Below are 230686 nucleotides of genomic sequence, written 5' to 3'. Positions count from 1 at the left end.
CCAAATGTGACTAAACTGTTCTAATCCTCTGACAGCGTTAGGGTCATTATAAGGGGGGTGTAAATGCAGCCGTCCCGAGCCACCTAGTACAAGCCCAGGTTGGCGTGGGATAGCAAATTTTTCCTTATAGGGGGATTCGATATGTCCAATAACATTACATTGGAATGATTGCATTTGATTATTATTCAACAATTTGTATTGCGCTACCTTCACAGATTGTCGCTTGATAGCATCCCGGTGAGGTCATGGTTTGACACTGATGCAACAACACCGCATCGGCTGCGATATAGGCTGCTTTCGATAACATACTTTTTTTAGCCACATTAAGATTGGCTGGCGGGCTTTGTACATTCTCGCGGCATGATTCTCCAGAAACAATCCCTAAGTCTTTAAACGGCATCCCTAATAATTCTTCAGGGCTATTCATAAGCTTGACATTAGTCGTTTCAGGCTTGGTCGTTTTTTTTGGTGCAGGCTTTGATAGCTTCATATTTGTGAAGCCTTTATTTGGACCCTGATGAATGTATTGATTCATTCCACACCCAGCTAAAATAAACGTTGCTAGGGTGAGCAATAACAATCTCATAAGTTTTTCCTTTCTTATCTTATAGGTATTGGGAAAATTACATCTGCTATGTTTTATCTTTATAAAATACAAAAAATACTAGGTGGCATTACACCACCTAGTATATTAATCATTTTTTTACGAATAAAAAAGATTACCAGCCTTTAACTGCGCCACCATCGAAAACTTCATCTGCTTTCTTAGCAACTTCATCTGATTGATATGCTTGAACAAACTTCTTCACATTTTCATCATCTTTATTGTCATCACGAGCAACAATAATATTGACATATGGAGATTCTTTATCTTCTACAAATAAACCATCTTTTGCTGGGGTTAATTTAGGTGTTGCACTACTTGCCCACGTGGTATTGATGATAGCTAGAGCAATTTTTTGATCATCCAGTGCTCGTGGTAATTGTGGTGCTTCTAATTCAACAAACTTCAATCCTTTAGGATTTTCAGTAACATCCAAAACGGTAGGCATTAAACCTGTTCCATCTTTAAGTTTAATGAGACCTTGTTGTTGTAAGAGAAGTAGTGAACGACCTAAGTTCGTTGGATCGTTAGGTAATGCGATTTGTGAGCCGTCAGCAAGTTCATCAACTGATTTAATTTGTTTGGAATATGCCGCGATAGGATAGATAAAGGTATTGCCGACAGGCGTCAATTTATAATTTCTATCTTTAATTTGTTGGTCAAGATAAGGTTTGTGTTGGAATGCGTTAGCATCAATATCACCTTTGCTGAGAGCTTCGTTTGGTAAAACGAAATCATTAAAGGCAACAAGTTCCACATTCAAACCGTATTTTTCTTTTGCGACTTTTTGTGCAACTTCAGCGACTTCCAACTCTTTCCCCATAATAACACCGACTTTGATGCTATTCGGGTCTTTCTCTTTTTCGCCACAACCCGTTAGAACTAATGAGCCTAATAGCGCGCCAACAACGGCAATAGATTTTAACTTAATAGACATAGATATACCCCTTAAACGCTTTCTTTATAGCACCTTAAAGCGGCGCTGCTATTTTTACGGACTATTTATGTGACACTTTTTTCATTAAATATTCGCCAGTAAATTGAATGACGAAGACTAAGATGATTAACAGTACAAGCACGGTATTCATCACTAATGGGTTATAAGTATAGTAGCCATACTGCATTGCTATTTGACCTAATCCCCCTGAACCGACTGCACCACCCATTGCTGAATACCCAACTAGCATAATTAAGGTGATCGTTGCCGCGTTGATGATCCCAGGTAAAGACTCTGGTAATAGAACCTTTTTAATAATTTGTAGTGGTGTCGCGCCCATAGCTCGGGAGGCTTCAATCAAACCACTTGGCACTTCTAATAGGGTATTTTCAACCATACGGGCGATGAAGGGAATTGCCCCAACAGTTAGGGGAACAATGGCCCCTTCAATGCCAATTGCCGAGCCGACTAAAAACTTGGTAAAAGGGCTGATCCAGACTAATAAAATAATAAATGGTATTGAACGGAAAATGTTCACGATTGCTGAAATTACAGCATAAAGAACAGTATTTTCCATAACTTGTCCACGACGAGTCACGTAAAGTAGAACGCCAGTAGGTACGCCCATGATAAAACCGAGGATCGCCGAAACGAAAGTCATAATAATGGTATCAATCGTTCCCGATATAAGTAGTGAAATCATTCCCTCAGACATAACCCAATACCTCTACTTTGACATGATGCTCTTTCAAAAATTCAATAGTTGCTTCAACCCCGCCATTGATACCATGGAGTTCAGCGAGCATTACGCCAAACTTCACGCCACCGGCGTAATCAATCTGAGAACTTAATATGTTGATATCGATGTCAAATTTACGCACAACCATAGAGATAAGTGGTGCATCAACGGATTGACCTGTGAATTCCAGTTTCAGCAAAGGCGATAAATCTGCTGCGGGTTCACTTTTTAGTCTTTCTTTATAGTCATCTGGAATATCAATAACTAATGTTGATTTGATAAACTCTTGGGCAATAGGTGTTTTAGGGTGTGAAAACACTTCACTGACTTTATCTTGTTCAATCAATTGTCCACCGCTAATCACAGCGACTTGGTCACAAATGTTTTTCACTACATCCATTTCATGAGTGATCAATAAAATAGTAAGCCCTAAACGGCGGTTAATATCTTTGAGTAACTCAAGAATCGAACGTGTAGTGGCAGGATCTAGCGCACTAGTTGCTTCATCGCATAATAAAACTTTTGGTGAATTTGCTAAGGCTCTCGCGATAGCAACACGTTGTTTTTGTCCCCCAGAAAGATTAGCGGGATAAGCATCTTTTTTATCAGCCAGCCCAACAAGATCAAGCAGTTCATTGACACGTGCTTTGATTTTATCTTTAGGCGTATTGTCTAATTCCAGTGGTAACGCAACGTTATCAAATACATTTCGAGAAGATAATAAGTTAAAGTGTTGGAATATCATCCCAATACCGCGACGAGCTCTCGTCAAAGATTTTTCAGGCATTGCTGTTAAATCTTGGCCGTCAACAATAACTTGCCCAGAAGTCGGGTGCTCGAGCATGTTTACACAACGAATTAGAGTACTTTTACCAGCACCTGAGGCACCGATAACACCGTAGATTTGCCCAGCAGGAACATGCAGACTAATATCAGTTAATGCCTGAATATTGCGGCTTCCTTGCTGGAAAACTTTATTAATATTTGAGAGCTTTATCATTTATTTCTTCTAAATATATAGGATTCGATTTTTAGATAGTTAAATCTAACATGGTTGGATGTTAAGGCGTCTAGACGTCTAAGTCAATAAAGTTTGCTTTATTTATTCTATTCTCATTTATTTTCTTTTCATGAGATACTTAAAACTCATTTAGTTTGAGGAGTAAATCGGTGAATAAAGGCATACCTGCAATCTTTTTAGACAGAGACGGCACAATTAATATCGACCATGGCTATGTACATAAGATAGATGACTTTCATTTTATTGACGGTGCGATTGAAGCAATGGCTGAACTCAAAAAAATGGGCTACGCGCTCGTTGTTGTCACCAACCAATCAGGTATTGGACGAGGTATCTATTCTGAAGATAGTTTTATGCAGTTAACAGAATGGATGGATTGGTCATTAGCAGACCGTGGCGTTGATCTTGATGGTATTTATTTTTGCCCTCATCATCCTGATGCTAAAGAAGCTGAGTACCGCCAAGATTGTGATTGCCGTAAGCCAAAACCTGGAATGCTATTAGATGCGCAATCTTTTCTTAATATAGATATGGCTTCTTCTATTATGGTGGGAGATAAGTTAGCTGATATGCAAGCAGGTAGAGCTGCAAAAGTCGGTACGACGATCTTAGTAAGAAGTGGTGAAGAAGTGACTGAAGAAGCAATAAGCAATGCAGATATGGTGATTGATAGTATTGCTGAACTGCCACAGATAGTAAAAAACATCAAAAAATAGGCTTATATAGGCTTATTAAGTTAAATTTGATGGCAATCTGAGCAAACGAAAAAAAAATTGAAAAAAGGGGTTGCCAGAATTTTCTGACTCCCTATAATGCGCCTCCACTGACCGACGATGAGCCAACACAGAATGTGATGGCAAGCCCAAAAGGCTAACGACGGCAGACGAGAGAATCTGAAAAGATAAGCGAAAAAAAAGCTTGACTCTCGATGAGGAAAGCGTAATATACGCCACCTCGCGACAAAGACCTAAACGGTTAATATCGAAAGATAAAGTCGCAACGCTCTTTAACAATTTATCAGACAATCTGTGTGGGCACTCACAGGACACTATCAAAAAAAATATTTGATTTTAAGTCTTGAAGAGTGACTAACACGTTAATTCATATATGAACTAACAATGTGCAATTCGATTGTAGAAGGATAACGCGAAGGCGAGTGAGCATTTCCGAGACAGTACTGAGGTACGGCGAGGAAAGCGGAGCGAAGCCGACAATGTTAGCCGAACAGAAGCGAATTGATAAACAGTATAATTCTTTGAGCATCAGACTACTTTTAATTGAAGAGTTTGATCATGGCTCAGATTGAACGCTGGCGGCAGGCCTAACACATGCAAGTCGAGCGGTAACAGGGGAAGCTTGCTTCCCGCTGACGAGCGGCGGACGGGTGAGTAATGTATGGGGATCTGCCCGATAGAGGGGGATAACTACTGGAAACGGTGGCTAATACCGCATAATCTCTAAGGAGCAAAGCAGGGGACCTTCGGGCCTTGCGCTATCGGATGAACCCATATGGGATTAGCTAGTAGGTGGGGTAATGGCTCACCTAGGCGACGATCCCTAGCTGGTCTGAGAGGATGATCAGCCACACTGGGACTGAGACACGGCCCAGACTCCTACGGGAGGCAGCAGTGGGGAATATTGCACAATGGGCGCAAGCCTGATGCAGCCATGCCGCGTGTATGAAGAAGGCCCTAGGGTTGTAAAGTACTTTCAGTCGGGAGGAAGGCGTTGATGCTAATATCATCAACGATTGACGTTACCGACAGAAGAAGCACCGGCTAACTCCGTGCCAGCAGCCGCGGTAATACGGAGGGTGCAAGCGTTAATCGGAATTACTGGGCGTAAAGCGCACGCAGGCGGTTGATTAAGTTAGATGTGAAATCCCCGGGCTTAACCTGGGAATGGCATCTAAGACTGGTCAGCTAGAGTCTTGTAGAGGGGGGTAGAATTCCATGTGTAGCGGTGAAATGCGTAGAGATGTGGAGGAATACCGGTGGCGAAGGCGGCCCCCTGGACAAAGACTGACGCTCAGGTGCGAAAGCGTGGGGAGCAAACAGGATTAGATACCCTGGTAGTCCACGCTGTAAACGATGTCGATTTGGAGGTTGTGCCCTTGAGGCGTGGCTTCCGGAGCTAACGCGTTAAATCGACCGCCTGGGGAGTACGGCCGCAAGGTTAAAACTCAAATGAATTGACGGGGGCCCGCACAAGCGGTGGAGCATGTGGTTTAATTCGATGCAACGCGAAGAACCTTACCTACTCTTGACATCCAGAGAACTTAGCAGAGATGCTTTGGTGCCTTCGGGAACTCTGAGACAGGTGCTGCATGGCTGTCGTCAGCTCGTGTTGTGAAATGTTGGGTTAAGTCCCGCAACGAGCGCAACCCTTATCCTTTGTTGCCAGCGATTCGGTCGGGAACTCAAAGGAGACTGCCGGTGATAAACCGGAGGAAGGTGGGGATGACGTCAAGTCATCATGGCCCTTACGAGTAGGGCTACACACGTGCTACAATGGCGTATACAAAGAGAAGCGACCTCGCGAGAGCAAGCGGAACTCATAAAGTACGTCGTAGTCCGGATTGGAGTCTGCAACTCGACTCCATGAAGTCGGAATCGCTAGTAATCGTAGATCAGAATGCTACGGTGAATACGTTCCCGGGCCTTGTACACACCGCCCGTCACACCATGGGAGTGGGTTGCAAAAGAAGTAGGTAGCTTAACCTTCGGGAGGGCGCTTACCACTTTGTGATCCATGACTGGGGTGAAGTCGTAACAAGGTAACCGTAGGGGAACCTGCGGTTGGATCACCTCCTTACCATTGAAGTGTTCTTGTGAAGTGTTCACACAGATTGTCTGATGAAAAGTAGAGCAAAGCCAATCTAAGATTGACTGAAGACCTTGTTGTCCCCTTCGTCTAGAGGCCTAGGACACCGCCCTTTCACGGCGGTAACAGGGGTTCGAATCCCCTAGGGGACGCCATTCAGTGTGGGTCAATCGAAAGGCTGCGCGTCGACCTTTCAGCGTTGTGCGGTGCTCGCGATGCTCATGTACTGAATGTACATTCCGCTCGCTGTGCGCCTACGCATTGAAATGTCTTAGCTCGCACTTTCTCGAAAGTGCTGGCCATAAATAATGATTAAACTAATTCACTGAGTTAGTTTAACAATTATGCTCTTTAACAATCTGGAACAAGCTGAAAATTGAAACAACGCACATTGTTTATCGCTTAAACAATGTGAGAGTCTCTCAAAATTTCAAACCTGAAGTTTTCGGTCATTCAAACGAGTGGCATGAGCGAGCAGTGTGAAATTCGCGGCGTAGGAGCGCAGTCAGCGCAGCGTACATTGGTACGTGAGCATGACGAGCACCGCGCAACAAAGAATTTCACCACGCACAGCCATGACAGTTAGGTGATCGTTGAAACAATTTCGGGTTGTGAGGTTAAGCGACTAAGCGTACACGGTGGATGCCTAGGCAATCAGAGGCGATGAAGGACGTGCTAATCTGCGAAAAGCGTCGGTAAGGTGATATGAACCGCTATAACCGACGATGTCCGAATGGGGAAACCCAGTGCAATTCGTTGCACTATCGTTTGATGAATCCATAGTCAAACGAGGCGAACCGAGGGAACTGAAACATCTCAGTACCTCGAGGAAAAGAAATCAACCGAGATTCCCCTAGTAGCGGCGAGCGAACGGGGAGCAGCCCAGAGTCTTAATCAGCATCAGCATCAGGAGAACGGTCTGGAAAGTCCGGCAGTAAAGGGTGATAGCCCCGTATCCGAAGGTGTTGGTGTTGTGAACTCGACGAGTAGGGCGGGACACGTGTTATCCTGTCTGAATATGGGGGGACCATCCTCCAAGGCTAAATACTCCTGATTGACCGATAGTGAACCAGTACCGTGAGGGAAAGGCGAAAAGAACCCCGGCGAGGGGAGTGAAATAGAACCTAAAACCGTGTACGTACAAGCAGTGGGAGCCCCATCACTCAAGTGCCTCGGCAATTGAGTGAGGGTTTAAACAATCACCACAAGAACAGCGCAGGATTTGCAAACAAGATTGGCTGATTTTTTCAAGCCGCAGCGCAGTGTACATAGAAGTACACGAGCAGCGGAAGTTAAAAAATCGGGCAAGATTGGCCGCAAAGACAAGCGGGACATTTGAGGATGGGGTGACTGCGTACCTTTTGTATAATGGGTCAGCGACTTATATTCTGTAGCAAGGTTAACCGTATAGGGGAGCCGTAGGGAAACCGAGTCTTAACTGGGCGATTAAGTTGCAGGGTATAGACCCGAAACCCGGTGATCTAGCCATGGGCAGGTTGAAGGTTGGGTAACACTAACTGGAGGACCGAACCGACTAATGTTGAAAAATTAGCGGATGACTTGTGGCTGGGGGTGAAAGGCCAATCAAACCGGGAGATAGCTGGTTCTCCCCGAAAGCTATTTAGGTAGCGCCTCGTGAACTCATCTTCGGGGGTAGAGCACTGTTTCGGCTAGGGGGTCATCCCGACTTACCAACCCGATGCAAACTACGAATACCGAAGAATGTTATCACGGGAGACACACGGCGGGTGCTAACGTTCGTCGTGAAGAGGGAAACAACCCAGACCGCCAGCTAAGGTCCCAAAGTCATGGTTAAGTGGGAAACGAAGTGGGAAGGCTCAGACAGCCAGGATGTTGGCTTAGAAGCAGCCATCATTTAAAGAAAGCGTAATAGCTCACTGGTCGAGTCGGCCTGCGCGGAAGATGTAACGGGGCTAAACCATGCACCGAAGCTGCGGCAGCGACATGTAAATGTTGTTGGGTAGGGGAGCGTTCTGTAAGCCTGTGAAGGTGTGCTGCGAGGCATGCTGGAGGTATCAGAAGTGCGAATGCTGACATAAGTAACGATAATGCGGGTGAAAAACCCGCACGCCGGAAGACCAAGGGTTCCTGTCCAACGTTAATCGGGGCAGGGTGAGTCGACCCCTAAGGCGAGGCAGAAATGCGTAGTCGATGGGAAACAGGTTAATATTCCTGTACTGGTGATAATTGCGATGGGGGGACGGAGAAGGCTAGGCTGGCCGGGCGACGGTTGTCCCGGTTTAAGGATGTAGGCAGGTGAATTAGGCAAATCCGGTTCACTATATGCTGAGGTCTGATGACGAGTCACTACGGTGGCGAAGTAGCTCATGCCCCGCTTCCAGGAAAAGCCTCTAAGCTCTAGATTATCATTAATCGTACCCCAAACCGACACAGGTGGTCAGGTAGAGAATACTCAGGCGCTTGAGAGAACTCGGGTGAAGGAACTAGGCAAAATGGTGCCGTAACTTCGGGAGAAGGCACGCTGGCGCTAGGTGAAGTCCCTCGCGGATGGAGCTGAAGCCAGTCGCAGATACCAGCTGGCTGCAACTGTTTATTAAAAACACAGCACTGTGCAAACACGAAAGTGGACGTATACGGTGTGACGCCTGCCCGGTGCTGGAAGGTTAATTGATGGGGTTATCCGTAAGGAGAAGCTCTTGATCGAAGCCCCAGTAAACGGCGGCCGTAACTATAACGGTCCTAAGGTAGCGAAATTCCTTGTCGGGTAAGTTCCGACCTGCACGAATGGCGTAATGATGGCCAGGCTGTCTCCACCCGAGACTCAGTGAAATTGAACTCGCTGTGAAGATGCAGTGTACCCGCGGCAAGACGGAAAGACCCCGTGAACCTTTACTATAGCTTGACACTGAACATTGAGCCTTGATGTGTAGGATAGGTGGGAGGCTTTGAAGTGTGGACGCCAGTCTGCATGGAGCCAACCTTGAAATACCACCCTTTAATGTTTGATGTTCTAACGTGGCCCCATCATCTGGGGTGCGGACAGTGTCTGGTGGGTAGTTTGACTGGGGCGGTCTCCTCCCAAAGAGTAACGGAGGAGCACGAAGGTTGGCTAAGCATGGTCGGACATCATGCGGTTAGTGCAAAGGCATAAGCCAGCTTGACTGCGAGAGTGACGGCTCGAGCAGGTACGAAAGTAGGTCTTAGTGATCCGGTGGTTCTGAATGGAAGGGCCATCGCTCAACGGATAAAAGGTACTCCGGGGATAACAGGCTGATACCGCCCAAGAGTTCATATCGACGGCGGTGTTTGGCACCTCGATGTCGGCTCATCACATCCTGGGGCTGAAGTAGGTCCCAAGGGTATGGCTGTTCGCCATTTAAAGTGGTACGCGAGCTGGGTTTAGAACGTCGTGAGACAGTTCGGTCCCTATCTGCCGTGGGCGTTGGAAGATTGAAAGGGGCTGCTCCTAGTACGAGAGGACCGGAGTGGACGCACCACTGGTGTTCGGGTTGTCATGCCAATGGCACTGCCCGGTAGCTAAGTGCGGAAGAGATAACCGCTGAAAGCATCTAAGCGGGAAACTTGCCTTGAGATGAGTCTTCCCTGACTCTTTAAGGGTCCTAAAGGAACGTTTAAGACTAAGACGTTGATAGGCTGGGTGTGTAAGCGTAGCGATACGTTGAGCTAACCAGTACTAATGAACCGTGAGGCTTAACCTGACAACACCGAAGGTGTTTTAGAGAGAACGTTGTGAAGCGCACACAGAGTGCGAGAAATTAGCTTGTTCAAGATTGCTGTTCTGGTTGGTGGAAGCCAACGGGAACAAAAACCGAATTTGTCTGGCGGCAATAGCGCGGTGGTCCCACCTGACCCCATGCCGAACTCAGCAGTGAAACGCCGTAGCGCCGATGGTAGTGTGGGGTCTCCCCATGTGAGAGTAGGGAACTGCCAGACATTAAATTAGTGAGAAAGCCACCCATCGGGTGGCTTTTTTGCGTTTGGGGGATGTGATACCGTTTTATCATCCTTCTGCCTTACTGTCACCACCAACCCCATCCACGGCGCTTCCTTGCCAATCCTGCACCAGCGAACCGCATATTGATAGCCAACACATTGAGTAGAGATAAAGGAATGGCTCACTATTCGACTTATTTTCATGGTTGAGACCATTTTATAGGATGACTGGTGTTTATTTTTATGAATCGCAATCGGTATCTAAATAACATCATGGTTTAGATCGCTTTATCATACTGAGTACTCGATATCCATCTCATCAACTTATAGGTAAATAACTAGCAAAAATAAAAAAACTTTCTGGTATTGATAGGGGGAATGGATGATATTGATGACCAGCACTTTAGGTATTGTTATAGTTCAAATATTCAGATTTATAGAGGGATAGGTTATGGGGAGTCAATACATGGAAAATATCATCCTCACCAATGATGAAAGAGCGCTTTTTGGCTTGGAGTTGATATCCGCTCAATGGGATAGAGTTGAAATTAAAAAAGGGATGGCTGTTTATTTTGATGGTGATGATATCTGTAAAATTATCTATAACTATGAGCATATTGGTGATGGTTTTATCAATACCCTCTATATTGAAGAAGATAATTTAATTAAAACGAGAAATAGAGAATTCGTTTTGCCTAGAACAGCAAAAGGCAAAGAGAAAAAATTAAATTATACATCGATTAATGGCATGAAAAGTACGGGGTGTCGTTTTAGTTTAACTTTAAGCACTTCAGGAATTGGTGCGGCGTTAAATGTGACGAATAGCCAAAATAGTCTTCGTCTACCGATTCCATTTCCCCAGCAAATTGACACTGTTGAGGCGTTTCGCCAATGGTTAGCCACATTCGTGTCTTCAAGAGATGAACGTTATTTCTCCAAAGTGGAACGCATGAAAAATGCCCCGAGAAAGAATGTGAAATATAAGAATGGCGATATTTTTTGTTATGAAATAGATCTGGAATATTATGGATTTGCTCTGATTATAGGTCAGGTCAACAAAATAAAAAAAGCAGGCCTACTGAAGCAAGAGCATATTTGGAATGATCTCATGACGGTGCCCTTAATTGTTCGAACGTATCAGTTCAAAAGCCAAGAAAAAAATATGCCTATTGAGGAAATTATACAGCACAGCTTATCGGATTCATTTTTCATGATGGATGACCATGTTATGAGAGGTGTATATGAGGTTATTGGAAATAAGAGTTTAACTGCCGATGATATTGAGTTTCCCATTCAAGCGGGAAGATCATTATCTAATGACTCTTTTACTCGATTATGTTGGGGAGTTGGAATAAAAAGCCATCCAAATGAACATGCATCAATGCTACCTAGTGGTATTCAAGATATGGAGTTGTTGAGACATGGTGTTAATTTTGGTGTTAGTTTTTCAGAAATAAAAACCGTAGAGAGATGTAAAACACCGTTGGAAAAACAGGCTTTTGCGCATTTTGGTATCTCTGAAGAGATAACATTTGATGATTTTAATCGGCAATTTGGTGGTATGACTCGTGAAGAATACGCGTTATATGCGAATAAAAAGTAGGGGGCACATAAGTTGGTTAAATCATTACTGGTTTTTATTTTAAACTTTGATATAAGCTATAACCGGCGATAGAGCCAGCAACATCATAAGCGATATCATGCCAACTCCATCCAGTGCCGCTGGGGCGGCTGTCATATAATTCTTTGACTACTCCGAGTGAAACAGAAAATAATATTCCAAATTGTGCAGCTTCTCGATGTTGCCAATTTTGTTTATCAGCATATGCATTACCGGCCATTGCCATTGCGGCTGAAAAAGCAAAATGTTGGGCCTTATCCTTTCCTGTCCATTTATCATTAGCGACACGAAAGCTTGAGCAACTTGCGGTATTGAATAATATGCCAATAAGCAAATAAGGAAGTATTTTTTTAAATCGTTTCAATTTATTTATCAACATAATGATATATGAAAAGCACCACAAGGGTGGTGCTACGATAAATTACAAGATACGACTGATTAAGCGGTCTACTCTAATTCGTCTTAAACGGCGAATGAGTTTTTTCACTTTGATTGGATAAGTTTGGATACTATCTAATTCACGGTAATGATTCACAATTTTTGTATGAGTACGAATGCATTCAAGTTCATGTTGACGCTGCTCTTGCATTTCTTGCTTTGGATCGTGGATCAATACGGCATTTTCAAGATCTAATCCCCATGCTCGCGGGTTTAAATTATTTCCGGTGATCAACTGCCATTGTGAATCAACCCACATACCTTTCAAATGATAGGTATTATCGCCATCTTTCCATAAACGAATAGTTAGCTGCTGACTATCAATAAATTTTTGTAAGCGGCTAACAAATCTACGTAGATTTATTTCATATAAATAAGGTAAAGCACCAATAATTTTAAATGGCTCTTCGGGGGGAATATAAAAATCATTAGCAGTTTTATCGCCAATAATTATTTCAACCTGTTTACCTTCACGTAGTAGTCGACTAATAATTCTGACTAATACCGCAGGGAGGTTAAAATAAGGCGTACAGATAATGAGCTTATTCTGTGTTGACCCCATTAAATGGGTAATGGTCCGGTTAAGATCATTTTTCTTACCTAATCCGACAAGCGGGGTAACTGCCAGTTCATTATTGTTAGCATTACCGTTAAAGCGATATGAACACCCTCTGAGTGAAAGACGAAATTGCTTGATAATATTTTTGAATTCAGCCGTTTTGGGTCTATTGGCTGAATTGAGTAGATGGATAGCATCTGATTTTAACAATGCGTCATCAATATAGTTTTTCATTGATGAAGTTAATTGTTTATTTTTGATTAACTGATATCGGTCATAACGATATTTTTCATGACGTTGTAAATAGACGTCATTAATACTCGCACCACTGTATAACAGGGTATCATCAAAGATAAAACCTTTAAGGTGTAAGACGCCTAAGGCTTCACGAGTATTCACAGGAATACCGTAAATTGGAATGTCAATGTCAGGGTACTGTTGTGAAACACTATAGTACCAATCAGCATTGGTTGAATTTGCCGCTGCTCCAATCCTTCCTCGTTGCGCGCGATGCCAATCAACCAGTATTTTAACTTCTAAAGACGGATTCGCTTGTTTTGCTGCATACAGCGCATGAAGAATATCTTTACCTGCATCATCTTGCTCTAAATATAACGCAGTGATGTAGATGCAATGTTGAGCGGTTGATATTTGCTCAAGCAAAACATCACGAAAATCTTCTGTCTTATATAGCGTTTTAACATCAGCAATAGATTGGGAGAGTTTAGGTAAACTCCCTAAATATTGTTGATGTTTTGCTTGTTTTAATTTTGACAACATCACAGTGTAAATTTTCTCTTATTAGTCTAATAGCAAATCGCTTTATTCAAATATACGCTAGGGTATAGGTTAGCGAATGATCCATGGATGATAGCATATTTAGCCAAACCATTTAGTATAAATTAAAATTCCGTTTAATTGTTGTACAAATTGGCGAAGACGATAACTTATAAATGTAATGTTAAGTTTACAACCCCTTCATCAAATTGAAGGTCAACGTCAAACCCTAGCTTTTTAGCTAAACTGATCATGTTGCGATTTTCAGGCATAGTGATCGCGGTAAGCTTTTTAATCCCATGTGAGCGCGTATAGCTCAGCAGCTTGCTCATGAGTTGGTAACCAAGTGTTAATCCTTTCATATCCGATCTAACAAGAACAGCGAATTCAGCTTCTTGATTATCAGGATCCGCCATCGCACGTGTGACACCAATAATTTCAGGGTTTGAATCTTGATTTCTTACGGCGACAAACGCCATTTCGCGGTCATAATCTATTTGCGTCATATTGGCGAGATCATCATGAGTAAACTCACTAATTTCACTAAAGTATCGATAATAAAGATCTTCTTTAGTAACCTGCGCTATAAACGATTTTAGTAATGGCTCATCTTCTGGCAGTATTGGCCTTAGTAAACAGCTGAGGTCATCTTTTAATGCGATCGTTTCTTCGAGTTCACTTGGATATGGTCGAATCGCTAATCTTGATTTTTGAATTTCGTGATCGGGAATTAAAGTCATTGAAACATCAAGCAAAGTAAATTCATCACCAGAAGCGAGCAAAGGATGGATATCAAGGCGTGCAATGTTTGGGCAATCAATGATTAGGTTGGAAACTCGTACCAGTAAGCTTGCTAAACCTGGAATATTTAAGGGGGCCAGCGCACTTCGCGCTTTGATTTTATACCCTTTAATCGCCTGAATGACCAGATATCGAGCCAGTGCCAAATTCAATGGAGGAAGGGCGACGGCGGCTTGGCTTTCTTGTTGCCACTCAATTCCCCCTTCACCTAGCATAATTAAAGGTCCAAAAACCGGATCGAGTTCAACGGCAATACGTAATTCTTGTGCTCCAGCACGGTTTGCCATACTTTGCACAAGCAAGCCGTCAATACGCGCATTTGGAAAGTTGGTTGATACACGTTCCATAATGGCTTTTGCCGCATCTCCGACTTCTTTGGCATTACGTAAGTAAAGCATAACCCCCTGAACTTCTGACTTGTGTACGATATCCGGTGAGCGGAGTTTTAAAGCAACGGGATAACCAATTTTTTCAGCTATTTCAATCGCTTCTTCACTTGAATGAGCTATCCATGTGGGTAAGCTATTTAGGCCATATGCCCGTAAAATGGGCTGAACTTCATGTGTATCTAAATGAAGTGTGTGATTTTGTAGGGCTTGCTGAATATAGGTATGCGCCTGTTGGGTATCAGCGGTGATTCCAATTGGCAGTGCCGGTGTTTCTTTTAACTGTTTTTGGTTACGGCGATACTCAACCATGTGCATATAGGCCGTTATTGCCCCTTCTGGTGTTCGATAGGTTGGGATACCGGCTTCACTAAAGAGGCGACGCGACGTTTGTGAAGAATATTCACCGCACCAGTTTGTCAGTATAGTTAGCCATTTACCCCTTGGATGCTGTTTGATCGTTTTTATCACTTTTTCAGCCATGGTTTTGCTGTCTGTTATCGCGCTAGGGGTATAAATCAACAATAGGGCATCATGATCATGGCTATCGAGCATTTTATTTAAAACATCGATGTAGCGATCAACGGTCGCATCATCACCTAAATCAATAGGATTTTGGGTTGATAGGTCAAGTGGCAGTAGCGAACTTAGTTCATTTTCCGTTTCTTGACTTAATGTCGCTAGCTTACCATTACGCTGTAATAGTTCATCTAGCGCCATTGCGGCAGGAGCTGCGCCATTACTGATAATGGACAAACGCTCCCCACGTAATGGTGTCATATAGCTCAATGTTTCTACAGCAGAAAACATTTCATGAGTATCTTGTACTCTCAGTAAGCCTGCTCGCTGAATAGCAGCATCGTAAGCTGCATCAAGGCTCGGTTTTTCGCCCAATAGCTGCTGGGCTTTACGGGTTCGGCCGCTTTTAATCACAAGGATTGGCTTATTCCGTGATGCGCTACGTGACGCAGACAGAAAACGACGAGCATCGCTGATACTTTCAAGGTAAAGCAGGATAGCACTGGTTTTACTGTCACGAGCCAGATAGTCTAGAAGATCGTCAATCTCAATGTCGATGCTATCTCCCAGAGCAATAAAATAAGAGAAGCCAATATCACGATGGCGAGCCCAGTCTAATACCGTGTTAGACACGGCTGCGGATTGAGAAATAAATGCGAGTTTCCCCTTAAGAATGGGGATGGGGGAGAAACTTGCATTAAGCCCTTGCCATGGCGCTAAAATACCGAGGCTATTAGGGCCGAGTAAGCGCATTTGATATTGTTGGGCTATTTTTTTAAGTTCATTAAATTGAATCGATGGTGATGATAAAACGATAACGACATTACAGCCATATTCGCCTAGTTGCCTTAAGCAATCAGGATTTTTGGAATGATGAGTACAGATAACGGCAAGGTCGGGCTTTAAAGGGAGCTTATCAATCGAGGGATACGCGAGTACCCCAAGTATAGAGCTTCGATTAGGATTGACAGGGAGAATGGGTCCCTTAAAACCATTAGTTAATAAGTTTTTCATCATTACCGAACCTGCACGATTCGGATTCTCAGAAGCACCAATCACCGCGATTGATTTCGGTCTAAATAACGATTCTAACTGACTCAGTAAACCCATGGCTGATAACCTTTTGCTTTAGTGAGCGAAAACACCCTCAACGAATATAGAGATGCCAACTAATACTATGCCGTATTGGGTTATTAGTGCCAGTTTATCCTGATTATTTAATGGAATAATCTAATGACGTTCACGTTTTAAATCAGCCGCAATCTTCAAATTACATATTTGTTAATGAACCTAAAACAGTGTGAATGGTTTTTTCTACTCACAATGAGTTAAGCTTTTTTCTGCTTGTAGCTGTTTAGCGAGCGGATGATGAGGTTTGCCTTCTAAATATTTATCTCTAAATAAGCTGAAATGTTTAAAAAGCTGTTCGGAAGCCGAGGTGTCACCAGCCAATTCTAAGAGGGTAGCTGCAACTTCTGCGGTGCAATGTTGGTCTTCTTTTGATGGGGTGCGTAACAGGTAATCAGTACGTATTTTAGTGTTGATCGACAGCACGGGAATGTTATCGAAATAAGGGCTTTTACGAAACATTTTACGGGCTTCAGGCCATGTACCATCTAATAAAATAAATAAGGCCGGTTTATCCGAAATTGTCGGTTGATTAACGACGGTTCTGCCATTTTGGGCATAACTTTCTGGGAAAATAATATAAGGCTGCCGTGTTGGATCTTGAATGGCAGCGAGTAATTGAGGGGCAGGATCCGTTCTTGACCACTGAAAAGCCAGCGTATTGGGTAAAATATCTGCAATTAGTTTTCCGGTATTACTTGGCTTGAATACTTCGCCATCATACATGACTAAACAAAATTGACTTTTGGCTTGAGTTGGAGCGATATCTTGACACAGACATTGAGGGATAGGTAGCAAGCAGTATTGACAGCGCTTAACCCGACACCCTCGCGCCTTAAAAGGTTTTGTTGAAGTCGCTAAACGTTCTTGGCGTAATGTATAAACGGCATTTTTAGTCATGTTGGGCGTTGGTTTTCGATATCGATAAAACAAAGCGCGTATTGTACGTAAATCTGTTGCATGACGATAGCAGTATATTCGCTATCTTTTAGATGCAATAATAGTGGGAATCAGTGGCGTAGCTCGGTAACATCATGTAATCTTCGCGCCATAGCTTTGTAGGGGATAGCAATGAACGACTCGAATGATTTTAATGGTAAGAATGGCAAAGTAAAAGTGATGTATGTCCGTAGCGAAGGCCAAGATGACGGCAATAGCAAAGGTAAGCGTCAACAGGATAATAAGCGATCTCATGATAAAAGAGACGGGCGTCGTCATGAACGTACGGGTCGCTCCGATGATAGAAGAGGTCAGCCACCTCGTGAACGTTCGGCTTGGCGCACAGTATCGAAGCCAAACAGTGATGAGCTGATGAATGATCATGGTGGTATTTCTGGCAAAAGCCAAATCGATCCTGAGCAATTGCGCAAGCAACGTTTAGAAGAAACGCGTATTTATGGCGAAAACGCGTGTCAGGCCATGTTTAAGAACCGCCCAGATGCCATCGTGCGAGCTTGGTTCTTGCAGTCAGTGACCCCACGCTTTCGTGATGCGTTAAAATGGATGGCGGCAAACCGTAAAGCTTACCACGTGGTGGATGATGAAGAGCTAACCAAAGCATCGGGAACTGAACATCATGGTGGTGTCTGTTTCATCATTAAAAAACGTGGTGGTATGGATGCTAAAACCTATTTGCAACAAGCACCAGCGAAAGATTGTGTGCTTGCGCTTGAAGATGTGGGTAACCCACATAACTTAGGTGGCATTATGCGTAGCTGCGCCCATTTTGGTGTACAAGGTGTCATTCTACAAGATGCTGGCATGCTGGAGTCGGGAGCGGCGATCCGTACAGCAGAAGGTGGGGCCGAGCATATCAAAGCAATTGATGCCGATGGGCTTAGCAATACACTGAACCATTTCCGTCAAGCCGGTTATACCATTGTGACGACATCCAGCCATAAAGGTAGTCAAGATATTGCGAAAGCACAGCTCCCTGAAAAAATGGTTTTAGTGTTAGGGCAAGAACGTGATGGCCTAAGTGACAGTGTATGGAACGAAGGCGATATGAGTCTGTACATTGGTGGTACAGGTAAAGTTGAAAGTTTGAATGTGTCAGTTGCGACAGGTGTGATGCTGGCGCAATGGTGGCAGCAAAATAAAGCCAAATAATCACGCGCATTTATGATATAGCTGCATATAAACAGTTTTTAACTGACTGGTTATATGCAGTATTTTTATGGCAAAACGACTTTTCTGTCTCAGGGCGTTTAACATCATACCCGTCAAGAAGGCCAATGCTTGTGTTTACCTAAATTCTTCACGAGATAAGCCGCCAATACCAATATACGGCTACCTGTTATGTTGGGCTTCAAAGATAACGCCAATTCACGCAATCTTGTTGCTCTATTAGTGTAATCTCGAAATTAGCGTCAGCAGGTGAATGCATAACGCTAACATACTGTACTAAAGAGTACTAATAACTATACAGCAAGTGAGATAGAAAGTAGGTCGTTAGCCAATAAAGCAGCGCATGCTCACGATGATATTTCTTGGCCGAGCGAATCGGGTATAAGACGCCGCAGAAAGAATCACGCAATTTGCTCTAAATGAAGGCATTCACCATTAAGATCCTGTCATCCAAGTCAAAGGAATAACGAGGATCTTAATTCATCACTAATGGGCGCCACCGCCACCTTTGGAACCTGCACCAAATGGCGGTTTGGCAAACCAAACAATCACCATAAGTAAAATAAAGATCCCTGCTGATAACCAAAAAATTTCATTTGCCGATAGGATCAGCCCTTGGTCTGTGATTGTTTTCGCTAAATAAGCGGCACTCTGCTGTTCATTCATGCCCATTTGCGCCAATTCACTATACATATGCTGAGCATTTGGATTATAGGGGTTGATAAATTCTGTCAGATTCTCATGGTGCATGGCTTCACGTTGTGTCCACATCGTGGTGGTGATCGATGTGCCTATCGCGCCGGCTAACGTACGTGTAAAGTTGGATAAACTCGATGCCGACGCCATTTTTTCAGGGGGTAGCCCTGATAACGTAATGGTTGTTAAAGGCATGAAGAAACACGCGATTGCGAGCCCTTGTACGAATTGTGGCCATGCTGCCGCGGCAAATCCCATATCAGGCTCAAACGTATAGGCTCGCCAGTAGTAACAAACAGCATAAATAATAAAGCTGAACGTAACGATATAGCGCATATCAATCCGATTACCAAAACGACCAATGATTGGCGTGATCAGTAAAGGTAAGAGACCGACAGGGGCTGAGGCAAGCCCCGCCCATGTTGCGGTATAGCCATAGACTTCCTGCAATAATTGAGGCAGTAGTACGATGGTGCCGAAATAGAGCATATAAGCGAGACTGAGTGATAAGCAACCGATCGTAAAGTTCCGCTCTTTAAAGAGTGAAAGGTCAATGACTGGATGGTCATCAGTCAGCTCCCAAACAATTAAGAACGAAATGGCAACGACAGCAACGATAGTAAGAACAATAATTTCAGTAGAGTTAAACCAATCCAGTTCTTTTCCTTGGTCTAACATAATTTGCAGAGCACCAATTCCAACCACTAATAGCACTAAGCCAATAGTATCAATAGGTTGAATAGAAATTTTTGTTTCACGACCTTTTAGTGTCTGCATGATGGCAAAAATAATTGCAATACTAAAGGGGACGTTGATAAAGAATATCCAACCCCAATGGTAATTATCGCTAATATAACCGCCAAGTATTGGCCCACAAATGGGGGCAATCACGATGGTCATTGACCACAATGCTAACGCCATATTACGTTTTGCTGGTGGATAGTTATTAAGCAATAAACTTTGTGATAAAGGAATGAGGGGGCCAGCGACAAGCCCTTGTAATACACGAAATAAAATAAGCATCTCTAAGCTACCAGAGATGCCGCATAACCATGAAGTAAGAGCAAAGAGACCCGTAGACCATAAAAATAATCGTACTTCACCAATTCTACGAGCAAGCCATCCCGTTATAGGGATTGAGATTGCATTGGCCACGCCAAATGAGGTAATGACCCAAGTCCCCTGAGAGTTCGAGGCGCCGAGATTACCCGCGATTGTAGGGATGGCAACGTTCGCAATCGTTGAGTCCAAAACTTGCATAAAGGTGGCGAGCGAGAGGGCTATCGTCATCCATGCAAGTTTAGATCCTGTTAAAGGCGCATTTGTCACAATTACACCTCAGATTATTTGTTGCCTGAGTTACTATTAATAATATCAGTAACTATTTTGTCCGCAGGAGACATATCAATCGCCAGTGCAGAGGTATGGTAGGCCGGAGCATCACGCAGACCTTTTGAAAGCACTTTGCCATCTTTATTAAGCGTATCAACGGTCACTTCTGTGGATAGACCAATACGTAATGGATATTGTTCCAATTGTGTTGGGTCTAATGCAATGCGTACCGGTAAACGTTGAACGACTTTAATCCAGTTTCCTGTCGCATTTTGAGCTGGCAGTAAAGAAAACGCGCTACCAGTTCCCATATCTAATCCAACAACAGTGCCGTTGAAAGTGATATTTTTGCCGTAGAAGTCCGTAGTGACTTTGGCTGGTTGACCAATGCGCATATCAGCCAATTGAGTTTCTTTAAAATTAGCATCGATCCACATTCCCTCAGAAGGCACGATGGCCATCAACGGTGTTGCGGTCGTGATTTGTGAGCCTACTTGTACGCTACGGCGTGAAACATAACCATCAACAGGGCTGACAATTTTTGTCCGCTGTAACGCCAACCATGTATTTCTCACCTCTGTGGCGGCAGCTTCGACGGCAGGTTGTTTGGCTAATGGGGTATCTAGGATGATGGCATTATTTGCATTCAATTGTTCAATGGCAACTTCAAGAGCGGCTTTGGCGCTCACAACAGCTTCTCGCGCGTGTTGCAATTCTTCCTTACCAATGAGATTACTGCTGCCAAGAACTTCACGACGTTTTAAATCATTTTGCAGTCGCACTAATTCAGAGCGTTTCATATCAATGTTCGCTTGATATTGACGGCTATTTACGATTTGTTGATGGGTTTGGCGAACACTGTTTGCGAGCGTTGTTTTCGCTTTTTCTAAAGCTAGCTGGGCATCTCTAGGATCGAGTTCAACTAAGATTGTGCCACTTTTCACATAATCTGTGTTATCGACGTTAACCGTCATAACACTCCCCGATATTTGTGACTGTATCTGGACTTGATTACCTGCTACGTAGGCATTATCAGTCGTTTCATAATGACGTAAGACGAAGAACCAGTAGATAGCCCAGCCAACACCCACGACAATAAAAAGGAAGGTGAGAAATAGTAAAGCATTTCTGCGTTTTCTTTTTTTATTAGGGTGTTGATTAGGGGTTGATTGAATTTCCTCATGGGCACTCATTCTGGTGTTCTCCGCTCATCGGCATTTTAGATCACGAATGTTCCCAGTAGTTAGCGCTAACCACTGGAAACTGAGACAACAACTGATATATTTGCTTGATGGGATATCTTAAGCACAAGATAGAAAGGATAGCGAAATCTTTCAGACAGAAAAGTCTTTTTTCGTCTTTTAGCTTATAAATGCCTCAAATACATTACCCACAAAATTATAGTGGTTAATAATTGCTATAATCTTTAACAGTATCTAGCTTAATTAGTAACTTACGCATCAATTTGTTGAGTTGTTGTTGCTCTTCTAGCTCTAATACAGACCAAATATCTTTTAAGGCAGTGTGCTGAGGCGGAAGTAACCCAGCTAAAAACTCAGAGCCTTTTTCAGTCAGGTGAAGATGTAAGCACCGGCGGTCATTGTGACTTTCCTTACGCTCAATCCAACCATTTTTTTCTAACTCATCAGCGATACGCGTTGCATTGGTTCGTGAAGAACCTAAAGCTGCACTTAGCTCAGAAGGTTGAATACTTCGAGAATCTTTTGTATCTAGGATCATTAACGCCATAAACAGTGTTTCGTTAATCCCTTGTGCCTTGAGCATATTGTTACGTGACTCAAGGAGTTTACCATGAACATGCATACAAAGACGCGTTAGGAGGATCTCCTGATAGGGAATAGGATTGTTATGCGAATTTTGCTGTGCGACACGAGCATTTAATAGCTCTTCTGTCGGAGTAAATGAACTTTCCATTATTTAGATACCTTATTAGTTTCAGTTGGTAAGATTACAACTGTCATCAACCATCTAAATGGTATATCAAAAGCTAAAATTAGCAATTGTAGTTAATTGATATCATCAAATTTATTTTGATAATGATACATAATTCATAAATTTTATGAATGTAATTTACTCGGTTTAGTATAGCGTAATTCTATCATTCTGCCTTTTAAATTAGTTTATAGGAGTAAAATAATCATTTTATTTTATTTTTAAGGCTGATAGTCACAGAGTAAAACAAAATAAAATCATGTAATTACGATCTAAACTACGGTTACATTCATTATTCAACAGGATTTGTAAACCTTTCATCTATCAGCTATATAAAATCAAGTGGAAACTAACTCATTGATCATCATACCATTGGGTAATAGTCATAATTAGAAACTAAATTGTAACTTTATATTGAGCGACATTTTTTGTTTAATTGTGTTATTTGATGATTTTTGCCTATGTAACTATTACAAAATAAAACCATCGGTAAAAATTTGTGATTGTGATGGGGAGGCGATAGAGAAAGATGAGGGGAGTAAATACGAGAGGAGTATTTCAATATATTACATTTACTGATGTTTGTGCTTTCAATTCGTTGAGAGCTCCTGAAGCGCAGTCACTCTCAACGAATACCTTTTATTCATCTGATGGGTATATGGCGGGATCGAAGCGCGATCCTATCGCCCAAATCACCAAACTAACGACAGATAATACTGCTCCGCATACCACAACCCCTTCCCAGCTGGCTTGTTCATAAGCATAGCCAGATAATAAAGAGCCAAGAGCACCACCAATAAAATAGCTGGTCATATAACCCGCGGTGATACGATTACGCGCCTCGGGGAGGATGCGATACAAAGTACTTTGATTGGTGACATGAACCGCTTGAATGGCAAGATCCAGAATTAACACGCCTATAATAAAAGCAATCAGAGAGTCTTTGGCAAATCCAATGGGTATCCACGACAGAAATAAGAGAATCAATCCAATCGTCGTGATTCGCTTGCCTTTACCTTTATCCACCAAATGGCCCGCTTGTGAAGCCATCAACGCCCCAGCGGCCCCAACTAAACCAAACAGTCCTATGGTGCCTTCTGAAAAACGAAATGGGGGGCTTGCAAGCAAGAAAGCCATTGCCGTCCAAAGTAGTGCGAAGTTGGCAAAAGACAAAGCCCCCAATAGTGCGCGAACGGCTAACACTGGCGTTCCACAAAATAGGCGACCAATTGAAAGTAATAGCTGAAAATAATTGAGTTCTGTTTTTTGGTGATAACGTGGCAACTTAAATGAAAGCACAATAATCAAAATAATTAATAACCCAAAAGCGACCCAATAGATGGTTCGCCATCCACCGATCATTGCTACTGCCCCTGAAATAGTTCTGGCCAGTAATATTCCTAAGAGTAATCCACTCATGATAATGCCGACAGATTTTCCTCTTTGATGCGGTTTTGCCAGGGTTGCGGCCATGGGAATTAAAACTTGAGCGACAACAGAAAATAGCCCTGTAAGCGCAGTTCCTAAAAGTATTTGCCATACATTATTAGATAGCGCTGTAATGAGTAGGCCGATGGCAGACAAGGTGGTCATTACTAAAATGAGACGCTTGCGTTCAAAGATATCCCCTAGAGGCACTAAAAATAGTAAGCCAACGGCATAGCCTAACTGGGCGGCGGTGACAATAAAGCCTGCCATGTTGGTTGTCAGGTTAAACTGTGTCGCGATGGTTTCCAGAAGGGGTTGTGCGTAGTAGTTACTTGCCACGACAAGGCCTGTCGCAATGGCCATTAAGATAACTAAACCTGTCGTGAGTTCTGCTTGTGGTGCTTTATTCATTCATTATCTACTCATTATTCATAAGGTCACTACTATAAACAATTTTTAGCGATGTCATTGGAACATTTTATCAATTAATGAGCCGGTTTCAGGTGAGTGATGAGAATACGAGTCGATTAGCGTTAGCGAGTGTCATTTATTCATTAAGGAAAAAAAGCCACCTAATGCGGTGGCTTAGAAGTCAGATTAGCGATTGAGACTATTTTTCAGCCGCTTTTCGCGCTTCCTCGACCCAACCATCAAAGGTGGATTGATGGGCTTTGATCCACGCATCTGTATGACGGCGGATGTCGGACTGTGAAGCTTCTCCGTTATGCATTCTTAAATTTTGAGCATTAATATCGGCAATAGGCAGTTTCATGACTTCAAATAGCTTAGCGGCTGCTGGGTTATCTTCCGCCCATTTTTTATTTGCCGCGATATGCATCGTATTTGGTGGGAAACCATAATTTTTACCATTCGGCAGTTTAGTCTCTGTTTTGTCATTATTAGGCATCGAAGAGAAAGGAACTTCTAGCCAAACAACATCACGACCGGGTTTGAGTACATCGCTGATCCAATAAGGAGTCCATGTATAATAGAGAATAGGCTTGCCTTCTTTGTAGCGTGTGATGGTATCTGCCATCATGGCCGCATAGTTGCCTTGATTGTGTTCAACGGTTTTTTCTAAATCATACGCTTTTAAATGATTATTGATTGCGGCTTCACATCCCCAACCCGGATTACAACCAGTTAAATCCGCCTTATTATTGCCGTTAGTATCGAATAACTTGGCAATTTTAGGATCTTTTAGTTGCTCAATATTGGTGATGTTATATTTTTCAGCGGTTTTTTTATCGATTAGGTAGCCTTGAGCGGCATTAACCACATAATCACCTTGGCGATAAAAGGCTTTATCCCCACCGGCTGCATTATATTGAGCATCATGCAATGGCACCCAACTAACCGCCAAATAGGTTGCATCACCATTCGCAATTGATGCATAGGCGACGTTATAGTCAACCTCTTTGATGGGTTCGACTTCATAACCTAGTTTTTCCAGTGCTTTTGCTACCAGCAATGTTTGAAACGTTTCCTCGCTAATCGTACTTTGAACTGGCGTGACTTTTATTCCTTTACCAGGCAGATCTTCTGCATTAGCGAGTGGAACGGCAAGTAAGGTCGTCAGGGCTGTTGCCAATATCATCGGTTTTTTCATTATTGATACCTCTGTTTGTCGTTTTGGCTTGCCTTTGCAAGCGACGAGCCGCATTGACGGCTCTATCGTGAATAGGGAATTAAAAATTAATTCGATTTTTTACTAAATGGTCGGGTGATTAGGCCTATTGGGCCGTGTTGGTACCAGCGAGTAGACTGTTTGTTACGCGATTTTTGGCCTAGGGATTGCGTTAATCGGTCAAGGACGATAGCCAGTACAACAATGCCGACACCGCCGACAGAAGCCAATCCCATATCAAGGCGACCAATACCGCGTAGTACCATTTGTCCTAAGCCACCGACGGCAATCATCGATGCAATAACAACCATCGAAAGCGCCAACATCAAGGTTTGGTTTACCCCGGCCATGATGGTCGGCATTGCCAAAGGGAGTTGGACTTTAAACAGCAGTTGGCTAGGACTTGCACCGAAAGATTCCGCCGCTTCAATTAGGTCAGCAGGAACTTGTTTAATGCCTAAGATGGTGAGGCGGATAATCGGAGGCAAAGCAAAGATGATTGTGACGACAACGCCCGGGACGTTACCAATACCAAAAAGCATAACAATAGGTACTAAGTAAACGAAGGCTGGGGTTGTTTGCATGGCATCGAGTATTGGCCTAACAACGCTGGCGGCTTTGTCACTACGCGCCAACCAAATCCCGAGTGGTAGCCCAATGATCAAACAAAAGAAGAGAGAGGTGAGTACTAAAGAAAGCGTCACCATAGCCTCAGACCAAGCGCCGATAGCACCGATCACAATCATCGATATCAGCGTTGCAACTCCCATCATACGGCCTGACAGTTGCCATGCTATTAATGCAAATAAGATAATCGCTACGGGTGAAGGTAGGGAGGTTAAAAATTGTTCAAAACCACTGAGGATGAAATCAATTGGAATACGGATACCCTGAAAAACAGGGCGAAAATGTAATACGATCCAATCAATTGCTTCAGTAACCCAAGAATCAAGAGGGATCAGTGTCTGCTGGAAAGGATCCATGATATTGAAATGTTCAGGCACAATACTGTCAGCTGGTGCGGCATCAAGCCAATCACTCCCCCCTGTGTCAGCCGGTGTAGACGTATCTGTGGCATTCCCCCAAGGATCGCTATCCGTTGAGGCCTGATTGTCTGAGCTCATTGCCCATGGGTCACTTTCTGTATTGGTTTCTGTTGTCCCCTCTTGCTTTGAGGTTTCATCGACCTGCGCATCTGCCCATGGGTCTTGATGGTCATTTTTATGCTCTTGTGTGTTATTGCTCATTTGATGTCTCCTTATCCAGTGCCTGTAGCAGCATTCCTTTTGAGATCACACCAAGATAGCGGTTTTTCTCATTGATCACAGGAACAGCACAGGGAGCTTGCGCAACCGTTGAAATCACCTCGTTGAGAGGTGTATCACCTTGGATTGGCTCGATACTGGTGATGACAGCAGCTTCAATACCTTGTTTCTGTTGTAATGCTTTTTCTAATGACTCGATAGAAACGACCCCTGCAAAGGTATGGCCTCGTGAAAGTAGATAGCCATATTGACGGTCGTCGTCATTAAGCACTTTGAGGGCTGAGCGAGGACCAAAACCTGGCGCGATGTGTAGTAATGCATCGGCTCTTCTGCGGGCAATATCTTTGGCACTAAAGACTTGGCTAATATCGACACCACGGAAGAAGGTTTTGACGTAATCATTAGCGGGATTATTTAATATTTCGTCTGGTGTACCTGTTTGAACGATAACGCCGCCTTGCATAATGGCGATCCGATCACCGATACGCATCGCTTCGTCAAGGTCGTGAGAAATAAACACAATAGTGCGTTGCTTGTCGCCCTGAAGAGAGAGTAGCTCGTCTTGCATTTCAGTTCGAATCAAAGGATCAAGCGCTGAAAAAGCTTCATCCATCAACAAAATATCTGGGTCATTTGCTAGCGCTCGAGCTAGACCGATACGTTGCCTCATCCCACCGGATAATTCATCGGGATAAGAATAAGCCCATTTTTCAAGGTTGACTTGGTGGAGGGCATCCATCGCTTTTTTATGGCGCTCTTCTTTAGGGATACCAGAAAGCGTCATACCGAAAGCGGTATTATCAATGACATTCATATGGGGCATTAATGCAAAGGATTGGAAAACCATACTAATTTTTGTTCTTCTGACCTGACGTAAGGCCTTGTCAGAGATATTAGAGATATCTTCCCCATCAATCAGTACTTGCCCGCTGGTGGGTTCGATCAGTCGATTGAGTAAACGTACTAATGTTGACTTTCCTGATCCTGAAAGTCCCATAACAACAAAGATTTCACCTTCTTCAATGGCTAAATTGGCATTTTGAACACCCACGGTTTGGCCCGTTTTTTCAAAGATGTCATCTTTGTCCATTCCCGATTCTAAAAGTTTGAACGCGTGATCCGGATGTTCCCCAAAAATTTTATATAAGTTTTTAACTTCTAATTTTATTGGCATACAGTGATTACCCATTTTTCAATTAATAAATGACTCAAAGCTGGTATCGAATTGAAGCAGATTTTTATAGGGCGACTCAAAATTCGAATTAACGCTTTAGACTATTGGTTGAAAATATTAAGGGTAGATATTCCTATTATTTTAAAAGTGAATTTAATAATTATGGCTTAATTTGAATGACTCCATTTTAAATTATTAGAAAAATAAACAAGCAATATAACCTAGCATAATAAATTGTGCTGACAACCCTAGGTTAAGGACTATTAATCAAAAAATAGCGAGTTATTTAGCGATTAAATTGAGTAAAGTGGTACTTTTATTCGTTTCAATATATAAATACCCTGAATTCAGATATACATGTTAACTTTATGTTGTGTTTGAAGTTATTTTGTTTTTAAAACAGAATTTGAAGTAATAATGAAAAAGAAAAAGTGTTTATTTTAACGCTTAGGTCTTTTTGAAAATAAAAATAGAAATAATTTAAAAATAAACGCAAAATGATTAGTATTATTTATCGATTTTTTCGTGTAACTATCTTTATTGAAGAAATGTTATTTGATATGGCTATAAAAAATGAATTATTTAACAGGAAAGCATGTTAATTTCGAAGTGATTTGAGTGTTTTTTGAACCAAAAACTATCTATCAAAATAAAGTCCATATTATTCAGCTAGATAGTTTTTTTGTTGTTTATAAAGGGATGGGTTAACTAAATTGATTGATTAGAAGTCCCAATCATCATCTTCTGTACTTACCGCTTTACCAATCACATATGAAGAACCAGAACCAGAAAAGAAATCGTGATTTTCATTAGCATCGGGTGAGAGTGCCGACAATATAGCCGGGCTTACATCAGTCACTATATCGGGAAATAATGCCTCATAACCTAAATTCATTAAGGCTTTATTGGCATTATAATGGAGGAATTTTTTCACATCTTCCGTCCATCCTACGGAGTCATATAATTCTTGCGTATAATTCACTTCATTTTCATATAAATCAAAAAGTAATGAAAAGGTAAACTCTTTAATTTCTGCTTGAGTTTTTTCATCATAATTGAATAATGATTTTTGAAATTTATAGCCTATATAATAGCCATGAATTGCCTCATCACGGATAATCAATCGGATGAGATCGGCAGTATTGGTTAATTTACCTCGACTGGACCAATACATGGGTAAATAGAAGCCAGAATAGAATAAGAATGACTCTAAAAATACACTGGCCACTTTTTTCTTTAATGGATGAGTATCACAATAATAAGATAAGATAATCTTGGCTTTATTTTGTAACGCAGAGTTTTCTTCACTCCAGCGATAGGCATCATCCACATCGGTGGTAGAACACAGCGTTGAAAAAATAGAGCTATAAGAGCGAGCATGTACCGCTTCCATAAAACTGATATTTGACAGAACGGCTTCTTCATGTGGTGTAAGGGCGTCGGGCATTAAACTTGGCGCACCCACGGTATTTTGAATCGTGTCGAGTAGTGTAAGCCCAGTAAAAACTCTAATTGTGAGTTGTTGCTCGGCAGCCGTTAGCGTATTCCACGAAGGAATATCATTCGATAAAGGAATTTTTTCTGGTAACCAAAAATTGGTGGTTAACCGATTCCAGACTTCAAGGTCTTTATCATCTTCTATGCGATTCCAGTTAATCGCTTTAACGGTAGCAGATGAAATTTGCGTAGTCATACTGATTTTCCTTTTAAAGCGTACATGAAACACAACCATCAATTTCTGTGCCTTCTAAGGCCGTTTGGCGAAGCCGAATGTAGTACAGTGTTTTTATCCCTTTACGCCAGGCATAAATTTGCGCTCGATTAATATCTCGCGTGGTCGCGTCATCTTTAAAAAATAAAGTGAGAGATAACCCCTGATCGACATGCTGAGTGGCAACCGCATAGGTATCGATGATTTTTTCAGGTCCAATTTGGTAAGCATCTTGATAATATTCAAGATTATCATTGTTCATAAAAGGCGCAGGATAATAGACACGTCCAATTTTGCCTTCTTTACGGATTTCAATTCGAGCAACAATTGGATGAATGCTCGATGTTGAGTTATTAATGTAAGAGATGGACCCTGTTGGAGGGATGGCTTGTAGATTTTGGTTATAAATACCGTGTTCCATCACGGATTGCTTAAGTGATTGCCAATCCTCTTGAGTTGGAATTTCGATGCCCGAACGTCGGAATAATTCCTGAACGGTTTGTGTTTTTGCTAACCAACTTTGGTTGATATATTTATCGAAATAGCGACCATTCGCATAATCTGAATCTTCAAAGCCTTTGAAAGCCTCTTTACGCTCAATCGCTAATTGGTTCGATATTCTTAGTGCATGATAGGTGATGGTATAAAAATAGATATTGGTAAAGTCGAGCGCTTCTTCTGAGCCATAATGAATTCGCTCTCTTGCGAGATAGCCGTGTAAGTTCATTTGCCCAAGGCCGATTGCATGCGATTGATGATTGCCTTGTTCGATTGAAGGCACTGAACGGATATAGCTCATATCAGAAACGGCGGTTAATGCTCTAATTGCTATGTCTATGGAGTGGGCAAAATTAGGGGAGTCCATCACTTTAGCAATATTCATGGAGCCTAAGTTACAACTGATATCTTTTCCAATTTCTCGATAGCTTAAATCGTCTTCATAGATGCTAGGGCGATTAACTTGCAGAATTTCTGAACACAGATTGCTCATATTAATACGGCCAGCGATGGGATTAGCACGATTGGCGGTATCTTCAAATAAAATATACGGATAGCCAGATTCAAACTGTATCTCGGCGAGCGTTTGGAAGAATTCGCGAGCATTAATTTTATATTTTTTGATGGCTTTATTATTCACCATCTCATGATATTTGTCAGTCACACTGATTTCTGACATCGGGACACCATACTCTCGCTCAATATCATAAGGCGAGAATAGATACATCTCTTTGTTTTCTTTGGCTAACTGAAAGGTAATGTCAGGAATGACGACGCCTAATGATAATGTTTTAATGCGAATTTTTTCATCCGCGTTTTCTCTTTTAGTATCGAGAAAACGCATTATATCAGGGTGGTGGGCATGTAAATACACGGCCCCCGCGCCTTGTCGGGCACCTAATTGATTGGCATATGAAAAGGCATCCTCCAACATTTTCATGACAGGAACGACGCCAGATGACTGATTTTCAATAAGTTTTATTGGTGCTCCTTGCTCACGCAAATTGGTCATCAGAAAAGCGACGCCGCCGCCACGTTTGGATAATTGAAGAGCCGAGTTAACGGAGCGACCAATAGATTCCATATTGTCTTCAATGCGCAGTAAAAAACAGGAAACCAGTTCTCCACGCTGCTTTTTTCCGCAATTCAAGAACGTCGGGGTTGCCGGTTGAAAGCGTCCGCTAATGATTTCATCAACCAAAGAGCTTGCTAGTGCCTGATTTCCCTGTGCAAGGGTGAGGGCGACCATACATACACGATCTTCATAACGCTCAAGATAACGTTTGCCATCGAACGTTTTTAAGGTATAGCTTGTATAGTATTTGAACGCACCTAAAAAGGTTTGAAAACGAAACTTGTGTGCATAGGCTTGCTTAAAAAGCGTTTTAATAAAGGCAAAGTCATATTGCTCAAGGAGTTGTGGCTCGTAATAGTTTTCGTTAACTAAAAAGTCGAGTTTTTCTTTTAAATCATGAAAGAAAACGGTGTTTTGGTTTACATGTTGGCGAAAATAATGATGCGCGGCTTCGCGATCTTTTTCAAACTGGATTTCGCCTGCACTGTTGTACAAGTTCAGCATGGCATTAAGTGCATGATAATCAACAGTGGCTTTAGTTTTGGTATTTTCCATTGACTTGCTCTAATGATGTTTTTGTTGCCAAAAAGCGTTTAGTCCATCACGGACACGTTGTACATCGCGCTCCGTGCCTAATAATTCAAATCGATACAAATAGGGGACTTGGCACTTGCTCGCGATGATATCGCCAGCAATGGCATAGGCCTCGCCAAAATTCGTATTACCCGCCGCGATAACTCCTCGAATGAGCTGCCGATTTGATTCAATATTAAGAAAACGGATCACTTCTTTTGGTACCGCTCCGCGGCTTCCGCCACCACCATAAGTCGGTAGCAAGAGGACAAATGGTGTCGTCGCAATAATGTCGCATTGCTGTCCACCGATAGGTAAGCGGGTTGCTGGAAGGCCAACTTTTTCGACAAAGCGATGGCAATTACCTGAGTGGCTCGAAAAGTAGATCAGTGATTCCGTTTGCATAACCCTCTCCTAAGCTGAAAGGCGGCTGATTATGTCAGGACGAAAACCAGACCAATGTTCTTGATCTGCCACGACAACAGGAACTTGTTGATAACCTAACTGGCGAACAAACTGTAAGGCTTCATCATCTTGAGTGAGATCGACCACTTGATACGGAATACTTTTACGGTCTAAGGCTTGGTAAGTCGCATTACATTGCACGCAGTCGGGTTTACTATAAATTGTAATAACAGCCATATTGAGTACCTTTAAGTGTATTGAAGACTATCAGTAGTGTGATGATTAGTATTTAAAGACTATATATAGATCTAAATTTTTTCAACCACACAATATATAGTGGATTGGTGATATTGAATGATAATTATTCTAATTATTGGCTAGGTGATTATTTATGTTGAGGAATTAAATTTTGAGGTTTTGAATAGTTCTGTTATCAAGACTAAGAAAAAATATCATTGCCAAGTAGAAATAATACAGTTTATAACTGTATATACGATCAGATAATGGCATTCTCTTAAGGGGATATTATGTATCATCAATATTTGGCGACACCGGAAAAATTTCCTAAGCCTTGGGTACAAATTACGGCAGATGATGAAGGGGTGACAAGTATCTATTTTGTTGAACAAAAGAGTCATCCTGAGCACAAGAATGAACATTCTCAATTATGTGCAAAAGAACTTGAAGAATATTTTAACCACAAGCGGAAAGTGTTCACCGTAAAATTAAATCCACAAGGAACTGAATTTCAAAAAAAAGTATGGGGTCATCTCTGTAGTATTCCTTTTGGGGAACGCTGGAGCTATAAAGACCTCGCACTGAAATTGGGGTCGGTGAACTATTGCCGAGCAGTCGGTATGGCGAATTCACGTAATCCAATTTCTTTGATTGTTCCTTGCCATCGTGTGTTAGGACATGATGGCAAGCTAGTCGGTTATACTGGTGGTTTAGACATTAAAGGCTGGTTATTAGAGCATGAAAAGTAATATGCTAAATAGTCGGCTAACAGTAATATTATTATTCGGATTAATTGCTATTATAAAGAATAATTCATGCTAAATTAGAAATTTATCCTGATAAATAATATTTTTTTATGCTTTTTGTCAATTTTCGTGATCTAGGTTGTAGACAAGTAAGTTGTATATCTGTTGTACTGAGCTTGACACTGATGGTGTGTCTATTTCTATTTTAAAGGTAATAATTTGATGTCTAAAGTTAAAGGTAACGTTAAGTGGTTCAACGAGTCTAAAGGTTTCGGTTTTATCACTCCAGAAGATGGCAGCAAAGATGTGTTTGTTCACTTTTCTGCTATTGCGAGCGAAGGTTTCAAAACCCTAGCAGAAGGTCAGAAAGTTGAATTTGAAATCACTGAAGGCGCTAAAGGCCCATCTGCTGTAAACGTTGTCTCTCTGTAATTTCAACAAATAGAAACGAACAGCCTCTAAACTCGCTCCAGTTTAACTGGAGCGAGTTTTATTTTGCATGGGGTTTATGGATTGTTTATAGCTATTCATCTGTCTCAGGGATGTGTTAATGAGTCTGGCGACAGATTCAAGCATTGATGGTTAGATATAAAATGAAAAGCCTCGAAAATCGAGGCCTTAGAGAGATGATGACACGTTTGCGATTATTTAACTTCTTCGCCTTTTGCTTGTAGATCGGCGTGATAAGACGAGCGTACAAATGGGCCACAGGCTGCGTGTGTAAAGCCCATCGCCAGTGCCTCTTCTTTCATTTCATCAAATTCAGCAGGGCTGACATAACGTTTAACGGGGAGGTGATGACGGCTTGGCTGTAAATACTGACCGAGTGTCAACATGGTGACTCCATGGCGACGCAGATCACGCATCACTTCAATAATCTCTTCGTTAGTTTCACCTAATCCAACCATCAAGCCTGATTTAGTTGGAATGTCGGGGTGTGCTTCTTTAAATCTTTCAAGTAACTTTAAAGACCATTCATAGTTGGCACCCGGGCGAACTTGGCGATAGATACGTGGTACGTTTTCAAGATTATGGTTAAAAACATCGGGTGGTGTGGCCGTGAGAATGTCTAATGCACGGTCCATTCTTCCTCTAAAATCGGGAACCAATGTTTCAATTTTTATTGATGGGTTTTTTTCACGGATAGCGCTAATGCAATCAGCAAAATGCTGAGCACCGCCATCACGTAAATCATCACGGTCAACGGAGGTGATGACGACATAACGTAACCCCATATCTTTGATCGTTTGGGCTAGTTTAACGGGTTCATTAGCATCTGGTGCATTCGGGCGACCATGAGCAACATCGCAGAATGGGCAACGGCGTGTGCAGATTGCACCAAGGATCATAAAAGTTGCAGTGCCGTGGTTAAAGCATTCAGATAGGTTAGGGCAGGATGCCTCTTCACAAACGGAGTGAAGACCATTTTTGCGCATGGCCGCTTTGATCCCTTGAATGCGAGTAGAATCGGCTGGCAACCTAATTTTCATCCAATCAGGTTTACGTAGAATTTCTTCACGCTCAGTGACAACGTTTTTGACAGGGATCAGCGCCATTTTATCGGCGTCACGATATTTAATTCCGCGTTCTATCTGAATTGGTTTACTCATAATTATACCGGTTCCAGTTATCTTTTTGAGTCATTGGATAAGTCGATTATTAGAAATGTAAAGTATGGGAGCCGTTACTTATCCATTAAAATTTTTTTAAAAATGTTAAAAAATTATAGCATCATTATTGAACAATATGAAATCCCAGTGTGTCACAGAACTGTTCAATTAGCACGGGTTGAACATCTTGTAATGTCACATTAGGTATGAAATCACGTAATTGGGTCATTTTCAATTGAGCGTAGCCACAGGGGTTAATGCGATTAAAAGGTTCAAGATCCATATTGATGTTCAGTGCGAGTCCATGAAAAGAGCAGCCTTTTCGTATACGTAATCCTAAAGAACAGATTTTATCACTATTGACATAGACTCCCGGTGCATCAGGGCGCGGGTAAGCGTCGATGTGATAATGAGCGAGCGTCTTGACGACTGTATTTTCGAGTGCGGTCACCAAATCGCGTACGCCTAATTTGTTACGCTTAAGGTCAAGCATGACATACATAACCTGTTGCCCCGGTCCATGATAGGTCACTTGACCCCCTCTATCACTTTGGATGACGGGAATATCACCCGGCGCGAGAACATGCTCTGCTTTACCAGCTTGGCCTTGAGTAAAGACACGCGGGTGCTCGACAAGCCATAGCTCATCTGGAGTGTCTTTGTCGCGGTTTTCAGTGAACTGGTGCATCGCATCAGAAACGCTTTGATAAGGGGCAAGCCCTAATTGACGTACAATAATAGTTCGTGCTGACAATGTTTTAACATCCACATTAGAAATGTGCGAGTAGTATAACGCTGGTCGCGGGTTATCGCCAGTTCTGTCATGTTATTAAAATGTTACGGTGGCGGCTGTTTGTTGTTTTTTACAAGGTGAAGCATAAATTAGCGTTTTAAACGAGCTAAAAAGAGAGGTTATTCCTGTAGACTTTGTCTGATAACGATCTACAAATAATGTCAATAGCAGATAATAGCAAAAAACCGAGTGGCTATTGCGACTCGGCTTTTTTATAAGATACAAGGTAAATTACAGAACCATGCGTACGCGTTCTAATGCACCGAGCTCTTCATATAATTTTTCGATTTGTTCAATATGCGTTGCATTAATGGTAATCGAAACTGAGTGGTAATTGCCTTTGCTACTTGGCTTCACTTCTGGAGAATAGTCGCCCGGAGCATGGCGCTGAACCACTTCAACGACCTGATCAACCAGCTCAGGTTCCGCTAAACCCATCACTTTGTAAGTGAAAGAGCATGGGAACTCAAGTAGTTCGTTTAATTTCGTTTTCATGTGCGCTCCTAATAACAATAATAGTGTTTGAGGGAAAAATACCCCTCAAACGTCAGATATACCTTATATGGGGATGGTGTTTATCTGATTCAAGGGTTAACCAAACCAACGATGGAAGAGTAATTTGATGTAGTCAATCAAACGACTGAAAAAGCCACCTTCTTCGACATCTTTAAGTACCACTAAAGGTCGTTGCTCAATCGTTTTACCATCAAGTTGGAAATTAATGGTACCAACCGCTTGCCCTTTCTTCAGCGGAGCTTCCAACTCAGGTGTTGAAATATCATAGCTTGCTTTCAGATCTTTCAAACGTCCACGAGGGATGGTTAAAAATAAGTCCTCAGTAACACCAAGTTTGACGTTATTTTCATCGCCAAACCAAACGGGTTCAGACGCAAACTCGACGCCTGCTTGTAATGGTTTGACTGTTTCATAAAAGCGGAAACCATAGGTGAGCAATTTTTTGCTTTCGGCATCACGGCCTTTCATGCTTTTACCGCCCATGACGGCAGAGATTAAGCGCATTTCACCTTCAGTTGCAGAAGCAACAAGGTTATAACCCGCGGCATTCGTGTGGCCTGTTTTAATTCCATCCACCGTCAAACTTTTATCCCATAACAGTCCATTACGGTTGGTTTGGCGAATGTTATTAAAAGTGAATTCTTTCTCTTTGTAGATAGCATATTCATCCGGAACATCACGGATTAACGCCTGACCAATCAAAGCCATATCACGAGCTGAGCTATATTGACCTTCGGCATCTAATCCATGAACGGTTTTAAAATGCGTGTTTTGTAACCCAAGCTTACTCACGTAGCCATTCATCAATTGAACGAAATTCGCCTGATCGCCAGCCACATAATCGGCCATTGCAACACACGCATCGTTACCTGACTGTAAGTTAATACCACGAGTTAATTGAGAAACGCTGACACGATCGCCGGGTTTTAAGAACATCAACGACGACCCTTTAAATATTGGGTTACCTGTAGCCCACGCATCTTCATTAACAGTGACGATATCTTCTGCACCAATTTTTCCTGACTTGATCGCTTGACCAATAACATAACTGGTCATCATCTTAGTCAAACTGGCAGGATCACGGCGTTGATCGGCATTTTTTTCAGCAAGCACTTTACCTGAATTGTAATCAATCAGAATATAAGCTTCGGCATCAATATCAGGCACAGCAGGGATCGGGCTATTCGGAAATGGCTCATTAGCTTGTGCAAGATTCGTCATCGTAAATAGCAGTGCAGCACCCAGTAAGGTATGGCGAACGGTGCATGATGGGGCAAAATTTTTCATGTTTGTATTGTTACATCCGGAATTCGGTTAACACAAGGAGGCGCAGTGTAGCAAAAGTGTCATCAATGATTAATGCTATGCACCGATGTTTTACATAAATTTTATACTCGTCATACTTCAAGTTGCAGCGTTATTGATGGCAATGGTTTGTTCATCATCACGCCGCGCCTTGAATTATTCAGAATTTATATTGATTATGGAGCGATAACCATCGACGTCTGATTTAACTCAGATTGAATTCGCCCTTGTAAATCAACTGCTTGTTGCCTATCGGCAAATGGCCCTAATTGAACACGATAAATATTGTTGTAAGGCTGTAAGCGACCTGGCACTCCAAACTGATTTTTTAAACCCTCTAGCATTGTTTTAGCGTTGTTTTGATTGCCGATTGCACCAACCTGCACGAGATAGCCTTTTTCAGGGACTGCTGGCGCTGCAACAGGTGCTGCTGCTGGCTCTTCTGGCTCTGGTGACTTGAGGCTACTCTCAGGAACAACGGGCTCCATCGGTGCTGTGGGTTGTTTTACGGGTAAGACGTTTTCTGGTGTGGGTAAGTTTTCCATCACAGGTGTGCCCATAGGACCTGAGCCTAATTGAGGGCGACCCGGTAGGGCATAACTTTGCTTAACAAAGTTGGAGCCAACAGTGCCCGGACCGGATAGTGAGCCATCTTGTGCCACTTGAATTGCGTCAATTTTGATCCGCGTAGTTGGCATTAAATTAAGGCGATCAGCGACTGCTCGTGACACCGCAATGCTTTTACCTTGTGTATAAGGGCCACGATCATTAACACGAACGACCATCATGCGGCCATTCATCATATTAGTGATGCGTACATAACTTGGGATTGGCAAAGTGGGATGCGCGGCCGTAAGCTCAAGCGGATTCACTCGCTCACCAATGGCGGTCATATTACCGGTTGATTCTGAGCCAAAGATAGAGGCATAACCCAATTGCGAGAATTGCGACATATCTCGGACAATTTGGTATTGCTGGCCATTACGTTGATAATCACTGTTGGCTGTTGGATGAAACGGTTCATAATGAGGCTCAGCGCCAAGCACGTCTTGAACAGGAACAGCCGGTACGTTACTAGGCTGCTTAATGTTTTCTTCCGTGACACAACCACTAAGTAATGCAGCGGTAATGCCAAGCATAATCCATTGAAAACGCATACTAAGCCTCTTTTTATAAACTCTTTGACAGAAATTTTCTGTGTGTGTGAATAGACATGATAATACCGAATCCGGCCATTAAAACAATGAGTGCTGAGCCACCATAACTGACAAGGGGAAGGGGGACACCGACAACCGGTAATATCCCACTGACCATGCCGATATTAACAAAGACATAAACAAAGAGGATCAGCATCAGACCACCTGCCATAACACGGCCGAAAGTGTTTTGGGCGCTGGCTGCAATATAAAGGCCTCGCATGATTAACAACAGATAGAGACCGAGTAATACTAAAACACCAATTAAGCCAAGTTCTTCCGATAATACAGCAAAAATAAAGTCAGTGTGACGCTCAGGTAAAAACTCCAGTTGTGACTGGGTTCCGTGCAGCCAACCTTTTCCCATCAAACCACCGGAGCCAATGGCAATTTTTGATTGAATGATATGATAGCCGGCCCCTAAGGGGTCGCTTTCTGGGTCGAGTAGCATCATCACACGCGTTCTTTGATAATCGTGCATTAAGAAAAACCATAATAATGGGATAAACGCGGCAAGGGCGGTAACGGCGATGGTAATTAATCGCCAACTCATACCCGCTAAAAAGAGTACAAAAATGCCCGATGCCGCGACTAAGATGGAGGTTCCCAAATCGGGTTGCGCTGCGACTAACAGTGTAGGTAGAAAAATGAGTATCAGCGCGATCATCGTATTTTTTAACGAGGGTGGGCAGAGATCTCGGTTCATAAAGCGAGCCACCATCAATGGCACCGCAATTTTTGCAATTTCAGAGGGTTGAAAACGTATAATACCAAGATCAAGCCAGCGTTGAGCGCCTTTACTGATCTGACCAAAAACATCGACAAAAATAAGCAAAATGACACAAAAAATATATAAATGAGGCGCTAAGTTCTCATACACTCGAGGGGGAATTTGAGCCATGATGAGCATGACGATAAACCCTGAGGCAATTTGCCCCAGTTTTCTTTCCATCATTTCGGGATCTTGACCACTAGCGCTCCACATAATAAACGCACTGTAGGCAAGCAATAGCAAAATGATTAATAGCATAGGCACATCAATATGTAGACGTGCAGCAAGTGATAATTTTTTCTTATCGTCAGTCATAGTGTTAACGGTCTTCCTCAGAGCCTGTTGATACGCTGTTGACTTGGGTTTTATTGTCGCCTAATAGAACATGGTCAAATATCTGCCTAACGATATCGCCGACAGCAGGGCCTGCTCCACCATTTTCTAAAATAATGGCGACAGCAACGGTCGGTTTATCATAAGGAGCATAAGCAATCATTAATTTATGGTCACGTAAATGCTCGGCTAATTTGCTCGCATTATAGGTTTCGTAACTAAAGACCTGAGCCGTACCTGATTTAGCTGCTGCTTTGTAAGGAGTGCCAATAAAACTACGTCTACCCGTTCCGTTTGGTGCATTGGCCACACCGTACATACCTTGTTTGGCTAACTCCCAATAGCCTGAGTGAATATCGCCAATCTGCTTCGTCTCTTTATCTTCATAAGGCACCATCGCATTGCCTAGTTTTGTGCCATATAGCAGATGTGGCGTTTTAACTTGCCCATCATTGATAAGTGTCATGAGCGCTTTAGACATTTGAATTGGGGTCGCCGTCCAGTAACCTTGTCCAATACCAACTGGAATAGTATCCCCTTGATACCAAGGTTTCTTATAACGTTTTTGCTTCCATTCGCGGGTTGGCATAATCCCCGCCCTCTCTTCGGCAAGGTCGATCCCCGTATAATCACCAAAACCAAACCTACTCATCCAGTCGGATAGCCTATCAATCCCCATATCGTAGGCGACTTGGTAGAAGAACGTATCCGCAGATTCAATGATTGATTTAACCACATTTAATTTACCGTGCCCCCACCGTTTCCAATCACGGTAGCGTTTTTCGGAACCGGGGAGCTGCCACCAACCTGGGTCGAAAATGGTTGTGGAAGGCGTGATCACCTTTTCACTGAGGGCCGCAACAGAAATAAATGGCTTCACCGTTGAAGCGGGTGGATACAGCCCTTGTGTTGTTCGGTTGATCAGTGGCCTATCGGGGTTATTGAGTAGAGCCTGATAATCTTTATTTGAGATACCATTAACAAATAAATTGGAGTCATAACTTGGGTTAGAAACTAACGCTAATATTTCACCATTGCGAGGGTCTGTGACAACAACGGCAGCACGACTGGTTGTTAGTAATTTCTCAATATAAATTTGCAGTTCAAGATCGATAGTCAAATAGATATCGCGGCCTGCTTGAGGGGGTTGCTCATGTAATTGGCGAATCACTCGGCCACGGCTATTAACTTCAACCTCTTCATAGCCCGTTTTTCCATGCAACACATCTTCATAGTAGCGTTCGATACCTAATTTACCGATATCATGACTGGCGGCATAATTAGCAAGTTTTCCGTCTTTATCAAGGCGCTCAACATCTTTATCGTTAATTTTAGCCACATAACCAATGACATGGGTTAATGCAGAACCATAAGGGTAGGAACGACGTTGATAGCTCTTAACCTCAAGGCCTGGGAACCTATATTGATTGACGGCAAAACGTGCGACTTGCACTTCATTGAGCTGGGTTTTGAGAGGGATAGAAGTGAAGCGACGAGAGCGTTTTCGCTCTTTTTCAAAGTTGGCGATATCTTCATCGGTTAGACCGATGACATCACGTAGTTTATCGAGTGTCTCTTGGAGATCAGACACTTTTTCAGGCACGATTTCCAGTTGATAAAAAGTACTGTTTAAAGCGAGTTGAGTTCCGTTGCGGTCATAAATAATACCGCGACTAGGGGCAATGGGAACGAGTTTGATCCGATTATCATTCGATCTTGTTTGATAATCTTCATGGCGAACAACTTGTATATGATAAAGGTTAGTGACAAGAACAGCTGTTAATAGCACTATGACGCCAAAGGCAATTAATGCTCGGCGAATAAATAACATTGATTCAGCTGTATGGTCGCGAAAAGGGGTGCGTTGATTTTTCATCCCACTGCCATATTGAACATATTAAAAACTGACTACTCCCGATGATATGGGTGGTTAGTCGTAATACTCCACGCACGATACAGACTTTCTGCAACAAGCACTCTCACTAGAGGGTGGGGGAGTGTCAGTGGAGATAATGACCAACTTTGCATGGCAGCTTCTTTACAAGCAGGCGCAAGTCCTTCCGGGCCGCCGATCAGCAGGCTAACGTTGCGTCCATCTTGTTTCCAATTTTCAAGTTGGTTAGCGAGCTTGGGAGTATCCCATTTCTCACCCGGTATATCCAATGTGATAATCCGATTACCTTTGCCGACAGCGGCCAGCATTAGCTCACCTTCTTTTTCGAGAATACGTTTAATATCTGCGTTTTTTCCTCGTTTTCCCGCTGGAATCTCAATTAGCTCGAACGGCATATCTTTAGGAAAACGATGAAGATAATCCATAAAGCCGGTCTGAACCCAGTCCGGCATTTTTGTTCCTACAGCGATGAGTTGTAATTTCAAACTCAGCTCCAGAGTTTTTCAAGTTCATACATACGACGGCTTTCATCTTGCATGATATGAACAATCGCTTCACCCAGATCAACGACAATCCAATCAGAAATCCCTTGACCTTCAACGCCTAAAGGCTGTAAACCATTTTTACGGCAAGCTTCAATTAATCGATCCGCAACAGACATTAAATGACGGCTAGATGTGCCAGTGCAGATGATCATTTGGTCAGTGATACTCGATTTCCCATGCACATCGATCGAGATAATATCTTCAGCTTTTGCATCGTCAAGCTGATTAATAATAAATTGTTGGAGTTCAGTTCCTTGCAAAAGGTTCACCTTTTATTCTAATTATACTCAGCCACGACATAACCTAATCAGTTGTGTTTTGGTGGTCAAGCAAAGCCATTTGAATGAAACGAATAGCTTAGCGTTGCCAATACAGATACAACTTGACGCATGGCGGATATAACGACGTTAAACACTGTTTGTAATATACCTGTTAAGGTTTGAACATTTTACCCTAGATTTTCAGAAAAATCGGCTAAATTATTTTATATTCCTTATCGAGTGTGATTTATATGAATAACCAGCGCTTAGGGCAAGAGATTTGTACAAACTTTACAAAGCCATACAGGTAATAATCAGCAAGGTTTGTTTTAATTTAGCGAAATAAAAATAGATGGGAAATGATTATGTTTGATGTAGTTTTGTTTGGCGATATCGATTATCCCACAGAGGATATTATTCAACTAACCACCGAGCATATGAATTTACTGCCCGTGGGTGAGCTTTTGGATATGCCGCTTAAATATCACGGGGTGATTTGCAGTGAGGCCGTTCGCGCGCAGCTACTTGAGCACTTTCCTGAAAATACGCCTATATTAACGACCGTTGAATGGCAATGCCCTGAGCATCTTGATCGTTTCCTGATCCAGTTGCATACGGGACATCGTCTAGCTCAATTAAGCGGTCATTTGACTCATCATCAAGTGATTCGTTTTCATAGCAGGTATAAATATTTGTTAATGGCATATTCGCCCAAAGGCTATCAAACGACAGGAAAATTGGTTGCTAGCATACCAAAAGGGAGTGAATTAACGGGTTTTTATCGCCAGTATCGAACGCAATTACTCAGCATTTTAGCCACGACCCCCACACGGAAACGACAGGTGAATGCCATTTCGCATATACAAGGCTATTTTAAATATAAAGCGACCAAGGACGAAAAAACACGTTTAAGATGGCTAATTAACGATTACCAAGAAGGCTATTTGTCGATCAATAATCCGTTATCGATGATTTTACAATTGCTCACTCAGTATCCTGATAGCTATCTCAGTGAGCAATTTTATTTATCCCCTTACTCTGGATGTGAAAAAGTCAGAGCATTACATCAATTTTGATAGAGGTGCTGTTGTTTTATATAAGCCATCACCGCAGCGGGAATAAGGTTTTCATTTACATTGCCATTATTTAGATTATTACGGATTTCTGTCGCTGAAATATCCACTAATGGAGTATCACCAAGAAAAATATATCCATTTGGTGTTTGGCTTAGTTTATTGGTATCGTCTGTCTTGTGTTTGTTGAGCCATGCTTGCATTTGTGGTTCGCTAAAATTTGCGGCATAACCCGGACGTGAACAAACTAATAAATGACAATTATCCAACAGTTGTTCCCAACCATGCCATGTATTAATCGATAAGAGTGAATCTTGTCCAATAATAAAGGCTAATGGTTGCTCTGGGCCCATTTCTTTACGCAATGCGGTTAAGGTTTCTATGGTATAGGATGGGCTATTACGCTCAAGTTCCCGCGTATCAATGGTAAAAAGTGGCTGATCTTGTATCGCTAAGCGCACCATTTCTAACCTTTGAGCTGGACTCGCTTCTGGTTGTGGTCGATGAGGGGGAACATGGTTGGGAAGTAAGATCACTTTTTGCAAGCCCACCTGTTTTGCCAGTGCTTCAACGGGGCGTAGATGGCCGTAATGTATTGGATCAAATGTCCCACCAAATAACGCTTGAAGGCCTTTGTGCTTAAAGGTCATGTATAAAACTCTCTGGTAAGGCTTTGGTACATATTAACATAGACAAGGATTGTAAATCTGGCCACACCGAGTGACTAAAGTCTTGTTTAGCATGTAGTTCTGCTTGGGTTAGCAAAAGAAGAGCCGATTGTAATTGATGTAAACTCAGCCGCTGTAATGCTGCCGTCAGTAATGGGCGGCGGTTTTGCCAAACTTTGTGTTGGTCAAATAAGGATTTTAATGATGCTGTCGCTGACTGGCGCTTTAAAGTCAGTAAAAGCATTAGTTCACGCTGGATTGCACGCAGTAAAATCACAGCCTCGGTATCTTCGCGTTGTAACTGCTCTAAGATATGCCAAGCACGGCGCGATTTACCCGCTAATAGTGCATCGACCCAATGATAAGGCGTAAAATGAGCTGCGTCATTGACCGCTGTTTCGACGCGTGGCAATGTTAACTTACCGTCGGGATAAAGTAATGATAGCCGCTCTAGGGCTTGAGCTAATGCCAGTAAATTCCCCTCATAACAGTAGCAAAGCAGTTGGTTCGCTTCTGTTTCTAAGGTTAGGTGCATAGTATTGGCGCGCTTAGCTACCCATTGCGGCAATCGTTGGTATTCAGGGGTTAAGCAACTGACATAGACACCTTCATTGCTTATAGCTTTAAACCAAGCGCTATTCTCTTGAGCTTTCGTGAGTTTTTGTCCACGCAGCAATAACAGAATATCAGGATGGAGTAACTGAGCTAGCTGAGTCAGCTTTTCAGCCATGGCAGCATTAGGCCCGTTTTCAGGCAAAATTAAGGTTAACGATTGGCGGCTGGCGAATAAACTGAGAGCCTGACAGAGGCTAAAAATTTCATCCCAATCAGTCTGTGGCTCAAGTGAGAAAGTAAAATGTTCTTCGAACCCCTGACTTTGGGCTGTTTTTCGAATCGCATCTTGGCTCTCTTGAATTAATAGGGGCTCATTGCCCCAGATTAAATAGCGGCCTTTCAGTGAATCTTGTAACTGAGAGGCCAGCTGTTCAGGATAGATACGGATCATTATGGCTCAACAACAGGGACTGTCGTTTTAGCGTTAGCCTTCTCAAGTTCTGCGGTATGAACGATTAACAGCTTACGTACTAACATACGTGCAGCTTGTTCACGCATTTCTTGTTTAACCAGTTCATTTTCAGCATCTTTTGCAAGAGCTTCTAATGGGTTATCAAAGAAGGTACGCTCAACTTGGGTTTGTAATGGATAAACTGAGCCATTTGGCATCATAACTTGCGCATTGAGAACGAAAGTTAATTGCTTCTCAGCGGCTTTACCATCCTGATAAATCGAGACGGTTTCCGTTTTTTCTGACGATCCCGTAATTTTTAAAATCGGGATATCAGCGCTGCCGTTTTCCACTAGCTTGACATTATTCAGCCTGAGTTGCTCCCTAACGGCTCTGGTTAGAGAGCTATAAGGTGCATTCGAACTTAACTGTAATGTTTTCAGCTCGTCAGGGATCTGTGTTGTTCCTTGAAGACGAAAACCACAGCCAGCGGTGACTAGCACCGACAGGCTCAGCAATAAAGTTATCAGATAGCGCACCTGGCCTCCTTATCAGCCAACAACCAAGTTGAGTAATTTACCTGGTACATAAATTACTTTACGGATAGTCACGCCTTCGAGATATTTCGAGACGCTATACTCATTTTTCGCCATATCTAAAACAAAATCTTGTTCGGCATCCGCAGGCACGGTGATACGTCCACGAACTTTACCATTAACTTGGATCACGACCAGCTTGGTATCATCAACCATGGCGTTTTCGTCAGCAATAGGCCAGCGAGCAAAATCGATATCCTCTTTGTGACCCAGTGCTTGCCACATTTCAAAGCAAGCATGTGGAATGATTGGCGACAACATCAAGGTAATGGCTTCCAGAGCTTCTTGAATTAATGCACGGTCTTGCTCTGTTTCTTGTGGTGCACGAACCAGTTTGTTCATGAACTCCATGATGGCAGCGATTGCCGTATTAAAGGCATAACGACGATCAAAGTCATCGGTGACTTTGGCAATCGTTTTATGTAAATCACGGCGTAAGTCTTTCTGCTCAGTCGTTAATGAATCAATATTCAGCGGTTGAGTGGCCCCTTTTTGTGAATGTTCGTGAACAAGACGCCATACACGACGGACGAAACGGTTTGCACCTTCGACGCTAGATTCTTGCCATTCAAGGGTTAACTCTGGTGGTGCTGCAAACATCATAAACAGTCGGACGGTATCTGCGCCATATTTTTCGACCATCAATTGTGGATCGATACCGTTATTTTTCGACTTAGACATTTTGCTCATGCCAGTGTAAACCAGCTCATGTCCTTCGTTATCAACCGCTTTGGTGATACGACCTTTATCATCGCGTTCAACAATCGCATCGGTAGGTGAAACCCAGACGCGCTGACCATCATTGCCGATATAGTAGAATGCATCTGCCAGTACCATGCCTTGGCATAGTAAGCGTTTTGCCGGTTCATCAGAGTTGACTAGACCTGCATCGCGCATCAATTTATGGAAGAAACGGAAATACATCAGATGCATGATCGCGTGTTCAATGCCGCCAATGTATTGGTCTACTGGCAACCAATAGTTTGCTGCTGCCGGATCCAACATGCCTTCGTCAAATTGTGGGCAGGTATAGCGTGCATAGTACCAAGATGATTCCATAAAGGTATCAAATGTATCTGTTTCACGTAGCGCTGGTTGACCGTTGATGGTTGTTTTTGCCCACTCAGGATCTGCTTTGATTGGGCTGGTGATACCATTCATTTCAACATCTTCAGGTAGAATAACCGGCAGTTGGTCTTCAGGAACAGGTACAACCGTGCCATCTTCTAATGTCGCCATCGGAATGGGGGCACCCCAATAACGTTGACGGGAAACGCCCCAGTCACGTAGGCGATAGTTCACTTTTCGTTGGCCAGCACCGATAGCCACTAACTTATCGGCAATCGCGTTGAACCCTGCTGCATTGTCGAGACCGCTAAATTCACCTGAGTTGATCAACGCATACTTTTCAGTCATCGCCTCTTGGGAGATATCTGGCTCATTGCCTTCTGCGTCAGCAATAACGGCTTTAAGTGGTAGGTGATATTTATGTGCAAATTCCCAGTCACGTTGGTCATGAGCTGGTACTGCCATCACTGCGCCTGTGCCGTATTCCATCAATACAAAGTTAGCCACCCAAATTGGCAATTTCTCTTGAGTTAGCGGATGGATGACATACAGGCCCGTTGCCATACCTTTTTTATCCATGGTTGCCATATCAGCTTCTGCTGTTTTGGTGTTGCGGCATTCATCGATAAAGTGAGCTAATTCTGCATTGTTTGCTGCGGCTTCTTGGGCTAATGGGTGACCTGCCGCAACGGCAACATAGGTGGCGCCCATAAAGGTATCTGGACGAGTTGTGTATACGGTTAGTTTGTCATCACGGTCGGCAACATTAAAGGTGATTTCAACCCCTTCAGAACGGCCAATCCAGTTACGTTGCATTGTTTTGACTTGTTCAGGCCAATCATCGAGTTTATCGAGGTCGTTCAACAATTCTTCAGCGTAATCGGTGATTTTGATAAACCACTGAGGGATTTCTTTGCGCTCTACGGGCGTATCACAGCGCCAGCAGCAGCCATCAATAACCTGTTCGTTCGCGAGAACAGTTAAATCGTGCGGACACCAGTTTACTGCGGAGGTTTTTTTATAAACTAAGCCTTTTTCATACAGCTTAGTAAAAAACCACTGTTCCCAACGATAGTATTCAGGCGTACAAGTGGTAACTTCACGATCCCAATCATAGCCAAACCCCAGCATTTTCAACTGGCCTTTCATGTAATCGATATTGGCATAGGTCCATGGTGCAGGAGCTGTATTGTTTTTTACAGCCGCGCCTTCTGCGGGTAAACCAAAAGCATCCCAACCAATAGGTTGTAAGACGTTTTTACCTAAAAGGCGTTGATAACGGGAGATAACATCACCCATAGTGTAGTTACGCACATGGCCCATGTGTAGTCGACCAGAAGGGTAAGGTAGCATGGACAGGCAGTAGTACTTCTCTTTGCTGTTGTCTTCTGTCACTTTAAATGTGGCTTTTTCATCCCAGTGACGCTGTACTTTAGGCTCTATATCTTCTGGACGATATTGTTCTTGCATGGCACCGATAATCCTATGGTGAATAAATGCTACTCAGTAGCGTTAATGTCTTTCTATAATTTAGATCCGCATAGCATAGCGGATCATACCCTAAAACAACAATAGTTGATTAGCTGAACCGGTGGGGGAAGCTGGATATTGTTTTTGGGGGGCGGAGTCAGAATATTTTATTCCGATGAGCATCAAACTTAACCAAAAAACAGTAAGATTGGTAGTGTTTTACGCAAAAAAAACGCAAAAAATTAGCAAATATTGCCCAATATCTAGGGTGGCGTATTTATTCACTCTATTTTATTAGTGCTAAAGTGCAAGGATGCCCTAGAAACCAAATAAAGCATCAATAAATCAATGAAGAAAACCTATTTAATCTGTTTAACGACCTTAATCTATTGATTGCGTTTTTGCATATGCTATTAGGGAGAGAGTGATGATTGAAATCTACGCCCAGTACTATTGTGGTACAGTGAAATTTAAGGTTGCTTTGACAGATAGATACAACAGAGCAAAAAGATGTCACTGCCTGCTTGCTGAAGATGTAGGGAGGCATCACTATTTTAGAAGAAAAAGATAAACGAACGGAATACGCGGTTAACACAAAGCAAACCGCCCATTTTTTTATTCAATTTGCGAAATTGATACTTTCCATCAACGACGCGCAAGCCCACAAGAATAAGGCGTAAGCGTGACTTGCACTGAAGGCGTCTCTCTTTTTGATTTGGCATCGTTTTGAGGGATGGAATATCGCCATCCGAAAGGTGGGGCAACTTATTTATAAAAGTAAACGTGGTGCGTTAATGTTTATAATGTCTTATACCAAAATAATGCGACTTCATGCGCATTTTCCGTGCACAAATAGAGTGACTTATCATAACCATGAATGCGAAAACCGTGCTTGTAGTAGAATTTAGCGGCGGTGGTATTGGTGGATTGAGATTCTAATCTGATATGGGTTAAGCCATTATCGATTGCCCAAGCTTCAATTTTTTCGAGTAATTGTTTGGCGATACCTTTACCTCTATATGGCTCATCGATAGCCAATTCATCAAGTTGTGCCATGCCATTCCAACAAAGACTTGCACAGGCATAGCCAATAGTTTTATCACCCAATTTAGCAACATATAAAGCACTTAAACTCTCTTGTTCATTCAACCATTGCTCAGGAGAAAAATGATAATCCTTTAGGTAGGGCTTAATTGCTTTTTTCCTGTTGATATCCTCATAGGGATGGAGTAACTCATCGGTTATCATCACAGTAAAATGACAGCCCGAAATATCCAGAACAGCATCATCTTGCAAAGGGGTAATTGTTATTTGCTGAATATTTTTCATTATGGTTCTTAGATTATTAAATTGATATTAATTGGATTTCTAATCTATATCAGTATGTATTAGGGGACAACAATCTTTGGATAAACAAAAATAGAAAGGGATAAGCGTGTCGTGCAGGGAGGAAGCCATAGAGAGACAGTCTCTCCCTATGGCTTGGAATAGGAATTAGTCACCACTAATGCAGTATTTTCGCGAGGAAATCTTTCGCTCTTTCTGATTTTGGATTAGCAAAAAAGTCTTCTTTTTTACTGTCTTCGACAATTTTACCTTCATCCATAAAAATCACACGGTTAGCGACTTTCTTAGCGAAACCCATTTCGTGGGTAACGACCATCATGGTCATACCCTCGTTGGCTAATTCGACCATAACATCAAGCACTTCATTGATCATTTCAGGGTCAAGTGCTGATGTCGGTTCATCAAATAGCATCGCTACAGGGTCCATACATAGAGCACGAGCGATCGCCACACGTTGTTGCTGACCACCGGAAAGCTGGGATGGAAATTTATTAGCATGGTTTGCCAACCCAACACGCTCTAACAATTTCAACCCTTTCGCTTCAGCCTCTTTTTTACTTCTATTTAGCACTTTAACTTGGGCAAGTGTTAAATTTTCGATAATAGATAGGTGAGGGAATAGCTCGAAATGTTGGAAGACCATACCCACTTTAGAACGTAGTTTTGCCAAATCAGTTTTTTTATCATTGACTTGGATACCATTTACAAAAATTTCACCCTGTTGAACAGGCTCAAGGCCATTCACCGTTTTTATTAATGTGGATTTACCAGAACCAGATGGCCCACAGACCACGACAACTTCACCTTTTTTGACTTCAGTTGTACAGTCAGTAAGTACCTGAAATTGGCCATACCATTTGGATATATTTTTCAGGGTAATCATGAAACAGTCCTTTTCTTAAGATAATTCACCAGCATTGAAGCGCCGAAACTGATAATAAAGTACACCAAGCCTGCAAACAATATCATTTCTACCTGTGTACCGTCGCGTTCGCCGATATTGGTGGCGGTACGGAAGAAATCCGTTAAGCTCAGCACATAGACTAATGATGAATCCTGAAATAGCACAATGCCTTGTGTTAATAACAGTGGGATCATAGCTTTGAAGGCTTGAGGTAGTATGACTAGCCTCATGGTTTGCATATTCGTCATACCGAGAGCCAATGCCGCAGAAGCTTGGCCTCGTGAAATACTTTGGATACCTGCTCGAATAATTTCAGAGTAATAGGCTGCTTCAAAAAGCGAGAAGGCTACCATTGCTGAAATTAAACGGATATCACTTTTTGGCGATATGCCTAGAACATTTTGGACTAAGTTAGGCACAATTAAATAGAACCACAATAACACCATGACTAATGGAATAGAGCGGAAGGTGTTCACGTACAGTGCCGCAAACCAGCTAATTGGTTTGAATGTCGAAAGTCGCATTACGGCAAGAACGGTTCCCCACAGTATCCCTACCACAATCGCTGTAATGGTGATTTTCGCTGTGATAATTAAGCCATCGAGTAAGAATGGCCAGCTTGGTACGATGGAGCTCCAATCAAATTCATAGAACATATTATCGCCCTCCTAATGTGCCAGGTAAGCGAACTTTACGCTCGAGCAAGGTCATTAACACCATAATAACGATATTGATGCCAACGTAGGCGAGGGTGATCGCGGTGAATGACTCCCAAGCATGTGCAGAGTAATCCAGCAATTTACCTGCCTGTGCCGCCATATCAACTAGGCCGATAGTTGAAGCAATGGCCGAGTTTTTGACTAGGTTAAGCATTTCAGACGTCATGGGTGGCAGAATAACTCGGTATGCGTTGGGTAACAGCACATAGCGATAAGTTTGTGGCAAAGTCAGTCCCATCGCGAGGCCGGCGTTTTTTTGTCCTCTTGGCAATGATTGGATAGCGGCTCTGACTTGTTCAGTCATACGAGCAGCAGTAAATAAACCAAGACACAGCGTAGAAGAGATAAAAAATTGATAGTTAGGATCTAAATCCATTTTAAACCAATCACCAATAGATTGAGGTAACAGCTCTGGGATCACTAAATACCAAGTGAAAAACTGTACAATCAAAGGCACATTACGAAATAGCTCAACGTAAACAGTTCCCGTCATCGCGAGAAAGCGATTTGGAACAGTCCGTAAGATGCCAAAAAATGAACCGACGAGAAATGCGATGATCCAAGCACAGATGGAAAGTGCGACGGTAACTTCTAAGCCAGATAATAACCAACCTAAATAGGTGGTATTCCCAAATGGGGCTTCCTGTAGGAAAATCCCCCAATTCCAATCAATTGACATAATTCTACTTCCTGTGGGCAATTAGATTGACCCTACTACTGGTAAGAAAGTGCAAGGCGGGGAACGACCGCCTTGCAAATCTCACTTCAGTAACACCCTGTTTGTCTTTTTTATTTAGTTTAGAGCTTTGTCATTAGGTGATTTGAATAGTGTTTTCATTTCATCTGATAACGTGAATTTTAAGTTAAGATTTTTTGGTGGAATAGGTTGATTGAACCACTGGTTAAATGACTTCTCAGCGGTGCCATCTGTTTGTACTTTAGCGATAGTTTCATCGACCAGTGCTTTGAATTGAGGGTCATCTTTGCGCAGCATACAACCGTACGCTTCTTCAGACTGTGGTTTACCTACAATTTCCCAGATGTCGGGTTTTTTCGCCTTCGCACGCTCACCTGCTAGTAATGCGTCATCCATCATAAAGGCAGCGGCACGGCCAGACTCCAGTGTACGGAAAGAGTCACCGTGGTCTTTTGCACTGATGATGCGCATCTTCATATTTTTTTCGTCATTAAGTTTATTGAGTAAAATTTCAGACGTTGTACCAGAAGTGACGACAACGTTTTTACCCGCGAGATCCGCAAAATCTTTAACTCCAGAGTCATTTTTAGTCAGTAGGCGAGTCCCTACAATGAAAATAGTATTTGAGAAAGCGGCTTGTTTTTGTCTTTCTAAATTATTGGTGGTTGAGCCACATTCAAAGTCATAGGTACCGTTTTGTAATAGAGGAATGCGGTTCTGTGATGTGATTGGAATGAGTTTAACTTCAAGATTAGGTTTATTAAGTTTCTTTTTGACCGCGTTAACAATCTCGTTGGAATAGTCTTGAGAATAACCAACCACCTTTTGGCTGTTATCGTAATAAGAGAATGGCACTGATGATTCACGGTGCCCGACAACAATGACACCATTGTCGTTAATTTTTTTTAGTGTACCGGTCAATTCTTCGGCTTGAACGGCACAGGTCGCACCTAACACCATCATAGATAATACAATCTTGCTCATACGCATAGTTACAGCTCCTTTCTGAGATCGGGTATCTGTCTTGTTTGTTGTGCTTGCTGATGTCTCGTTGATTCAATTGGAGTCGCGATCATCGGCTGTATGTTTTATTATTGTTAAAAACTAAATAAAAATGTTAAATAATGAAAACGAATTGTTTCAAAATCGGGAGCTGTCTCGCATATTATTTGGGCAGTTCCTAATTTGTTGCACTATTGCTGGGAAAAACGCGCTAAAAAAGCGAGTTATGCACCATTAGAGTGAAAAACAAGCTTATTTTTCGATGTCGTAAAGTTATAATGCATTTTACGTACCAGTTTTTAGAGAAAATGGATAAATCTGACGGGGATTTGTAAAGTTAGATTATGTTACTTGTGTAAGGACGTTTGCTGTGTAAGATGTAACCTTTAGTAAATTGGTTAAATTTTAATAGTGGATTAACTAATCTGTATTTAACAGTGTGCATTTCAGGACGAATAGATAGAGACACGCATGAACAGGCAACTTAAATTAGGCAAAGGATTAGTATTACTCGCCTGTCTGATGGTTTTACTTTGTATGAACCAAAGAGCCCTCGGAGAGCGTCTTTTCGCCCATTTTTCGCCTCAATCCCCTGTTATACAACTGCAACAGAATGCACCGTCAGCTATTTTCCAAACCCCACAAATAGACGATAAAGGCTCTCACCTGTCTACCTGTGAGTTGAGTGCAAAATCCCTATTAACATTAACGCCAGCGGTTATTGAACCTTTTTTCTTTTTATTTCTATCAATCGCTGCATTAAGTCTTTTTTGCTCTAATCTATTCTCACGTCGAACAAATCGTGAAGATAAGCACCCACCACCTAAAGTTAGACTTCATCTACAATATTGTAATCTTCGAGATTAGAACACCATTGCGTTCGGCATGTTGGTGTTTTTTATTCTGGAGGAATTATGCGTTTTTTTATTAATGCGTTAATTATTTTGTCTGCCCTTTTATCTGGCATGATACATGCTGCGGATACTGGCTGGTTGACAGATAAACATAATGATCACGCAAAAGTACGTTTTTTAAGCGCTTCTCAAAAAGATGGGAAAGTGGCTTTATTATTGGATGTCCAACTACAGGATGGGTGGAAAACGTATTGGCGTTCTCCAGGAGAAGGGGGGATAGCCCCTGAGATCAATTGGCAATCACCTATCAAGAATATGGAGTGGCAGTGGCCAGCTCCAGGGCGTTTTGATGTCGCAGGGATTTCAACGCAGGGCTATATGGGGGATGTTGTTTTCCCTATTATTGTCGATGTGGATGAAAAGCTTAATAAACTTTCGGGTGTGTTAACGCTATCGACTTGTAGTAATGTCTGTATCTTAACGGATTACCCTTTTGAGCTTGATTTAACCGAGCCTGCGCCTTCAAACTTTGAATGGGCGTTTAATCAAGCGATGGGGAGTGTTCCGCCATCCAAAGGCTTAGTGAAAGATCCGACTGTTGGATTCACTGGCGATAAATTAGTGATTGAGCTGCAAAAGGCCTCTGGGGAACCTTGGCGTCACAACGCTGGGATCTTCACGGACACACCAGAAGGAACAACGTTAGGCGTTCCGAAGGTGAGTGTTGCGGATGGAAAATTGACCGCGACGATTGACGTCAGTGATGACTGGGGAGATAAAGCACCTGATCTTACAGGAAAAAATATCTCTTTTGTTGTCACAGAGGGTGAACTCTCACAACAAATTGATGTACCCGCTACGCCTTTTTCAGGGGTAATTAATCAAGGAAATAGCGGGCAGGCTATTCCACTGTGGCAGATCCTCGCCTTTGCCTTACTGGGTGGTTTGATTTTAAACCTGATGCCTTGTGTATTGCCTGTTCTTGCCATGAAACTCGGTTCAGTTTTAATGGTGCCGCAAGGTGAACAAAAAACTATCCGCCGGCAGTTCCTCCTATCGTCCTCGGGGATCCTTGTATCCTTCTGGTTACTCGCGTTGTTAATGACGTTATTACGGGTAGGTCAGCAAGCCGTAGGCTGGGGGATCCAGTTCCAAAATCCTTGGTTTATCGGGTTTATGGTCTTAATCACCGGAATCTTCACGGCTAACTTGTTTGGTTTGTTCGAAATCCACTTAGGCAGTAAGGCGAACACGCGTTTAGCAACTGCGGGGGGACAGGGTAATCGTGGACATTTCTGGCAAGGGGTATTTGCGACGTTACTTGCTACGCCATGCTCCGCACCATTTTTGGGCACAGCAGTGGCATTTGCATTGGCGGCACCTATCGAAGAGTTGTGGCTTGTCTTCACTGCGCTTGGTTTAGGAATGAGTTTGCCTTGGCTACTGATCGCTGCTTTCCCTGCGATTTCACGTCTACTACCTAAGCCTGGCGCGTGGATGAATAAACTTAGAATCATCCTTGGTATGATGATGCTGTTGTCATGCTTATGGTTGATCAGTTTGCTGATCCCGCATTTCGGTGAAATAGCTGCATTAATAATCGCTATTGTCTTTTTATTATTACTTGTTGCATTTATTTGGAAAAAATACAGTTTACGAGCGGCATCTGTCGCATTTGTATTGTTTGCGTTGCTCGCGGCTGGGTTCGCTTGGGTGACCATGGAACAAACCACGGGTAGCCGCAATATTGTACAAGATAATGTGAATTGGCAGCCTTTAAGTGAAGAGGCGATAACACAAGCCCTGTCAGAAAATAAGCGTGTGTTCATCGATGTAACTGCTGATTGGTGTGTGACCTGTAAGGCAAATAAATATAATGTATTGTTAAGAGATGATGTACAGCAATTATTAAATGAGCCAGATGTTGTGGCATTAAGAGGGGATTGGACTAAACCCTCACCTGAAATTACCGCGTTTTTACAAAAGCGTGGGCAAGTGGCCGTACCATTTAACCAAATTTATGGCCCTAAGTTGGCAGAGGGTGAAATACTGTCAACAATACTTGATCGTGACGTTTTATTATCAATTATGAATGAGGCCAAAGGAGCCGAAAAATGAAAAAAACGATTGTAGCTGTCCTGTTTTCATCGCTAGTGTTTGGTGCAACTGCTCATGCGGCTCCATTAACAGCAGACCAAGAAGCGCAAGTTCGCAAACTGGTACGTGATACGTTGGTTGAAAATCCTGAAATACTAGAAGAAGCGATTGTTGCGTTGCAAGCTAAACAAGGCGAAAAGCAGCAAGCGCAGATGAAAGAAACCCTTAAAGCTGAGCATGATAAGCTGTTTAATGACCCTGCAAGCCCTCGTATCGGTGCTAAAGACGCTAAATTAGTTTTAGTTAACTTTACCGATTATAACTGTCCATTCTGTAAGCGTTTTGACCCTCAGTTAGAAGAGATAGTGAAGAAATACCCAGATGTTGCGGTGGTGATAAAGCCACTACCATTTAAAGGTAAAACGTCTGTTGAATCTTCACAATTAGCGCTGACATTGTGGGAAAAAGATCCAAAAGCATTCCAAGCCTTGCATCAAAAATTTATGCAAAAACAAGGAATGTTAACGGATGAAAACATTAAGCAAGCATTGAAGGCAACAGGTAACGAGAAACTGGTTGCTAATGATAAGAGCATGGAGACTATCCGTACGAATATGATGTTGGCTGAAAAACTGGGGGTTAATGGGACACCTGCAACTCTAGTTGGCGATGAAATGATCCCAGGAGCTATTGATACTCAACAACTGGAAGCAATTGTTAAAGCGCAATTAGAAAAAGTTAAGTAAGGAAAATATGGCTAGACTGAGAAAGTGGTCAAAAGAAATTATTGGTTTGGTGGTGATTCTGTTCATCGTCTTTACGGTAATGGATTTTTGGCGAAAACCTGAAAGCCTAGCTCCCGTTTTGCTTGAGCCACAAATGCTTGCAACAGGCGATAGTGTCTCGTTAGCAGAATTAAGCAAAAAACAGCCTGTTTTGGTTTATTTTTGGGCGACTTGGTGTGGGGTGTGTAAAATCACCTCACCGACTGTTGCTGATATAGCCAAATCAGGTGTTCCTGTTATTTCTGTTGCGATACGTTCAGGTGATAGCCAACGCTTGTTGGTGGGAATGGAAAAAAAGGACCTTAATTTTCCTGTCATTAATGACATGAATGGGCAACTCGCTAATGCCGTTGGTATAAGTGCTACGCCGACATTTATGATTATTGATAAAGGTGAAATGGTCAGTTTTACCAGTGGCTACACTAGCTATTGGGGACTTAAAGCACGCCTGTGGATGGCTTCTTTTTAATGAATGTCTTCGTTAGAAGGTTTGACAGTGTTATCAAATTTGCGTGAGGGATTAGGCTGAGCGATATACGTCGTTGCAAAGAAGCATTGTATGAGTGAATTTAAAACGTGTTAACGCGATTTGGAGCATATTATTTTTTACGTTAGTGAGCGCGGTTATCAGCTTAAAAATATTACTTTTCTGTGCCCTTAATTTATATAGACGTATCGCTCTTATCCCAAACGGCTAATACATCATGGCGTGACTCATTATCAAATTAGCCTTTCTTGATTCAATCTAAGTAAGGCTTTTTTATCCTTAAATGGCGCATTAAGCTTAGCTGGGGGGCTTGAAAAGCCTACTGTTACAATGCTTTTCTCGTGTTCTATAATGGTATTTTGGGTACGGTTGCTTATCGCCTATATTGACGTTGTTATCTCACGTCTCCACGTAACTTATCTTTTTTTGATTAAACCGGTAATAGCATCACTCTGTTAGGAATACTTATCTGTTTTTATGGTTACTATTTGGCAAGATAAGGTGTTTAATGATAATAGATAAATGACTATTTTTAATATTGATAATAATACATGCTCGATAAATAATCGAGTAATGAATTACAATTCTTTTAATAAGTTAATATTTGGCGGGGCGACTTTAATTAATCAGAATTAGAGAATGTTACAGATTTAATTTGGTTAGACATTATGAGTATTAGTCGAAAAGGAATTGAGTAATTTAACTTTATTTTGAATAAACAAATTCAGTATGGGTAAATAGAAAATCTAAATAAGAAAATCATGGTGGAATTTTAATAGGGTAGTCGTTCTTAATGAGAGCGCAAACTGCATAAAGATAAAAAACAAAATGAAAATAAAAAATATTGTCTTTTTTGATTTTATTTAATTTAAATTTTACCAACTTATACTATTGTTAATGGTGCAAGTTAAATATTAATTTAAAAAAGGAATGTAAGATGACTAATATTGTTAAAAATATATATTCGATTTCTGGTACTTCTTCTGAGGGAATCGTGGTTGAATTTAGTTACCAAAGAATGGATGATAGTGAGTTCTTATCACCACCTATTAAAGGTGACCTCAAATTTCTTGGTGGATCCGCAGAGGTATTTATGGCGTACTGGAACTATTATACAGAGTGTAAACTAAACTCAAAACCAGCAGATAAAATGGAATTGGAAATTATATTCCTTCCACCTAATGAAAATGTACCGAGTAACACGGTTGGTATTGCTATTTGTCGATATAAATAAGCACTACTATCATTTTAAAAAATAATTAATTGATGATGACTACTTTTATTAAACAAGTCTTCTAGTCTTGGGGGAAGTAGTCATCATTACTCGATAAGAATAAAAAATAAGGTTATAGCTTATTAAGCTGAGTTAGAAAAATGCTTTAATTTAAAAAATGCCATATTAGATGATGTAATTTACGGATAAATGATGCGGAGGGGAATAGAACGCATTTTTATATTGAGTATGCCACTATTTTTAATAAAAAATGAATATGGCATAATAAACTCATTTGCAAATTAATTTTCTCGTGAGCGATATCATTTTTGCAATGATTTGAGCGACCAGAGCCAATCAATTAATGAACTGGGATATATCATCATATTTATCGATGTATGACAGTATAGTGTTTGGTAATATAAAACCCTGTATTAAAAATACACACAAGGTTTTATAGTATTAAGATTAAAACTCCAAATTACGGATAAAACGGTAATCTGCTGATTCCGGTTTTAGACGATATAAGTTTGCTGGTCTACCTGTTTCTTGGCGTTTCTCTCCGGTATCAATTAATAAGTCGGCTTGTTCTAAGCGACGACGAAAAGATTTTTTTTGCAGTGTTTTACCAATGAGAACTTCATGAACGCGTTGCAATTCTGTCAGTGTGAAAACGTCAGGTAAGGCAAACCCTGGCACAATTGAATATAGCGATTTTTGTTTTAATCGTTCACGTGCTTGTCGATAGAGTTCATTATGGTCAAAGGCCAGTGGCATATTTTCAATTTCGTCAATTGTCACCCATTTAGCCGACTCAACACTATCAATATCGTGTTGGCATGCTTGATAGGCGATAAGAGCGGTATAACAAACCGTTACTGACCAGCCTCGTTTATCTCGGCTATCATTACCAATAGTGCAGAGTTGTTCTATGTAAGGTGGGATGACCCCCGTTTTTTCTTTCAGCTTACGTAAAATAGCGTGTTCAAGTGTTTTGTCTTGAGTTTCATCAATAAACCCGCCAGGTAATCCCCACATCCCCTTATTCGGATAATTCGCGCGTTCAACAATCAATACTTTCAGCGTTTCTTCATGGTAGGTAAACAGGACGCCATCCACAGTGACAAGCGGGGAAAGATAGGCGTTTCTATCATATTTAGCTAAATATTCTTGTTCATTCATAGTGTTATGACCATAAAAGCAGATTTATGTTGATGGTAATGATGATACGTTAAAATTTTCTTTGTGTCATTAAGACACTTATTGCTTGACATGTTAGTGTCTATAGGACAATAATATATTATTGTCACAAGGACACTAAAGAGGTTAACTATGTTTAATATTAATTATTTCAAGGCCAATTCTTCGAGTTTTATTATCAAATCAGTCAATGGCAAAGTGATTAAGCAAGGTAAGGGGCTCAGTTTTTGGTATAACTCTGCGACAACATCCATTTCTGTATTACCACTGAATGCACTTGAAGCGCCATTTATTTTTAATATGCAATCTGCTGATTTTCAAAGTTTACGGATTCAGGGGCAGGTTTCATTTCAAATTAGGTATCCTGAAAAAACGGCGGATGTGCTTAACTATAATCTTGCTCAAGATGGTCAGTCTTATGCCTCTGAAGATCCTCTAAAGCTCAGTGATAGAATCGTTCGTAGTGTACAAACGCTCATCCAAGCCAAAATTCAACGCACTTCAATGCGTGATGCATTGTTGATGGGGCAAACATTAGTTTCTGAAGTAACTCATCAGTTGGCTGTCCATGATGCATTGGCAACATTAGGAATCGAGGTTCTGGATATTTCGATAAGCGCAATTACCCCTTCACCAGAGACCTTAAAAGCGCTTGAAGCAGAGGCTAGAGAGTCAATTCTTAAAGAAGCCGACGATGCTATTTACGCTAGACGTAAATTTTCTGTTGAACAAGAACGCATGCTGAAAGAGGCTGAACTTGAAACAGACTTGTCTATTCAAAACAAGCAGCAACAAATTGAAGAGGCGCGCTTAGAAAATGAACGTACTCTATTGCGTGAAAGCGCTGAACTCGAACAAGAAAGATTGGCTGCCAAAGTCAATGAAGAAGCTAAACGCAATGAGCTGGTGGCTTTAAGCGTTGAAAATCAACGCATTCAATCCGATGCCGATGCGTATGCTATCCAAGCAAAAATGAAGGCTTATCGAGAACTCCCCGTGGAAAACTTAAAAGCAATGGCGTTGGCAAAAATGAATCCAGAGCAATTAATGGCAATGGCATTCGAGTCATTAGCGTTAAATGCGGGAAAAATTGGTGAGTTAAATATTTCGCCTGATCTATTTAGCCAAATAGTTAAAAAGGGCGCTAAACATGCATAGATTAGATGATGTTCGCTTTGTTTTGATTATGCGTAAAACGCGTATGCAGGAGTTGATTGAACGTTTTAATACATGGTCACAAGCCAAGTTTTATTTAGAACACAATCATGTTGAGGTCAATGATTATCTGGAAGAGCATAATCGGTATCTGAAGCAATTAACTGAGGCTGAAGCGATTCTTAGGTCATTGGGAAGATTCCAACTATTAGAACGCTCATTGCTGCCAAGCTATCAGTTTTCTCATCGTGATATTGTGATTGTCATAGGGCAGGATGGATTGGTTGCAAATGCATTGAAATATTTAAATGGTCAGCCTGTCATTGCAGTAAATCCAGATCCTACTCGCTGGGATGGTAAGTTATTGCCCTTTGAGATTAGTCAGCTTCGAGAAACCGTTTTAAAGACATTAAAAGAAAAGATGCCGAGTAAATCCATTACGTTTGCGCAGGCGACAACCAACGATGGACAGACATTATTAGCCGTGAATGATCTTTTTATTGGTCCTAAGAGTCACACATCTGCTCGTTATAAACTTAACTGGAATGGTCAGCAGGAATTTCAATCTTCATCTGGCATCATTGTTTCCACAGGATTAGGTTCAACCGGGTGGTTCCAGTCTATTTTAGCGGGCGCTTTAGCTGTGATGGGGGAGACCTCTCATCCTTTATCTCAAGGATTTTCTTGGGAGGAAAGTAAATTACAATTTAGTGTTAGGGAGCCTTTTCCGAGCAAAACTACAGGGGTTAAATTGGTTTTCGGTGCCATTGATAGCCATTCACCTCTTCAGCTGGAATCACTTATGCCAGAAAATGGCATCATTTTTTCAGATGGGATTGAGGACGATTATTTGCATTTCAACTCGGGCTGCATTGCCTCTATTGGTATTGCAAAGGTAAAAGGGCAATTGATTGGTTAAATGCTTAGTAATAAACAAGTTAAATAATAACCCCAGTAGTTTTACTTGGCATACTATTGGGGTTGATTATTATTTATTTGAATTGTTTTTTGGCCGGCGATCTAATGACAGCGCGATGAATATAAATATGACAACCACTCCCCACATAGGCCAATTACTCCAGCGCGCATACGGCGTTAAACCTGTGGTTGGAATAATTGATGTCGATAGTGTTGCCGCTTTAAATTGAGGTAATTCAGCTTGAACAGTTCCGTCTGCACGAATAACGGCGGTGACACCATTATTGGTGGCGCGTAATAGCGGGCGCCCAAGCTCTAAGGCTCTCATGCGTGCCATTTGGAAATGCTGCCATGGACCGATCGATTTACCAAACCATGCATCATTAGAAATGGTGAGCAGGTAATCGCTATCAGGTTGAAAGTTATCGCGAACCTGTGTACCTAGAATAATTTCATAGCAAATTGCAGCAGTCAGATGCATATTACCAACCGCAAGTTGAGCTTGCTGATAATCACCACGACTAAAACCAGACATTGGTAGGTTAAAGAAAGGTGCGATAGGGCGTAAAACATCTTCTAGTGGAACAAACTCACCAAATGGAACTAAGTGGTGTTTGTTGTAGCGATTTTGGGACGGATATAGGTAAGGTTTTTTGTCACCTAATACTATGATTGTATTGTAAAACTCATACTCACCATCAATAGGTCGAGCATCGACAATCCCCGTGATGAGCCGAGTATTTGATTCTGCCAGCACTTTATCCAGTGATTTTAACCAAGATTGGTTATCAAGCTCAACGGACGGAACCGCTGATTCAGGCCAGATAATTAATGAGGCTTTGCCGATATACGGGCTAGATAGCTTAAGATAGGTATCTTTAATTTGTTGTAAGTAGCTTGCTTCCCATTTCATTGCCTGTGGGATATTTCCTTGAACTAAAGCGACGTCGGTCGCTTTTGATTCTAATGGGGTATACCACTGAAGATTTTTAAGCGTAAAAGGCGCAAAAAGTAGTACCGCCGCAATGGCAAGTACACTAAAACGACGACGCACGAGAGATAAAACAATCAATCCACTAATACTAAACAGTATTAAGGTAATCATTTCCACGCCGAAAATAGGGGCAAGCGCTTTCAATGGACCGTCGATTTGGCTGTAACCAAATTGTAGCCACGGAAAACCTGTAAGAACCCAGCCACGGAGAAATTCAGTAAGCTGCCAAATTGCAGGGGCTGCAAATACGAGTCGCCATACGTTTGCTGTTGGAAAAAATCGACTGAGTAGATAACCAAACAGCCCTGTGTATAAAGAAAGGTATGCCGCGAGCAATATAACGAGAAAAACGTTGACGGCTTCCGGCATACCGCCAAAGTCAGCAATACTGACATAAACCCAATTAACACCTGAGCCAAATAGGCCAAAGCCCCAGACAAAGGCAATTGCAAAGGATTGTTTGGCAGTGCGATGTAAGGTTAATAATTGGAGAAAGAGAATCGACAGGAGTGCCGCAGGCCATAAATCAAAAGGCGAAAAAGCCAGTGTACCACTGGCTCCGAAAATTAAAGCCAGTAGCAGGCGTAACCACTGACTTTGATAGGATGGCGCTAAGTTCATTAACTCTTTTCTTCATCTAAGGTTGGGACGGGAGCGCCATTAGGAATTTTTACATGCAGTAAAATAATCCGACGGCTATCCGCCATTGCAACTTTAAATTGATAGCCATCTATCGTGATAGTTTCACCTCGTGATGGCAAATGGCCGAAGGCTTGCATAACTAGGCCGCCGACAGTATCAACTTCATCGTCACTAAAATTAGTGTCAAACGCGTCATTGAAGTCTTCAATTTGGGTCAACGCTCTAACTGAATAGGAGTGCTGACTGAGTTGACGAATATCAACATCGTCTTCATCATCATACTCATCTTCAATTTCCCCAACAATAAGCTCTAAGATATCTTCAATGGTAACAAGTCCAGAAACACCGCCAAATTCATCAATAACAATGGCCATATGGTAGCGTTGTGAACGGAACTCTTTTAACAAGCGGTCGACCCTTTTACTTTCAGGGACAACAACAGCTTGGCGCAACACTTTGTCAATACTGAATGGCTCGGCATCGGTACGCATGAATGGCAATAAATCTTTTGCCATTAATAGCCCTTCAATATGATCTTTGTCTTCACTGATAACAGGAAAACGAGAGTGTGCGGAATCGATGATGACATCAAGGCACTCATCCAGCGTTTGATTTCGTTTTAACGTCACAATCTGGGAACGCGGGATCATAATGTCACGTACCCGCTGATCGGCAATATCCATGACGCCTTCTAGCATGTCACGAGTATCTGGATCGATAAGGTCATTTTGCTGAGAATCACGGATCAGCTCGACCAAGTCATCACGGTTTTTAGGTTCACCATGGAAGAGGTGGTTTAATAGTGCAAAGAACCCTTTCTTAGGGCCAGGGTTGTCACTACTCGAAGAGTTATCGTCGCTCATGGCGTTTAATTAATTATTCCTCAATTAATAATAAGATTTATTAAGTTAACCAGTCAGTCGTTTAGGGGGATAATACACTCCTGCGAGTGTTCAACAAAAAGTGATATTGTTCACATTTACACCCTAAACGACAGGCTTTAAAGTTACTCAGCTAATATTTAACATAAAAATAGACTATGGGTCATTCTTTTTCTACTAGATAAGGATCAGCATAGCCCAATTCAGCTAAAATTTCTGTTTCTAGGCTTTCCATTTCTTCTGCTTCATCATCTTCAATATGGTCATAACCCAGCAGATGTAGGCAGCCATGTACCACCATATGTGCCCAATGCTCTTCCGCACTTTTTTGCTGTTCAATGGCCTCTTGTTCAACCACTTGGCGACAAATAATTAAATCACCAAGTAACGGTAATTCAACTTCCGGAGGTGATTCAAAGGGGAATGATAACACGTTAGTCGGTTTATCTTTGCCGCGATAAGTCAGGTTTAAATGGTGACTTTCTTCTTCATCAACAATACGAATGGTGACTTCACTTTGTGCTTGAAACTTAGGTAATACAGCTTCCAACCAGCGTTGAAATAGGACTTCGCTGGGTAACTCAGTTGTTTCTTCACAAGCAAGTTGTAAATCGAGAATGACTTCACGCATTTAATGGTTTTCCTGCTTTTCTAATTCTTTTTGTTGTTCCCGTTCTTCTTTGAGTTGCTGACGACGTTTGCTATCTTGCTCTTCCCATTTTTCATAGGCAATAACGACTTTCGCCACCACTGGGTGACGCACAACGTCTTCGCTATGGAAGAAATTAAAACTCAATTCATCGACGTCGGAGAGAACCTCAATGGCATGACGCAAGCCTGATTTATTGCCTCGTGGTAAATCGACTTGAGTGATATCCCCTGTAATTACGGCCTTAGAGTTAAAACCGATACGAGTCAGGAACATTTTCATTTGCTCAATGGTGGTATTTTGGCTCTCATCTAAAATAATGAAGGCATCATTGAGTGTACGACCCCGCATATAAGCCAGTGGTGCGACTTCAATGACATTACGTTCGATGAGTTTCTCAACTTTCTCGAACCCAAGCATCTCAAAGAGTGCGTCGTAAAGTGGACGCAAATAAGGGTCCACTTTTTGACTCAGATCGCCCGGCAAAAAACCAAGTTTTTCGCCAGCTTCAACGGCTGGTCGAGTTAAGAGAATACGGCGTACTTCTTGGCGTTCAAGTGCATCAACGGCTGCTGCAACGGCAAGATACGTTTTCCCTGTACCAGCGGGGCCAATACCAAAGGTAATATCATGATCTAAGATATTCGCAATGTATTGGGCTTGATTTGGTGTTCGCGGCTTGATAACACCACGCTTGGTTTTGATATTAACGGCTTTGCCATAATCCGGGATGCTATCTGCGGCTTGCTCTAATACGCGGCTTTCAGAGATAGCAAGATGGATTTGTTCGGGGTCAATATCAGGGATCACGCCACGTATTGGGGCAGTCTCAACATAAAGTTGGCGTAAAATTTTACTGGCAGCTTGAACGTTAAATGGCTTGCCTGATAATTTGAAACGGTTATCACGACGATTAATTTCGATCGCAAGTCTGCGTTCTAGTTGCTTGATATTATCATCAAATGGCCCGCAAAGGCTCATTAAGCGTTGGTTATCTGCGGGCTCTAGAAAGATCTCTTGTGTTGCTATTTGCAACGGTTTTTTATCGGTCACTGAGTATCCTATCTTTAGGGTTGGTAGTTACCCACTCCAAGCTCATCTTCTTTACGAGTACGTGCGATGACGGAAGCTGGTGATTCGTGAACGCGTAAGTCCATTTGGTCTTCTGTGCGGATCACTTTACCGCGTAGTGAGTTGGCATAAACATCGACAATCTCTACGTCAACAAACTTACCAATCATATCGGGTAAGCCTTCAAAGTTGACTACACGGTTATTTTCAGTACGTCCTGAAAGCTCCATAACATTTTTACGAGAAGGGCCTTCGACTAAAACACGCTGCACTGTTCCCAACATAGCACGGCTATAGCTCATTGCTTGCTGATTTATGCGCTGTTGTAAGAGATAGAGACGCTGCTTTTTCTCTTCTTCGCTAACATCATCTGGTAAGTCAGCTGCCGGTGTACCTGGACGTGCTGAGTAAACAAAGCTAAAGCTCATATCAAAATTGACATCGGCGATGAGCTTCATGGTTTTTTCAAAGTCATCATCGGTTTCGCCAGGGAAGCCAACAATGAAGTCAGAACTAATCAAAATATCTGGGCGTGCTTTTCGTAATTTACGAATAATGGCTTTATATTCGAGTGCGGTATGAGCACGTTTCATTAACGTTAAGATGCGATCTGAGCCACTTTGTACAGGCAAATGCAGGAAGCTGACTAACTCAGGAGTATCTTCATAGACTTCGATGATATCGTCAGTAAATTCAATGGGGTGGCTAGTGGTAAAACGAATACGGTCGATACCATCAATTGCCGCCACTAAACGAATTAATTCGGCAAAAGTACAAATTTCACCATCGAAAGTTTCACCACGATAAGCGTTTACGTTTTGGCCGAGTAGGTTAACTTCACGTACACCTTGTGCTGCTAATTGTGCAATTTCAAATAAGATATCATCACAAGGGCGACTGACTTCTTCACCACGTGTATAAGGTACGACACAGAATGTACAATATTTATTACAGCCTTCCATGATAGAAACAAATGCGGTAGGGCCTTCAGCGCGAGGTTCTGGAAGGCGGTCAAATTTCTCAATCTCAGGGAAGCTAATATCAATAACAGGGCTGCGAGTGCCTTTTACTTGATTAATCATTTCAGGCAAACGGTGTAGCGTTTGTGGGCCAAAAACAATGTCGACACTCGGTGCGCGTTGACGAATAAAATCCCCTTCTTGAGAGGCAACACAGCCACCGACACCAATGATGATATCAGGATTACTATCTTTAAAATTTTTCCAGCGCCCAAGCTGATGGAAAACCTTTTCCTGCGCTTTTTCACGGATCGAGCAGGTGTTCAACAGTAAGACGTCTGCTTCTTCAGGAATTTCAGTGATCTGATAACCATGGGTGCTTTCTAATAATGATGCCATTTTAGATGAGTCGTACTCATTCATTTGGCAGCCCCATGTTTTAATGTATAACTTTTTATTCGTCGACATGTTTATATCCGGTGTTTTCGAAGTGGCTTAGTATAATGGACTCCGAAACGCGTTGTATACCCGTTATACTTCAAGCAGCGGCGCTATACGCGCGTGCTCGAATTATTTTGTGTATAAATCCAAAGTCCTGTCCCGTTTTGGGAAGGCGTACGCATTTTTGATCACAAACATCACTCTATGATACGAAAAATGTCAAAATAGCCAGGCTCGAAAATTCTAAGGCTATGCGATACGCACTCTCAAAGACAGGTTATCGCCCATTGTTTTAAGATTAACGTGTATTGTATTCATTTGAAGCACCAGTGACCAGAGTCTGTGATAGAGATATTCCCTGTCAGTGTAACAATTTTTCGGTACACTACATAAATCAAACAGTTAATAGTAGCTAATGTAATGAATAAATTAACAGAATATTATGATGTTGTCGTGGTTGGGGCTGGCATGACAGGTGCAGCAGCAGCTTTGGGGTTTGCTCAAGAAGGGCTGAGTGTTGCATTACTCGAAAAAGCAGAACCAGCAGCATTCGATGTGAACAGCTCACCTGATGTTCGTATTTCTGCGATTAGTCGTTCATCTGTCGATTTACTCAAGCAACTTGGCGCTTGGCAGCATGTTGAAGCGATGCGTAGTGCGCCTTATCGGCAATTAGAAACGTGGGAAGAGCAGGGGAGTAACGTTGTTTTTGATGCCCATGACTTGGGGCTACCTGAACTGGGTTTTATGGTAGAGAATCGCGTTTTACAATTAGCGTTATGGCGAGAATGCGAAAAATACACTAACCTCGAGCGAATTTGTCCGGCACAGTTAACACATCTTTATCAACCTCATGGTCAAAAAGATTGGGTAATATCTTTGGATGATGGGCGTGATTTGCAAGCGAAGCTGGTTATTGGTGCTGACGGTGCCAATTCTCAAGTGCGCAAATTGGTGGGGATTGGCAGCCGTGGTTGGCAGTATCGCCAATCTTGCATGTTGATTACAGTGAAAACGTCGGAGCCACAGCAAGATAAAACATGGCAGCAATTTTTCCCATCGGGGCCTAGAGCATTTCTACCGCTTTATGATAACTGGGCGTCATTGGTTTGGTATGATAGCCCTGCCAAAATTCGCCGTTTGCAGTCAATGTCGATGGAGCAACTGACGGGGGCCATTTATGAAGCTTTCCCTGAACGTGTGGGGAATGTCGTCGCGGTTGCTTCTGGGGCGTTTCCACTCACCCGTCACCATGCGAATCGCTATGTTATCGAGGGGCTTGCATTGGTTGGTGATGCTGCCCATACCATCAATCCATTGGCTGGACAGGGTGTGAACTTAGGCTATCGCGATGTCGATGTGTTACTTAACGTGGTGACGCAAGCGAAAGAATACCTAGAGCCTTGGTCGTCTCTTGAAGTGCTAAAGCGTTATCAGCGTCGTCGTTTACCTGATAATTTAGTCATGCAAGCGGGCATGGATGTATTTTACATGGCGTTTAGTGAGAACTTGCCAGGTTTGAAAGTACTGAGAAATCTTGGTTTGATGGCAGCGCAACGTGTTGGAGAAGCGAAGAAGCTAGCACTGAAGTATGCTTTAGGGCTTTGAGCGTCATTTCAAATTAATAAGCCATAAGGGGAAGTCTCATCACAATGAGGCTTCCCCGATGAGGTTATCGCGAGGCGCTAATTATTTATCTTTCGCAACATCAAATGGCTGAGCATGATGGGAAGGGATTTCAACGTTTTCTTCAGTAATAATTGAATCGATACTTTCCCCTTTTGCTGCAAATGCCCTAGTCAGTTTGTCGGTATCTAATTCTTTTTCCCAACGTGCAACGACGATACAGGCACAAGCATTCCCCACCAAGTTAGTGAGTGCACGACATTCGGACATAAAGCGGTCGATACCTAAGATTAATGCCATACCTGCTACGGGAATACTTGGAACGACCATCAGTGTTGCCGCTAGAGTAATAAAACCGGCTCCAGTAACGCCTGCGGCACCTTTTGAACTGATCATTGCCACAAGTAACAGTGAAACTTGCTCCCAAATTGTTAGGTCAATATTTGTTGCCTGGGCAATAAATAACGCTGCCATGGTCATATAAATATTGGTGCCATCAAGGTTAAATGAATATCCTGTTGGAATCACTAAGCCAACGACAGATTTTTCACACCCTGCATGCTCCATCTTCCTCATCAAGCTCGGTAAGGCTGCTTCAGAGGATGACGTACCTAAGACTAGCCAAAGCTCATCTTTAATATATTTGATGAGTTCAATAATGGAGAAGCCATTATATTTAGCAACCGCACCTAATACGATAAGTACAAACAATAATGACGTAATATAGAACGTCATGATCAGCATCATTAAGTTGCCGATAGAAGAGATACCATATTTACCTATCGTGAATGCCATCGCACCAAATGCACCGATAGGAGCCAGTTTCATTAGCATGGCAACCATTTTGAACACAGGTTCAGAAAAGTTTTGCAGTAATTTCACAATTGGCTCACCGTGCTTACCGGTAGCAGCAAGTGCTAAACCAAAAATCACCGCAATAAATAACACTTGAAGGATATTCCCGTTCACAAGTGGGCTAATGACAGTATCAGGAATGATATTCATCAAGAAACTGACAATCGATGATTCGTGAGCTTTCTCTACATAACCTGCGACTTTGCTACTATCAAGAGTTGCAGGGTCAATATTCAGACCTGAGCCAGGGCGAATAATGTTAGCCACGATCAAACCAATGATAAGTGCAATGGTTGAGAAGGTAATAAAGTAGAGCATGGCTTTTCCAGCAACACTCCCGACGGCCTTCATGTTGCTCATGCCTGAAATGCCAGTCACGACGGTTAAGAAGATGACTGGTGCAATAATCATTTTAACGATCTTGATGAAGGCATCACCAAGTGGTTTTAAGGATTCTCCGATATCAGGAAAAAAGTGACCAAGTGCGATACCTAGCACGATGGCGACAATGACCTGTACATATAGGATTTTATAGAGTGGTTGTTTCATCATGTTTTGCATAAATTTTCTCTGTAAAGTATTGCATTGCTGCAATTTATAATTATTAGGTTGTGAGAACTTTTTATTTATTTGGGGTCATGAGTTGGATAATGCATGAGTCATGGCGGAAGGTAGAGGGATCCCGAAAGCCATTAATCGGTACTAACCAAAATCTGACTGGAGATTACCACTATTAGTCGTTATGAAAAAATGACTAAAATCACATAATTGATATCAGAGATAATTAAAAGTAAAAAAAATGTTCTAATTGTTATTTTATGATGCTTATAGGTAATAAGAACAGGTAAACCCCAGCATTATGGTTATTAAAAGGAGGGGGGTAGTTACCTTAAATAGGGAAAAGTCTGAAAGTTAATTGGTGAAAATGTGAGTAAAACTTAATAATTGAAGTGAAATAAATAAAAGTCAGGGTTAAGTGTTTCTATTGGAAGGCGAATAATAATAAGCAAAAAAAAACCACCCTTAATAAAGGATGGTTTCTTATAACCCGTACTAAGACCGGCTATATAAATATGGCTGGGGTACCAGGATTCGAACCTGGGAATGCCAGGATCAAAACCTGGTGCCTTACCGCTTGGCGATACCCCAATACTTAATTTTATTCCCTAGAAGGGAATGGTGCGGGAGGCGAGACTTGAACTCGCACACCTTGCGGCGCCAGAACCTAAATCTGGTGCGTCTACCAATTTCGCCACTCCCGCAAAACATGGTGGCTATGACGGGATTCGAACCTGTGACCCCAACATTATGAGTGTTGTGCTCTAACCAGCTGAGCTACATAGCCATCTATACAGTTAATCTATCTTTATAAAGTTACTGTATGGGATTATTAAGACATTCCTTGGAGAGGAGAGATGGCTGGGGTACCAGGATTCGAACCTGGGAATGCCAGGATCAAAACCTGGTGCCTTACCGCTTGGCGATACCCCATCCGAGGATGTCTTCAAATTTGTTGATTTAAGATGGCTGGGGTACCAGGATTCGAACCTGGGAATGCCAGGATCAAAACCTGGTGCCTTACCGCTTGGCGATACCCCAATCTTAAATTCTATTACCGAGAAGGAAAATGGTGCGGGAGGCGAGACTTGAACTCGCACACCTTGCGGCGCCAGAACCTAAATCTGGTGCGTCTACCAATTTCGCCACTCCCGCAAACATGGTGGCTATGACGGGATTCGAACCTGTGACCCCAACATTATGAGTGTTGTGCTCTAACCAGCTGAGCTACATAGCCATCTTTTTGCATTACCTTCATCGGCGTTGCGGGGCGCATTATGCTAATTACAGCTGAGACAGTCAACTGCTTTTTTCACTATTTTTGTGAAAATGCGTCCGTTTGTTTGATGAATAATCATTTTGTCGATAAAGACAGCAAAAAACAAGACTTGCATCAAAATAACGGAAGTGTGTCACATGAAGGCGATTATCTCTGCTGCGATATATCGTAATAAATTATGATGTAAATAATGAAGTTAGAAAACAAACAGTCTCCGTCAAAATTCTCAACGGTATTGTGCGAATTAAGGCTTAGTTTTTACGTTTATTAGCATGAACATGGCACGATATAAACATCTGAGTCTTTATTTTTTGTCTAATTTAATGCACAAAAAACCAGAAATGCAACGGGCAAATTCTGGTTTTTTTGAACAATGATAAAAAGGACTAGTTATCGAGGAGTTTTTGGAGTAATTCACCATTGAGCATGGCACGTTTAGTCAGGGCGAATGCGCCAATTGCCGAGTTATGAACTAATTGCGAAGTCACAACGGGTAAATTTTCGCGAAATCCCTTCAAAGCTTGTGTATCAATACAGCTTTGAATCGCAGGTAGCAATACCTGCTCAGCTTCGGTGATATCACCCGCAATCACTACTTTTTCAGGGTTAAATAAGTTTATTGAAATGGCGATAGCTTTACCGATTTGGCGGCCCACATGCTGAATGACTTCCGTTGCGAGTGGATCATTTTTATTTGCGGCTTGGCAAATTTGTTGAATGGTGCATTGCTCCAGTGAGAGTGAGCTGACAAAGCCTTGTTCTAAGCGTTGTTTTACCCGATTTTCAATAGCTTGATTGGAAGCGATTGTTTCAAGACAGCCAAAGTTGCCGCAATGACACAGCTCACCTAAAGGGTCCACTTGAATATGCCCAATTTCACCGAGATTCCCCCGATGATTTAGCAGAATTTCATTGTTGATAACCAACCCAGCACCTGTACCCCGATGTATTCTCACCAGTAGTGAGTCTTCACAATCCTTGGTGGCGCCAAAGTAGCTTTCAGCTAACGCGAGACTGCGAATATCATGACCCACATAGCAGGTAATTTTAAAATGCGCTTGTAAATTATCAATGAGATGCCAATTATCTACTTTGATATGCGGCATATAGTGAACGATACCGTTATGAGGGTTCACAAGGCCCGGTAAGATCACGGATATTGCAATAAGCTCTTTAATGCGTCGTTGATTGAGAGCAATAAAGTCTTCAATCGCTTCAGTCAGTTTTTGCTCTAAGGCTTGTTGGGATGGCGCTGAGATAGGGTAATGGGCATCATTGAGCAGTTTGCCGCTTAAATCATACAGTGCGACGGTAGCATCATAACGACCCAAGCGCACACCTATCGTATGAAAGTTTTTATACTCAGATACGATAGATATGGCACGTCGGCCTCCGGTTGAGGCCTGTTGGTCGACTTCTTTAATTAAGCCGCGTTCGAGTAGCTGACGAGTGATTTTGGTGACACTTGCAGGCGCAAGTTGGCTCTGTTCTGCGATTTGGATGCGAGATATAGGACCCTGTTGGTCAATTAGGCTATATACCACGGCACCGTTGAGTTGTTTTACCAGATCAATATTACCAATTTGCTTTAGCGAGTGACTATGGTTCATCAGCTATATACTCATTTTTTGTAGACTTCCTCTCCATTGACATAAGTTGATAGGATTTGGAAGTCGTGGTTAAACGCAGTTAAGTTTGCAACCTTACCCGGTGCAATCGAGCCTAAGCTAGATTCGACACCAATGGCTCTTGCGGGATAAAGTGTTGCCATCCTTAATGTTTCATCTAATGCGATACCGACATGTTCTACCGTATTTTTAACTGCTTCAATCATTGTTAGTGATGATCCGCTGAGGGTTCCGTTCTCATCAACACACAATCCATCACGGTAGTATATGGTTTTGCCTGCGAAGATAAAATGATCCATTTCACCAGTTTGTGGATCAATACCAGCAGGCGCTGTAGCGTCCGTAACTAAAACTAATTTATCACCTTTCAAGCGCTTACTGTTACGAATATTTGCCCATTGAACATGAAGACCATCTGCAATAATGCCAGCATACACTTCAGGAGTATCATAAATTGCCCCAACTAAGCCTGGGCCTCTCCCTGAGATATATGGCATTGCATTAAATAAATGGGTCGAGAAACCAATACCTGCTTTAAAACCAAGACGAGCTTCTTCATAGGTTGAGTTTGAATGGCCCGCTGAAACCACAATACCAGCGTCAGTGAGTTGTCGGATATAGGACTCATCCACTATTTCAGGCGCTAAAGTGACTTTGGTAATCGCATCAGCATGCGCCACTAAATGCGCTATCATTTCTGCTGAAGGTTTACGAATAAACTCAGGATTGTGAGTACCTTTTTTAATCACGTTGATGTAAGGGCCTTCTAGATGTAATCCAAGAGCTTGATGATGATGAGTTTTTAGATATTCAGTCATCACCTCAATGGCATGTTTCATGAGGTCATCAGAACAAGTAATTAACGTTGGTAGGTAGCTTGTGCATCCGGTACGTTCATTGGCTTTTTGCATTATCTCCAGATGCTTCAGTGTCACATTTTCTTTGTTGTCATTGAATTGGACACCACCGCAGCCATTGACTTGTAGATCAATAAAACCGGGAGAAAGAATCGCACCTTGTAAATCATGTTGCTCGATACCTGCTGGGAGTTGGTTTAATGGGCAGATATCTTTAATAAGAGCACCATCAATGATGACGGCGTGATTATCTAGTCTTTCATGACCGGTATATATAATACAATGAGTTAGTGCATACATAGTCTTTGGCTCCTGACTTCTGGAGAGATAAACTTCGGGTCACCGACTTGCTTTCACAAGTCGGGTGTTCGAATGATTATTAATTAAATGCTTCGATAATGTCTGATTCTAATTGACTGAAATATTTTAGCGTTTTTACTTTTAGCTCAAGTGTCGCTGGCTCATCACAGACGATCAGTGCTTTTTGGTGCATCTGTACGCAACTGACGGTCCATAAATGGTTGACTGAACCTTCAACCGCGGCTTGTACAGCGTTTGCTTTATTCGCACCAGTCGCTAATACCATCAATTCTTCGGCATCCATTAACGTTGCGACGCCAACGGTTAATGCATACTTAGGAACTTGGTTCACATCGTTATCAAAGAAGCGTGAGTTAGCGATACGAGTCTCTGGTGTTAACGTCTTGATGCGCGTACGAGAGCTTAATGATGAACCGGGTTCGTTAAATGCGATGTGCCCATCGTTACCCACACCACCCATAAAGAGGTTAATTTTGCCGTAGGATTTGATCTTGTCTTCATAACGTTGACATTCCGCATCAACATCAGGTGCATTACCATTGAGTAAATTGATGTTTTCTTTTTGAATATCAATGTGATTGAAAAAGTTTTCATACATAAAGGTATGATAACTTTGTGGATGATTTTCTGGGATACCGACATATTCATCCATATTGAAGGTGACAACATGCTTAAAGCTCACTTTGCCAGCTTGATATAGAGCAATAAGCGCTTTGTAGGTTGCAAGCGGGGTTCCACCGGTTGGCAAACCTAGCACAAAAGGACGCTCGGCAGTTGGGTTAAATGCATTGATTTTGTCTACGATATATTGTGCAGACCAAATCCCAACGGCGTGAGCCGTTTTTAGTGGCAGAAGCCTCATGATACTTACCTCTAGTAACAGTCTGTTAATTCTATGAAATCTTGAATATTTTTTATCTGGCGTAGCTTAATCGTCATGGCATAGGTTGCAATTCCGTGATTGTTTTCCGTTGCCGATATGCACTTTCGCTACTCTCCAGTTGCTATGTCCCTGAGTTTTATTAATTAACTATAGGATGTTTCAGGGAGTACAGATTCTCTATTAGCTATAAAGCTAAATCCAGTGGATAAGTTATTTTTAATCATAAAATAAGTTTTCAATAATAGCCACTAATTTAGGCGGATAATGAAATTTATCATTGACATTTATCACAAATCACACCTATTTATTTTGTATCGCGAAAGAATTCAACTAGACTATGAAATTGCTACGCTCAATCACCTAAACTATTATCAAGGTGTATGAACAATAAGATCCCGTAAATGGGGCAATACTGGGCTATAAAGGGGGAGTTTGTGAATATTCTTAGCTACTTACAGCGGATTGGTAGGGCATTGATGGTGCCTGTGGCAGTATTACCTGCCGCCGCGATCCTGATGGGTATTGGCTATTGGATTGACCCAGATGGGTGGGGTGCCAATAGTGCAATCGCAGCGTTACTGATAAAATCAGGTGCAGCTATTATTGATAATATGTCTGTGCTGTTTGCTATCGGTATCGCTTATGGTATGTCAAAAGATAAAGATGGTGCAGCTGCACTGACGGGGTTTGTCGGTTTCTTAGTGGTAACAACATTATGTTCACCGGCGTCTTACTCCATGATTATGAATGTTCCGCTTGAAAATGTGCCAGCGGCTTTCAATAAGATTAACAACCAATTTGTCGGTATTCTTGTTGGTGTGCTCTCTGCTGAGTTATATAACCGTTATAGCGGGGTAGAGTTACCAAAAGCATTGTCATTCTTTAGTGGACGCCGTCTTGTCCCGATTTTGACATCGTTCCTAATGATCATCCTTGCTTTTGTGCTGATGTATGTTTGGCCGGTAGTTTATAATGGCCTAGTCTCATTTGGTGAGAGTATCAAAGATTTAGGTTCAGTGGGTGCTGGTGTTTATGCCTTCTTTAACCGTTTACTGATTCCAGTCGGTCTACACCATGCCTTGAACTCGGTGTTCTGGTTTGATGTTGCAGGAATTAACGATATTCCTAACTTCCTTGGCGGTGCTAAGTCAATTGAAGAAGGTCTGGCAATTCCAGGTATTACGGGGCGTTATCAGGCTGGTTTCTTCCCGATCATGATGTTCGGTTTACCAGGGGCGGCATTAGCGATCTATCATTGTGCACGTCCTGAAAATAAAGCGAAAGTCGCTGGTATCATGCTGGCCGGTGCTTTTGCCGCATTCTTTACGGGTATCACTGAGCCACTTGAATTCTCATTCATGTTTGTGGCACCAGTATTGTATGTTATCCATGCGTTCTTAACTGGTATTTCGGTCTTTATTTCTTCATCAATGCAGTGGTTATCAGGATTTGGCTTCAGTGCGGGCTTAGTCGATATGCTGCTGCAATCACGTAACCCTCTTGCATTACAATGGTGGATGCTGATTGTTCAAGGGCTTGTTTTCTTCTGCATCTATTATGTTATCTTCCGCTTCATGATCCGTAAGTTCAACCTGATGACGCCGGGCCGTGAAGAGAGTGCTGGTGATGAAACTATCGATGGCTATGATGAGAATCTAAGCCCAGCCGATAGCTCAGAAAGCGACATTCAAAAAGAAGCGCGCCAATATGTTGCGGCAGTGGGGGGAAGTGACAACATTACAGGTATTGATGCATGTATCACTCGTCTTCGTTTAAGTGTGAAAGATTCTAGTGTTGTTAATGATGCGATGGCAAAACGTCTTGGTGCGTCAGGGGTTATTCGTCTGAACAAACAAAGCGTTCAAGTTATTGTTGGTACCCGTGCTGAGTTGGTTGCATCTGCCATGAAAGAAGTGATGGCGAAAGGGGCCATTGCCGGTTCGGCGCCAGCCGCAGCGGCACAAACGACAAAAGTAACTGAGCCAACAAAGGCGAAAGGTGAAACTATTCTGTCACTGGTTGCGCCAGTGAGTGGTGAAGTTTATTCTCTTGATGATGTGCCTGATGAAGCATTCTCTAGCCGTATCGTCGGGGATGGTATTGCGATCAAACCGACTAGTGATGAAGTGTTAGCACCAGTAGCGGGCACCGTTGTGAAAATTTTCGAAACGAACCATGCATTCTGTATTGAAACAGATAATGGCGTTGAGTTAATTGTTCACATGGGCATCGATACCGTTGCTCTAAAAGGTGAAGGCTGTGCTCGTTTAGTGGAAGAAGGTAGTGAAGTTCAAGCAGGAACACCGATTCTGAAGCTGGATATCGCCTTCTTAGAAGCGAATGCAAAATCCATGATTAGCCCAGTAATTATCAGTAATATTGATGATTTTGCCGGTGTTGAAATTTTAGCTAGTGGTAATGTAACGGCAGGCGAAACCGTTATTTACAACGTACTAAAATAAGAGTTTGCAAAGATATAATTGACAGAGCAAAGGGAGGCAATCGCCTCCCTTTTTTGATCGACAGGCCAATGTTAATTTGGCGGAATCTCAATGCAGTTTGTCTGATTTGCGTAAGTCGGCTTTAATTCTTCTCGATATGATAATAAAACAATCATGTGTGGAGATTTAGTTGTGGTTTTATTATTGTGTCTTTTTGGCTTTATATCAGGGATCACTACCGCTTTGTTTAGTTTTGGTGGTGGCTTTATTACCGTTCCGCTACTTTATGCACTTATTACTTTGGTATGGGGGCCTCAAAATGAGGCGAATGATGTGGCAATGCAAATTGCTGTGGCGACCTCAACTTGTGTAATGATTTTTTCGGCTTCACTTTCGACGAGTGCACATTATCGTAAAGGTCATTTAAACTGGAACATTATTCGTCCATTTATTATCCCCATTTCTTTAGGGGGCGTTTTAGGTGCCTTTATTGCTCTTTCTGTCAATAGTGAATGGATCCGTTGGTTATTTATTATTTATCTTATTATCACTATTTTAGATTGCTTCTTGAGGCCTGGGTTTATGCAGACATCGCGCGAGGGCATCACACCTTCACATAGGCACCATGTTGCAGATACACCTATTGGTTTATTGATTGGCGCTGTCGCCGCATTTTTAGGGGTAGGTGGCAGCGTGATGACCGTTCCACTCATGCGCCGTCGTGGGGCGAGTATGATCCAAGCCGCTGCTTTCGCTAACCCGCTAACATTACCGATGGCAGTGACTGGAACATTCACTTATCTCTATTTTGCTTTTACTCAGCATATTGAGCTAGGTGATGGGTTTCTTGGAATGATTTATGTCAAAGGGGCATTAATCTTAATTGTCAGCTCTTGGTTAGGGATCCGCTTCGCGAATTTACTCATGCCATATTTGAGTGATAAACGCCATGCGCAAAGCTATCCACTGCTATTACTGATAGTATTGGCTGTCATGTTGTTAACTTAATTATTTGAATATTAATTGGGTTAAGTCATCATGAGTACGAGAAATATCCGCTAATATATCTTTAATTATACATATTTGATCAAACGGTTGTTTCTTGACAGATTATGGTAGAATATATTTTGCTATTACGCGCTTTTGGCATTGAGGAATGATGACAATGAATGAGGCAGAGACTCGCCCAACCAATTTTATCCGTCAGATCATAGATGAAGATCTGGCGAGCGGGAAACATACATCGATACATACACGTTTCCCACCTGAACCGAATGGCTATTTACACATTGGTCATGCAAAATCAATTTGCCTGAATTTTGGTATCGCACAGGACTATCAGGGTCAGTGCAACTTACGTTTTGACGACACCAACCCAGTCAAAGAAGATGTTGAATATGTGAATTCAATTCAAGAAGATGTTAAGTGGCTTGGGTTCCAATGGAGCGGTAAAGTTCACTATTCTTCTGATTATTTCGATACTCTATATCAATATGCGATTGAGCTGATCAACAAAGGTTTGGCTTATGTTGATGAACTGAGCCCAGAACAAATTCGAGAATATCGTGGCACATTAAAAGAGCCAGGTAAAAATAGCCCTTACCGCGATCGTAGTGTTGAAGAGAACTTAGCGCTGTTTGAAAAAATGCGTGCTGGTGGCTTTGAAGAAGGTAAAGCATGTTTACGCGCCAAAATCGATATGGCATCACCTTTTATCGTTATGCGCGATCCTGTTTTGTATCGAATCAAGTTTGCGGAGCACCACCAGTCAGGTAACAAATGGTGTATTTATCCAATGTATGACTTTACGCATTGTATTTCTGATGCGCTGGAAGGAATTACACACTCGTTATGTACATTGGAATTCCAAGACAACCGTCGCTTGTATGACTGGGTGCTCGATAACATCACCATTGATTGCCACCCTCGTCAATATGAGTTCTCGCGGTTAAACCTTGAATATACGGTAATGTCTAAGCGTAAGCTGAACCAGCTGGTGACTGATAAATTAGTTGATGGTTGGGATGACCCACGTATGCCGACTATTTCCGGTTTACGTCGCCGAGGATACACAGCGGCATCAATCCGTGAATTTTGTCAGCGTATTGGGGTAACTAAACAAGATAATAACGTTGAAATGGCAGCGCTAGAATCTTGTATTCGTGATGATCTTAATGAGAATGCACCACGTGCGATGGCGGTAATTGATCCCGTTCGTTTAGTCATTGAAAATATGCCTGAAGGTGAAGAGATCTTAACCGCGCCTAACCATCCGAATAAACCGGAGATGGGAACTCGTGAAGTGCCATTTAGCCGTGAGTTGTATATCGATCGTGCGGATTTCCGTGAAGAAGCTAACCGCCAATATAAGCGTTTAGTATTAGGTAAAGAAGTACGCTTGCGTAATGCCTATATCATTAAAGCGGAACGTGTTGAAAAAGATGCAGAGGGTAACATTACAACGATTTACTGCACTTACGATCCACAAACGCTAAATAAAGACCCAGCAGATGGCCGTAAGGTGAAAGGCGTTATCCATTGGGTAAGTGCAGCGCATGCACTACCAGCTGAAATTCGTCTTTATGACCGCTTGTTTACTGTACCAAATCCTGCTGCTGAAGATGATTTCTTATCGGTGATTAATCCAGAGTCATTAGTAATTCGACAAGGCTTTGTTGAGCCAAGTCTACGTGATGCAGCAACAGATAAGCCATATCAATTTGAACGTGAAGGTTATTTCTGTGCCGATAATCGTTTAAGCAGTGCTGATAAGTTGGTGTTTAACCGTACAGTAGGATTGCGCGATACTTGGGCTAAGATCGAAGCTCAATAATTTCCTCCTCTGACTTCGCTGACCACTTAGCTGTGGTACGAATGATCGAAAGGAAATGCGATGATGGTCTGCTATGTCAAGGCCACAAATAAAAATCTCAGACTCTTAATGGAGCCTGAGATTTTTTTATGGCGATAAAATACATTAAGGCGCTGTGGGCGGCATCTTTTCATTTCAGCAATCATGAAGGTCATTGTTGCCTAAGGTCACCTGACTTTTTTCACCGATAACTTGATACTCTTCACCTAGTGAACGATGATTTTGAGGCAATATTATCGATAAACTGTTTAGGGATTTTCAAACGCTTTTGTATTCTGCTCAGCTTTAAGCGTAGATGTGATCCCGCATCGGCAGTGCGGTATTCAGAACCATTGTGGCTAAAGGTGACGGCCTAAGAAAGACGCAATAACGGTAAGCGGGCCACCATTGAACGGAAATATCATATCTTACTTACCCAAAAGCCTTCACACGGCTCCAAGATCCAACTGATATCATTGCACTATGTGTCCGGTGCTATTTAGCGAATTCTTTGAGCTTAGCTTTTCTGGAAGAAGGGATATCTAGGTTGCTGACTTAACGCTGCACCGCGGGATGATTTATTTAGTCCATAGCCGCGGGGTAAGGCTGTCGAAATATTAAAAGGCGGGTACGAACCATATTGGAATTTAAAATTTTTCCTACTTTACAAATTCTATTATTGGCGATTGAATGGATGGCAATGTTTTATCAAGGGCGGTTTGTTCTCAGCAGGAATAGTTGGCTATCACCGGAATAACAATACGTTGCCCTTGTTGTGTCAAAAGAATAACCAAGCGCTAAGATGTGTTGTGATAGCCTGTTAATACGCTAGAGTTGAGTAAAATGTGTCAAAAGGTGAGGAGTTATTAATAATAATTATTTTTGGATTAATATATTGTTCTTTTTTGTTTTTTTATAGCAAATAGCGTTTATCACCATCTTATTAAGACGATAAATGGCGATTAATATATAACTCATTGTTATATATTAATTTAAGATATAAAAAGAAACCCTTGTTCGGTGTTTTTTTTCATAGGTATAAATGGTGGTGTTGATTTTCTGATGGTGATGCCTGATAATTTTTACAGTGTTTTTTATCATTTATTGAGGGATAGTCATCTATTTTATATTATTAATAATTATTTAATTTATTATAACGATTAACTATTCATGATATGAAAAAGAAAACGTATTACGTAAAGTTAATTTTAAAAAATCTCAAAAAGTTAAAATATATTCATAAATAACCGTGCAATTTATAAATAACGCATTATATAGTGAAAACAATAGAGGGGTATACACGCTAGCTTGGCTGTCATTTATTATTAAGATTGTGTTAGTAATTATGTGAGTTATTTTCTTTATTTAAGGTGATTTTATTCTCGGTGAGAATATTGATAGCGATGCGCGAGGATATTTATTTTCATCAATCAAAAAAAAGATTAAAGGTGAATTTTTAATATAGTTTAAGTTAATGGTAATAAATCAGCAACACAATATTCTATAACTTCATGAAAAGTGATATATGGCAATGCATAAAATCAAGATCAATCTATGTTTAATATTCCCACTAATCCTCAGTTTTGACGCTTTCGCTGATTCACGTGTAGACTTCGGTCCTAGGCCTTATAGGAACGCGGTTGTCAGTAATGGTGGTACAGGACAGATTACATTTATAACTTATAACAGACCGGGAACGGGTCTTCCTACATCGGTAAGGGTTGGTTTGGAAGTTTTTGGTTATATTCCAAATAGAGGAAATTACACGGCCTATTATGAAAGGCTGTCAACTAATGAGTGTAATGGTCGGTTGGGCTCTCGGGCAGCAGCAATAAATACAATAACAAATCTCATGAACAATAGAATAAATATTCCAGCGATATCATTTGGTGATCCACTAAATTTAGAACTTATGGAAAATATTAATGTAGAGTTTATTTATGGTTGTTATGATGCAATAAATAGAGCTTCAGCAGGTCTAGGTAGAAATAGTCGTAACGGAGAAATTGAGATTATTAATCCGCCAAATCAAAAAAGTATCTGTACGCTAAATGATCAATTATTAAACTTTAACTTTTTATCGAACGCATTGGATGTAAATAGCGCTAAGCAAAATAGAAACTTAGCCATAAATTGTACTAGCGGTAATGCAAGAGACTATACCTTGAAATTAATCTCTTCAAAGGTAGATACAAATGGAAATTTAAGTTTTGGAAATGGTGTCGCAGCTAAAATAGCGCTTAATGATATTAATGTTAGCGCGAATGGCTCAGGTATTGCATTAAATGCCCTAAAAACAATCAATATTAATGTCACCGCCAGTTTAACCGGTGTTGCATTATCTTCTGGCGAATCGTCGGCGTCTGGGGTGTTAGTCTTAGAAGCCAATTAACGTTCTGTCGCTCCACTGTATTAATGCGGCAGAACCCGTCGTTTGATATGCAATCGCTATGGCATAAAGCGATAGCCAATCCCCGTTTCGGTGAGCAAATGAATCGGGCGGGCTGGATCATTTTCCAGTTTTTGCCGTAAGTGACCCATATAAATGCGTAAGTAGTGGTTGTGTTCAACATAATTAGGCCCCCAAACCTGCAATAACAGATGGCGTTGGGTTAGAACCTTACCGCTATTGGCGACTAGCTCACTGAGTAAGCGAAACTCAATGGGGGTGAGGTGCAATTCTTCATTTTGTTTAGTGACGATGCGATTAATAAAATCAATACAGATATCACCGAACTGAAATAGTGAACTTTCTTGATTTTTGCTGAAGCGGCGTAATGCGACTCTTACTCTTGCGAGCAGCTCACTAATGCCAAAGGGTTTAGTGAGGTAATCATCTGCGCCAGCATCTAATGCGGCGACTTTTTGTGATTCTTCTTCGCGAGCCGATAGTACGATAATTGGGATGCTGCTCCATTGGCGTAGGTCACGAATGAGGTTTAGGCCATCACCATCAGGCAAACCAAGATCCAGTATAAGCAGATCTGGTTGGCGAGTTCCGGCTTCAATTAACCCACGATGGCCATTTTCCGCTTCAAAAACTTTCCAGCCTTCCCCCTCCAAAGCTAATCGGACAAAGCGACGAATCTCTTTTTCATCTTCAATGATCAATATTTGATGGGGGTTCACAATAGTCAGCTATCTCTTCAATATCAGGGAGTTGTTTAAAAGGTAAAACAAAATGGAAGCTGGCTCCACCTTTTTTGTTATTTTCAGCCCAAATGGTGCCATCATGTAATTGAATAATGGCGCGACAGATCGCTAATCCAAGGCCAACACCAGGGATTGCGGACTCTTTTTGTGCTCGAGAAAACTTATCAAAAATTGTTTTTTCTTGCCCATTGGGAATCGCATTACTGGCATCCCAAACTTCAATGTGTACTTGGTTATCCTCTATATTGGCACAAATCCCCATTGGTGTATCTTTTTCGCTGTATTTGATGGCGTTCTCTAATAAGTTAATTAATACTCGTTCAATTAAGTTACCATCACAGTAGAGCAGCAAATTAGCTGGGATTTCAATGGATAAAGGATGACTATGCAATGTGTAATCAAGGGTTCTTATCGCACTGCCTGTGATCTCTTGCAGTGATTGCCACTCAAAATTCGGTTGTATCCCCCCTGATTGCAGTCTTGCCATATCCAACAAGTTATTCACTAAACGGGAAGTACTGAGTATTTGCTGGCGCATTTGGTTAACTTGCTCCGTATAAGGGGAGTTTTCTGCGCTAAGGTTCAAGGTCAAAATTTCTGCTTGGCCAAACAGTACCGTTAACGGTGTTTTTAGGTCATGGGATAGTGCTGCTAACAAAGAGTTTCGCAACTGCTCGCGCTCAATGTTGAGTTTTGCGATTTCCGCTTGTTTTGCTAATTGTAAACGCGCTAGCGCGCTAGCAATCAACCCTGTAAATGTTTGTAGCATGCGCTGTTGTTCAGGGATCAATAGTTGGCGCAAATTATTGGGTTCGATAGCGAGCACGGCTAGCGTTTGATCGACCGTGGTAATGGGTTGTAGTTGATAAGGTACACTTGGTAGTGTATCGGTACCAGCACCCGCGGGTTGACGCTTGTCAAAACTCCATTTAGCGATAGCTTGATCAATTTGCATCGCGCTATGGCCTTCACATAACAATGGCATTAATTGATTGTTTTCATCTGGCAAGAGTAAGCAGGTTTTCGCCTGAAAGGCATTGTTAATAAAATGGTAGCCTGCTTTACCGATATCTTGCTCGGTGAGCGCTTGGCTTAATTCTTTTGTCATTTCATACAGGTGGCGAGTCCGTTGCTCTCGATAACGGGCAATTCTTGCCTGATATCGCATACCTGCCGTGAGATTACCAACCACCACACCGACAATAAGCATTACGGTAAAGGTCACCAAGTATTGCATGTCCATAATGGCCAGAGAAAAGTGTGGCTGTACAAAAAAGAGGTCAAAACTAATGACATTGATAAGCGCTGCAAAAATGGATGGTCTGCGTCCATAAAAGAGCGCCACAAGAACCACACCGAGTAAATACAGGGTAACTAGGTTGGCTTTATCGAGCGCCAGTAAAAAAGTACGCGAAAATACAGTGATAAGCGCACATATCGCGATCGCAACTAAAAAACCGTTAATGTCAGTACGCCATTTTTCAGAAAATGGTTTCCGTTCAGGCTCTTTCACCCAATCACTCTTTTCTTCGAGTGCAACGATGATTAAATCCAAATCTGGCCCTAATGCACCTAATCGATCCGCAAAGCTAGTGCGTGAGCCTAACCATCCACGGCGTTTAATGCGCCGTCCAACCAAAATTTTGCCAAGATTATGTTCACGTGCGTAACGTAAAATCGCTTTTTCTTCAGAAGGGTCAGATAACGTTGCTGTTTCAGCGCCTAAGTCTTGAGCTAAACGTAATGCTTTAAGAATCGCTCTACGGTGCCCCTCTGGAAGCCGATGCAGTTTTGGCGTTTCAACATACACGGCGTGCCAGACAGACCCAAATTTTGCAGCGAGTCGTGCTGCGGCACGAACGAGCTTTTCATTGCCACGATTATGCCCTATGCATAATAACAGGCCATCGCGCGTATGCCAGACAGGGGCTTGTCCTTTACCATCGCGAAACTCTCGCATTTGGTCGTCAACGCGATCCGCGGTGCGACGTAGCGCTAATTCCCTTAGGGCTATTAAATTCCCTTTACGAAAAAAATGCTCAATAGCGCGTTCTGCCTGTGCTGGGATATAGACCTTGCCTTCGTTAAGACGCTGACGGAGATCATCGGGAGGTAGATCGACTAAGACAATTTCATCGGCTGCATCGAAAATATGATCGGGCACGGTTTCTCGCACACGAATCCCCGTGATGCTACCGACCACATCATTTAAACTTTCAATATGTTGTACATTAATTGTCGTTAAAACATCAATGCCGGCATCAAGAAGTTCTTCCACATCTTGCCATCGTTTAGGATGGCGACTACCGGCTGGATTACTAAATGCCAATTCATCCATTAAAATAATGGCTGGATGCCTTGCAATTGCAGCATCAATATCAAAGGCGCTCATGCGGCGCCCGCGATGGTTTAACCGACGTGGCGGCAGTTGAGATAGCCCATCCAGTAATGCCGCCGTTTCTTCCCGTTCATGTGTTTCGACAACGCCAATTACAACATCTAACCCTTGAGTGCGTAAGCGTTGAGCCTCTTGTAACATCGCATACGTTTTTCCGACGCCTGCACAGGCGCCGAAAAATATCTTAAGCTTGCCTCGGCCAGTTTCATTTGCTTTTACGAGCAACTCATCTGGATTTGGGCGTACTGGGTCTTGATTATCCATAATTAACCTCAGTGAGTGGGCTGATGCGTTTGTGGTTTAAGCTCATCCAATGCGATGTTCAATTGCAATACATTCACAACGGGTTCTCCCATAAAGGCAAGGAGGGGGCTTTCAGTTTGTGCTGCAATGAGAGATTCAACCTCCCTCAGCGCAATCTCTCTTTTTTTCGCAATACGAGGCGCTTGATAAAGTGCAGCCGCAACCGAAATATTGGGATCTAAGCCACTTGCAGAAGCAGTTAGTAGATCGACGGGAACGGCTTGTCCAGCATCTGGATTTTGTTTTCTCAGTTGTTCACGACGTTGTTCAAATGACTCATATAATACTGGATTACTTACCGCAAGATTACTGCCTCCAGAGGCTAATGAGTTATATGGGAACTCCGCCGTTGCTGAAGGGCGGCCGAAAAAGTAGCGGTCGGACTGGTAGTGTTGACCAATTAATGCTGATCCAACCACTCGCCCATTTTGTTCTATGAGCGACCCTTGCGCCTGCCAAGGAAACAGTACATTCGCGAGTCCTGTAACAAGTAAAGGATAAGCCACACCAGTTATTATCGCTAATAAAATTAATACCACAATTGATGAACGAATCGTGTTCATAATCTATTCCTTAAAAACCAAATAAGCTAATAATCATGTCGATAAGCTTGATACCGATAAAGGGAACGAGTAAGCCGCTAAGACCATAAATACTGAGATTTCGTTGTAGCAGTGATTGCGAACTCATAGGGCGGTAGTTGATCCCTTTTAAGGCTAAGGGGATCAAAAAGACAATGATCAACGCATTAAAAATGACTGCCGATAACAGTGCCGAAGCAGGTGAATGCAAGTTCATAATATTCAATACGTTCAACTGTGGCCAAGTCACGGCAAAAGCAGCAGGAATAATGGCAAAATATTTGGCGATATCATTGGCGATACTAAATGTGGTTAACGAACCTCGCGTCATGAGCATTTGTTTACCAATGTGTACGACTTCAATTAATTTAGTCGGGTTAGAGTCTAAGTCCACCATGTTACCCGCTTCTTTTGCCGCTTGAGTTCCTGAGTTCATGGCAACAGCGACATCGGCTTGAGCCAGAGCTGGAGCATCGTTAGTACCATCACCCGTCATGGCAACCAACCGACCTTCTGCTTGATATTGGCGGATCAAGGCTAATTTCGTTTCTGGGGTCGCTTCCGCTAAGAAATCATCAACACCTGCTTCAGCAGCGATAGCGGCAGCCGTTAGATGGTTATCGCCGGTAATCATCACGGTTTTGATCCCCATGCTACGCATCTGAGCAAAACGTTCTTTGATCCCCCCTTTAACAATATCTTTTAAAGCGACAATACCTAGGACGGTTTGGTTATCGACAACAACTAATGGGGTGCCTCCTTGGTGAGCTACTTTTTCTACCAGTTGATCCGCCTCAAGTGGAAACTTACTGTGATTGGCTTCAACATAACGGCGTATCGCATCGGCAGAGCCTTTGCGTATCATTCTGTCACCCACATTAACTCCACTCATTCGTGTCATTGCTGAAAAGGGAACAAAAGTAGCATTTAATGAATGAATGTCTCTTTCACGCAAATTAAATTTTTGTTTTGCAAGGACGACAATGCTGCGTCCTTCAGGGGTTTCATCCGCTAAAGAGGACAGTTGTGCTGCATCCGCTAATTGCTGTTCGGTTACGCCTGTTAACGGTAAAAATGCCGACGCTTGTCGATTTCCTAACGTGATAGTTCCTGTTTTATCGAGCAGCAACACATCAACATCACCAGCAGCTTCAACAGCACGTCCGCTGGTGGCAATGACATTGGCACTTAACATACGGCTCATGCCAGCAACACCAATCGAGGAAAGTAACCCTCCAATGGTTGTAGGAATGAGGCAGATTAATAGCGCAATAAGCACGAGAACGGAAACGGCGTTACCTGCCCCAGCATATTCCGCTGAAAACAGGGTATATGGGTAGAGGGTTGCACAGGCCAATAAAAAGATAATAGTTAGAGCAGTTAATAGAATGGTGAGTGCTATCTCATTCGGTGTTTTACGGCGTTGTGCGCCTTCAACCATGGAAATCATTCGATCAAGGAAGGTTTCACCGGGGTTAACGGTACATTCCACGATCAGCCAGTCGGATAAGACACGAGTACCGCCGGTGACAGAAGAGAAATCCCCCCCTGACTCACGGATCACAGGGGCTGATTCACCCGTGATCGCACTTTCATCGACGGAAGCTCCCCCCTCCAGAACTTCACCATCACAAGGAATGATGTCACCCGCACGGATCAAAACAATGTCACCTTTGCGAAGTTGATCTGAATTTACCGTTTCTTGTGCTGAATCTAAATTGGCCTCAGCAAGGCGGATAGCGCTACTGCGTTTTTTAACGCCTTTTAAACTCGCCGCCTGAGCTTTACTGCGTCCTTCTGCAAGTGCTTCAGCAAAATTAGCAAATAAAACGGTAAACCATAGCCATAGCGTAATCATACCACTAAACCAAGCATTACCTTCTGCGTAATTCGCTAACATTGCTAGCCATAGCAGGGTAGTGATAATGCTGCCAATATACACCACAAACATAACAGGGTTGCGCCATTGCGCCTGTGGAGCACATTTCTTAACTGCATCAATAATTGATTGACGAACTAACGCACTATCGAATAATTGAGTTTTTTTACTGTTCATTTTAATGACCCTCATTATGCTGCTAACTTAATTTGCAAATGTTCTGCTATCGGTCCCAATGCGAGAGCGGGAACGAAAGTTAGCGCACCGATGAGTAAAACGGTTAAGATCAATAGGCCGACAAATACAGGGCCATGAGTCGGTAAGTTTGCCGTATTGGCTATTTGTGGTTTTTTCATGGTCAGAGAACCTGCAATGGCCAAGACGGGTAAGATGACACCAAAACGCCCTAGTAGCATAACAATCGCCAATATTGTGTTATAAAACGGGGTATTAGTACTGAGTCCAGCAAAAGCACTACCGTTATTATTTGCTGCTGAAGAGAAGGCATACAGCACTTCACTAAACCCATGAGCACCTGGATTTAAAATGGCAGCACGTCCTGTTTCGGTCATTAACGCCAAAGTCGTACCACAAAGTACTAAAGTGGGCGTGACTAAAATGGCAATAGCGACCAATTTCATTTCACGGACTTCAATTTTTTTACCTAAATACTCAGGTGTACGCCCGATCATTAAGCCAGCAATAAATACGGCAAGTAAAACAAATAACAGCATGCCATATAGGCCTGAACCCACACCACCAAACACCACTTCACCGATCTGCATTAACCACATTGGGATCATGCCACCTAAAGCGGTGAACGAATCATGCATTCCATTTACTGCGCCGCATGACGCAGCGGTAGTGACAACGGCATACAATGCAGAGCCAAGAATACCGAATCGACTTTCTTTACCTTCCATATTGGCGGTACTGCTCGCGGAAAACTCACTTAAGAAAGGGTTACCAACATATTCGGCATTGATCACCAGCATTGCGGCAATAACAAAGATAATGGCCATCACCCAAAGCAGGGCGTTGCCTTGCTTGTTATCGCCAACAGTACGACCAAAAGCAAAGCACAATGCTGTTGGGATCAAGAATATCGCGAGCATTTGCACAAAATTACTCAGTGCTGTTGGGTTTTCAAAAGGGTGGGATGAGTTAGCACCGAAGAAACCGCCACCATTTGTTCCCAATAGTTTGATGGCTTCTTGGGATGCAACTGGCCCCATTGGAATGAATTGTGCGGAGCTATTTAAGTTATCACTTAAAGCGTATGGGGAAAAACTTTGAATGACGCCTTGGCTTACAAAGAATAGCGCAAAAATAATGGCTAAAGGTAAGAGTAAATAGAGGGTAATGCGGGTGATATCTACCCAAGCATTACCTAACGTTTTGCTATTGTGGCGTACAAAAGCACGGATTAATGCAAAGACGACTGCAATTCCTGTCGCGGCAGATAAAAAATTTTGCACTGTTAAGCCTGCCATTTGACTAAGGTAACTTAAGCTGTTTTCGCCGCTGTACGATTGCCAGTTAGTATTCGTCACGAAGCTCACCGCAGTATTGAACGCGAGATCCCAACTCATTCCTGGCAGCTGTTGTGGATTAAGTGGAAGATGCCCTTGAAATATCAATAGAGTGAACAGCAGGATAAAACCTAAAAGGTTAAATAGAAGTATCGCCAGAGCGTAACGTGACCAATTCATTTCAGTCATTTCTCGACCTGGTTGTTTTAGTCCACTGCAACGCCATACCACGGCTTCAGTTTTCATAACAAAACGTGGCATGTCACCTTCAATTAAACGAGCAATAAACAAACCTAATGGTTTTGCTAATACAATAAGAACCAGCAAAAAGCTGGCGATGAGTAGAAGCGCAGTTACGGCCATCTTAAAATTCCTCCGCATTAAGCAGAACATAAATTAGATAGACCAACAGTAAAGCAACGAAGACTGTCCCGAGGATGGAAAGTAATGACACTGTAGTTTCTCCTTATTATTCCCATGGAGACAGCATAAGAATTGTGTTGTAAATAAGCTGAAAAAAAACCAGAGAGCGGTGTAAAAAAAGTATAAAAATCGCAATCAAAAGCAGTCATGGCCTGATTTGTTAACAATACATTGTTAATTTTCTGTGGTTATTTTGTTTCTTTTGTTCGTTATTTTGTTAATATCTGTAATAAACTTACATTTTTACGGGTGAATTAGTGATTTTTTTCTTATTTAAGTGGTCAGATCAGTAGTAAAATTACCAAATGAAGAGTATTATTAAGGTAGTTAATTTACCTTTCATACTATCTGTCCGATTTTAGTCACTCTCCAATGAGATGATGTGTTGTGAAAGAGAGAAGTTAAAATCGGCAAATAATGTGGCTACTGACAGGAGGATATCGATGTCCACATATCACGAATATTCCCGTAATCAGGTGCTTTTACGCCGCACAGCAGCGTTAACCGCTGGCATACTTGCATTTCCGGTTATGGCTTTTTATCCACAACGCGCTAAGTTTTATAGTTATCTCCATAAAGTTTGGGCAAAAACAAGCGATAAGCCTGTTTGGCTTGATCGTTCTGAAATGACAATGGAGACGCATCGTTAATAACGATACGTATTAGTGCGACCCTGTCCCCGCAATAACGACAAAATATTGTGGGGAAAGGGGATTAAATCAAACGATGACTTTAACTCGTTATTTCCCTCTTTCTATCACGCCTTTTTCTGACGATTTTTCATCATGAATTTTTATGTTCTTTGATAAATCAAACATAAGATAGAGTGAGTATCGTGACGAGTGATGAATAGGTTTATTTATCACTATCAGGTGGAACTTCTCCAATTAAGCTACAAGAGAGTAATTTTAGTGGGTTATTAACCCAATCGACAAAACAATATTCAATCTTTTTGATGGGCTTAACATCATTGCCTTCAACGGTAATTGCTTTTGCCGTTAGAGGGAGTAGGTAAAATGTCGATATAAGTAACATTGTATATTTCATTATTCCTCCAAACAGTATTAATTAAAGCGTTTAATATATGAAATGATGGTGTTGAAAAATAAAATGCGCTTAGTGTTTTTATCAGTTTTAAATTACTTGTGAAAAGTGAATGGGCTCTTTACTTTCATATGCATTTATTTAGATATCGAGCGTAAAACTAAAATACCGGGCCTTGTGCTCATATATTCAAGAAAGGGCGTATCAACGACTTTATTATTTTTAGATAAAGACGAGGCATTTCGATACCATAATTGACCATCCTTCTTAATCGCAAAGCCAGTATGAGAGACATCTAAACCACTTATTGGTGAATATACGCCAATATAGTCACCTGTTTTTATGTTATCAATCACCGATTGGTTGATCATATTACCCGGAATATAAGTGATTGTTCTAGGAATAGCGCCTAATCCTTTTATGTATTCACTGCCATCTGATTTTATATTTAAATTTTTTTCTACCGTGATGCTATTTGGGCTAATTGTTGCAGTAACATCAATGGCATTTTTAGGTGCTACGGCATACCAATCTGTGAAGAAATGCTTACGTTTATAATAAGTGACTTGGGAATCCTTATAACGGGTATTAACCAATGAATTTAAAAAGGATTTTTCATTATTAGAAAGGCTAAGTGCAACGACATAATCCAGATATGTAAAACAATCGACACCCTCAAAGTTCGCGACGAGGGTTTCTTGTTGTTCTGGGCCACCTATTAATGTATTCGCAACATACGGCGTGCCTAAAAATGTAGCTGAGATACGATTGATCTTTTCATCATAACTCAACGTCTGGTTCGGTATGACGTCATTATTAATGATATCATTGATTTTTTGTTTGGTGCTTTCTGTTATTAAAATAGGATAACCAATTTTAATTTTCTCACTTGAGGAACAACCCGCCAAAGAAAAAGACAATACCACCAATAAGGGTAATTTAATCATTATTATTAGTACCTATTAAGACTGAATCGGATTATTAGTAATATTTTAGATTGTTTTTGATGGCAACGAAAAATAACACATTATTTAAATTTCGTTTAATTTCCCTATAAATATAAAATAAAAAGGTGCTGACATATATGCGGGGGAAACACAAATAATTTGTGTTTTTTTATGTTGTTTATCATAATGAAGGTAATAAATTCAAAAGATTGATTTATATTTTATATTGGTGTGTTTATTAATGGTTTTGTATAACAAAGGGTTATCATTGAGAATGGGTTTAACACATTTTTGTTGTTTTTATTTTAGCGTTTAGGTTGCCTGTTTTTAATATGTTCGTTTGTTTAAAAATAAAAAATGATTAATCTATGATAAGTTGATTCATATATTCGTAATAAGGGTTTTATTTTAATGGTTAATTTAAAGTAGATAATCTTTAGAGGAAAAACGACGTAAAATACCCAGTCTGATTTTACGCTTATTTAAGAGGGGTATGCCTAAAGATAATAACATTACTTTTGCTTAGAGGTTGCAGGGCAAACTTAATGTTATTGACGTTAAAAGTGTTTGCATAAAATATTCCTCTTATTGAAATAAGCTCGCGTCATATGGGAGCAAGTGTTTGAGGTAGGCTATCTGTGTTTAAAAGCGCTAGATAACATATTGACAAGCGCTTTGTGATTGCAGCATAGGATAAACGACGGAGTCATCTTTAGTTTCTGTAGAGATCAGCTCTCTACGAATTGTTTAAAATAGCCGTTTCCTTTTATGGCATAGGCTTATAAGCTAGGCAGTATTGAATTTTGCCAATGAATAAATCATTTTTATCCAGTAAAGACAAAATGATGCTGTAAAAGGACTCGATTATGCGTAATTTAGCGTTGGAAGAACTTATCAATAATGAGCTGAAGGTTAGCGAGTTTCATGACTATGCACCTAACGGTTTACAAGTTGAAGGCCGTTCACATGTACAAAAGATAGTGACAGGGGTGACAGCTTGCCAAGCTCTACTTGATAAAGCGGTTGAGATGAATGCCGATGCGGTCATTGTTCACCATGGTTATTTTTGGAAAAATGAACCTGTGGTTATCAAGGGCATGAAGAGGAAGCGTTTAAAAACTTTGCTTGAAAATGATATTAATTTATACGGATATCACTTACCTTTAGATGCACATCCCCACCTTGGTAATAACACTCAGCTAGCGCACCTCATGGGGGTAAAAATTGATGGTCATATCGACCCGCTAATGCCTTTTGGCTATTTTGATCAACCTATTACGCCTGCTGAGCTCAATGAACGATTGGAAACTCGTCTTAATCGTAAAACACTCCATTGTGGAGAAACAGGTAAACAAGAGATCCGTCAAATTGCTTGGTGTACTGGTGGCGGGCAAGGTTTTATTCTTCAGGCGGCTGAATTTGGTGTTGATGCGTTTGTGACAGGGGAAGTTTCTGAACAAACGATTCATATTGCAAGAGAGATGGGGATCCATTTTTATTCGGCAGGGCACCATGCCACGGAACGTTACGGAATTAAAGCACTCACCCAATGGTTGGTCGATAATCATGGGTTAGATGCCGTGTTTGTGGATATCGATAATCCAGCTTAAACGGTTTTTAGAATAAAAAATAAAAGAAGTGCAGCACAAGACAGTATGTGCTGCACATGATTAGATTAATGGGTTCGATAACGTAATGATGATACGCCAAGTATGATGCTAGAAATGATTAAAGTAGCGCCTAAATGTTGACTCCAACCCGCAATCAGTAAACCTATCGCAAGTCCAACATAGTAAAACAGCCCTAATATTGCGCCAGCAGTCCCTTTATTACTCGAATAACGATTAAGTGCGTGAGCAAGAATGTTTGGGATGGCAATACCATAACCAATTACGACCCCAATAACGGGCAAAACAAACCAAACGGAATGCATAAGTATAAAAACTAAGCAGCTGCTAAGCAGTGAAATAAAGCTTGATAGCTTCACTAACTTTTCTGCTGTCCAATTTTTAGCCAGTAAATGACGATTTACGATGGAACCTATGCCTACGCCTAGCGCTAATAAAATGCCAGTTAGACCAAATTGTTGTTGCGATAGTGCCAATTGTTCAAAATGGAATGGCGCTAACTGATAATAACTGAATAAATTAATGTTGAAAAATGCTATTAATATCACATTTCTGATAATTTCTTTATCCTGAATCATGGCCAATAACGTGCTTAAAAATGGGTGGCGTATCACATTTTCAGGTCGCGTCTCTGGTAGGCGATAACAAGACCATAACAATAACCCTATTGCTAAAACGGCTAAACCCATAAAAACGGCTTGGTAGCCACCGCCACTGACCAAAATAGCGCCAGCTAACATGCCAAGCGCAGGACTGATAGCAAGTGCGATCCCCATAATTGAAAAGACTTTTGCTAATTCATGGCCTTGGTAGCTGTCGCGCATGGCCGTTTGTGTACCAATTGAGCCTACTGCCGCACCAAAAGCAGAGACCATACGTAAAAAGAGTAATAAATAAAAATGTGATATAAATAAAGCACATATGGATGCTATGCCATATAACAAAAGTCCCGCAAGTATTGTTGGACGGCGACCTAATGTGTCACACATTCTTCCCCAAAATATCACGCCTAATGCAAACGCAAAGAAATAGAATGAAAGCGTTTGTGAAGCTTGTTCGGCATTAACCTGAAATGCAATCGCAATACTGGTCAATGCGGGGCTGTAAATGGTCTCTACGATTTGTGGAAACATCATTAAGGCCACAGCCAGCCATAATGAAAGAGGATGTTTCATGTTAATAATCCTATAGTTGTCACTAATGGCGGGCAGTTTAATTGTATTTTCGCTGTCTTATTACAATAATAAAGACAATAAATATCAAAAATAGGACATATTATGGCTTGGCTTAATCAGCATGATAAATTTGAAACCCATTGGTATCAGGCGCCTATCTTGGGTATTGCAGCAGAAATGGGTCGGCATGATTCGGGATTTCATTCTCACAACATGGGGCAATTACTGTTCACTCAGCAAGGTTGTATTCTTATTTCATTAGAAAATCGTTTATCGTTATTACCGCCAGGACGAGTGGCGTGGATCCCCGCAAATATTGTCCATCGAGCACAAATGAGGGCTTCGGTTGGCTATCGTTCAGTGTATTTGAACCAACAAATTGCTCATCAAGTAGGTGATGAGGTGATGATTTTAACGGTAACCGCATTATTAAGGGAATTACTTGAGCGTATCGCAGTGGCTCCATTTGATAGCAATTGGCAGCAGGGAAGGCTTGCTAATTTATTACCCGTGTTTATTGATGAATTACAACATGCTAGCAAAGAGCCAATGCTACTAGCGATACCGCAAGATCGTCGTATGAAAAATTTAAACATGGAACAACTTCCTCCGCCCTTGATGGAACTGGCTAAAACAATAGGCGCGAGTGAAAAAACCATTACCCGTCTATTTTTACACGAAACAGGAATGAGTTATCAGGCATGGAGGCAACAATGGCGTTTTATCAAAGCGGTTGAGCTATTAGCGCAAGGGAAAACTTACTCTTTTATTACTCAAGAGCTGGGATTGAGTAGTGATAGTGCTTTCATTAGTTTCTTTCGAAAAATGAGTGGTGTTACCCCAAAAGAATATCAGCACCTTGCGGATAAAAAATAGAAAAGCCCCGAAAATGGGGCTTTGGTATGTAGGGTTGTATCTTGTTATTTAGTTAGAATATTATTTTTGACTAATTCTTTATATTTCAAGTGGCTGCATTGGCGATTTTATCTGTTTACACGAATTCACATGCTAGTGCCTGTGTATCGTTGTGTATTCAATGATCGCTTAGCTGCCCTTTGAATTATTTAGCCTTTAGGTTCGAATTAAAATCACGTTTGCCATAACCCGTGTATAGCTGACGAGGGCGCGCGATTTTCAGTCCGTCATCATGCATTTCGTTCCAATGGGCAATCCATCCGATAGTACGGGCAATTGCAAAGATAACGGTGAACATAGATGAAGGAATACCCATTGCTTTCAAGATGATACCTGAATAGAAGTCAACATTCGGGTACAGTTTTTTCTCAATGAAATACGGGTCGTTCAGTGCGATACGTTCCAGTTCCATGGCCACTTCAAGCAAGCTGTCATTGAGGCCTAGCTCATTAAGAACTTCATGGCAGGTCTCACGCATCACGGTTGCACGTGGGTCGTGGTTTTTGTACACACGGTGACCAAAGCCCATCAAGCGGAAAGAATCATTTTTGTCTTTCGCACGTTCGATAAAGGCAGGAATGTGCTCAACAGTTTGAATTTCTTCCAACATACGCAAGCAAGCTTCGTTAGCACCACCATGAGCTGGTCCCCATAGAGAGGCAATACCCGCAGCGATACAAGCGAATGGGTTAGCGCCGGAAGAACCCGCAGTACGTACCGTTGAGGTAGAGGCATTTTGTTCGTGATCAGCGTGCAGGATTAAAATACGATCCATCGCGCGCTCAAGCACTGGGTTAACCACATAATCTTCACAAGGTGTTGAGAACATCATGTACAAGAAATTACCTGCATACGACAGGTCATTACGTGGATAAACAAAAGGTTGGCCGATTGAATACTTGTAGCACATCGCCGCAACGGTAGGCATTTTAGACAGCAGGCGATAAGCCGTGATTTCACGATGGCGCGGATTATTAACATCCAGAGCATCATGGTAGAAAGCGGCTAATGCACCCGTAACGCCGCATAAAACAGCCATAGGGTGTGAGTCACGACGGAAACCCGTCAGCATGCGAGTGATCTGCTCATGGATCATGGTATGGCGAGTGACTGTGTTTTTGAATGTTTCATATTGTTCTTGAGTAGGTGCTTCGCCGTAGAGCAGGATATAGCAGACTTCAAGGTAAGAGGCTTCGGTTGCCAATTGGTCAATTGGAAAACCGCGGTGTAGCAGAATACCTTTATCACCGTCGATATACGTGATTTTTGATTCACATGAAGCAGTAGAAGTAAATCCAGGGTCGTAAGTGTAATACCCTTTTGAACCTAAAGTTCGGACATCGATAACGTCTTGACCGAGAGTTGGGGATAGAATGTCTAGTTCAATTGTACTTGCACTCTCAGTCGTTAGCTTAGCTTTGTTATCAGCCATTTACGGTCTCCTTAGCGCTTGATAATCAACACCCAACAACCAGAACCCAGCGTTATACTGTGTCTTTGCGCATTGTTCTACCGGTGTGTTGTGGAAATCAGCTAGCTATCACATTAAATTCTGAAACCGTACGACCGACGACAATGTTTTTTTAGGTTGTTTACGAGTGTGTAGATGTTATGTTCTTTTTGTTGTTTTCCCTACAATATCATTATTTTTAGTAAGGGAAACGAATTTCATAACTTTTGTTTTTTTACGCCGGTTGAGATACTGGCGACGTTCAAATAATTCTACCAGCCATATATGTAAGATAAATGTTGAATCATTGTCAAATAAGATAAGCACATTTATATAAAATGTTTAAATCGTGATCCCTCTCACTGTTCGGGCTAAATGTCACCAAACATTTTGTGTGGGAATTGTAATAGCAATGTGAAGACTTTATACTGACGGCAGGTCTCCGGATTACCCTGATGTAGGAGTTCCAGCGTAATCAGTATGCAACTCTATTTGAACATGATGGATTAGCGTTTAGCTTAAGTTGCATTTTGTACCCCTGTCGCTGTCAGTTTCCGCCCCAGGTCCGGAGGAAGGAAAATAATAAAGAGCTGTGTGGGCAAAATTGTGAAAAAACAAAGACCTGTCAACCTTGATCTGCAGACGATACACTTCCCGATCACTGCGATCTCTTCGATCTTGCACCGTGTCTCTGGCGTCATCACTTTCATCGCAGTAGGTATTCTGCTTTGGTTGTTAGGGACATCTCTCTCCTCTCCAGAAGGTTTTCAATATGCATCCGAAATAATGACTGGCTTTTTTGCTAAGTTCATTCTTTGGGGAATTCTAACGGCATTGGCGTACCACATTTGTGGGGGTATTCGTCACATGTTAATGGATTTCGGCTGTATTGATGAAACGCTTGTTGCAGGCAATTCATCTGCAAAAATTACGTTTGTTATTACGGTCATTCTGGCAATTCTGGCGGGGATATTAGTATGGTAAGTAATGCTTCAGCTTTAGGCCGTACTGGTATTCAGGACTGGCTGTTAATCCGTGGTTCTGCGATTGTTATCGTACTCTACGTGTTGTATCTCGTTGGCTTTATTGCCATTAATGACATCACCTATGAAACATGGCGTGGTTTCTTTGCCTCTTCTGTGACAAAAGTATTCACAGTCCTCACATTGTTCTCGATTTTAGTACATGCCTGGATTGGTTTATGGCAAGTACTGACTGACTATGTTAAGCCACTAGCATTACGTTTAGTGCTGCAACTTGTGATTGTTGTTGCTCTGCTGGCTTACTTAATTTACGGAACAATTGTGGTGTGGGGTGCATAAATGAATCTGCCAATAAGAGAATTTGACGCTATTGTTATTGGTGCTGGTGGCGCTGGTATGCGTGCTGCACTACAAATTTCACAACTTGGCCTATCTTGTGCTTTGTTGTCAAAAGTTTTCCCAACCCGTTCTCATACGGTGTCAGCGCAAGGTGGGATCACAGTTGCACTAGGTAACACTCATCCAGATAACTGGGAGTGGCACATGTACGATACTGTTAAAGGGTCTGACTATATCGGTGACCAAGACGCAATCGAGTATATGTGTAAAACGGGTCCAGAGGCGATCCTCGAATTAGAACATATGGGGCTGCCATTCTCTCGTCTTGATGATGGGCGAATCTATCAGCGTCCATTTGGTGGCCAATCGAAGAACTTTGGTGGTGAACAGGCAGCGCGTACTGCCGCCGCTGCTGACCGTACTGGCCACGCACTGTTACATACCTTGTATCAACAAAACCTAAAAAATCACACAACCATTTTCTCTGAATGGTATGCCCTTGATTTAGTTAAAAATCAGGATGGTGATGTCGTTGGTTGTACTGCAATTTGTATGGAAACAGGCGAACTGGTTTACTTCAAAGCTAAAGCGACTATTTTAGCGACAGGTGGAGCAGGTCGTATTTATCAATCAACCACTAACGCGCACATCAATACAGGTGATGGTGTTGGTATGGCTGCCCGTGCTGGTGTTCCATTACAAGATATGGAAATGTGGCAGTTCCATCCTACAGGTATTGCTGGTGCAGGTGTACTTGTAACGGAAGGTTGCCGTGGTGAAGGTGGATATCTATTGAACAAAGATGGCGAACGTTTCATGGAACGTTATGCGCCTAACGCGAAAGACCTTGCTGGTCGTGACGTTGTTGCTCGTTCAATTATGATTGAGATCCGTGAAGGCCGTGGTTGTGATGGTCCATGGGGCCCGCATGCTAAGCTGAAATTAGATCACTTAGGTAAAGAAGTTCTGGAATCACGTCTACCGGGTATCCTTGAATTATCTCGTACCTTTGCTCACGTTGACCCAATTAAAGAGCCAATCCCAGTTATTCCAACATGTCACTACATGATGGGGGGGATCCCAACTAAAGTAACAGGTCAAGCAATTCGTTATAACGAAAAAGGCGAAGACGAGGTTATTCCAGGTCTATTTGCTGTGGGTGAAATTGCTTGTGTATCTGTACATGGTGCAAACCGCCTCGGTGGTAACTCACTGCTTGACTTAGTGGTATTTGGTCGTTCAGCGGGTCTCCACTTGAAAGAGTCTCTGATGGAGCAAGGTTCAATGCGTGATGCATCTGAATCGGATATTGATGCTGCCATGACTCGCTTTAACCGTTGGGAAAATGCGCGTACAGGTGAAGATCCTGTTGAAATCCGTAAAGCACTGCAAACCTGCATGCAACACAACTTCTCGGTATTCCGTGAAGGTGATGCAATGGCGAAAGGTTTGGAAGAGCTGAAAGTGATTCGTGAACGTCTGCAAAATGCTCGTCTTGACGACACCTCTACCGAGTTTAATACACAGCGTATTGAATGTTTAGAGCTGGATAACTTGATGGAAACGGCTTATGCAACAGCGCAGGCAGCGAATTTCCGTACAGAAAGCCGCGGTGCACATAGCCGTTTCGACTACCCAGATCGTGACGATGCTAACTGGCTATGTCACTCATTGTATTTACCGCAATCTGAAACGATGACCCGCCGAGAAGTCAACATGCAACCTAAGTTGCGTGAAGCCTTCCCGCCGAAAGTACGTACCTATTAATGCGTGGTGTTAATCCAGTTGCGGAGAAATGAACTATGAAACTTGAATTTTCGATTTATCGCTATAATCCGGATGTAGATAACGCACCACGTATGCAGGATTACACGCTCGAGGTTCCTGAAGGGCGTGACATGATGTTGCTAGATGCGTTGATCCAACTGAAAGAAAAAGATCCCACTTTATCATTCCGTCGTTCTTGCCGTGAGGGGGTATGTGGCTCTGACGGTCTGAACATGAATGGTAAAAATGGCTTGGCTTGTATCACACCACTGTCTGCTTTAATTCGTGGTGGGAAGAAAATTGTTATTCGTCCATTACCAGGTCTACCCGTGATTCGTGACCTGATTATTGACATGAGCCAGTTCTATACTCAATACGAAAAAATTCGTCCTTATCTGATTAATGATAATAAGAATCCACCAGCGCGTGAGAATTTACAGTCGCCGGCACAACGTGAAAAACTCGATGGGTTATATGAGTGTATTCTGTGTGCATGTTGCTCAACGTCTTGCCCATCTTTCTGGTGGAATCCTGACAAATTTATTGGTCCGGCAGGTCTTTTAGCCGCATACAGATTCTTAATTGATAGTAGAGATACTGAAACAGATGCTCGATTAGATGATCTGAACGACGCTTTTAGTGTTTTCCGCTGTCATAGCATCATGAATTGTGTCAATGTATGCCCTAAAGGACTAAATCCAACGAAAGCTATCGGTCATATTAAATCTATGTTACTAAAACATAGTGCATAAAACCGGTGATTACCTGCGGCACTTAAGTGCCGCAGGCTGTTGAATAGTAACAAAGTAAAAGCAAAAAAGTGAAAGTAATAAGCCAAACTGCAAATGATGAAGACGCGAGCTGACTCGAGGGGCCTTTAAAAACTGCAGACAGTTTTTAAAGGTTCCTTAGAAGGGGAGCCCGGAGTGATAAAGGGAAACCCAAAGTGAGAACATGCATAAAGCACGTCCAGAAGAACCTTTATCGAGGCCGCCTAAACGCGGCAATTAGTTAACCACGGCGAAAACTAAAGCTATCAAAGCTTAAGGGATCACAATGCAGAACGGCGTAATGAAGGACTGGCTGGATTCGAGCTTTCTGGCAGGCGCGAACCAGACTTACATAGAACAGCTCTATGAAGATTATCTAACTGACCCCAATTCTGTTGATGCTGGCTGGAGAGAAATCTTCCAGCAACTGCCTGGAGCAGGCACCAACGCTGAGCAATTCCACTCACAAGCACGCGATTATTTCCGTCGCTTAGCAAAAGACTCGACTCGTTATCATACCTCTGTTAGCGATCCTGCAATCGATGCAAAACAAGTGAAAGTTTTGCAGCTGATTAACGCATTCCGCTTCCGCGGACATCAAAACGCAAATCTTGATCCATTAGGTCTATGGAAACGTGAATCTGTTCCAGATTTAGATCCAGCATTCCATAATCTAACGAAAGAAGATTTTGACGAAACATTCAATGTGGGTTCTTTTGCAATTGGCAAAGAGACCATGAAACTGAGCGATTTGTATGACGCGCTGAAACGCATTTATTGCGGTTCTATCGGTGCGGAATATATGCATATCACTAATACTGAGGAAAAACGTTGGATTCAGCAACGCCTTGAATCAGTGAATGTCGCTGAGCAATTCTCTAAAGAAGAAAAACGTCGCTTCTTGGCTGAGCTAACAGCAGCAGAAGGGCTAGAGCGCTATTTAGGCGCAAAATTCCCAGGTGCAAAACGTTTCTCATTGGAAGGTGGTGATTCACTGATCCCAATGCTGAAAGATTTGATTCACCATGCGGGTAAACAAGATACACGTGAAGTCGTATTAGGTATGGCTCACCGTGGTCGTCTTAACGTATTAATTAATATCTTAGGTAAAAAACCAGCAGAACTATTTGATGAGTTTGCTGGCAAACATAAAGACCATTCAAGTGCTGGTGACGTGAAATATCACCAAGGTTTTTCTTCTGACTTTGAAACCGCGGGCTCACGTGTCCACTTAGCGCTGGCCTTTAACCCATCTCACCTTGAGATTGTTAGCCCAGTTGTTATTGGTTCTGTTCGTGCTCGTCGCGACCGCCTTGATGAAGGGCGTAGTAATATGGTTCTGCCAATCACTATTCATGGTGACTCGGCGGTAACAGGTCAAGGTGTTGTTCAAGAAACGCTGAACATGTCTCAGGCACGTGGTTATGAAGTTGGCGGTACAATGCGTATCGTAATCAATAACCAAATTGGTTTCACCACGTCAAACCCGAAAGATACCCGTTCAACAGAGTATTGCACCGATATCGTGAAGATGGTTCAAGCACCTATTTTCCATGTCAATGCAGATGACCCTGAAGCGGTTGCTTTTGTCACTCGTCTGGCTCTGGATTTCCGCAATACCTTTAAACGTGATGTGATGATTGACCTCGTTTGTTATCGTCGTCATGGTCATAACGAAGCTGATGAGCCAAATGCAACTCAGCCAATTATGTATCAAAAAATCAAAAAACATCCGACACCACGTAAAATCTATGCGGATCGCTTAATCGAAAGCGGTGTTGTGACTGCTGATGAAGTGACTGAAATGGTTAACTTATATCGCGATGCATTGGATAGAGGTGATTGTGTCGTTGAAGAATGGCGTGAAATGGGTCTGCACTCTTATACATGGGAACCGTACCTGAACCATGAATGGAATGAAGAGTATAAATCCACATTTGATTTAAAACGTTTACAAGAGCTTGCAGTTAAAACCAGTACTATTCCAGCTGAAGTGGTTACCCAGTCTCGTGTAGAAAAAATCTATGCAGACCGCGCGGAAATGGCGCAAGGTAAAAAACTGTTGGATTGGGGTGCTGCTGAAACATTAGCTTATGCAACCTTAGTTGATGAAGGTATCCCTGTTCGTCTGTCTGGTGAAGACTCAGGCCGTGGGACATTCTTCCACCGTCACGCTGTTGTACATAACCAAACGAACGGTTCGGTCTATGTGCCACTGCAAAATATCCATAATGGCCAAGGCGTATTTAATGTTTGGGACTCTGTTCTGACTGAAAACGCAGTGTTGGCATTTGAATATGGCTATGCAACCACAGAACCACGTGCTCTGACAATTTGGGAAGCGCAATTTGGTGACTTCGCAAACTGTGCTCAAGTGGTTATCGACCAATTTATTAGCTCTGGTGAGCAGAAATGGGGTCGTATGTGTGGTCTAGTTATGCTGTTACCACATGGCTATGAAGGTCAAGGTCCTGAGCACTCATCTGCACGTTTAGAACGTTATCTGCAACTGTGTGCAGACCAAAATATGCAAGTGTGTGTACCATCAACACCTGCTCAAGTTTACCACATGCTGCGCCGTCAGGCTCTACGTGGTATGCGCCGTCCTCTGATTGTAATGTCACCGAAATCCTTACTACGTCACCCATTAGCGGTATCGAGTATGGAAGAATTGGCGAATGGTAAATTCTTGCCAGTTATCGGTGAAATAGATGAAATCAATCCGAAAAACGTGAAACGCGTCATTCTGTGTTCCGGTAAAGTTTATTACGATCTGTTAGAACAGCGTCGTAAGAACGAACAAACAGATGTTGCGATTATCCGTATTGAACAGCTGTATCCGTTCCCTCACGAAGATATCCAACAAGCGCTGGCGCAATATGCGCACGTTAAAGATTTTGTTTGGTGTCAAGAAGAGCCATTGAACCAAGGCGCTTGGTATTGCAGCCAACACAACTTCCGTGAAGCTATCCCAGCAGGGGCTACTTTACGTTATGCAGGTCGTGCTGCTTCTTCATCTCCAGCAGTTGGTTATACGTCCGTTCACTTAGAGCAGCAACAAGCTCTGGTTAATGACGCGTTGAACATTGAATAATTAAAGGATAGAAAATGAGTAGTGTAGAAATTCTTGTTCCAGATCTTCCTGAATCCGTTGCCGATGCTACGGTTGCCACATGGCATAAAAAACCAGGTGATAGCGTTGAACGTGACGAAGTGCTGGTTGAAATCGAAACGGATAAAGTTGTATTAGAAGTTCCTGCAAGTGAAGCGGGTGTATTAGAAGCTATCGTTGAAGATGAAGGCGCAACTGTACTGTCTAAACAGCTGTTAGGTCGTATTCGCTTAGGTGACAGCACGGGGATGCCTGTTGAAGTGAAATCCACTCAAGAAGCTGCACCTGCACAACGTCAAACAGCGAGCTTGGAAGAAGAGAGCAATGATGCACTTTCTCCAGCGATCCGTCGTTTAGTGGCTGAGCATGATCTCAATCCTGCTGACATTAAAGGCACGGGTGTTGGTGGTCGTTTGACACGTGAAGACGTTGAGAAACACTTAGCAGCGAATAAATCAGCTCCGGCGGCTAAAGCTGAAGCGCCAGCTGCACCACAAGCACCTCTGGCTCATCGTAGCGAAAAACGTGTTCCTATGACGCGTTTACGTAAGCGTATTGCTGAGCGTTTATTGGAAGCGAAAAATAACACCGCGATGTTAACGACGTTTAACGAAGTTAACATGCAGCCAATTAAAGATCTGCGTAAGCAATATGGTGAAGCATTCGAAAAACGTCACGGTGTACGTTTAGGCTTTATGTCTTTCTATGTTAAAGCTGCGGTTGAAGCACTCAAACGTTATCCTGAAGTGAATGCTTCTATTGATGGTACAGACGTTGTTTACCATAACTATTTCGATATCAGTATTGCTGTTTCAACGCCACGTGGTCTGGTCACCCCAGTATTGCGTGATGTTGATGCAATGAGCATGGCTGATATTGAGAAGAAAATTAAAGAACTGGCAGTCAAAGGTCGTGACGGTAAGCTGACTGTTGATGATCTGACGGGGGGTAATTTCACAATTACCAACGGTGGCGTATTCGGTTCTCTAATGTCTACTCCTATCATTAACCCACCACAAAGTGCAATCTTAGGCATGCATGCTATTAAAGATCGCCCTATGGCGGTTAACGGTAAGGTTGAAATTCTTCCAATGATGTACCTTGCACTATCTTATGACCACCGTCTGATTGATGGTAGCGAGTCAGTTGGCTTCTTAGTCGCCATCAAAGATATGCTGGAAGATCCAACTCGTTTACTGCTGGACGTATAGCAACATAACAGGGCAGGGTATGACCTGCCCGGTCTGAAGTAACCGATGCAACCGGTTCGCCGGTTGCTAAATCAGTAACAATTGCAGGAGGCGAATAAACGCCTCTTCAGACTCAATTATGGATAGAACATCATGAATTTACACGAGTATCAGGCAAAACAGCTTTTTACACGCTATGGTTTGCCAGCACCAACGGGTTATGCCTGTACATCAGCAACTGAAGCTGTAGAAGCAGCAAAAAAAATCGGAAACGGCCCATGGGTTGTTAAATGCCAAGTTCACGCGGGTGGACGTGGTAAAGCTGGTGGCGTAAAAGTGACAAATGATATCAATGATATCAAAGAGTTCGCTGATAAATGGTTAGGTAAAAACCTTGTCACTTACCAAACAGATGCAAATGGTCAGCCAGTTAACCAAATTTTGGTTGAAAACGCGACTGACATTGCTAAAGAACTGTACCTAGGTGCGGTAGTTGACCGTGGCACACGTCGTGTTGTGTTTATGGCATCAACGGAAGGTGGTGTTGAGATTGAGAAAGTTGCTGAAGAAACGCCAGAGCTTATCCATAAAGCTGTTATCGATCCATTAACGGGTCCTATGCCTTTCCAAGGCCGTGAGTTAGCGTTCAAATTAGGCCTAACGGGTAAACAAGTTAGCCAATTCGCTAAAATTTTCATGGGTCTAGCAACGATGTTCCTAGAACGTGACCTTGCACTCATCGAAGTTAACCCATTAGTGATTAATACCGAGGGTGACCTTGTTTGTTTAGATGGTAAATTAGGTGTTGATAGCAACGCGCTATATCGTCAAGCAGAAATGCGCGAAATGCATGACCCATCTCAAGAAGATGCGCGTGAAGCACAAGCAGCTCAGTGGGAGCTGAACTACGTTGCGCTAGATGGCAACATCGGTTGTATGGTTAACGGTGCAGGTCTTGCTATGGGGACGATGGACATCGTTAAACTGCACGGTGGTGCACCAGCTAACTTCCTTGACGTTGGCGGCGGCGCAACGAAAGAACGCGTAACTGAAGCGTTTAAAATTATCCTTTCAGATAAGAGCGTGAAAGCTGTTTTCGTTAACATTTTTGGTGGTATCGTTCGCTGTGACCTGATTGCAGACGGCATCATTGGTGCAGTAGAAGAAGTTGGCGTAAATGTACCAGTAGTGGTTCGTTTAGAAGGTAACAATGCAGAGTTAGGTGCGAAAAAACTGGCAGATAGCGGCTTGAATATCATCGCAGCAAATAGCCTGACAGATGCAGCTAAGAAAGCAGTAGCAGCGGCGGAGGCTAAATAATGTCTATTTTAATTGATAAAAACACCAAAGTAATTTGCCAAGGTTTCACTGGCGGTCAAGGTACATTCCACTCTGAGCAAGCTATTGCTTATGGTACAAAAATGGTCGGCGGTGTAACGCCAGGTAAAGGTGGTACAACTCACCTAGGTCTGCCTGTATTTAACACCGTTCGTGAAGCTGTAGAAGCAACAGGTGCTACCGCCTCTGTGATCTATGTTCCGGCTCCTTTCTGTAAAGATTCGATCCTTGAAGCTATTGATGCGGGCATCAAACTGATTATTACGATTACCGAAGGTATTCCAACTCTGGACATGCTGACTGTTAAAGTAAAATTAGATGAAGCTGGCGTTCGTATGATCGGTCCAAACTGCCCAGGTGTTATCACTCCGGGTGAATGTAAGATCGGTATTCAACCCGGTCACATTCATATGCCAGGTAAAGTGGGTATCGTTTCTCGTTCAGGTACACTGACTTATGAAGCGGTTAAACAGACGACAGATGCTGGTCTTGGTCAATCAACATGTGTTGGTATCGGTGGTGACCCTATTCCGGGTTCAAACTTCATTGATATCCTGAAAATGTTCCAAGAAGATCCACAAACTGAAGCGATCGTGATGATCGGTGAAATTGGTGGTAATGCTGAAGAAGAAGCGGCTGCTTACATTAAAGACCATGTAACCAAACCTGTTGTTGGTTATATTGCCGGTGTAACTGCACCTAAAGGCAAGCGTATGGGTCACGCAGGTGCAATTATCGCGGGCGGTAAAGGTACTGCTGATGAGAAATTCGCTGCATTAGAAACGGCCGGTGTTAAAACGGTTCGTAGCTTAGCGGATATCGGCGATGCAGTAAAATCACTGCTAGCAAAATAAGTTTAGTCGTTTGAACTGACGATTAAACCCAATTAAGCCCGCATTCAAATTCGAATCGCGGGCTTTTTATTTAAAAAGATGAAATTGCAACTCCTGTTCAAGCGCAATTGGCTCTGTGGTCAGTGTGTATTCTCAGAACTCAGATCAGGTGGCTGAATCATAAGTTGAGTTGCTGACAACATCTTCGAGTACGTACTTACCTATCTATCGCTATCCATCCTGGCATCAAACGCGCGACTGTTATCCATCCATTGGTCAATTTTTTGTGTATCCGCGCTTTGTATGGTCGAGAGAAATTTCTAGCCTATAGGCTTTAAAAAAGCGTCATGATTGAGAGCAACGCCTAAATACTCGAATATTTTTTGATTGTGAAATCAGGGGTTTTGCGAGTAAAGCCGGCCAACGGCGGTATGTATCCCTTTCTACACGATGAACGCATGTCTACCACTCATGATAACCGTTTTACTGGGTGATGTGGGGGAGGGAGTGCAAGCCTAGCCGTATTCTGCCGTACGGTGGCACGTTTGGCGGTATTTGGGCGATCGAAGGTTTCTCCTTTAAATGATAAAACCGTTATTCAATAGCGAGTTATTTCACAAACAATCATTCAGAATCAACAGTATGCTAAAAAGAAGCCGCTGATGCTTGCTATAGCGCTAGGAGCGAAGCAAGCTACGTGCAATGTCCTAACAAGGGGGGCGTAAATTGACAGGCTACAATGCTGACTGAATGCGCTTGTGGATACTTTGGCGTTGAAGAGTATCTCACGTCGTTGATGGCAGTATTCTTGTGATTACTTGAATAAATAGATAGTCAATCAAGGATAAACTGCTGGTTATTTCGTCATTTTGGTAGGCTAAATAAGCTATTTTTTGTCAATCAACAGATATAATGCTGATGAATTGTGTTTCGTTAATAATAACGGTGTCGGTCAGAATTAATTAATCAGAAATAGCAAGTCATCAGAATTTATTTAGTAATTAATAAAAGTCATAATAAAAACAAAATAGGCTAAAATTATAAATTAAATTATCTTTTTATGAAGTTTCAAATCAAAAGTTAATTTTTTTAGGTAGTCTTTTAGAAAAATAAGAATATTTGTACTATTCTCAATAACACTCAATTAACATTTAACTAACCATTAATTGATGATAAGGATAATCAATTAACAATGCTTAAAAAATTGACGTAAATCAATTCATTAGTGCTGGCATTATTTTTCTAAATTGCTTAAATTGGTTCTCGATCAAATACTCGTTTTTCTATTATAGGGTATAATTATTGATATATATTCAGAATTCAAATCTGAATCACGCAAAAGAAGTTTATTGTATGTGAAGATAAGCGTACTATTATTATAGTGTCGTTAGAGTTTTGAATTTTGTTAATTATTTGTTGTTTTGAGGCATTTTTTGCTGGTAGTTAAGAGGCTTTCTTTAATTTTATTGGAAGCTGGGTTGCCGCAAGTCGGTGTCTTCCTGCTAGGAGCAAGGAGTCAAGATGTTTGATATTGTCGAACTGTCAAGATTACAGTTTGCCTTAACTGCGATGTATCACTTCCTATTCGTGCCATTAACGCTCGGTATGGCGTTTTTGCTTGCGATTATGGAAACGGTATATGTGCTGTCTGGTAAGCAAATTTATAAAGATATGACTAAGTTCTGGGGCAAGTTATTTGGTATTAACTTTGCTCTAGGTGTTGCCACTGGTTTGACTATGGAGTTCCAATTCGGTACTAACTGGTCTTACTATGCCCACTATGTTGGAGATATCTTCGGTGCACCTCTTGCAATCGAAGGTTTGATGGCATTCTTCCTTGAATCGACCTTTGTTGGTTTATTCTTCTTTGGTTGGGATCGTTTGAGCAAGACCCAGCACCTTGCAGTTACTTGGTTAGTCGCTTTAGGTTCTAACTTCTCTGCACTGTGGATTCTTGTTGCGAACGGCTGGATGCAAAACCCAATAGCAGCAGACTTTAACTTTGAAACTATGCGTATGGAAATGGTTAGCTTCTCTGAGCTAGTCTTAAACCCAGTTGCACAAGTTAAATTCGTTCACACCGTTGCTGCTGGTTACTGTACTGGTGCGATGTTTGTATTGGGCATTAGTTCTTACTACATGCTTAAAGGTCGTGACCTTGCATTTGCTAAACGTTCATTTGCGATTGCTGCAAGCTTTGGTATTGCGGCTGTGTTGTCTGTTATCGTTCTTGGTGATGAATCAGGTTACGAAATGGGTGACGTACAGAAAACCAAACTGGCTGCGGTAGAAGCTGAGTGGGAAACGCATGCACCACCTGCGGCGTTTAACCTAATTGCTTGGCCTGACACCGAAAAAATGGAAAACAAATTTGCGATTGAAATTCCATGGGTGATGGGGCTTATCACAACACGCTCACTCGACACGCCTGTCTTAGGTCTGAAAGATCTGATGAAGCAGCATGAAGTTCGTATCCGTAACGGTATGATCGCATACGGTGAACTGCAAGAGCTGTTAGCGGGCAATAAAGATCCTGAATTACGTAAGTCTTTTGAAGCAAATAAGAAAGATTTAGGTTATGGTCTTCTGCTGAAACAATATGCACCAAACATTGTTGATGCAACTGAAGCACAGATCCAAAAAGCGGTTAAAGATAGTATTCCAAATGTCGGTCCATTGTTCTGGGCATTCCGTATCATGGTTGGTGTCGGTTTCTTACTACTGATTATCATCGGTCTCTCCTTCCTTTCTGTTGTTCGCAACCGTATCGGCCAAAACAAATGGCTGCTGCGTACCGCATTGTTCGGTATCCCATTACCATGGATTGCGATTGAATCAGGTTGGTTTGTTGCAGAATATGGTCGTCAGCCTTGGGCTATCGGTGAGGTTCTTCCTGTATCCGTTGCACACTCAAACTTGACAACCCATGATCTGATTTTCTCTCTAGCTCTGATCTGTGGTCTGTATACACTGTTCTTAATTGCTGAATTGTTCCTAATGTTCAAATTCGCTCGTAAAGGGCCAAGCAGCCTGAAAACTGGCCGCTATCACTTTGAACAGAAAAACAGCTCTGCACAAGACGTTCAGTAAACAGGAGTCCACTTATGTTTGATTATGAAGTTCTTCGATTTGTGTGGTGGATTCTAATCGGCGTTCTGCTGATTGGCTTCGCTGTCACGGATGGCTTTGACATGGGCGTCGGCTTCTTATTACCAATTTTAGGTAAAACAGATACTGATCGCCGTATCATGATTAATGCGGTTGCACCGCACTGGGATGGTAACCAAGTTTGGTTAATCACTGCCGGTGGTGCGATGTTCGCGGCATGGCCACAAGTTTATGCTGCTGCATTCTCTGGTTTCTATGTCGCTATGATTTTAGTGCTAGCTGCGCTGTTCTTCCGCCCAGTCGGTTTTGACTACCGTTCTAAGCTGGAAAATCCAAAATGGCGTAACATGTGGGACTGGGGTCTGTTTATCGGTGGTTTCGTTCCACCACTGGTTATCGGGGTTGCGTTTGGTAACCTACTGTTAGGTGTTCCATTCCAAATCGATAACCAACAGTACCTGACTTATACAGGTAACCTGTTTGGTCTGCTAAACCCATATGGCTTGTTAGCGGGTGTTGTTAGCTTAATGATGATTATGACTCAAGGTGCAACTTATTTGCAAATGCGTACAACGGGTGAACTACACCTACGCGTTCGTAAAGCAACTTATGTCACTGCATTACTGACCCTAATCGCATTTGCGGGTGCAGGTGCTTGGTTAGTGATGAGCATTGATGGTTATGTGGTGACGTCAACTATCGATACATTAAGCGTATCAAACCCACTGAATAAAACAGTTGAGGTTGCATCTGGCGCTTGGTTGACTAATTTTAACAACTACCCTGTATTGTGGGCTCTGCCTGCGCTGGGTGTGGTTTTACCACTGTTAACGATGCTGTTTAGTAAAGCAGACAAAAATGCGCTTGCGTTTGTGAGTTCATCACTGACTATCGCATGTATCATTTTAACTTGCGGTGTTGCTATGTTCCCATTCATTATGCCTTCAAGCATTATGCCAAACGCAAGTTTGACTATGTGGGATGCAACATCTAGCCTGTTTACTCTGCAAGTTATGACAGTTGTTGCTATTATCTTTGTTCCAATCGTATTGGCTTACACAGCGTGGTGTTACTACAAAATGTTTGGCCGTTTGGACAAAAACTTTATCGAAGGCAACAAGCATTCACTGTATTAAGGAGCATAACATATGTGGTATTTTGCCTGGATCCTCGGCACGCTGTTAGCTTGTAGTTTTGCAGTGATTGCAGCTCTAGCGTTAGAGCATGCGGAAGACAAAGCCGCAGCTAAAGATGGCGAGTAATAAATAATGCTGGTGGATAAATGCTATCAGCTATTGGATAAGGGGCCGATAAGGTTCCTTATCCTTTTATTAGCTTTGGTGATTGCGGGAAGCGTTATGTGGGATCCGACCCAGTTCGCTGCAAAAACCAGTTCATTCCTAATTTGGCAAGGGTTATTACTTATTTGGGCAACGTGTAGCGCGATGATCTTTGGGGTTGGTTTTAGACCTAACAAATTGATTTGGCGAACAGTTTTCCATCCATTACCTGCTGTCATCATCCTTATCTGGGGCTTGGTTAAAGTCCTCAGCTAATCTAATTGTCAATTATGGGTCTGCGGATCCATAATTTTTTTTTGATAACTTTACCCCTAGGTCATTCCAAAGCGACACCGTCTTGAGTATAGTGGCACGGTTAATTAATTTAACCTAGGATGGAGTGGTTGTTATGTTATTTCGTTGGCCTGTTCGCGTCTATTATGAAGATACAGATGCGGGCGGTGTGGTTTACCATGCACGTTATCTTGCTTTCTTTGAACGAGCTAGAACCGAGATGCTACGGGATAAAGGTATCAATCAACAAAGTTTACTAGCCGAGAACATTGGATTTGTTGTTCGGAGTATGACAACTGATTTTGTGAGAGCAGCTCGGCTGGATGATTTATTGGAAATTGAGACACAAATCGTGGAAATGAAGCGTGCCTCTTTAACCTTTCAACAAAGGTTAATTGATTCACAAGGTAACCTGCTTTGTGGGGCGACAGCCCTGATTGCTTGTGTGGACATATCAAAAATGAAGCCGACAGCGCTTCCTAAGTCTATTGTCGCGGAGTTTAAACAGTGACTGACATGAATATCCTGGATTTATTCCTAAAAGCGAGCCTATTGGTTCAGATCATTATGTTCGTTTTGATTGGTTTTTCTATCGCTTCTTGGGCCATCATTATACAGAGAACAAAAATTTTAAATGCGGCCACTCGAGAGGCTGAAGCGTTTGAAGATAAATTTTGGTCAGGTATTGAGTTATCGCGTTTATATAAAGAAAGTCAGGCACGCCGTGATTCGCTAAGTGGGGCAGAGCAAATTTTCCATGCGGGCTTCAAGGAATTTGTGCGTTTACACCAAGCTAATATTCACGCGCCCGATGCGGTGGTTACGGGTGCGTCTCGTGCTATGCGTATTTCGATGAACCGTGAACTTGAATCTGTTGAAGCGCATATTCCATTTTTGGGTACCGTTGGTTCTATCAGCCCTTATATTGGGTTGTTTGGTACTGTTTGGGGAATTATGCATGCTTTTATCGCGTTAGGTGCGGTGAAACAAGCGACGCTACAGATGGTGGCACCGGGAATTGCAGAAGCGTTGATTGCTACTGCAATTGGTCTGTTTGCCGCGATCCCTGCTGTTATGGCGTATAACCGTTTGAACCTGCGTGTGAACAAGCTAGAGCAGAGCTACGATAACTTTATGGAAGAGTTTCTGGCTATCTTACATCGCCAAGCATTCTCTGCTGACAAGAAATAATACGAGGGGATAAGCGAATGGCGCGCAATAGTCGCAGACGTGAGCTGAAATCCGAAATCAATATTGTTCCATTATTGGATGTATTGTTGGTGTTACTGCTAATTTTTATGGCGACAGCACCGATTATCTCTCAAAGTGTGGAAGTTGATCTGCCGGATGCCACAGATACCCAAACTGTATCATCAAGTGATAATCCACCGATTATTTTAGAGGTGGCGGGCGTTGGGCAATATAATATGTTAATTGATGGTGAGCGATTAGATTTGCTGCCACCAGAACAGATTGCCGCAGAGGCGAAAGCTCAATTAGAGAAAAATCCAAAGGCGATTTTCCTCATCGGTGGTGCAAAAGAAGTTCCTTATGATGAAGTGATTAAGGCATTAAATATTTTGCATCAGGCAGGCATCAAATCCGTCGGCTTAATGACTCAACCCATGTAGTTTGAGTGAGTAACGATTCTTTTTTTGGATACCAATTGTGGGAAAGACAAAAGAGAAAAAAGATAATTTTAGGCGCTCTTTGTTGACATCAGTAGCACTGCACGTGCTACTGATTGGCCTAATTATAATTGGTTCCTTAGTCTCCGTCGTCAAACTTGGCGGTGGCGGAGAAGAGGGGACTGTTATCGATGCTGTAATGGTCGACCCAGGCGCAGTTGTCCAACAATATAATCAAATGCAGCAACAAGAAAACAGCGCCAAACAGGCCGCTAAAGAGCGCAAAGAGAAAGAACAGAAACAAGAAGCTGAGTTAAGGGAAAAGCAAGAGCAGGAACAAAAGCGCCTGCAACAGCTTGAACAAGAACGTATTCAGAGCGAGCGTGAAGCTCAAGAACGACAAAAACAAGCTGAGCAGCAACAAAAGCAAGCGGCAGAAGCAGCGAAAAAAGCGAAGGAAGAGCAAAAAATTGCTGAAGAAGCGGCTGCAAAAGCAAAAGCTGAAAAAGAACGTTTGATTAAAGAGCAGGCTGCCGCGAAGGAAAAAGCGGAAGCTGAAGCGAAAAAAGAGGCCGAAGCTGTAAAAGCCAAGGCTGCTGCCGATGCTAAGGCGAAAGCAGAAAAAGAAGCCAAAGAAAAAGCAGAGAAGGAAGCGAAAGCTAAGGCAGATAAAGAAGCCAAAGCTAAAGCTGAAAAAGAAGCGAAAGCTAAAGCCGAAAAAGAAGCAAAAGCCAAAGCTGCTAAAGCGAAAGCAGAGGCCGCTAAAAATTCGGCTTCCGTTGATGATTTACTCGGCGATTTGACTGCTTCAGGTCCAAGTAAGCAAGGTGGTGCTGCTTCCGCTGGTCAAGGTGGTGGAAAACGCTCAGGAGCATCAAATGCAGATGTCGATAGTTATGCAGGTAAAGTAAAAGCAGCGATTCAGAGTAAGTTTTATGATTCAGACACTTACCGTGGACGGACGTGTGAACTTAAGTTACAAATTGCATCGGATGGTTTATTAGTAAACATTACTCCTAAAAGTAATGCTTCTAATGACCCAGCGCTGTGTGATGCGGCAATCAGAGCAGCAAAACTTGCCACGTTACCGCGTCCATCGCCAGATGTGTATGAAGCATTTAAAAAACAAGGAAGTACAGTTATATTTAGTCCAAAATAAGATAAGTCGGAGCTGTCTGTATTGAATTTATGTCTGCTATAGCATAAATAGTTCTTACAATATCTAGTTTTGTTAGTATACCTTTGTTAAAATTCAGCGAATTATTGTGGCGGTGAATTCCACAGTAAGGGAGATAAGGATGAAGCAGGCTTTTAAAGTAGTTCTCGGGTTCTTAATGCTATGGGCAACAGTGGCTCAGGCTGAAATCCGTATTGAGATCACGGAAGGTGTAAACAGTGCTCAGCCAATAGGTGTTGTGCCTTTTAAATGGTCTGGCTCAGGTACGCCTCCGCAAGAAATCGGACAAATTATTGGTGCTGACTTGCGCAATAGCGGCAAGTTTAATCCTATTGACCCTAGCCGTATGCCACAACAACCGGGTACCGCTTCTGAAGTTACGCCAGAGGCTTGGACAACACTTGGAATCAATGCTGTTGTTGTAGGTCAGATTCAACCTGCGGCAGATGGTAGTTATGTGGTTAGCTATCAGCTCGTTGATGTTGCGGGTAGCCCAGGCACTGTTTTATCTCAGAATCAGTATAAAGTGACCAAAGAGTGGTTACGTTATGCAGCCCATACCGCAAGCGATGAAGTTTTTGAAAAGCTAACAGGTATCCGTGGTGCATTCCGTACTCGTATCGCCTATGTGGTCACAAATAAAGGCGGTCAATACCCATATGAATTACGCGTTTCTGATTATGATGGCTATAACCAATTTACAGTTCATCGTTCTCCAGAACCGTTAATGTCGCCAGCATGGTCACCTGATGGTGAGCGTTTGGCGTATGTAACATTTGAAAGTGGCAGTTCTGCTCTGGTTATTCAGACACTGTCTACTGGAGCTGTTCGTCAGGTGGCATCATTCCCTCGTCATAATGGTGCGCCGGCATTTTCTCCAGATGGCACTAAACTGGCATTTGCACTATCAAAAACAGGTAGCTTAAATCTTTATGTGATGGATTTAGCGAGCGGCCAAATTCGTCAAGTGACTGATGGTCGTAGTAACAACACTGAACCTACTTGGATGCCAGATAGTCAAACGTTGGTCTATACCTCAGACCAAGCGGGTCGCCCGCAAATTTACAAAATTAATATTAATGGCGGTAGCCCTGAACGTGTGACCTGGGAAGGTACACAAAATCAGGACGCTGATGTTAGCCCGGATGGATCTTTCATTGTAATGGTCAGTTCCGGTGGCGGTCAGCAGCATATCGCCAAACAGGATCTGGCAACGGGTAACGTTGAATATTTAACGAAAACGTTTCTAGATGAAACGCCGAGTATCGCACCTAACGGCACTATGGTTATTTATAGCTCCTCTCAAGGCTTGGGGACTATATTGCAGCTAGTTTCGACCGACGGGCGTTTCAAAGCGCGTCTTCCGGCTACCGATGGACAGGTTAAATTCCCTGCTTGGTCGCCGTATCTGTGATGCATAATAATAATGTGTGGCAAACTATTAAGGATCAAAACGATGCAACTGAATAAAGTGCTTAAAGGGCTGATGATCGCATTACCAATCATGGCAGTCGCAGCTTGTAGCTCTAACAAAAACAATGACCAAAATGGTGCGGATTCTTCAATGAACCAAACTAACTCAGGTCTGTCTGCGGAAGAGCTGGCACGTCAGCAAATGCAAGAGCTGCAAAATAACAATATCGTTTACTTCGGTTTCGATAAATACAACGTATCTCCAGAATATGCTGATATGTTAGACGCTCACGCTGCATTCCTGCGCAACAACCCATCTGTTAAAGTTGTTGTTGAAGGTCACGCGGATGAGCGCGGTACTCCTGAGTACAACATCGCACTGGGCGAGCGTCGTGCTAATGCAGTTAAAATGTATCTGCAAAGCAAAGGTGTAGCAGGCGATCAAGTTTCTCTGGTTTCTTATGGTAAAGAAAAACCAGCAGTGTTAGGTCACACAGAAGCTGATTACGCTAAAAACCGTCGTGCAGTAATTGCATACTAATTAATAAGCGAATTATCTCTTATGAACAGTAACTTCAGACATTTATTTGTAGGTCTGTCGTTATTGGTTGGTGTAGCGGCCCCTTGGGCCGCTATTGCCCAAGCGCCAATCATTAATGTCGGATCCGGATCATCCGGTGACCGCCTCACTCAGCTTGAGACAGCAGTTAACTCTCAAGGCCAGATCTTATATCAAATCCAGCAACAGATTGCTGACAACCAACGCGATATTGATATGTTGCGTGGGCAAATTCAGGAAAGTGAATATAAACTGAATCAAATTGTTGAGCGTCAAAAAGATTTGTATATGCAACTAGATCAGGTTAGTGGTGGAGCGGCAGCATCGCCAGACTCAGCAGCAACGAATTCTTCCTCTTCGACCCCCCCTACACCAGCAGCATCGGGCGGCGGTGAAAAAGAAGATTATAATGCTGCGGTTACACTGGCGATGAACAGCAAATCTAAAGCGCAAATCGATGAAGCTATCGGTGCACTACAAAGCTTTGTGAAAAATTATCCTAAATCGAATTATCAATCGAATGCTAACTATTGGTTAGGGCAACTTAATTACAATAAAGGTAGCAAAGATGACGCGGCATTCTATTTTGCCACTGTTGTCAAAGAATACCCTAAATCTCAAAAAAGCAGTGAAGCCTTGTATAAAGTCGGTTTGATTATGCAAGACAAAGGGCAAAAGGATAAAGCGCGAGCGGTATACCAGCAGGTATTGAAGCAGTATCCAAATAGCTCTGGAGCGAAGCTCGCGGAGAAGAAACTCAGCTCGTTATAATGATTAACCCCGAAGAAGTGGTTACCGAATATTTCGGGGTTAACCGTATGATAAGTGTGCATTCAATCGTTTTTTTCAAAAAAATCATTGCACCATCGTCAGAAATCAGTAATATAAGCCGCCGTTGACACAAGAATAAATTGTGTTGATAAAAGTATTTTAAAATGGGTCGTTAGCTCAGTCGGTAGAGCAGTTGACTTTTAATCAATTGGTCGCAGGTTCGAATCCTGCACGACCCACCATTTTAAAATTCAAAATCAGATATAGTAGATGGGTCGTTAGCTCAGTCGGTAGAGCAGTTGACTTTTAATCAATTGGTCGCAGGTTCGAATCCTGCACGACCCACCATCTTAAAGTTCAAAATCAGATATAGTAGATGGGTCGTTAGCTCAGTCGGTAGAGCAGTTGACTTTTAATCAATTGGTCGCAGGTTCGAATCCTGCACGACCCACCATCTCACTTATTTCTCTAAGTCATCCAGCAAACGTTGAAATTACCGATTGCACATAACGTGCCGGTGAGACGCTGCGTTTAGGTTCGAGCCGAGCGAAGCGAGACCGCGTTGCGCTTGTCGCAACGACCCGAAGGGTGAGGCCAAAGGCCAAATCATCCTGCACGACCCATCCTCTCACTTATTTCTCTAAGTCATCCAGCAAACGTTGAAATTACCGATTGCACTAAACGTGCCGGTGAGACGCTGCGTTTAGGTTCGAGCCGAGCGAAGCGAGACCGCGTTGCGCTTGTGGCAACGACCAGATGATTGGAACGTATGACGCTTCCTTTTTTGAGAACTCACTCAAGGTATTGAATACAGATTTAGACTAGTCTAAATAAAGCATAAATAATTGATCATATTGTAAAATATAAGTTATTTATTTTAAGTAATCATAGGCAAGGACTAACGGATGAAAAAATTATTAGCGGTTTTCTGTGCAGGGGCATTTGTTTCAACGAGTGTATTTGCGGCCATTCCGCCAGGAAATGATGTAACCACTAAACCGGATCTTTACTATTTAAAAAATGCTCAAGCGATTGATAGCTTAGCATTGCTACCACCACCACCCGAAGTTGGCAGTATTCTGTTTTTAAATGATCAGGCAATGTATGAAAAAGGGCGTTTATTGCGTAACACTGAGCGAGGTAAACAAGCTGCGGCAGATGCTGATCTCGCTGCTGGAGGGGTGGCAAATGCATTCTCAGAGGCGTTTGGTTACCCTATTACTGAGAAAGACTCGCCAGAAATTCATAAATTACTCACCAATATGATTGAAGATGCGGGGGATTTAGCGACTCGTTCTGCAAAAGAAAAATACATGCGGATCCGCCCGTTTGCATTCTATGGCGTTGAAACCTGTAACACGAAAGACCAAGATAAATTATCTAAAAATGGTTCTTACCCTTCAGGGCATACATCAATTGGCTGGGCTTCAGCATTAGTGCTATCAGAAATTAATCCTGAAAACCAAGACAAAATTTTAAAACGCGGTTATGAACTCGGTCAAAGCCGTGTGATTTGCGGTTACCATTGGCAAAGTGATGTTGATGCGGCACGTATTGTTGCATCAGGGGCTGTAGCAACGCTGCACTCTAATCCTGAGTTTCAAAAACAGCTACAAAAAGCGAAAGATGAGTTTGCTAAATTGAAAAAATAGTTGTGATAAAACAGAACTGCCTTGCTGATTTATCTGTAGCAAGGCGGTTTTTTATTGTGAAGTGGTTGGTGAGGTTAATAGAAAGCGTCTAAATCAAATATTTTCAGGGAGTAGGCTATTATCCTGCAATAAACCAATCACTAGCGTTTGCATCCGTTGGCTCAATGTATGATCGATAGGGTAGTTAAGGTGTTGAGCAATCTCGGTTGTGACTTCATCGAAGCATGACATCAATAGGTGCAAAGATTGAGCCGCTTGCTGTGAGGTTCGATAGTCAAAAAGGGTTTGAGTGGCCTGTTGTATCCGTTCAGGCATCCACGATTGATAAGCTTTTCCATGGTACCACACATCTTGCTGACCATGACTTTTGATAGAGGCGAGGAGTTCAACCATGGTTAATAAGGCCTTTTTCATATCAACATCTCTTGACCAAGCACTCCAGAGTTCATCACGTGACAGGGCGATAGCGACTTGGTGTGCCTCATACCAGAACTCGTTACAGATAAATGTAAACTTCTTCTGGGTAAGTTGCTTGGGGGGAAGTTGAGCTTGCTGACTTTCAGGGAGTTTTTCCGTAATACCCGTTTTATCGAGTAACACGGTATAGCCGCGTGCATAGGTGTTATCAAGCCCATGTTGAGCCATTTTTTGCAGTCGAGAGGGTTCTGCGAATGTAAAATCGACCTTTCTGCCCTGTTCATAAATCGCTAAACAAGTTGGCCACTCAGGCTCATTTTCACCGCCATTCATAAGATGCAATGCAACCAAAGGTTGAGCAAACGTATTAATCCATTTAGGGTTATGAAAAAGGTCTGTTACGCCTAAACCGATTAATTCAATATCGATATCTGAATAGCGATCAATATGTTGTTCCCTTCCTCTAGAGCCCGTTAAAATGACCGCTTCAATTCTAGGATCGATTAAAGAAACAGAAATAATTTTATTTATTAAAGATGCAGGTGATTCCATAACTAACCCATCGAATTTATAAAAACGGTTAAGATACCTGTAAAGTCAATGAAATGCTAAGAAACATAACAATTATAGATGTTATTATTTAGTTATTGGTTTGAATTAACAAAATAATGGCTGAAAAATCGACGAGACTTCCTCGATAAATTAGCGTATCTTGTTTAGTATATAAAACAAAAAGGTGCTGTTTTACTTATTTTATCGCTAATTTTAGAAATAAAATTGCGTTATGCTAAACAGAGGCGGAAGATGAGCGAGTTTATTGATTTTAATCAGTCGGTTTACCCATTCCCAGCGAAACCCACACGATTAAGCTCTGATGAGAAAGCGTTTTATCGTGAACGCATCAAGTCTTTACTGATTGAAAAAAATGCGGTTATTGTTGCACATTACTATACCGATCCCGATATTCAAGCATTAGCGGAAGAAACGGGGGGTTGTGTTGCTGATTCCTTAGAAATGGCTCGTTTTGGTGCCCGCCATTCTGCCTCCACATTATTGGTGGCCGGTGTGCGTTTTATGGGGGAAACGGCTAAAATCTTAAGCCCAGAGAAAACGGTATTAATGCCGACACTTGACGCAGAATGTTCTCTCGATCTCGGATGCCCCGAAGATGAATTTGCGCATTTTTGTGATCAGCATCCAGACCGTACGGTCGTAGTCTATGCAAATACTTCAGCAGCGGTTAAAGCACGAGCTGACTGGGTTGTGACATCCAGTATTGCTGTGGAATTGATCGAACATCTTGATAGTTTAGGCGAAAAAATTATTTGGGCGCCGGACCGCCATCTTGGTCGCTATGTTCAAAAGCAAACCGGAGCAGATATTTTATGTTGGCAGGGGGCCTGTATTGTTCATGATGAGTTTAAAACTCAGTCTTTAACTAAAATGAAAGCGCTATATCCTGAAGCCGCTGTATTAGTTCACCCTGAATCGCCTCAAGCCGTGGTTGACCTTGCGGATGCCGTTGGTTCAACCAGTCAATTAATTAAAGCTGCACAAACGTTACCGAATCCTTCAATGATAGTTGCGACGGATAAAGGCATCTTTTATAAAATGCAGCAGGCTTGCCCAGATAAGTCGTTATACATCGCACCTACCGCCGGTGAAGGCGCGACTTGTCGTACATGCGCCCATTGCCCTTGGATGGGAATGAATGGACTTAAGGCAATAACACAGGCGTTAGAGAGCTATGGTGAACAGCACCAAATTCATGTGAGTGATATTTTGCGTGAAAAGGCAATGCTTCCCTTAAATAGAATGCTAGATTTTGCAGAGAGTCTAAAATAGGTAGGGAGTCGTTTTGTTATCTGTGTCGTGATGATGAGCAATCTATTTATAGTGTCACACATGATGAATATAAGGATTTTGGGATGGATTTCTTTAGCACAAGTAATATTTTAGTCACTATTCCGTTGTGGAGTAGTATTTATGAGTTGTCATATATCGAAGCGGTAGGGACGATTGCGGGGTTATTATGCATTCTGTTGGCCAGTTTTGAAAAGACCATCAATTACTTTTTTGGGTTAATCAACGTCACCTTGTTTGCGGTGATCTTTTTTCAAATTCAACTCTACGCCAACTTGCTGTTACAGGTGTTTTTCTTCATCGCGAATATCTATGGCTGGTACGCATGGAGCCGTGTTGATAATCAGCAGCAAACGGAGTTAAAAATTCGTTGGCTGAGTTTACCGAAAGCAATGATAACGTTATTAGTCTCTGTGTTAGTAATCGCTTACTTAACTTACAATATTGATAGGGTTTTCGGGGTATTGGCGACATGGGCTGTTGACGTATTAAATTTATTTGGCGCTAACTTGCAGTTACCTGCCTTAGAACCGGATGCGTTTCCATTCTGGGATTCAACTATGACGGTTTTATCTGTGGTAGCGATGGTCCTAATGACTCGCAAATATGTTGAAAACTGGCTTTTATGGGTAATCATTAACGTGATTAGTATTGTTGTATTCTATAAGCAAGGCGTATATGCGATGTCTTTAGAGTACTTAATCTTACTAGGCATTGCGTTGAATGGTTCAAGATTGTGGGTGAAATCAGCGAAGCAAAATGGTTCAGCGCTACTTTCTCGCTCATCATGACAAAATTTAATCATAAAACGGTGAAAGTAACATTATCGATGTTTTGCCGTTTTTGTTTCTTTTTCCTCTAAAAATCATCCTAAAAATGGGGCTATTACGCCATTTAATTGACTTTAGCCTCATTTTATAATCTTAAAGCCTAAAAGTGATAATTTCATACCATGTTTAGCTGTTTACAGAAGGCGGCTGAACGGTTAGATTAAAATTTCGATACCTGCCGTCTTTCTAATCGCAGCTTTGTTAGTGGTAAAAGGATTTTATTATTGTCTTTTCGCTTAAAGTAAGTGTTTACCATCGCTCTGCTATTGGGATCCATAGGGTATGTAAATCATCAGTATAAAAAAATAAACATTGGATTAACGGGTATGAATTATCAGAACGATGACGTCAGAATTAAACAAATAAAAGAATTATTGCCACCTATTGCATTGCTGGAGAAGTTTCCTGCAACAGATAAAGCGGCGTTTACCGTTCATGAAGCACGTCTCGCCATCCATAATATCTTGTCAGGCGAAGATGATCGCCTTGTTGTTGTGATTGGCCCTTGCTCTATTCATGATACTAAAGCGGCTCTAGAATATGCTGAGCGCCTGAATAAATTAAGAGAAGAACTTAAAGGTTCACTTGAAATCGTGATGCGCGTGTATTTTGAAAAACCACGCACCACTGTGGGCTGGAAAGGGCTAATTAATGATCCTCATATGGATAATAGCTTTGATATTAATGAAGGATTGCGTATTGCTCGTGAGCTATTGGTCAACATTAATGATCAGGGGCTACCAACGGCGGGTGAGTTTTTGGATATGATCAGCCCACAATATGTTGCTGATTTAATGAGCTGGGGAGCAATTGGTGCACGTACGACGGAGTCCCAAGTTCACCGAGAACTCGCATCGGGTCTTTCTTGTCCTGTCGGTTTTAAAAACGGGACCGATGGCACAATTAAAATTGCTATTGATGCAATTAACTCTGCACGTTCGCCGCATTGTTTCTTATCTGTCACCAAATGGGGCCATTCAGCTATCGTGAATACGAGTGGTAATCAGGATTGCCACATTATTTTGCGTGGTGGTAAAGAGCCTAATTATAGCGCAGAGCATGTTAAAGCGGTACGTGAAGGGCTAGCCAACGCAGGGCTAACGCCAAGCATTATGATTGATTTCAGCCATGCTAACAGTAGTAAGAAGTTTGAGAAGCAGATGATTGTGGCTGATGATGTAAGTGAACAATTACGCCAAGGCGATCGTTCTATCACAGGGGTGATGATCGAAAGTCATCTTGTAGAAGGAAACCAAAGCTTAGATTCTGGTGAGCCACTGGTTTATGGTAAAAGCGTCACAGATGCATGCATTGGGTGGGATGATACTGAAAAAGTATTACGTCAATTATCTGATGCTGTGATTACTCGTCGTCAGAAGTAACTGGCTGATAGCGGTAATACGAAAGAAAAGCCCGTGTATTTTGCGACACGGGCTTTTTGCTTTGTAGGGGGGTTATCGGTTAATGAGCGACTTTTTCTAATATTTCACCCAACTTGTTTTTATCCTCTTCGCTTAAATGGGACAGTGAAATGGATAAAGGAATCATGTTTTGGCTACCTTGTCCTGCTTGAGCTTGCAATAAAACAGTATTTTTTTCGTTTCTTAAGTAAGTAACATCTTTTAATGGGATTCGGTAATAGAGACTAAATAAACTGGGGCGGATATAAAAATAGCTACCTTTGGTTGCTACGTAAGGTGTGCCATGAATACGCTTTCCCAAAATAAATAGCAGAATCGCAAGGACTATCAAGAACATTCCTAAGCTTTGACTCAAAACCACGAATACCGCGCCGAGTACGCCAACGATATGGCCCGCAGTGTATTATGTCGATTGTTAAAGACAAGGTTGGTATCGAAATCAACTTTGATGGTTGGATCAACGCTTTCCAGTTGATGGAAACGCCAACGTATCGCCGAAAAGATCATGCCACAAAGGAAAACAATCGTGATTGGCATGAGTGCTAAGCTACTTATTAGCGCGACACCAATCGCAACTCTGGGTTTGTAGCTCATGATCATCATGCTGATCAGCTGGATTGGAAAGCTAACGCACGCAATGATCATTAATATTCTCATTAAATGTGCATTTTGGGCGCCGTCAGAGCCATCAATAATCAGTTCACCTGTTTGGAGCATATACAGCAGTGAGCCAAGTAGTGAAATATTAAGCGCCAGCCCAACCCAAACATAGAGATTGAATTTATTCATAAAATTCTCAATTAGTTCATCATTAAATAAATTGTGCCATAAAAAAGTAGGGTGTCGAGTGCTATCGCGATAAATCGAAATTTATTGGCACTCTTTGATGGTAGGCAGAAAAAAACGCAACCCACTAGGTGGTTTTTTTTCTATCATTATTTGGGTTAATCAAGAAAATCAATATTTAAGAACATTCCTAATCATCAATATTCTGAGATTACTCGTTTTTTATATTCTTTACATTATCTTCTTCCAAGATTTTAATTTTGTTTTTTCAATAAAAATGAACAAATCGTTCAAAAAAGTCACCTATCTTTAATTTGACTTAAGCTAAATAATCACTATCTGGAATTATAACTAAATAGGATTATTTAATGAAAAAAGTACAAATTGTATCTTTAGCCTTTGCTTTGATTAGTTCGATTGGTAGTGCTATTGCATCAACAGGTCACGAGGGATATTACGGAGCCGCACGACTCGCGAAAGTGTGGCAAAAAGCGGATAGCATGGATACGAGTCTTCGCCCAGGAATTGGTCAGTTTGTTTCGGGCGATGATAAAGATGATTTTTATAATGCTTCACTGGCAGCGGGTTATCAGTATGGTAATGGCTGGCGTACAGAAGCTGAATATACCTTTAATAAAAAGGCAGAATACACGAGTGGTTCATCAATTTTTTCGACAAGCTTTAACCATCATAAAACGGAATCACAGCGCTTAATGTTGAATGTTTATCGTGACTATGAAATCCATCAAGGGGTTTCAGTGTACGGTACAGCGGGTATCGGTATTGCAAAAGTGAAATCTTCAGGGTGGCAAGGCAACCCTTCACGCCAATATGGCAGTAACACCGATACTAACTTAGCATACTCTCTTGGGGCGGGTGTCAGCTATGAGCCTATTGAAAGACTGAATTTTGATTTAGGCTACCGTTATATTGATTTGGGTAAGATCGAAAGTGGAATGAACAATTTTGCTAATGCCCGTGGCCTACAGGATGAACAAATGAAGGCGCATCTTAAATCACAAGAGCTAGTGCTGGGCGTGAGATATCTATTTTAAACATTAACTCATTGTTATTCATTGGGATATGTCGTATATAAAGGGTTGGCATTTGCCAACCCTTTAGGTTGTTGACAACGTGGGATAAAGCGTTAATTATTTCGCTTTTCCTTGGTTGGCAACCGCAGCTTGTTTAGCCGCGATTTCTTCTTGGTTACCAAGATAGTAATGCTTGATTGGTTTCATGTTTTCATCAAACTCATAAACCAAAGGGACAGCGGTTGGAATATTCAGGTTGAGAATTTCTTCTTCACCCATGTTATCCAAGTATTTTACCAGTGCACGTAGTGAGTTACCGTGAGCGGCAATAATCACTTTTTCACCTGCTGCAACACGTGGTTTGATCTCTTGCTCCCAGTAAGGAACAACACGCTCGATGGTGGTTGCTAAGCTTTCAGTCACTGGCAGTTCATCGCTTGATAGTTTTGCATAGCGTGGGTCATGACCAGGGTAACGCTCATCATCTTTAGTCAGCTCAGGAGGCGTGATTGCGAAACCACGACGCCATAATTTAACTTGCTCATCACCATATTTCGCCGCAGTTTCAGACTTATCTAGGCCTTGTAGTGCACCATAGTGACGCTCGTTCAGTTTCCAGCTTTTTTCAACAGGCAGCCATTGCTGATCAACCTGATCAAGGATATTCCATAAAGTATGGATAGCACGTTTCAGAACTGAGGTATATGCGAAATCAAAGACAAAACCTTCTTCTTTCAACTGTTGACCTGCAATTTTTGCTTCTTCACGGCCTTTGTCTGACAGTTCAACATCAGTCCAGCCAGTGAAACGGTTCTCTTTGTTCCACTCACTCTCACCGTGTCTTACCAAAACCAGTTTAGTTACAGCCATAGCTTAAACTCCTATCAGTACATTCAAATTAAAATGAATCATTGCTGACCTACATTATAGGGATAGTCAATCCGAACGCTAGTCACAACTGATGTTTTACCCAAACCAAATCAAAAAAGTGATGGTAAGCGCGTTAACTAGACAAAAATTTCGCTGATGAAGCCGCAAAATATCCTCTTCTATGCTTATTTTTCATCCAGAGACCATTTTGACTGGGTAAGTAAAAAACAATAGATGTAATAGATTTAACCCGAAGTGAAACGATACAGCAAGCCATAATTTTCCACTCCATATCCACGCTAAACCATAGATAATCCCCGCAAGGGTGGCAAAGAGGATCAATAAAGGGCCTCCAGCGGCGTGTGCTGCACCGAAAAGTAGGGCACTGAGCATGAGTGCTAGGTAGGGGGAGCCTAGCCATTGGGTGAATCGTTGTTGTAAGTAACCGCGAAAGAGCGCCTCTTCAGCGAGTGAGACAAACAACAGATTACTGATCATAAATATCGGCAGCCATGTGGGGAAATGCCATTCAACATCAATTCCTCCACTGATCGCGGCAATAATCAGTAATGCAGGAACGGCGGATATTAAAATCCACCATTGCCAAGGTTTAGCGGTTTTAAGTGGTTGAGTAGAAAATAGATTAGGCAGACAAAATAATAAAGCAACAGGCACTATTGCCTTGTCGAAATTTAAATACAGGGTAAAAGGGGCGCTTTGCTCACCGACAATAACCTTATCAAGGTATTTGAGGTTGTTAAAACCTGGGAATACATGAAGAAATAGACCAACTACAATGGCGAGCAGTGCGATTTCACTGACGATTTTGACGACTAAATGGTATTGAAAACGCCAGCGAATTATTCCAATCATAGTTATGACAAGAAGCAGTAAGATAGCTTGCCAGCTAAGGACATGAGTGAACAAGGCTATAATGACCGCAATAAAAAATAAAAATAGGGCGATAAATCGATGTGTTGCCAGTGTTGCAAGTGAAATAGCCAAGACAAGCCAGCCGGCCATAAATACTCCTAAATCGTACTGAGAATTATTGAAAGCGGCACAGTGTAATGATTTTGACTCATTTTTCGAGGCATCAATCCAATATATGGAAACAGTATTTGTACAAGTAAACGTAAATAAAGAAGTTATACATTTTTGTTTTAGAATAGGTAAGCCAATCATTAGATTAATTAAGGTCGATAAATCATCAAATCACATTATCGACCCTGATTATCATGATATTAAGCGGGATGATGCTCAACCACTTCTATGTCATAACGGTATTTGCCGTTATCGGGAATAAATTTTAGTCGATGCGTAATACAGCTAGGCGCATCTTCTTGGTGGTGGCTGACAAACAGCAGTTGTGTCGAACCTTGGTTCAGCATGATATCGATAAAGCGGAGTACTAATAAACGATTTAAGCCATCAAGCCCTTGTAGGGGTTCATCTAAAATTAACACTGTTGGGTGTTTAACAAGTGCGCGTGCAATGAGTACAAGGCGTTGTTGGCCCCATGATAAGCTATGAAAAGGTTGTTGTGCGGATTGTGCGGAAAATCCTAGTAAAGCAAGCCATTCATAAGCTAATTGTACTTGGCGATCTGAAGGTGTTTGATATAAACCAATAGAGTCGTGAAAACCTGAAATAATGACATTAATCACGCTAGTTGCGACGCGATACTCTTGGTGAATACTGTTGCTGACGTAACCAATATGGCGTTTGATATCCCAGATGGTTTCTCCCGTTCCTCGGCGACGACCAAATAAAGTTAAATCATTACTGTAGCCTTGCGGGTGATCACCTGTAATTAAGCTCAATAATGTGGATTTTCCCGCCCCGTTTTCACCAATAATTTGCCAATGTTCTTTCGGGTTAACTTGCCAGTTTAAACCGTGCAAAATAGGTTTATCGTTATAACTGACAACGCCATTGCGCAAAATAACGCGTGGCACATCGTCTGCTAATGAAATTTGTGCGGTTGGGTCTTCGATTTCAGGGATAGAGAGCTGTTTAAGGTTTTCGCTGTGTTGCAGCTGAGTGATTAGGGTGTTAGCAAGTACTGACTCACGATTTCCCGATACGCTGAGCTTGCAATCAGCTAAAACGCCCATGTTATCAATGAAATCAGGAATTTCATCAAATCGATTAAGCACTAATATAATGGTTAGCCCTTTTTCAGATAGGCTGTATAGCAACTCGCCAAGATTATTTCTTGAATAGACGTCTAGTCCATCGAAAGGTTCATCAAGCACCAATAAATCAGGTTGTGCCATTAAGGTTTGGCAGAGTAATACTTTACGGGTTTCCCCCGTAGATAAATATTTAAAGCGCCTAGAGAGTAAATCACTGATACCAAATTTTGCGGCTAATTCTAAACAATATTCATTATCTCGATGGTGGAGTTGAATAATTTCAGCGGCGGTATAGCCCGTGTCATCTTCATTTTCGCCGAGTAAGTCGGTGTTATTACGTTGCCATTCTTCATTAATAATTTTTTGCAGTTGTTCAAAAGAGAGACGAATGGGGGTGTTAAACGTATTTTCCACGATACCAGATAACGGCTTCAGTTCTCCTGATAAGGCCTTGGCAAGAGAGGATTTACCACTGCCATTAGCACCAATAAATGCCCAGTTTTCATGCTGATTAATTGTTAATTCAGGTATATCCAGTGTTTGCGTGTCATTGAGCCTAAAGCTACTGTGACGCAGAGTAATTGAAGCCATAATACTTCCTTCTTATATACCCCTCTGCTTCAAGCGGCTGCACGGTATGAATAATATTGGCTAAGCGCCCGCTCACTAGTCAGGTTGTTGTCTTTATGCCTAGTGATGCATTAACTTGCTTTTTGGCTGCCAACTCGAATTAGCTAGAGTATCGATGTTATATTTACCTATCTGTCTCCTCCACAAATAATCATGATTGCGGACAATGTCAATAATTCACTGAGAAATGAAGCATAAAAAAGATGAGGGCACTTATTTATTGAGGATGATGGTGGCAATAAATAAGTGCGTTTGATTAGCAAAGCGTTGCGATGATCACTTGATCGGCATTAAATTGGGCGGTGACATCGTCATTGATCTGGAGCTGCTGTTGATCGACTTCTTGGTTACTGAGTGTTGAACACAGGGTTTCACCGCCTAATAAGGTGACGATAACTTCGCTATTTTCGTCACCACGTTCAAGTGTTGTGATTTTACCTGCAAGTTTATTATCAAATTCGTCCGTTGCTGCTGACGGCTTAGTCAATTTCACCCAAGGTGCTTTAATTAAAGCGAGTACTTCCTTACCTTCGGCAAGGCCTAGGCGGTTGGCACTCTGTTCTGTTAAGGCGGCATTAATAACGGTTTTATTATCCGCTAACAACACTTGGACATGTTGTTGGACTTGGCTATGGTCTCTTGCAATTAAGGTACCAAAGAATTGGTTACGTGCGCTGGTTTGTAGCGAGAAGCGAGAAATAGCAGCGAGAAGGCTATCAAGGGGTAAATTGTCCTCTTTGAGAACATCGAATGCCTTTTGCTGGATTTGTGCTAGTAAATCGTAAAGTTGTAACAGCCTTTCACCATAATGAGTGAGCGTTGTTCCTCCGCCGCCTTTACCGCCTGTCGCTCTATCAACTAAAATATCATCCGCCAACTGATTCATTTCATTGATGGCATCCCAAGCACTCTTATAGCTGATCCCTGCTAATTTAGCGCCTTGGCTAATCGATCCTGTGGCTTTGATTTGTTTAAGCAGTGAAATTCGGCGAGGGTCAGCAAATAAATTTCCTTGTAGTTTTAGCGTGAGTAAGATTTCTGCCTGCATAAATATCTCCCTTCCTATTTCCTGTTAAGAACGACGCCATGAACAACGAAACTGCGACGAAAAAGCACGTTTAGTGTGTCGTTTGAAATGTAATTTGTCTACAATAGTGGCTGTTTTATCACTATTATATACGTTATTATTTAAATTCAGCTTTATTTTCCCTCGTCAGCGCATCAGTTGGCTGGTGGGCACAGTATCACTGAAGAGGCTTTAATGTTAGATATTCTAAAAAGCATGGGTTTTGCCCTGTTGATGGTTCCAGTTGTGATGTTTTTGATTATGGGGCTAATTTATGGCCTTGGGGCTTTCTTTAACCTGTTATCTAAAGCTCACGTTCCGCATCATCATTCCGAGAATAAATAATTCTCCCTCCTTATTTAAGTGTGCCTGTTTCTTGACGGATAATGTGAAGAAACAGGCTACTCAACATCCTTTCTTTGACTAATCCGATTTGAGTGTAGGCTCCCCGCATTTTGTGCCATTGACGCCAATTTTTGGTCAATTCATTGCGCTAGCACACTTTTATGCATCCTATGACTTTAAGTTATCGTTGTGTCCTGTTATATATAACGGGACAGTTAAATTTTAGGATGGATTAACATGAAAAAAAGCTTAATTAAGTTACTGGCGGGTGCCACGATAACGCTTTCAATGGCAAGCCACAGTGTTGCTGCGGAGAAGATTACCGTTTTTGCTGCCGCTTCTTTGACAAATGCGATGAATGAAATCTCTGAGCAATTTCAGAAAGAAAGCAAAGTAGAAGTGGTTTCATCTTATGCATCATCATCAACGCTTGCACGCCAAATCGAGCAAGGAGCCCCTGCAAATCTATTTATTTCTGCCGATCAACAATGGATGGATTATGCTATTGATAAGCAGTTAATGGTTGAAAATACCCGTTACACTTTATTAGGTAATGAGTTAGTGCTTATTGCACCAAAAGATTCGAAAATTGAAAAAGTCGATATCAATAAACAGACTGATTGGAAAAAACTGCTCGATGGCGGACGTCTTGCGGTAGGTGATCCTGATCATGTGCCTGTTGGGATTTATGCTAAAGAAGCGTTGAACTACTTAGGGGCATGGGATACTGTCAATCCCATGTTAGCGCGAACAAACAACGTACGCAGCGGTATGGCGCTTGTTGAACGCGATGAAGCACCTTTAGGTATCGTGTATGGTTCTGACGCCGTTGCCAGTCAAAAAGTGAAAGTTGTCGGTATCTTTCCAGCTGACTCACATAAACCCGTTGAATACCCAATGGCTATTGTGAAAGATCAAGATAATAAAGCCACTCGTGACTTTTATGAATATCTGAAAACGCCAGCGGCATCAGAGGTATTCAAACGTTACGGTTTCACTCCACGTTAAGAGATTATAGTATTGCAGATGTTAAGTGCTTATGAATGGGAAGCGATTTACCTAAGTTTAAAAGTCTCTAGTGTTGCGGTGATCTTTAGCCTACCGCTAGGGATATTAGTTGCATGGGTATTGGTTCGTTGCCATTTTCCTGGCAAAACACTGCTTGATAGTATTATTCATCTACCACTGGTATTACCGCCAGTGGTAGTGGGGTATTTACTGTTGATCAGTATGGGACGCCGTGGATTTATTGGTGAGTGGTTGTATCATTGGTTTGGGTTTAGCTTCACGTTCAGTTGGCGTGGTGCGGCTTTGGCTTCTGCTGTTGTTGCATTTCCGTTGATGGTGAGAGCCATTCGTTTAGCGCTTGAGGCTGTCGACCGTAAATTAGAACAGGCCGCTAGAACGCTAGGGGCGACACCTTTACGTGTCTTTTTCACTATCACTATTCCGCTCTCTTTACCCGGTATTATTGTGGGTACGGTATTAGCCTTTGCGCGTTCTTTAGGTGAATTTGGTGCCACGATCACTTTCGTATCAAATATTCCAGGTGAAACTCAAACGATACCATTGGCGATGTATACGCTAATTGAAACACCGGGAGCAGAAGTTGATGCTGCTCGTCTGTGTGTTATCGCGATAGTGCTCGCACTGATCTCACTATTAATTTCAGAATGGCTAACCCGTTGGGGTAAAAAGCGATTAGGGGTAGCCTGATATGTTACAACTTGATTTTTCACAGACACTGGGTGATTTACAGCTTGAAGTGAACACTGAGTTACCCACAGAAAGCATAACGGCAGTATTTGGCTTGTCTGGTGCGGGGAAAACCTCCTTGATCAATGTCATTGGGGGGCTAACCAAGCCGAATCGTGGGCGTATTGTGCTTAATGGGCGCACATTGGTGGATATGGAAAAAGGGATCTGCTTACCACCTGAACAGCGACATATAGGCTATGTGTTTCAAGATGCTCGGCTTTTTCCACATTATCGCGTAAAAAACAACCTACGTTACGGGATGGCGCCAGAGATGAAAGGGCGTTTTGATGAAATCGTGGGTTTGTTAGGGATCGAAAAATTACTGAATCGTTTTCCAATTACGCTATCGGGGGGGGAAAAACAGCGTGTTGCGATTGGTCGTGCGTTGTTAACAGCCCCTGAAATTTTATTAATGGATGAGCCTTTGGCTTCTCTTGATCTACCGCGTAAACGTGAATTATTACCGTATTTGGAAAGGCTTTCTCAGGATGTCAAAATCCCGATTTTGTATGTGAGCCATAGCCTTGATGAAATTTTACGTTTAGCTGATAAAGTGATTGTGATGGCGCAAGGGAAAGTAAAAGCTTTCGGCCCGTTAGAAGAGGTATGGGCAAGTAGTGCATTACGTCCTTGGTTGCAGCAAGAAACATTAAGTAGTGTGCTGAATGTGATCTGCCATGGTCACCATCCTGATTATGCAATGACCGCCGTGACGGTAGGTCACCAAAAACTGTGGATCCCACGTATTGATACTCAAAAAGACCACATGTTACGTTTACGCATTGATGCCTCAGATGTCTCGTTGGTGTTAGAAAAACCTCAAGTGAGCAGTATTCGTAATATTTTATCTGCGGAGGTTGTTGAGTGGATAGAAGATGGTGAACAGGTCGACGTGAAGTTAGATTTAGGGGATCAGCACTATTTATGGGCGCGAATTACTCGCTGGGCGCGCGATGAGCTTTCTATCCGCAAAGGGCGGAAAGTTTATGCTCAAGTGAAGAGTGTTTCGCTCAGCCGGCAGATTACGCTTCATACTCCAAGCCCCAAGTCATAGTATTGTTGGTGCTGAACACGGATCCTAGCCATAGATTTCTCAGGATCCGCGCCATTGCAACCTAGTGAAAACTTAACGTATTTTGAGTGATCACTTTATTATTATTTTCTTGATGGGAATTACAAAACATACTTGCGGATCACTTCGGCAATGCCCGGTTGGGTATTATCGCGAGTGACCAGCTTGGCTTGTTGTTTGATTTCATCGACCGCATTGCCCATTGCAACACCTAGACCAGCAGTCGTTAGCATACTTAAGTCATTGAAGTTATCGCCAAAAGCAACTACATCATCCATGGTCATGCCTTGTGATTCAACCCATTGTTTGAGACGTAGGCCCTTGCTGTTTCCTTTACGCCCAATATCAACCTGATCAACCCAGGACCATTCACACTCCAAACCGAAATCAGTTTCAATGCCATGGACAACTTCTTTAAGCTGATCCAGATTTTCGGAGCTCACCGCAAATTTCCAGATCGATTGATAATCGTGCATGACATCAGCATAATTTTCGACAAATTGAATATTTGGACGCTGTGCTTCTGGCAAGGTTTCTGCCCAGCTAAGGGTTCTTTTGATCCCTTCAGTCGGCGCGTTATACAACATTGCATCATCAACATACATTAAATGTTGAATATCCGTATCACGTAGTCTTTCTATCATTTGTGTTGCTGACTCTAATGTCATTGGATCAGAGGCAAGAACCTTTTTACCTAAATAGTCATAAAGGTAAGTTCCGTTACAACAAATCGCTGGAGTATCAAGATTAAGAGCTTGATAGAAAGGGTGAATAGCAACATGATGGCGTCCAGTCACAATCAGTACTTTGACGCCTTGACGGCGTGCTTCATTCAAAGCAGCTAGAGATTCAGGTAAAATCTTCTTTTGAGGATCAAGTAGTGTTCCATCGAGATCGAGCGCAATAACGCGGTATGACATAAACGGCTCCACGTGATTTGAGGTTACATATGCCATGGTTTAATGGCGATATGGTGGTTTTGACGTCGGAGGCTGAACAGAAAGGGAAATCTGATTAGCCTGATAATAATCTAGGTTGAGTATAATTTACCATCTTAGCGGATATTCGAGATTAACTAAAGTGGCGTATTGACGAATCGAGTCAAGTTATTGGTAATCCACTGTTTTAGTCATATTACGACAAATTAATAACTTGATATCGTTAAAAAAGCGTTATTAATTGTTATTCGCTAGTGTATCTAGAGATTAACCGTCATAATGACAAAATAGCGCTTTATCATGAAACACAAAGGAGACAGGATGAATCAGGTTGTCTATATTGCTAGCCCCGAAAGCCATCAGATCCACGTTTGGTCTATGAACGAAGTCGGTGAACTTACTTTGTTGCAGACTGTGACGACGCCAGGCCAAGTACAGCCAATGGTATTAAGCCATGATAAAAAACATCTTTATATTGGGGTAAGACCCAACTTTCGCGTCATCACTTACCGTATAGAAGATAACGGCACATTAAGTTTCAAAGCGGAAACCTCAATTCCAAGTACACCAGTACATTTATCATTGGATAACACAGGTAAGTATCTGTTTGTGCCGTCGTACCATCAACACAATTTGGCGGTATTACCAATAAACAACGCAGGTGTGCCGCAAACGGCGATCCAAGTTATTGAAGGGTTACGTAACCCGCACTCTTCACATGTTGATGCAGACAATCAGCAATTATGGGTACCTTGTTTAGGGGAAGATCATATCCGTTTATTTGATCTACATGCTGACGGTTATTTAACGGAAGCCTCTGCTGATCAAATTAGTGCTGCACAAGGTGCAGGGCCTCGCCATTTGGCTTTCCACCCTCAGCATAAAGTGATTTATTGTGTTAATGAATTGGATTCGACGATTAATGTCTACCATAAATTTACACGCTATCGTCAAACGCAACATATCAATGTCTATCCACAAGGCAGTGACAGCCAACGCTGGGCCGCAGATATTCATATTACGCCAGATGGTCGTCATCTCTATGCGAGTGAGCGTTCAGATAGTTATATTAGTCACTTCCTGGTTTCTGATGATGGCCGTGAATTAACCTTTGCGGGCACTTATCCAACTGAAGAGCAGCCTCGTGGATTTAATATCGATGCGACGGGACGATTTTTGATTTCGAGTGGACAAAAGTCCGACAGTATTTCGGTCAGTGAAATCGACCCAATTACCGGTAAGCTCACACAAATTGGCCGCTACCCAGTAGGAAAAGGCCCTATGTGGGTAACGGTACTTGCACGCTAAATTGCATGAAAAGATCCCTTTACAAATAAAGGGATCTTTTACCCTTCGATCACTTTTCTTATTGCCCCTGTCACTTTACTCAGTTGTTCTGGTGAGATGATATAAGGTGGCATGACATAAATGAGCCGCCCAAACGGCCGGATCCATACCCCCTCAGTAACAAATTTTTTCTGTAGCTCAGCAGTATTGACAGACTGGTGCATCTCAACGACGCCAATCGCACCTAAAACGCGAACTTGCTTAACATCGGCATGGTGGGCAAGTGGTGTAAGTTCTTGAAAAAGTTGTTGTTCAATATTGACGATGGTTTGCTGCCATGGGCTTTCACGCAATAATTGCAGACTCGCGTTGGCAACTGCGCAAGCTAAGGGATTCCCCATAAAGGTTGGCCCATGCATAAAGCATCCCGCTTCACCGTCACTAATCGTTTCTGCTACGTGACGAGTGGTTAAGGTTGCTGAAAGTGTCATATAGCCGCCAGTCAAAGCCTTTCCTAAACACATAATATCAGGGGAAATATTAGCATGGTCACAAGCAAATAATGCCCCAGTACGGCCAAAACCGGTGGCGATTTCATCCGCAATCAATAAGATCCCGTAGTAGTCACAAAGCTCGCGAACGCCTTTCAGATATTGAGGATGATAAATACGCATCCCACCAGCACCTTGAACAATCGGTTCTAGTATTATCGCCGCAATGTGTCGATGGTTCGCTGCCAATGCTTGCTTTATCGGTAATAAGTCATCATCATCCCATTGGTCATGAAAACCACATTGGGGGGCTGTGACAAAAATATGCGGAGGTAAATAACCTTTGTAGAGGCCATGCATAGAGTTGTCAGGATCACACACCGCCATCGCACCGAAGGTATCCCCATGATAACCATGACGTAACGTCAAAATACGCTGACGTTTTTCTCCTTTCGCTTGCCAGTATTGAAGCGCCATTTTTAGTGCAACTTCTACGGCCACTGAACCTGAATCAGCAAGAAAAACACATTCTAAAGGTTCAGGTGTGATGTCAACGAGTTGACGGCATAGATTGACGGCTGGGGGATGCGTAATACCACCAAACATCACATGAGACATTTTTTGCAGTTGTTCTGTTGCTGCTTGGTTGAGCACAGGGTGATTGTAGCCGTGGATCGCAGCCCACCAAGAAGACATACCATCAACCAGTTTTTTTCCATCAGCCATAATGAGTTCTGCCCCTCTCGCCTCAACAATAGGATAGGCTGGGATTGGCTGGCTCATCGAGGTGTAGGGATGCCAAATATGTTTAGCATCGAAAGCAATATCTGAATTGTCCATTTATTTTATCGTCAACTTATTTTATTAAATTTGGTTGACATGATAACCGCAATATTTAAACTGGCAACGACTTTTTACGATGGAGAACTGCCGTGAGCGAATTAAAAAAGTGGACAACTAAACAGGCTAATGAATTGTTTTCTATGCCTTTCTTTGAACTTCTATTTCAAGCTCAGCAAGTGCATCGACAGCATTTTGATCCACAGCAGGTGCAAGTGAGTACTTTACTGTCGATCAAAACGGGCGCTTGCCCTGAAGATTGTAAATATTGTGCGCAAAGTGCTCGCTATAAAACAGGTTTAGAAACCGAACGTTTAATGGAAGTACAGCAAGTTCTTGAATCAGCAAAAAAAGCTAAGCAAGCAGGATCAACACGTTTTTGCATGGGGGCCGCTTGGCGTAACCCGCGTGAAAGAGATATGCCTTATCTTGAAATGATGGTGAAAGAGGTAAAATCTCTTGGCATGGAAACATGTATGACATTGGGCATGATTGACGATCATCAGGCTCAACGCCTCGCGCAAGCAGGCCTCGATTACTACAATCATAACCTTGATACCTCACCAGAATACTATGGCAACATTATTACCACGAGAACTTATCAAGACCGCTTAGATACCCTAGACAATGTACGTAATGCCGGCATTAAAGTTTGTTCTGGTGGAATTTTAGGTTTAGGAGAAAAAATTAGCGATCGGGCTGCATTATTAGTACAGCTTGCCAATTTACCTAAGCCGCCTGAAAGTGTGCCGATCAACATGTTGATGAAGGTTGAAGGGACGCCAATGGCTGATAACGACGATGTCGATCCATTTGATTTCATTCGAACTATTGCGGTTGCACGTATTATGATGCCAACCTCTTATGTACGCTTATCTGCTGGGCGTGAATACATGAATGAGCAAACTCAAGCATTGTGTTTTATGGCAGGAGCGAATTCAGTATTTTATGGTTGTAAGTTACTCACGACACCAAACCCAGATGAAAATAAAGATTTAGCACTATTCAGAAAATTGAATATTAACCCTGAACGTATTGAGGTTAATGAAGGCGACAATCAACAAGCCGCGCATTTAGCGGAAAAAATCCTTACCGCAGACAACCAACAGTTTTACAATGCGGCGATCTAATGAGCTGGCAATCTTTTATTCAAGCAGAGTTAAAACAGCGCCAGCAGAATGCGATTTGGCGCAAACGAACCTGTGTTGAGCATAATACGGGGCGTGAATTGCAGGTTGATGGCCATCAGTACCTGAATTTTTCAGGCAACGATTATTTAGGCCTAAGTCACCATCCCAAAGTCATTGAGGCTTGGCAGCAAGGCGCTGCTCAATATGGCACAGGCAGCGGTGGTTCAGGGCATGTTACAGGGTTCTCTCGTGCCCATTACCAGCTAGAAAATGCGCTGTCTGAATGGTTAGGCTATCCGAGAGCACTGCTCTTTATCTCTGGTTTTGCGGCAAATCAAGCGGTAATCACCGCTTTGATGACCCAAGATGACCGCATTTTAGCCGATAAACTTAGCCATGCATCGATCCTTGAAGCAGCAATGTTATCTCGCGCTACTTTACGGCGTTTTACCCACAATAACCCGCTATCACTAGAAAAATTGCTCGCTCCTCCAGCAAAAGGGAAAACGCTTGTCATTACTGAAGGTGTTTTTAGTATGGACGGTGACTGTGCGCCACTCGCTGAATTGCAGCGGATTGCCACACAGCATAATGCATGGCTTATGGTGGATGATGCACATGGTATTGGCGTGCGAGGGCGAGAAGGGCGCGGTAGTTGTGATGTTGATGGTATTAAACCCGAACTGCTGATTGTCACCTTCGGCAAAGCTTTTGGTTTGAGTGGTGCCGCGGTTTTGTGTGATGAAGCTACCGCAGATTATTTTATCCAAGCAGCTCGCCATCTTATTTATAGTACATCAATGCCACCGGCTCAGGCTATTGCACTATCAGCGGCTCTACAACAGATCCGTAACGCTGATGACGAGAGGGAACGGCTTAATCAGCATATTGCGTATTTTAGAAAAAATCGTCAGTTGAGTGGTATGCAATTAGCGAATTCATCGATGGCAATCCAACCGCTCATTGTTGGTGATAATGATGACAGTATTCAGCTTTCTAATTATCTTCGGCAAAAAGGGCTCTGGGTGCAAGCGATCCGCCCGCCTACTGTCCCGCCCGGAAGTGCACGATTACGCATTACTCTGAGTGCGGCTCATCGCCAACAAGATATAGACCAACTGTTGGAGGCGCTACATGGTTTTGCCATTAAGTGATGAAAAGCAAAAAATTGCCTCTGCGTTTGGTAAAGCGGCAAAGCGCTATGATTCGATAGCGTATTATCAGCAAAACAGCGGTCACCAATTATTGGATTTATTAGCCTCAGCGCAGGTAAATTTAAGTGATAAAAAAGTGATTGATGTTGGCTGTGGAACGGGATTTTTCAGCCAAATTATCAAAAGACAAGGCGCTGAAGTCACCGCATTAGATTTGTCATTAGGCATGTTAGAGGTTGCTCGCGATAAAAAGGCCGCTGCACAATATATTTGTGCAGATATGGAATTACTGCCTTTTGCCGACCAAACCTTCGATATCGTTTTTTCTAATTTAGCGATCCAGTGGTGCTCAAACTTATCACAAGCGTTAACGGAATTACATCGAGTGACCAAAAGTGGGGGCGTTATTGTATTTACGACTCTTGCAAAAGGCTCACTGTCTGAATTATCACAAGCTTGGGCTAAGTTAGATGGCTATTCACATGTGAATGAGTTTTTGAGCTTTGAGCAGATTACGGCGAGCTGCCAGCCATGGAAGCATCAATTACTGCTTCAGCCCGATAAACTGTATTTTCCTGATTTAGCTCGCTTGTTGAATTCATTAAAAGGGATAGGCGCGACGCATCTTACGGCAGGACGCCAAGGTGGATTGATGACAAGGCAACGATTACAGCAACTCACACATGCCTACCCAGCGTCAGTGAACGGCCTAGAACTGACTTATCAAACTGTATTTGGAATAATTTATCGTGATTAAAACCTTTTTTGTGACTGGCACCGATACTGAAGTCGGCAAAACGGTAGCCAGTTGTGCATTGCTACAAGCCGCTAATCAATTAGGTTATCAAACTGCGGGTTATAAGCCTGTCGCTTCAGGTAGCGAGCAGACGGCACAAGGGCTACGCAATAGTGATGCACTCTTTTTACAGGCAAACAGTACACTGCCATTAACTTACCAAGAAGTGAATCCGATTGTATTTGAAGCACCAACGTCTCCGCATATTATTAGTGAAAAAGTCGGGCAACCAATCGCGTTTTCGGTGATGACTGATGGATTAAAACAGTTGCAATCAAAAGCCCAATGGGTGTTAGTTGAAGGGGCTGGCGGTTGGTATACGCCACTATCAGCACATCACAGTTATGCCGATTGGGTGGTTGAGCAACAATTGCCTGTGATCATGGTTGTTGGTATCAAGTTAGGCTGTATTAATCATGCGTTGTTAACAGCGCAGGCCATCGCGCAATCAGGACTAAAATTGGTGGGGTGGATAGCTAATGAGGTCGAGCCAGCAGGAACCTATCAAGCAGAATATTTAGAGACGTTACACCGCACGATCAATGCCCCATGTCTTGGTACAATTCCCTATCAAAATAGCGATACATTTTTGGATGTTGGTCAGTATATTGATGTGAGACGGTTGCTGACAGCGTTGTGATGAGTGCTAAAGAGTGAGAATATTTAAATGCCAAAAAATCCACAATAAAGTGGATTTTTTGTTTTGCAGTGTTCGCAGGTATTGTTGGAAACATACTGACGAACACCAGTTGTTTCGCCATGACACTTGCATGTTCCGTGTTGCCATTAAAGCATGACATGTTCTATCTCATGGATCTTACTGAATAATTTTTTATGTTTCTGTTTGTGCAGTGTAAAAAGTGATTCTGGATCGTTAATCCGCCATTTTTGTCAACTCTGATCCTGTAAACCAGAATAAATATTGTTTTTGTGATAAATTCTGCGTAAAAAAATTTTCACTGAATTGCCATTTTTCTGTCATTTATTTGGTCTATGTGGTTTTTAGAGTAGAACGGAAACGCACTATCTTAAAGGGATTGCAGAGTTATCCACTATTTCTGTGGATAACCTTGTGAATTAGATCTAAAAAAACAACCGTATCCAAGGTGACAAGCGGCTTTGCCTTTATTTGATGTGATTTCAGACTCATAAATAATCGTATTGAAATACAATAAGTTAAATAAAATCAATACGCAATTTTTTATTTGAGATAAGAGCAGAAATGGCATCAGCATAAAATATATAAATAACGTTAGGTCAAGTAAAATTTTGGGGATAACCTAACGCTATCCACAATAAAATTTGTGCTAGAGAAATTTTAAATTCAGTACTTGAAGCTGGTTTTTTATCCAGTATTATAAGGGAATGATCGTTTAAGAGGCGTGGGTAATGAGTAAAGTATTTAAATTGTATTCTGATTTTCAACCAGGAGGAGACCAACCAGAAGCCATTCGTCGGCTTTCTGAAGGGTTGGAAGATGGCCTAGCTCATCAAACCTTACTTGGTGTAACGGGTTCAGGTAAAACCTTTACTATTGCCAATGTGATTGCCAAAGAAAACCGTCCAACCATGTTGATGGCACACAACAAGACGTTGGCTGCACAATTGTATAGCGAAATGAAAGCTTTCTTCCCTGATAATGCAGTTGAATATTTCGTTTCTTATTATGATTATTATCAGCCTGAAGCTTATGTTCCGAGTTCAGACACTTTTATTGAAAAAGATGCCTCTGTTAACGAGCATATTGAACAAATGCGTTTGTCAGCCACAAAGGCCTTACTGGAACGACGTGATGTGATTGTTGTGGCTTCTGTTTCTGCCATCTATGGTCTTGGTGATCCGGATAGCTATTTAAAAATGATGTTGCATCTAACCGATGGCATGATTATCGATCAACGCGCTATTTTGCGCCGCTTAGCGGATCTACAATATACACGTAATGATCAAGCTTTTACTCGGGGAACATTTCGCGTACGCGGTGAAGTTATCGATATCTTCCCCGCGGAATCAGATGAATATGCGCTACGGGTTGAATTATTTGATGAAGAAGTTGAGCGGCTATCTTTATTTGATCCTCTGACAGGCCAGATCCAACATCGTGTGCCTCGTTTTACCGTTTACCCTAAAACCCACTATGTCACTCCTAGAGATCGGATCTTAGAAGCGATGGAGCAAATCAAGGTGGAGCTGGCTGATAGACGTAAAGTGCTACTCGAAAATAATAAACTTTTAGAAGAGCAACGCATTACCCAGCGAACTCAGTTCGATCTTGAAATGATGAATGAACTTGGCTATTGCTCTGGGATTGAAAACTATTCACGCTATTTATCTGGTCGAGCTCCCGGAGAACCACCTCCAACCTTATTTGATTATCTTCCCGCAGATGGCCTATTGGTGGTGGATGAATCTCACGTCACCATTCCACAAATTGGTGCTATGTATAAGGGAGACCGTTCTCGTAAAGAAACGTTGGTAGAATATGGTTTCCGTTTACCTTCTGCACTGGATAACCGGCCAATGCGCTTTGAAGAGTTTGAAGCGTTGGCGCCACAAACGATTTATGTCTCAGCAACACCGGGTAACTACGAGATAGAAAAATCGGGCTCTGAAGTGATAGAGCAGGTGGTTAGGCCAACAGGTTTATTGGATCCCATTATTGAGGTGCGTCCAGTCGCGACTCAAGTTGATGATTTACTTTCCGAAATTCGCATACGCGCCCAGAAAAATGAACGTGTGTTGGTCACCACACTGACAAAACGGATGGCTGAAGATTTAACAGAATACCTTGAAGAGCATGGGGAGCGCGTTCGCTACCTTCACTCTGATATTGATACAGTTGAACGTGTTGAAATTATTCGTGATTTACGGCTTGGTGAATTTGATGTTTTAGTCGGGATCAACTTGCTTAGAGAAGGTCTTGATATGCCAGAGGTCTCACTAGTGGCGATTTTGGACGCGGATAAAGAAGGCTTTTTACGTTCAGAGCGCTCATTGATTCAGACAATAGGACGCGCTGCTCGTAACTTAAATGGTAAAGCGATTTTGTATGGCGATAAAATTACCAATTCGATGGAAAAAGCCATCAAAGAAACGGAACGACGCCGAGCTAAGCAGATCGCCTTTAACGAACAGCATGGTATTGTTCCTCAAGGGCTGAATAAAAAAGTCGGCGATATTCTACAAATCGGCCACAAAGTGGGCGGAAAATCGAAAGGGCGCAATAAAGAGAATACGAAAATTGAGCATCGCGATGATATCCAATTGCTATCAACAAAAGAATTGGAGCAACGTATTTCACAGCTTGAGGCTCAGATGTATAAACATGCTCAAGACTTGGAATTTGAAGCGGCTGCAAATGTTCGCGATCAATTACAAGAACTCAGAGAACGTTTTATTGCTAATTCATGATGAGATAACGTTAACCACGAGATGCCTTTCTCGTGGTTAACTTCAAAGCGTTTGAGTGGCAAATTGTCGACGGCTATACGAATGATTAAAGTAGTTGTACTGTTTCTTCAATCGCTTGCAAAAGCAATTTGCGGTCGTGACGATAAGGGATATCGTCGGCTTCTAACACACGCTGTGTTACTAAACGTTCATGGCGAATAGGTTCAATATTGGTTCTTGGGCCAACGATGACGGCATTAATTTTTTGGCAGCCAATATGTTGTTCCATCATCAGTAACTTTTCTTTTAAGGTTAGACTGGCAGCCGAGGTACTGAGTTCTTTACCAAGGTTGCCAATATAAATCATAGGGGCTTTACATTCACGTAATGCATCGGTGATGTCATCAAGCAGCAATAAGGGCATTAGGCTAGTAAAGAAGCTGCCTGGGCCGATTAAAATCAAGTCAGATTGGTGAATTGCTTCAACCGCTTCTGCGGTGGCTTTGACTCTGGGGTATAAACGTAGCTCTTGAGGCAATTCAACTAAAGCATCAACATTCACTTCGCCATAGACTTCATTCCCCATATCATCTATTGCCATCAAATCCACAGGGGATTCAGACATAGGAATGAGTTTTGCATCCACTTTTAGCATATTGCGGATCAAATTGATGGCATCAAGGGGGCGAACACTGAGGTGATCTAATGACTTTAACATTAGGTTTCCTAAATTATGTCCAGAGAGTTCACCATTCCCACTAAAGCGATATTCGAACATAGCTGAGGCAATTGAAGGTTCTGTGATTAATTGGTTGAGACAGTTACGCATATCTCCCCAAGCGATGCCGCCTTCTGCTCGACGGATACGACCAGTCGACCCACCGTTATCGGTAGTGGTAACAATGCCCGTTAATCGAGAACCTAAAGATGAGAGAGAAGACATTACACGACCAAGCCCATGTCCGCCCCCAAGAGCGACAACATGCCTAAAATCAGTCAGACTACTATTCGGCATAGTGTTCCTATATCAGTTATTTTCCAGCGCCATGGCTATTATACAGTGTTCTCGTTAGTGAGATGTAATTTAAACGAAAAACGGCGCGATTTGTCACGTTTAACACAAAACCGCGTTAATCTATCACAAAACCCTAGTTTGGGTTCATTTATCATCATTATTCACAGTAAAAATTTAAAATTATGATGAGTTAAAAATTAATTATCTCATCGGGTTATTTGTGATAATCAAGAAAGGATCAATAATTGTGTTAAACCTAAATTCAGATTGCTCTTAATTAACTAAAAAAACGATAATTGAAGTGATTTTCTTATCATCTTCAAATCTTTTCAAAATGTTCAAAATACATTTACCCACATACGTCATGACATTAAATTTATATTGGATTAACAAATGCATAACTAAATGCTAAGTCGTTGTATAATATATTATATATCGAAATTCAAATTCGCTTTTTGCTTTTATTTACGCTAAAATCCCTACATATAATAAGTGAACAAAGTAAACAATGTTGAGAGCTCATTCGCCACGTTAACTTGATTCGCTTATAGATAAAAACTCCTAGCCTTTGTGTCTAAGTTCGCGCTAACGAATATGATGCTTTGGCCGTGGTCTTTGAACCACCAGGGTGCAAGATAGAAATGTCTGCATCTCCCGTATTTGGAAAGGTGTCATTATGCAGCAGCTTGTCGATCAATTTGCTCGGAAATTTTACTATCTCCGCCTATCTATTACTGATGTGTGCAACTTTCGTTGTACCTATTGTCTCCCTGATGGTTACAAACCTAGTGGTCGCCACGAGTTCCTTTCGCTGAGTGAAATTCAGCGTGTTAGCCGTGCTTTTGCTGAATTAGGAACAGAAAAAGTCCGTATCACAGGTGGTGAGCCGACGATGCGTAAAGACTTTACCGATATTATCGCTGCGATAAACGAAAATAAATCAATAAAGAAAATTGCGGTTACCACCAATGGCTATCGTATGGCGCGTGATGTGCAGCAATGGAAAGAGGCGGGGCTTGGTGCGATTAATGTCAGTGTCGACAGCTTAGATCCTCGTCAATTTGCGGCCATTACAGGCCAAGACAAATTTTATCAAGTCATGCAAGGCATTGATGCAGCCTTTGACGCTGGTTTTAAGCAAGTCAAAGTCAATGCGGTGTTGATGAAAAACGTCAACGATATCGCACTCAAATCATTTTTAAATTGGATTAAGCATCGTCCTATTCAATTGCGTTTCATTGAATTAATGGAAACGGGGGAAGGCAGTGATCTTTTTAACCGTTACCATATTTCGGGAGAAACGATTCGTGACCGCCTTATTGAAGAAGGTTGGTACAGTGTACCCCGTGCACGGAGCGATGGTCCCGCACAAGTATTTAGCCACCCTGATTACCTAGGGGAAATTGGCCTTATCATGCCTTATGAAAAAGATTTCTGCCAAAGTTGTAACCGCTTACGCGTTTCTTCATTGGGAAATCTTCATCTGTGTTTATTTGGTGAGAATGGCATACCACTACGTGATTTGCTCAGCGATGACAACCAAAATGAAGCACTGAAAGCACGTATTCAAAGTGGATTACAATTCAAGCGAGAAACCCATTTCTTGCATATGGGCGACAGCGGCATTACCCCTAATTTATCGGTAATTGGCGGCTAACCCATTTTTGATTTTTTCAGGAGAAAATATGTCACAACTGACTCACATCAATGCGTCGGGTGAAGCGCATATGGTGGATGTTTCTGCAAAAGCGGAAACAGTCCGTGAAGCGAAGGCGGAGGCTTTTGTTACCATGAATGCAGACACCTTATCCATGATTATTGAAGGAAGTCATCATAAAGGTGATGTTTTTGCAACAGCCCGCATCGCAGGGATCCAAGCAGCCAAAAAAACATGGGAATTGATCCCGCTATGCCATCCTTTGTTACTCACCAAAGTGGAAGTAACTCTCCAAGCTTTACCTGAAACAAATCAAGTACGTATTGAATCTTGCTGCCGTTTGACAGGGAAAACGGGGGTGGAAATGGAGGCACTAACGGCAGCGTCTGTTGCGGCTTTAACCATCTATGATATGTGTAAAGCGGTGCAAAAAGACATGGTTATTGGCCCGGTTCGTTTATTGGAAAAAACAGGCGGCAAATCAGGTCATTTTAAGGTGGATGCATGATTAAAGTCCTTTTTTTTGCTCAGGTGCGTGAATTAGTTGGTACAGATTGCCTTGAGTTATCAGAATATTATCCAACTGTTGAAGCGCTACGCCAATCCCTATCTGAACGTGGTGATCGCTGGGCACTCGCGTTAGAGGATGGTAAGTTGCTATCGGCGGTAAACCAATCTTTTGTTGCCACAGATCATCCTTTGAACGACGGTGATGAAGTGGCTTTTTTCCCTCCAGTGACAGGGGGATAAGATGAAAAATACCCATATTGCCGTTAAAACAGAAAATTTCAGCGTGGGTGAGCAATACCAATGGCTTGCAGAGTGTGATAGCGACGGAGCAGTGGTCACCTTTACTGGTAAAGTGAGAAATCACAATTTAGGCGACAGTGTTGCGGCATTAACACTTGAACACTATCCCGGAATGACGGAAAAAGCGTTAACCCAGATAGTAGTAGAAGCACGAAAACGTTGGGAATTACAACGCGTTAGTGTGATCCATCGTGTGGGAACTTTACAACCGGGTGAAGAAATTGTTTTTGTTGGTGTCACTAGCGCTCATCGTGCAGCCGCATTCCAAGCTGCTGAATTTATAATGGATTATTTGAAAACCAAAGCCCCATTTTGGAAGAAAGAAACGTTGCCTAATAATGAACGTTGGGTTGAGGCAAAAGAGAGTGATGAGGCCAGTGCAGAGCGCTGGTAATCATCTGGATTTCTTATTGAGTTTTGAGTTTGTTGAATGTTAATGTCAATAAATTGTGATAAACTTTGCAAGATATTGTCTGGCTACGGCACATTGCTGTGGTCGTTTCTTACTAATGTATGAAGGGTAACCATCATGGATCGATTCGATCAACGTAATGATTCTCTTGTCCAGCGCAGCAGTGCCACCATTCAGACATTTATGTCTCAGGTGTATGGATGGATGACCGTTGGCCTGTTACTGACGGCTTTTGTCGCTTGGTACACGTTGGGTCTTTTACTCGAAGGTAAAATAATGCTAAGCCAAGGTCTTATTATCGGCTTAGTTGTTGTTCAGTTTGGTCTCGTACTTGGCTTATCATTCCTACTACCAAAAATGAGTGGAATGGTTGCAACGGGCATGTTTATGCTCTACTCAATGCTAACGGGCGTGACACTTTCTGTGATCCTTGCGGTATATACGCAAGAGTCAGTTGTCGGTACCTTTATTATCACAGCGGTGATGTTTGGGGCACTTAGCTTCTATGGCTATACCACTAAACGCAGCTTATCGGGTATGGGTAACTTCCTGTTTATGGCATTGATAGGCTTGATCGTAGCATCACTGGTTAATATCTGGATGCAAAGCTCTGCAATGTACTGGGTGATTACTTATGCGGGTGTGTTAATTTTCGCTGGTTTAACCGCATATGACACTCAAAAGCTGAAAGAAATGGGTGCACAAATTGATGTCGAAGATAAAGAAAATATGCGTAAATTCGCTATTTTAGGTGCATTGAACCTGTATCTGGACTTCATCAACCTGTTCTTGATGTTACTCCGTATTTTCGGAGACCGTCGCTAATTTAGCGGTTTTGCGTATCGTGGTTAGCTGATACGTGAATAGATAAAGTAAAAGAACATAAACCCTTGTTATGGTTTAACCAACAAGGGTTTTTTATTGCTTGTCGATCATAAAAAACAAGTGAATGAGAGCATCTAAGCTATTTTCTTGCGAAATAGATAATACGCAATGGAGCTGGTTATCACCGATATGAAGAGTAACGGCCATAAACTGTGCCAAATAATATTGAAATCAGCATCTTTGAGGTAAATTTGTTTGGTTATTTCCGTAAAGTGGCGAATCGGATTTACCCAAGTGATATCTTGTAGCCATACAGGCATGTTTTCTACTGGAGAGATATAGCCCGATAGCAAAACAGCGGGCATCATAAAGACAAATACGCCAATGAAAGCTTGCTGCTGTGTTGAGCATAATGCTGAAATTAACAAGCCAAACCCTACCAAAGATAAGCCATAGAAAATCATGGTCGCATAAAAAAGAGGGAGGGAGCCTGCAAAAGGTATTTGATAGCAAAAGATACCAATCACTAAGACTAATGTAGCTTGTGCTGTTGCGATAATCAGCGCAGGAACCGCTTTACCGATAAAAATTTGCCAAGTGGTAAGGGGTGAGACAAGTAATTGATCGAGAGTGCCTTGCTCTGCTTCACGGGCAATCGATAGCGAGGTAACAATTAACACCCCAATAGTAGTAATTAACGCAACCAATGATGGCACAATAAACCATTTGTAATCGAGATTGGGGTTATACCAGTTGCGTACTATTAACTCACTATTATTGGCTAAAGGTTTTCCCGCAGTCAGTTCATGTTGATACTGCTGAACAATTTGTTGGATATAATTAGCCGCAATTTGTGCACTATTAGAATTACGGCCATCAAGCAGCAACATCATATTGGCAGTATGTTGGCTATCTATGTCTCCACTAAAATTCTGCCCAAAGCGTACGACTAACAAGCTTTCACGGTTATCCAGTGTTTCACGAATCTCATGTTCATTTTTAAGTAATAGAACCTTTGAGAAGGCCTCCGCCTTAGCCAAGCGTTGAGTCAGCTCTATGGCGTGTTGACCACCATCTTGGTCAAAAATCGCAATGGTTGTATTGGTTACCTCTAATGTTGCCGCAAGCGGAAATAAGATCATTTGGAAAATAACCGGCATGATCAAAATGATCCGTGTTTGCTTTTCTTGTAATAAAGATTGCAACTCTTTCATGATCAAGGTGTATAAGCGATAAAACATAGCAAATCCTTATCAATCAAGGCGTCGGCGCGTTTTCCATGCCGTTAAACCAATAAATAAAATGGCGGAAGCAATAAGTAGCAGTAAGTCGGTGAGTAAAACAATATAGATATCACCGGCTAAAAATAGCGTCTGTAGACTACTGACAAAATAGCGCGCTGGAATAAAGTAGGTCACGATTTGAATAACTATAGGCATACTTGATATTTCAAAAATAAAGCCTGATAGCATGATTGCTGGTAAAAATGCCGCATTTAAGGCAACCATAGCGGCATTAAATTGGTTACGGGTGATCGTTGAGATCAGTAAGCCCATCCCCAGCGCCGTCGCTAAATAGAGGCTCGTGATCAAAAACAGGACTAGGAGGGAACCTCGATAAGGGACATCTAGCACCAAGGTCGTGACGACCATACAGAGGATCATCACAAAAGAGCCAAGAATCTGATAGGGTAATAGTTTCGACAGCAATAGCTCGGTACGAGTAATTTGCGTAGAAAGTAAGGCTTCCATTGTGCCTCGTTCCCACTCTCGAGCTACAACTAATGAGGTTAAAATCGCGCCGACAACGGTCATGATAATACTGATTGCACCGGGTATAATAAAATGCTGGCTAATCGCTGCTTCGTTGAACCAGTAACGCATATTTAGATCAATAAGTGGTTCTGTTGAATAGCCTTTATTTTCACCTTGTTGCACTAACCATGTATGCCAAACACCTTTCGTGTAGGCCTGCACAAAGTTGGCGGTATTGGGTTCACTGCCGTCGGTAATCACTTGTATGGCGGCATGTCCTTCAGGCCGTAATAGCTGTTGTGAAAAATCAACGGGAACTACAACGATGCCGCGGATTTCTCCTGCTTGCATTTTATCAATCAATAATTGTCGGTTATCACTCACTGTGGCATCAATAAAAGGAGAGCCTGTGAAAGTATCAACCAGCTCTCTCGCTTCATGGCTTTGTTGATCCATTAATATGCCAATTCGTAATTGGCTTGAATCTAAATTTATGCCGTAGCCAAAGATAAATAGCAGCATCAATGGGATGACGACAGCGATTAATGCACTGCTTGGATCGCGCACAATCTGTTTGCTTTCTTTAATGCATAATGCTTTGAGTCTACGCCAAGAAAAATGAGACGCATTAGCGGTCATTGTTCCTCCTGCTGTTTATCATAGTCGAGTATCAGCTCAATAAAGGCATCTTCCATTGAAGGGTTCGGGTTCGCTTCTGTGGCAACTTGTTGTTTTAAGGCATCAGGGGTACCTGCTGCAATAATTTTGCCACGATACACTAACCCAATTCGATCACAGTATTCCGCTTCATCCATGAAATGGGTTGTGACCATGACGGTGACTCCTTTATCTACCATTCCATTGATATGTAACCAAAATTCACGCCGAGTGAGAGGGTCAACACCTGAAGTTGGTTCATCAAGAAATAAAATATCAGGCTCATGCATCAATGAACAAGCCAGTGCCAGTCGTTGCTTAAAACCAAGTGGTAGAGAATCTGTTATTTGATGCAGTATGGGGGTAAAATTAAAAGCTTCAACCATTTCAGCGATTTTTTGAACTTGATGTTTGCCATGTAGGCCATAAACCCCTGAAAAAAATTTCAGATTTTGTCCGACCTTTAAATTGCTATAGAGAGAAAACTTTTGGGCCATATAGCCTAAGTGTTGTCGTGCCTTATCTGAGCTAGTTTTTAAATCCATCCCTAAGACCAAAGCTTGCCCTTCCGTGGGTTTCATTAACCCACACATCATTTTAAAAGTGGTTGATTTTCCTGCGCCATTAGGGCCGAGTAAGCCAAAGATTTCGCCGCGTTTTACTTGGAAATTCACCGTGTCCGTTGCAGCAAAGTCACCAAATTTTTTGGTAAGGTTACGTGCTTCAATAACGGTTTCACTGGGGTTTGCAGGAATTTGAGGCATGATAGCCGCTAGCTCTGAGCGATGAGATGGCCCTCCACCCAATAAATCAATAAAGGCATCTTCGAAACGAGGCTCTGCTTCAACAAGTTTACCATTAGGTATATTCAAGCCTTGTAATAGTGATTCTTTAGATGCGTTTTCTTTTAAAATCAAACGAATGTATCGACCTTGAATAACCCCATCGGTCGTTTCAGGAAGTACAAGGGCATCTTGTAAAACGGTGCGTTTATCTTCGGCAGGAACCTCTAATAAATATGAGCGCCCGACCATTTTTTGGGTCAGTGTTTGTGGTTGTCCTGAAAAAAGTAGCTTACCTTGGTTTAGTAATAAAACATTTTTGCATTGCTGGGCTTCATCAAGATAGGACGTACTCCATAGGATCAACATGCCCTCATCAGCTAAGGTATGAACCATCTGCCACAATTCCCGCCGTGCTATCGGGTCGACTCCCACTCCGGGTTCATCCAAAAGAAGCACTTTAGGTTTACCTATCAGTGTGCAGGCTAATCCCAATTTTTGCTTCATTCCACCTGATAATTTCCCCGCTAGCCTATGAGTAAAACGGGTTAAATCGGTAAAGCTGAGTAGTTGTTGATAGGTTTTTTGGCGCTCTTCTCCAATAACGCCACGTAAATCAGCATATAAATCGAGGTTTTCTTGGACGGTTAAATCTTCATATAAACCAAACTTCTGTGGCATATATCCCAAGTTAGCATGAACTTGTACACTATCCGCGATAGGATCTAACCCCATTAGGCTGATTGAGCCAGAATCTGGTTTTAATAAACCAGCAAGCATTCTCATCAGCGTCGTTTTTCCTGCTCCATCAGGACCAACTAACCCAGTGACTGAACCGCCATAGATTTCAGTGGTTAAGCGTTCTACTGCCGGCGAATCCAGTCCTATAAATGTCTTTTCGACCTCTTGAAGACGAATATGATAATCTGATTCACTCATCATACACTCTTATTACTGCTCTTGAGGGAAACGAATAGTGACAGGCATTCCTTGACGTAAAGCATCATCAGGATTGCTGACAATAATACGTAATCGATACACAAGGTCAGTGCGTAGTTCAGGCGTTTGGACGCTTTTCGGCGTAAATTCAGCGGTTGGTGAGACAAAGCCAATGGTGCCATGGTAAGGCGCATCAGGGCGGCTATCTGTGTAGAGTAAAACTTCTTTGCCGGGAACGGCCATACCCAAATTGGGCTCATTCACATAAGCTCTAGCCCAAACAGGGCTTGTTAGAGTGACACTAAAGACGGTATTCCCAGCCCCGACAATAGTGCCTGGTTCGATTGCTCGAGTAAGAATGGTGCCATCGGAAGGGGCTGTCAAAATGGTATCTTGTAAATCTAATTCGGCTTGTGCAACAGCCGCTTCCGCTTGTAACCATTCACCACGAGCGGCTTCTATTTCCTCTTTACGGAATCCACTCTGATATTGATTCAATTTATCTTGTGCTGCTTTCAAGGCTGCAAGAGCTTGATTACGATTCGTTTTAGCATTATCCAATTCATTGGCGGAGATAACGTGGGATGCTGCTAACCCTTTTTGACGTTGATAAAAACTTTCTGCGTATTGCCATGCAGCTTGTTTTTGCGCGACTTCCGCTTCAACTTGTGCAACTTCTTGAGTTCGATAACCTTTTTCCTTCATGGCTAGTTGCGCTTTGGCACTATCCCTGATCCCTTTAGCTTTATTCAACGCATTGATATAAGGAGCTTTATCAAGCTCCCCGAGTGTTTGACCTTGGGTAACGCGCGCGCCTTCATCAACATTCAAAGACGCGAGCTTCCCACCTACACGAAAGCCTAGATTAACGGTTCGTAAGTCAATATTGCCATATAAGGTTAATGTTTTATCTTGTTGTGATTGATACCAATAATAGCCACCAGCCGCGATCCCGATTACTATGACAATAAGAATAAAAAAGACAGAACGACGTTTACTGTTCATAATTAACCTTATTTCGTGTAAATATTGTGATTTAAAAGAGATAGAACAATAATCTATAACCAATTTTTATAGATTAATCATATCACTTTTTACCTTCTTTGCGATGGCGTAAACCTTCTAATAATATATTGGTGTGCTCTATCAGTACCTGATTGATAATTTTATACTCCTCTTCATTAATGTGTTTCCAGCCTGTTTGCCGAAGGAGTGTCTCTCTTGCGATACGGAATGAGAGCGTTTCCCCCAAAATGGCATGGGTCTGAATTAACGTGGTTAATTTGTTCGGATCGGAGCCTATATAGATAGCAATAAGCCGATTCAATTTAGTGTAAATAGGACCTAGAGCCTGTTCATGGATAATCGTATAAGCTTCAGTGGGATTGAGCTGTTCTCTAGCAAGTATCCGTGAAAAGCTAAGGTTCTTTTTTTCTAATTGGAAGTAGTTGTAACCTACTAAGATTTTTTGCAAATGCGTAATGGCTTCATCAGGCGAGGGTGCCGGTTGACGAAGGTAAGTATCTATTTCTGAAATATTTTCACTAAAATTTTCTTTTATTGTATCTGCAATCAATTGTGCTACAGCTAGGTATAGACCCTCTTTTGAACCAAAGTAATACGAAATAGCAGCAATATTTTGGCCTGAAACCTGAGCAATTTTGCGGGTTGTTGCTCCATCCAGACCTAATTCACCATAGACATCAGCAGCCGAATATAACAACTGCACTTTGGCGTTTTCTCCTCTATGAGTTGATGGTGTATTTATGGTCATGAAATTTCCTTAAACAGTTAAAATTAAATATTAACTTAACTAGCGCTATGCAGCTTTTTGCTTTCCGCACTGACGGAAAACGATATATTGCAGTGTGTAATAGTTATATATACTATATTCAAGTAATTTTGTATTAATTTATTTTATAAACTAAATTAATATACTTATTAGGAACAAATAATGTTACAATTTTTGCAATAGCACGGCAGTTTGCACCTTTATCCTTCTACATGATCCTTCCCCTCGAACTGCCTCTGATTATTCAGAGTGGTGAAGCCCGGAGTAATTTAAGTTGACTAGTTTTTCAGACCTCGCATTAAACGAGGAAATTCTGCTTGCCATCAATGAGTTAGGCTATGAATCACCGACGCCAATTCAGCAGCAAGCTATCCCGGCAGTTCTTGCTGGCCATGACTTATTAGCAAGCGCCCAGACAGGAACGGGAAAAACCGCGGGCTTCACGTTACCTATTTTGCAGAAATTGATCTCCACTCCCCGGACAGGGAAAGATCGTAAACCCATTCGAGCATTGATTTTGACGCCTACCCGTGAATTGGCTGCTCAAGTTGCTGAAAATGTTAAAGAATATAGCCGCCATTTGAAGGTTCGCTCCTTTGTGGTCTTTGGAGGGGTCAGCATTAACCCTCAAATGATGAAATTACGTGGTGGTGTTGAAATCTTGATTGCGACACCCGGACGTTTACTCGATTTAGAACATCAAAATGCGGTTAATTTATCCCAAGTTGAAATTTTTGTTCTTGATGAAGCTGACCGCATGTTGGATATGGGATTTATTCATGATATTCGCCGTGTTATCAATAAATTGCCTAAGAAACGCCAAAATTTGCTGTTTTCAGCGACGTTCTCTGATGAAATTAAACAGCTAGCGAATAAGCTATTAGATAACCCAATTACTATTGAAGTCGCTCCCCGTAATTCAGCCTCTGAACAAGTCACCCAATTTGTGCATCATGTTGATAAAAAACGTAAAGCGGAACTTTTATCCTACATGATCGGTCGTGATAATTGGCAACAGGTGCTCGTGTTTACGCGTACAAAACATGGCGCGAACCGACTTGCTGAGCATCTTAATAAAGATGGAATAAAAGCCGCTGCAATCCATGGAAACAAAAGCCAAGGTGCACGTACACGCGCCCTAGCAGACTTTAAATCAGGTGACATACGTGTCTTAGTGGCTACAGACATTGCTGCGCGTGGTTTGGATATCGAACAGCTTCCTTACGTCGTTAACTTCGAACTGCCTAATGTGGCGGAAGACTATGTTCACCGTATTGGTCGTACAGGACGAGCAGAAGCAACGGGAATGGCGGTATCACTAGTTTGTGTGGATGAAGTTAAGTTATTAAAAGATATAGAAAAATTATTGAAAAAATCCATCCCCGTTATGGCGATTGATGGTTATGAGCCCGACCCTTCAATTAAGCCTGAACCTATTCAGAAAGGCCCTCAGCGCAATAATGAGAGACGTAGCGGTAGCGGTAAGCGCCATACCACGTCTGCGAAGCCTCGCCGTGAACGCACCGAGAATACGAAAAGTAAGCCGGCAACTTCTGGTTCACCGTGGAAAAAATCACAAAAGAAAGTGCGTCAGGGGCATGGTGAAGGTTAATGCGTGTTGTTCTGGCTCCAATGGAAGGCGTTCTCGATTCTCTGGTACGTTCGCTACTCAGTGAGGTCAATGATTATGACCTCTGTATTACCGAGTTTGTGCGTGTTGTCGATACTCTACTTCCTGCGAAAACGTTTTATCGATTATGCCCAGAATTACGTCATGGGAGTCGTACACCGTCGGGAACATTAGTACGCGTACAACTATTGGGCCAGCATCCTCAATGGCTCGCGGAAAACGCGGCTAGAGCGGTTTCTTTAGGTTCATGGGGGGTTGATCTTAATTGTGGATGTCCCTCTAAAACGGTCAATGGGCATGGTGGCGGAGCGACATTACTGAAGCAGCCTGAATTGATCTACCGTGCAGCGAAAGCTATGCGTGAGGCTGTTCCAAAGGAGCTCCCTGTGTCTGTTAAAGTAAGATTAGGTTGGGATAGTAGCCAGCTTTGCTATGAAATTGCCGATGCAGTTGAACAGGCAGGCGCGACAGAGCTCACAGTACATGGGCGAACCAAGGAAGATGGCTATCGAGCCGAGAAAATTAATTGGCAAGCTATTGGTGATATTCGTCAGCGTTTATCGATCCCCGTTATTGCTAATGGCGAAATTTGGGATTATGAAAGCGCTCAACGCTGCCTTGAAATGACAGGCTGTGATGCCATTATGATTGGCCGAGGTGCCTTGAATACGCCGAATCTTAGCCATGTGGTGAAAGCGAACCAGCCTAAAATGCCTTGGGAACAAGTTGGGAAGCTACTCTTAAAGTACACTGAGTTAGAGAAACAGGGAGATACAGGGCATTACCACGCTGCTCGTATCAAACAGTGGTTAGGTTATTTACGTAAAGAATATGAGCAGGCCAACCTATTATTCTCACATATTAGAGCACTAAAAACTGCTAATCAGATCGCAGAAATAATCGAAAAAGAAGTTAAACAAACATTAAATAAAAGTTAAATTGTTTAAAATTTAATCATTCAATTGTATTTTATTTGCCAAAATAGCGTATTAGATCTTTACTTAAATTGGTTAATCATTTTTAAGTCATGTTAAATTGGGTTTAAATTGTTTGTCATAGAATGGCAAACTCACAGGATTAAACTCTATTTTACCGTGTTTAATTTGTATGGAGGTCTATGATGGGAGTTATTTCTTGGGTTATTTTTGGTCTTATTGCAGGTATTTTGGCGAAGTGGATCATGCCAGGAACCTACCAAATCGGTTTTGTCATGACGACCGTACTCGGAATTGTTGGGGCCGTCGTTGGTGGATATATCAGTACTTTCTTTGGCAAAGGTAAGGTAGATGGTTTCAACTTTGGCAGCTTTGTGGTTGCCGTGATCGGTGCGATAGTCGTGCTATTTTTAGCTGGAATATTTGCTAAATAACCTGATACCCAATCAGAATGAACCTTAAAATAAACCACCGTTAATTAGGTGGTTTATTTTTATGGAAATCGTCATGCTGATACTGTAGATATCTTGGCTCACTCAATTATGGCTGATGAGTTCCCAAGATTTCAGCTAACACTCCCTTATGTGAGTTAAGTCGCTTTATATGCAAGGGAGTGATAGCACAGTGACTAAGGTTCTATCGGTAAGCCGTTATCTTGCCCCCATTCAGCCCATGAGCCATCGTACAGGCTAACATTGGTATTACCTAATAGTGTTAATGCCATTAAGACGACGGCGGCGGTCATACCTGAGCCACAAGTTGTGACTGAAGGGGCATGAATATCAATGCCTTGTTTAGCAAACAGCGCTTTCAGTTCTGTTTCTGATTTAAACTCACCCTTGTCGACTAACAGATCCCAAGGCATATTTTTACTACCAGGGATATGCCCCATGCGTAGACCCGGACGAGGTTCAGGGGCTTGCGCTAAAAAGCGTGCGGCGGCACGGGCATCAATAATCTGTACTTGCTTTTGCTCTTCTACTAGTTCAAGGACTTGAGATTGATTTAAAACATTTTCACGCTGGCATTTGGCCGTGTAGGTTTGCGGTGTCGGAGGGATAACTTCTCCTGTCTGAGTTTCAAAACCTGCCGCTTTCCATGCATCAATGCCACCAGCTAGAATTTTGACATTTTTGTGGCCCATCGTTGTAAATGTCCACCACGCGCGAGGCGCAGAGAATAAATTATTCTGAGCGTAAATGATTACTTGAGTATCATTATTTATTCCCATTTTACCGACGGCCTGACTAAATGTAGTTTCATCTGGCAGCATATGTGGCAGGGCAATACGCGTATCTGCCACTTCATCTTGATTAAAGAATTGGGCATGAGGAATGTGTTCTTCTAACCAACGCTGCCGACAATCATAAGGCGCGGTTGGAGGGGGAGATGAAGCATCTAGTACGATAAGGTTAGTATCTGACAGGTGGTCATGTAACCAGTGAGGTGTGACAAAATAAGCGTCATACATAAATTATCTTCATCCTGAATGTAAATATTATTGAGCCTGATTAACCGCAGGAATAATAGAAGGTTGCTGTGGTTGACTGTGTTCAATAGGTGTCGTTGAACGTGTATAAATATTCATGCCCGCTAAAACAATCCCACCAACGGAACCGAATGCACATAGCGCGAAGAGAGCGATAACAACCTTTTTCATTTTTTATAGCCTGAGTTGAAGAAGTAGACCCAAAGTATAACTCGATGAGTGTTGCAGACAAGTTAAATACTCTTTTTTGTGCGGATGAATGGGGAATTTGCCAACCTGTTCCCAATTTTGTGGCATAATGGTTTTTTAAACAGTAGTTTTTGCAAAGCACATCGTAAATACTTTCTGATAACGTCTGGTTTATTAACCACATTGGTTATTCTACACCTTCTAATGTAAACAGCAGTGAGCCTATGTCTCTGTCAAATAAAATTAAAGAACATATAACCCAATGGTATAAAGGGTTATCACACCATATTGACGGGTTCGTTTCCCGCGCACCACAGCGCCAAATGATTGCTGAAGTTGCAAAAAATTTGTCTGATGAAGAAGGGCGACATTTGGTGATTGAGGCACCAACAGGAGTAGGCAAAACACTCTCTTATTTAATACCCGGTATTGCTGTTGGGCGTGAAGAAGGCAAAATATTAGTCGTCAGCACGGCGAATGTCGCGTTACAGGATCAAATTTTCAGTAAAGACTTACCATTACTCAGTAAAATAATTCCCGACCTTAAGTATACAGGCGCTTTTGGTCGAGCACGTTATGTATGTCCTCGCAATTTAGAGGCAATTTGTGCAGCTGAAGGCGAACAAATTGACTTAATGTTGTTAGTCGAAGATAAAGCTGAAATAGCCAATAGTGAAGAAAGAGCGATTTGTCAGCAGCTACGTAATGACTTTCATAGCTTTGCATGGGATGGGTTGAGGGATCACCATAAACGAGCATTTAGTGATAGCTTATGGCGAAAGGTGAGTACTGATAAAATGAATTGCTTAGGTCGCAATTGCCAATTTTATCAGCGCTGTCCATTTTTTATTGCCCGCCGAGAAATTGAAGATGCGGATGTCGTGGTGGCAAACCATGCCTTAGTGATGGCAGCGATGGAAAGTGAATCTGTATTGCCTGAACCTAAAAAGTTGCTTTTGGTACTTGATGAAGGTCATCATGTGCCTGATGTTGCGAGAGATGCATTAGAAGTAGAAGGTGAAATCACCCTTGTTCAATTAACTGCGCAAGTGGATAACTTTATTCATAATGTAGGGCAGTATGTTGCTCAGTTTAGCCCGGCTAAACCACCGAAGTTAGCGAATCCCGAACGATTGCATCAACATGCAGAAAAATTAAGGGCGGCATTTCGTGATTTTTCACTATTAACAAATGCTTTATTGCCAGAAACCTCGAAGGACAGTGAATATTTATTTCCGTTGGGACAGTTACCTGAGGCAATGCAATTATGCTGTCAGGATTTATTCAAATTAACAGATGCCCTTAAAGGCTTATCTGAAGCGATTTTAAATGATTTAACCGAACAGACAGCGAAACAAGATATTGTTCGCCTACATCGCGCTATTTTATCAACTAGCAGAGCGTTAGGTTATTTTGAAAATATGGCAAAATTGTGGCGTTTAGCGACTCTTGAGCAAACATCAGGCGCTCCGGTATCTAAATGGCTTAGTCGTCGTTATGAGAAAAATCAGTCTCGTTTATTTATGCACTGTGCTGGTATTCGAGTGAGTGAACAACTTCAGCAACTGTTATGGCGCAATGTGCCACATATTGTGGTGACCTCTGCAACGTTACGTTCACTCAACAGTTACGCGCGTTTTCAAGAGTTGAGTGGGTTATCAGAAAAAAGTGATGATCGTTTTGTCACTTTATCGTCTCCTTTTAATCATGTTGAACAGGGAAAATTAGTTATTCCTCAAATGAAATATGAGCCAACTATCGCGACCGAAGAGCAACATTTAGCGGAGATGGCAACCTATTTTCGCCATGAATTAGAGAAAGGAACGCATCGAGGGATGTTGGTGCTATTTAGTAGCCAACGCGCTATGGACGGTTTTTTAGAACATGTGAAAGATTTGCGTTTACAATTATTAGTACAGGGGGATCAACCTCGTTACCGATTAGTGGAAACGCACTGTGAACGCATCGATAAAGGTTTAGTTAGCGTATTAATTGGCTTGCAATCATTCGCTGAGGGGCTTGATTTAAAAGGCGAATATTTAACTCAGGTGCATATTCATAAAATTGCATTTCCACCTGTAACGAACCCAGTCATTATCACAGAGGGGGAGTGGCTAAAATCGCTTAAGCGTTATCCTTTTGAAGTTCAAAGTTTACCGAGTGCTTCTTTTAATCTAATTCAGCAAGCTGGCCGCTTGATCCGTAGTCATGAATGCTACGGTGAAATTATTATTTATGATAAACGGTTAATCACCAAAAATTATGGCAAGCGGTTATTGAATGCGCTACCCGTTTTTCCTATTGAACAGCCTCAAATGCCAATAAATAAACAGGTCACATGAAGTGAACTAAAAATTGAAGGGGTTTAATAACCAATAGGGATGAAAAAGGCCACACCATGGTGTGGCCAAGGGGCAGTCAAGGTTGACTATTGTTATCGACATTACTCAATATTGGCTTCTAAGAACCATAGGAATTTATCAAGGTCACGTGATGCTGCTGTAAACATATCCGCAGTGTCTTCATCTTCGACTTCATCAATAGCCTTACGGATATCATTAGCAACAACAGCATAGCGATCGGCTAGTGCTTTGAGGTGATCCTGCACATCATGGATATCAATTGGATATGCCTCTAACGAAGTAAACTTATTCACTTGCTGAGTGGTCCCAATAGCGACTCCGCCAAGTTGAACTGCACGTTCTGCAAATTCATCAAGGTGCTCAACTAAAGAGGCACGGAAACCATCAAGCATTTCATGTACAGCAATGAAATTACGACCACGCATATTCCAGTGTGCTTGTTTTGTCATTAAAGATAGATCGGTGAAATGAACCACCATGACATTCAACATATCAATAGTTTCTAATTTGACACTATCTTCAACATCATTGCGGGTATATAAAAGGTTTGCTTGAGGTGCTTTAACTAATTTAGCTGTACTCATAATTTTCCCCTTATAAGTCTTTAATTTATCAGTATCCTGTTTCTGTTAAATAATATAAAACAACAGAGTCAGTTTGTCATAATGCTATATTCTATTACTTTGATAGGTAAAATTGATAACGAATTACAAGTGAATTAATTATTGCTAAATAATAATATAGGATTAATAAGGTAATATTTCAATGACGTTAAAGAAAATTTACAATAAATAAGGTTAATAAAGAAAGTTATTTTAACTTTATTAACCTTGAATAAGATAAAAATAATAAAAGAAATTCAAACGTTATATATTTAAGTGACTTCTTCTATTTTAGTTTTTGGACGCGCAGTAGATGTTGAACCAATAGATGCACATACTATACATAATAGCGCTAACCATTGGGTTGCAGTTAAATGCTCCTGAAGAAAGATAATGCCTAGGAATGCGCCCATACAGGGTTCTAAGCTCATCAGGGTACCAAAGGTTCTTGCTGGAAGCCGCGTTAGGGCGATCATTTCAAGAGTATAAGGAAATGCAGTTGATAAAACAGCAACCGCTAATGCCAATGGTAAAATAGCGGGATCAAACATGGCTTCAACACCAGTTTGCATTAATCCAATCGGGAAAAAAATCAACGCGGAAATAAATGAACCAATAGCGACAGTTGCAGCACCATAACCCGCGCCGGCACGTTGACCAAAAATAATATAAATGCCCCAACACACGCCAGCACCGAGCGCATATAAAGCACCAATCGGATCAAGGGCATTAATATTATCACCAATAGGTAATAAAAATAGCAAGCCAACGATAACCAATGCTATCCAAAGGAAATCAATAGGGCGGCGAGATGAAAACATAGCAACGGCAAGTGGACCAGTAAATTCGAGTGCAACCGCGATCCCTAATGGAATTCGTTCTAAAGAGAGATAGAACAAATAGTTCATGGTTCCCAAAGAAAGGCCATATGTGAGCAGAGGAACAAGGGAGTTGCGTCTAAATTTCAATCGCCAAGGCTTAAAAATAACAAATAAAATAACGGTCGCAAGCAATAGGCGTAGCCCAGTTACCCCCGGAGCACCGATAACAGGAAATAATGTTTTAGCTAGAGATGCACCGCTCTGAATTGAGGTCATTGCAAGCAACAACAACCCTACAGGTAACAGAGGAAAAGCGCTCTTTTTAGTATCGGCAGACATGAATAATTAAACCTCAGAAATACGTTATCAAGCCTATAAAATGCTTGGCTATTCTTAAATATGAATAATTTTGCGACAAAAGGAAAAACACATAGCTTAGCAATAAGATGGACGTAATTATGGCATAAATTCAACATAGATAATATGTGTTTATAAAATATAAAGCACAATAATACATGACATTTAATGTTTGTCTTGTTAACCCGATACCGACTAAAGTATAGACTAAATTTGGGCAATAATTTATATGCGACTTTATGGCTTTATACAATGTGTATTGAGGTTATCTTTATGTGACGTATAATTATTTTTCAATAAAAACACAATAATAATGAGGACAAAATGAAAAAAATTAACAGTATCGCGGTATATTGTGGGTCAAGCATGGGGGCGAATGAGGTTTATCGGCAGCAGGCTATTCAATTTGCTGAAGAAATGGTCAAACGTAATATTACTTTAGTCTATGGTGGTGCTAGCGTAGGCATTATGGGAACAGTGGCTGACACCATTTTATCTTTAGGCGGAAAAGCCATTGGCGTTATTCCTTCATTACTTGAAGAACGTGAAATTTCACATAAAAACCTCACTGAATTATATAAAGTTGAAACAATGCACCAGCGTAAAAATAAAATGATAGAGCTAGCTGATGGTTTCGTTGCTTTACCCGGAGGATATGGCACGCTTGAGGAATTTAGTGAGGTATTTACTTGGAGCCAAATTGGTTTACATACCAAACCTTGCGGCCTGTTCAATATTAATAACTATTGGCAACCATTAATCGATATGACCAATAAAATGGCAGATGAGGCTTTTTTGCAGGAAAAATATCGTCACATGGCGATTGTTGAAACTTCTCCAGCGGCATTATTTGATCGCTTTGAGAGCTATATCGCGCCATCAATAAAAACATATAGCTAACTTATTAAGAGGGGATTTATGATCCGATGTGCGGTTAAACAAGACCTTGAAGCAGTGCTTTCCCTATACGAGCTATTATTTTCAGAGATGGCGAATTTAGACAGTGAAAGAATGCAACCAGCAAAACAAGCTAGAGAGTTTGTCGAACATGCCATTAGTGATGAAAAATTTCAGTTGCTGGTGGCAGAGCATGATGGAAAAGTTAAAGGTTTTTGCCTCGCTCAACAACAATCGGCATCTCCCTATAACTGTATGGTTCCTAGAGATTTTTGTTATATCTTTGACCTTGTCGTTGCTCCAGAATTAAGAAGTCAAAAAATGGGGCATCAATTTCTTGAGCATATGAAAATATGGGCGAAAGAACGCAATTTAAGTCATTTAGAACTTTCTGTATTATCACAAAATCATCAAGCTATTAAGTTTTATGAAAGAGAAGGGTTAACAGAAATCACTCGTACCATGGGAATTAAGCTATAAAAGCCCATTGATGGCCTAATAATAAATATTGGGCCATCACGATATTATCAATATATTCTATTTTTTATTGCGATTATATTCCGTTGTCTTAACGAAGAATATTTTTATTTAGAACTTAAAGTTCATTATACAACTTTTTAATACCATTCATTATATCGTCATAATAGCAATAATTAGTATTGATGTATAAGCCCATAACCGATTCATGTTTATCTCATTTGATTATAGACAGAGCAGGTGGATGACTATTGATCTCGGTGGCGCAATCAGTACAAGATCTAAGCGAACGAATGTGGCATAATGCGCCGCTATTTGGTTGGGTATCCTCGACATCATAAATTAAAGGCATAGAAGTGTTACAGACAAGCAATATCACTATGCAGTTCGGCAGTAAGCCGCTGTTTGAAAATATTTCCGTTAAATTCGGAACAGGAAACCGTTATGGTTTAATCGGCGCAAATGGCGCCGGTAAATCGACATTTATGAAGATATTAGGGGGCGATCTTATACCAACTGCGGGAAATGTAAGTACCACAGACCCTAATGAGCGCATTGGTAAGCTTCGCCAAGATCAATTTGCCTTTGAAGAATACACGGTACTGGATACTGTGATTATGGGGCACGTTGAGCTATGGAATGTAAAACAAGAACGCGACCGTATTTATGCCCTCCCAGAAATGAGTGAAGAGGATGGTTATCGCGTTGCAGACCTTGAAGTCGCTTACGGTGAAATGGATGGCTACAGTGCGGAAGCTCGTGCGGGTGAGCTGCTGCTTGGTGTTGGTATTCCTGTCGAGCAGCATTACGGCCCAATGAGTGAAGTTGCTCCTGGTTGGAAATTGCGGGTACTTTTGGCTCAAGCACTGTTCTCTGATCCCGATATTTTGTTACTCGATGAACCAACCAACAACCTTGATATCGATACTATTCGTTGGTTAGAGCAAGTATTGAACGACCGTAACTGTACGATGGTGATTATTTCCCATGATAGGCACTTCCTGAATACAGTTTGCACCCATATGGCCGACTTAGATTATGGTGAGCTGCGTTTGTTCACGGGTAACTATGATGAGTATATGATTGCCGCAACACAAGCAAGAGAGCGCTTACTTGCCGATAATGCGAAGAAAAAAGCGCAAATTGCCGAATTGCAATCATTTGTGAGTCGCTTCAGCGCTAATGCCTCTAAATCAAAACAAGCAACTTCTCGTGCACGCCAAATTGATAAAATTCAATTGGAAGAAGTTAAAGCCTCTAGTCGCCAAAACCCATTCATACGTTTTGAACAAGAGAAAAAATTGTTCCGAAATGCATTGGAACTTGAAGCTGTGACCAACGGTTATGAGCAATCCTCTCTATTCAAAAATGTGAGCTTATTGCTAGAAGTTGGTGAAAAAATGGCGGTTATCGGTGCGAACGGTATTGGTAAAACGACATTTTTGAAAACACTGGTAGGTGAGTTACCACCTAAAAGTGGTACAGTAAAATGGTCTGAAAATAGCTCTATCGGCTATTATGCTCAGGATCATGCCGAGGATTTTAATACTGATTTAACCGTTTTTGATTGGATGAGCCAATGGAAAAACGAAGGGGATGATGAACAAGCCGTCCGCAGTATTTTAGGTCGTTTACTGTTCTCTCAAGATGATATTAAGAAAAAGGTTTCTGTTTTATCGGGTGGTGAACAAGGCCGTATGTTATTTGGTAAGCTCATGATGCAACAACCAAATATCTTAATTATGGATGAGCCAACCAACCACTTAGATATGGAATCGATCGAATCCTTAAACCTTGCGTTAGAACTCTATAAAGGAACATTGATTTTTGTTTCTCACGACCGTGAGTTTGTCAGTTCATTAGCAAGTCGTATCTTAGAAATTAAGGAAGATAAAGTGATTGATTTCAAAGGCACTTATGATGAATATTTGAAGAGCCAAGGTGTTGTTGAATAAACTGACTATGGTTTATAAATGATTGAAAAAAGACCTAGCTTAGCTAGGTCTTAGTTTTTAACAAAATAAGTTAATTAGTTCTTTTTCACAAATTCAGATTTTAGCTTCATTTGGCCGAATCCATCAATTTTACAATCAATATTGTGGTCGCCTTCGACTAAGCGGATACCTTTTACACGAGTACCAATTTTTAGCATTGATGAGCTGCCTTTCACTTTTAGATCTTTAATGACAGTGACAGTATCGCCATCTGCTAATAGATTTCCGTTCGCATCTTTAACGACCAACTCATCGCTTTCTTCAACAGGCTCGGCATCATTCCATTCATGCGCACACTCAGGGCAGATATACATATTGTTATCAGTATAGGTGTATTCAGACTGACATTTCGGGCAAGGAGGGAATTGCATATTAAATACTCTCAGTAACTTATTTAGTGATGTAAAGTGATGACTGATTATCCATGCCAGCCAACACGAAAGGGGATAGTATAAGGTTAAAGCAAAAATAATTTATTTTTTAGGATTATTCTTAATTTGGGCGGCATTTGAATAACCGCCACATATCATCGACAAAAATGTTATTGCTGAGAGCACACTTCACAATGGGCGTCTTTGGTGAGTTTAAATTGGCGGAACTCCATCGTCATCGCATCAAAGAATAACACCTTACCCGTATTCACTTTCCCATATTGCGTGAGCAGTTTGATGGTTTCCATCGCTTCCAGTGTACCAATCGTTCCGACTAATGGAGCCATTACACCTGCCTCTACACAGGTTAGACTATTTTCACCAAATAAGCGGCTCAAGCAGTGGTAACAAGGGGTGTCATCTTCATAGGTAAAAACTGACAATTGTCCTTCCATGCGAATAGCAGCACCTGACACCAGCGGTTTTTTTTGTTGGAAACATAGACGATTTAATTGTTCACGAATAGCGACATTATCGGTGCAATCAAGTATTACATGATGTGTTGTGATTAATTCATTTAGTTGCACATCATCCAACTGTGCATTGATCGTCTCAATACAAATATGTGGATTGATCGCTGTTAATTGAGCTTTAGCGGAATCCACTTTAGGTTGGCCAATCGTCGCATCACGGTGCAAGGTTTGCCGCTGTAAATTAGACAGTGAAACGGTATCGAAATCGACTAAGGTGAGTTGACCGACACCCGCAGCCGCTAAGTATTGTGTGGCTGCGCAACCTAAACCACCGAGACCAATGACCAGCACTTTGCTGGCCTTGAGTTTCTCCTGACCGTCAAAATCAAATCCACGCAAAATGATTTGACGGTTATAGCGTAACATTTCTTGATCGGTAAGCTCTTGCACTGTCATTATTCACTTTTGAGTAGGTCATTGAACATTTCGACATCAACGATTTCGCCTGCGGCGACATGTCCTCGTTCCCTTTCTAAGACGATAAAGCAGTTGGCTAAACTAAAGGAACTAAACACATGAGAGCCTTGATGTCCTGTTGTTGCAACTTGCAGCAGCCCATGTTCATTGACGCTTAGGATCCCACGTTGAAAATCCAGACGGCCGGGGCTTTTTTTCAATGGCGTAGTCACAGGAACTTTAAATTTCATTGGCGCTTGCCACTGGCTATTTCCAGAAAGGCGAGCAATTAACGGCTGTACGAGTTGATAAAAGGTAAGTGCCGCGGAGACAGGGTTACCTGGTAATCCACAAAACCACGCTGAATGGAGTTTACCAAAGGCAAATGGCTTGCCGGGTTTTATGGCGAGTTTCCAGAAGCCGATTTCTCCTAGCTCCTCTAAAATGTGTTTCGTGTAATCAGCTTCCCCCACGGAGACACCGCCACTACTAATCACTAAGTCAGCTTGGCTATCGGCATCAATAAAGGTTTGTTTAAGTTTTTCAGGGGAATCAGGAATAACACCTAAGTCGATAATTTCACAATTGAGTTTTTCGAGCATCAAGCGGACAGTAAAGCGGTTAGTGTCGTAGATTTGCCCCTCTTGCAACGGTTGACCAACTGCTTGCAGCTCATCTCCTGTAGAAAATAGTGCAACTTTTAGACGGCGATGTACATTGACCGTTGCAATGCCCAAAGACGCGATAAGGGGTAATTGGGCTGTGGATAGCAGCGTGCCGCTAGGGAGTACGCAACTTCCTTTGGCGATATCTTCGCCTGCTCGGCGGATATTGCTACCTTGTTTGACAGTACCTGCAAATAAGATCCCTTGAGCTGTCTCTTCCGTCTCTTCTTGCATGACGACAGTATCGACACCTTGTGGAATGGGTGCGCCAGTCATAATGCGAACACAGCTACCGTGGGGAAGCTCCCCTTGCATTGGTTGGCCTGCGAATGATTTTCCTGCTACAGGCATAGGGGTTTTACCATCCCACTCTGCGAAACGAAGACCGTAGCCATCCATTGCAGAATTATCAAATGGGGGAACATTCATTGGTGAGATGATGTCAGCTGCGGTGATGCGTTGGGCCGATTCTGTGAGCGGAATGGATTCTGAGCTAGTCACAGCTTGTGTTTGAGAAAGAATTTTTTCTAGTGCTTGCTCAAGAGAGATCAATCCCGCGGTATGACACATGTCCATTATTACCCCTATATTTCTGCTTTGCCATTGAGGCTTAAAATACTGTCGTACTGCTTATTATGGCAGAGATATTGCGATGGGTGAATGAATAGAAATTGATTCAGAATAGCTTTTGATTGGATTTCGTAGGAAAAACCACACAGAAAACAGTCTGCTATTAGGCATAAACAAAATTGTTTTTTTGTGAATGCTATGTTAAACCAGTAATCAAATTAATTATTGCATTTGAGATGAAACAAAGGATTTTATGGCTGTAGCGCAGAAACATCCCCATTCAAGCCGTAGCGCTAGTGCTTTTCATATTGCTTTTAGCGGATTTCTTTCATTAATTGTCGTGATGGGAATAGGGCGTTTTACGCTCACGCCTCAAGTTCCGTTAATGATTGAAGAGCATCAGCTAACCCTCTCTACCGCCAGTGTCGTTGCTGCATTTAATTATCTAGGATATTTATTGGGTTCATTTGATGCGATGCGAGCTCGTCAGCATATTGAAGTCCGTATGTGGTTGGGGATATGGGGAGCAGTTGCGATCACATTAATATCATCACTTCTTGGTGATGTCATACTTCATAGCCTCGCGCGTTTTGTTATTGGCTGGGCGAGTGGCATGTCATTAGTGTTGGTCGTTGCTTGGGCGAATGAAAATTTAGCGAGGTTAAATCGTCCAGCGTTAAGTGTCGCGGTGTTTGCGGGGACAGGAGCAGGCATATTTATTAGCGGTATGTTCGCCGTTGCGATTCAAGATTGGCAATTATCTGCCAGCCAAGGTTGGTTGATTTATGGTGTGTTGGCCCTTATTTTTAGCTTGTATATCAGTCGTTATATTCCTCGAACGGGTCAATGGCATCGTCCAGCAGGAGACGTGAAAAAGCTGCATCTTACGCCGGAAATTAAGCGCTTGGTATGGAGTTATGGATTAGCTGGATTTGGCTATATATTACCTGCGACCTTTTTGTCGCAAATGGCTTCCCAGCGCTTTCCTGATAGCCTATTTGCCCAGTTTGTTTGGCCCGTTTTTGGTGCGTCAGCTGTACTTGGTATTCTTATCGCCATGCTATTAAGGACGGTATCTACAACGCAAAATCGTTTAGCCATCACGTTATGGTTACAAGGGGTTGGCATTCTCATTGCGGAAGTGATTTCAGGTATTTCGGGATTAGTGATGGCCGCGATATTGATTGGTGGTGGCTTTATGTGTGCTGTACAGCTATCAATGCAATTAGGTCGTGAATTAGCCCCCGAACATAATCGCTTTATGGCTGGATTACTTACTACTTTTTATGCCATAGGTCAATTAGTGGGCCCAACACTGTCCTTCATTTCTACTTTGCTAACAGGAAAACTGGAACCTGCACTGTATACCGCATTTATGGCTTTGTGTATTGCCGGTGGGTTAGTTTATCGCCGTTCTAGATAAAGACTATAGCGGTAAATATGTTATTTATTAGAGAAATAATAATATAGCCGTTAAAGAATTCGACGGTGTATCATGATGAAATAAATATTGGTTCATGCAAATATTTCATATGAACCATGGCGGTAATGCTGGATTATCGATACATGCTGTTTTAGAGTACGGCGCACACCTGCGTTTTTATAAAAAATCGTTATATCGTTTGTGGAGAATCTAATGTCATCTCTGAGTAAAGAAGCCGAATTGGTTCATGCTGCTCTGGCAGCGAGAGGGCTTGAAACGCCGTTACGCATCCAACCTAAATCTGGGCAAGAGCGTAAGCAGCTAATTGAAGGGCATATGGCAGAGATCATGAAGTTACTGAATTTAGACCTAACCGATGACAGCTTAGCAGATACCCCAAAACGTATTGCTAAAATGTATGTTGATGAGATTTTTTCAGGTCTAGATTACGCGAACTTCCCAAAAATCACCGTCATTGAAAATAAAATGAATGTCGACGAAATGGTGACTGTACGTGATATTACATTAACAAGTACATGTGAGCATCACTTTGTCACTATTGATGGAAAAGCGACGGTTGCTTATATTCCAAAAGATAAAGTGATAGGTCTTTCGAAGATCAATAGAATTGTTCAGTTCTTTTCTCAACGTCCTCAAGTTCAAGAACGTTTGACTCAGCAAATTTTAGTTGCGCTACAGACATTACTTGGAACAAATAATGTTGCGGTATCAATTGATGCGGTACACTACTGTGTCAAAGCTCGCGGTATTCGTGATGCAACCAGCGCAACGACGACGACTTCTTTAGGTGGGCTATTTAAATCAAGTCAAAATACGCGCCAAGAGTTTTTGCGCGCAGTACGCCATCAGTAATGCATTATGGCTGTCATGGCATCGCCTGAATCCCAACAAAGGCGCATTGATAGGCTTGATGCAACGCGCGGCATTGCAATCTTAGGTATTCTATTAATGAATATTTTTGGGTTTGCTTTGCCGCAAATGGCCTATATGAATCCTGTGTATTCTCAATCGGTAAGCCAACCAGACATCCTCGTCTGGGCCGTCTTTAATCTCTTTTTCCAAGGCAAGTTTTTAGCTATTTTTTCGATTTTATTTGGTGCAACTTTGGCACTTTTACATCGTAAAGGCTATCGGTGGAATATGTGCCGTTTAGCGATCTTAGCGATTTTAGGCGTGATTCACGGTGTAGGGCTTTGGGATGGTGATATTTTACTCGCTTACGCGATTACGGGAGTAATGGCATTATTTATTTTTGAGCAGTATACACAGCAATATTTGTTAAAATTTGCCTGTTTTATTTATGTCATTGGGCTCATTATTTTATTTTTCCTTGGTATTTCGGTCGATGCAGATAACTTCTGGCGTGTCTCTGAAGAACAAGCACTCTCTGAATTTTTACAAAAAACAACGGGGGGAAGTGTTAGCCTGCTATATCGAGCACAATCTGTACTCAACATGGTCGAATTGCTATTTATTCAATATGGTTGGCAGTTACTTGGATTAATGATAACAGGGTTTTTATTAATCCGTAATGGATGGTTATGTGGGCAATTTAGTTCGCAGCATTATCGACGTATGGCCATTTTATTGATCACACCGGCTTTGTTGGTGCAAATTTTGTCACTTTATCTACAAAGTCAATTTGGTTGGGGGTATTTTGCTACCTCGATTGTCGGCTATATTATTAATGAATTGATGATCCCGCTACAATCACTAGGGTATATTGCTCTAGTTTATGGTTTCTGGGAAAGTATAAAAACGTGTGTCATTGCTAAGATGTTGCAATGTACAGGGCGTATGGCATTAAGTAATTATTTATTGCAAACCCTTATTTGTACAACGATTTTTTACCATTTGGGTTACTTTAATAAGTTTTCTCGACTCGAGTTATTAGCGTTTATTGTGCCAATATGGCTAATCAACTTACTGTTTTCTTATTATTGGTTACACTTTTTCACGCAAGGCCCAATCGAATGGGGATGGCGCAAACTGACTGATACCATATCCAATTGCTTAGAAAGCCCGAGATAAGCATTTAGGCAGTTATGTTTGATAACTGCCTAATGAATAAAGAGGATTAAATTTTATTTACTTCATCGGGTGAAACTGCAGGATAACCCTTCATTCCTTCAGGCATTTTGATTGGTGCAGGAATGGATTCTTGTTCCCCTAAAAACTTAGGCTCACGATTTAAAATATAGAGATCAGCCAACGCCCCTAACCGTGCAAATACTTCACGTACTCTTACCTTAAACATGGCTTTTGGCGTTGGTACAGCTAAACACTGTGCATCGATACCTTTATGTTTAGCAATAAATAAGGCTCTTTCACAATGAAAGCGCTGAGTGATAATCGTGAAATTATCCACATGCACAGATGAAACTGGTGCAAAAAAATAGAAACATCAGAGCTTTTACGTGTTTTTGGCGCCTTAGCAATTATTCATTATGAACATAGTGGCAATGTAACATATGAACAGCATGCAACATATAATGGAACAGATGAAACAAGTAAAACAAAGCACTTAGAACATAAGGTTAAACATCTGAGACAGCTCGTTACAGCCCGGTGATCGCAGGTAGCAGCGACTCCGATGTTCAAATTCGTCTCGTCCTATTTTTTCAATATTCTTAGTTAACTGCTCTTTTGTCAGTTTTAACCGTCCATCAAGCGGAAACTGAGGGGGAACCCAGCAAGGATCACCTTGCGTGGAAATTTGGTCTTTTTTAGGGGCGATAATTATTGAGGATATTGCGCAGGCTCCAGTTGGTCAAAGGGGGCTTTAATTGGGTGGTCTGGGTGCTCAATACCATGACACGTCGCGATGACTTTCACTTGTTGGCACGGTAAGAAGTGGACTTGCAATCCACAGGAATCCTGATATTCCGGGATAGTCACGGTAGTCTGATATTGTCGGTAATTGGCTTCTTGTTTTTTTATAAAATCTTTAAATGCAGGATCTGCAACTCCTAGCATATCTTTAGGAAACGGGTCAGGATTCACCTCCCATTTCACATTGACCTGCATATTGGGTTGCCATATTTCAGGTAACATCACACAGCAAGTAAATCCCCCGGTACGTCCCCGATAACCATTAACCGAAAACCAATTGATATTCGTGTCTGCGACATGGTTATACCCCAATAAGTTCGCGCCCACATAGGCAATGTTCTCTTTAGGTTTCTCGTCAGGAGAACATCCTAAAATAAAGAGTGGAAGAATAAAAAAAGTAAAGTAACCCCTCTCATACACGATTCCTGTCCATTAAAAATAAAAAACAGTATCGTACACTTAAGGTAAATTATCTATTTCTGAATTAGGATAATTAAAATGACGTCATCGGTTATTATAAGCACGATTATGTAAAATCTGAGCGCTAACAACAGGATTACCGCTCTAGCGTGAATTAAAATGCATTCGGTTTATAACGTAGAGAACCTATAATCCGATCCCAAATTTCGACCATTTGAGCTTCGCTATAGCGAGTTTGTTTATACTTGCTATTAAGACCTAACTTGATTAACGGCTTCCACACTGTTGCAACAGCTTCATTAGCATAAAGAGTAAAGTCGTAGACCTTTAACGTTTTCTGTTCATAATTTTGAGTGCCATCAAAAAGCCATGCTTCAAATGGAATACCATTTACCATAGACGCATATTTTTTTAAGGTTTTCATACTTGACGCTTTTAAAGCATCGTCAATTGCATCACTTCGACCAAAAAAGGTATCCCCGTCGGCAATCATTGCATTATTCGTATTGATACCAAAGAGTAAATCGTCATTTTCATAGCTAAGCCCCACAACAACTTTGTGCTCTCTACCGTCATCCGCAATAAAGCCATTAGGAATACACCACCCTTTATCGGTTGGAATATCATGATCTAACCGCCCGCTTAATCGCGAAATCAACGAACGCATTGCCGCTAATTTAGAGGGTTTCTGATTTGATTCCGCCTCAGTAAAACCTCTAGCTAAATATTGTTTTTTTCGCTCTTCATGCTTTTTATCCGAAAAATCTCTAAAGTCTGAAGTAATAATAAAAGCGATATGATTAAGATATACATGAGCCTCTAATTGACGATATATATCATCTGAACCACTTTGGTTTTTATCAAAAATTACTCCTTGATTGTCGGGAAGCTGAATAACTTCTTTCAACGCAGGGGCATTTTTCTGACTGGTTTTTTGATTTCTAAGCGCCTCTTCACGTAATGCAATACGTTGCTTGAATGCCGGCGGGTAAATAAATTGGCTTTCGATATCAAAATCATCATACGTGGCTTTATGCGTGCCATTATTCAAAGACTCAGGAACATCCACCACATAAATTCCCGAACATTGCGGTTTTGTTTTCGAAAATAACGGTTCAACCATAACGGCGTCCTTTTTAACCATGGGTGCGGCATACAACGTCGGAATAAAAAACATCATGCCTAAAGAAAAGCAGATTGCGCGCAACGCGGTCTTCATCAACATGCAGGCACCTCTTGAACCATTTTAGCGATAGCACGCAGGGTAAATTGCAATGCAGGACGTTGATGAATATCGTCAAGGTTTTTGACTTCATAAGCCCCTTGATGGTCAACATTCGTGGCTAACACACTTTTAATGGACTGCCCGTTTTGTCGCTGGATTGTTTTCAAGGATTCCACAGGAACCGTACCATCCCCCGCAGAATTTGAGGCTTTTAATTCATAAAGACGGGAGCGGTTAAACGGTAAAGGCACTTCACGGTAGTTATTGGGGATTGTTTTATCGCTGTCATGCATATCTTTCGGGTACGTAATTGACGTGATATGCCACTTGACGGAGCCATCGGAAGGCTTTGTATGCCCATAAAACGCATAGGTATTAGGATGATAACCAGCAACATTTAATGATGAAATAAAACTTCGGACTTTTTTTCTCATTAAAATAACATACTCTTCCCAATTATTTTGGCTAACCGCTTCCTCTTTATCGAGGATATCGGACTCATACAACCGCCACCATAAGGTTTTATTCAGATAAATCTCCCCAAACGGGTCGCCTTTTTGGGGCAAGGCTAAATCACTCCCATCAGCATTTCCTTTTTCAACACTAAACCACGCCATTCCATGGGCATTACTGGTATAGTTTGGCGCAGGTAATAACTGTAAAGGCGCAGGTTTTTCCCTTTTCATTCCATTTAGAGGGTAATAGGAAACGTATTGGTATTCGTCGGCTTCTGGGGTATCTTTCTCTGACATGACGCTAATCCTCTCGAATTTTCCTTAATAAAAAAGTAGAGAAATCTAGCTTAAGGCTTCACCTGAGATGTCCAATTTTTCGGCACCGATAAGATCTATTATGTCAAACAGGTGATTTTGAATGTCCTTATCGCGGCAAAAGGTTTACTCCTTTATGCCGCAAAAAGTGACATTACTCAATTGGAGCTACAGTAGTAGGGCATGCAAGCATATTTATGTTAAATATGAGCGATAACGAGACAATCATTGCGCACAGAAAAACATTAAAACGCATTCGGTTTATAACGTAGAGAACCTATAATCCGATCCCAAATTTCGACCATTTGAGCTTCGCTATAGCGAGTTTGTTTATACTTGCTATTAAGACCTAACTTGATTAACGGCTTCCACACTGTTGCAACAGCTTCATTAGCATAAAGAGTAAAGTCGTAGACCTTTAACGTTTTCTGTTCATAATTTTGAGTGCCATCAAAAAGCCATGCTTCAAATGGAATACCATTCGCCATAGACGCATATTTTTTTAAGGTTTTCATACTTGACGCTTTTAAAGCATCGTCAATTGCATCACTTCGACCAAAAAAGGTATCCCCGTCGGCAATCATTGCATTATTCGTATTGATACCAAAGAGTAAATCGTCATTTTCATAGCTAAGCCCCACAACAACTTTGTGCTCTCTACCGTCATCCGCAATAAATCCATTAGGAATACACCATCCTTTATCGGTTGGAATATCATGATCTAACCGACCGCTTAATCGCGAAATCAACGAACGCATTGCCGCTAATTTAGTTGGTTTGTCATTCATTTCAGCTTCTGTAAACCCTGCATTAATATATATTTTCTTCCTTTCTGTATATTTATCCGATGAAAGGTCAAGTATTTCAGTTGTAATAATAAAAGCGATATGATTGAGGTACACATGAGCTTCTAATACCCGACCTAAATCATCTTGCCCCGAAATATTTCTATCAAAGATGACCCCTTGATTGTCGGGGAGCTGAATAACTTCTTTCAATGCAGGGGCATTTTTCTGACTGGTTTTTTGATTCCTAAGCGCTTCTTCACGTAATGCAATACGTTGCTTGAATGCCGGCGGGTAAATAAATTGGCTTTCAATATCAAAATCATCGTACGTGGCTTTATGCGTGCCATTATTAAAAGACTCAGGAACATCCACCACATAAATTCCCACACATTGCGGTTTTGTTTTCGAAAATAACGGTTCAACCATAACAGCGTCCTTTTTAACAATGGGATTTGCATACAACGTTGGAATAAAAAACACCACGCCTAAAGAAAAGCAGATTGCGCGCAACGCGGTCTTTATCAACATGCAGGCACCTCTTGAACCATTTTAGCGATAGCACGCAGGGTAAATTTTAACGCAGGGCGTTGATGAATATCGTCAAGGTTTTTGACTTCATAAGCCCCTTGATGGTCGACATCCGTTGCCAACACGCTTTTAATCAACTGCCCATTTTGACGCTGGATTGTTTTCAAGGATTCCACAGGAACCGTACCATCCCCCGCAGAATTTGAGGCTTTTAATTCATAAAGACGGGAGCGGTTAAACGGCAAAGGCACTTCACGGTAGTTATTGGGGATTGTTTTATCGCTGTCATGCATATCTTTCGGGTACGTAATTGACGTGATATGCCACTTGACGGAGCCATCGGAAGGCTTTGTATGCTCATAAAACGCATAGGTATTAGGATGATATTTTCCTTTCTCTTGATGCTCCATAAAACTTCTAACATCTTCATTTATCAATTTAACGTAAGACTTCCAATTATCATCAACGTTAGTCTCTTTCGAGTCAATAATGTTTGATTGATATAATTTCCACCAAACATCATTACGCAAGTAAATATCAGTGAATGGGTCTGAGCTTACTGTTTTTGGGTAACTATCATCATCTTTAAGCCATGGAGACTTATATTTAGGGGAAGGCAATAGTTGAAGAGCAGCTGTAGCCCTCGCCAAAACAGGCATTAACTTTTTAGCTGAACTCCCTAAAACTTTGCCTGCAATCCCTTCCTTTCCAGCTCCTGTTTTCATTCGTCGATAAGCAGCAGGTGACCCCAAATCAGGAATAACGCCATGCACGACACCTAACACCTTATCTTGACAACCTTTGAACGTTACTGATTCAGGTGGATTTATTGCGTAGCGAGCTACTAGCCCCCCATAGAGTGCGTAACAATGATCACTTTTTCTACTGCCAATCCATGTCCATGTTTATTTTTGTAGATATCTAAAGCTGTAGCATTTAGGCAGTTATGTTTGATAACTGCCTAATGAATAAAAAGGATTAAATTTTATTTACTTCATCGGGTGAAACGGCAGGATAACCCTTCATTCCTTCAGGCATTTTGATTGGTGCAGGAATGGATTCTTGTTCCCCTAAAAACTTAGGCTCACGATTTAAAATATAGAGATCAGCCAACGCCCCTAACCGTGCAAATACTTCACGTACTCTTACCTTAAACATGGCTTTTGGCGTTGGTACAGCTAAACACTGTGCATCGATACCTTTATGTTTAGCAATAAATAAAGCTCTTTCACAATGAAAGCGCTGAGTGATAATCGTGAAATTATCCGTATCAAATACTTTGCGAGTACGAACAACAGAATCTAACGTTCTAAAACCTGCAAAATCGAGAACAATTTTAGAGGCGGGAACACCGGCCTTGATTAAATCTTTGCGCATGGTAATCGGTTCATTGTAACTATGAGCGCCATTATCACCACTTAGCAGTAAATATTTTACTTTTCCGCTATGGTAAGCATCTGCGGCACCTTGGATTCGGTAGTGGTAGTATAAATTTTGAGCGCCTGTCGAATAATATTTCGATGTCCCTAAAACCATCCCGACATCACGTGCGGGCAGCTCTTCAACTTTTTCATAGATATAAGGGGCAGTTTCCCAAGCGATCCAGCGGTCAAGTAAAATAATAGTGACTAAAGTTATCCCTAAAATAGTTATTAGACCATAAAGCAGACGTTTCCTCATTGTCCTTGCCTTCATAATAATAGTCGTAATGATAAGGCTACTTGACTTAAATGGGGGAAGCAAGTTGAGCAACGTAAAATCCTGTCAATAGATTTAACAGTGTTCGAGTTGGCTCAGCGCAAGTGCCGATTGTTGCATTACAGGAACATGTTCAAGTAGAGATCCTAGAGGGGTTCGAATTGATGGTGCATGCGTATAAATGCAAGCAATTAACCGATTCTTCTCATCTTTTACAGGTACTGCACAGGCTACCATCCCATCAATAAACTCTTCATTATCCGTACTGATTTGAGTTTGAGCGATTTTATCGAGTTGAGCATTTAATTCAAACATGTCAACTAGCGTATTGCGTGTCATTTGATGAATAGGGAGGGCTTTTAACAAGCTTTGTCGTTTGGCTTCGCTAAGGCTTGCAAGGTACAGCTTACCACTGGCTGTACACCAAAGCGGCGTACGGCTACCTTCCGGTAAGTTAATTTGTAGTGGCCAATTGGTTTGAATTCTTTCGTAGTACAGCATTTCTAAGCCATTCGGCACTGAAATTCCACAGGTTTCATTGATATTGTTTGCCAGTGTTCTCAGTATGACTTGGCGTGCAGACTTAAAACGAACACTATTCCAAACACCTTGCGATATCTGGAGTAAGCGATTTCCCGGTTCCCAAAGCCCTCTTAAATTCATTTGTAGATAACCATCTTGCTTAAGTTGAGCAAGAAGACGATGAACAGTCGGTTTAGGGATAGCCAGATCATGAGCAATATCAGCAGGTGAAAGAGGATTATCAGATTTTGCAATGTGCTCCAAAATGGCCAAAACGCGTGTTACGGCTGAACTTTTATCATGCTGTGTATTCAATAGACGGTTTCTCTTAACATAAATTTTTTGCCATGGTGGCATTATCGCAGGTGTGAAGCAAGAGTGATAGAGGGAAGGAGGGAAGAAAATAGCCTCTCATCAAGCAAAAGATGAGAAGCTATGCGTTAAATTTTACTTCATTGTCGGCATTGAAAACTCAGCGCCTTCACGTAAGTTTGCTGAAGGCCAACGCTGAGTAATTGTTTTACGGCGGGTATAGAAACGGACACCATCTGGCCCATAAGCGTGCAGGTCACCAAATAGTGAATTTTTCCACCCTCCAAAGCTATGATAGGCAACTGGTACAGGTAATGGAATATTGATCCCAACCATGCCCACTTGGATATAGTCTGCAAAATAATTCGCTGCCTCACCATCACGGGTATAAATACAAGTACCATTACCATATTCATGCTCATTAATAATATCCATGGCTTCTTGCATCGATTTAGCGCGGATCACTTGCAGAACTGGGCCAAAAATTTCAGCTTGATAGCTATCCATAGCGGTGGTGACGTTATCGATAAGTGTAGCGCCAACAAAGAAGCCGTTTTCATGGCCTGCTACCTTGGCATTTCGTCCATCGACAATAATTTTTGCCCCTTGCTTTTCTGCACTAGTGATATGCCCAATGACTTTTTGTTGATGCTCTCGAGTGATAACGGGGCCGAAATCGTTATGTTTATCACTGTAAACTCCCATTTTTAGGGTAGACATCCGTTCTTGTAACTGACTGACCAACTCATCAGCGATTTCATCACCAATGGCAACAGCCACGGATAAAGCCATACAGCGCTCACCCGATGATCCAAAAGCAGCACCTAAGAGTGAGTTAACCACGTTTTCCATATCGGCATCTGGCATAACAATGGCATGGTTTTTAGCGCCTCCAAGAGCTTGGCAACGTTTGCCATGTGCCGTAGCTGTCGCATAAATGTATTGTGCAACAGGGGTTGAACCAACAAAGCTAACAGCTTTGACGCGTTTATCAGTCAATAACGTATCAACAGCTTCTTTATCACCATTAACAATATTAAAGACCCCATCAGGTAAACCTGCTTCTTTTAGCAGTTGGCCTATATACAGGGTGGCGCTTGGGTCACGCTCTGAAGGTTTCAAGACAAAGGTATTCCCGCAAACGAGTGCTAATGGATACATCCATAATGGCACCATCGCAGGGAAATTAAAGGGGGTGATCCCAGCGACAACCCCTAGAGGTTGGAAATCACTCCACGAATTAATGCCAGGTCCCACATTTTTGCTAAACTCACCTTTTAAGAGTTCTGGTGCACTGCAAGCATATTCGACGTTTTCAATGCCTCTTTGTAACTCACCGGCAGCATCGTGCACAATTTTACCGTGCTCTTGACCTATTAATCGACAAATCTCATCGGCACGCTCTTCGAGTAACTGTTTATAACGAAACATGATGCGTGCACGTTTCATCGGGGGGGTATCGCGCCATTGTGGGAATGCTTTGTGAGCCGCATCGATTGCATCTTCGACGGTAGCTTTTGGTGCGATAGCGACCTGACGGCTCACTTCTCCGGTAGCTGGATTATAAATATCTTGTAAGCGTGAATGGGTTTCATTGATTGCACCATGAATGAGGTGTCCGACGATATTCATTTTATTTCTCCAATTAATTCAGTTTTTAATCCCAAAGTTGTGTGTAGATAGCGATCATTTCATCAACAGTTGGAACTCGCGGGTTATTACCTGGTGAACCTGAGGCTTCCGCTTGTTTTGCCATGGTGTCGACAACTGAGAAAAAATGTTGCTTATCAATGCCAAATTCCGCTGGTGTTGGAACAGAAAGTTCGTTGTTGAGTTCGACAAGGGTATTAATCAGCTTTTCGCAGGCGACATCATCGCTATCTGTCTCTTGTGCAAAGGTTAATGTACGGGCACATGTCGCATAGCGTGCTTTTGCTGCATTTAATGAAAAGCGAGTGACGGCAGGAAGTAACATGGCATTAGAAAGACCATGTGGAACATGAAAAAAGGCACCAATAGGGCGGCTCATACCATGTACGAGTGCTACGGAAGCATTAGAAAAAGCAACGCCAGCAAGTGTTGAGCCTAGCATCATGGCTTCACGAGCCTGTTTATCGTTACCATTATGATAAACTTTACGTAAATTAGGGCCGATGAGCCTCATGGCACACAGCGCTTGGCTGTCTGAATATAAATTCGCCTTACGGCTTACATAAGCTTCGATGGCATGTGTCATTGCATCGATACCCGTATCAGCTGTTGTTCTGGCAGGAACACTCAGTGTTAAATTGTAATCAACGATAGCGGCGATGGGCATAAAACCGGTGCCCATACACATTAGTTTTTCATCCGTTTTCTCATCCGTAATGATGGTGACTCTGGTACATTCGGAGCCTGTTCCCGCCGTCGTAGGAATAGCAACAATGGGAAGACCTTGCTCCTCGACTTGTCGAGGAAACCGGTATTCATTGATAACCCCCCCCAATTTACCGATCACTGCAATTGCTTTTGCACTGTCGATTGGGCTGCCACCCCCAAGTGCAACGACAGCATCAAAATCGGCACTTTGGACTTTATCAATACCGGCTTGAATAGAGGCCGCAGTCGGTTCAGGAACGGTGTCTGAATAGACATCACTTTCAATACCTGCCTGAGATAATATCGATTGTAAATCACTCAGGTAACCGAGCTTAACCATCATCTTATCTGTTACAATCAAAGGTTTACGGCAATTTAGGCCTTGTAAGATATTCGGTAGACGCTTGATTGAATTATGACCAATTTCAAGTGTTCTTGGTAGCACAATCGTAGACATAACCATTTCCTTTTGTTTTAGAATGAGCCAAATATTGAGCCAAGGGAGATAACAGCAATGAGTCCTAACAGACTGCCAATGACGGTCACCATGAAAATATCGAGATAGGAACGTTTGTGAGTTAGACCGCAGATAGCAAGTAGTGAAATCACCGCGCCGTTATGCGGTAAAGTATCAAGACCGCCAGAAGCCATAGCTGCAACTCGGTGTAGTAATTCAGGAGAGATGCCTGTTGCTTCAGCAAGTTGTAAAAAGTGTTCCCCCATCATACTAAGAGCGATACTCAAGCCACCGGAAGCGGAACCTGTTGTACCGACAAGCATGCTAATGACAATTGTTTCGGAAATCAGTACATTGCCAGCGGAGATACTGAGTAAATAATTACTGATTACGGCAAATGCCGCGAGCGAGGCGATGACTGCACCATATCCAACTTCTGACGCAGTATTGAAAATAGGTAATAACGAACCCATCACACCTTTGTTCATGGTTTCTTTCAAATCTTTCCAGCGTGACCAATTCAGTAAAATGATCGTGACACAAGAAAGTACCAGCGCGCCGATAATCGCCCACAAGCCTAAAACGCTATTTAAGCTGGCATGTCCATATTTAGCATCAGAGAGGTATTCGGTATTCATTAGAGGAATGAGTTTGCTGAGTGCATAGTTACTGGAGACAACTAATACGATTGGCAACAGGGCTTTCCATAGTGCAGGTAAATGATGGTGTTCATCATCAGTATGCTTTTCTGGTGCATGATAAATATCCCCGTAGCCTTCTGCGGCATGTTTGGCTTTACGGACACGATAGCTCAACCAGCCATAGCCAGCCGCAAACATCACGGCAGAACCAATCAAGCCAAGACCGGGAGCCGCGAAAGCATCGGTTCCAAAAAATGGCATAGGAATGGTGTTTTGAATCGCAGGCGTTCCTGGTAAAGCAGTCATCGTAAAGCTGAGTGAGCCAAGGGCAATAGCACCAGGGATTAGGCGTTTAGGAATAGCGGCAGCATGAAAAATTGCAGCTGCAATAGGGAAGATAGCAAAGCCAACCACAAATAATGAGACCCCACCGTAAGTCAAGATACTGCAAGTAATAACGACGGCGAGTAGCGCACGGTGACCACCTAATTTTTTGACCAATGAATAGGCGATAGATTGAGCTGAGCCTGAATCATCCATCAACTTCCCAAAGACGGCGCCCAGTAAAAACAATGGAAAATACTTTATGACATAGCCGCCTAGACCAGTCATAAAGACCTGTGTGTAGACACCAAATAAGTGTGTGATATCTCCACTCATCACCACAGCAAATAGCGCTAGGATAGGAGCGAGCAGTAAAACGCTTACGCCACGGTAAGCAAAATACATCAACATCAGTAGGGAAAGAATAATACCTAGGATACTCAACATAACCGTTTCTCCAGTGTTATTAATCGCAGGCTGATTATTAGGATTCTATTTTTATCGGCCGCAAAATAATCTTTTTGTTAATCTGTATCGTTAGTTGATATGAATTGTATTAATAGATGAGATAATTGTAATGAGCAAATGGATTCGGAGAGAAAAGAAAAGAAAAACTGTCTGGATCACAGAAAAGTTAACAAATCGTTAATAACTCGTGATTGAGATCGCAAACAGCTATTGAAGGAAATTTGAGATAAAAATGGCATCCGCATTGATTGCGATGAAGAGGAGTACGCAAGTTAGGAGAAAAAGAAATTTTTTTGGTGTTTAAATCAAAGCTCATTATTTGTTCTGTTTATAAAATATAATGCTTTTGGAGATAATATACGTTTCTAGCTGAAAATATTGTGAGGGCTTATTTGTCAGAGTCAGAGCGATGAAAGGCAGCATAATCACGACATTTAGATATTCTACTTATATAAAAATATTATTCGTATTTTAGTATAAAAAATCGCGTCTTAATCTCAGAGTTAGACTAAATAAAGTAATTAAAATCATAATATTAAGAAAAAGAGTATTGGACTTGTTGCTATGTCAAAACTGGTTTTTTTGATAAAAATAACAAGAAGGAATAGGTATGTCGACAATGAGGGTAAAGTTGGAATGTTTACTCACTAGGGGAAAAGGCACTGAACAACGTATCGCCAGTTTTTTGTTAGATAGCAGTCATATGAGCCATCTTGCAATGAATGTTGCTGAACTTGCTCAGGCAGCGGGTGTCAGTAGTGCATCGGTGATTCGTTTTGCTCGTCAAATGGGTTATCGTGGGTATCCCGAGTTTAAGGTCGATTACTTATCTGATGAAAAACAACATAGAATAAAAAACGAGTATAGTAATCTAACCTATTATGATGATACAAATCAGATCATTACTAAATCCGGCCAAATGTTTACTGTGGCTATTGAAAAGTCATTAGAGTTACTTGAACCTAAAATAGTGGATCGTATTGCGCAACAGATGGTTGCCGCAAAACGTGTCGTGTTATTGGGAATTGGCTCTTCGACTATTGTTGCGAATGATATTTTTCATAAACTGATTAATGCAAATAAAGATGTTTTATTTAGTCCAGACCTTTATATGCAACTTAGCTATTCAGTTAATTTGAATGCGCATGATCTTGTGATTGCAGTCACTGCAACGGGTAATAAGCCCGATATGAATGGCATGCTAAAAACAGCTAAACAAAAAGGTTGTACCATCGTGGCGATAACCCGTTTTGGGCAAGATGAGTCGGCACGTTTAGCAGATATAGTACTGCCTTATTTCTATGATGAACAGCCTTCTCAACTTGGCCTAATCACACCTCAAATTTTGCAAATGGTCGTATTCGACACTTTATTTTTTAAATACTTAACGCTCGTTAATCAAGATATAAATAACGTATCATAGAAGAAATGATGAGCGTTTATGTAAAGCAGGATAAGGTATCGTGATTTTAACTGAATTAGCCATCGGTGCATTGATTGGCTTGATTATTAGTACAACTGGTGTCGGTGGTGGTGTGATCGTTTTGCCCATTTTGACTTATTTTTTTGGGCTTAATGCATTAGCCGCTGTTGCAACGGCTAATTTTCTGTCGATGTTGATGAAGGTATCATCCTCGTATATGCATTTTCGATTAGGGAATATCCCATTAAAGGGCGCGGCTATTGTGTTAGCAATTATGTTGCCAAGCACATTTTTGTCGAGCTTATTGGTTGCTTGGTTAGGAAGTTTCCCTGAATATCAAAAGACGGTTGAATGGGCAATTAACCTACTTGTTGCTGCCGCAATTATTTTTTCATTGTATTTATTTGTTCATCGAATGTTTTATGCTGCACCGATTCAAAAAAATATTGCTCAAGGAAATCCATTTCAAACAATGGCATTACCAGCGGTAATTGCGGGAATCGTACTTGGTGCAACGGGGGTTGGTGGGGGCATTGTCGTTTTACCGATGTTGTTGCGTTATATGCAATTAAATATTAAGCAAGCTATTGGAACTTCAATTGTTATTACAACAGTCTTATCGGGCGCTTCTGCATTGGCTTATGCCCAAAATGGGTATACAAATCTCAAATTGGCGCTAACTTTGTGTATCGGTGCATTATTGGTGATGCCATTAGCTAAATATTTATTAATTAAGCTGTCAGAAAGAGCTTTTCAATATATGACATTGTTGCTGATATTATGTAGCGCAATTATGATGACCCTAAAAGCGATCATGCAGGCATGATCTCCTTTAATACTTTATTTATGTGTCATGTGAAGTTCTTTATTGATCTCTTGATAAATAAATTGACGTTCATACAGTAAATTTTCATCTGTAGAAAATGAAAAAGAGTGGATCGCTAACGCAAGCAGGAGCACGGCAATAACCGTGATGCTAACACTCGTCATCGCTGACTTTTTGGGCACTAAAACATAGCCGATACTGATTAGTGCACCAATAATAGCCCCTCCAATATGGGCAGCATTATCAACACCAGATTGCAAACCATTTACCAGCGTTAATGCGATCATTGCAATAATATTATAGAGTTGGCGCTTTTGCTTTGAGTGTATGACAGGGTGAGGGTGTGGCTTATTAATCGCTTTTAGCAAATAGATGACGGATGCAGCCGCAAGCCCCATAATTGCACCGGAAGCACCTACACCAATGATGATATAAACCGTATTGTCTGACCATATTTGATTGTTTATCGTGTCGTAATATTGCCAATAGGCGCTAAATAGCGCCGCTCCGACACCTGAGATAAGATAAATAGCTAATACTTTTAATTTACCATAAGCACGTTCACATTCTATGCCAATCACAAATAACGCTAAGCAGTTAAAAGCTAAATGCATCCCGTTTGAATGTAATGTCATACTAATAGGGTAACGCCACCAATCTCCGGTTAATGATAATTGGTAAACATTCGCACCAAACAGTATTAAGTTATTTTCCCGTGATTCAAGGGGAGAAGCGAAAGCAATTTGATAGAAATAGACGGCAATATTCAGCAGGACAAGGATCAGCGTGAGAGCCATTGCCCGTAGGAAAGAGCGTGATTTTAGTGTATGCCTTTGTTGTCCTATCATCTCAACTCCCCCTCTTTAAAGATAACGATCTTAATAAAAATACGGCGGTATATCACGGCTATTTTATGATGAAAAGCATCATTAGCACAGCCAAGTACATACGTAATGAATTTAAATTTAAGTCGGCTCAAGAATTAGAGAAAGAAGTATGAGATTTAGACGTTATATATGAATCAATCATTATGCACTAACGACGTTAAAAAAACATTTCTCTTTTTTATTCTTACTCAATAAACGTTTTAATTAAATTCAGTGATTTTTCTTTTTCTACTAGAAGGATAGCGATATTGATGAACATAACATGATGGACCATTATTCACTACAAATAGGTATAATGAGATCTTATGATGACAAATAACAACTCATCAATAAATGAATGCCAATATTCACTCACTGAGACATGAAAGCTATTTTTAGGTTGATGATAAAAGATAATTATTGGTGGAATTATATAGGGCACCTTAAGGTGCCCTTATTATCTTAGAATGAAGTCCGTTTATAAGTCCGGTATTCAGGTTTCCAGAAGTTACGCTCGATCGCTTCATCTAATGCACTATCTGATGTTACTGTTGCAACACCTTGCACTTGAGCTTCTTTAGCGACTTGTTTTGCTATAATGCGTGACACTTGTTGGATATCAGACAATAGTGGTAACAGTGGGCCTTCACCTTCTTTTGCCAGTGGTGAACACTCAGCTAATGCACGGCTTGCTGCCATCAACATTGCTTCTGTGACACGTTTTGCACCTGACGCGATAACGCCAAGGCCAATACCTGGGAAGATGTAGGAGTTGTTACACTGAGCAATTGGGAAGATTTTCTCTTTATAAGAAACTGGCGAGAATGGGCTTCCTGTTGCGACCAATGCTTTACCGTCTGTCCAATTAATAATATCTTCTGGGCGGGCTTCTACTCGTGATGTTGGGTTAGAGAGTGGCATCACGATAGGACGTTCACAGTGTTTATGCATCTCTTTGATGATCTCTTCTGTAAACAGACCGGCTTGGCCAGACACACCGATTAGGATCGTTGGTTTTGCATTACGTACGACATCCAATAAAGAGATAGAATCGCTATTGACATCCCAATCGCTTAAATGATTGCTGTTTTGGGTTAGTTTGCTTTGGAAATCAAGCAGGTTAGGCAGTTTATCAGTCAATAAACCAAAACGGTCAACCATGTAAATGCGTGAACGCGCTTGTTCATCACTTAGCCCTTCAGATTTCATCTGAGCAATGATTTGCTCGGCGATACCGCAGCCAGCAGAGCCTGCACCTAAAAAGGTAACGCGTTGATCACTTAATTTACTGCCCGCAGCATGGCTGGCTGCAATTAAGCTTCCTAATGTGACAGCCGCAGTACCTTGAATATCATCATTAAAGCAGCAAAGCTCATCGCGATAGCGATTGAGCAATGGCATGGCATTTTTTTGTGCAAAATCTTCAAATTGCAATAAAACATTTGGCCAACGACGTTTCACCGCTTGAATAAACTCATCGATAAACTGGTCGTATTCTTCACCAGTAATACGTGGATGGCGCCATCCCATATATAGAGGATCATTGAGGCGTTGTGGATTATTGGTTCCCACATCAATGACAATTGGTAATGTATACGCTGGGCTAATACCACCACAGGCGGTGTAAAGTGAGAGCTTGCCGATAGGGATACCCATACCACCAATGCCTTGGTCGCCTAAACCTAAAATACGCTCACCGTCAGTGACAACGATCACTTTAACATTTTGTTTGGTGGCATTTTGCAGCATATCATCAATATATTCACGGTTTGGATAAGAGATGAATAAACCACGTGCACGGCGATAGATATCAGAGAAATGTTCACACGCTTCACCAACAGTAGGGGTATAAATGATTGGCATCACTTCTGTAAGATGGGCATCAATCAAGCGATAAAACAAGGTCTCGTTGGTATCTTGAATATTTCTTAAGTAAATATGCTTATCGATGTCAGTTTTGAAATCAATTAATTGTCGATAGGCACGCTCAACTTGTTCTTCAATAGTTTCAACTTGCTCTGGCAGTAGGCCATAAAGGTTAAAGCTAGCGCGTTCTTCTTCACTAAAAGCACTTCCTTTGTTTAGCAAAGGAAACTCGAGCAGGATAGGGCCTGCATAAGGAATGTACAGAGGGCGTTTTGTTTCGTATTCATGTTCCATGAAATATCACTCTTCGGACGATTAAAAAACAACAGTCGGGATAGATCCTAAGGCAAACAAAAAATATGTACAGTGATTATTGATACAAAGAGTTAAAATAAATGTTAATTTATATTATTTGCATAATAAACAATATAATAGAAGACTTAAACCAAAAGGGAAATTGTACGACTTAAAGGGTAAGGATAACCTAGGATGCTTAGCGCCAGCACAGCGCGCTTAAGAGGAGTCAAAAGCACCAAAAAAGCGACGAACAGTGGAAACGAGCAATAGGGCTCAAATAATAAAGTGCGATGCTTTGTGCTACATTAACGTATATATTTATTTAAAATATTGTCATTAGCTTTCAATAATGAATGACGATAATAGGTTGCTAAATATCTGAAGCATAAAATATGCATATTGATAAATAGAATTTAAAGGCGTGATAAAATTAATTTATTCGTAGAGAATATAGCGATATTAAAATAAAGTGTGATAATGTCAAACTAACGTTATTCATTGCATTTTATCTACGACCACTGCCTATCGGTTTGATACAGGCTTGTTTTGCGATTACTTCCATTGATGATATCTCAATAGTTAAAAGGCAGAATGGTTAATCGATCGTTTATCAAGGCTTAAAGATAAGAAGAGGAGGTTGATAATTCTCAAAATATAATGGCATATTGATTTGATGTGTCGACTATAGCCGTATTTAATTTTGGTTTTGGTGTTTTTACGCTATATCGAAATACACGTATGATGAGATGTGCTTATATTTTAAGTGTGTTGATCTTCTCTTGATTTTATTATCGATTGTTAAAGTCTATATGAATAAAACTGCCGCTATTTTATTTGGCGGCAGTTAAACAGATAAACAATTAATCGAGATAAATGACCTCTTTTTGCTGGCAACCGAGCGCCTGCAATGTATTTTCAGTTATACACCACTGCTTAACGATAGCATCTTGTTTCTCAACTAACACCGCTTGTTCAATGGCATGCATATCTTTACCTGCTAAATTAACCATAATCAATGCCGCTTGCAGTGGCGGTAGACTTGGGTTGAATGCGGCATTTTCGGCATAGCGGCCAGTAAATAATGAGCCATCTTTTAGCTGTAGTGCAATGCCTGAATGGGATTGACTATAAGGTGCGTGTGACTGGTTTGCAGCTTCAATAGCAGCACATAATAACCGGTTACGGCTAGGCGTACTGTAACCATGATCAACGGTATCCAGCAGTAGCGTTGTGATTTCTAAGTCAGATGGACCAAATGAATCAGGCAAGTAATCATGCAATGTTGCTGGTTGGCGTTCTGGTAAGTGGATTGCGATTTGGCCACCACCCCGTAATTCGTTCATAAACTGTCGGCAATGACCACATGGCGTATAGTTGACGGTGATCGACGCTAATTGTTTTTCGCCCTTTAACCACGCATGTGTCACCGCACACTGCTCGGCGTGGATAGTTTGAGCGATAGCGACACCACTGAACTCCATATTAGCACCGAAATACAGATTACCACTCACACCACGGGCAATTGCGCCCACATTAAAGTGTGAAATTGGGGTAACGGCATAGGCGGCGGCGAAGGGTAATAATAAAAATGCCAGCTCGCTGTCACTATAACCGCAATCAGTTTTAATCTGATTAACGTGTTCGGCACTCAGCATCGCTTGAAAGTCAGGTGTATCAATAATAGGTCTGAGCGCAGTTTGTAACTTTTCTGGAAGTTGAGACCAAGCGGTCTTAAATCTTGAATGCATGAGTTGCTCTCCTAATGACTTGCTTACATTCTATACTCAATGGCGGCGCTTTATGTTGAGGTATGGTGTTTAGCTTCCTAGCGACTCCTTTTCTCGTCGTTTAACTATACCTCGAATGATTGAGAGTATATGTAATAAGTCATACCCTCATATGTGACCGTAGTCACTATTTTTGTGAAATGAATGAAACAAATTTTATAATTGAGAGATGTATCTCAAGTTTTTGATGCAAAAAAGAGTGAGAGAGGCGATAAGCCTCTCTTCGTTGTATTGAGTCTAGCCGAAAAGATGAAGTATGACAGGGAAGATAAACGGGGCGAGTAAGGATGTAATAATCCCACAGGTCATTAATGCTAAAGAACTATAAGCACCTTCAATATAATTAATTTCTGCACAACGAGCTGTTCCTAAAGCATGAGACGCTGTGCCCATAGCCAGTCCTCGTGAGGCATGTGTTCGAATACGTAAAGCATCGAACAATGAATGGCCAAACATAGCACCTAACATCCCAACAAAAATGACGCAAGCTGCACTAATCGCGGGAATACCACCAATAGAATCAGCAACAGCCATTGCAATCGGTGTTGTAACAGATTTTGGTAATACTGATGCCGCAATATCAGGTGTTGCACCTAACCATAAAGCAATGGCTGTACCAGTAAACATAGCGACTAAACTACCGGCTAAACATATGCTGAATAAAGATTTCCATTGGGCACGAATTTGATGCATTTGCTCATAAAGTGGAAATGCCAATGCAACAACAGCAGGTTGCAATAGGTCATTCAGAATTTTACTGCCCGCGAAATAGTGCTCATAGGGGGTATGAGTGAAAATCAGCAATGGCACAATAATCGCTATCGCAACTAATAATGGATTCAACAGTGGGAGTTTTAATTTAACCGATAAAAACCGTGCCAGATAAAAAACAGCGATCGTTAACGGTAGTGACCACCAAATATGCTCTAACATTTGCCATTCCCCTTATCTTGCTGATTATCTGTTGGTATTTTTGTTGGTTCTTCAGGGGGAAGAGGGACCTCATCTGGCTTTGCCCCAACGATTTGACGCTCTTTATGGATGTAGTGAGAACTAAAAGCTACCACCACCATCACCACTAACGTACTGATAAAGCAGGCTACAAGAATGGGAACCAGTTGCTGACTTAATTGACTGTAGTAGTTCATGATGCCAATACCGATGGGTACGAACAGCAGTGTCATATTTTTTAGCAAAAGTGAGCAACCCGGTTGCGCCCAATGCGCAGGAATAATTTGTAAAGCAAGTAACACAAACAGTATTAACATACCGATGATGCTACCGGGAACAGAAAATGGCAGTAGTGTTGATAACAAGTTCCCAATGATTAGGCAGAGATAAAGTATGACAAAAGCACGTAAATACTGCCATCCGGTTATCAGCACTTGTTTTAATGACATGAGACCCGTCCTATTATGCTAAGTGCATTCATCATACAATTAACTTTATTATTGTGCTACAGATCACAGTTAAAAGGTGATAAAAAAAGCGGAGAATTCATCATTCTCCGCTTTTCGCTTAATAATTAACTCTTTCCAGAGTAGGTTGCGTTATTTTATTTTACTTGCATTCCTGGTTGAGCACCGCTATCAGGGCTAAGTAGGTAAATATCCTTCCCACCAGGACCCGCAGCCATCACCATACCTTCAGACATACCAAAGCGCATTTTTCGAGGTGCTAAGTTTGCCACCATGACCGTCAGTTTACCTTCTAATGCTTTCGGGTCAGGGTAGGCACTGCGAATACCAGAGAACACTTGACGCGTCTCGCCACCAATATCTAATTGTAGTTTCAATAACTTATCAGAACCTTCAACAAAGTCAGCTTGCTTGATCAACGCAATGCGTAGATCAATTTTAGCAAAATCATCAAAGGAGATGGTTTCTTGAATTGGATCATCGGCAAGTGGACCCGTCAGGACTTTAGCGGGTTTAATACTTTCTTTAGAAGCTTCAACCATAGCATCAACCTTCGCCATTTCAATGCGGGTAAACAGCGCTTTAAAGGGTGCAACTTCATGGTCAGTCAATGGCTTTGCAATAGAATCCCATGCCAGATCAACATTGAGGAACGCTTCTGCGCGTTTTGCCAGTCCTGGTAGAATGGGTTTCAAATAAGTCATTAACACACGGAACAGATTGATACCCATTGAACAGATATCTTGTAGCTCTTGGTCTTTACCTTCTTGTTTTGCAACAACCCAAGGGGCTTTATCATCAACATAGCGGTTTGCAATATCTGCGAGTGCCATAATTTCACGCACGGCTTTACCGTATTCACGGCTTGTATAAGCCTCGCCAATAGTTTGGGCTGCATCAACAAATTGCTGATATAGTTCAGGGTCAGCCAATTTAGCTGACAGCTTCCCGCCAAAGCGCTTAGCAATAAAACCGGCATTACGTGAGGCAAGGTTTACGACTTTATTGACGATGTCACTGTTTACGCGTTGAACAAAGTCTTCTAAATTCAAGTCGATATCATCGATACGTGATGAAAGCTTGGCCGCGTAATAGTAACGTAGGCAATCGGCATCCAAATGATCAAGGTAAGAACGCGCGGTAATAAAGGTGCCGCGTGATTTAGACATTTTTGCCCCATTGACCGTCACGTAACCATGAACAAACAGGTTAGTTGGCTTACGATATTCGCTGCCTTCAAGCATTGCCGGCCAGAATAGGCTATGGAAATAAACGATATCTTTGCCGATAAAGTGATACAGATCGGTTTTTGAGTCTTTATTCCAAAACTCATCAAAATTGATATCACCCCGTTTATCACATAGGTTTTTAAACGACCCCATATAACCGATAGGGGCGTCTAGCCAAACATAAAAATATTTGCCCGGCGCATCTGGGATTTCAAAACCAAAATATGGCGCATCACGGGTGATATCCCACTGTTGCAGTCCTGACTCAAACCACTCTTGCATTTTATTCGCAACTTGCTCTTGCAGCGCGCCTGAGCGTATCCACGCTTGCAGCATGTCGCTAAAGGCAGGCAAATCAAAGAAGAAGTGCTCGGTATCACGCATTTCAGGTGTTGCACCAGAGACAACGGAACGCGGATTAATCAGTTCTGTCGGACTATAAGTCGCACCACAGACTTCGCAGTTATCGCCATATTGATCTTCTGCTTTACAGGTTGGGCAGGTGCCTTTGACAAAGCGATCAGGCAAGAACATGCCTTTTTCAGGATCGTAAAGCTGTGAAATAGTACGATTTTTAATAAAACCGTTATTTTTCAATTTACTGTAGATCAGCTCTGATAACTGTTTATTTTCTTCACTGTGTGTGGAGTGATAGTTATCGTAACTGATAGAAAAACCAGCAAAATCTTCCTGATGCTCTTGGTTCACTGCGGCAATCATATCTTCTGGAGAAACACCTAATTGCTGAGCTTTAAGCATGATTGGTGTGCCGTGTGCATCATCTGCACAAATAAAGTGAACCTCTTTGCCGCGCATTCGCTGATAACGGACCCAAATATCAGCCTGAATGTGCTCCAGAATATGACCGAGATGGATTGAACCGTTAGCATAGGGTAACGCACAGGTTACCAATAGTTTATTCGCGACTTGAGACATAGTAATGATCTTACTTCCGTAATTAAAAAGGGACTTTGATGTTACCCGATCACAACTTTCGCTGCTAGGGTAATAGGATATTAATTGTCAAATCAGACGAAAAAGGGTTTTTTTGCTGTTCAGTGGCTTTTAGTTAGGAAGGCGATCACTATTTTTGTGGTTCTCTGTTATGATGAACAGTAGTCAAAGTATACTCGTGATACTTCAAGTTGTAGCGCTACGTTGTGGAATGGGGATTAGCATATTCACACTAGTCTTAACACCTTCCATACGGCTAGCTTTTATTAGCCTGTTGTGAGCTGCACCTCGAATTATTAGGGGTATATCATAGTGTTAAAAATATAAAATAAAGGAGCCGGGATGAACGATAAATCCCCCGAGCAGAACAACCCAGAACTGCTGACTGAAAAAGTCTCCACTGTTTTGGCTTCATTTACACACCCAACACTGAAGCGCAATCTGATTTCTATCAAAGCATTACATCATTGCGCAATGTTGGATAATGTGTTGCATGTCGAACTCGTGATGCCATTCGTTTGGAAAGGGCCTTTTCAGGCACTGATCAGCGAAAAAACGGCAGAACTGAAACAAGTTACTGGCGCTCACGCAGTTGAATGGAAACTACGTCACGACATAACGACACTAAAACGTGCAAATGATTTAGCTGGCATTAATGGTGTGCGTAATATTTTGGCTGTGAGTTCTGGTAAAGGTGGGGTCGGTAAATCCAGTACCTCTGTCAACCTTGCGTTAGCACTAGCTCAAGAAGGGGCAAAAGTCGGTATTCTTGATGCGGATATTTATGGTCCATCGATCCCTAACATGCTGGGAACTACCATGGAACGTCCAACATCACCAGATGGCCAGCACATGGCACCGATTATGGCATATGGCCTCGCGACAAACTCAATCGGTTATTTGGTTACTGATGACAACGCAATGGTCTGGCGTGGCCCAATGGCAAGTAAAGCGTTGATGCAAATGTTGCAAGATACCTTATGGCCAGATTTAGATTATTTAGTTATCGATATGCCACCGGGTACGGGGGATATTCAGTTGACGCTGTCACAAAATATTCCGGTTACAGGTGCTGTGGTTGTGACAACGCCACAAGATATCGCGCTGGTGGATGCGATGAAAGGGATTGTGATGTTTAAGAAAGTGAATGTCCCTGTCCTTGGCATTGTGGAAAACATGAGCGCACATATCTGTAGCAATTGTGGGCATGTCGAGCCGATTTTTGGTACCGGTGGTGCAGAGAAACTCGCTGAGAAATATAACACTAAACTGTTAGGGCAAATTCCATTGCATATCTCACTGCGTGAAGACTTAGATCGTGGTCAACCAACGGTGATGCGTGATCCTGAAGGTGAATTTGCGGATATTTATCGAGAAATTGCGTCAAATATTTCGTCACTAATGTACTGGGAAGGGGATAAAATCCCAACTGAGATCTCATTCCGCGCAGTTTAATACTCTGCTTATTGTAAGGATCTATTTCAATTTAATGGGATAGATCCTTATTTTTCAGCTTACTAACACCGCTTCTTCCTGATTTAACTCATTTCGATTTTTCTGATTTATTATTTGGTTATTTCTCTATTTCATGAGGATAGCGTAGAATGCTGAATATATAATGTTTAATGAATACCTGTTAAGTTAGGGCATTAATATTGCATTTTTTTCCTATGGCGGATGCCTAAAAGGTGATTATGAAATTTTTAATTTTGATTGTCGTTTTAGTATTGATTGTTATTTACTTTTATAACCGTATTGTCGCCATGCGTGAAGCTGTTATATCGAGCGAAACTGAAATCTCAGTGCAATTAGATCGCCGTGGAAAAGTATTTGATAGTTTGCTGGCAACGGTCAAAAAATATTTAAGTCATGAGTCAGAGGTTTTCAGTAAAATTACTGAGCTGAGAACAAAAGCTCAAACCGCAACAGGTGCACAGGCGCGAGAAGCGGAAGATGCTTTATCAAAAATGGTGACCAGTGGTGCGATTAATGTTGCTGTAGAAGCCTATCCAGAGCTGAAATCAGACGCGATTATGGCCAATTTACAAGAGGAAATCGTTTCATCAGAGAATAAACTTTCGTTTGCGAAACGCGGTTATAATCGCGCATTGGAAAGCTACAAAGCGTATATTGCGTCAATGCCAGCAGCGCTTATCGTCGGCATTATTCCGAGTTTGAAAATCGATAAAGACTACTGGCGTCTTGATGAAGAAACGATTAAGAGTGAGGAAGCTCGCCGTATTAATTTTGATTAAAAACGACAATCGTTAATGATATTTGTTAGGGGGATGCCCCTAACAAATTATACAGAGTACTTGTTCATGGATTTTAGAAACATCATACGTAAAAATAATTTTCGTACGCGATTGGTGGTCATTAGTTATATATTTATTATGCTGATCGTCGGTTTATTAGCAGATACAGCGACGCACTCAGACGAGCGTATTGGATTTTTTGAAAATATGCTCATATTTGTGACTTTTGAAAAACTACCAGTAGCAACATTAATTATTTTAGGGCTTACCGTTTTAGGATTGGTATATATTCATTTTCGTGGTCATAAAATGATGTTAGCAGGTCTGAGCGCAAAAGAAATTACAGCGCAAAATGCCAGCACTCCTGAAGAAAGACAACTGTATAATATTTTAGAAGAGCTCAGTTTAAGTGCTACTTTACGCTATGTGCCTCGCCTGTATATTTTAGACAGTGATGAGCCTAACGCATTTGCTGCCGGTTGGGGCGCTAAAAACGCTTTAGTCGGTGTCACTCGAGGTTTATTGCAAACACTCAATCGTCACGAAGTTCAAGCGGTGATGGCTCATGAAGTTGGGCATATTATTCATGGTGATTCTAAATTGACATTGTATGTTGGTATTTTAGCGAATGTGATCCTGACTATTACGAATATATTTAGCCAACTATTTATTCGGACGGCAGGGCGTAGCCGAAATAGTGCATCTAATAAAGCACAGCTAATTCTATTAGCTCTTAACTTTGTTTTACCGTGGATCACCCAAATTCTCTATTTTTATCTTTCGCGAACGCGTGAATATATGGCCGATGCAGCGGCTGTTGATTTAACCACCGATAATCAAGCTATGATCAGCGCACTGAAAAAAATTTCGGGTCAGCATGAAAAACAGCAATATGATAAGTCGGGTATTGGTGACGCATACCGTAGTGCAGCCTATATCTTTAATAAAGGTGATTCGATATTGTCGACGCATCCATCGATAGAAAATCGTATTGCAGCTTTAGAAGGCCGTAAAAAATTTTAGCGGGTTGAGTGATAACAATTTGGGGCACACTATTTTAGTCACATATTGACATACACTTTTTATGATGTTTCCCATTAATATTTGGTATTTTTTGAGTCTGTTTGTGTTGCGAAGCTGGAACCTCACGCCATTAACTCCTATAATTCCGGCAACCATAACTTTGTGAAGATAAAGTTAGGCATTTCATTTCAGATTTATTTAACCAGGTTATCATTTTATGACTGACATAGCGCATCAATGTACCATTGTAGGTATATCAGGAGCTTCTGCATCCGGAAAAAGCCTTATCGCAAGTACCTTATATAGAGAATTAAGGGAAAAGGTCGGTGATCATAATATCGGTGTTATACCAGAAGACTGTTACTATAAAGATCAAACAGATATACCAATGGAAGAGCGGTTAAAAGTCAATTACGACCACCCAAACTCCATGGACCATAGCCTGCTTTATCAACATCTTAAAGCATTAAAAAGCGGTAAATCTGTAGAAATTCCTCAATATGACTATGTCGCTCATACACGTAAAGAAACCAGCATTCACTTCAAACCTAAAAAAGTCATTATTATCGAGGGGATTTTACTGCTTACGGATAAACGTTTACGTGAAGAGATGGATTTTTCGATCTTTGTTGATACCCCGCTTGATATTTGCTTGATGAGACGGATAAAACGTGATGTAAATGAGAGAGGGAGAACATTAGATTCGGTTATTGAACAATATAATAAAACCGTGCGTCCTATGTTCTTACAGTTTATTGAGCCGTCGAAGCAGTATGCCGATATTATTGTGCCTCGTGGCGGTAAAAACCGTGTGGCAATTGATATCTTAAAAGCAAAAATCGGCGAATTTTGCCAAGACTAAACTTGGCTAGGCGACATGGCGATAAAAAATAATGAAGGGGGATATAATCATGCGTCTTTGTGACCGCGATATTATTCAATGGATGGATGAAGGAAAGTTAGTTATTAGCCCTCGTCCACCTATTGAACGGATCAATGGAGCAACAGCAGATGTGCGCCTAGGAAATCAATTTCGAGTTTTTCGAGGACATACCGCCGCTTTTATTGACCTAAGTGGCCCGAAAGATGAAGTAAATGCAGCGCTTGACCGTGTGATGAGCGATGAAATTATTCTCAATGATAATGAGCCATTTTTCCTTCACCCAGGAGAATTAGCACTTGCAGTCACTCTTGAGTCTGTTACCCTGCCTGATAACCTCGTAGGATGGTTAGATGGCCGTTCTTCATTGGCGCGATTAGGTTTAATGGTGCATGTGACAGCACATCGAATCGATCCCGGTTGGTGTGGGCAAATCGTGCTAGAGTTTTATAATTCAGGCAAACTACCACTTGCTTTGCGCCCTGGAATGGTGATTGGTGCGTTAAGTTTTGAGCCATTATCAGGCAGCGCAGATCGCCCCTATAATAGCCGACAAGATGCGAAATATAAAAATCAGCAAGGGGCGGTTGGTAGTCGTATCAGTGAGGACTGATAGTAATATGTATGACGGAATTATTGCTTATATGGGGTAATTCCGCATAGCGCAGGGATAGGTGTAGTGTGAGCCTTTTGTGTGGCGTAGCAGACATAATTTTAGTGAGGGAAGAATGAAACGATTTCTGACGACACTGGTCATTTTGCTAGTCGTGATTGTGGTTGGTCTAACCGCATTAGTGATGTTGGTTAACCCAAACGACTTTAGGCAATATCTTGTGGAAAAAGTTGAGAAAAAAAGCGGGTATCAAATTGACTTTAAAGGGGATATGCGTTGGCATGTTTGGCCAACACTGAGTATTATTACCGGCCCTGTTTCGATTACCGCTCCCAATGCCAGCCAACCTGTTTTAAGTGCGGAGAATATGCGCTTAGATGTGGAATTATGGCCGCTACTTTCTCATCATTTATCCGTCGAACAAATTGTTGTCGATGGTGCAGTGATTCGCCACACGCCTGAAAGTGAACCCCAAATGAATGCGAACTCACCTATTGCGCCTGCCGGTAACCAAAGAACACCAAATTCTCCAGAAAAAAATCAATGGTTATTAGATATCGAAAAAGTTGAAATATCAAATAGCTTAGTGATCTGGAAAACACAAAATGATGAGTACAATCTACGCAATATTGATCTTTCTTTAAAGAAAAGTGATAAGCGCAAAATCAGCGCTAAATTCAGCGGCAACTTAAATAAGAATCAACAAGAGCTACGTTTTGATGCGCGGGCAGAACTTGATCTTTCCCAACTATCACATCAAATTAATGGTCAATTAACTCAGTTTGATTATACTTTCACGGGGGTTGATTTACCTGAAGGTGGGATCACCGGACAACTGACCAGTGATTTTGCTTATATTAAAGATAATATTGCAACAGCGAGTTTACATAACATCGCGATTAAAGCCAATGACAGTGATTTAACGGGTCACGTTGAAGCAAAATTAGGGGCTATTCCAGATATTAATGTTCAGTTATCTTCTCAAACGTTAAATCTTGATAAATTAATTGGCGCACCAAATTCAAGTACAGCGGCTAATTCGTCTAATGAAACGAACCTTTCTACTCGCGTTGGCGTTAAACCGGTGATTTCTGGAAAAGAAACACAGAAATATGATTTATCTAACCTAAAATCATTTACTGGAAATATTAATTTAAATATTGAGAATTTAGTTTATCGTGGAATGGCAGTGAATGCGGTAAAATTTGCAGCACAAAACCAAGCGCCGCAATTAACCATTTCCCAATTAGAAGGTCAGGCCTTTAATGGCCAGTTTTCGCTTCCTGTGAGTATTAATTACTCAAATATTCCAGCGCAAGTTACAGCGAAACCTAATATTCAAAATATTAATTTAACGCCATTGTTGAAAGCGTTTAATATGCCAGAAAAACTGAGTGGTATTGTGACAATCAATGCCGACTTATCGGGCCCAGGTTATGATGATTATGCGGTGAAAAATTTATGGCAAGGCCCTGTGAATTTCAGTTTACAAAATGCACGCTTAGCAGGATTAAATATTCCATTATTAATCCAACAATCTATTTCACGGGTGACCAATAAAATCAATGCACCTGTTAATACAGGTAATTATACTGAAGTAGAGCAATTCACCGTTAATGGTCGCTTAAATAAAGGCACGATTAACATTGCATCCATGAATGCAACTTCTCCTTTAATTTCAATTACGGGGCAAGGATGGGCAAATGTGCCAGCAGAAACATTGGATGTGAACCTCGGTGTGCAAATTACGCAAGGTTGGGGCGGAGACTCTCGCTTTATTCAACAACTGCAATCAATGACAATACCGCTACGTATTTATGGCGGTTGGAGCAACTTACAATATCAACTTAATGTTGAAAGATTGCTACGTAATGAATTAAAGACACAAGCCAAAGAGGCATTAGGGAACTTTTTGAAGAAAGAGGAACAAAAAGGATTGAGTGATTTGCTGAATGCACTATAGCTTTTCTATTGATAAATGGCATCATAGGTCATGATGCCATTTATTGGGATAAAATGATTAGAGTAAACTACGAGGGGTGACGTATTTTGGCGTTGTGTTATCAAATTTTTTATTGGCTTCTTGAGTAGCTTTCGTATTTTTATAGCCTTCTTTTGATTCAATCTTATTTTTATCTAAGCTCGCTGCATTTAATTTACTTTCAAATTTTGCAAGCGTTTCCCGTTTTTTAGAGTTTTGCTTATAGTTTACGCTATTGAGTCTTTCTTGATAGTTTGCTGTTTTAGCCTTCAGAGAATGAAGCGTGTTTGAAAATATTGTTAACTCTTTTTTATTATTTTCTCTCTCCATCGCTCCTCGTTCATGACCTATATTTTCTAATAATGTCTTCATTTTTTGCTGAATAGAGTTAACCTCTTTTTCTATTCCTTTTAATTCTTTAAGCTTAAAGATTCCACTATCAACTTTAGACGTGTTTTGCTGATTTAGAACTGGATTTGATTGAACATTATTGGCTGTACGTTTGATATTTCCAGTAATACCTGAGTTGTGAGCTGTTATTTCTGGCTGTTGTAACTGTTGTGTGTAATTTAATGCTTTATGAGTGATTGACTGGACCATGTTAACCTCGAATAGCCTTATTAAGTTATCCGAATTATTGAACAATCAAATGATTAATGCTTTTAAAAAACGCTGTTATTTTGGCGCTTCAAGTGACTTGTTATGGGAATACTTATCCGCACTATAAAAAATACCGGCCAATTTGGCCGGTATTGTATGAATAAACAAAAATTATTCTTCTTCGTCTTCTTCCGGTACTTTCGGAGGAACAATGAGCACTTTACTAATACGGTGGTTTTTGATTTCAAGCGGCTGGAAAATGCAGCCATTGACTTCAATTTGTTCACCTTCTTCAGGTACTCGTTGTAGGTGTTCCATCAATAAGCCTGCAATGGTTTCATATTCGCGCTTTTCATCCAGTTCCATAGGAACAAATAGGATCAAATCTTCTAATGGCATAAAGCCGTTAGCAATCCAACTCCCATTTTCTAGCTTTTGAATATCATGACGTGAGTCATTTTCTTCTTCACCATCTGGTAAGTTACCGGCGATCGTTTCCATCACATCCGTTAAGGTGACAACACCCTCGACAGAACCAAACTCGTCGACGACAAAAGCAAAGTGAGTCTGTGCTTTACGAAACTGCTCTAATGCTTTTAATAGCGAGAGACCCTCAGGGAAGATAAGAGGTTGAGTAATCAAAGCTCGTAAGTTCAGCGGCTGACCACTTAACTGCTGTTTGACTAAATCGAGCATGTGAACAACACCAACAGGCTCATCACTCACGGTTTCATCGATGACAACAAAACGTGAATGCGGATTTTTTTCCAGCAATTGCAGCAGCTCATTAGCAGACTTATTGACATCGAGATATTCCACATCATGACGTGATGTCATAATACTTTCGACATTACGTTGAGCCATACCTAAAACACGGGCGATCATCTGGCGCTCTTGAGGGTCAAAAACCGCTTGGTTGTCCGCGATTAAGTCTGAAGTGTGCGCATCTAGCTCCGCACGTTCGTGGTTACCACTTAGAATACGTAAAACGGCTTCAGCCGTACGTTCACGAAGTGGACGACTACCTTTGAGGAATTTGCGACGGTTAAATTGTGCAAACTGGTTTAAGACTTCAATCATAATAGAGAAGCCAATCGCAGCATACAGATAACCTTTTGGTATTGCGTAACCAAAGCCTTCAGCAACTAAACTAAAGCCGATCATCAGCAAGAAGCTGAGACATAAGATCACAATAGTTGGGTGATTGTTGACGAACGATGTTAGCGGCTTACTTGCCCATATCATAAGGATCATGGCAATAGTCACTGCTGCAACCATAACCCCAATATGGTCAACCATCCCAACGGCGGTAATGACTGAGTCAAGAGAGAATACCGCATCTAGGACGATAATTTGTGCAACAACAGCCCAGAAATTCGATGTTTTTCGTTGATTAGTGGTGTGCTCATCCCCCCCCTCTAATCGTTCGTTTAACTCCATTGTGGCTTTAAATAGCAAGAATAACCCACCCACCAACATGATGAGATCTCGGGCGCTAAATGGATGATCGAATAATGTTATTAAAGGCTTGGTGAGAGTGATTAGCCAAGACAAGCTAAATAGCAGAATAACTCGCATCACGAGAGCGAGCATGAGACCCGTCACACGAGCCCTATCACGCAATTTTTGCGGCAGTTTGTCTGCCAAAATGGCAATAAAGACGAGGTTATCAATACCAAGAACGATTTCTAGAACGATTAAGGTGGCAAGCCCCGCCCAAATCGAAGGATCTGCGATCCATTCCATACAGTTTGTTTTACCTTCTGATATGACGGCATATGCCGACTCGTGAATAATGCGGTTTGTTTCCCTAAATTTCAATAAAAATTGTCGCGTATGAGACGATAATCTACAAATAATATTCCGTTTGCGTCATCGATTGCATCAATAACTACCCAGCAGAACAAACCTGAGTTAACATGTGATCCTGTTAACAGAATTGCCAGCATAAAAATGGCTGGCTTAGGTCCTAATCAGACAGGAGTTTTTCATGTCAAAGCAACAGATTGGTGTTGTCGGTATGGCTGTCATGGGGCGCAATCTTGCCCTGAATATTGAAAGCCGTGGTTATTCCGTCTCTATTTTCAACCGTTCAAAAGATAAAACGGATGAAGTTATTGCCGAAAATCCAGGGAAAAAATTAGTTCCCAGCTACACGATTGAAGAGTTTGTCGACTCTCTGGAAAAACCACGCCGTATCCTGTTGATGGTGAAAGCGGGTGAAGCAACGGATAAAACGATTGCTGCATTGACTCCGCATCTAGACAAAGGTGATATCCTGATTGATGGCGGCAACACTCTGTATAAAGATACTATCCGTCGTAACCGTGAACTGTCTGAGCAAGGCTTTAACTTTATCGGTACAGGGGTTTCTGGTGGTGAAGAAGGCGCTCTAAAAGGCCCATCTATCATGCCTGGTGGTCAAAAAGAAGCTTATGAGCTGGTTGCACCAATTTTGAAAGAAATTGCCGCTAAAGCCGAAGGCGAGCCTTGCGTAACTTATATCGGTCCAGATGGTGCTGGTCACTATGTGAAAATGGTTCACAATGGTATCGAATACGGTGACATGCAGTTGATCGCTGAAGCATATTCATTGCTAAAAGGTTCTTTAAACCTGAGTAATGAAGAGTTGGCGGAAATTTTTGCTGATTGGAACCAAGGCGAACTTAGTAGCTATCTGATCGAAATCACTGCGGATATCTTCAAGAAAAAAGATGAAGATGGAAAATATTTGGTTGATGTGATTTTAGATGAAGCAGCGAATAAAGGTACAGGTAAATGGACGAGCCAAAGTTCATTGGATTTAGGTATCCCAGTAACGTTGATCACTGAATCTGTATTTGCACGTTATATCTCTTTCCTGAAAGACCAACGTGTTGCCGCATCTAAAGTACTAACAGGCCCAGTATTGAAGCCTGTTGAAGGCGATAAAAAACAATTTATTGAGAAAGTTCGTCGTGCACTCTACTTAGGTAAAATTGTTTCTTATGCCCAAGGCTTCCAACAACTGAAAGCCGCTTCAGATGAATACAATTGGGATCTGAACTACGGTGAAATTGCTAAAATTTTCCGCGCGGGTTGTATCATTCGTGCACAATTCTTGCAAAAAATCACTGATGCATACAATGATAATGCACAGATCGCTAACTTGCTGTTAGCGCCATACTTTAAGCAAATCGCTGATGAATATCAGCAAGCACTACGTGATGTGGTGTGCTATGGCGTACAAAACGGCATCCCAACACCGACCTTCTCTGCGGCAATTTCTTATTACGATAGCTACCGTTCAGCGGTATTGCCTGCAAACCTAATTCAAGCGCAACGTGATTACTTTGGTGCTCACACTTATAAGCGTACTGATAAAGAAGGTGTGTTCCATACCGAATGGATGGAATAATACGTTAAAATAACGTATTAAATTATTAAGGTGCTGGTTTTCCAGCACCTTTTTTATTTTTAAGTATAAAAATAGGGATGTACTATCAATACTTATTGGTCGTTTTTATCTTTATTATTGGATCGAGTATGGTTTTGATTGATGATACTGATAGAATCGAAAGCTTGTTTTTATTCTTAGGCCTCAGGTATTACTGTAAGCCTAGCTGATCATTTTATGATTATAAGTAAGAATTCTATTTATGCGAAAGTTCCTTGTCTTGCTGCTGTTACTTGTGCTGCTGAGTCCATTGGCAATTGATTTATATCTGCCAACAATTCCTACAATTGCGATTGCGTTAGGGGCGCCCGAGTCGCTGATCCAGTCTACTATTGCATTATTTATACTAATTTTTGGTATAGGGCAGTTAATTTCTGGCCCCTTGATCGACCGATATGGACGTAAGCCCATCGCGATTGTGGGCATCCTAATTTACATTGTCGGTTCAACTGTCGCAGCGTTATCAACAACCCCGGAAATTTTTATTGCCGCTAGGGTATTACAGGGGGTCGCTGTTTGTTGCACTGGCGTTGTGGCTTTTAGTGGTGTTCGTGATCGGATGAACGGCACGGAAGCTGCGCGTGCATTTGGTTTTTTAAATGGAACGCTCAATATCGTACCAGCATTAGCACCGCTTTTGGGGGGCTTTCTCGCTGAATATTGGGGATGGCGAGCCCCTTTTTGGTTTTTGGCTCTCTATGCGGTACTCATTTTAATGTTAGTCATCGCATTTTTGCCCGAAACTCGCCCAGCAAGTTTGCAAAATGTGAAGAAGTTGCAACTCAATCACTACCTGCATATCTTGCGTAACAAGCACTTTATTATTTTTGCATTGGTGAATGCAGGTAGTATGGGCATGGTTCTGACGTATGTTTCATTCGCACCGATTGTCTTAATGGGGGATGCAGGACTCACGCCACTAGAGTTTTCATTGGCGTTTGGTGCTAATGGTTTTTGGATTATGTTTGCGAGTTACATTGCTAACTATTATATCCCCAAAATTGGTCGCCCTAACTGTTTAAAAGCCGGCAGCCTATTTATGATAGCGGGGTGTTTAGGCTTGTTATTCGGTTTACTTGTCTTACCAACAGAGTTACAAAACCACTGGTTAGCTTATATGTTACCTGTAGCGTGTGCCTGTACAGGCCTTGCCTTTATGATGGGAACCGCAACGAGTTATGCTTTAGAACCTTTTGAAAAAGAGGCAGGAACGGCTTCGGCTTTAGTGGGTTTTATTCAAATGGCAGTAGGTGCAGCCCTGAGTTTATTGGCGATTAGCTCTCCCTTACCTGCAAATTGGGCATTAGCTATGTTAATGTTAGTAGGCGGAGTGATTGCGTTGGTTGCACGAAATACCAGCTTAAAATTAACGCGTTAAGTAGAGAAAAGATTGAACGCTAACTTTCAGATATGGACATCGTTCATTAGGTTATCAGGCGTTCGACAAGCTGGATTGTATTGACTAAGGACAATTTGTTGATAACAAACGGCTTGGAACAGTACTCAAACTAGCTCAAGACAAGATGGATGACTTGGAACGCCAAGGGAAAAACTAGATAGAAGTTAAAAAATGCCAAAGCGCATTGTTATCTCCCTTCAACCAAAGTGGTTCCGGTTATTTTTTTACCCGGTATTATGGGATCTAACTTACGAAGTAAAAAAGATAAAAAATCAATCTGGCGTATTCGCACGAGTAAGCTTGGAATGGCTGTGGATGCGCTCGGTTGGCTTTTTACCTCGGGAAATAAACGGAAAAAATTACTCGATCCTGAAACGACAGAAACAGATCCCACTCAAGATGTCGATAAAAATGACAACGAGTCTACTTACTTCGCCAATTCAAGACAGAAAAGAGGGTGGGGAAGTGTATTGCAGTTTTCGTATGCAGATCCACTCGACAAGTTACAGAAAGAATTGCTGGTTTGGGAGCAGTATTACAACAAAGCGAAAAGTCAGGGATGCGCGACGGCAGATGAAGCCGAGGAATATTTTTCTCAAGAATCAACGTTCAAGTTCATTTTAGATAAACCCCTCACGCCAGAGGATACCAACCCACTTTCGCTTCGGGAAGCGGGGAAATACCGTGATTTACTGCTTCCGCTTCATGCTTTTGGTTATAACTGGTTACAAGACAACGCTCAGTCTGCACAAGACCTCGGCAAATACATTGATGAGGTCTTAAATTTATACCGCCCTAAACAGAATGGAGGAATTGGACATGGGCTCGCCTTTGAAGAAGGGCATGAGAAAGTCATTCTTGTGACCCATTCGATGGGGGGGTTGGTATCCCGTTACGCTTCCGAATTATTAGATACGCCCTACAAAGATAAAATACTGGGGATTGTGCATGGTGTGATGCCCGACTTAGGTTCACCAACTGCCTACAAAATGATGAAAATTGGGGAGCATTCGATGCCGATGGGGTTAGTGCTGGGTATGAGTGCCACACGACTCATGTCGGTATTAGCCCAATCCCCTGCACCGTTACAACTTTTACCCTCTCCGAAATATAATCATGGTCAGCCGTGGCTGCGGATAGAAAAAGGCAGTCCTGATGGCGTGGCAGATTTATTGCTACCCAAAAATGGGGACCCATTTGAAGAAATTTATCTTCAGGATGATGTTTGGTGGCGAATGTATGAGCCTGATATTTTGGACGGAAAATCGGAACTAATTGATTCTAATTTGAAAAAATATAAAAAAATAATAAGGGATACGGTTAAACCGTTTATTCAAGATATGAATGGTCAATATCATATAAATACTTATCAATTTTATGGAGCGTATTTTGATGAAAATGATCCGAAAGACTCTCGCCGTTCAGATGAAACTGTGACGTGGAAATTACGCGATAAAACCTCGTGGTTATGGGTGTCTGATGATAGCCGTTCTACTGATATTTATGGTGATAAGCGTGAATATACGTTACTCAAATCCAGTGATAAGTGGAAAAGTACACCCTCAATGGATTATGAGGGGGGACGCGGTGATGGCACCGTGCCTAGATATTCCATCAATTTAGATAGAAAAGAATTGTTTAAAGAAATTTTAGAAATGAATGTCGACCATCAGAATGCTTATCAGTTTGCGCCATTGAAAGGGGATGCGGAATTTGACACATACGAAAAAACAGGGGATGTTTCCCCTGCCATTAAATTTACCTTGCGTTCCCTGTGTCGTATCTTGCAAACGGATGAGGTGAAACCCTAATGAAAAAAGGATTGGTGAGTATTTCGAGTTTGGTCTTATTGGCAAGTTTAGCGGCTTGCTCTGTACCTAATAAAACGTATTCAACTTCACTTAATGAAAAGGATTCTGCTGTGATTAATACTCTATTTGATGATGCACCGACCTATTGTTTAGGACGTTATACCTTTAATTATCCTAAATCTTTAACACAGGAATTATCATCGATTATTAAAATTGATGAGATGATAATTGAGAGTCAATTTATTTATCCCCCTGCATTTAAACAACGTATTGAGCTGCGAGAAGATGAATTAAAACATGCATCGGTAAGAAATGTGTCTAATGCACCATTTTTGAAAGAGACTATTCGATTAGATAATGGGGTTATTTTTGATCATAATATCAATAATGTTAAACCCGATTCATCAAGAGAGTTGGAAGCGCATGTTTATATCGACCATGTTGCTTTTATTATTAAGACCGAGATAGATGATATATCTAGCTCTAAGTATGAAAAAGAACAATTAGATTATAAAAAACACAATTGGCTTATCAATGATAAGCCTGAAAAACTAGCAGCGATGCAATCACTAATTTCGCGTTTACATGGTCGACCAAAGAATGAAATTCCAACCGAAAAAGGGGTCTGCATTCCTTATGGGTTTATTCGCGATGATGGCAAATCGCATCAAGAAGAAATTTCGATGGTTTTTGAAAACCCTCAATTCTATTGGGCGGTCGATATGGATAATACGATAGAAAGTGAAAAGGAAAGTATGTTGGATAGGGCTGATGAAATTAAATCTGTTCTTTCTCAATATGGGGGTAAAACGTTACGGAAAGGAAACGTACAGTTTAATAACGTGGCAGGTGAAGAGTGGTTAACGTTGGGGCGAGATCCTCGCTATGACAATCAATCCGATAAGTTTTATTATTTTCAATATTATGCGAATGAAAAAAATATCGGCTATTTACATCCATCCGTTAGCATATTGATGCATTCGACCAGTAAGGTTGTCCATTATACGGATGATCAAATGGTTGAAATTTGGGATCGCGTTTTGCAATCCTTTAAAATTCGCCCTAACGCTTATTAAGCTTAGATAGCGCAATGATAGGGTTATTATTGCGCTTATTTAACATAAAGGTGCTTACATGCCCTGACATTTGTAGCTCCAATTCAGTAATGTCTCTTTATCTTACTGCCGTCTTCTTGATTTTAGGTTATATTTTATTCATAACCTAAATTTAAAGGATAAATAATGAGTCAGAATGAACAAACAGAAAATATTCAACATTGCTTCGCTGAATTTGATGGCAACAAATGTGCCGTTTGGAAAGACTTACGACTGAAACATCAATCTGAAAATGCCAAAGCGCATTGTTATCTCCCTTCAACCAAAGTGGTTCCGGTTATTTTTTTACCCGGTATTATGGGATCTAACTTACGAAGTAAAAAAGATAAAAAATCAATCTGGCGTATTCGCACGAGTAAGCTTGGAATGGCTGTGGATGCGCTCGGTTGGCTTTTTACCTCGGGAAATAAACGGAAAAAATTACTCGATCCTGAAACGACAGAAACAGATCCCACTCAAGATGTCGATAAAAATGACAACGAGTCTACTTACTTCGCCAATTCAAGACAGAAAAGAGGGTGGGGAAGTGTATTGCAGTTTTCGTATGCAGATCCACTCGACAAGTTACAGAAAGAATTGCTGGTTTGGGAGCAGTATTACAACAAAGCGAAAAGTCAGGGATGCGCGACGGCAGATGAAGCCGAGGAATATTTTTCTCAAGAATCAACGTTCAAGTTCATTTTAGATAAACCCCTCACGCCAGAGGATACCAACCCACTTTCGCTTCGGGAAGCGGGGAAATACCGTGATTTACTGCTTCCGCTTCATGCTTTTGGTTATAACTGGTTACAAGACAACGCTCAGTCTGCACAAGACCTCGGCAAATACATTGATGAGGTCTTAAATTTATACCGCCCTAAACAGAATGGAGGAATTGGACATGGGCTCGCCTTTGAAGAAGGGCATGAGAAAGTCATTCTTGTGACCCATTCGATGGGGGGGTTGGTATCCCGTTACGCTTCCGAATTATTAGATACGCCCTACAAAGATAAAATTCTGGGCATTGTACATGGGGTAATGCCCGACTTAGGTTCGCCAACTGCCTACAAAATGATGAAGATTGGGGAGCATTCCATGCCGATGGGGTTAGTGCTGGGGATGAGTGCCTCACGACTCATGTCGGTATTAGCCCAATCCCCTGCACCGTTACAACTCTTACCCTCTCCGAAATATAATCATGGTCAGCCTTGGCTACGGATTGAAAAAGGCAGTCCTGATGGTGTGGCAGATTTATTGCTGCCCCAAAAGGGGGAGCCGTTTAACGAAATTTACCTCAAGGAAAAAGCATGGTGGCAGATGTATGAGCCTGATATTTTAGATAAGGAACAGAGTGTTATTAATGGTAATTTTAAAAAATATGAAAAGATTATGGCTGATGATGTTGAGCCATTTATCACAAAAATGGACGGTAGTTATCATGCTAACACGTACCAATTTTATGGGGCATATTTTGATGAAAATGACCCGAAAGATTCTCGCCGTTCAGATGAAACCGTGACATGGAAATTACGGGATAAAACCTCGTGGTTATGGGTGTCTGACGATAGCCGAGCGACAGGCGACTATGGAGAAAAGCGTGAATATACGTTACTCAAGTCCAGTGATAAGTGGAAGAATACGCCCTCAATGGATTATGAGGGGGGGCGCGGTGACGGTACAGTGCCTAAATATTCTATCAATTTAGTTAGAAAAGACCTGTTTAAAGAAATTTTAGAAATGAATGTTGACCATCAGAACGCCTATCAGTTTGCACCTCTAAAAGGGGATGCGGAGTTTGATACGTATGAAAAAACAGGGGATGTTTCCCCTGCTATTAAATTTACCTTACGTTCCCTGTGTCGTATCTTGCAAACGGATGAGGTGAGACCCTAATGAAAAAAGGATTGGTGAATATTTCCGGTTTGGTCTTATTGGCGAGTTTGGCTGCATGCTCAGTGCCAAATAAAACGTATTCAACTTCACTTAATGAAAAGGATTCTGCTGTGATTAATACTCTATTTGATGATGCACCTATCTATTGTTTAGGGCGTTATACCTTTAATTATCCGAAAACTTTAACACAGGAATTATCATCGATTATCAAAATTGATGATATGACGATTGAAAGTCAATTTATTTATCCCCCTGCATTTAAACAACGTATTGGGCTGCGAGAAGATGAATTAAAACATGCATCGGTAAGAAATGTGTCTAATGCACCATTTTTGAAAGAAACTATTCGATTAGATAATGGGGTTATTTTTGACCATAATATCAATAATGTTAAACCAGACTCAGCGAGAGAATTAGAGGCGCATGTCTATATTGATAATGTCGCATTCATTATTAGAATTGATATAACAGATATAACAGATAATAAATATTTAGAAAGACAGGAAAGGTTTAAAAATCATAATTGGGAACTAACAGATAAACCCCAAAAGCTGGCTGCGATGCAATCCTTGATTTCTCGGTTACAAGGGCGACCAAAGAATGAAATTCCAACCGAAAAAGGGGTCTGCATTCCTTATGGGTTTATTCGCGATGATGGCAAATCGCATCAAGAAGAAATTTCGATGGTTTTTGAAAACCCTCAATTCTATTGGGCGGTTGATATGGATAATACGATAGAAAGTGAAAAGGAAAGTATGTTGGATAGGGCTGATGAAATTAAATCTGTTCTTTCTCAATATGACGGTAAAACGTTACGGAAAGGAAACGTACAGTTTAATAACGTGGCAGGTGAAGAGTGGTTAACGTTGGGGCGAGATCCCCGCTATGACAATCAATCCGATAAATTTTATTATTTTCAATATTATGCGAATGAAAAAAATATCGGCTATTTACATCCATCCGTTAGCATATTGATGCATTCGACCAGCAAGGTTGTCCATTATACGGATGATCAAATGGTTGAAATTTGGGATCGCGTTTTGCAATCCTTTAAAATCCGCCCTAATGCTTACTAAGGCTTGTAGCGCAATAATATATTCATTATTGCGCTTATTTAACATAAGGTGCTTACATGCCCTGACACGTGACATTTTAAAATTGGAGTGACACCAAAAACAGATTTATCCAAACAGACACTTAAGTGAAATTTCGCTATTCTATTTACCTTATAGATAACGCAAAAGGATTAATGTTATGTCAGAGAAAGACTCCCCTGAAATAGATGAATGCCAACACCTTTCGTATCACATCCCTAAATGGACAGAAGATGGAAAATGCCATTGGGATGATGTTCAACTTCAACCTAAGTCCTTCAATGCCGAAGCAAAGTGTATTTTGCCGCCCAGAAAAATTATCCCCGTTATTTTTATCCCTGGGATAATGGGAACGAATTTAATGTCAAAAGGAGATGATAAAAAAGAAATGTGGCGAGGGGATGCAGGGTATGACATTTTTCTAAAATGGGCTGAAAGAACAGGGCATGAAAGAAAAAACATATTAAACCCTGAATCAACAAGAGTTGATAACAGAGGTTTAGTTGATAAAGAAGTCTATACGCCCTTTTCTGATGATGGATATCTATTTCCTAAACGTCATGATAGAGGTTGGGGGGAAGCTCTTAATTATAGTTATGGGCGTTTCCTGAGTGTTTTTCAGGCTGCATTAATTAATGACTGGCAGAGTAATGTCCTTAATTTCGAACTCATAAGCAAAGGTGATATTAATTTACCATATGTCAGTATTCTAAATGAATTTGTCGAGAAACCATTAGGAACAAAAGAAAAAGAGAATGAGCAAACATTAACTCAAAAAGAACTCGACCATTTCAATCGCTTTTTATTTCCATTGCATGTTTTTGGCTATAACTGGCTTGCTGATAATGCTGAATCCGCATCTAAACTTGTGGAGTATATCGATAAAGTAATTAATTTATACAGGTGTCATGGATATGGTTTAGCGGTAGAGAAAGTCATTTTAGTAACCCATTCCATGGGGGGGTTAGTGGCTCGATATGCGATGAATCCAACCCCAGAATCAACGTTTGAGGGATGCCAGAATAAAGTATTAGGTGTTGTTCATGGCGTTATTCCTGATTTAGGGTCTCCCGCAGCGTATAGGCGGATGGGAACTGGAGCAAGTGAAGAAGGCTATACTGCAGGGCGAATTTTAGGGTGGTCCGCTAAAGAATTAATGCCAGTTCTAGCTCAATCTCCAGCTCCTTTACAATTACTTCCTTACCCTTCCTATAAGTCACCATGGTTATTTATTCCAGAGGAAGGTAATTATCCTCAAACAAAAGATCCTCAAACCGGAAAATTTGATCCGTTTAAGGATATTTATCTTAGAAACGATGTTTGGTGGAAACTTTATAGACCGGACATTTTGGATAAAGACACAACGATAATAGATAATAATTGGCTTGCTTATAATGACATTATAGATGATACGGTTCGCAAATTTATGAATCAGCAGGAAAAGGGATTATATCACCCAAATACTTATGTTTTTTATGGCGATCAAGTTGAGTCGGATGGTTCTCTTGATTGGGTACCAACGAAGTTAACCGTAAGTCCATATGTATTTTCCCAAAGAGAAACTCATCTACCGCCAACAAATCGGCAAAAACGAGAAACAGGTCAGTTGGCTAAAGAGTTTAAATTAAATTCATCAAAAACGGCTGGAGATGGCACAGTACCTATCGAGTCGTTCTCGGCTATTTATGCCCACCCGTCAATCAAAAGTATTTTAGCAACGAATGTTGACCATCAAGACGCTTACAAAGTTGATGATGTTACTGACATAAAAAAGAGACCGGCAATTCAATTTACGTTAAGAGCAATTATTAAAATGGTTATGGATGTGCCATTAAATGATTAATAAGCATCTTGGTTTACTGATGGGCTTATTTTTATTCTCATTAGTTTTTTTAGGCTTGGTCGTTTATGACAAAGAAAGCCGTTTAACTGAAAAGGATTATATTTTGATAGATGCATTCTTTGAAAACGTAAAACCTCAATGTGTTGGTCGATTTGTCGTGGATATTCCTATTCCATTTAATAATATGAATGATAATCAAGTGTTTATTGATGATTTTAAAATTGAAAGTAAATTCATCTATCCACCTGCCTTTAAACAACGAATTGAGCTACGGGAACAAGAGCTTCGCAATGGAAAAACCAGTGAAAAAAATGCCCCTGTATTAAAAGAAATTATCCAACTACCCAATGGTAAAGGGGTTATTTTCGATAGAAACAAATCAGGATCTGATGATTCTTACAGAATATTAGAGGCTCATGTCTATACTGAACTAATAGCCTTTGTTATCACAGTAAATATTAGAGATTTTTCTGATAAAAAGTATGAAAAGAAGAAAATTGATTTTTTGGCTAGAGGTTTTAGTGAAATTCAGGCGAATGATAAACCAACTAAATTAGTAGCTATGCAATCACTTATATCTCGGTTGTCCGGACGAAAAAACGAAGACATTCCCGTCGATAAGGGTGTTTGTATTCCGAACGGGTTTATTGTGGATGATGGAAATAAACATAAAGAAATTATTTCATTTACTTATGAAAATGATGATTTTATCTTGGGATTTAGATCCGATAATACGGCTATTGGTTCTGATGATACGTTGTTTAATCGCAGTCCACAAATCAATGAAGCTATGTCATTAGCTAAGAAAAACACGATTAAGAAAGAAAAGTTATCACTAAATGGAATTCCATCCCTAGAATGGCTAATGGTAGGAAAACAAAATAAGCAAGAAGATAATGACATGTTTGAATTTATTTTGTATTCAAATGAAAAGATTGCTGATTCACAGAAACCGTTGCTATACATTGGGTTAAACAATGCAGACAAAAATACTCAATACAGCCAGTGGCAAATGGTCGAAATTTGGGATCGGATTGTTGGTTCTCTACGTTATAAACCTAATGGGTTCTAGTGTTTCTCAAAGCGGCAGATGATGTTGTTATCGTTATAATTTTACATAAAGGTACTTATGGGGATCATTTGTAGATCTGATATTAAATTTAATCATGATTGTTAAGGAGATGATTGTGAATAAAAAATATGATCCGACATTGAGTGGATATCTAGGAGGTTACCATAAAGGTAATGTGGGAGGTCATTGGTTAAAGCCACAGTATGCAACATCTCTCTATGATTGATATTGAATATTAACTTCATTGAAAAGGAATTTTTATGGTGAAGCCTATTTATGATAGCGGGGTGTTTAGGCTTGTTATTCGGTTTACTTGTCTTACCAACAGAGTTACAAAACCACTGGTTAGCTTATATGTTACCTGTAGCGTGTGTCTGTACAGGCCTTGCCTTTATGATGGGAACCGCAACGAGTTATGCTTTAGAACCTTTTGAAAAAGAGGCAGGAACGGCTTCGGCTTTAGTGGGTTTTATTCAAATGGCAGTAGGTGCAGCCCTGAGTTTATTGGCGATTAGCTCTCCCTTACCTGCAAATTGGGTATTAGCTATGTTAATGTTATTAGGCGGAGTGATTGCGTTGGTTGCACGAAATACCAGCTTAAAATTAACGCGTTAAGTAGAGAAAAGATAGATGATAAATCCGTTATTAAAGCAGCCAAGGGTTGCTAAAGGTGATGTATTTTTGAGCGCGAATACATCACCATAGACAGCGTTCTATGGTAATAATAATTTTATAATTAGGATTGTTACCATGAATCAGAAACATTGGTCGAAATATCAACTTTTACACGAAGTTGTACAGAATCCGAATATCCATATCAAAGGACGTCATAGTTATTATAGTGACTGCTGGGATAATGGGTTTGAACAATCAGTAGTCCGCTATTTACAAGGGGATGAAGTCAGCCGTGATTGGCAATTACCTTGGGATGTCGATCAACTTTATATTGGCGATTATGTGTGTATTGGGGGAGAAGCCGTCATATTGATGGGGGGAAACCATACTCACAGAACAGATTGGTTTTGTTTATATCCATTTATTGAATATGTTAATGAAGCCTATGTAGGTAAAGGCGATACGGTTATTGGTGACGGAGCTTGGATTGGAATGCGGGCATTGATTATGCCAGGTATAAACATTGGTGAAGGAGCAGTTATCGCAGCAAATAGTGTTGTGGTGAAGGATGTCGAACCATACAGTATTGTGGGTGGCAATCCGGCTAAACGGATTAGCTATCGTTTTGCGCCTGATATCATTGCAGAACTTCTGGCATTAAAGATCTACGATTGGCCAGAAGCACAATTTAATGCCTTAAAGCCTTATTTGTGTAATTCAGATATAACAGCTTTGAAAATAGCCTTGGCTAAATATTTAAAATAAATAATACATAGGGAATGAGTTTATTATCATTCCCTTTTTGCATTTTATTTATCAGAATTATTTTTTGCCGGCTAAATAACCGAATATAAATCCGATACCCGCAGCGACAGTTGCTGCGGCAAGAGGATTACTTTTTACTGTATCCACAGCAGAATTGAGCGTGTCACAGCCTTGAGCTGCACATTTTCTGACAGTACCTTTTATTTGATGCTCAGCAGAACCCGTTGCTTCACCGTAGGCTTGTTCTGCTGTACCTGTTGCTTCTCTAGCTTTGCTTTCTGCTTTGTCGAATAAACTCATTATATTCTCCTTAAGAGTGAATAACAGTCACTATTAAGTGTAGCAGTCTTAAAAAATATGATACTTGATTTTACTTAAAAATAGGTACTTTTACTTTTATTCATCATCTCGAATAAAATCGACTAAAGTTGGATTAGCAATACGACGGTAATCTTCTGTATTCAAAATAACTGAGCGCTCAAGTGTTCCTGCATTAAAAGCCAGCTCTTCAAAACGAACAAATAAATAAGGATCAGCAATGAGTTTTAGAGATGGGTGGAAACTAAAGGGCGGGATTGCACCAAAAACACATTGAGTTAATTCATTCACTTCTTTTGGGCTTGCTAATGAGGCGCGAGTGCCTCCGATGGCATGAGCGATCTTCGTTAAATCCGCTTGTTTATCAGCAGGAAGGATAGCGAGAACATGTTGACGAATACCATTCCCTTTAACGTGGCAAACTAAGCCTTTAGCACCTTGACCTAATTGTGTGCCACGTATTTTTGCCACTTCTTCTGATTTACCTGCCGTTGGATGTTCCATCACGCGGTATCGCGCATTCTGTTTATCAAGTAATTGGGTTAATTGAATAAAAATAGGGCTTTCTGACACGACGGTTCCTTTTTTATAAAAATAAACAGTTGAGATAGTAGCAAAATTAGATAACAAGCTAAATACCATGGATATGATATGAAAATTGGAAGAAATAATGGGAGCTAGACAACGCAATAAGAGAGTTTTTAAGTTAATAGCGAACTCATTGTCTAAATCGCATGTTGATTAAAATAGGCTTTTACGTGAATTGGTTGACTCAGTTATCTAAGTCGCCACTTATAGGTAAGAGAATAGGGAGGATTTGGTCGACGATCAAGCATCAGCGCATTTTGTTATATTGGGTAGCCCACCTTAAGCAGGCTACCGCATTATTATTGATGGCGTTCTTTCAGACGTTTGATAATGGTGCTTAAATCAAGATCTTGGTCCTGTAAGAGTACCAGCAGGTGGTACATTAGATCGGCGGCTTCATTCGTTAGCTCAGCACGATCATTGACTGTGGCTGCAAGTGCCGTTTCAACGCCTTCTTCGCCAACTTTTTGAGCGATACGTTTAGTACCACTTGCATATAGACGCGCCGTATATGAGCTTTCCGGATCAGCACACTTACGTGATTTTAATAAGGTTTCCAGCTCAAATAAGAATCCCCAATCACTTTGAGCGGGAGCAAAACAGCTCTCCGTACCATTGTGGCAAGTTGGTCCAACCGGTTGCACTAGGGCGAGTAGCGTATCACTATCACAATCAGGATAGATATCGACTAAATTAAGATAGTTGCCCGATGTTTCGCCTTTAGTCCATAAGCGCTGTTTGGTTCGTGAATAAAAGATTACCTTACGGCTATCTAATGTGGCTTGCAACGCTTCTGGGTTCATATAACCTAACATTAATACATCGCCAGAAGTTGCGTGTTGCACAACCACGGGCATTAATCCATCCACTTTTTGCCAAGCAAGTTGGCGACATTGTTCTGTGGTTAACATACTCTTATTTGAACTCCATTTTCTGCAAGGTATTGCTTTAATTCACCAATATTGATGATTTGCTTGTGGAAGACGGATGCGGCGAGGGCACCATCAACCTTTGCTTCAGTAAAAGCATCTAAGAAATGTACCATTTCACCAGCACCACCAGAGGCGATTAATGGTACTTGGCAGACATCACGGACTTTTTTCAGTTGGATTAAATCATAGCCTTGGCGTACACCGTCTTGGTTCATCATATTTAAGACAATTTCACCGGCACCTCGTTGTTGAACTTCAGTGACCCAATCGAGGGTTTTCCAGCGTGTTTGGGTGGTCCTTTTTTCATCCCCTGTAAATTGATAAACGAGGTAGTCACCCGTTTCATGGTCAAACCAGGTATCGATACCGACGACAATGCATTGTACGCCAAAACGATCAGCAAGGCGGCTAATTAGTGTTGGATCCGATAGCGCTGGTGAGTTAATGGATATTTTATCAGCGCCAAATGATAAAATTTGCGCCGCGTCTTCAACACTTTTGATACCACCCGCAACGCAAAATGGAATATCAATGACTTCTGCAACTTTTGATACCCAACTCTTATCGACCACTCTTCCATCAGATGATGCTGTAATATCGTAAAATACCAGTTCATCAGCACCTTCTTGGGCGTAGCGCTGTGCCAGTGGAACGATATCACCAATGATCTCATGATGACGAAATTGAACCCCTTTTACTACTTGTCCATCCCGAACATCCAAACAAGGAATTATGCGTTTTGCCAACATGCGATTGCCTCCGCGACTGTGAATTTGCCTTCGAGTAGGGCACGACCAACAATCACCCCCGCGGCGCCTGACCCTGGAATAGCAGCGATATCCGCCAAAGAGCCAATACCACCAGATGCTTGAAATGCAATAGCTGGATATTTTTGGCTAATTTCTTGGTATAAATTGACATTTGAACCTGCCAATGTGCCATCTTTAGAAATATCCGTGCATAAAACGTGCTTTAACCCATAAGGTTGATACATTTCAATGGCTTGTTCTAATGAAAGATTAGAGTTTTCTTGCCAACCACTGATAGCAATCTCTTTTATACCTTGTTGGTTAATTCGCACATCAAGGGCGAGTACGATGGCTTCTCCACCATAACGTTCGAACCAGGTTTTAACTAATTCAGGCTGTTTCACCGCGGTTGAACCAATAACCACCCGTGTAGCCCCTGCATCTAAAAGTGCTTTTACATCCTCTTCTGTGCGGATCCCGCCACCGACTTGAACGGGTACAGACACTCCAGCTAACAGTTTTTTAAGGAGGGGAATTTGGCGTTTTTGTGGATCTTTTGCCCCAGTTAAATCAACTAAGTGTAATAATTTTGCGCCTTCTTGTTGATATTGTTGTAAGCGTGGCAGGGGATCACTGCCGTAAGCGGTTTGCTTGGCATAATCGCCTTGATGTAAACGAACAACATTACCATCAATAAGATCTAAAGCAGGAATGATCATCTCAATTACATCTCCAAAAAGTTTTGGATCAGGCGAGAGCCAGCTGCTCCCGAGCGCTCAGGGTGAAACTGAACACCATAAAAATTATCCTGATTGACAGCACTGCTAAATGGATTACCGTATTGGGTTTGTGCAATGGTATTGCCTGAAATAGGCATGGAGTAGCTATGCACAAAATAGAAGTAAGCATCGTCGCGGATCCCTTTAAATAAAGGGTGGCCTGCTAAAGGTTTGACTTGATTCCAGCCACTATGAGGAACAGGTAAACCATCCGCATTCATTTTTTGGACTGGGCTATCTATCAAGCCAAGCAGTGGGATCAACGATTTTCCTTCTTCACTAACACTCCCCATTAATTGCATACCTAAACAAATACCTAAAACAGGCTGAGTCAGTGCTTTAATTAAGGGGATCAGTTCACGTTGCTGGAGTTGTTCCATCGCTGCGCTTGCAGTTCCGACACCCGGTAGGAAAACTTTATCTGCTTGTAAAATGGTGTTGGTATCACGGCTGATCTGTGGGGTATAGCCTAAACGTTTGACGGCATAGGCCACAGAAGACAAATTTGCACAGCCTGTATCAAGGATAACAACGTTCATTAGAGAACCCCTTTCGAGCTAGGTAACGTATCTCCTTCAACGCGGATAGCTTGACGTAAGGTACGACCAAATACCTTAAATAGGCTTTCAGCTTTGTGGTGATCGTTTTTCCCTTTCGTTTTCAGATGTAAGGTACATCCCATCGCATAGGATAGGGAGCTGAAAAAGTGTTCGATCATTTCAGTGCTGAGGTCACCAACACGTTGGTATTTAAATTCTGCTTTATATTCAAGGTGTGGTCGGCCTGAAATGTCTAATGCACAACGCGCTTGGCACTCATCCATTGGGAGTACAAAGCCAAAGCGTGCGATACCACGTTTATCGCCGAGAGCAACGCGTAATGCTTCACCGAGTGCCAAACCCGTATCTTCTACGGTGTGGTGGTCATCAATAAACAGGTCACCTTTAACTTGGATATTCAAACGGAAACCACCGTGAGTGGCGATCTGGTCAAGCATGTGGTCAAAGAAGCCGACACCCGTATTGATTTCGCTTCCACCCTCACGATCAAGCCAGAGTTCGACGCGAATATTGGTTTCTTTTGTGACACGCTCAACGATTGCATGGCGATCACGCTGAGTTAATTTATCGGTGATAGCCACCCAATCAAGTGAATCAGGGCTATAGCGTAGGCCTTGGATCCCCATATTTTCGGCCAATTGTAGGTCAGTTTCACGATCACCAATCACATAACTGTTCGCTTTATCTAATTTACCTTCAACTAGGTAGTTTTCCACTAAGCCTAGTTTTGGTTTACGGCAGTTACAGCCATCCGCGGGTTTGTGAGGACAAATTAATACATCGTCAAAATTAATCCCTTGTGACTCAAAAACCTGCATCATTAAGTTGTGTGGTGGTTCGAAATCAGCGGTTGGGAAGCTGTCGGTACCTAAACCATCTTGATTGGTGACCATGACTAAGCGGTAGTTGGCTTTTTGTAAGGCCAGCAGGCTTGGAATCACTGCTTTTTCAAAAGCTAATTTGCTTAGGCTATCGACCTGAAAATCAGTAGGTGGTTCAGTGATTAATGTACCATCACGGTCAATAAAAAGAATTTTTTGGCTCATGAATATTTCCTATTTCAGGTTTAGCAAAGGGCTTCAATAGCTTCAATAACACGCACGTTTTCGGTTTCAGTACCCACAGTGATGCGTAGGCAGTTAGAAAGTCCTGGCTGTTTACTTTGGTCACGCAAAATAATGCCTTGTTCCCACAGCGCTTTAAATACTTTATTTCCATCCGTAAAACGCACCAAAATATAGTTGGTCTCACTGGGACACACTTTTTCTACGATAGAGAGTTCCGCTAGCGCTTCAGACAAGGCAATACGATCATTCGTGATTGTTGCGACACGGTGTTTCATTGTCGCTATTCCTTCCACGCTCAATGCTTCTGCGGCTATCATCGCAACGGGTGTCGAAAGAGGATAAGGAGCGATCACTTTTAAGAGTATTTCGATTACATCGGCGGAGGCTAATGTGAAACCACAACGTAGGCCAGCCAGCGCAAAGGCTTTTGATAATGTTCTTAATACCACAAGGTTTGGATAGTTAGCGAGCCAGCCTGCCACACTGTATTGTGGGCAAAATTCAATATAGGCTTCATCAACAACCACAAGCGCTTGACCCGCAGCCATGTCGAGCACTTCACGCAGTGCCTTATTATCGATGATGTTGCCAGTTGGATTATTTGGGCTACAAATATAGATCAATTTGGTGTTTGGCAAATTTTCACGAATGGCATCAATATTTAATGACCAGTCTGGTAAAGCGGGAATTTTTTTCTGTTCTACGCCAAAAGTTTCAGCGCTGACACTATACATACCATAGGTTGGAGGACAAAACATCACAGCGTCTTTGCCCGGTTCACAAAATGCACGGATCAGCAGTTCGATAGATTCATCGGCACCTCGGCAGACTAATACTTGCTCAGGAGCAACATTTGCATAAGCGGCATAGTTGAGAATGACACTGGCGGGCTGGCATTCTGGGTAACGGTTTAGATTACGTTCGTTAAATTGGAATTCTGGTGCAATAGGGTATTCATTGGCATTTAACCAAACATCGCCGTTACCACCTAAGCGACGAGCAGACATATAAGGGGTCATCACTTTCACATTCTCACGCGCAAGGCTAGCGGCTTTAAAGTTTTCGCTCATCACTTACTCCTGACTTTGTTTTTTGAGTTCAGTAACACGTAATGTTACGGCATTTTTGTGGGCGGTTAGGCTCTCTGCTTGCGCGAGTGTTTCAATGGTTGTCGCTAACCCAAGTAACCCTTGAGGTGAAAGCTTTTGTACTGTCATCCGTTTCATAAAATCAGCAAGACCCAAGCTGGAATATGTCGATGTATAGCCATAAGTTGGCAGCACATGATTAGTTCCTGATGCATAATCGCCCGCTGATTCAGGTGACCAATCTCCGACGAACACAGAGCCTGCACTGGTTATGCTGTCAACGAGTGCATCGGCATTACGAGTTTGCAAAATCAGGTGTTCAGGCCCGTAGCGATTGCTAATTTCGACACATTGTGCAATTGAATCGGCGATAATTACACGACTAGCACTCAGTGCGGCTCTCGCGATGTCAGCACGTGATAATTCAGCCAGTTGTGTTTCTGTTTCATCAATAACCTGCATAGCAAATTCTTGGCTATCCGTTAGTAGAATAACTTGTGAATCAGGTCCATGCTCAGCTTGCGATAACAGATCTGAAGCTGTAAATGCAGGGTTTGCTTGGCTATCTGCAATAACAAGCACTTCTGATGGGCCTGCTGGCATATCAATGGCTGCTCCTTCGTGGCTTTGGCTCACTTGGCGTTTCGCTTCTGTTACATAAGCATTGCCTGGGCCAAAAATCTTATCGACCGCTGGGATACTCTCTGTACCAAATGCCATTGCAGCAATGGCTTGCGCACCGCCCACCTGAAAGATATCGCTAATACCACACAGTTTTGCAGCATAGAGAATTTCATCCGCAATAGGTGGGGGAGAGCAAAGGATAATTTGTCGACAACCTGCAATTTGTGCAGGGGTGCCTAGCATCATTACCGTTGAGAGCAATGGCGCTGAGCCGCCGGGAATATATAAGCCAACCGAATCAATTGGGCGGGTGATTTGTTGACAAACCACGCCTGACTGAGTCTCAACGCGAATAACTTCAGGTTTTTGTGCTTCATGAAAACGACGGATATTACCAATAGCATTTTTCATCGCGACTTTGATGTCGTCATTGAGGCGTGATTCAGCTTGCTCAATGCTATCTGGCGTGACTCGAATGCTAGAAATGGCCGTTTTATCAAAACGTTGGCTAAATTCAATGAGTGCATTGTCGCCACGAGCTTGTACTTGCTCAATGATCTGTGTGACCGCGCGACGAATATTGTCTGATGCCGCAATGGCTGGGCGTGTCAGCAGTGCTGTTTGCTCATTTGCATTACATTCTGACCAGCGAATCGGTTGGTTAAATCCCATTTCCATTGCACTTACTCCATCATTTTTTCAATAGGCAGAACTAAAATAGAGCTGGCACCTAATGCTTTAAGTTTTTCCATGGTTTCCCAGAACAAGGTTTCGCTACTGACCATGTGCATAGCTACGCGATTTTGATCGCCTGCTAATGGGAGCAGAGTTGGGCGTTCTGCGCCTGGCAGCAATGCAATAATATCTTCCAAACGTTCACTTGGAGCGTGCAACATGATGTATTTGGATTCACGAGCTTGAATAACGCCCTGAATACGAGTCATCATGCGGTCAATAAGCTGTTGTTTATCTGAAGAAATTTCGCCGTCACGTTGGATTAAGCAGGCTTTTGAACGATAAATCACTTCAACTTCTTTGAGGCCATTCGCTTCGAGTGTTGCGCCAGTAGAAACTAGGTCACAAATGGCATCGGCAAGACCTGCCCGAGGCGCGACTTCGACAGAGCCGTTTAATAAGCAAGATTTAAATTGAATGCCTTTTTCATCGAAATAACGTTTTAATAAGTTCGGGTAAGAGGTCGCAATACGAGCGCCATTTAAGCACTCTGCACCTGTGTAGTTAAAGTCAAGGGGTGCGGCTAATGACAAGCGGCAAGCACCAAAATCAAGACGACGTAGTGTTTTGTATGCGGGGTTATCGCCTTGAGCGCGGCGGCTTAATAATTCTTCTTCAAGAACGTTTTCACCGATAATTCCAAGGTCTACAACGCCGTCCATGACCAGTCCTGGGATATCGTCATCACGTACACGCAGTAAATCAATAGGCATATTTTCTGCATAAGCAATCAGTCGCTGTTGCTGTAAATTGATTTTAATTCCACAGCGTGCAAGTAGTTCTTGTGAGTCTTCACTTAAGCGTCCTGACTTTTGAATGGCAATTCTTAATCGTGATTTGTCCAACATAATTTTACCCTGCTTATTTTGTAATATATTTTTGATTAATAATAAAAAAACCCTCGGAAGATTATCTTCCGAGGGTTTTCTCTAATTCGCATTTCAGCCACCGGAAGAGTCGTTGATCGTCTTCCAGCACACATCGCCCGAAAGACTAATCAGGATGATGGTGATGATGATGGTTGCGAGAAATACGAGTCATAATAGCTTCCGTTAGTAATGGTGTTAGTTGCTTAAACATTCATTACCTATCAACCTATCCGATCTCCTCCCTACAATGCAACTGTTTTTTGCAAAATAACCAATAATAATTAGATAGTGAGGTTTCATAGTGAATAATCGCATAAATAATATATTCGGAAGTTAAAAGGTTTTCAGTTAACCTAGATGAAATTAAGTCGTTATCGGTAATCAGAGGTGATAGATGAAAAAGGTTGCGATTGTTGGATTAGGTTGGTTGGGATTACCGCTTGCGAGAGCCTTGTTAGCTGCTGGTATGGATGTTTCTGGTACCAAAACAACGCCGGATGGTATTGCGGCGGCTCGTGCTATAGGGATTGATTGTTATTATTTACAATTAACGCCGGAATTAGACTGTGATCCCACTGATTTCGCTCAATTAATGGAAGAGGCAGGGGCACTCATTATTTTACTACCACCTTCAAAAATTAATGTATCTGCTTATGTTGAAACAATTGAATTACTTGTCGATACGGCGATAACTTTTCGGATCCCCCGCGTGATTTTCACTTCTTCAACGTCGGTTTATGGTGATCTTAGCGGTGAAGTTAATGAAGAGAGCGAACGTCAGGCAACCACGGCATCAGCACAAGCTTTGATTGATGTTGAAAATTGGCTGCATGCGCTACCAAATATTTCGGTGGATATTTTACGGCTCGCAGGCTTAGTTGGTGAGAATCGCCATGCTGGACGTTTCCTTGCAGGCAAAAAATCACTCAAAGGGGCGCAACAGCCGGTGAATATTGTTCATCAAGATGATGTGATTGAGGCAATCAAATTATTGTTGAAACAACCTCAGGGTGGGCATATTTATAACTTGTGTGCACCAGAGCATCCACAACGCGCTGATTTTTATCGTCAAGCCTCCCAATCTCTAAATTTAGAATTGCCTGAGTTTATGCTTGAAACGGAAGCAACAACTGGAAAGATTGTGAACGGTAACCGTATTTGCCAAGAACTCGGGTTTGAGTATCAATACCCAAACCCGATGAATATGCCAATGACAATTTAATTATTTCAGTGGGATCAACACAATTTTTTGGAAAGCGGGGCGCGTTTTTAATTGCTGATACCAACGCTCTAAATTAGGGAATTCAGGGCGTTCGGTGGCAATTTCATGCCATGGATAAAATAATGGGGCAATGGCGATATCGGCAATACCAAATTTTTGGCCATTAAAATAAGGCTGATTTGCCAGTGCCTCATCGGCAATTTTAAACAATTTTTCAAGATGATGATAAATTGCACGCGCGACTTCAGGATCGCGCTCAGCGACGGGAACACGCACAATTTTATTCATCATTTGTTTAATACTGTCGAATAAAGTCCCACATCCCCAGTCCAACCATTTGTCTGCCGCAGCTTTCTCTTGGAGGTTTTGTGAGACTAATAAGTGAGAGTGATCAAATTTTTCCGTAAGGTATCGTAAAATGGTATTTGATTCCCACAGGGTGAAGTCATCATCCTGTAAAGTTGGGATAGTGCCGTTTGGGTTCATTTTCTGATATTCAGGTGTATCAAGTCCGCCAAAAGGACCTCCAACATCTTTTTGATTATAAGCAACATTCAGTTCTTCAAGGCACCAAAGCACTTTTTTGACGTTTGATGAGTTTTTACGACCCCATACAGTTAGCATAGTTTACCCCATGATTTGATATTTCGTTGTTTATCGTCTCTAAGATAGATGAAATTGCATTATGGGAACAATCTTTATTTGTTGTGTGTAGCTTAATAGCGTAAAAAGTCCTACATTAATAATGAATTAACCGTTTTAGTATTTGTAAAGGAGTAACCGATGAACAGAAAATTTTTAACCTTAAAGGCACAATATCTAGGAACTGGATTAGGCCTTTTAGTTGCTGTAAGCAGTTTTTCTTATGCAGCAGAGACACCGGTTGCTCCACAGGTTGATGCCAAAGCTTTCGTTTTGATGGACTACGATAGCGGTAAAATATTGGCCTCGGGCAACCCAGATGAACGGTTAGATCCGGCAAGCCTAACAAAAATGATGACGAGCTATGTGGTAGGTCAAGCCATTAAAGCGGGCAAAATTACCCCACAAGATATGGTAACGGTTGGCGTCGATGCTTGGGCAACGGGGAACCCAGTGTTGAAAGGTTCATCATTGATGTTTTTGAAGCCAAAAGATCGAGTGTCAGTATTGGATTTAAATAAAGGGGTTGTTATTCAATCGGGTAATGATGCCAGTATTGCATTAGCCGATTATGTCGCAGGTAGCCAAGACTCGTTTGTGAGTTTGATGAATCAATATGTACAGCAGTTGGGTTTAAAAAATACCCATTTTAAAACGGTACATGGCTTAGACTCCGAAGGGCAATACAGTACCGCTCATGATATGGCAATCCTAGCGCAAGCCATGATCCGCGATGTACCAGAAGAGTACGCATTACACAAAGAAAAAGAGTTTACGTTTAATAAAATCCGTCAACCGAATCGTAACCGTCTATTGTGGAGCCAAAACCTCAACGTGGATGGCGTGAAAACGGGGCATACCAGTGGGGCAGGGCATAATTTAGTGGCATCAGCGACAGATGGCCCAATGCGTTTAATTTCCGTTGTGCTTGGTGCGCCAAGTGATCGTGTGCGTTTTTCTGAAAGTGAAAAACTATTAACTTGGGGATTCCGTTTCTTTGAGACCGTCACGCCAATAAAGGCTGATCAAACATTACAAACTCAACGAGTTTGGTTTGGTGATAAATCAGAAGTTGCACTCGGCGTAGAAAAAGATGCTGCTATTACCATACCAAAAGGGCAATTACAGAATTTGAAAGTGAGTTATACACTGTCTGATCCCTCAATTGAGGCGCCATTAGCTAAGAATCAGGCTGTAGGCACGGTCAACTTTATCTTGAATGATGAAGTGATTGAGCAGCGTCCTCTAGTCGTAAAAGAAGCTGTTGAGGAAGGAGGGTTCTTTGGCCGAATTTGGGATTATATCGTTAAAACGGTTAGCGGCTGGTGGACGGCTATTTTTGGTTAAATTGTTATGTTAAAAACATTTTAATCAGGGAGATATTAGCAGCTACTACGGTTAGGTATATCAATAAAGCCTATGTGAAGATGAGCCGTTAATAAACGTTTTCTACCATGGTTTTGATAGAAAACGAAGTTAACGACATAAATAAAAGCAAACCTTATGGTTTAGCAGCCCGCCAATCTAAACGGGAAGAGAGAGACCTCTTCCCGTTTTAACGTCAGCAAATCAAATGCCTCAATCACGGTAGCTCGGTAAGTTTCAATTTATCAATATCTTAGGTTTTTAATGGCGCGTGGCCATTGGCATAACAATCGAAGATATTGGGGGAAGTAAATCGCGTGTGTGGATTGCCTAAATGACGTTTGATGGAAAATACAGGGGGCTACCAGATAAAAAGGAAAGCGTAGTTTCTGACGCTATTATATTTTCTACGCATTAATTTGCTGATTTAAAATAGCAGTAACCACCTCCGTAGAGATGGTTACTTGTATTTTATGGATTATTCACAATGTGCTAGTTTGATGGCTAAGCCGCCCTGTGAGGTTTCACGATATTTAGCATTGATATCTTTACCTGTTTCATACATGGTTTCGATAACCTTGTCTAAACATACCCGTGGGTCACTGACGCGGCGTAATGCCATACGTGCCGCGTTCACTGCTTTCACCGCAGCAATCGCATTACGTTCAATGCAAGGTACTTGTACTTGGCCACCAACGGGGTCACAAGTTAGCCCTAAATTATGCTCCATTGCAATTTCAGCAGCGACACAAACTTGTTCAGGGCTTCCACCCATGAGTTCAGCCAGTCCTGCCGCAGCCATTGAACAAGCTACACCGACTTCACCTTGGCATCCAACTTCTGCACCTGAGATAGAGGCATTCATTTTATATAATGACCCAATCACACCAGATACTAAGAAATAGCGAGTGTAAGAGTTTTCGTTAACAGGGCGAATAAATTTATCGTAGTAAGCTAACACGGCAGGAATAATACCGCATGCACCATTCGTTGGTGCGGTGACCACACGGCCGCCAGCGGCATTTTCTTCGTTTACAGCTAAAGCAAACATATTGATCCAATCAATAACGGCCATAGGGTCGATATTGGTATTGTCGCTAGTGACTAATTGACGGCGTAAAGCGGCTGCACGGCGAGGAACACGCAGTGGCCCCGGTAATAACCCTTCTGTAGTGACACCACGTTCAATACCGGCTTTCATGACATCCCAAACGGCAGATAGGTATTCATGAATCTCTTCTTTGCTGTGCAAGGCAAGCTCATTTTGCATCACTAATGCAGAAAGGGATAAGCCGGTTTCTTTACAATGTTTTTGTAAGTCAGCGGCATATTGATAAGGATATGGAACTTGTACTGATTGCTCATCCGATTGACCAAAGTGCTCTTCGTCGACAATAAATCCACCGCCAATCGAGTAATAGGTTTTTTTGTAAACAACATCATCTGCATTAAATGCCGTAATGGTCATGCCATTCTCATGCAAAGGTAGATTGGTTGAATGGAAATTCATACCACCTTCAACAGGAAAATCCACTTCATGTTGGCCTTGGGCTAACAGAAGTTTGCCGCTTTGTTCTACGTGACGGATAAAATTGGGAATAGAGTCAATATCAACAGTATCAGGTAAATTACCCGCGAGGCCCATGATAATAGCAATATCAGTCGCATGTCCTTTACCCGTTAGTGATAAAGAACCATAGACGTCAACAACAATTCGTGTTGTTGAGGTCAGTCGATTTTGCTGGATCAAATCCTCGACAAATTGTTTACCTGCTTTCATCGGGCCGACGGTGTGGGAACTAGATGGACCGATACCAATTTTGAAGATATCAAATACGCTAATCATATTCAGCGCTTCCTATATAAAATAAAGTCTTAATATTTTAGGCATGTGATGCCGTGTATTCCGGCATCTTATTGTATTGAGAAGGGGAGGTAT

The 230686-nt window shown here is 41.7% G+C and carries 200 protein-coding genes, 11 tRNA genes, 3 rRNA genes, 1 other RNA gene, 4 pseudogenes, 1 riboswitch and 1 other annotated feature (1 of these 221 running past the window's edge); of the genes and pseudogenes, 99 read left to right on the top strand and 120 right to left on the bottom strand.

From position 1 onward, the window contains the following. The 5 genes from tsaA to metN all read right to left on the bottom strand — a co-directional run. Positions 1-174: the 5' portion of a tRNA (N6-threonylcarbamoyladenosine(37)-N6)-methyltransferase TrmO gene (gene tsaA, locus ACWPW6_RS14575; RefSeq protein WP_154625051.1), read on the bottom strand. The gene continues 549 nt to the left of window position 1, outside the view; only the first 174 of its 723 coding nucleotides appear in the window; its start codon is at positions 172-174; its stop codon lies beyond the left edge, outside the window. A gap of 7 nt (positions 175-181) precedes the next feature. Further along, positions 182-586 (bottom strand): Rcs stress response system protein RcsF, encoded by a 405-nt coding sequence (gene rcsF / locus ACWPW6_RS14570; RefSeq protein WP_154625052.1) that lies wholly within the window; start codon positions 584-586, stop codon positions 182-184. Between the two features lie 133 nt (positions 587-719). Next, positions 720-1541, bottom strand: coding sequence for a MetQ/NlpA family lipoprotein (locus ACWPW6_RS14565; protein ID WP_154625053.1), 822 nt, complete (start codon positions 1539-1541; stop codon positions 720-722). Between the two features lie 61 nt (positions 1542-1602). After that, positions 1603-2256: a methionine ABC transporter permease MetI gene (gene metI, locus ACWPW6_RS14560; RefSeq protein WP_163862832.1), complete on the bottom strand. Its 654-nt coding sequence runs from the start codon at positions 2254-2256 to the stop codon at positions 1603-1605. Further along, positions 2249-3280, bottom strand: coding sequence for a methionine ABC transporter ATP-binding protein MetN (metN, locus tag ACWPW6_RS14555; protein WP_249999243.1), 1032 nt, complete (start codon positions 3278-3280; stop codon positions 2249-2251). The genes metI and metN overlap by 8 nt, the downstream gene beginning before the upstream one ends. A gap of 170 nt (positions 3281-3450) precedes the next feature. Between metN and gmhB the strand changes: the two genes are divergently transcribed. The 5 genes from gmhB (at position 3451) to rrf (ending at position 10060) form a co-directional block, all read left to right on the top strand. After that, a complete protein-coding gene (gene gmhB / locus ACWPW6_RS14550; protein ID WP_249999242.1) occupies positions 3451-4017 on the top strand; it encodes a D-glycero-beta-D-manno-heptose 1,7-bisphosphate 7-phosphatase in 567 nt (188 codons plus the stop codon). A 558-nt stretch (positions 4018-4575) separates the two neighbouring features. Next, positions 4576-6115, top strand: a 16S ribosomal RNA gene (locus ACWPW6_RS14545). 88 nt (positions 6116-6203) lie between these two features. After that, positions 6204-6279: transfer RNA gene (locus ACWPW6_RS14540), tRNA-Glu, on the top strand. Between the two features lie 460 nt (positions 6280-6739). Beyond that, positions 6740-9825: ribosomal RNA gene (locus ACWPW6_RS14535) — 23S ribosomal RNA — on the top strand. Between the two features lie 119 nt (positions 9826-9944). After that, positions 9945-10060, top strand: a 5S ribosomal RNA gene (gene rrf, locus ACWPW6_RS14530). Together the 16S, 23S and 5S rRNA genes with 1 tRNA gene alongside form the textbook arrangement of a ribosomal RNA operon. A gap of 6 nt (positions 10061-10066) precedes the next feature. Here the strand turns inward: rrf and ACWPW6_RS14525 are convergent. Then, positions 10067-10264, bottom strand: a complete 198-nt coding sequence (locus ACWPW6_RS14525; protein WP_249999720.1) for a hypothetical protein — start codon at positions 10262-10264, stop codon at positions 10067-10069. Positions 10265-10526: 262 nt separating this feature from the next. Between ACWPW6_RS14525 and ACWPW6_RS14520 the strand changes: the two genes are divergently transcribed. Then, entirely contained in the window at positions 10527-11663 is a 1137-nt protein-coding gene (locus ACWPW6_RS14520; protein ID WP_244316442.1) for an immunity 26/phosphotriesterase HocA family protein, read from the top strand. A 34-nt stretch (positions 11664-11697) separates the two neighbouring features. On the opposite strand, the gene ACWPW6_RS14515 is transcribed toward ACWPW6_RS14520, so the two are convergent. From ACWPW6_RS14515 to ACWPW6_RS14500, 4 genes are all read right to left on the bottom strand, one after another. Further along, positions 11698-12060: a YfiM family lipoprotein gene (locus tag ACWPW6_RS14515; RefSeq protein ID WP_154624429.1), complete on the bottom strand. Its 363-nt coding sequence runs from the start codon at positions 12058-12060 to the stop codon at positions 11698-11700. Positions 12061-12102: 42 nt separating this feature from the next. Beyond that, positions 12103-13458 carry a CDP-diacylglycerol--serine O-phosphatidyltransferase gene (gene pssA, locus ACWPW6_RS14510; protein WP_196714065.1) on the bottom strand — a complete coding sequence of 452 codons (1356 nt, stop codon included), beginning with the start codon at positions 13456-13458 and terminating at the stop codon, positions 12103-12105. A 167-nt stretch (positions 13459-13625) separates the two neighbouring features. Further along, entirely contained in the window at positions 13626-16262 is a 2637-nt protein-coding gene (locus ACWPW6_RS14505; protein WP_250000523.1) for a bifunctional acetate--CoA ligase family protein/GNAT family N-acetyltransferase, read from the bottom strand. Between the two features lie 213 nt (positions 16263-16475). Next, entirely contained in the window at positions 16476-17189 is a 714-nt protein-coding gene (locus ACWPW6_RS14500; protein ID WP_196714018.1) for a tRNA-uridine aminocarboxypropyltransferase, read from the bottom strand. Between the two features lie 171 nt (positions 17190-17360). Between ACWPW6_RS14500 and ACWPW6_RS14495 the strand changes: the two genes are divergently transcribed. Further along, positions 17361-18398 carry a tRNA/rRNA methyltransferase gene (locus ACWPW6_RS14495; RefSeq protein WP_154624425.1) on the top strand — a complete coding sequence of 346 codons (1038 nt, stop codon included), beginning with the start codon at positions 17361-17363 and terminating at the stop codon, positions 18396-18398. A gap of 504 nt (positions 18399-18902) precedes the next feature. On the opposite strand, the gene emrB is transcribed toward ACWPW6_RS14495, so the two are convergent. The 11 genes from emrB to nrdH all read right to left on the bottom strand — a co-directional run bounded on the left by emrB (position 18903) and on the right by nrdH (position 32390). After that, complete coding sequence (emrB, locus tag ACWPW6_RS14490) at positions 18903-20441, bottom strand: multidrug efflux MFS transporter permease subunit EmrB (protein WP_163862822.1); 1539 nt, start codon at positions 20439-20441, stop codon at positions 18903-18905. A 14-nt stretch (positions 20442-20455) separates the two neighbouring features. After that, positions 20456-21637, bottom strand: coding sequence for a multidrug efflux MFS transporter periplasmic adaptor subunit EmrA (gene emrA, locus ACWPW6_RS14485; RefSeq protein ID WP_163862820.1), 1182 nt, complete (start codon positions 21635-21637; stop codon positions 20456-20458). Positions 21638-21851: 214 nt separating this feature from the next. Continuing rightward, positions 21852-22379: a transcriptional repressor MprA gene (gene mprA / locus ACWPW6_RS14480; protein ID WP_154624423.1), complete on the bottom strand. Its 528-nt coding sequence runs from the start codon at positions 22377-22379 to the stop codon at positions 21852-21854. Between the two features lie 657 nt (positions 22380-23036). Next, positions 23037-24236: an MFS transporter gene (locus ACWPW6_RS14475; protein WP_249999238.1), complete on the bottom strand. Its 1200-nt coding sequence runs from the start codon at positions 24234-24236 to the stop codon at positions 23037-23039. A gap of 199 nt (positions 24237-24435) precedes the next feature. Further along, positions 24436-25434: a glycine betaine/L-proline ABC transporter substrate-binding protein ProX gene (gene proX / locus ACWPW6_RS14470; RefSeq protein WP_249999236.1), complete on the bottom strand. Its 999-nt coding sequence runs from the start codon at positions 25432-25434 to the stop codon at positions 24436-24438. An 86-nt stretch (positions 25435-25520) separates the two neighbouring features. Next, a complete protein-coding gene (gene proW / locus ACWPW6_RS14465) occupies positions 25521-26699 on the bottom strand; it encodes a glycine betaine/L-proline ABC transporter permease ProW (RefSeq protein ID WP_154624420.1) in 1179 nt (392 codons plus the stop codon). Then, positions 26689-27891 (bottom strand): glycine betaine/L-proline ABC transporter ATP-binding protein ProV, encoded by a 1203-nt coding sequence (gene proV, locus ACWPW6_RS14460; RefSeq protein WP_154635681.1) that lies wholly within the window; start codon positions 27889-27891, stop codon positions 26689-26691. The genes proW and proV overlap by 11 nt, the downstream gene beginning before the upstream one ends. Before the next feature lie 721 nt (positions 27892-28612). After that, a complete protein-coding gene (gene nrdF, locus ACWPW6_RS14455) occupies positions 28613-29584 on the bottom strand; it encodes a class 1b ribonucleoside-diphosphate reductase subunit beta (RefSeq protein WP_154622607.1) in 972 nt (323 codons plus the stop codon). A 13-nt stretch (positions 29585-29597) separates the two neighbouring features. After that, positions 29598-31730, bottom strand: a complete 2133-nt coding sequence (gene nrdE, locus ACWPW6_RS14450) for a class 1b ribonucleoside-diphosphate reductase subunit alpha (protein ID WP_249999234.1) — start codon at positions 31728-31730, stop codon at positions 29598-29600. A gap of 9 nt (positions 31731-31739) precedes the next feature. Continuing rightward, the gene (nrdI, locus tag ACWPW6_RS14445; protein WP_154622609.1) at positions 31740-32153 is read right to left on the bottom strand and encodes a class Ib ribonucleoside-diphosphate reductase assembly flavoprotein NrdI; all 414 of its coding nucleotides are present in this window, start codon (positions 32151-32153) and stop codon (positions 31740-31742) included. Positions 32154-32162: 9 nt separating this feature from the next. Next, the gene (gene nrdH / locus ACWPW6_RS14440) at positions 32163-32390 is read right to left on the bottom strand and encodes a glutaredoxin-like protein NrdH (RefSeq protein ID WP_154622610.1); all 228 of its coding nucleotides are present in this window, start codon (positions 32388-32390) and stop codon (positions 32163-32165) included. Positions 32391-32680: 290 nt separating this feature from the next. On the opposite strand from nrdH, the gene ACWPW6_RS14435 reads away from it, so the two are divergent. Further along, positions 32681-33139 carry a methylated-DNA--[protein]-cysteine S-methyltransferase gene (locus tag ACWPW6_RS14435; protein WP_154622611.1) on the top strand — a complete coding sequence of 153 codons (459 nt, stop codon included), beginning with the start codon at positions 32681-32683 and terminating at the stop codon, positions 33137-33139. 219 nt (positions 33140-33358) lie between these two features. Next, positions 33359-33568: a transcription antiterminator/RNA stability regulator CspE gene (gene cspE / locus ACWPW6_RS14430; protein ID WP_014657708.1), complete on the top strand. Its 210-nt coding sequence runs from the start codon at positions 33359-33361 to the stop codon at positions 33566-33568. A 212-nt stretch (positions 33569-33780) separates the two neighbouring features. Here cspE and lipA read toward each other — a convergent pair whose 3' ends face one another. From lipA to rsfS, 9 genes are all read right to left on the bottom strand, one after another. Beyond that, complete coding sequence (gene lipA / locus ACWPW6_RS14425) at positions 33781-34746, bottom strand: lipoyl synthase (protein ID WP_154622612.1); 966 nt, start codon at positions 34744-34746, stop codon at positions 33781-33783. Between the two features lie 124 nt (positions 34747-34870). Further along, entirely contained in the window at positions 34871-35515 is a 645-nt protein-coding gene (lipB, locus tag ACWPW6_RS14420; protein WP_247046792.1) for a lipoyl(octanoyl) transferase LipB, read from the bottom strand. 255 nt (positions 35516-35770) lie between these two features. Next, on the bottom strand, positions 35771-36034 hold the full coding sequence (gene ybeD / locus ACWPW6_RS14415) for a DUF493 family protein YbeD (protein ID WP_004917614.1): 264 nt from the start codon (positions 36032-36034) through the stop codon (positions 35771-35773). A 96-nt stretch (positions 36035-36130) separates the two neighbouring features. Continuing rightward, complete coding sequence (gene dacA / locus ACWPW6_RS14410; protein WP_154622614.1) at positions 36131-37342, bottom strand: D-alanyl-D-alanine carboxypeptidase DacA; 1212 nt, start codon at positions 37340-37342, stop codon at positions 36131-36133. Positions 37343-37536: 194 nt separating this feature from the next. After that, positions 37537-38517, bottom strand: coding sequence for an endolytic peptidoglycan transglycosylase RlpA (gene rlpA / locus ACWPW6_RS14405; RefSeq protein WP_154622615.1), 981 nt, complete (start codon positions 38515-38517; stop codon positions 37537-37539). Between the two features lie 13 nt (positions 38518-38530). After that, positions 38531-39643, bottom strand: coding sequence for a peptidoglycan glycosyltransferase MrdB (gene mrdB, locus ACWPW6_RS14400; protein WP_163862812.1), 1113 nt, complete (start codon positions 39641-39643; stop codon positions 38531-38533). Between the two features lie 4 nt (positions 39644-39647). After that, complete coding sequence (gene mrdA, locus ACWPW6_RS14395; protein ID WP_154622617.1) at positions 39648-41537, bottom strand: peptidoglycan DD-transpeptidase MrdA; 1890 nt, start codon at positions 41535-41537, stop codon at positions 39648-39650. Positions 41538-41569: 32 nt separating this feature from the next. Beyond that, positions 41570-42040 (bottom strand): 23S rRNA (pseudouridine(1915)-N(3))-methyltransferase RlmH, encoded by a 471-nt coding sequence (gene rlmH / locus ACWPW6_RS14390; protein WP_154622618.1) that lies wholly within the window; start codon positions 42038-42040, stop codon positions 41570-41572. 2 nt (positions 42041-42042) lie between these two features. Next, on the bottom strand, positions 42043-42369 hold the full coding sequence (rsfS, locus tag ACWPW6_RS14385; protein WP_163862811.1) for a ribosome silencing factor: 327 nt from the start codon (positions 42367-42369) through the stop codon (positions 42043-42045). Positions 42370-42725: 356 nt separating this feature from the next. Here rsfS and ACWPW6_RS14380 point away from each other — a divergent pair, with 356 nt between their 5' ends. Then, positions 42726-43436: a YbgA family protein gene (locus ACWPW6_RS14380; protein ID WP_247046793.1), complete on the top strand. Its 711-nt coding sequence runs from the start codon at positions 42726-42728 to the stop codon at positions 43434-43436. On the opposite strand, the gene nadD is transcribed toward ACWPW6_RS14380, so the two are convergent. From nadD to ACWPW6_RS14335, 9 genes are all read right to left on the bottom strand, one after another. Then, positions 43427-44083: a nicotinate-nucleotide adenylyltransferase gene (nadD, locus tag ACWPW6_RS14375; protein WP_154622621.1), complete on the bottom strand. Its 657-nt coding sequence runs from the start codon at positions 44081-44083 to the stop codon at positions 43427-43429. The two genes, ACWPW6_RS14380 and nadD, sit on opposite strands and share 10 nt — an antisense overlap. Further along, complete coding sequence (gene holA, locus ACWPW6_RS14370; protein WP_154622622.1) at positions 44073-45107, bottom strand: DNA polymerase III subunit delta; 1035 nt, start codon at positions 45105-45107, stop codon at positions 44073-44075. The genes nadD and holA overlap by 11 nt, the downstream gene beginning before the upstream one ends. Beyond that, positions 45107-45646 (bottom strand): LPS assembly lipoprotein LptE, encoded by a 540-nt coding sequence (gene lptE, locus ACWPW6_RS14365; RefSeq protein ID WP_163862806.1) that lies wholly within the window; start codon positions 45644-45646, stop codon positions 45107-45109. Before lptE ends, holA begins: the two co-directional genes overlap by 1 nt. Positions 45647-45658: 12 nt before the next feature. Beyond that, positions 45659-48241, bottom strand: a complete 2583-nt coding sequence (gene leuS / locus ACWPW6_RS14360; protein ID WP_249999231.1) for a leucine--tRNA ligase — start codon at positions 48239-48241, stop codon at positions 45659-45661. Positions 48242-49039: 798 nt separating this feature from the next. Then, the gene (locus tag ACWPW6_RS14355) at positions 49040-49570 is read right to left on the bottom strand and encodes a GNAT family N-acetyltransferase (RefSeq protein WP_154622624.1); all 531 of its coding nucleotides are present in this window, start codon (positions 49568-49570) and stop codon (positions 49040-49042) included. A 175-nt stretch (positions 49571-49745) separates the two neighbouring features. Further along, positions 49746-50471, bottom strand: coding sequence for an amino acid ABC transporter ATP-binding protein (locus tag ACWPW6_RS14350; protein WP_154622625.1), 726 nt, complete (start codon positions 50469-50471; stop codon positions 49746-49748). Beyond that, positions 50468-51148: a glutamate/aspartate ABC transporter permease GltK gene (gltK, locus tag ACWPW6_RS14345; RefSeq protein ID WP_154622626.1), complete on the bottom strand. Its 681-nt coding sequence runs from the start codon at positions 51146-51148 to the stop codon at positions 50468-50470. Before gltK ends, ACWPW6_RS14350 begins: the two co-directional genes overlap by 4 nt. Before the next feature lies 1 nt (position 51149). After that, positions 51150-51890, bottom strand: a complete 741-nt coding sequence (locus tag ACWPW6_RS14340) for an amino acid ABC transporter permease (RefSeq protein WP_154622627.1) — start codon at positions 51888-51890, stop codon at positions 51150-51152. A gap of 114 nt (positions 51891-52004) precedes the next feature. Then, on the bottom strand, positions 52005-52898 hold the full coding sequence (locus ACWPW6_RS14335; protein ID WP_154622628.1) for a glutamate/aspartate ABC transporter substrate-binding protein: 894 nt from the start codon (positions 52896-52898) through the stop codon (positions 52005-52007). A 483-nt stretch (positions 52899-53381) separates the two neighbouring features. On the opposite strand from ACWPW6_RS14335, the gene ACWPW6_RS14330 reads away from it, so the two are divergent. The 5 genes from ACWPW6_RS14330 to ACWPW6_RS14310 all read left to right on the top strand — a co-directional run bounded on the left by ACWPW6_RS14330 (position 53382) and on the right by ACWPW6_RS14310 (position 58367). After that, positions 53382-53777, top strand: coding sequence for a metal resistance protein (locus ACWPW6_RS14330; protein ID WP_154622629.1), 396 nt, complete (start codon positions 53382-53384; stop codon positions 53775-53777). 47 nt (positions 53778-53824) lie between these two features. Further along, positions 53825-55882, top strand: a complete 2058-nt coding sequence (locus ACWPW6_RS14325; protein WP_249999229.1) for a protein-disulfide reductase DsbD family protein — start codon at positions 53825-53827, stop codon at positions 55880-55882. Beyond that, positions 55879-56607: a DsbA family protein gene (locus ACWPW6_RS14320; RefSeq protein WP_154622631.1), complete on the top strand. Its 729-nt coding sequence runs from the start codon at positions 55879-55881 to the stop codon at positions 56605-56607. Before ACWPW6_RS14325 ends, ACWPW6_RS14320 begins: the two co-directional genes overlap by 4 nt. A 7-nt stretch (positions 56608-56614) precedes the next feature. Then, positions 56615-57115, top strand: a complete 501-nt coding sequence (locus tag ACWPW6_RS14315) for a protein disulfide oxidoreductase (RefSeq protein ID WP_154622632.1) — start codon at positions 56615-56617, stop codon at positions 57113-57115. Between the two features lie 955 nt (positions 57116-58070). After that, a complete protein-coding gene (locus ACWPW6_RS14310) occupies positions 58071-58367 on the top strand; it encodes a hypothetical protein (protein WP_249999227.1) in 297 nt (98 codons plus the stop codon). Between the two features lie 447 nt (positions 58368-58814). On the opposite strand, the gene ACWPW6_RS14305 is transcribed toward ACWPW6_RS14310, so the two are convergent. Further along, positions 58815-59528: an NUDIX hydrolase gene (locus ACWPW6_RS14305; protein ID WP_247046799.1), complete on the bottom strand. Its 714-nt coding sequence runs from the start codon at positions 59526-59528 to the stop codon at positions 58815-58817. A 150-nt stretch (positions 59529-59678) separates the two neighbouring features. On the opposite strand from ACWPW6_RS14305, the gene ACWPW6_RS14300 reads away from it, so the two are divergent. Together ACWPW6_RS14300 and ACWPW6_RS14295 are read left to right on the top strand one after the other, a co-directional pair. Beyond that, positions 59679-60704, top strand: coding sequence for an SPFH domain-containing protein (locus ACWPW6_RS14300; RefSeq protein ID WP_154625087.1), 1026 nt, complete (start codon positions 59679-59681; stop codon positions 60702-60704). After that, positions 60697-61620, top strand: a complete 924-nt coding sequence (locus ACWPW6_RS14295) for a diacylglycerol kinase catalytic domain-containing protein (protein ID WP_154625086.1) — start codon at positions 60697-60699, stop codon at positions 61618-61620. Before ACWPW6_RS14300 ends, ACWPW6_RS14295 begins: the two co-directional genes overlap by 8 nt. 69 nt (positions 61621-61689) lie before the next feature. Here the strand turns inward: ACWPW6_RS14295 and lnt are convergent, their stop codons facing one another. The 5 genes from lnt to miaB all read right to left on the bottom strand — a co-directional run bounded on the left by lnt (position 61690) and on the right by miaB (position 67283). Continuing rightward, a complete protein-coding gene (lnt, locus tag ACWPW6_RS14290) occupies positions 61690-63234 on the bottom strand; it encodes an apolipoprotein N-acyltransferase (RefSeq protein WP_249999225.1) in 1545 nt (514 codons plus the stop codon). Beyond that, positions 63234-64118 (bottom strand): CNNM family magnesium/cobalt transport protein CorC, encoded by an 885-nt coding sequence (gene corC / locus ACWPW6_RS14285; RefSeq protein WP_154625084.1) that lies wholly within the window; start codon positions 64116-64118, stop codon positions 63234-63236. The genes lnt and corC overlap by 1 nt, the downstream gene beginning before the upstream one ends. Before the next feature lie 181 nt (positions 64119-64299). After that, positions 64300-64767: an rRNA maturation RNase YbeY gene (gene ybeY, locus ACWPW6_RS14280; RefSeq protein ID WP_249999224.1), complete on the bottom strand. Its 468-nt coding sequence runs from the start codon at positions 64765-64767 to the stop codon at positions 64300-64302. Then, the gene (locus tag ACWPW6_RS14275) at positions 64768-65766 is read right to left on the bottom strand and encodes a PhoH family protein (protein ID WP_244316517.1); all 999 of its coding nucleotides are present in this window, start codon (positions 65764-65766) and stop codon (positions 64768-64770) included. 86 nt (positions 65767-65852) lie between these two features. Then, entirely contained in the window at positions 65853-67283 is a 1431-nt protein-coding gene (gene miaB / locus ACWPW6_RS14270; protein ID WP_154625082.1) for a tRNA (N6-isopentenyl adenosine(37)-C2)-methylthiotransferase MiaB, read from the bottom strand. A 393-nt stretch (positions 67284-67676) separates the two neighbouring features. Here miaB and ubiF point away from each other — a divergent pair, with 393 nt between their 5' ends. Then, positions 67677-68864, top strand: a complete 1188-nt coding sequence (gene ubiF, locus ACWPW6_RS14265) for a 3-demethoxyubiquinol 3-hydroxylase (protein WP_247046800.1) — start codon at positions 67677-67679, stop codon at positions 68862-68864. An 81-nt stretch (positions 68865-68945) separates the two neighbouring features. Here the strand turns inward: ubiF and ACWPW6_RS14260 are convergent, their stop codons facing one another. From ACWPW6_RS14260 to nagB, 11 genes are all read right to left on the bottom strand, one after another. Continuing rightward, a complete protein-coding gene (locus ACWPW6_RS14260; RefSeq protein WP_247046801.1) occupies positions 68946-70286 on the bottom strand; it encodes a dicarboxylate/amino acid:cation symporter in 1341 nt (446 codons plus the stop codon). Between the two features lie 525 nt (positions 70287-70811). After that, a tRNA-Gln gene (locus ACWPW6_RS14255) sits at positions 70812-70886 on the bottom strand. Between the two features lie 28 nt (positions 70887-70914). Then, positions 70915-70999 (bottom strand) — tRNA-Leu (locus ACWPW6_RS14250). Between the two features lie 6 nt (positions 71000-71005). Continuing rightward, positions 71006-71082, bottom strand: a tRNA-Met gene (locus ACWPW6_RS14245). A gap of 71 nt (positions 71083-71153) precedes the next feature. Continuing rightward, a tRNA-Gln gene (locus tag ACWPW6_RS14240) sits at positions 71154-71228 on the bottom strand. Between the two features lie 33 nt (positions 71229-71261). After that, positions 71262-71336: transfer RNA gene (locus tag ACWPW6_RS14235), tRNA-Gln, on the bottom strand. A 29-nt stretch (positions 71337-71365) separates the two neighbouring features. After that, positions 71366-71450 (bottom strand) — tRNA-Leu (locus ACWPW6_RS14230). Positions 71451-71455: 5 nt separating this feature from the next. Next, positions 71456-71532 (bottom strand) — tRNA-Met (locus tag ACWPW6_RS14225). Between the two features lie 428 nt (positions 71533-71960). Beyond that, entirely contained in the window at positions 71961-73184 is a 1224-nt protein-coding gene (gene nagC / locus ACWPW6_RS14220; RefSeq protein WP_154624765.1) for a DNA-binding transcriptional regulator NagC, read from the bottom strand. 11 nt (positions 73185-73195) lie between these two features. Further along, entirely contained in the window at positions 73196-74359 is a 1164-nt protein-coding gene (nagA, locus tag ACWPW6_RS14215) for an N-acetylglucosamine-6-phosphate deacetylase (protein ID WP_154624766.1), read from the bottom strand. A 79-nt stretch (positions 74360-74438) separates the two neighbouring features. Then, on the bottom strand, positions 74439-75242 hold the full coding sequence (gene nagB / locus ACWPW6_RS14210) for a glucosamine-6-phosphate deaminase (RefSeq protein WP_154624767.1): 804 nt from the start codon (positions 75240-75242) through the stop codon (positions 74439-74441). Positions 75243-75739: 497 nt separating this feature from the next. On the opposite strand from nagB, the gene nagE reads away from it, so the two are divergent. From nagE to glnS, 3 genes are all read left to right on the top strand, one after another. Further along, a complete protein-coding gene (gene nagE, locus ACWPW6_RS14205) occupies positions 75740-77725 on the top strand; it encodes an N-acetylglucosamine-specific PTS transporter subunit IIBC (RefSeq protein ID WP_250000519.1) in 1986 nt (661 codons plus the stop codon). A gap of 171 nt (positions 77726-77896) precedes the next feature. After that, complete coding sequence (locus tag ACWPW6_RS14200) at positions 77897-78712, top strand: sulfite exporter TauE/SafE family protein (RefSeq protein WP_454209889.1); 816 nt, start codon at positions 77897-77899, stop codon at positions 78710-78712. Between the two features lie 157 nt (positions 78713-78869). Next, positions 78870-80537, top strand: a complete 1668-nt coding sequence (gene glnS / locus ACWPW6_RS14195; RefSeq protein ID WP_154624770.1) for a glutamine--tRNA ligase — start codon at positions 78870-78872, stop codon at positions 80535-80537. A gap of 241 nt (positions 80538-80778) precedes the next feature. Here glnS and ACWPW6_RS14190 read toward each other — a convergent pair. Beyond that, positions 80779-80865 (bottom strand): annotated as a pseudogene (locus ACWPW6_RS14190) (hypothetical protein); the annotation flags it as partial. 1215 nt (positions 80866-82080) lie between these two features. Between ACWPW6_RS14190 and ACWPW6_RS14185 the strand changes: the two are divergent. After that, positions 82081-82947: a hypothetical protein gene (locus ACWPW6_RS14185; RefSeq protein ID WP_247047585.1), complete on the top strand. Its 867-nt coding sequence runs from the start codon at positions 82081-82083 to the stop codon at positions 82945-82947. Between the two features lie 56 nt (positions 82948-83003). Here the strand turns inward: ACWPW6_RS14185 and kdpE are convergent, their stop codons facing one another. From kdpE to ACWPW6_RS14155, 6 genes are read right to left on the bottom strand one after another with little or no spacing between them, the layout of a single operon-like run. Beyond that, the gene (kdpE, locus tag ACWPW6_RS14180; protein WP_163862776.1) at positions 83004-83684 is read right to left on the bottom strand and encodes a two-component system response regulator KdpE; all 681 of its coding nucleotides are present in this window, start codon (positions 83682-83684) and stop codon (positions 83004-83006) included. Continuing rightward, positions 83656-86370, bottom strand: coding sequence for a two-component system sensor histidine kinase KdpD (kdpD, locus tag ACWPW6_RS14175; RefSeq protein WP_154622177.1), 2715 nt, complete (start codon positions 86368-86370; stop codon positions 83656-83658). The genes kdpE and kdpD overlap by 29 nt, the downstream gene beginning before the upstream one ends. A gap of 8 nt (positions 86371-86378) precedes the next feature. Continuing rightward, entirely contained in the window at positions 86379-86972 is a 594-nt protein-coding gene (gene kdpC, locus ACWPW6_RS14170) for a potassium-transporting ATPase subunit KdpC (RefSeq protein WP_154622178.1), read from the bottom strand. A 10-nt stretch (positions 86973-86982) separates the two neighbouring features. Further along, positions 86983-89046: a potassium-transporting ATPase subunit KdpB gene (gene kdpB, locus ACWPW6_RS14165; protein WP_154622179.1), complete on the bottom strand. Its 2064-nt coding sequence runs from the start codon at positions 89044-89046 to the stop codon at positions 86983-86985. 14 nt (positions 89047-89060) lie between these two features. Beyond that, a complete protein-coding gene (gene kdpA, locus ACWPW6_RS14160) occupies positions 89061-90764 on the bottom strand; it encodes a potassium-transporting ATPase subunit KdpA (RefSeq protein WP_249999222.1) in 1704 nt (567 codons plus the stop codon). A 1-nt stretch (position 90765) separates the two neighbouring features. Continuing rightward, entirely contained in the window at positions 90766-90855 is a 90-nt protein-coding gene (locus tag ACWPW6_RS14155) for a potassium-transporting ATPase subunit F (protein ID WP_163862769.1), read from the bottom strand. A 412-nt stretch (positions 90856-91267) separates the two neighbouring features. Here ACWPW6_RS14155 and ACWPW6_RS14150 point away from each other — a divergent pair, with 412 nt between their 5' ends. Beyond that, entirely contained in the window at positions 91268-91474 is a 207-nt protein-coding gene (locus tag ACWPW6_RS14150; protein WP_154622181.1) for a YbfA family protein, read from the top strand. A gap of 205 nt (positions 91475-91679) precedes the next feature. Here the strand turns inward: ACWPW6_RS14150 and ACWPW6_RS14145 are convergent, their stop codons facing one another. Then, on the bottom strand, positions 91680-91871 hold the full coding sequence (locus tag ACWPW6_RS14145) for a hypothetical protein (RefSeq protein ID WP_154622182.1): 192 nt from the start codon (positions 91869-91871) through the stop codon (positions 91680-91682). 134 nt (positions 91872-92005) lie between these two features. Beyond that, a complete protein-coding gene (locus ACWPW6_RS14140) occupies positions 92006-92815 on the bottom strand; it encodes a DUF1460 domain-containing protein (RefSeq protein ID WP_196714035.1) in 810 nt (269 codons plus the stop codon). 866 nt (positions 92816-93681) lie between these two features. Here ACWPW6_RS14140 and ACWPW6_RS14135 point away from each other — a divergent pair. After that, complete coding sequence (locus ACWPW6_RS14135) at positions 93682-94425, top strand: type 2 GTP cyclohydrolase I (RefSeq protein ID WP_154621919.1); 744 nt, start codon at positions 93682-93684, stop codon at positions 94423-94425. Positions 94426-94490: 65 nt separating this feature from the next. Here the strand turns inward: ACWPW6_RS14135 and ACWPW6_RS14130 are convergent, their stop codons facing one another. Further along, positions 94491-95618 (bottom strand): multidrug effflux MFS transporter, encoded by a 1128-nt coding sequence (locus ACWPW6_RS14130; protein WP_154621920.1) that lies wholly within the window; start codon positions 95616-95618, stop codon positions 94491-94493. Positions 95619-95720: 102 nt separating this feature from the next. Between ACWPW6_RS14130 and ACWPW6_RS14125 the strand changes: the two genes are divergently transcribed. Beyond that, entirely contained in the window at positions 95721-96494 is a 774-nt protein-coding gene (locus ACWPW6_RS14125; protein WP_154621921.1) for an AraC family transcriptional regulator, read from the top strand. Between the two features lie 184 nt (positions 96495-96678). On the opposite strand, the gene ACWPW6_RS14120 is transcribed toward ACWPW6_RS14125, so the two are convergent. Then, positions 96679-97965, bottom strand: coding sequence for a citrate synthase (locus ACWPW6_RS14120; RefSeq protein WP_154621922.1), 1287 nt, complete (start codon positions 97963-97965; stop codon positions 96679-96681). A 612-nt stretch (positions 97966-98577) separates the two neighbouring features. On the opposite strand from ACWPW6_RS14120, the gene sdhC reads away from it, so the two are divergent. From sdhC to phoC, 24 genes are all read left to right on the top strand, one after another. Continuing rightward, entirely contained in the window at positions 98578-98967 is a 390-nt protein-coding gene (gene sdhC, locus ACWPW6_RS14115) for a succinate dehydrogenase cytochrome b556 subunit (protein WP_163862765.1), read from the top strand. After that, complete coding sequence (sdhD, locus tag ACWPW6_RS14110; RefSeq protein ID WP_154621923.1) at positions 98961-99305, top strand: succinate dehydrogenase membrane anchor subunit; 345 nt, start codon at positions 98961-98963, stop codon at positions 99303-99305. Before sdhC ends, sdhD begins: the two co-directional genes overlap by 7 nt. Next, positions 99306-101072, top strand: coding sequence for a succinate dehydrogenase flavoprotein subunit (sdhA, locus tag ACWPW6_RS14105; protein WP_154621924.1), 1767 nt, complete (start codon positions 99306-99308; stop codon positions 101070-101072). It abuts the gene before it with no gap. A 35-nt stretch (positions 101073-101107) separates the two neighbouring features. Continuing rightward, positions 101108-101824 (top strand): succinate dehydrogenase iron-sulfur subunit, encoded by a 717-nt coding sequence (locus tag ACWPW6_RS14100; RefSeq protein WP_154621925.1) that lies wholly within the window; start codon positions 101108-101110, stop codon positions 101822-101824. Between the two features lie 304 nt (positions 101825-102128). Further along, positions 102129-104936 carry a 2-oxoglutarate dehydrogenase E1 component gene (gene sucA, locus ACWPW6_RS14095; protein ID WP_154621926.1) on the top strand — a complete coding sequence of 936 codons (2808 nt, stop codon included), beginning with the start codon at positions 102129-102131 and terminating at the stop codon, positions 104934-104936. A 14-nt stretch (positions 104937-104950) separates the two neighbouring features. Continuing rightward, a complete protein-coding gene (gene odhB / locus ACWPW6_RS14090; protein WP_154621927.1) occupies positions 104951-106165 on the top strand; it encodes a 2-oxoglutarate dehydrogenase complex dihydrolipoyllysine-residue succinyltransferase in 1215 nt (404 codons plus the stop codon). Between the two features lie 132 nt (positions 106166-106297). After that, entirely contained in the window at positions 106298-107464 is a 1167-nt protein-coding gene (sucC, locus tag ACWPW6_RS14085; protein WP_154621928.1) for an ADP-forming succinate--CoA ligase subunit beta, read from the top strand. Beyond that, positions 107464-108336 carry a succinate--CoA ligase subunit alpha gene (sucD, locus tag ACWPW6_RS14080; RefSeq protein WP_249999218.1) on the top strand — a complete coding sequence of 291 codons (873 nt, stop codon included), beginning with the start codon at positions 107464-107466 and terminating at the stop codon, positions 108334-108336. Before sucC ends, sucD begins: the two co-directional genes overlap by 1 nt. 1500 nt (positions 108337-109836) lie before the next feature. Then, positions 109837-111405, top strand: a complete 1569-nt coding sequence (gene cydA, locus ACWPW6_RS14075) for a cytochrome ubiquinol oxidase subunit I (RefSeq protein WP_154624831.1) — start codon at positions 109837-109839, stop codon at positions 111403-111405. Between the two features lie 14 nt (positions 111406-111419). Then, a complete protein-coding gene (gene cydB / locus ACWPW6_RS14070) occupies positions 111420-112559 on the top strand; it encodes a cytochrome d ubiquinol oxidase subunit II (protein WP_454209881.1) in 1140 nt (379 codons plus the stop codon). 12 nt (positions 112560-112571) lie between these two features. Next, positions 112572-112685, top strand: coding sequence for a cytochrome bd-I oxidase subunit CydX (gene cydX / locus ACWPW6_RS14065; protein WP_008912071.1), 114 nt, complete (start codon positions 112572-112574; stop codon positions 112683-112685). A gap of 6 nt (positions 112686-112691) precedes the next feature. Further along, positions 112692-112979: a cyd operon protein YbgE gene (ybgE, locus tag ACWPW6_RS14060; RefSeq protein WP_154624833.1), complete on the top strand. Its 288-nt coding sequence runs from the start codon at positions 112692-112694 to the stop codon at positions 112977-112979. 133 nt (positions 112980-113112) lie between these two features. Next, positions 113113-113508, top strand: a complete 396-nt coding sequence (ybgC, locus tag ACWPW6_RS14055) for a tol-pal system-associated acyl-CoA thioesterase (protein WP_154624834.1) — start codon at positions 113113-113115, stop codon at positions 113506-113508. Next, complete coding sequence (tolQ, locus tag ACWPW6_RS14050) at positions 113505-114188, top strand: Tol-Pal system protein TolQ (protein ID WP_163862761.1); 684 nt, start codon at positions 113505-113507, stop codon at positions 114186-114188. Before ybgC ends, tolQ begins: the two co-directional genes overlap by 4 nt. A 17-nt stretch (positions 114189-114205) precedes the next feature. Next, the gene (tolR, locus tag ACWPW6_RS14045) at positions 114206-114628 is read left to right on the top strand and encodes a colicin uptake protein TolR (protein ID WP_154624836.1); all 423 of its coding nucleotides are present in this window, start codon (positions 114206-114208) and stop codon (positions 114626-114628) included. Positions 114629-114665: 37 nt separating this feature from the next. Beyond that, positions 114666-115784 (top strand): cell envelope integrity protein TolA, encoded by a 1119-nt coding sequence (tolA, locus tag ACWPW6_RS14040; RefSeq protein WP_163862758.1) that lies wholly within the window; start codon positions 114666-114668, stop codon positions 115782-115784. Between the two features lie 139 nt (positions 115785-115923). After that, on the top strand, positions 115924-117216 hold the full coding sequence (gene tolB, locus ACWPW6_RS14035; protein ID WP_154624837.1) for a Tol-Pal system beta propeller repeat protein TolB: 1293 nt from the start codon (positions 115924-115926) through the stop codon (positions 117214-117216). 42 nt (positions 117217-117258) lie between these two features. Then, positions 117259-117756 carry a peptidoglycan-associated lipoprotein Pal gene (gene pal / locus ACWPW6_RS14030; protein WP_014657760.1) on the top strand — a complete coding sequence of 166 codons (498 nt, stop codon included), beginning with the start codon at positions 117259-117261 and terminating at the stop codon, positions 117754-117756. A 21-nt stretch (positions 117757-117777) separates the two neighbouring features. Beyond that, the gene (cpoB, locus tag ACWPW6_RS14025) at positions 117778-118545 is read left to right on the top strand and encodes a cell division protein CpoB (protein ID WP_249999217.1); all 768 of its coding nucleotides are present in this window, start codon (positions 117778-117780) and stop codon (positions 118543-118545) included. Between the two features lie 166 nt (positions 118546-118711). After that, positions 118712-118787: transfer RNA gene (locus tag ACWPW6_RS14020), tRNA-Lys, on the top strand. A gap of 30 nt (positions 118788-118817) precedes the next feature. Then, positions 118818-118893: transfer RNA gene (locus ACWPW6_RS14015), tRNA-Lys, on the top strand. A 30-nt stretch (positions 118894-118923) separates the two neighbouring features. Continuing rightward, positions 118924-118999, top strand: a tRNA-Lys gene (locus ACWPW6_RS14010). 43 nt (positions 119000-119042) lie between these two features. After that, a non-coding RNA gene (locus tag ACWPW6_RS14005) (RtT sRNA) lies at positions 119043-119171 on the top strand. Positions 119172-119450: 279 nt separating this feature from the next. Further along, the gene (gene phoC, locus ACWPW6_RS14000; protein WP_154624690.1) at positions 119451-120197 is read left to right on the top strand and encodes an acid phosphatase PhoC; all 747 of its coding nucleotides are present in this window, start codon (positions 119451-119453) and stop codon (positions 120195-120197) included. Positions 120198-120290: 93 nt separating this feature from the next. Here phoC and ACWPW6_RS13995 read toward each other — a convergent pair whose 3' ends face one another. Then, entirely contained in the window at positions 120291-121166 is an 876-nt protein-coding gene (locus ACWPW6_RS13995; RefSeq protein ID WP_249999215.1) for an aminoglycoside 6-adenylyltransferase, read from the bottom strand. Between the two features lie 252 nt (positions 121167-121418). Between ACWPW6_RS13995 and nadA the strand changes: the two genes are divergently transcribed. The 3 genes from nadA (at position 121419) to aroG (ending at position 124689) form a co-directional block, all read left to right on the top strand. Further along, the gene (gene nadA, locus ACWPW6_RS13990; protein WP_196714039.1) at positions 121419-122459 is read left to right on the top strand and encodes a quinolinate synthase NadA; all 1041 of its coding nucleotides are present in this window, start codon (positions 121419-121421) and stop codon (positions 122457-122459) included. An 83-nt stretch (positions 122460-122542) separates the two neighbouring features. Further along, positions 122543-123268: a nicotinamide riboside transporter PnuC gene (gene pnuC / locus ACWPW6_RS13985; RefSeq protein ID WP_249999213.1), complete on the top strand. Its 726-nt coding sequence runs from the start codon at positions 122543-122545 to the stop codon at positions 123266-123268. Positions 123269-123633: 365 nt separating this feature from the next. Further along, a complete protein-coding gene (gene aroG, locus ACWPW6_RS13980; protein ID WP_249999211.1) occupies positions 123634-124689 on the top strand; it encodes a 3-deoxy-7-phosphoheptulonate synthase AroG in 1056 nt (351 codons plus the stop codon). 79 nt (positions 124690-124768) lie between these two features. Here the strand turns inward: aroG and ACWPW6_RS13975 are convergent, their stop codons facing one another. Together ACWPW6_RS13975 and ACWPW6_RS13970 are read right to left on the bottom strand one after the other, a co-directional pair. Further along, the gene (locus ACWPW6_RS13975; protein WP_454209876.1) at positions 124769-125083 is read right to left on the bottom strand and encodes a hypothetical protein; all 315 of its coding nucleotides are present in this window, start codon (positions 125081-125083) and stop codon (positions 124769-124771) included. Next, a complete protein-coding gene (locus ACWPW6_RS13970; RefSeq protein ID WP_454209874.1) occupies positions 125080-125517 on the bottom strand; it encodes a hypothetical protein in 438 nt (145 codons plus the stop codon). Before ACWPW6_RS13970 ends, ACWPW6_RS13975 begins: the two co-directional genes overlap by 4 nt. 365 nt (positions 125518-125882) lie before the next feature. Here ACWPW6_RS13970 and ACWPW6_RS13965 point away from each other — a divergent pair, with 365 nt between their 5' ends. Then, complete coding sequence (locus tag ACWPW6_RS13965) at positions 125883-126569, top strand: outer membrane protein (RefSeq protein WP_154624696.1); 687 nt, start codon at positions 125883-125885, stop codon at positions 126567-126569. A gap of 96 nt (positions 126570-126665) precedes the next feature. On the opposite strand, the gene gpmA is transcribed toward ACWPW6_RS13965, so the two are convergent. The 4 genes from gpmA to modE form a co-directional block, all read right to left on the bottom strand. Then, positions 126666-127418 (bottom strand): 2,3-diphosphoglycerate-dependent phosphoglycerate mutase, encoded by a 753-nt coding sequence (gene gpmA / locus ACWPW6_RS13960; protein WP_154624697.1) that lies wholly within the window; start codon positions 127416-127418, stop codon positions 126666-126668. A gap of 192 nt (positions 127419-127610) precedes the next feature. After that, complete coding sequence (locus ACWPW6_RS13955; protein WP_249999210.1) at positions 127611-128441, bottom strand: CPBP family intramembrane glutamic endopeptidase; 831 nt, start codon at positions 128439-128441, stop codon at positions 127611-127613. 221 nt (positions 128442-128662) lie between these two features. Next, positions 128663-130147, bottom strand: a complete 1485-nt coding sequence (gene modF / locus ACWPW6_RS13950) for a molybdate ABC transporter ATP-binding protein ModF (protein WP_154624699.1) — start codon at positions 130145-130147, stop codon at positions 128663-128665. Between the two features lie 295 nt (positions 130148-130442). Further along, positions 130443-131234: a molybdenum-dependent transcriptional regulator gene (gene modE / locus ACWPW6_RS13945; protein WP_154624700.1), complete on the bottom strand. Its 792-nt coding sequence runs from the start codon at positions 131232-131234 to the stop codon at positions 130443-130445. 213 nt (positions 131235-131447) lie between these two features. Between modE and ACWPW6_RS13940 the strand changes: the two genes are divergently transcribed. From ACWPW6_RS13940 to modC, 4 genes are all read left to right on the top strand, one after another. Then, entirely contained in the window at positions 131448-131597 is a 150-nt protein-coding gene (locus ACWPW6_RS13940; protein ID WP_154624701.1) for an AcrZ family multidrug efflux pump-associated protein, read from the top strand. 237 nt (positions 131598-131834) lie between these two features. Next, positions 131835-132605 carry a molybdate ABC transporter substrate-binding protein gene (gene modA / locus ACWPW6_RS13935; protein ID WP_196714044.1) on the top strand — a complete coding sequence of 257 codons (771 nt, stop codon included), beginning with the start codon at positions 131835-131837 and terminating at the stop codon, positions 132603-132605. Positions 132606-132623: 18 nt separating this feature from the next. Continuing rightward, positions 132624-133313 (top strand): molybdate ABC transporter permease subunit, encoded by a 690-nt coding sequence (gene modB, locus ACWPW6_RS13930; RefSeq protein ID WP_154624721.1) that lies wholly within the window; start codon positions 132624-132626, stop codon positions 133311-133313. A gap of 1 nt (position 133314) precedes the next feature. Then, positions 133315-134409 (top strand): molybdenum ABC transporter ATP-binding protein ModC, encoded by a 1095-nt coding sequence (gene modC / locus ACWPW6_RS13925; RefSeq protein ID WP_163862741.1) that lies wholly within the window; start codon positions 133315-133317, stop codon positions 134407-134409. A 119-nt stretch (positions 134410-134528) separates the two neighbouring features. Here the strand turns inward: modC and ACWPW6_RS13920 are convergent, their stop codons facing one another. Continuing rightward, positions 134529-135347 carry a pyridoxal phosphatase gene (locus ACWPW6_RS13920; RefSeq protein ID WP_154624704.1) on the bottom strand — a complete coding sequence of 273 codons (819 nt, stop codon included), beginning with the start codon at positions 135345-135347 and terminating at the stop codon, positions 134529-134531. A 339-nt stretch (positions 135348-135686) separates the two neighbouring features. On the opposite strand from ACWPW6_RS13920, the gene pgl reads away from it, so the two are divergent. Next, on the top strand, positions 135687-136673 hold the full coding sequence (pgl, locus tag ACWPW6_RS13915; RefSeq protein ID WP_249999208.1) for a 6-phosphogluconolactonase: 987 nt from the start codon (positions 135687-135689) through the stop codon (positions 136671-136673). A 38-nt stretch (positions 136674-136711) separates the two neighbouring features. Here pgl and bioA read toward each other — a convergent pair whose 3' ends face one another. After that, positions 136712-137983, bottom strand: a complete 1272-nt coding sequence (gene bioA / locus ACWPW6_RS13910; protein WP_249999206.1) for an adenosylmethionine--8-amino-7-oxononanoate transaminase — start codon at positions 137981-137983, stop codon at positions 136712-136714. Between the two features lie 92 nt (positions 137984-138075). Between bioA and bioB the strand changes: the two genes are divergently transcribed. From bioB to uvrB, 5 genes are all read left to right on the top strand, one after another. Further along, positions 138076-139113, top strand: a complete 1038-nt coding sequence (gene bioB, locus ACWPW6_RS13905) for a biotin synthase BioB (protein ID WP_163862735.1) — start codon at positions 138076-138078, stop codon at positions 139111-139113. Continuing rightward, a complete protein-coding gene (gene bioF / locus ACWPW6_RS13900) occupies positions 139113-140267 on the top strand; it encodes an 8-amino-7-oxononanoate synthase (protein ID WP_249999204.1) in 1155 nt (384 codons plus the stop codon). Before bioB ends, bioF begins: the two co-directional genes overlap by 1 nt. Beyond that, the gene (gene bioC / locus ACWPW6_RS13895) at positions 140248-141024 is read left to right on the top strand and encodes a malonyl-ACP O-methyltransferase BioC (protein ID WP_154624708.1); all 777 of its coding nucleotides are present in this window, start codon (positions 140248-140250) and stop codon (positions 141022-141024) included. The genes bioF and bioC overlap by 20 nt, the downstream gene beginning before the upstream one ends. Next, entirely contained in the window at positions 141017-141703 is a 687-nt protein-coding gene (gene bioD / locus ACWPW6_RS13890) for a dethiobiotin synthase (protein WP_247046989.1), read from the top strand. Before bioC ends, bioD begins: the two co-directional genes overlap by 8 nt. A gap of 749 nt (positions 141704-142452) precedes the next feature. Then, positions 142453-144471: an excinuclease ABC subunit UvrB gene (gene uvrB / locus ACWPW6_RS13885; RefSeq protein WP_247046990.1), complete on the top strand. Its 2019-nt coding sequence runs from the start codon at positions 142453-142455 to the stop codon at positions 144469-144471. A gap of 85 nt (positions 144472-144556) precedes the next feature. On the opposite strand, the gene yvcK is transcribed toward uvrB, so the two are convergent. Further along, positions 144557-145465 carry a uridine diphosphate-N-acetylglucosamine-binding protein YvcK gene (gene yvcK, locus ACWPW6_RS13880; RefSeq protein ID WP_154624710.1) on the bottom strand — a complete coding sequence of 303 codons (909 nt, stop codon included), beginning with the start codon at positions 145463-145465 and terminating at the stop codon, positions 144557-144559. Between the two features lie 546 nt (positions 145466-146011). Then, a riboswitch (molybdenum cofactor riboswitch) is annotated at positions 146012-146152 on the top strand. Here yvcK and moaA point away from each other — a divergent pair. The 5 genes from moaA to ACWPW6_RS13855 all read left to right on the top strand — a co-directional run bounded on the left by moaA (position 146142) and on the right by ACWPW6_RS13855 (position 149169). Then, positions 146142-147122: a GTP 3',8-cyclase MoaA gene (gene moaA, locus ACWPW6_RS13875; protein ID WP_154624711.1), complete on the top strand. Its 981-nt coding sequence runs from the start codon at positions 146142-146144 to the stop codon at positions 147120-147122. It overlaps the preceding riboswitch by 11 nt. Positions 147123-147150: 28 nt before the next feature. Further along, on the top strand, positions 147151-147630 hold the full coding sequence (moaC, locus tag ACWPW6_RS13870; protein ID WP_154624712.1) for a cyclic pyranopterin monophosphate synthase MoaC: 480 nt from the start codon (positions 147151-147153) through the stop codon (positions 147628-147630). Continuing rightward, complete coding sequence (gene moaD, locus ACWPW6_RS13865) at positions 147627-147872, top strand: molybdopterin synthase sulfur carrier subunit (protein WP_249999202.1); 246 nt, start codon at positions 147627-147629, stop codon at positions 147870-147872. Before moaC ends, moaD begins: the two co-directional genes overlap by 4 nt. 1 nt (position 147873) lies before the next feature. Then, positions 147874-148326: a molybdopterin synthase catalytic subunit MoaE gene (gene moaE / locus ACWPW6_RS13860; RefSeq protein WP_249999201.1), complete on the top strand. Its 453-nt coding sequence runs from the start codon at positions 147874-147876 to the stop codon at positions 148324-148326. A 135-nt stretch (positions 148327-148461) separates the two neighbouring features. Continuing rightward, positions 148462-149169, top strand: a complete 708-nt coding sequence (locus ACWPW6_RS13855) for a Bax inhibitor-1/YccA family protein (protein ID WP_154624715.1) — start codon at positions 148462-148464, stop codon at positions 149167-149169. Positions 149170-149303: 134 nt separating this feature from the next. Here the strand turns inward: ACWPW6_RS13855 and ACWPW6_RS13850 are convergent, their stop codons facing one another. The 5 genes from ACWPW6_RS13850 to cecR form a co-directional block, all read right to left on the bottom strand. After that, complete coding sequence (locus tag ACWPW6_RS13850; protein ID WP_154624716.1) at positions 149304-150410, bottom strand: ABC transporter permease; 1107 nt, start codon at positions 150408-150410, stop codon at positions 149304-149306. Positions 150411-150422: 12 nt separating this feature from the next. Continuing rightward, positions 150423-151562, bottom strand: coding sequence for an ABC transporter permease (locus tag ACWPW6_RS13845; protein WP_249999199.1), 1140 nt, complete (start codon positions 151560-151562; stop codon positions 150423-150425). Beyond that, positions 151559-153301, bottom strand: a complete 1743-nt coding sequence (locus tag ACWPW6_RS13840) for an ATP-binding cassette domain-containing protein (protein WP_154624718.1) — start codon at positions 153299-153301, stop codon at positions 151559-151561. The genes ACWPW6_RS13845 and ACWPW6_RS13840 overlap by 4 nt, the downstream gene beginning before the upstream one ends. Before the next feature lie 12 nt (positions 153302-153313). Then, on the bottom strand, positions 153314-154306 hold the full coding sequence (hlyD, locus tag ACWPW6_RS13835) for a secretion protein HlyD (RefSeq protein WP_249999197.1): 993 nt from the start codon (positions 154304-154306) through the stop codon (positions 153314-153316). An 82-nt stretch (positions 154307-154388) separates the two neighbouring features. Further along, complete coding sequence (gene cecR, locus ACWPW6_RS13830; RefSeq protein WP_154624720.1) at positions 154389-155075, bottom strand: transcriptional regulator CecR; 687 nt, start codon at positions 155073-155075, stop codon at positions 154389-154391. 292 nt (positions 155076-155367) lie between these two features. On the opposite strand from cecR, the gene rhlE reads away from it, so the two are divergent. From rhlE to ACWPW6_RS13815, 3 genes are all read left to right on the top strand, one after another. Continuing rightward, a complete protein-coding gene (rhlE, locus tag ACWPW6_RS13825) occupies positions 155368-156705 on the top strand; it encodes an ATP-dependent RNA helicase RhlE (protein WP_163862722.1) in 1338 nt (445 codons plus the stop codon). Then, entirely contained in the window at positions 156705-157661 is a 957-nt protein-coding gene (gene dusC / locus ACWPW6_RS13820) for a tRNA dihydrouridine(16) synthase DusC (RefSeq protein WP_154621977.1), read from the top strand. The genes rhlE and dusC overlap by 1 nt, the downstream gene beginning before the upstream one ends. Before the next feature lie 182 nt (positions 157662-157843). Then, positions 157844-158092, top strand: a complete 249-nt coding sequence (locus ACWPW6_RS13815; protein WP_154621979.1) for a GlsB/YeaQ/YmgE family stress response membrane protein — start codon at positions 157844-157846, stop codon at positions 158090-158092. A 194-nt stretch (positions 158093-158286) separates the two neighbouring features. Here ACWPW6_RS13815 and sseA read toward each other — a convergent pair whose 3' ends face one another. Together sseA and ACWPW6_RS13805 are read right to left on the bottom strand one after the other, a co-directional pair. Continuing rightward, positions 158287-159129 carry a 3-mercaptopyruvate sulfurtransferase gene (gene sseA, locus ACWPW6_RS13810; RefSeq protein WP_249999195.1) on the bottom strand — a complete coding sequence of 281 codons (843 nt, stop codon included), beginning with the start codon at positions 159127-159129 and terminating at the stop codon, positions 158287-158289. Positions 159130-159156: 27 nt separating this feature from the next. After that, positions 159157-159318: a hypothetical protein gene (locus tag ACWPW6_RS13805; protein WP_167520925.1), complete on the bottom strand. Its 162-nt coding sequence runs from the start codon at positions 159316-159318 to the stop codon at positions 159157-159159. 242 nt (positions 159319-159560) lie between these two features. Between ACWPW6_RS13805 and dinG the strand changes: the two genes are divergently transcribed. Further along, positions 159561-161678: an ATP-dependent DNA helicase DinG gene (dinG, locus tag ACWPW6_RS13800; RefSeq protein ID WP_154621975.1), complete on the top strand. Its 2118-nt coding sequence runs from the start codon at positions 159561-159563 to the stop codon at positions 161676-161678. Positions 161679-161779: 101 nt separating this feature from the next. On the opposite strand, the gene dps is transcribed toward dinG, so the two are convergent. Together dps and rhtA are read right to left on the bottom strand one after the other, a co-directional pair. Then, entirely contained in the window at positions 161780-162283 is a 504-nt protein-coding gene (gene dps, locus ACWPW6_RS13795) for a DNA starvation/stationary phase protection protein Dps (protein WP_154621974.1), read from the bottom strand. Between the two features lie 290 nt (positions 162284-162573). Continuing rightward, entirely contained in the window at positions 162574-163461 is an 888-nt protein-coding gene (gene rhtA / locus ACWPW6_RS13790) for a threonine/homoserine exporter RhtA (protein WP_154622687.1), read from the bottom strand. Positions 163462-163803: 342 nt separating this feature from the next. Between rhtA and ACWPW6_RS13785 the strand changes: the two genes are divergently transcribed. The 3 genes from ACWPW6_RS13785 to ACWPW6_RS13775 all read left to right on the top strand — a co-directional run bounded on the left by ACWPW6_RS13785 (position 163804) and on the right by ACWPW6_RS13775 (position 166808). Further along, positions 163804-164379 (top strand): LOG family protein, encoded by a 576-nt coding sequence (locus ACWPW6_RS13785; RefSeq protein WP_154622688.1) that lies wholly within the window; start codon positions 163804-163806, stop codon positions 164377-164379. A gap of 18 nt (positions 164380-164397) precedes the next feature. Continuing rightward, a complete protein-coding gene (locus ACWPW6_RS13780) occupies positions 164398-164856 on the top strand; it encodes a GNAT family N-acetyltransferase (protein WP_154622689.1) in 459 nt (152 codons plus the stop codon). 353 nt (positions 164857-165209) lie between these two features. Then, positions 165210-166808, top strand: a complete 1599-nt coding sequence (locus ACWPW6_RS13775) for an ABC-F family ATPase (protein ID WP_163862717.1) — start codon at positions 165210-165212, stop codon at positions 166806-166808. 74 nt (positions 166809-166882) lie between these two features. On the opposite strand, the gene ACWPW6_RS13770 is transcribed toward ACWPW6_RS13775, so the two are convergent. From ACWPW6_RS13770 to moeA, 3 genes are all read right to left on the bottom strand, one after another. Next, positions 166883-167218: a zinc ribbon domain-containing protein YjdM gene (locus ACWPW6_RS13770; RefSeq protein WP_249999193.1), complete on the bottom strand. Its 336-nt coding sequence runs from the start codon at positions 167216-167218 to the stop codon at positions 166883-166885. A 170-nt stretch (positions 167219-167388) separates the two neighbouring features. Then, a complete protein-coding gene (gene moeB / locus ACWPW6_RS13765) occupies positions 167389-168147 on the bottom strand; it encodes a molybdopterin-synthase adenylyltransferase MoeB (RefSeq protein ID WP_154622691.1) in 759 nt (252 codons plus the stop codon). Further along, entirely contained in the window at positions 168147-169388 is a 1242-nt protein-coding gene (moeA, locus tag ACWPW6_RS13760; RefSeq protein ID WP_249999191.1) for a molybdopterin molybdotransferase MoeA, read from the bottom strand. Before moeA ends, moeB begins: the two co-directional genes overlap by 1 nt. Before the next feature lie 247 nt (positions 169389-169635). On the opposite strand from moeA, the gene ACWPW6_RS13755 reads away from it, so the two are divergent. The 3 genes from ACWPW6_RS13755 (at position 169636) to yeiB (ending at position 172857) form a co-directional block, all read left to right on the top strand. Continuing rightward, positions 169636-170805, top strand: a complete 1170-nt coding sequence (locus ACWPW6_RS13755; RefSeq protein WP_163862709.1) for a YbfB/YjiJ family MFS transporter — start codon at positions 169636-169638, stop codon at positions 170803-170805. A gap of 213 nt (positions 170806-171018) precedes the next feature. Continuing rightward, positions 171019-171678, top strand: a complete 660-nt coding sequence (folE, locus tag ACWPW6_RS13750; RefSeq protein ID WP_154622694.1) for a GTP cyclohydrolase I FolE — start codon at positions 171019-171021, stop codon at positions 171676-171678. 6 nt (positions 171679-171684) lie between these two features. Further along, complete coding sequence (gene yeiB, locus ACWPW6_RS13745; RefSeq protein ID WP_249999189.1) at positions 171685-172857, top strand: DUF418 domain-containing protein YeiB; 1173 nt, start codon at positions 171685-171687, stop codon at positions 172855-172857. 46 nt (positions 172858-172903) lie between these two features. Here the strand turns inward: yeiB and ACWPW6_RS13740 are convergent. The 11 genes and pseudogenes from ACWPW6_RS13740 to ACWPW6_RS13690 all read right to left on the bottom strand — a co-directional run. Then, positions 172904-173191: pseudogene (locus tag ACWPW6_RS13740) on the bottom strand (outer membrane permeability protein SanA); the annotation flags it as partial. 374 nt (positions 173192-173565) lie between these two features. Then, positions 173566-174078, bottom strand: a complete 513-nt coding sequence (locus tag ACWPW6_RS13735) for a DUF3304 domain-containing protein (protein WP_247046895.1) — start codon at positions 174076-174078, stop codon at positions 173566-173568. Between the two features lie 154 nt (positions 174079-174232). Next, positions 174233-175303, bottom strand: a complete 1071-nt coding sequence (locus ACWPW6_RS13730; protein ID WP_249999188.1) for a T6SS immunity protein Tli4 family protein — start codon at positions 175301-175303, stop codon at positions 174233-174235. Further along, entirely contained in the window at positions 175297-176055 is a 759-nt protein-coding gene (locus ACWPW6_RS13725) for an acetyltransferase (protein ID WP_249999186.1), read from the bottom strand. The genes ACWPW6_RS13730 and ACWPW6_RS13725 overlap by 7 nt, the downstream gene beginning before the upstream one ends. A gap of 263 nt (positions 176056-176318) precedes the next feature. Next, positions 176319-177389, bottom strand: coding sequence for a T6SS immunity protein Tli4 family protein (locus ACWPW6_RS13720; protein ID WP_249999183.1), 1071 nt, complete (start codon positions 177387-177389; stop codon positions 176319-176321). After that, complete coding sequence (locus ACWPW6_RS13715; protein WP_249999181.1) at positions 177383-178162, bottom strand: acetyltransferase; 780 nt, start codon at positions 178160-178162, stop codon at positions 177383-177385. Before ACWPW6_RS13715 ends, ACWPW6_RS13720 begins: the two co-directional genes overlap by 7 nt. A gap of 205 nt (positions 178163-178367) precedes the next feature. Further along, the gene (sanA, locus tag ACWPW6_RS13710) at positions 178368-179069 is read right to left on the bottom strand and encodes an outer membrane permeability protein SanA (protein WP_154622696.1); all 702 of its coding nucleotides are present in this window, start codon (positions 179067-179069) and stop codon (positions 178368-178370) included. A 93-nt stretch (positions 179070-179162) separates the two neighbouring features. Next, complete coding sequence (locus ACWPW6_RS13705; protein ID WP_196714056.1) at positions 179163-179924, bottom strand: IclR family transcriptional regulator; 762 nt, start codon at positions 179922-179924, stop codon at positions 179163-179165. A 132-nt stretch (positions 179925-180056) separates the two neighbouring features. Continuing rightward, positions 180057-181553, bottom strand: a complete 1497-nt coding sequence (locus tag ACWPW6_RS13700) for a CoA-acylating methylmalonate-semialdehyde dehydrogenase (RefSeq protein ID WP_163862705.1) — start codon at positions 181551-181553, stop codon at positions 180057-180059. 25 nt (positions 181554-181578) lie between these two features. Beyond that, complete coding sequence (locus ACWPW6_RS13695; RefSeq protein ID WP_249999179.1) at positions 181579-182736, bottom strand: iron-containing alcohol dehydrogenase; 1158 nt, start codon at positions 182734-182736, stop codon at positions 181579-181581. A gap of 17 nt (positions 182737-182753) precedes the next feature. Further along, on the bottom strand, positions 182754-184148 hold the full coding sequence (locus ACWPW6_RS13690; RefSeq protein ID WP_154622700.1) for a GntP family permease: 1395 nt from the start codon (positions 184146-184148) through the stop codon (positions 182754-182756). A 631-nt stretch (positions 184149-184779) separates the two neighbouring features. On the opposite strand from ACWPW6_RS13690, the gene ACWPW6_RS13685 reads away from it, so the two are divergent. Further along, on the top strand, positions 184780-185592 hold the full coding sequence (locus tag ACWPW6_RS13685) for a MurR/RpiR family transcriptional regulator (RefSeq protein ID WP_249999177.1): 813 nt from the start codon (positions 184780-184782) through the stop codon (positions 185590-185592). A 40-nt stretch (positions 185593-185632) separates the two neighbouring features. Beyond that, on the top strand, positions 185633-186418 hold the full coding sequence (locus tag ACWPW6_RS13680; protein WP_410242015.1) for a sulfite exporter TauE/SafE family protein: 786 nt from the start codon (positions 185633-185635) through the stop codon (positions 186416-186418). 14 nt (positions 186419-186432) lie between these two features. Here the strand turns inward: ACWPW6_RS13680 and ACWPW6_RS13675 are convergent, their stop codons facing one another. The 6 genes from ACWPW6_RS13675 to metG form a co-directional block, all read right to left on the bottom strand. Further along, entirely contained in the window at positions 186433-187266 is an 834-nt protein-coding gene (locus ACWPW6_RS13675; RefSeq protein WP_249999176.1) for a rhomboid family intramembrane serine protease, read from the bottom strand. Positions 187267-187746: 480 nt separating this feature from the next. Beyond that, positions 187747-189444 (bottom strand): NAD-dependent malic enzyme, encoded by a 1698-nt coding sequence (locus tag ACWPW6_RS13670; RefSeq protein ID WP_154622547.1) that lies wholly within the window; start codon positions 189442-189444, stop codon positions 187747-187749. 863 nt (positions 189445-190307) lie between these two features. Continuing rightward, positions 190308-191195: a cytidine deaminase gene (gene cdd, locus ACWPW6_RS13665; protein WP_249999174.1), complete on the bottom strand. Its 888-nt coding sequence runs from the start codon at positions 191193-191195 to the stop codon at positions 190308-190310. 276 nt (positions 191196-191471) lie between these two features. Beyond that, positions 191472-192167 carry a CidB/LrgB family autolysis modulator gene (locus tag ACWPW6_RS13660; RefSeq protein WP_154624493.1) on the bottom strand — a complete coding sequence of 232 codons (696 nt, stop codon included), beginning with the start codon at positions 192165-192167 and terminating at the stop codon, positions 191472-191474. Then, positions 192161-192634 carry a CidA/LrgA family protein gene (locus ACWPW6_RS13655; RefSeq protein ID WP_154624492.1) on the bottom strand — a complete coding sequence of 158 codons (474 nt, stop codon included), beginning with the start codon at positions 192632-192634 and terminating at the stop codon, positions 192161-192163. Before ACWPW6_RS13655 ends, ACWPW6_RS13660 begins: the two co-directional genes overlap by 7 nt. A 155-nt stretch (positions 192635-192789) precedes the next feature. Beyond that, entirely contained in the window at positions 192790-194817 is a 2028-nt protein-coding gene (metG, locus tag ACWPW6_RS13650; protein ID WP_249999172.1) for a methionine--tRNA ligase, read from the bottom strand. A gap of 360 nt (positions 194818-195177) precedes the next feature. Between metG and apbC the strand changes: the two genes are divergently transcribed. The 6 genes from apbC to asmA all read left to right on the top strand — a co-directional run bounded on the left by apbC (position 195178) and on the right by asmA (position 201569). Beyond that, complete coding sequence (gene apbC, locus ACWPW6_RS13645; RefSeq protein ID WP_154624490.1) at positions 195178-196290, top strand: iron-sulfur cluster carrier protein ApbC; 1113 nt, start codon at positions 195178-195180, stop codon at positions 196288-196290. A 239-nt stretch (positions 196291-196529) separates the two neighbouring features. Continuing rightward, positions 196530-197090, top strand: a complete 561-nt coding sequence (locus ACWPW6_RS13640; RefSeq protein ID WP_154624489.1) for a LemA family protein — start codon at positions 196530-196532, stop codon at positions 197088-197090. Between the two features lie 66 nt (positions 197091-197156). Next, positions 197157-198113, top strand: coding sequence for a zinc metalloprotease HtpX (gene htpX, locus ACWPW6_RS13635; RefSeq protein ID WP_154624487.1), 957 nt, complete (start codon positions 197157-197159; stop codon positions 198111-198113). A 217-nt stretch (positions 198114-198330) separates the two neighbouring features. After that, the gene (gene udk / locus ACWPW6_RS13630; protein WP_154624486.1) at positions 198331-198975 is read left to right on the top strand and encodes a uridine kinase; all 645 of its coding nucleotides are present in this window, start codon (positions 198331-198333) and stop codon (positions 198973-198975) included. A gap of 49 nt (positions 198976-199024) precedes the next feature. Continuing rightward, a complete protein-coding gene (gene dcd / locus ACWPW6_RS13625) occupies positions 199025-199606 on the top strand; it encodes a dCTP deaminase (protein ID WP_154624485.1) in 582 nt (193 codons plus the stop codon). 115 nt (positions 199607-199721) lie between these two features. Further along, positions 199722-201569, top strand: coding sequence for an outer membrane assembly protein AsmA (asmA, locus tag ACWPW6_RS13620; RefSeq protein ID WP_196714061.1), 1848 nt, complete (start codon positions 199722-199724; stop codon positions 201567-201569). A gap of 57 nt (positions 201570-201626) precedes the next feature. Here the strand turns inward: asmA and ACWPW6_RS13615 are convergent, their stop codons facing one another. Together ACWPW6_RS13615 and ACWPW6_RS13610 are read right to left on the bottom strand one after the other, a co-directional pair. Beyond that, positions 201627-202187, bottom strand: a complete 561-nt coding sequence (locus ACWPW6_RS13615) for a hypothetical protein (protein ID WP_249999170.1) — start codon at positions 202185-202187, stop codon at positions 201627-201629. A 171-nt stretch (positions 202188-202358) separates the two neighbouring features. Then, positions 202359-203933, bottom strand: a complete 1575-nt coding sequence (locus tag ACWPW6_RS13610; RefSeq protein ID WP_154624482.1) for a TerC family protein — start codon at positions 203931-203933, stop codon at positions 202359-202361. A gap of 244 nt (positions 203934-204177) precedes the next feature. Between ACWPW6_RS13610 and gndA the strand changes: the two genes are divergently transcribed. From gndA to ACWPW6_RS13555, 11 genes and pseudogenes are all read left to right on the top strand, one after another. After that, positions 204178-205584: an NADP-dependent phosphogluconate dehydrogenase gene (gene gndA / locus ACWPW6_RS13605; protein ID WP_154624480.1), complete on the top strand. Its 1407-nt coding sequence runs from the start codon at positions 204178-204180 to the stop codon at positions 205582-205584. A 241-nt stretch (positions 205585-205825) separates the two neighbouring features. Further along, positions 205826-207001 (top strand): multidrug effflux MFS transporter, encoded by a 1176-nt coding sequence (locus tag ACWPW6_RS13600; RefSeq protein WP_247047235.1) that lies wholly within the window; start codon positions 205826-205828, stop codon positions 206999-207001. 16 nt (positions 207002-207017) lie between these two features. Continuing rightward, positions 207018-207173 (top strand): annotated as a pseudogene (locus tag ACWPW6_RS13595) (ISNCY family transposase); the annotation flags it as partial. 55 nt (positions 207174-207228) lie between these two features. Then, the gene (locus tag ACWPW6_RS13590; protein ID WP_369120025.1) at positions 207229-208833 is read left to right on the top strand and encodes a lipase family alpha/beta hydrolase; all 1605 of its coding nucleotides are present in this window, start codon (positions 207229-207231) and stop codon (positions 208831-208833) included. After that, positions 208833-209909, top strand: coding sequence for a T6SS immunity protein Tli4 family protein (locus tag ACWPW6_RS13585; protein WP_249999167.1), 1077 nt, complete (start codon positions 208833-208835; stop codon positions 209907-209909). The genes ACWPW6_RS13590 and ACWPW6_RS13585 overlap by 1 nt, the downstream gene beginning before the upstream one ends. Before the next feature lie 165 nt (positions 209910-210074). Further along, positions 210075-211820 carry a lipase family alpha/beta hydrolase gene (locus ACWPW6_RS13580; protein WP_249999165.1) on the top strand — a complete coding sequence of 582 codons (1746 nt, stop codon included), beginning with the start codon at positions 210075-210077 and terminating at the stop codon, positions 211818-211820. Further along, on the top strand, positions 211820-212896 hold the full coding sequence (locus ACWPW6_RS13575) for a T6SS immunity protein Tli4 family protein (RefSeq protein WP_249999163.1): 1077 nt from the start codon (positions 211820-211822) through the stop codon (positions 212894-212896). Before ACWPW6_RS13580 ends, ACWPW6_RS13575 begins: the two co-directional genes overlap by 1 nt. 178 nt (positions 212897-213074) lie before the next feature. Further along, complete coding sequence (locus ACWPW6_RS13570; protein WP_249999162.1) at positions 213075-214757, top strand: lipase family alpha/beta hydrolase; 1683 nt, start codon at positions 213075-213077, stop codon at positions 214755-214757. Beyond that, entirely contained in the window at positions 214750-215829 is a 1080-nt protein-coding gene (locus ACWPW6_RS13565; RefSeq protein ID WP_249999160.1) for a T6SS immunity protein Tli4 family protein, read from the top strand. Before ACWPW6_RS13570 ends, ACWPW6_RS13565 begins: the two co-directional genes overlap by 8 nt. A 267-nt stretch (positions 215830-216096) precedes the next feature. Further along, positions 216097-216444 (top strand): annotated as a pseudogene (locus tag ACWPW6_RS13560) (Bcr/CflA family drug resistance efflux transporter); the annotation flags it as partial. A gap of 135 nt (positions 216445-216579) precedes the next feature. Further along, positions 216580-217209: a CatB-related O-acetyltransferase gene (locus tag ACWPW6_RS13555; RefSeq protein ID WP_154624478.1), complete on the top strand. Its 630-nt coding sequence runs from the start codon at positions 216580-216582 to the stop codon at positions 217207-217209. 57 nt (positions 217210-217266) lie between these two features. Here the strand turns inward: ACWPW6_RS13555 and ACWPW6_RS13550 are convergent, their stop codons facing one another. The 10 genes from ACWPW6_RS13550 to hisG all read right to left on the bottom strand — a co-directional run bounded on the left by ACWPW6_RS13550 (position 217267) and on the right by hisG (position 225497). Then, the gene (locus ACWPW6_RS13550) at positions 217267-217509 is read right to left on the bottom strand and encodes a DUF883 C-terminal domain-containing protein (RefSeq protein ID WP_154624477.1); all 243 of its coding nucleotides are present in this window, start codon (positions 217507-217509) and stop codon (positions 217267-217269) included. 96 nt (positions 217510-217605) lie between these two features. Further along, positions 217606-218031: a YbaK/prolyl-tRNA synthetase associated domain-containing protein gene (locus ACWPW6_RS13545; RefSeq protein WP_250000515.1), complete on the bottom strand. Its 426-nt coding sequence runs from the start codon at positions 218029-218031 to the stop codon at positions 217606-217608. A 383-nt stretch (positions 218032-218414) separates the two neighbouring features. After that, complete coding sequence (gene hisIE, locus ACWPW6_RS13540) at positions 218415-219026, bottom strand: bifunctional phosphoribosyl-AMP cyclohydrolase/phosphoribosyl-ATP diphosphatase HisIE (protein ID WP_249999159.1); 612 nt, start codon at positions 219024-219026, stop codon at positions 218415-218417. After that, positions 219020-219796 carry an imidazole glycerol phosphate synthase subunit HisF gene (gene hisF / locus ACWPW6_RS13535; RefSeq protein ID WP_154624473.1) on the bottom strand — a complete coding sequence of 259 codons (777 nt, stop codon included), beginning with the start codon at positions 219794-219796 and terminating at the stop codon, positions 219020-219022. Before hisF ends, hisIE begins: the two co-directional genes overlap by 7 nt. Further along, the gene (hisA, locus tag ACWPW6_RS13530; protein ID WP_154624472.1) at positions 219778-220515 is read right to left on the bottom strand and encodes a 1-(5-phosphoribosyl)-5-[(5-phosphoribosylamino)methylideneamino]imidazole-4-carboxamide isomerase; all 738 of its coding nucleotides are present in this window, start codon (positions 220513-220515) and stop codon (positions 219778-219780) included. Before hisA ends, hisF begins: the two co-directional genes overlap by 19 nt. 5 nt (positions 220516-220520) lie before the next feature. Continuing rightward, entirely contained in the window at positions 220521-221114 is a 594-nt protein-coding gene (gene hisH, locus ACWPW6_RS13525; RefSeq protein ID WP_154624471.1) for an imidazole glycerol phosphate synthase subunit HisH, read from the bottom strand. Next, positions 221114-222181 (bottom strand): bifunctional histidinol-phosphatase/imidazoleglycerol-phosphate dehydratase HisB, encoded by a 1068-nt coding sequence (gene hisB / locus ACWPW6_RS13520; protein ID WP_154624470.1) that lies wholly within the window; start codon positions 222179-222181, stop codon positions 221114-221116. Before hisB ends, hisH begins: the two co-directional genes overlap by 1 nt. Before the next feature lie 20 nt (positions 222182-222201). Continuing rightward, positions 222202-223272: a histidinol-phosphate transaminase gene (gene hisC, locus ACWPW6_RS13515; protein WP_249999157.1), complete on the bottom strand. Its 1071-nt coding sequence runs from the start codon at positions 223270-223272 to the stop codon at positions 222202-222204. A 3-nt stretch (positions 223273-223275) separates the two neighbouring features. Next, complete coding sequence (hisD, locus tag ACWPW6_RS13510) at positions 223276-224592, bottom strand: histidinol dehydrogenase (protein WP_249999155.1); 1317 nt, start codon at positions 224590-224592, stop codon at positions 223276-223278. Between the two features lie 5 nt (positions 224593-224597). Further along, positions 224598-225497, bottom strand: a complete 900-nt coding sequence (gene hisG, locus ACWPW6_RS13505) for an ATP phosphoribosyltransferase (RefSeq protein ID WP_163862678.1) — start codon at positions 225495-225497, stop codon at positions 224598-224600. A gap of 41 nt (positions 225498-225538) precedes the next feature. Beyond that, positions 225539-225667 (bottom strand) — a sequence feature (His leader region). A gap of 245 nt (positions 225668-225912) precedes the next feature. Here hisG and ACWPW6_RS13500 point away from each other — a divergent pair. Then, positions 225913-226740 (top strand): SDR family oxidoreductase, encoded by an 828-nt coding sequence (locus ACWPW6_RS13500; RefSeq protein WP_154622056.1) that lies wholly within the window; start codon positions 225913-225915, stop codon positions 226738-226740. Here ACWPW6_RS13500 and ACWPW6_RS13495 read toward each other — a convergent pair whose 3' ends face one another. After that, positions 226741-227364, bottom strand: coding sequence for a glutathione S-transferase family protein (locus tag ACWPW6_RS13495; protein ID WP_154622055.1), 624 nt, complete (start codon positions 227362-227364; stop codon positions 226741-226743). 159 nt (positions 227365-227523) lie between these two features. Between ACWPW6_RS13495 and ACWPW6_RS13490 the strand changes: the two genes are divergently transcribed. Further along, on the top strand, positions 227524-228729 hold the full coding sequence (locus tag ACWPW6_RS13490; RefSeq protein ID WP_163862675.1) for a serine hydrolase: 1206 nt from the start codon (positions 227524-227526) through the stop codon (positions 228727-228729). Between the two features lie 496 nt (positions 228730-229225). On the opposite strand, the gene ACWPW6_RS13485 is transcribed toward ACWPW6_RS13490, so the two are convergent. After that, the gene (locus ACWPW6_RS13485) at positions 229226-230593 is read right to left on the bottom strand and encodes an L-serine ammonia-lyase (protein WP_154622053.1); all 1368 of its coding nucleotides are present in this window, start codon (positions 230591-230593) and stop codon (positions 229226-229228) included. Positions 230594-230686: the final 93 nt, after the last annotated feature.

The organism is Providencia sp. Marseille-Q8014 (assembly GCF_965112055.1).
The sequence above is the reverse complement of the archived record's forward strand: the minus strand, read 5'-3'. Positions and strand labels throughout refer to the sequence as shown.

What these genes read in the sequence shown, in the direction of transcription:
- rcsF (WP_154625052.1), bottom strand. Translation starts at nt 586, where the DNA reads ATGAGATTGTTATTGCTCACCCTAGCAACGTTTATTTTAGCTGGGTGT.
- ACWPW6_RS14565 (WP_154625053.1), bottom strand. Translation starts at nt 1,541, where the DNA reads ATGTCTATTAAGTTAAAATCTATTGCCGTTGTTGGCGCGCTATTAGGC.
- metI (WP_163862832.1), bottom strand. Translation starts at nt 2,256, where the DNA reads ATGTCTGAGGGAATGATTTCACTACTTATATCGGGAACGATTGATACC.
- metN (WP_249999243.1), bottom strand. Translation starts at nt 3,280, where the DNA reads ATGATAAAGCTCTCAAATATTAATAAAGTTTTCCAGCAAGGAAGCCGC.
- ACWPW6_RS14525 (WP_249999720.1), bottom strand. Translation starts at nt 10,264, where the DNA reads ATGAAAATAAGTCGAATAGTGAGCCATTCCTTTATCTCTACTCAATGT.
- ACWPW6_RS14520 (WP_244316442.1), top strand. Translation starts at nt 10,527, where the DNA reads ATGGAAAATATCATCCTCACCAATGATGAAAGAGCGCTTTTTGGCTTG.
- ACWPW6_RS14515 (WP_154624429.1), bottom strand. Translation starts at nt 12,060, where the DNA reads ATGTTGATAAATAAATTGAAACGATTTAAAAAAATACTTCCTTATTTG.
- pssA (WP_196714065.1), bottom strand. Translation starts at nt 13,458, where the DNA reads ATGTTGTCAAAATTAAAACAAGCAAAACATCAACAATATTTAGGGAGT.
- ACWPW6_RS14500 (WP_196714018.1), bottom strand. Translation starts at nt 17,189, where the DNA reads ATGACTAAAAATGCCGTTTATACATTACGCCAAGAACGTTTAGCGACT.
- ACWPW6_RS14495 (WP_154624425.1), top strand. Translation starts at nt 17,361, where the DNA reads ATGAACGACTCGAATGATTTTAATGGTAAGAATGGCAAAGTAAAAGTG.
- emrA (WP_163862820.1), bottom strand. Translation starts at nt 21,637, where the DNA reads ATGAGTGCCCATGAGGAAATTCAATCAACCCCTAATCAACACCCTAAT.
- mprA (WP_154624423.1), bottom strand. Translation starts at nt 22,379, where the DNA reads ATGGAAAGTTCATTTACTCCGACAGAAGAGCTATTAAATGCTCGTGTC.
- ACWPW6_RS14475 (WP_249999238.1), bottom strand. Translation starts at nt 24,236, where the DNA reads ATGAATAAAGCACCACAAGCAGAACTCACGACAGGTTTAGTTATCTTA.
- proX (WP_249999236.1), bottom strand. Translation starts at nt 25,434, where the DNA reads ATGAAAAAACCGATGATATTGGCAACAGCCCTGACGACCTTACTTGCC.
- proW (WP_154624420.1), bottom strand. Translation starts at nt 26,699, where the DNA reads ATGAGCAATAACACACAAGAGCATAAAAATGACCATCAAGACCCATGG.
- proV (WP_154635681.1), bottom strand. Translation starts at nt 27,891, where the DNA reads ATGCCAATAAAATTAGAAGTTAAAAACTTATATAAAATTTTTGGGGAA.
- nrdF (WP_154622607.1), bottom strand. Translation starts at nt 29,584, where the DNA reads ATGACTACGCAAATTTCATCTGCTACCGTTAAAGCGATTAACTGGAAT.
- nrdE (WP_249999234.1), bottom strand. Translation starts at nt 31,730, where the DNA reads ATGGAAAATACCAAAACTAAAGCCACTGTTGATTATCATGCACTTAAT.
- nrdI (WP_154622609.1), bottom strand. Translation starts at nt 32,153, where the DNA reads ATGCAAACGGAATCACTGATCTACTTTTCGAGCCACTCAGGTAATTGC.
- nrdH (WP_154622610.1), bottom strand. Translation starts at nt 32,390, where the DNA reads ATGGCTGTTATTACAATTTATAGTAAACCCGACTGCGTGCAATGTAAT.
- ACWPW6_RS14435 (WP_154622611.1), top strand. Translation starts at nt 32,681, where the DNA reads ATGTATCATCAATATTTGGCGACACCGGAAAAATTTCCTAAGCCTTGG.
- cspE (WP_014657708.1), top strand. Translation starts at nt 33,359, where the DNA reads ATGTCTAAAGTTAAAGGTAACGTTAAGTGGTTCAACGAGTCTAAAGGT.
- lipA (WP_154622612.1), bottom strand. Translation starts at nt 34,746, where the DNA reads ATGAGTAAACCAATTCAGATAGAACGCGGAATTAAATATCGTGACGCC.
- ybeD (WP_004917614.1), bottom strand. Translation starts at nt 36,034, where the DNA reads ATGAAAACGAAATTAAACGAACTACTTGAGTTCCCATGCTCTTTCACT.
- dacA (WP_154622614.1), bottom strand. Translation starts at nt 37,342, where the DNA reads ATGAAAAATTTTGCCCCATCATGCACCGTTCGCCATACCTTACTGGGT.
- rlpA (WP_154622615.1), bottom strand. Translation starts at nt 38,517, where the DNA reads ATGCGTTTTCAATGGATTATGCTTGGCATTACCGCTGCATTACTTAGT.
- mrdB (WP_163862812.1), bottom strand. Translation starts at nt 39,643, where the DNA reads ATGACTGACGATAAGAAAAAATTATCACTTGCTGCACGTCTACATATT.
- mrdA (WP_154622617.1), bottom strand. Translation starts at nt 41,537, where the DNA reads ATGAAAAATCAACGCACCCCTTTTCGCGACCATACAGCTGAATCAATG.
- ACWPW6_RS14380 (WP_247046793.1), top strand. Translation starts at nt 42,726, where the DNA reads ATGTTTGATGTAGTTTTGTTTGGCGATATCGATTATCCCACAGAGGAT.
- nadD (WP_154622621.1), bottom strand. Translation starts at nt 44,083, where the DNA reads ATGACCTTTAAGCACAAAGGCCTTCAAGCGTTATTTGGTGGGACATTT.
- holA (WP_154622622.1), bottom strand. Translation starts at nt 45,107, where the DNA reads ATGATCCGTATCTATCCTGAACAGCTGGCCTCTCAGTTACAAGATTCA.
- leuS (WP_249999231.1), bottom strand. Translation starts at nt 48,241, where the DNA reads ATGCAAGAACAATATCGTCCAGAAGATATAGAGCCTAAAGTACAGCGT.
- ACWPW6_RS14355 (WP_154622624.1), bottom strand. Translation starts at nt 49,570, where the DNA reads ATGAAAAATATTCAGCAAATAACAATTACCCCTTTGCAAGATGATGCT.
- ACWPW6_RS14350 (WP_154622625.1), bottom strand. Translation starts at nt 50,471, where the DNA reads ATGATTACCCTGAAAAATATATCCAAATGGTATGGCCAATTTCAGGTA.
- gltK (WP_154622626.1), bottom strand. Translation starts at nt 51,148, where the DNA reads ATGTTCTATGAATTTGATTGGAGCTCCATCGTACCAAGCTGGCCATTC.
- ACWPW6_RS14340 (WP_154622627.1), bottom strand. Translation starts at nt 51,890, where the DNA reads ATGTCAATTGATTGGAATTGGGGGATTTTCCTACAGGAAGCCCCATTT.
- ACWPW6_RS14335 (WP_154622628.1), bottom strand. Translation starts at nt 52,898, where the DNA reads ATGCGTATGAGCAAGATTGTATTATCTATGATGGTGTTAGGTGCGACC.
- ACWPW6_RS14330 (WP_154622629.1), top strand. Translation starts at nt 53,382, where the DNA reads ATGAACAGGCAACTTAAATTAGGCAAAGGATTAGTATTACTCGCCTGT.
- ACWPW6_RS14325 (WP_249999229.1), top strand. Translation starts at nt 53,825, where the DNA reads ATGCGTTTTTTTATTAATGCGTTAATTATTTTGTCTGCCCTTTTATCT.
- ACWPW6_RS14320 (WP_154622631.1), top strand. Translation starts at nt 55,879, where the DNA reads ATGAAAAAAACGATTGTAGCTGTCCTGTTTTCATCGCTAGTGTTTGGT.
- ACWPW6_RS14315 (WP_154622632.1), top strand. Translation starts at nt 56,615, where the DNA reads ATGGCTAGACTGAGAAAGTGGTCAAAAGAAATTATTGGTTTGGTGGTG.
- ACWPW6_RS14310 (WP_249999227.1), top strand. Translation starts at nt 58,071, where the DNA reads ATGACTAATATTGTTAAAAATATATATTCGATTTCTGGTACTTCTTCT.
- ACWPW6_RS14305 (WP_247046799.1), bottom strand. Translation starts at nt 59,528, where the DNA reads ATGAATGAACAAGAATATTTAGCTAAATATGATAGAAACGCCTATCTT.
- ACWPW6_RS14300 (WP_154625087.1), top strand. Translation starts at nt 59,679, where the DNA reads ATGTTTAATATTAATTATTTCAAGGCCAATTCTTCGAGTTTTATTATC.
- ACWPW6_RS14295 (WP_154625086.1), top strand. Translation starts at nt 60,697, where the DNA reads ATGCATAGATTAGATGATGTTCGCTTTGTTTTGATTATGCGTAAAACG.
- lnt (WP_249999225.1), bottom strand. Translation starts at nt 63,234, where the DNA reads ATGAACTTAGCGCCATCCTATCAAAGTCAGTGGTTACGCCTGCTACTG.
- corC (WP_154625084.1), bottom strand. Translation starts at nt 64,118, where the DNA reads ATGAGCGACGATAACTCTTCGAGTAGTGACAACCCTGGCCCTAAGAAA.
- ybeY (WP_249999224.1), bottom strand. Translation starts at nt 64,767, where the DNA reads ATGCGTGAAGTCATTCTCGATTTACAACTTGCTTGTGAAGAAACAACT.
- ACWPW6_RS14275 (WP_244316517.1), bottom strand. Translation starts at nt 65,766, where the DNA reads ATGAGCCTTTGCGGGCCATTTGATGATAATATCAAGCAACTAGAACGC.
- miaB (WP_154625082.1), bottom strand. Translation starts at nt 67,283, where the DNA reads ATGTCGACGAATAAAAAGTTATACATTAAAACATGGGGCTGCCAAATG.
- ubiF (WP_247046800.1), top strand. Translation starts at nt 67,677, where the DNA reads ATGAATAAATTAACAGAATATTATGATGTTGTCGTGGTTGGGGCTGGC.
- ACWPW6_RS14260 (WP_247046801.1), bottom strand. Translation starts at nt 70,286, where the DNA reads ATGAAACAACCACTCTATAAAATCCTATATGTACAGGTCATTGTCGCC.
- nagC (WP_154624765.1), bottom strand. Translation starts at nt 73,184, where the DNA reads ATGAACCATAGTCACTCGCTAAAGCAAATTGGTAATATTGATCTGGTA.
- nagA (WP_154624766.1), bottom strand. Translation starts at nt 74,359, where the DNA reads ATGTATGCACTAACTCATTGTATTATATATACCGGTCATGAAAGACTA.
- nagB (WP_154624767.1), bottom strand. Translation starts at nt 75,242, where the DNA reads ATGAGGCTTCTGCCACTAAAAACGGCTCACGCCGTTGGGATTTGGTCT.
- nagE (WP_250000519.1), top strand. Translation starts at nt 75,740, where the DNA reads ATGGTGCCTGTGGCAGTATTACCTGCCGCCGCGATCCTGATGGGTATT.
- glnS (WP_154624770.1), top strand. Translation starts at nt 78,870, where the DNA reads ATGAATGAGGCAGAGACTCGCCCAACCAATTTTATCCGTCAGATCATA.
- ACWPW6_RS14185 (WP_247047585.1), top strand. Translation starts at nt 82,081, where the DNA reads ATGGCAATGCATAAAATCAAGATCAATCTATGTTTAATATTCCCACTA.
- kdpD (WP_154622177.1), bottom strand. Translation starts at nt 86,370, where the DNA reads ATGGATAATCAAGACCCAGTACGCCCAAATCCAGATGAGTTGCTCGTA.
- kdpC (WP_154622178.1), bottom strand. Translation starts at nt 86,972, where the DNA reads ATGAACACGATTCGTTCATCAATTGTGGTATTAATTTTATTAGCGATA.
- kdpB (WP_154622179.1), bottom strand. Translation starts at nt 89,046, where the DNA reads ATGAACAGTAAAAAAACTCAATTATTCGATAGTGCGTTAGTTCGTCAA.
- kdpA (WP_249999222.1), bottom strand. Translation starts at nt 90,764, where the DNA reads ATGGCCGTAACTGCGCTTCTACTCATCGCCAGCTTTTTGCTGGTTCTT.
- ACWPW6_RS14150 (WP_154622181.1), top strand. Translation starts at nt 91,268, where the DNA reads ATGTCCACATATCACGAATATTCCCGTAATCAGGTGCTTTTACGCCGC.
- ACWPW6_RS14145 (WP_154622182.1), bottom strand. Translation starts at nt 91,871, where the DNA reads ATGAAATATACAATGTTACTTATATCGACATTTTACCTACTCCCTCTA.
- ACWPW6_RS14140 (WP_196714035.1), bottom strand. Translation starts at nt 92,815, where the DNA reads ATGATTAAATTACCCTTATTGGTGGTATTGTCTTTTTCTTTGGCGGGT.
- ACWPW6_RS14135 (WP_154621919.1), top strand. Translation starts at nt 93,682, where the DNA reads ATGCGTAATTTAGCGTTGGAAGAACTTATCAATAATGAGCTGAAGGTT.
- ACWPW6_RS14130 (WP_154621920.1), bottom strand. Translation starts at nt 95,618, where the DNA reads ATGAAACATCCTCTTTCATTATGGCTGGCTGTGGCCTTAATGATGTTT.
- ACWPW6_RS14125 (WP_154621921.1), top strand. Translation starts at nt 95,721, where the DNA reads ATGGCTTGGCTTAATCAGCATGATAAATTTGAAACCCATTGGTATCAG.
- ACWPW6_RS14120 (WP_154621922.1), bottom strand. Translation starts at nt 97,965, where the DNA reads ATGGCTGATAACAAAGCTAAGCTAACGACTGAGAGTGCAAGTACAATT.
- sdhD (WP_154621923.1), top strand. Translation starts at nt 98,961, where the DNA reads ATGGTAAGTAATGCTTCAGCTTTAGGCCGTACTGGTATTCAGGACTGG.
- sdhA (WP_154621924.1), top strand. Translation starts at nt 99,306, where the DNA reads ATGAATCTGCCAATAAGAGAATTTGACGCTATTGTTATTGGTGCTGGT.
- ACWPW6_RS14100 (WP_154621925.1), top strand. Translation starts at nt 101,108, where the DNA reads ATGAAACTTGAATTTTCGATTTATCGCTATAATCCGGATGTAGATAAC.
- sucA (WP_154621926.1), top strand. Translation starts at nt 102,129, where the DNA reads ATGCAGAACGGCGTAATGAAGGACTGGCTGGATTCGAGCTTTCTGGCA.
- odhB (WP_154621927.1), top strand. Translation starts at nt 104,951, where the DNA reads ATGAGTAGTGTAGAAATTCTTGTTCCAGATCTTCCTGAATCCGTTGCC.
- sucC (WP_154621928.1), top strand. Translation starts at nt 106,298, where the DNA reads ATGAATTTACACGAGTATCAGGCAAAACAGCTTTTTACACGCTATGGT.
- sucD (WP_249999218.1), top strand. Translation starts at nt 107,464, where the DNA reads ATGTCTATTTTAATTGATAAAAACACCAAAGTAATTTGCCAAGGTTTC.
- cydA (WP_154624831.1), top strand. Translation starts at nt 109,837, where the DNA reads ATGTTTGATATTGTCGAACTGTCAAGATTACAGTTTGCCTTAACTGCG.
- cydB (WP_454209881.1), top strand. Translation starts at nt 111,420, where the DNA reads ATGTTTGATTATGAAGTTCTTCGATTTGTGTGGTGGATTCTAATCGGC.
- cydX (WP_008912071.1), top strand. Translation starts at nt 112,572, where the DNA reads ATGTGGTATTTTGCCTGGATCCTCGGCACGCTGTTAGCTTGTAGTTTT.
- ybgE (WP_154624833.1), top strand. Translation starts at nt 112,692, where the DNA reads ATGCTGGTGGATAAATGCTATCAGCTATTGGATAAGGGGCCGATAAGG.
- ybgC (WP_154624834.1), top strand. Translation starts at nt 113,113, where the DNA reads ATGTTATTTCGTTGGCCTGTTCGCGTCTATTATGAAGATACAGATGCG.
- tolR (WP_154624836.1), top strand. Translation starts at nt 114,206, where the DNA reads ATGGCGCGCAATAGTCGCAGACGTGAGCTGAAATCCGAAATCAATATT.
- tolB (WP_154624837.1), top strand. Translation starts at nt 115,924, where the DNA reads ATGAAGCAGGCTTTTAAAGTAGTTCTCGGGTTCTTAATGCTATGGGCA.
- pal (WP_014657760.1), top strand. Translation starts at nt 117,259, where the DNA reads ATGCAACTGAATAAAGTGCTTAAAGGGCTGATGATCGCATTACCAATC.
- cpoB (WP_249999217.1), top strand. Translation starts at nt 117,778, where the DNA reads ATGAACAGTAACTTCAGACATTTATTTGTAGGTCTGTCGTTATTGGTT.
- phoC (WP_154624690.1), top strand. Translation starts at nt 119,451, where the DNA reads ATGAAAAAATTATTAGCGGTTTTCTGTGCAGGGGCATTTGTTTCAACG.
- ACWPW6_RS13995 (WP_249999215.1), bottom strand. Translation starts at nt 121,166, where the DNA reads ATGGAATCACCTGCATCTTTAATAAATAAAATTATTTCTGTTTCTTTA.
- nadA (WP_196714039.1), top strand. Translation starts at nt 121,419, where the DNA reads ATGAGCGAGTTTATTGATTTTAATCAGTCGGTTTACCCATTCCCAGCG.
- pnuC (WP_249999213.1), top strand. Translation starts at nt 122,543, where the DNA reads ATGGATTTCTTTAGCACAAGTAATATTTTAGTCACTATTCCGTTGTGG.
- aroG (WP_249999211.1), top strand. Translation starts at nt 123,634, where the DNA reads ATGAATTATCAGAACGATGACGTCAGAATTAAACAAATAAAAGAATTA.
- ACWPW6_RS13970 (WP_454209874.1), bottom strand. Translation starts at nt 125,517, where the DNA reads ATGAATAAATTCAATCTCTATGTTTGGGTTGGGCTGGCGCTTAATATT.
- ACWPW6_RS13965 (WP_154624696.1), top strand. Translation starts at nt 125,883, where the DNA reads ATGAAAAAAGTACAAATTGTATCTTTAGCCTTTGCTTTGATTAGTTCG.
- gpmA (WP_154624697.1), bottom strand. Translation starts at nt 127,418, where the DNA reads ATGGCTGTAACTAAACTGGTTTTGGTAAGACACGGTGAGAGTGAGTGG.
- ACWPW6_RS13955 (WP_249999210.1), bottom strand. Translation starts at nt 128,441, where the DNA reads ATGGCCGGCTGGCTTGTCTTGGCTATTTCACTTGCAACACTGGCAACA.
- modF (WP_154624699.1), bottom strand. Translation starts at nt 130,147, where the DNA reads ATGGCTTCAATTACTCTGCGTCACAGTAGCTTTAGGCTCAATGACACG.
- modE (WP_154624700.1), bottom strand. Translation starts at nt 131,234, where the DNA reads ATGCAGGCAGAAATCTTACTCACGCTAAAACTACAAGGAAATTTATTT.
- ACWPW6_RS13940 (WP_154624701.1), top strand. Translation starts at nt 131,448, where the DNA reads ATGTTAGATATTCTAAAAAGCATGGGTTTTGCCCTGTTGATGGTTCCA.
- modA (WP_196714044.1), top strand. Translation starts at nt 131,835, where the DNA reads ATGAAAAAAAGCTTAATTAAGTTACTGGCGGGTGCCACGATAACGCTT.
- modB (WP_154624721.1), top strand. Translation starts at nt 132,624, where the DNA reads ATGTTAAGTGCTTATGAATGGGAAGCGATTTACCTAAGTTTAAAAGTC.
- modC (WP_163862741.1), top strand. Translation starts at nt 133,315, where the DNA reads ATGTTACAACTTGATTTTTCACAGACACTGGGTGATTTACAGCTTGAA.
- ACWPW6_RS13920 (WP_154624704.1), bottom strand. Translation starts at nt 135,347, where the DNA reads ATGTCATACCGCGTTATTGCGCTCGATCTCGATGGAACACTACTTGAT.
- pgl (WP_249999208.1), top strand. Translation starts at nt 135,687, where the DNA reads ATGAATCAGGTTGTCTATATTGCTAGCCCCGAAAGCCATCAGATCCAC.
- bioA (WP_249999206.1), bottom strand. Translation starts at nt 137,983, where the DNA reads ATGGACAATTCAGATATTGCTTTCGATGCTAAACATATTTGGCATCCC.
- bioF (WP_249999204.1), top strand. Translation starts at nt 139,113, where the DNA reads ATGAGCTGGCAATCTTTTATTCAAGCAGAGTTAAAACAGCGCCAGCAG.
- bioC (WP_154624708.1), top strand. Translation starts at nt 140,248, where the DNA reads ATGGTTTTGCCATTAAGTGATGAAAAGCAAAAAATTGCCTCTGCGTTT.
- uvrB (WP_247046990.1), top strand. Translation starts at nt 142,453, where the DNA reads ATGAGTAAAGTATTTAAATTGTATTCTGATTTTCAACCAGGAGGAGAC.
- yvcK (WP_154624710.1), bottom strand. Translation starts at nt 145,465, where the DNA reads ATGCCGAATAGTAGTCTGACTGATTTTAGGCATGTTGTCGCTCTTGGG.
- moaA (WP_154624711.1), top strand. Translation starts at nt 146,142, where the DNA reads ATGCAGCAGCTTGTCGATCAATTTGCTCGGAAATTTTACTATCTCCGC.
- moaC (WP_154624712.1), top strand. Translation starts at nt 147,151, where the DNA reads ATGTCACAACTGACTCACATCAATGCGTCGGGTGAAGCGCATATGGTG.
- moaD (WP_249999202.1), top strand. Translation starts at nt 147,627, where the DNA reads ATGATTAAAGTCCTTTTTTTTGCTCAGGTGCGTGAATTAGTTGGTACA.
- moaE (WP_249999201.1), top strand. Translation starts at nt 147,874, where the DNA reads ATGAAAAATACCCATATTGCCGTTAAAACAGAAAATTTCAGCGTGGGT.
- ACWPW6_RS13855 (WP_154624715.1), top strand. Translation starts at nt 148,462, where the DNA reads ATGGATCGATTCGATCAACGTAATGATTCTCTTGTCCAGCGCAGCAGT.
- ACWPW6_RS13850 (WP_154624716.1), bottom strand. Translation starts at nt 150,410, where the DNA reads ATGTTTTATCGCTTATACACCTTGATCATGAAAGAGTTGCAATCTTTA.
- ACWPW6_RS13845 (WP_249999199.1), bottom strand. Translation starts at nt 151,562, where the DNA reads ATGACCGCTAATGCGTCTCATTTTTCTTGGCGTAGACTCAAAGCATTA.
- ACWPW6_RS13840 (WP_154624718.1), bottom strand. Translation starts at nt 153,301, where the DNA reads ATGAGTGAATCAGATTATCATATTCGTCTTCAAGAGGTCGAAAAGACA.
- hlyD (WP_249999197.1), bottom strand. Translation starts at nt 154,306, where the DNA reads ATGAACAGTAAACGTCGTTCTGTCTTTTTTATTCTTATTGTCATAGTA.
- cecR (WP_154624720.1), bottom strand. Translation starts at nt 155,075, where the DNA reads ATGACCATAAATACACCATCAACTCATAGAGGAGAAAACGCCAAAGTG.
- dusC (WP_154621977.1), top strand. Translation starts at nt 156,705, where the DNA reads ATGCGTGTTGTTCTGGCTCCAATGGAAGGCGTTCTCGATTCTCTGGTA.
- ACWPW6_RS13815 (WP_154621979.1), top strand. Translation starts at nt 157,844, where the DNA reads ATGGGAGTTATTTCTTGGGTTATTTTTGGTCTTATTGCAGGTATTTTG.
- sseA (WP_249999195.1), bottom strand. Translation starts at nt 159,129, where the DNA reads ATGTATGACGCTTATTTTGTCACACCTCACTGGTTACATGACCACCTG.
- ACWPW6_RS13805 (WP_167520925.1), bottom strand. Translation starts at nt 159,318, where the DNA reads ATGAAAAAGGTTGTTATCGCTCTCTTCGCGCTATGTGCATTCGGTTCC.
- dinG (WP_154621975.1), top strand. Translation starts at nt 159,561, where the DNA reads ATGTCTCTGTCAAATAAAATTAAAGAACATATAACCCAATGGTATAAA.
- dps (WP_154621974.1), bottom strand. Translation starts at nt 162,283, where the DNA reads ATGAGTACAGCTAAATTAGTTAAAGCACCTCAAGCAAACCTTTTATAT.
- rhtA (WP_154622687.1), bottom strand. Translation starts at nt 163,461, where the DNA reads ATGTCTGCCGATACTAAAAAGAGCGCTTTTCCTCTGTTACCTGTAGGG.
- ACWPW6_RS13785 (WP_154622688.1), top strand. Translation starts at nt 163,804, where the DNA reads ATGAAAAAAATTAACAGTATCGCGGTATATTGTGGGTCAAGCATGGGG.
- ACWPW6_RS13780 (WP_154622689.1), top strand. Translation starts at nt 164,398, where the DNA reads ATGATCCGATGTGCGGTTAAACAAGACCTTGAAGCAGTGCTTTCCCTA.
- ACWPW6_RS13770 (WP_249999193.1), bottom strand. Translation starts at nt 167,218, where the DNA reads ATGCAATTCCCTCCTTGCCCGAAATGTCAGTCTGAATACACCTATACT.
- moeB (WP_154622691.1), bottom strand. Translation starts at nt 168,147, where the DNA reads ATGACAGTGCAAGAGCTTACCGATCAAGAAATGTTACGCTATAACCGT.
- moeA (WP_249999191.1), bottom strand. Translation starts at nt 169,388, where the DNA reads ATGGACATGTGTCATACCGCGGGATTGATCTCTCTTGAGCAAGCACTA.
- ACWPW6_RS13755 (WP_163862709.1), top strand. Translation starts at nt 169,636, where the DNA reads ATGGCTGTAGCGCAGAAACATCCCCATTCAAGCCGTAGCGCTAGTGCT.
- folE (WP_154622694.1), top strand. Translation starts at nt 171,019, where the DNA reads ATGTCATCTCTGAGTAAAGAAGCCGAATTGGTTCATGCTGCTCTGGCA.
- yeiB (WP_249999189.1), top strand. Translation starts at nt 171,685, where the DNA reads ATGGCTGTCATGGCATCGCCTGAATCCCAACAAAGGCGCATTGATAGG.
- ACWPW6_RS13730 (WP_249999188.1), bottom strand. Translation starts at nt 175,303, where the DNA reads ATGTTGATGAAGACCGCGTTGCGCGCAATCTGCTTTTCTTTAGGCATG.
- ACWPW6_RS13725 (WP_249999186.1), bottom strand. Translation starts at nt 176,055, where the DNA reads ATGTCAGAGAAAGATACCCCAGAAGCCGACGAATACCAATACGTTTCC.
- ACWPW6_RS13720 (WP_249999183.1), bottom strand. Translation starts at nt 177,389, where the DNA reads ATGTTGATAAAGACCGCGTTGCGCGCAATCTGCTTTTCTTTAGGCGTG.
- sanA (WP_154622696.1), bottom strand. Translation starts at nt 179,069, where the DNA reads ATGAGGAAACGTCTGCTTTATGGTCTAATAACTATTTTAGGGATAACT.
- ACWPW6_RS13700 (WP_163862705.1), bottom strand. Translation starts at nt 181,553, where the DNA reads ATGAATATCGTCGGACACCTCATTCATGGTGCAATCAATGAAACCCAT.
- ACWPW6_RS13695 (WP_249999179.1), bottom strand. Translation starts at nt 182,736, where the DNA reads ATGTCTACGATTGTGCTACCAAGAACACTTGAAATTGGTCATAATTCA.
- ACWPW6_RS13690 (WP_154622700.1), bottom strand. Translation starts at nt 184,148, where the DNA reads ATGTTGAGTATCCTAGGTATTATTCTTTCCCTACTGATGTTGATGTAT.
- ACWPW6_RS13685 (WP_249999177.1), top strand. Translation starts at nt 184,780, where the DNA reads ATGTCGACAATGAGGGTAAAGTTGGAATGTTTACTCACTAGGGGAAAA.
- ACWPW6_RS13675 (WP_249999176.1), bottom strand. Translation starts at nt 187,266, where the DNA reads ATGATAGGACAACAAAGGCATACACTAAAATCACGCTCTTTCCTACGG.
- ACWPW6_RS13670 (WP_154622547.1), bottom strand. Translation starts at nt 189,444, where the DNA reads ATGGAACATGAATACGAAACAAAACGCCCTCTGTACATTCCTTATGCA.
- cdd (WP_249999174.1), bottom strand. Translation starts at nt 191,195, where the DNA reads ATGCATTCAAGATTTAAGACCGCTTGGTCTCAACTTCCAGAAAAGTTA.
- ACWPW6_RS13660 (WP_154624493.1), bottom strand. Translation starts at nt 192,167, where the DNA reads ATGTTAGAGCATATTTGGTGGTCACTACCGTTAACGATCGCTGTTTTT.
- ACWPW6_RS13655 (WP_154624492.1), bottom strand. Translation starts at nt 192,634, where the DNA reads ATGTCATTAAAACAAGTGCTGATAACCGGATGGCAGTATTTACGTGCT.
- metG (WP_249999172.1), bottom strand. Translation starts at nt 194,817, where the DNA reads ATGTCTCAAGTCGCGAATAAACTATTGGTAACCTGTGCGTTACCCTAT.
- apbC (WP_154624490.1), top strand. Translation starts at nt 195,178, where the DNA reads ATGAACGATAAATCCCCCGAGCAGAACAACCCAGAACTGCTGACTGAA.
- ACWPW6_RS13640 (WP_154624489.1), top strand. Translation starts at nt 196,530, where the DNA reads ATGAAATTTTTAATTTTGATTGTCGTTTTAGTATTGATTGTTATTTAC.
- htpX (WP_154624487.1), top strand. Translation starts at nt 197,157, where the DNA reads ATGGATTTTAGAAACATCATACGTAAAAATAATTTTCGTACGCGATTG.
- udk (WP_154624486.1), top strand. Translation starts at nt 198,331, where the DNA reads ATGACTGACATAGCGCATCAATGTACCATTGTAGGTATATCAGGAGCT.
- dcd (WP_154624485.1), top strand. Translation starts at nt 199,025, where the DNA reads ATGCGTCTTTGTGACCGCGATATTATTCAATGGATGGATGAAGGAAAG.
- asmA (WP_196714061.1), top strand. Translation starts at nt 199,722, where the DNA reads ATGAAACGATTTCTGACGACACTGGTCATTTTGCTAGTCGTGATTGTG.
- ACWPW6_RS13615 (WP_249999170.1), bottom strand. Translation starts at nt 202,187, where the DNA reads ATGGTCCAGTCAATCACTCATAAAGCATTAAATTACACACAACAGTTA.
- ACWPW6_RS13610 (WP_154624482.1), bottom strand. Translation starts at nt 203,933, where the DNA reads ATGGAATGGATCGCAGATCCTTCGATTTGGGCGGGGCTTGCCACCTTA.
- gndA (WP_154624480.1), top strand. Translation starts at nt 204,178, where the DNA reads ATGTCAAAGCAACAGATTGGTGTTGTCGGTATGGCTGTCATGGGGCGC.
- ACWPW6_RS13600 (WP_247047235.1), top strand. Translation starts at nt 205,826, where the DNA reads ATGCGAAAGTTCCTTGTCTTGCTGCTGTTACTTGTGCTGCTGAGTCCA.
- ACWPW6_RS13585 (WP_249999167.1), top strand. Translation starts at nt 208,833, where the DNA reads ATGAAAAAAGGATTGGTGAGTATTTCGAGTTTGGTCTTATTGGCAAGT.
- ACWPW6_RS13580 (WP_249999165.1), top strand. Translation starts at nt 210,075, where the DNA reads ATGAGTCAGAATGAACAAACAGAAAATATTCAACATTGCTTCGCTGAA.
- ACWPW6_RS13575 (WP_249999163.1), top strand. Translation starts at nt 211,820, where the DNA reads ATGAAAAAAGGATTGGTGAATATTTCCGGTTTGGTCTTATTGGCGAGT.
- ACWPW6_RS13570 (WP_249999162.1), top strand. Translation starts at nt 213,075, where the DNA reads ATGTCAGAGAAAGACTCCCCTGAAATAGATGAATGCCAACACCTTTCG.
- ACWPW6_RS13565 (WP_249999160.1), top strand. Translation starts at nt 214,750, where the DNA reads ATGATTAATAAGCATCTTGGTTTACTGATGGGCTTATTTTTATTCTCA.
- ACWPW6_RS13555 (WP_154624478.1), top strand. Translation starts at nt 216,580, where the DNA reads ATGAATCAGAAACATTGGTCGAAATATCAACTTTTACACGAAGTTGTA.
- ACWPW6_RS13550 (WP_154624477.1), bottom strand. Translation starts at nt 217,509, where the DNA reads ATGAGTTTATTCGACAAAGCAGAAAGCAAAGCTAGAGAAGCAACAGGT.
- ACWPW6_RS13545 (WP_250000515.1), bottom strand. Translation starts at nt 218,031, where the DNA reads ATGGAACATCCAACGGCAGGTAAATCAGAAGAAGTGGCAAAAATACGT.
- hisIE (WP_249999159.1), bottom strand. Translation starts at nt 219,026, where the DNA reads ATGTTAACCACAGAACAATGTCGCCAACTTGCTTGGCAAAAAGTGGAT.
- hisF (WP_154624473.1), bottom strand. Translation starts at nt 219,796, where the DNA reads ATGTTGGCAAAACGCATAATTCCTTGTTTGGATGTTCGGGATGGACAA.
- hisA (WP_154624472.1), bottom strand. Translation starts at nt 220,515, where the DNA reads ATGATCATTCCTGCTTTAGATCTTATTGATGGTAATGTTGTTCGTTTA.
- hisH (WP_154624471.1), bottom strand. Translation starts at nt 221,114, where the DNA reads ATGAACGTTGTTATCCTTGATACAGGCTGTGCAAATTTGTCTTCTGTG.
- hisB (WP_154624470.1), bottom strand. Translation starts at nt 222,181, where the DNA reads ATGAGCCAAAAAATTCTTTTTATTGACCGTGATGGTACATTAATCACT.
- hisC (WP_249999157.1), bottom strand. Translation starts at nt 223,272, where the DNA reads ATGAGCGAAAACTTTAAAGCCGCTAGCCTTGCGCGTGAGAATGTGAAA.
- hisD (WP_249999155.1), bottom strand. Translation starts at nt 224,592, where the DNA reads ATGGAAATGGGATTTAACCAACCGATTCGCTGGTCAGAATGTAATGCA.
- hisG (WP_163862678.1), bottom strand. Translation starts at nt 225,497, where the DNA reads ATGTTGGACAAATCACGATTAAGAATTGCCATTCAAAAGTCAGGACGC.
- ACWPW6_RS13500 (WP_154622056.1), top strand. Translation starts at nt 225,913, where the DNA reads ATGAAAAAGGTTGCGATTGTTGGATTAGGTTGGTTGGGATTACCGCTT.
- ACWPW6_RS13495 (WP_154622055.1), bottom strand. Translation starts at nt 227,364, where the DNA reads ATGCTAACTGTATGGGGTCGTAAAAACTCATCAAACGTCAAAAAAGTG.
- ACWPW6_RS13490 (WP_163862675.1), top strand. Translation starts at nt 227,524, where the DNA reads ATGAACAGAAAATTTTTAACCTTAAAGGCACAATATCTAGGAACTGGA.
- ACWPW6_RS13485 (WP_154622053.1), bottom strand. Translation starts at nt 230,593, where the DNA reads ATGATTAGCGTATTTGATATCTTCAAAATTGGTATCGGTCCATCTAGT.